Annotated in this window: 217 protein-coding genes, 3 tRNA genes and 2 pseudogenes (1 of these 222 running past the window's edge); 118 read left to right on the plus strand and 104 right to left on the minus strand. The window is 65.4% G+C overall.

Features of this window, described 5'->3' with window-relative positions:
- Positions 1–404: 404 nt before the first annotated feature.
- From NUW50_RS15990 to NUW50_RS16000, 3 genes are all read right to left on the minus strand, one after another.
- Positions 405–1508: a tyrosine-type recombinase/integrase gene (locus NUW50_RS15990; protein WP_258290163.1), complete on the minus strand. Its 1104-nt coding sequence runs from the start codon at positions 1506–1508 to the stop codon at positions 405–407.
- Between the two features lie 146 nt (positions 1509–1654).
- Positions 1655–1888, minus strand: a complete 234-nt coding sequence (locus NUW50_RS15995) for a hypothetical protein (protein WP_258290164.1) — start codon at positions 1886–1888, stop codon at positions 1655–1657.
- 23 nt (positions 1889–1911) lie between these two features.
- On the minus strand, positions 1912–2193 hold the full coding sequence (locus NUW50_RS16000; protein WP_258290165.1) for a hypothetical protein: 282 nt from the start codon (positions 2191–2193) through the stop codon (positions 1912–1914).
- 335 nt (positions 2194–2528) lie between these two features.
- Here NUW50_RS16000 and NUW50_RS16005 point away from each other — a divergent pair, with 335 nt between their 5' ends.
- The 3 genes from NUW50_RS16005 (at position 2529) to NUW50_RS16015 (ending at position 4500) form a co-directional block, all read left to right on the plus strand.
- Entirely contained in the window at positions 2529–2720 is a 192-nt protein-coding gene (locus NUW50_RS16005) for a hypothetical protein (RefSeq protein ID WP_258290166.1), read from the plus strand.
- Positions 2721–3162: 442 nt separating this feature from the next.
- On the plus strand, positions 3163–3402 hold the full coding sequence (locus NUW50_RS16010) for a helix-turn-helix transcriptional regulator (RefSeq protein ID WP_258290167.1): 240 nt from the start codon (positions 3163–3165) through the stop codon (positions 3400–3402).
- 21 nt (positions 3403–3423) lie between these two features.
- On the plus strand, positions 3424–4500 hold the full coding sequence (locus tag NUW50_RS16015; RefSeq protein WP_258290168.1) for a tyrosine-type recombinase/integrase: 1077 nt from the start codon (positions 3424–3426) through the stop codon (positions 4498–4500).
- Positions 4501–4539: 39 nt separating this feature from the next.
- On the opposite strand, the gene NUW50_RS16020 is transcribed toward NUW50_RS16015, so the two are convergent.
- Entirely contained in the window at positions 4540–4905 is a 366-nt protein-coding gene (locus NUW50_RS16020; RefSeq protein ID WP_258290169.1) for a phosphoglycerate kinase, read from the minus strand.
- Between the two features lie 348 nt (positions 4906–5253).
- On the opposite strand from NUW50_RS16020, the gene NUW50_RS21400 reads away from it, so the two are divergent.
- The 8 genes from NUW50_RS21400 (at position 5254) to NUW50_RS16065 (ending at position 12427) form a co-directional block, all read left to right on the plus strand.
- Positions 5254–5790 (plus strand): FAD-dependent monooxygenase, encoded by a 537-nt coding sequence (locus NUW50_RS21400; RefSeq protein WP_275982185.1) that lies wholly within the window; start codon positions 5254–5256, stop codon positions 5788–5790.
- A gap of 80 nt (positions 5791–5870) precedes the next feature.
- Entirely contained in the window at positions 5871–6470 is a 600-nt protein-coding gene (locus NUW50_RS16035) for a LysE/ArgO family amino acid transporter (protein ID WP_258290170.1), read from the plus strand.
- A 49-nt stretch (positions 6471–6519) separates the two neighbouring features.
- Positions 6520–7437, plus strand: coding sequence for a DMT family transporter (locus tag NUW50_RS16040; RefSeq protein WP_258290171.1), 918 nt, complete (start codon positions 6520–6522; stop codon positions 7435–7437).
- 84 nt (positions 7438–7521) lie between these two features.
- Positions 7522–8460, plus strand: coding sequence for an ABC transporter ATP-binding protein (locus NUW50_RS16045; protein ID WP_258290172.1), 939 nt, complete (start codon positions 7522–7524; stop codon positions 8458–8460).
- Complete coding sequence (locus tag NUW50_RS16050) at positions 8457–9218, plus strand: ABC transporter permease (RefSeq protein WP_258290173.1); 762 nt, start codon at positions 8457–8459, stop codon at positions 9216–9218. Before NUW50_RS16045 ends, NUW50_RS16050 begins: the two co-directional genes overlap by 4 nt.
- Before the next feature lie 60 nt (positions 9219–9278).
- Positions 9279–10214 carry a LysR family transcriptional regulator gene (locus NUW50_RS16055; RefSeq protein WP_258290174.1) on the plus strand — a complete coding sequence of 312 codons (936 nt, stop codon included), beginning with the start codon at positions 9279–9281 and terminating at the stop codon, positions 10212–10214.
- Between the two features lie 129 nt (positions 10215–10343).
- Complete coding sequence (locus NUW50_RS16060) at positions 10344–11171, plus strand: DUF481 domain-containing protein (protein ID WP_258290175.1); 828 nt, start codon at positions 10344–10346, stop codon at positions 11169–11171.
- 164 nt (positions 11172–11335) lie between these two features.
- Positions 11336–12427 (plus strand): DUF1036 domain-containing protein, encoded by a 1092-nt coding sequence (locus NUW50_RS16065; protein ID WP_258290176.1) that lies wholly within the window; start codon positions 11336–11338, stop codon positions 12425–12427.
- Between the two features lie 72 nt (positions 12428–12499).
- Here NUW50_RS16065 and choV read toward each other — a convergent pair whose 3' ends face one another.
- The 3 genes from choV to choX all read right to left on the minus strand — a co-directional run bounded on the left by choV (position 12500) and on the right by choX (position 15456).
- The gene (gene choV, locus NUW50_RS16070; protein ID WP_258290177.1) at positions 12500–13528 is read right to left on the minus strand and encodes a choline ABC transporter ATP-binding protein; all 1029 of its coding nucleotides are present in this window, start codon (positions 13526–13528) and stop codon (positions 12500–12502) included.
- A complete protein-coding gene (gene choW, locus NUW50_RS16075; protein ID WP_258290178.1) occupies positions 13525–14463 on the minus strand; it encodes a choline ABC transporter permease subunit in 939 nt (312 codons plus the stop codon). The genes choV and choW overlap by 4 nt, the downstream gene beginning before the upstream one ends.
- A gap of 66 nt (positions 14464–14529) precedes the next feature.
- Entirely contained in the window at positions 14530–15456 is a 927-nt protein-coding gene (gene choX / locus NUW50_RS16080; protein ID WP_258290179.1) for a choline ABC transporter substrate-binding protein, read from the minus strand.
- Between the two features lie 78 nt (positions 15457–15534).
- Here choX and betI point away from each other — a divergent pair, with 78 nt between their 5' ends.
- The 7 genes from betI (at position 15535) to NUW50_RS16115 (ending at position 23054) form a co-directional block, all read left to right on the plus strand.
- Positions 15535–16116 (plus strand): choline-binding transcriptional repressor BetI, encoded by a 582-nt coding sequence (betI, locus tag NUW50_RS16085; RefSeq protein ID WP_258290180.1) that lies wholly within the window; start codon positions 15535–15537, stop codon positions 16114–16116.
- Complete coding sequence (gene betC, locus NUW50_RS16090; protein WP_258290181.1) at positions 16113–17609, plus strand: choline-sulfatase; 1497 nt, start codon at positions 16113–16115, stop codon at positions 17607–17609. Before betI ends, betC begins: the two co-directional genes overlap by 4 nt.
- An 85-nt stretch (positions 17610–17694) precedes the next feature.
- Positions 17695–19152, plus strand: coding sequence for a betaine-aldehyde dehydrogenase (betB, locus tag NUW50_RS16095; protein ID WP_258290183.1), 1458 nt, complete (start codon positions 17695–17697; stop codon positions 19150–19152).
- A 27-nt stretch (positions 19153–19179) separates the two neighbouring features.
- Positions 19180–19818 (plus strand): glutathione S-transferase family protein, encoded by a 639-nt coding sequence (locus NUW50_RS16100; protein ID WP_258290184.1) that lies wholly within the window; start codon positions 19180–19182, stop codon positions 19816–19818.
- Positions 19815–21497, plus strand: coding sequence for a choline dehydrogenase (gene betA / locus NUW50_RS16105; protein WP_258290185.1), 1683 nt, complete (start codon positions 19815–19817; stop codon positions 21495–21497). The genes NUW50_RS16100 and betA overlap by 4 nt, the downstream gene beginning before the upstream one ends.
- A 76-nt stretch (positions 21498–21573) precedes the next feature.
- Positions 21574–22191: an SOS response-associated peptidase gene (locus tag NUW50_RS16110; protein ID WP_258290186.1), complete on the plus strand. Its 618-nt coding sequence runs from the start codon at positions 21574–21576 to the stop codon at positions 22189–22191.
- 164 nt (positions 22192–22355) lie between these two features.
- On the plus strand, positions 22356–23054 hold the full coding sequence (locus tag NUW50_RS16115; RefSeq protein WP_258290187.1) for an FkbM family methyltransferase: 699 nt from the start codon (positions 22356–22358) through the stop codon (positions 23052–23054).
- 35 nt (positions 23055–23089) lie between these two features.
- Here the strand turns inward: NUW50_RS16115 and NUW50_RS16120 are convergent, their stop codons facing one another.
- The 7 genes from NUW50_RS16120 to NUW50_RS16150 form a co-directional block, all read right to left on the minus strand.
- On the minus strand, positions 23090–23656 hold the full coding sequence (locus tag NUW50_RS16120; protein WP_443135112.1) for a L,D-transpeptidase: 567 nt from the start codon (positions 23654–23656) through the stop codon (positions 23090–23092).
- A 173-nt stretch (positions 23657–23829) separates the two neighbouring features.
- A complete protein-coding gene (locus NUW50_RS16125) occupies positions 23830–24063 on the minus strand; it encodes a YdcH family protein (RefSeq protein WP_258290188.1) in 234 nt (77 codons plus the stop codon).
- A gap of 110 nt (positions 24064–24173) precedes the next feature.
- A complete protein-coding gene (locus NUW50_RS16130; protein WP_258290189.1) occupies positions 24174–24380 on the minus strand; it encodes a cold-shock protein in 207 nt (68 codons plus the stop codon).
- Positions 24381–24650: 270 nt separating this feature from the next.
- Complete coding sequence (locus NUW50_RS16135) at positions 24651–25022, minus strand: eCIS core domain-containing protein (protein ID WP_258290190.1); 372 nt, start codon at positions 25020–25022, stop codon at positions 24651–24653.
- A gap of 89 nt (positions 25023–25111) precedes the next feature.
- Entirely contained in the window at positions 25112–26767 is a 1656-nt protein-coding gene (gene ettA / locus NUW50_RS16140; RefSeq protein WP_258290191.1) for an energy-dependent translational throttle protein EttA, read from the minus strand.
- A gap of 78 nt (positions 26768–26845) precedes the next feature.
- Positions 26846–27739 carry a bifunctional helix-turn-helix transcriptional regulator/GNAT family N-acetyltransferase gene (locus tag NUW50_RS16145; protein ID WP_258290192.1) on the minus strand — a complete coding sequence of 298 codons (894 nt, stop codon included), beginning with the start codon at positions 27737–27739 and terminating at the stop codon, positions 26846–26848.
- A gap of 60 nt (positions 27740–27799) precedes the next feature.
- The gene (locus NUW50_RS16150; protein WP_258290193.1) at positions 27800–29140 is read right to left on the minus strand and encodes a leucine-rich repeat domain-containing protein; all 1341 of its coding nucleotides are present in this window, start codon (positions 29138–29140) and stop codon (positions 27800–27802) included.
- A 179-nt stretch (positions 29141–29319) separates the two neighbouring features.
- On the opposite strand from NUW50_RS16150, the gene NUW50_RS16155 reads away from it, so the two are divergent.
- Both NUW50_RS16155 and dacB read left to right on the plus strand, forming a co-directional pair.
- Complete coding sequence (locus tag NUW50_RS16155; protein WP_258290194.1) at positions 29320–29928, plus strand: nicotinate-nucleotide adenylyltransferase; 609 nt, start codon at positions 29320–29322, stop codon at positions 29926–29928.
- Between the two features lie 92 nt (positions 29929–30020).
- Entirely contained in the window at positions 30021–31499 is a 1479-nt protein-coding gene (dacB, locus tag NUW50_RS16160) for a D-alanyl-D-alanine carboxypeptidase/D-alanyl-D-alanine endopeptidase (protein ID WP_258290195.1), read from the plus strand.
- Positions 31500–31632: 133 nt separating this feature from the next.
- Here dacB and NUW50_RS16165 read toward each other — a convergent pair whose 3' ends face one another.
- The 3 genes from NUW50_RS16165 to NUW50_RS16175 all read right to left on the minus strand — a co-directional run bounded on the left by NUW50_RS16165 (position 31633) and on the right by NUW50_RS16175 (position 33525).
- Positions 31633–32745, minus strand: coding sequence for a 5-(carboxyamino)imidazole ribonucleotide synthase (locus NUW50_RS16165; protein ID WP_258290196.1), 1113 nt, complete (start codon positions 32743–32745; stop codon positions 31633–31635).
- Positions 32738–33226, minus strand: coding sequence for a 5-(carboxyamino)imidazole ribonucleotide mutase (gene purE, locus NUW50_RS16170; RefSeq protein ID WP_258290197.1), 489 nt, complete (start codon positions 33224–33226; stop codon positions 32738–32740). The genes NUW50_RS16165 and purE overlap by 8 nt, the downstream gene beginning before the upstream one ends.
- Before the next feature lie 83 nt (positions 33227–33309).
- Positions 33310–33525: a YdcH family protein gene (locus tag NUW50_RS16175; protein WP_258290198.1), complete on the minus strand. Its 216-nt coding sequence runs from the start codon at positions 33523–33525 to the stop codon at positions 33310–33312.
- 186 nt (positions 33526–33711) lie between these two features.
- Here NUW50_RS16175 and NUW50_RS16180 point away from each other — a divergent pair, with 186 nt between their 5' ends.
- The 4 genes from NUW50_RS16180 to NUW50_RS16195 all read left to right on the plus strand — a co-directional run bounded on the left by NUW50_RS16180 (position 33712) and on the right by NUW50_RS16195 (position 35379).
- Positions 33712–34125, plus strand: a complete 414-nt coding sequence (locus NUW50_RS16180) for an Hsp20 family protein (RefSeq protein ID WP_258290199.1) — start codon at positions 33712–33714, stop codon at positions 34123–34125.
- Between the two features lie 9 nt (positions 34126–34134).
- Positions 34135–34377 carry a DUF1150 domain-containing protein gene (locus tag NUW50_RS16185; protein ID WP_258290200.1) on the plus strand — a complete coding sequence of 81 codons (243 nt, stop codon included), beginning with the start codon at positions 34135–34137 and terminating at the stop codon, positions 34375–34377.
- Between the two features lie 105 nt (positions 34378–34482).
- Positions 34483–34968 (plus strand): cytochrome b, encoded by a 486-nt coding sequence (locus NUW50_RS16190; protein ID WP_258290201.1) that lies wholly within the window; start codon positions 34483–34485, stop codon positions 34966–34968.
- Between the two features lie 144 nt (positions 34969–35112).
- Positions 35113–35379, plus strand: a complete 267-nt coding sequence (locus NUW50_RS16195) for a hypothetical protein (protein ID WP_258290202.1) — start codon at positions 35113–35115, stop codon at positions 35377–35379.
- Positions 35380–35535: 156 nt separating this feature from the next.
- Here NUW50_RS16195 and NUW50_RS16200 read toward each other — a convergent pair whose 3' ends face one another.
- The 3 genes from NUW50_RS16200 to NUW50_RS16210 all read right to left on the minus strand — a co-directional run bounded on the left by NUW50_RS16200 (position 35536) and on the right by NUW50_RS16210 (position 39178).
- The gene (locus NUW50_RS16200; protein ID WP_258290203.1) at positions 35536–37245 is read right to left on the minus strand and encodes a bifunctional sulfate adenylyltransferase/adenylylsulfate kinase; all 1710 of its coding nucleotides are present in this window, start codon (positions 37243–37245) and stop codon (positions 35536–35538) included.
- A gap of 264 nt (positions 37246–37509) precedes the next feature.
- A complete protein-coding gene (trxB, locus tag NUW50_RS16205; RefSeq protein ID WP_258290204.1) occupies positions 37510–38469 on the minus strand; it encodes a thioredoxin-disulfide reductase in 960 nt (319 codons plus the stop codon).
- A gap of 106 nt (positions 38470–38575) precedes the next feature.
- Entirely contained in the window at positions 38576–39178 is a 603-nt protein-coding gene (locus NUW50_RS16210) for a hypothetical protein (protein WP_258290205.1), read from the minus strand.
- Positions 39179–39331: 153 nt separating this feature from the next.
- Between NUW50_RS16210 and NUW50_RS16215 the strand changes: the two genes are divergently transcribed.
- Both NUW50_RS16215 and NUW50_RS16220 read left to right on the plus strand, forming a co-directional pair.
- On the plus strand, positions 39332–40033 hold the full coding sequence (locus NUW50_RS16215; protein ID WP_258290206.1) for an endonuclease/exonuclease/phosphatase family protein: 702 nt from the start codon (positions 39332–39334) through the stop codon (positions 40031–40033).
- A 96-nt stretch (positions 40034–40129) separates the two neighbouring features.
- Positions 40130–40630, plus strand: coding sequence for an Lrp/AsnC family transcriptional regulator (locus tag NUW50_RS16220; protein ID WP_258290207.1), 501 nt, complete (start codon positions 40130–40132; stop codon positions 40628–40630).
- Here NUW50_RS16220 and NUW50_RS16225 read toward each other — a convergent pair.
- Both NUW50_RS16225 and NUW50_RS16230 read right to left on the minus strand, forming a co-directional pair.
- Positions 40627–41421, minus strand: coding sequence for a Hint domain-containing protein (locus NUW50_RS16225; RefSeq protein WP_258290208.1), 795 nt, complete (start codon positions 41419–41421; stop codon positions 40627–40629). The two genes, NUW50_RS16220 and NUW50_RS16225, sit on opposite strands and share 4 nt — an antisense overlap.
- A 235-nt stretch (positions 41422–41656) precedes the next feature.
- Positions 41657–41914 carry a DUF167 domain-containing protein gene (locus NUW50_RS16230; protein ID WP_258290209.1) on the minus strand — a complete coding sequence of 86 codons (258 nt, stop codon included), beginning with the start codon at positions 41912–41914 and terminating at the stop codon, positions 41657–41659.
- 61 nt (positions 41915–41975) lie between these two features.
- Here NUW50_RS16230 and NUW50_RS16235 point away from each other — a divergent pair, with 61 nt between their 5' ends.
- Together NUW50_RS16235 and NUW50_RS21455 are read left to right on the plus strand one after the other, a co-directional pair.
- The gene (locus NUW50_RS16235) at positions 41976–43091 is read left to right on the plus strand and encodes a class II histone deacetylase (RefSeq protein ID WP_258290210.1); all 1116 of its coding nucleotides are present in this window, start codon (positions 41976–41978) and stop codon (positions 43089–43091) included.
- A gap of 101 nt (positions 43092–43192) precedes the next feature.
- On the plus strand, positions 43193–44365 hold the full coding sequence (locus tag NUW50_RS21455; RefSeq protein WP_258290211.1) for an MFS transporter: 1173 nt from the start codon (positions 43193–43195) through the stop codon (positions 44363–44365).
- Between the two features lie 9 nt (positions 44366–44374).
- Here NUW50_RS21455 and NUW50_RS16245 read toward each other — a convergent pair whose 3' ends face one another.
- Positions 44375–45538: an alpha-hydroxy acid oxidase gene (locus NUW50_RS16245; RefSeq protein ID WP_258290212.1), complete on the minus strand. Its 1164-nt coding sequence runs from the start codon at positions 45536–45538 to the stop codon at positions 44375–44377.
- Positions 45539–45683: 145 nt separating this feature from the next.
- Between NUW50_RS16245 and NUW50_RS16250 the strand changes: the two genes are divergently transcribed.
- Positions 45684–45869, plus strand: a complete 186-nt coding sequence (locus NUW50_RS16250; protein ID WP_258290213.1) for a hypothetical protein — start codon at positions 45684–45686, stop codon at positions 45867–45869.
- 210 nt (positions 45870–46079) lie between these two features.
- Here the strand turns inward: NUW50_RS16250 and trpA are convergent, their stop codons facing one another.
- Positions 46080–46871, minus strand: a complete 792-nt coding sequence (trpA, locus tag NUW50_RS16255; RefSeq protein WP_258290214.1) for a tryptophan synthase subunit alpha — start codon at positions 46869–46871, stop codon at positions 46080–46082.
- Between the two features lie 163 nt (positions 46872–47034).
- Positions 47035–47457 carry a VOC family protein gene (locus tag NUW50_RS16260; protein WP_258290215.1) on the minus strand — a complete coding sequence of 141 codons (423 nt, stop codon included), beginning with the start codon at positions 47455–47457 and terminating at the stop codon, positions 47035–47037.
- Positions 47458–47600: 143 nt separating this feature from the next.
- Here NUW50_RS16260 and ychF point away from each other — a divergent pair, with 143 nt between their 5' ends.
- Both ychF and NUW50_RS16270 read left to right on the plus strand, forming a co-directional pair.
- Complete coding sequence (ychF, locus tag NUW50_RS16265) at positions 47601–48698, plus strand: redox-regulated ATPase YchF (protein ID WP_258290216.1); 1098 nt, start codon at positions 47601–47603, stop codon at positions 48696–48698.
- 110 nt (positions 48699–48808) lie between these two features.
- Positions 48809–48898: transfer RNA gene (locus tag NUW50_RS16270), tRNA-Ser, on the plus strand.
- A gap of 316 nt (positions 48899–49214) precedes the next feature.
- Here NUW50_RS16270 and NUW50_RS16275 read toward each other — a convergent pair.
- The 3 genes from NUW50_RS16275 to NUW50_RS16285 are packed head-to-tail and all read right to left on the minus strand — an operon-like array spanning position 49215 to position 54499.
- Positions 49215–50540, minus strand: coding sequence for an HlyD family type I secretion periplasmic adaptor subunit (locus NUW50_RS16275; protein ID WP_258290217.1), 1326 nt, complete (start codon positions 50538–50540; stop codon positions 49215–49217).
- Positions 50537–52690 (minus strand): type I secretion system permease/ATPase, encoded by a 2154-nt coding sequence (locus tag NUW50_RS16280; protein ID WP_258290218.1) that lies wholly within the window; start codon positions 52688–52690, stop codon positions 50537–50539. The genes NUW50_RS16275 and NUW50_RS16280 overlap by 4 nt, the downstream gene beginning before the upstream one ends.
- A gap of 6 nt (positions 52691–52696) precedes the next feature.
- The gene (locus tag NUW50_RS16285) at positions 52697–54499 is read right to left on the minus strand and encodes a hypothetical protein (RefSeq protein WP_258290219.1); all 1803 of its coding nucleotides are present in this window, start codon (positions 54497–54499) and stop codon (positions 52697–52699) included.
- A 36-nt stretch (positions 54500–54535) separates the two neighbouring features.
- Here NUW50_RS16285 and NUW50_RS16290 point away from each other — a divergent pair, with 36 nt between their 5' ends.
- Positions 54536–54880 (plus strand): hypothetical protein, encoded by a 345-nt coding sequence (locus tag NUW50_RS16290; RefSeq protein ID WP_258290220.1) that lies wholly within the window; start codon positions 54536–54538, stop codon positions 54878–54880.
- A 40-nt stretch (positions 54881–54920) separates the two neighbouring features.
- Here the strand turns inward: NUW50_RS16290 and NUW50_RS16295 are convergent, their stop codons facing one another.
- Complete coding sequence (locus NUW50_RS16295) at positions 54921–57971, minus strand: beta strand repeat-containing protein (protein WP_258290221.1); 3051 nt, start codon at positions 57969–57971, stop codon at positions 54921–54923.
- A 585-nt stretch (positions 57972–58556) separates the two neighbouring features.
- Between NUW50_RS16295 and NUW50_RS16300 the strand changes: the two genes are divergently transcribed.
- Together NUW50_RS16300 and NUW50_RS16305 are read left to right on the plus strand one after the other, a co-directional pair.
- Entirely contained in the window at positions 58557–59261 is a 705-nt protein-coding gene (locus NUW50_RS16300) for a helix-turn-helix transcriptional regulator (RefSeq protein ID WP_258290222.1), read from the plus strand.
- Positions 59237–59770 carry a hypothetical protein gene (locus NUW50_RS16305; protein ID WP_258290223.1) on the plus strand — a complete coding sequence of 178 codons (534 nt, stop codon included), beginning with the start codon at positions 59237–59239 and terminating at the stop codon, positions 59768–59770. Before NUW50_RS16300 ends, NUW50_RS16305 begins: the two co-directional genes overlap by 25 nt.
- Positions 59771–59925: 155 nt before the next feature.
- On the opposite strand, the gene fcl is transcribed toward NUW50_RS16305, so the two are convergent.
- Together fcl and gmd are read right to left on the minus strand one after the other, a co-directional pair.
- Positions 59926–60873: a GDP-L-fucose synthase gene (fcl, locus tag NUW50_RS16310; protein WP_258290224.1), complete on the minus strand. Its 948-nt coding sequence runs from the start codon at positions 60871–60873 to the stop codon at positions 59926–59928.
- A gap of 10 nt (positions 60874–60883) precedes the next feature.
- Positions 60884–62002, minus strand: a complete 1119-nt coding sequence (gene gmd, locus NUW50_RS16315; RefSeq protein ID WP_258290225.1) for a GDP-mannose 4,6-dehydratase — start codon at positions 62000–62002, stop codon at positions 60884–60886.
- A 504-nt stretch (positions 62003–62506) separates the two neighbouring features.
- Between gmd and NUW50_RS16320 the strand changes: the two genes are divergently transcribed.
- On the plus strand, positions 62507–63346 hold the full coding sequence (locus NUW50_RS16320; RefSeq protein ID WP_258290226.1) for a glycosyltransferase family 2 protein: 840 nt from the start codon (positions 62507–62509) through the stop codon (positions 63344–63346).
- 48 nt (positions 63347–63394) lie between these two features.
- Here NUW50_RS16320 and NUW50_RS16325 read toward each other — a convergent pair whose 3' ends face one another.
- Positions 63395–64345, minus strand: coding sequence for a sulfotransferase family protein (locus tag NUW50_RS16325; protein ID WP_258290227.1), 951 nt, complete (start codon positions 64343–64345; stop codon positions 63395–63397).
- Between the two features lie 394 nt (positions 64346–64739).
- Between NUW50_RS16325 and NUW50_RS16330 the strand changes: the two genes are divergently transcribed.
- The 7 genes from NUW50_RS16330 to NUW50_RS16360 all read left to right on the plus strand — a co-directional run bounded on the left by NUW50_RS16330 (position 64740) and on the right by NUW50_RS16360 (position 70999).
- Positions 64740–66011 carry an MFS transporter gene (locus NUW50_RS16330; protein WP_258290228.1) on the plus strand — a complete coding sequence of 424 codons (1272 nt, stop codon included), beginning with the start codon at positions 64740–64742 and terminating at the stop codon, positions 66009–66011.
- A 254-nt stretch (positions 66012–66265) separates the two neighbouring features.
- Positions 66266–67153 (plus strand): LysR family transcriptional regulator, encoded by an 888-nt coding sequence (locus NUW50_RS16335; RefSeq protein ID WP_258290229.1) that lies wholly within the window; start codon positions 66266–66268, stop codon positions 67151–67153.
- Between the two features lie 105 nt (positions 67154–67258).
- Complete coding sequence (wrbA, locus tag NUW50_RS16340) at positions 67259–67882, plus strand: NAD(P)H:quinone oxidoreductase (protein WP_258290230.1); 624 nt, start codon at positions 67259–67261, stop codon at positions 67880–67882.
- A gap of 152 nt (positions 67883–68034) precedes the next feature.
- Positions 68035–68187 (plus strand): hypothetical protein, encoded by a 153-nt coding sequence (locus NUW50_RS16345; protein WP_258290231.1) that lies wholly within the window; start codon positions 68035–68037, stop codon positions 68185–68187.
- A gap of 22 nt (positions 68188–68209) precedes the next feature.
- Positions 68210–68704 (plus strand): AAA family ATPase, encoded by a 495-nt coding sequence (locus NUW50_RS16350; RefSeq protein WP_258290232.1) that lies wholly within the window; start codon positions 68210–68212, stop codon positions 68702–68704.
- A gap of 83 nt (positions 68705–68787) precedes the next feature.
- The gene (locus NUW50_RS16355; protein ID WP_258290233.1) at positions 68788–69687 is read left to right on the plus strand and encodes an EamA family transporter; all 900 of its coding nucleotides are present in this window, start codon (positions 68788–68790) and stop codon (positions 69685–69687) included.
- A gap of 313 nt (positions 69688–70000) precedes the next feature.
- Positions 70001–70999: a YHYH protein gene (locus NUW50_RS16360; RefSeq protein ID WP_258290234.1), complete on the plus strand. Its 999-nt coding sequence runs from the start codon at positions 70001–70003 to the stop codon at positions 70997–70999.
- 372 nt (positions 71000–71371) lie between these two features.
- Here NUW50_RS16360 and NUW50_RS16365 read toward each other — a convergent pair whose 3' ends face one another.
- Positions 71372–71599 carry a hypothetical protein gene (locus tag NUW50_RS16365; RefSeq protein ID WP_258290235.1) on the minus strand — a complete coding sequence of 76 codons (228 nt, stop codon included), beginning with the start codon at positions 71597–71599 and terminating at the stop codon, positions 71372–71374.
- Between the two features lie 126 nt (positions 71600–71725).
- Between NUW50_RS16365 and NUW50_RS16370 the strand changes: the two genes are divergently transcribed.
- From NUW50_RS16370 to NUW50_RS21515, 4 genes and pseudogenes are all read left to right on the plus strand, one after another.
- Entirely contained in the window at positions 71726–72268 is a 543-nt protein-coding gene (locus NUW50_RS16370) for a PEBP family protein (protein ID WP_258290236.1), read from the plus strand.
- Between the two features lie 541 nt (positions 72269–72809).
- Complete coding sequence (locus tag NUW50_RS16375) at positions 72810–73973, plus strand: efflux RND transporter periplasmic adaptor subunit (protein ID WP_258290237.1); 1164 nt, start codon at positions 72810–72812, stop codon at positions 73971–73973.
- 114 nt (positions 73974–74087) lie between these two features.
- Positions 74088–75387: pseudogene (locus NUW50_RS21460) on the plus strand (ABC transporter permease); the annotation flags it as partial.
- Positions 75388–75603: 216 nt separating this feature from the next.
- The gene (locus NUW50_RS21515) at positions 75604–75921 is read left to right on the plus strand and encodes an FtsX-like permease family protein (protein WP_275982215.1); all 318 of its coding nucleotides are present in this window, start codon (positions 75604–75606) and stop codon (positions 75919–75921) included.
- 242 nt (positions 75922–76163) lie between these two features.
- Here NUW50_RS21515 and NUW50_RS16390 read toward each other — a convergent pair whose 3' ends face one another.
- From NUW50_RS16390 to NUW50_RS16405, 4 genes are all read right to left on the minus strand, one after another.
- The gene (locus NUW50_RS16390) at positions 76164–77447 is read right to left on the minus strand and encodes a TRAP transporter large permease (RefSeq protein WP_258290240.1); all 1284 of its coding nucleotides are present in this window, start codon (positions 77445–77447) and stop codon (positions 76164–76166) included.
- A 17-nt stretch (positions 77448–77464) separates the two neighbouring features.
- A complete protein-coding gene (locus NUW50_RS16395; RefSeq protein WP_258290241.1) occupies positions 77465–78010 on the minus strand; it encodes a TRAP transporter small permease subunit in 546 nt (181 codons plus the stop codon).
- Positions 78011–78056: 46 nt separating this feature from the next.
- Positions 78057–79121 carry a TRAP transporter substrate-binding protein gene (locus NUW50_RS16400; protein ID WP_258290242.1) on the minus strand — a complete coding sequence of 355 codons (1065 nt, stop codon included), beginning with the start codon at positions 79119–79121 and terminating at the stop codon, positions 78057–78059.
- Positions 79122–79491: 370 nt separating this feature from the next.
- Positions 79492–79866, minus strand: coding sequence for a hypothetical protein (locus tag NUW50_RS16405; protein ID WP_258290243.1), 375 nt, complete (start codon positions 79864–79866; stop codon positions 79492–79494).
- Between the two features lie 682 nt (positions 79867–80548).
- Here NUW50_RS16405 and NUW50_RS16410 point away from each other — a divergent pair.
- Positions 80549–81514: a homocysteine S-methyltransferase family protein gene (locus NUW50_RS16410; protein ID WP_258290244.1), complete on the plus strand. Its 966-nt coding sequence runs from the start codon at positions 80549–80551 to the stop codon at positions 81512–81514.
- A gap of 379 nt (positions 81515–81893) precedes the next feature.
- On the opposite strand, the gene NUW50_RS16415 is transcribed toward NUW50_RS16410, so the two are convergent.
- The 4 genes from NUW50_RS16415 to nhaD form a co-directional block, all read right to left on the minus strand.
- Positions 81894–81968 (minus strand) — tRNA-Gln (locus NUW50_RS16415).
- A 97-nt stretch (positions 81969–82065) separates the two neighbouring features.
- Positions 82066–83751 (minus strand): capsule biosynthesis protein, encoded by a 1686-nt coding sequence (locus NUW50_RS16420; protein WP_258290245.1) that lies wholly within the window; start codon positions 83749–83751, stop codon positions 82066–82068.
- Positions 83735–84388: an ABC transporter ATP-binding protein gene (locus NUW50_RS16425; protein WP_258290246.1), complete on the minus strand. Its 654-nt coding sequence runs from the start codon at positions 84386–84388 to the stop codon at positions 83735–83737. The genes NUW50_RS16420 and NUW50_RS16425 overlap by 17 nt, the downstream gene beginning before the upstream one ends.
- Before the next feature lie 257 nt (positions 84389–84645).
- Positions 84646–86124, minus strand: coding sequence for a sodium:proton antiporter NhaD (gene nhaD / locus NUW50_RS16430; RefSeq protein WP_258290247.1), 1479 nt, complete (start codon positions 86122–86124; stop codon positions 84646–84648).
- Between the two features lie 366 nt (positions 86125–86490).
- Between nhaD and NUW50_RS16435 the strand changes: the two genes are divergently transcribed.
- Both NUW50_RS16435 and NUW50_RS16440 read left to right on the plus strand, forming a co-directional pair.
- On the plus strand, positions 86491–87072 hold the full coding sequence (locus NUW50_RS16435) for a uracil-DNA glycosylase family protein (RefSeq protein WP_258290248.1): 582 nt from the start codon (positions 86491–86493) through the stop codon (positions 87070–87072).
- On the plus strand, positions 87069–87869 hold the full coding sequence (locus NUW50_RS16440) for an SseB family protein (protein WP_258290249.1): 801 nt from the start codon (positions 87069–87071) through the stop codon (positions 87867–87869). Before NUW50_RS16435 ends, NUW50_RS16440 begins: the two co-directional genes overlap by 4 nt.
- A gap of 31 nt (positions 87870–87900) precedes the next feature.
- Here the strand turns inward: NUW50_RS16440 and NUW50_RS16445 are convergent, their stop codons facing one another.
- The 7 genes from NUW50_RS16445 to dapB all read right to left on the minus strand — a co-directional run bounded on the left by NUW50_RS16445 (position 87901) and on the right by dapB (position 94590).
- Positions 87901–88815, minus strand: coding sequence for a hypothetical protein (locus tag NUW50_RS16445; protein WP_258290250.1), 915 nt, complete (start codon positions 88813–88815; stop codon positions 87901–87903).
- A 125-nt stretch (positions 88816–88940) separates the two neighbouring features.
- Positions 88941–89804 (minus strand): D-amino-acid transaminase, encoded by an 864-nt coding sequence (locus NUW50_RS16450; RefSeq protein WP_258290251.1) that lies wholly within the window; start codon positions 89802–89804, stop codon positions 88941–88943.
- 191 nt (positions 89805–89995) lie between these two features.
- Positions 89996–90685, minus strand: a complete 690-nt coding sequence (locus tag NUW50_RS16455; RefSeq protein ID WP_258290252.1) for a glycosyltransferase family 2 protein — start codon at positions 90683–90685, stop codon at positions 89996–89998.
- Positions 90682–91257, minus strand: a complete 576-nt coding sequence (locus NUW50_RS16460) for a DedA family protein (RefSeq protein ID WP_258290253.1) — start codon at positions 91255–91257, stop codon at positions 90682–90684. The genes NUW50_RS16455 and NUW50_RS16460 overlap by 4 nt, the downstream gene beginning before the upstream one ends.
- 9 nt (positions 91258–91266) lie before the next feature.
- Positions 91267–92403, minus strand: coding sequence for a ceramide glucosyltransferase (locus tag NUW50_RS16465; protein ID WP_258290254.1), 1137 nt, complete (start codon positions 92401–92403; stop codon positions 91267–91269).
- Between the two features lies 1 nt (position 92404).
- Positions 92405–93307, minus strand: a complete 903-nt coding sequence (locus NUW50_RS16470; RefSeq protein ID WP_258290255.1) for a UDP-2,3-diacylglucosamine diphosphatase — start codon at positions 93305–93307, stop codon at positions 92405–92407.
- A gap of 464 nt (positions 93308–93771) precedes the next feature.
- Positions 93772–94590: a 4-hydroxy-tetrahydrodipicolinate reductase gene (gene dapB, locus NUW50_RS16475; protein ID WP_258290256.1), complete on the minus strand. Its 819-nt coding sequence runs from the start codon at positions 94588–94590 to the stop codon at positions 93772–93774.
- A gap of 143 nt (positions 94591–94733) precedes the next feature.
- Between dapB and rbfA the strand changes: the two genes are divergently transcribed.
- The 3 genes from rbfA (at position 94734) to truB (ending at position 96944) form a co-directional block, all read left to right on the plus strand.
- A complete protein-coding gene (rbfA, locus tag NUW50_RS16480; RefSeq protein ID WP_258290257.1) occupies positions 94734–95153 on the plus strand; it encodes a 30S ribosome-binding factor RbfA in 420 nt (139 codons plus the stop codon).
- Positions 95134–95880, plus strand: coding sequence for a phosphodiester glycosidase family protein (locus NUW50_RS16485; protein ID WP_258290258.1), 747 nt, complete (start codon positions 95134–95136; stop codon positions 95878–95880). The genes rbfA and NUW50_RS16485 overlap by 20 nt, the downstream gene beginning before the upstream one ends.
- Positions 95881–96041: 161 nt before the next feature.
- A complete protein-coding gene (gene truB / locus NUW50_RS16490; protein WP_258290259.1) occupies positions 96042–96944 on the plus strand; it encodes a tRNA pseudouridine(55) synthase TruB in 903 nt (300 codons plus the stop codon).
- An 18-nt stretch (positions 96945–96962) separates the two neighbouring features.
- Here the strand turns inward: truB and NUW50_RS16495 are convergent, their stop codons facing one another.
- The gene (locus NUW50_RS16495) at positions 96963–97565 is read right to left on the minus strand and encodes a hypothetical protein (protein ID WP_258290260.1); all 603 of its coding nucleotides are present in this window, start codon (positions 97563–97565) and stop codon (positions 96963–96965) included.
- 54 nt (positions 97566–97619) lie between these two features.
- Between NUW50_RS16495 and NUW50_RS16500 the strand changes: the two genes are divergently transcribed.
- The gene (locus NUW50_RS16500; protein ID WP_258290261.1) at positions 97620–98129 is read left to right on the plus strand and encodes a DUF1643 domain-containing protein; all 510 of its coding nucleotides are present in this window, start codon (positions 97620–97622) and stop codon (positions 98127–98129) included.
- A gap of 18 nt (positions 98130–98147) precedes the next feature.
- On the opposite strand, the gene NUW50_RS16505 is transcribed toward NUW50_RS16500, so the two are convergent.
- Positions 98148–99461 carry a hypothetical protein gene (locus NUW50_RS16505; protein WP_258290262.1) on the minus strand — a complete coding sequence of 438 codons (1314 nt, stop codon included), beginning with the start codon at positions 99459–99461 and terminating at the stop codon, positions 98148–98150.
- Positions 99462–99842: 381 nt separating this feature from the next.
- On the opposite strand from NUW50_RS16505, the gene rpsO reads away from it, so the two are divergent.
- Together rpsO and pnp are read left to right on the plus strand one after the other, a co-directional pair.
- Positions 99843–100112, plus strand: a complete 270-nt coding sequence (gene rpsO, locus NUW50_RS16510) for a 30S ribosomal protein S15 (RefSeq protein ID WP_258290263.1) — start codon at positions 99843–99845, stop codon at positions 100110–100112.
- A gap of 174 nt (positions 100113–100286) precedes the next feature.
- Positions 100287–102434 carry a polyribonucleotide nucleotidyltransferase gene (gene pnp / locus NUW50_RS16515; RefSeq protein WP_258290264.1) on the plus strand — a complete coding sequence of 716 codons (2148 nt, stop codon included), beginning with the start codon at positions 100287–100289 and terminating at the stop codon, positions 102432–102434.
- Between the two features lie 76 nt (positions 102435–102510).
- On the opposite strand, the gene NUW50_RS16520 is transcribed toward pnp, so the two are convergent.
- The 3 genes from NUW50_RS16520 to argB form a co-directional block, all read right to left on the minus strand.
- Complete coding sequence (locus NUW50_RS16520) at positions 102511–103029, minus strand: SixA phosphatase family protein (protein WP_258290265.1); 519 nt, start codon at positions 103027–103029, stop codon at positions 102511–102513.
- Positions 103026–103589, minus strand: a complete 564-nt coding sequence (locus tag NUW50_RS16525; protein WP_258290266.1) for a ferredoxin — start codon at positions 103587–103589, stop codon at positions 103026–103028. The genes NUW50_RS16520 and NUW50_RS16525 overlap by 4 nt, the downstream gene beginning before the upstream one ends.
- Positions 103590–103663: 74 nt before the next feature.
- The gene (gene argB / locus NUW50_RS16530) at positions 103664–104542 is read right to left on the minus strand and encodes an acetylglutamate kinase (protein WP_258290617.1); all 879 of its coding nucleotides are present in this window, start codon (positions 104540–104542) and stop codon (positions 103664–103666) included.
- Positions 104543–104698: 156 nt separating this feature from the next.
- Here argB and NUW50_RS16535 point away from each other — a divergent pair, with 156 nt between their 5' ends.
- Positions 104699–105433: an SDR family NAD(P)-dependent oxidoreductase gene (locus NUW50_RS16535; protein WP_258290267.1), complete on the plus strand. Its 735-nt coding sequence runs from the start codon at positions 104699–104701 to the stop codon at positions 105431–105433.
- A 28-nt stretch (positions 105434–105461) separates the two neighbouring features.
- On the opposite strand, the gene NUW50_RS16540 is transcribed toward NUW50_RS16535, so the two are convergent.
- The 6 genes from NUW50_RS16540 to ttcA form a co-directional block, all read right to left on the minus strand.
- Positions 105462–107102, minus strand: a complete 1641-nt coding sequence (locus tag NUW50_RS16540) for an MFS transporter (RefSeq protein ID WP_258290268.1) — start codon at positions 107100–107102, stop codon at positions 105462–105464.
- A 199-nt stretch (positions 107103–107301) separates the two neighbouring features.
- Positions 107302–107949 carry a ribosome biogenesis GTP-binding protein YihA/YsxC gene (gene yihA, locus NUW50_RS16545; protein WP_258290269.1) on the minus strand — a complete coding sequence of 216 codons (648 nt, stop codon included), beginning with the start codon at positions 107947–107949 and terminating at the stop codon, positions 107302–107304.
- Entirely contained in the window at positions 107946–108692 is a 747-nt protein-coding gene (locus NUW50_RS16550; RefSeq protein ID WP_258290270.1) for an MOSC domain-containing protein, read from the minus strand. Before NUW50_RS16550 ends, yihA begins: the two co-directional genes overlap by 4 nt.
- The gene (yidC, locus tag NUW50_RS16555) at positions 108689–110542 is read right to left on the minus strand and encodes a membrane protein insertase YidC (protein WP_258290271.1); all 1854 of its coding nucleotides are present in this window, start codon (positions 110540–110542) and stop codon (positions 108689–108691) included. The genes NUW50_RS16550 and yidC overlap by 4 nt, the downstream gene beginning before the upstream one ends.
- Positions 110543–110637: 95 nt before the next feature.
- A complete protein-coding gene (locus tag NUW50_RS16560) occupies positions 110638–112182 on the minus strand; it encodes a putative bifunctional diguanylate cyclase/phosphodiesterase (RefSeq protein WP_258290272.1) in 1545 nt (514 codons plus the stop codon).
- Between the two features lie 139 nt (positions 112183–112321).
- Positions 112322–113173, minus strand: coding sequence for a tRNA 2-thiocytidine(32) synthetase TtcA (ttcA, locus tag NUW50_RS16565; protein ID WP_258290273.1), 852 nt, complete (start codon positions 113171–113173; stop codon positions 112322–112324).
- 135 nt (positions 113174–113308) lie between these two features.
- Here ttcA and NUW50_RS16570 point away from each other — a divergent pair, with 135 nt between their 5' ends.
- Entirely contained in the window at positions 113309–113857 is a 549-nt protein-coding gene (locus NUW50_RS16570; protein ID WP_258290274.1) for a hypothetical protein, read from the plus strand.
- A gap of 67 nt (positions 113858–113924) precedes the next feature.
- Entirely contained in the window at positions 113925–114476 is a 552-nt protein-coding gene (locus tag NUW50_RS16575; protein ID WP_258290275.1) for a hypothetical protein, read from the plus strand.
- Positions 114477–114486: 10 nt separating this feature from the next.
- On the opposite strand, the gene yidD is transcribed toward NUW50_RS16575, so the two are convergent.
- Genes yidD through rpmH form a run of 3 tightly spaced genes read right to left on the minus strand, consistent with a single transcriptional unit; the run spans position 114487 to position 115303 of the window.
- A complete protein-coding gene (gene yidD / locus NUW50_RS16580) occupies positions 114487–114708 on the minus strand; it encodes a membrane protein insertion efficiency factor YidD (RefSeq protein WP_258290276.1) in 222 nt (73 codons plus the stop codon).
- Positions 114705–115145, minus strand: a complete 441-nt coding sequence (gene rnpA / locus NUW50_RS16585; protein WP_258290277.1) for a ribonuclease P protein component — start codon at positions 115143–115145, stop codon at positions 114705–114707. The genes yidD and rnpA overlap by 4 nt, the downstream gene beginning before the upstream one ends.
- Positions 115146–115168: 23 nt before the next feature.
- Positions 115169–115303, minus strand: a complete 135-nt coding sequence (gene rpmH / locus NUW50_RS16590) for a 50S ribosomal protein L34 (RefSeq protein WP_258290278.1) — start codon at positions 115301–115303, stop codon at positions 115169–115171.
- 260 nt (positions 115304–115563) lie between these two features.
- Between rpmH and NUW50_RS16595 the strand changes: the two genes are divergently transcribed.
- The 3 genes from NUW50_RS16595 to NUW50_RS16605 all read left to right on the plus strand — a co-directional run bounded on the left by NUW50_RS16595 (position 115564) and on the right by NUW50_RS16605 (position 118086).
- Complete coding sequence (locus NUW50_RS16595; protein ID WP_258290279.1) at positions 115564–116967, plus strand: sensor histidine kinase; 1404 nt, start codon at positions 115564–115566, stop codon at positions 116965–116967.
- A gap of 97 nt (positions 116968–117064) precedes the next feature.
- Positions 117065–117141 (plus strand) — tRNA-Arg (locus tag NUW50_RS16600).
- Between the two features lie 165 nt (positions 117142–117306).
- Positions 117307–118086 (plus strand): DUF4145 domain-containing protein, encoded by a 780-nt coding sequence (locus NUW50_RS16605; protein WP_258290280.1) that lies wholly within the window; start codon positions 117307–117309, stop codon positions 118084–118086.
- A gap of 782 nt (positions 118087–118868) precedes the next feature.
- Here NUW50_RS16605 and NUW50_RS16610 read toward each other — a convergent pair.
- Positions 118869–119000: a hypothetical protein gene (locus tag NUW50_RS16610; protein ID WP_258290281.1), complete on the minus strand. Its 132-nt coding sequence runs from the start codon at positions 118998–119000 to the stop codon at positions 118869–118871.
- A gap of 31 nt (positions 119001–119031) precedes the next feature.
- Between NUW50_RS16610 and NUW50_RS16615 the strand changes: the two are divergent.
- Positions 119032–119726: pseudogene (locus NUW50_RS16615) on the plus strand (transposase); the annotation flags it as partial.
- 237 nt (positions 119727–119963) lie between these two features.
- Positions 119964–122894 (plus strand): DUF3427 domain-containing protein, encoded by a 2931-nt coding sequence (locus tag NUW50_RS16620; RefSeq protein WP_258290282.1) that lies wholly within the window; start codon positions 119964–119966, stop codon positions 122892–122894.
- A 102-nt stretch (positions 122895–122996) separates the two neighbouring features.
- On the opposite strand, the gene NUW50_RS16625 is transcribed toward NUW50_RS16620, so the two are convergent.
- From NUW50_RS16625 to NUW50_RS16635, 3 genes are all read right to left on the minus strand, one after another.
- A complete protein-coding gene (locus NUW50_RS16625) occupies positions 122997–128099 on the minus strand; it encodes a RecQ family ATP-dependent DNA helicase (RefSeq protein WP_443135113.1) in 5103 nt (1700 codons plus the stop codon).
- A 451-nt stretch (positions 128100–128550) separates the two neighbouring features.
- The gene (locus NUW50_RS16630) at positions 128551–129537 is read right to left on the minus strand and encodes a hypothetical protein (protein WP_258290283.1); all 987 of its coding nucleotides are present in this window, start codon (positions 129535–129537) and stop codon (positions 128551–128553) included.
- Between the two features lie 350 nt (positions 129538–129887).
- On the minus strand, positions 129888–131177 hold the full coding sequence (locus NUW50_RS16635; RefSeq protein ID WP_258290284.1) for an Nramp family divalent metal transporter: 1290 nt from the start codon (positions 131175–131177) through the stop codon (positions 129888–129890).
- A 95-nt stretch (positions 131178–131272) separates the two neighbouring features.
- Here NUW50_RS16635 and mntR point away from each other — a divergent pair, with 95 nt between their 5' ends.
- Positions 131273–131761 carry a manganese-binding transcriptional regulator MntR gene (mntR, locus tag NUW50_RS16640; protein ID WP_443135114.1) on the plus strand — a complete coding sequence of 163 codons (489 nt, stop codon included), beginning with the start codon at positions 131273–131275 and terminating at the stop codon, positions 131759–131761.
- A gap of 87 nt (positions 131762–131848) precedes the next feature.
- Here the strand turns inward: mntR and deoD are convergent, their stop codons facing one another.
- The 3 genes from deoD to NUW50_RS16655 all read right to left on the minus strand — a co-directional run bounded on the left by deoD (position 131849) and on the right by NUW50_RS16655 (position 134995).
- On the minus strand, positions 131849–132553 hold the full coding sequence (deoD, locus tag NUW50_RS16645) for a purine-nucleoside phosphorylase (protein ID WP_258290285.1): 705 nt from the start codon (positions 132551–132553) through the stop codon (positions 131849–131851).
- A 1-nt stretch (position 132554) separates the two neighbouring features.
- Complete coding sequence (locus tag NUW50_RS16650; protein ID WP_258290286.1) at positions 132555–132863, minus strand: H-NS histone family protein; 309 nt, start codon at positions 132861–132863, stop codon at positions 132555–132557.
- A gap of 152 nt (positions 132864–133015) precedes the next feature.
- Positions 133016–134995, minus strand: a complete 1980-nt coding sequence (locus NUW50_RS16655; RefSeq protein WP_258290287.1) for a protein meaA — start codon at positions 134993–134995, stop codon at positions 133016–133018.
- A gap of 204 nt (positions 134996–135199) precedes the next feature.
- Here NUW50_RS16655 and NUW50_RS16660 point away from each other — a divergent pair, with 204 nt between their 5' ends.
- The 4 genes from NUW50_RS16660 (at position 135200) to NUW50_RS16675 (ending at position 140425) form a co-directional block, all read left to right on the plus strand.
- Positions 135200–136618 carry a 1-acyl-sn-glycerol-3-phosphate acyltransferase gene (locus NUW50_RS16660; RefSeq protein WP_258290288.1) on the plus strand — a complete coding sequence of 473 codons (1419 nt, stop codon included), beginning with the start codon at positions 135200–135202 and terminating at the stop codon, positions 136616–136618.
- Between the two features lie 112 nt (positions 136619–136730).
- Entirely contained in the window at positions 136731–138023 is a 1293-nt protein-coding gene (ccrA, locus tag NUW50_RS16665) for a crotonyl-CoA carboxylase/reductase (protein ID WP_258290620.1), read from the plus strand.
- Between the two features lie 117 nt (positions 138024–138140).
- Positions 138141–139694, plus strand: a complete 1554-nt coding sequence (locus NUW50_RS16670) for an ATP-dependent DNA helicase (RefSeq protein ID WP_258290289.1) — start codon at positions 138141–138143, stop codon at positions 139692–139694.
- Positions 139691–140425 (plus strand): SDR family oxidoreductase, encoded by a 735-nt coding sequence (locus NUW50_RS16675; protein WP_258290290.1) that lies wholly within the window; start codon positions 139691–139693, stop codon positions 140423–140425. Before NUW50_RS16670 ends, NUW50_RS16675 begins: the two co-directional genes overlap by 4 nt.
- Before the next feature lie 31 nt (positions 140426–140456).
- On the opposite strand, the gene NUW50_RS16680 is transcribed toward NUW50_RS16675, so the two are convergent.
- On the minus strand, positions 140457–142376 hold the full coding sequence (locus NUW50_RS16680) for a serine hydrolase (protein ID WP_443135115.1): 1920 nt from the start codon (positions 142374–142376) through the stop codon (positions 140457–140459).
- Between the two features lie 206 nt (positions 142377–142582).
- Positions 142583–143287, minus strand: coding sequence for an HAD family hydrolase (locus NUW50_RS16685; RefSeq protein WP_258290291.1), 705 nt, complete (start codon positions 143285–143287; stop codon positions 142583–142585).
- A gap of 107 nt (positions 143288–143394) precedes the next feature.
- On the opposite strand from NUW50_RS16685, the gene clpS reads away from it, so the two are divergent.
- The 5 genes from clpS (at position 143395) to NUW50_RS16710 (ending at position 147193) form a co-directional block, all read left to right on the plus strand.
- On the plus strand, positions 143395–143718 hold the full coding sequence (gene clpS / locus NUW50_RS16690; RefSeq protein WP_258290622.1) for an ATP-dependent Clp protease adapter ClpS: 324 nt from the start codon (positions 143395–143397) through the stop codon (positions 143716–143718).
- A 10-nt stretch (positions 143719–143728) separates the two neighbouring features.
- Positions 143729–144706, plus strand: coding sequence for a class I SAM-dependent methyltransferase (locus NUW50_RS16695; RefSeq protein ID WP_258290292.1), 978 nt, complete (start codon positions 143729–143731; stop codon positions 144704–144706).
- Positions 144707–144753: 47 nt separating this feature from the next.
- Positions 144754–145584: an SDR family NAD(P)-dependent oxidoreductase gene (locus NUW50_RS16700; protein ID WP_258290293.1), complete on the plus strand. Its 831-nt coding sequence runs from the start codon at positions 144754–144756 to the stop codon at positions 145582–145584.
- Positions 145585–145671: 87 nt separating this feature from the next.
- Positions 145672–146547 (plus strand): oxygen-dependent coproporphyrinogen oxidase, encoded by an 876-nt coding sequence (hemF, locus tag NUW50_RS16705; RefSeq protein ID WP_258290294.1) that lies wholly within the window; start codon positions 145672–145674, stop codon positions 146545–146547.
- Positions 146548–146575: 28 nt separating this feature from the next.
- Entirely contained in the window at positions 146576–147193 is a 618-nt protein-coding gene (locus NUW50_RS16710) for a LysE family translocator (protein ID WP_258290295.1), read from the plus strand.
- A 9-nt stretch (positions 147194–147202) separates the two neighbouring features.
- Here NUW50_RS16710 and hemE read toward each other — a convergent pair whose 3' ends face one another.
- Positions 147203–148228: a uroporphyrinogen decarboxylase gene (hemE, locus tag NUW50_RS16715; RefSeq protein ID WP_258290296.1), complete on the minus strand. Its 1026-nt coding sequence runs from the start codon at positions 148226–148228 to the stop codon at positions 147203–147205.
- A gap of 76 nt (positions 148229–148304) precedes the next feature.
- On the opposite strand from hemE, the gene hemC reads away from it, so the two are divergent.
- Complete coding sequence (gene hemC, locus NUW50_RS16720; RefSeq protein ID WP_443135116.1) at positions 148305–149240, plus strand: hydroxymethylbilane synthase; 936 nt, start codon at positions 148305–148307, stop codon at positions 149238–149240.
- A gap of 42 nt (positions 149241–149282) precedes the next feature.
- Here the strand turns inward: hemC and NUW50_RS16725 are convergent, their stop codons facing one another.
- Genes NUW50_RS16725 through NUW50_RS16735 form a run of 3 tightly spaced genes read right to left on the minus strand, consistent with a single transcriptional unit; the run spans position 149283 to position 152243 of the window.
- Complete coding sequence (locus NUW50_RS16725; protein ID WP_258290298.1) at positions 149283–150695, minus strand: FAD-binding oxidoreductase; 1413 nt, start codon at positions 150693–150695, stop codon at positions 149283–149285.
- A gap of 55 nt (positions 150696–150750) precedes the next feature.
- Positions 150751–151122 carry a methylglyoxal synthase gene (locus NUW50_RS16730; RefSeq protein WP_258290299.1) on the minus strand — a complete coding sequence of 124 codons (372 nt, stop codon included), beginning with the start codon at positions 151120–151122 and terminating at the stop codon, positions 150751–150753.
- Positions 151119–152243: an FAD-dependent oxidoreductase gene (locus tag NUW50_RS16735; RefSeq protein WP_258290300.1), complete on the minus strand. Its 1125-nt coding sequence runs from the start codon at positions 152241–152243 to the stop codon at positions 151119–151121. The genes NUW50_RS16730 and NUW50_RS16735 overlap by 4 nt, the downstream gene beginning before the upstream one ends.
- 327 nt (positions 152244–152570) lie before the next feature.
- Between NUW50_RS16735 and NUW50_RS16740 the strand changes: the two genes are divergently transcribed.
- Positions 152571–153209 (plus strand): hypothetical protein, encoded by a 639-nt coding sequence (locus NUW50_RS16740; protein WP_258290301.1) that lies wholly within the window; start codon positions 152571–152573, stop codon positions 153207–153209.
- A gap of 24 nt (positions 153210–153233) precedes the next feature.
- Here NUW50_RS16740 and NUW50_RS16745 read toward each other — a convergent pair whose 3' ends face one another.
- Positions 153234–153995 carry a DUF1013 domain-containing protein gene (locus NUW50_RS16745; protein ID WP_258290302.1) on the minus strand — a complete coding sequence of 254 codons (762 nt, stop codon included), beginning with the start codon at positions 153993–153995 and terminating at the stop codon, positions 153234–153236.
- 141 nt (positions 153996–154136) lie between these two features.
- Between NUW50_RS16745 and NUW50_RS16750 the strand changes: the two genes are divergently transcribed.
- Positions 154137–154787: a ribonuclease T2 gene (locus NUW50_RS16750; RefSeq protein ID WP_258290303.1), complete on the plus strand. Its 651-nt coding sequence runs from the start codon at positions 154137–154139 to the stop codon at positions 154785–154787.
- Between the two features lie 314 nt (positions 154788–155101).
- Here the strand turns inward: NUW50_RS16750 and NUW50_RS16755 are convergent, their stop codons facing one another.
- On the minus strand, positions 155102–157012 hold the full coding sequence (locus NUW50_RS16755; RefSeq protein ID WP_443135117.1) for a bifunctional 2',3'-cyclic-nucleotide 2'-phosphodiesterase/3'-nucleotidase: 1911 nt from the start codon (positions 157010–157012) through the stop codon (positions 155102–155104).
- A gap of 309 nt (positions 157013–157321) precedes the next feature.
- On the opposite strand from NUW50_RS16755, the gene nudC reads away from it, so the two are divergent.
- Together nudC and NUW50_RS16765 are read left to right on the plus strand one after the other, a co-directional pair.
- Positions 157322–158290 carry an NAD(+) diphosphatase gene (gene nudC / locus NUW50_RS16760; protein WP_258290305.1) on the plus strand — a complete coding sequence of 323 codons (969 nt, stop codon included), beginning with the start codon at positions 157322–157324 and terminating at the stop codon, positions 158288–158290.
- A 37-nt stretch (positions 158291–158327) separates the two neighbouring features.
- Positions 158328–158804: an SRPBCC family protein gene (locus tag NUW50_RS16765; RefSeq protein ID WP_258290306.1), complete on the plus strand. Its 477-nt coding sequence runs from the start codon at positions 158328–158330 to the stop codon at positions 158802–158804.
- 15 nt (positions 158805–158819) lie between these two features.
- On the opposite strand, the gene NUW50_RS16770 is transcribed toward NUW50_RS16765, so the two are convergent.
- Positions 158820–159653, minus strand: coding sequence for a prephenate dehydratase (locus NUW50_RS16770; protein ID WP_258290307.1), 834 nt, complete (start codon positions 159651–159653; stop codon positions 158820–158822).
- Positions 159654–159770: 117 nt separating this feature from the next.
- Here NUW50_RS16770 and NUW50_RS16775 point away from each other — a divergent pair, with 117 nt between their 5' ends.
- The 5 genes from NUW50_RS16775 to NUW50_RS16795 all read left to right on the plus strand — a co-directional run bounded on the left by NUW50_RS16775 (position 159771) and on the right by NUW50_RS16795 (position 166191).
- Entirely contained in the window at positions 159771–160286 is a 516-nt protein-coding gene (locus NUW50_RS16775) for a c-type cytochrome (RefSeq protein ID WP_258290308.1), read from the plus strand.
- Between the two features lie 190 nt (positions 160287–160476).
- The gene (locus tag NUW50_RS16780; RefSeq protein WP_258290309.1) at positions 160477–162393 is read left to right on the plus strand and encodes an extracellular solute-binding protein; all 1917 of its coding nucleotides are present in this window, start codon (positions 160477–160479) and stop codon (positions 162391–162393) included.
- 17 nt (positions 162394–162410) lie between these two features.
- Entirely contained in the window at positions 162411–163499 is a 1089-nt protein-coding gene (locus NUW50_RS16785; protein WP_258290310.1) for a microcin C ABC transporter permease YejB, read from the plus strand.
- Positions 163499–164608, plus strand: coding sequence for an ABC transporter permease (locus tag NUW50_RS16790; protein WP_258290311.1), 1110 nt, complete (start codon positions 163499–163501; stop codon positions 164606–164608). The genes NUW50_RS16785 and NUW50_RS16790 overlap by 1 nt, the downstream gene beginning before the upstream one ends.
- A complete protein-coding gene (locus tag NUW50_RS16795) occupies positions 164605–166191 on the plus strand; it encodes an ABC transporter ATP-binding protein (RefSeq protein ID WP_258290312.1) in 1587 nt (528 codons plus the stop codon). Before NUW50_RS16790 ends, NUW50_RS16795 begins: the two co-directional genes overlap by 4 nt.
- Positions 166192–166212: 21 nt before the next feature.
- Here the strand turns inward: NUW50_RS16795 and NUW50_RS16800 are convergent, their stop codons facing one another.
- The 14 genes from NUW50_RS16800 to NUW50_RS16865 all read right to left on the minus strand — a co-directional run bounded on the left by NUW50_RS16800 (position 166213) and on the right by NUW50_RS16865 (position 178267).
- Positions 166213–167013, minus strand: a complete 801-nt coding sequence (locus tag NUW50_RS16800; RefSeq protein WP_258290313.1) for a TIGR02186 family protein — start codon at positions 167011–167013, stop codon at positions 166213–166215.
- Positions 167010–167927 carry a sulfite exporter TauE/SafE family protein gene (locus NUW50_RS16805; RefSeq protein WP_258290314.1) on the minus strand — a complete coding sequence of 306 codons (918 nt, stop codon included), beginning with the start codon at positions 167925–167927 and terminating at the stop codon, positions 167010–167012. Before NUW50_RS16805 ends, NUW50_RS16800 begins: the two co-directional genes overlap by 4 nt.
- Positions 167928–168106: 179 nt before the next feature.
- Positions 168107–168910 (minus strand): purine-nucleoside phosphorylase, encoded by an 804-nt coding sequence (locus NUW50_RS16810; RefSeq protein WP_258290315.1) that lies wholly within the window; start codon positions 168908–168910, stop codon positions 168107–168109.
- Positions 168894–169871, minus strand: coding sequence for an ABC transporter permease (locus NUW50_RS16815; protein WP_258290316.1), 978 nt, complete (start codon positions 169869–169871; stop codon positions 168894–168896). Before NUW50_RS16815 ends, NUW50_RS16810 begins: the two co-directional genes overlap by 17 nt.
- A 59-nt stretch (positions 169872–169930) precedes the next feature.
- Positions 169931–171052 carry an ABC transporter permease gene (locus NUW50_RS16820; RefSeq protein ID WP_258290317.1) on the minus strand — a complete coding sequence of 374 codons (1122 nt, stop codon included), beginning with the start codon at positions 171050–171052 and terminating at the stop codon, positions 169931–169933.
- Complete coding sequence (locus tag NUW50_RS16825) at positions 171052–172605, minus strand: ABC transporter ATP-binding protein (RefSeq protein ID WP_258290623.1); 1554 nt, start codon at positions 172603–172605, stop codon at positions 171052–171054. Before NUW50_RS16825 ends, NUW50_RS16820 begins: the two co-directional genes overlap by 1 nt.
- A 17-nt stretch (positions 172606–172622) precedes the next feature.
- Positions 172623–173612, minus strand: a complete 990-nt coding sequence (locus NUW50_RS16830) for a BMP family lipoprotein (protein ID WP_258290318.1) — start codon at positions 173610–173612, stop codon at positions 172623–172625.
- Positions 173613–173796: 184 nt separating this feature from the next.
- Entirely contained in the window at positions 173797–174234 is a 438-nt protein-coding gene (rimI, locus tag NUW50_RS16835; RefSeq protein ID WP_258290319.1) for a ribosomal protein S18-alanine N-acetyltransferase, read from the minus strand.
- A gap of 35 nt (positions 174235–174269) precedes the next feature.
- Positions 174270–174914 carry a tRNA (adenosine(37)-N6)-threonylcarbamoyltransferase complex dimerization subunit type 1 TsaB gene (gene tsaB / locus NUW50_RS16840; protein ID WP_258290320.1) on the minus strand — a complete coding sequence of 215 codons (645 nt, stop codon included), beginning with the start codon at positions 174912–174914 and terminating at the stop codon, positions 174270–174272.
- Between the two features lie 21 nt (positions 174915–174935).
- Entirely contained in the window at positions 174936–175499 is a 564-nt protein-coding gene (locus tag NUW50_RS16845; RefSeq protein WP_258290321.1) for a NifU family protein, read from the minus strand.
- Positions 175500–175593: 94 nt separating this feature from the next.
- Positions 175594–176049 carry a universal stress protein gene (locus NUW50_RS16850; protein WP_258290322.1) on the minus strand — a complete coding sequence of 152 codons (456 nt, stop codon included), beginning with the start codon at positions 176047–176049 and terminating at the stop codon, positions 175594–175596.
- Positions 176050–176238: 189 nt separating this feature from the next.
- On the minus strand, positions 176239–177102 hold the full coding sequence (locus tag NUW50_RS16855) for a branched-chain amino acid aminotransferase (protein WP_258290323.1): 864 nt from the start codon (positions 177100–177102) through the stop codon (positions 176239–176241).
- 84 nt (positions 177103–177186) lie between these two features.
- Entirely contained in the window at positions 177187–177660 is a 474-nt protein-coding gene (locus tag NUW50_RS16860) for a lytic transglycosylase domain-containing protein (RefSeq protein ID WP_258290324.1), read from the minus strand.
- Positions 177661–177775: 115 nt separating this feature from the next.
- Positions 177776–178267, minus strand: coding sequence for a VOC family protein (locus NUW50_RS16865; RefSeq protein ID WP_258290325.1), 492 nt, complete (start codon positions 178265–178267; stop codon positions 177776–177778).
- A gap of 173 nt (positions 178268–178440) precedes the next feature.
- Between NUW50_RS16865 and NUW50_RS16870 the strand changes: the two genes are divergently transcribed.
- Positions 178441–179667: an MFS transporter gene (locus NUW50_RS16870; protein WP_258290326.1), complete on the plus strand. Its 1227-nt coding sequence runs from the start codon at positions 178441–178443 to the stop codon at positions 179665–179667.
- Here the strand turns inward: NUW50_RS16870 and NUW50_RS16875 are convergent.
- Positions 179664–180023, minus strand: a complete 360-nt coding sequence (locus NUW50_RS16875; protein WP_258290327.1) for an ArsR/SmtB family transcription factor — start codon at positions 180021–180023, stop codon at positions 179664–179666. The genes NUW50_RS16870 and NUW50_RS16875 overlap by 4 nt on opposite strands.
- Positions 180024–180239: 216 nt before the next feature.
- On the opposite strand from NUW50_RS16875, the gene NUW50_RS16880 reads away from it, so the two are divergent.
- The 5 genes from NUW50_RS16880 (at position 180240) to NUW50_RS16900 (ending at position 182886) form a co-directional block, all read left to right on the plus strand.
- The gene (locus NUW50_RS16880) at positions 180240–180563 is read left to right on the plus strand and encodes an AtpZ/AtpI family protein (protein WP_258290328.1); all 324 of its coding nucleotides are present in this window, start codon (positions 180240–180242) and stop codon (positions 180561–180563) included.
- Entirely contained in the window at positions 180564–181325 is a 762-nt protein-coding gene (locus NUW50_RS16885) for a F0F1 ATP synthase subunit A (protein WP_258290329.1), read from the plus strand.
- A gap of 68 nt (positions 181326–181393) precedes the next feature.
- A complete protein-coding gene (locus NUW50_RS16890) occupies positions 181394–181633 on the plus strand; it encodes a F0F1 ATP synthase subunit C (protein ID WP_258290330.1) in 240 nt (79 codons plus the stop codon).
- Positions 181634–181705: 72 nt separating this feature from the next.
- Positions 181706–182248 (plus strand): F0F1 ATP synthase subunit B', encoded by a 543-nt coding sequence (locus tag NUW50_RS16895; protein WP_258290331.1) that lies wholly within the window; start codon positions 181706–181708, stop codon positions 182246–182248.
- 2 nt (positions 182249–182250) lie between these two features.
- A complete protein-coding gene (locus NUW50_RS16900) occupies positions 182251–182886 on the plus strand; it encodes a F0F1 ATP synthase subunit B (RefSeq protein ID WP_258290332.1) in 636 nt (211 codons plus the stop codon).
- A gap of 70 nt (positions 182887–182956) precedes the next feature.
- Here NUW50_RS16900 and NUW50_RS16905 read toward each other — a convergent pair whose 3' ends face one another.
- From NUW50_RS16905 to NUW50_RS16915, 3 genes are all read right to left on the minus strand, one after another.
- Positions 182957–183721 (minus strand): FadR/GntR family transcriptional regulator, encoded by a 765-nt coding sequence (locus NUW50_RS16905; RefSeq protein WP_258290333.1) that lies wholly within the window; start codon positions 183719–183721, stop codon positions 182957–182959.
- Between the two features lie 142 nt (positions 183722–183863).
- Positions 183864–184520: an OmpA family protein gene (locus NUW50_RS16910; RefSeq protein ID WP_258290334.1), complete on the minus strand. Its 657-nt coding sequence runs from the start codon at positions 184518–184520 to the stop codon at positions 183864–183866.
- A gap of 155 nt (positions 184521–184675) precedes the next feature.
- Positions 184676–185515, minus strand: a complete 840-nt coding sequence (locus tag NUW50_RS16915) for a bifunctional helix-turn-helix domain-containing protein/methylated-DNA--[protein]-cysteine S-methyltransferase (RefSeq protein ID WP_258290335.1) — start codon at positions 185513–185515, stop codon at positions 184676–184678.
- A 118-nt stretch (positions 185516–185633) separates the two neighbouring features.
- Here NUW50_RS16915 and nth point away from each other — a divergent pair, with 118 nt between their 5' ends.
- The 3 genes from nth (at position 185634) to NUW50_RS16930 (ending at position 188256) form a co-directional block, all read left to right on the plus strand.
- Positions 185634–186278: an endonuclease III gene (nth, locus tag NUW50_RS16920; RefSeq protein WP_258290336.1), complete on the plus strand. Its 645-nt coding sequence runs from the start codon at positions 185634–185636 to the stop codon at positions 186276–186278.
- Entirely contained in the window at positions 186275–187264 is a 990-nt protein-coding gene (locus NUW50_RS16925) for an adenosine kinase (protein ID WP_258290337.1), read from the plus strand. Before nth ends, NUW50_RS16925 begins: the two co-directional genes overlap by 4 nt.
- A gap of 104 nt (positions 187265–187368) precedes the next feature.
- Complete coding sequence (locus tag NUW50_RS16930; RefSeq protein WP_258290338.1) at positions 187369–188256, plus strand: DUF4339 domain-containing protein; 888 nt, start codon at positions 187369–187371, stop codon at positions 188254–188256.
- Positions 188257–188325: 69 nt separating this feature from the next.
- On the opposite strand, the gene NUW50_RS16935 is transcribed toward NUW50_RS16930, so the two are convergent.
- Positions 188326–189030 carry a hypothetical protein gene (locus tag NUW50_RS16935; protein ID WP_258290339.1) on the minus strand — a complete coding sequence of 235 codons (705 nt, stop codon included), beginning with the start codon at positions 189028–189030 and terminating at the stop codon, positions 188326–188328.
- Positions 189031–189106: 76 nt separating this feature from the next.
- On the minus strand, positions 189107–189925 hold the full coding sequence (locus tag NUW50_RS16940; protein ID WP_258290340.1) for a sulfotransferase family protein: 819 nt from the start codon (positions 189923–189925) through the stop codon (positions 189107–189109).
- A 147-nt stretch (positions 189926–190072) separates the two neighbouring features.
- Between NUW50_RS16940 and NUW50_RS16945 the strand changes: the two genes are divergently transcribed.
- The 3 genes from NUW50_RS16945 (at position 190073) to NUW50_RS16955 (ending at position 192581) form a co-directional block, all read left to right on the plus strand.
- A complete protein-coding gene (locus tag NUW50_RS16945) occupies positions 190073–191650 on the plus strand; it encodes a beta-1,6-N-acetylglucosaminyltransferase (RefSeq protein ID WP_258290341.1) in 1578 nt (525 codons plus the stop codon).
- A gap of 22 nt (positions 191651–191672) precedes the next feature.
- Positions 191673–192059: an HIT domain-containing protein gene (locus NUW50_RS16950; RefSeq protein ID WP_258290342.1), complete on the plus strand. Its 387-nt coding sequence runs from the start codon at positions 191673–191675 to the stop codon at positions 192057–192059.
- A gap of 117 nt (positions 192060–192176) precedes the next feature.
- Positions 192177–192581 (plus strand): hypothetical protein, encoded by a 405-nt coding sequence (locus NUW50_RS16955; RefSeq protein ID WP_258290343.1) that lies wholly within the window; start codon positions 192177–192179, stop codon positions 192579–192581.
- Between the two features lie 69 nt (positions 192582–192650).
- Here NUW50_RS16955 and NUW50_RS16960 read toward each other — a convergent pair whose 3' ends face one another.
- Complete coding sequence (locus NUW50_RS16960) at positions 192651–193436, minus strand: IclR family transcriptional regulator (protein ID WP_258290344.1); 786 nt, start codon at positions 193434–193436, stop codon at positions 192651–192653.
- Positions 193437–193560: 124 nt separating this feature from the next.
- Here NUW50_RS16960 and NUW50_RS16965 point away from each other — a divergent pair, with 124 nt between their 5' ends.
- From NUW50_RS16965 to NUW50_RS17010, 10 genes are all read left to right on the plus strand, one after another.
- Positions 193561–194232, plus strand: coding sequence for an amino acid ABC transporter permease (locus NUW50_RS16965; protein WP_258290345.1), 672 nt, complete (start codon positions 193561–193563; stop codon positions 194230–194232).
- Positions 194229–194879 (plus strand): amino acid ABC transporter permease, encoded by a 651-nt coding sequence (locus NUW50_RS16970; protein WP_258290346.1) that lies wholly within the window; start codon positions 194229–194231, stop codon positions 194877–194879. The genes NUW50_RS16965 and NUW50_RS16970 overlap by 4 nt, the downstream gene beginning before the upstream one ends.
- Positions 194866–195597, plus strand: coding sequence for an amino acid ABC transporter ATP-binding protein (locus NUW50_RS16975; protein WP_258290347.1), 732 nt, complete (start codon positions 194866–194868; stop codon positions 195595–195597). The genes NUW50_RS16970 and NUW50_RS16975 overlap by 14 nt, the downstream gene beginning before the upstream one ends.
- A 40-nt stretch (positions 195598–195637) precedes the next feature.
- Positions 195638–196426 (plus strand): transporter substrate-binding domain-containing protein, encoded by a 789-nt coding sequence (locus tag NUW50_RS16980; RefSeq protein ID WP_258290348.1) that lies wholly within the window; start codon positions 195638–195640, stop codon positions 196424–196426.
- An 80-nt stretch (positions 196427–196506) separates the two neighbouring features.
- On the plus strand, positions 196507–197514 hold the full coding sequence (locus NUW50_RS16985) for a succinylglutamate desuccinylase/aspartoacylase family protein (protein ID WP_258290350.1): 1008 nt from the start codon (positions 196507–196509) through the stop codon (positions 197512–197514).
- A gap of 49 nt (positions 197515–197563) precedes the next feature.
- Positions 197564–198535 (plus strand): alpha/beta hydrolase, encoded by a 972-nt coding sequence (locus NUW50_RS16990; protein WP_258290351.1) that lies wholly within the window; start codon positions 197564–197566, stop codon positions 198533–198535.
- A 90-nt stretch (positions 198536–198625) separates the two neighbouring features.
- Positions 198626–199438 (plus strand): HpcH/HpaI aldolase family protein, encoded by an 813-nt coding sequence (locus NUW50_RS16995; protein WP_258290352.1) that lies wholly within the window; start codon positions 198626–198628, stop codon positions 199436–199438.
- Between the two features lie 151 nt (positions 199439–199589).
- Positions 199590–200540, plus strand: a complete 951-nt coding sequence (locus tag NUW50_RS17000) for a Bug family tripartite tricarboxylate transporter substrate binding protein (RefSeq protein WP_258290353.1) — start codon at positions 199590–199592, stop codon at positions 200538–200540.
- 33 nt (positions 200541–200573) lie between these two features.
- The gene (locus tag NUW50_RS17005) at positions 200574–202103 is read left to right on the plus strand and encodes a tripartite tricarboxylate transporter permease (protein WP_258290354.1); all 1530 of its coding nucleotides are present in this window, start codon (positions 200574–200576) and stop codon (positions 202101–202103) included.
- Between the two features lies 1 nt (position 202104).
- A complete protein-coding gene (locus tag NUW50_RS17010; RefSeq protein WP_258290355.1) occupies positions 202105–202524 on the plus strand; it encodes a tripartite tricarboxylate transporter TctB family protein in 420 nt (139 codons plus the stop codon).
- 3 nt (positions 202525–202527) lie between these two features.
- Here NUW50_RS17010 and NUW50_RS17015 read toward each other — a convergent pair whose 3' ends face one another.
- Positions 202528–203196 (minus strand): GntR family transcriptional regulator, encoded by a 669-nt coding sequence (locus tag NUW50_RS17015; protein WP_258290356.1) that lies wholly within the window; start codon positions 203194–203196, stop codon positions 202528–202530.
- 128 nt (positions 203197–203324) lie between these two features.
- On the opposite strand from NUW50_RS17015, the gene NUW50_RS17020 reads away from it, so the two are divergent.
- The 3 genes from NUW50_RS17020 to NUW50_RS17030 are packed head-to-tail and all read left to right on the plus strand — an operon-like array spanning position 203325 to position 206276.
- Complete coding sequence (locus NUW50_RS17020) at positions 203325–204497, plus strand: UxaA family hydrolase (RefSeq protein WP_258290357.1); 1173 nt, start codon at positions 203325–203327, stop codon at positions 204495–204497.
- On the plus strand, positions 204497–204811 hold the full coding sequence (locus NUW50_RS17025) for a UxaA family hydrolase (RefSeq protein WP_258290358.1): 315 nt from the start codon (positions 204497–204499) through the stop codon (positions 204809–204811). Before NUW50_RS17020 ends, NUW50_RS17025 begins: the two co-directional genes overlap by 1 nt.
- The gene (locus tag NUW50_RS17030) at positions 204804–206276 is read left to right on the plus strand and encodes a sulfatase-like hydrolase/transferase (RefSeq protein ID WP_258290359.1); all 1473 of its coding nucleotides are present in this window, start codon (positions 204804–204806) and stop codon (positions 206274–206276) included. The genes NUW50_RS17025 and NUW50_RS17030 overlap by 8 nt, the downstream gene beginning before the upstream one ends.
- Positions 206277–206286: 10 nt before the next feature.
- On the opposite strand, the gene NUW50_RS17035 is transcribed toward NUW50_RS17030, so the two are convergent.
- Positions 206287–206985 carry a cyclic nucleotide-binding domain-containing protein gene (locus NUW50_RS17035; protein WP_258290360.1) on the minus strand — a complete coding sequence of 233 codons (699 nt, stop codon included), beginning with the start codon at positions 206983–206985 and terminating at the stop codon, positions 206287–206289.
- Between the two features lie 254 nt (positions 206986–207239).
- On the opposite strand from NUW50_RS17035, the gene NUW50_RS17040 reads away from it, so the two are divergent.
- The 10 genes from NUW50_RS17040 (at position 207240) to NUW50_RS17085 (ending at position 221239) form a co-directional block, all read left to right on the plus strand.
- Positions 207240–209972: a nitrate/nitrite transporter gene (locus NUW50_RS17040; RefSeq protein WP_258290361.1), complete on the plus strand. Its 2733-nt coding sequence runs from the start codon at positions 207240–207242 to the stop codon at positions 209970–209972.
- A gap of 15 nt (positions 209973–209987) precedes the next feature.
- Positions 209988–213725, plus strand: a complete 3738-nt coding sequence (locus NUW50_RS17045) for a nitrate reductase subunit alpha (protein WP_258290362.1) — start codon at positions 209988–209990, stop codon at positions 213723–213725.
- On the plus strand, positions 213722–215248 hold the full coding sequence (gene narH / locus NUW50_RS17050; RefSeq protein ID WP_258290363.1) for a nitrate reductase subunit beta: 1527 nt from the start codon (positions 213722–213724) through the stop codon (positions 215246–215248). Before NUW50_RS17045 ends, narH begins: the two co-directional genes overlap by 4 nt.
- Complete coding sequence (gene narJ, locus NUW50_RS17055; protein ID WP_258290364.1) at positions 215245–215970, plus strand: nitrate reductase molybdenum cofactor assembly chaperone; 726 nt, start codon at positions 215245–215247, stop codon at positions 215968–215970. Before narH ends, narJ begins: the two co-directional genes overlap by 4 nt.
- An 11-nt stretch (positions 215971–215981) precedes the next feature.
- A complete protein-coding gene (narI, locus tag NUW50_RS17060) occupies positions 215982–216710 on the plus strand; it encodes a respiratory nitrate reductase subunit gamma (RefSeq protein ID WP_258290365.1) in 729 nt (242 codons plus the stop codon).
- A 3-nt stretch (positions 216711–216713) separates the two neighbouring features.
- Positions 216714–217511 carry a peptidylprolyl isomerase gene (locus NUW50_RS17065; protein ID WP_258290366.1) on the plus strand — a complete coding sequence of 266 codons (798 nt, stop codon included), beginning with the start codon at positions 216714–216716 and terminating at the stop codon, positions 217509–217511.
- A gap of 22 nt (positions 217512–217533) precedes the next feature.
- A complete protein-coding gene (locus NUW50_RS17070; RefSeq protein ID WP_258290367.1) occupies positions 217534–218049 on the plus strand; it encodes a DUF2478 domain-containing protein in 516 nt (171 codons plus the stop codon).
- 141 nt (positions 218050–218190) lie between these two features.
- Complete coding sequence (locus NUW50_RS17075; protein WP_258290368.1) at positions 218191–219360, plus strand: efflux RND transporter periplasmic adaptor subunit; 1170 nt, start codon at positions 218191–218193, stop codon at positions 219358–219360.
- Positions 219360–220565 carry an ABC transporter permease gene (locus tag NUW50_RS17080; RefSeq protein WP_258290369.1) on the plus strand — a complete coding sequence of 402 codons (1206 nt, stop codon included), beginning with the start codon at positions 219360–219362 and terminating at the stop codon, positions 220563–220565. Before NUW50_RS17075 ends, NUW50_RS17080 begins: the two co-directional genes overlap by 1 nt.
- Positions 220562–221239 carry an ABC transporter ATP-binding protein gene (locus NUW50_RS17085; protein ID WP_258290370.1) on the plus strand — a complete coding sequence of 226 codons (678 nt, stop codon included), beginning with the start codon at positions 220562–220564 and terminating at the stop codon, positions 221237–221239. Before NUW50_RS17080 ends, NUW50_RS17085 begins: the two co-directional genes overlap by 4 nt.
- A gap of 38 nt (positions 221240–221277) precedes the next feature.
- On the opposite strand, the gene NUW50_RS17090 is transcribed toward NUW50_RS17085, so the two are convergent.
- From NUW50_RS17090 to arsH, 3 genes are all read right to left on the minus strand, one after another.
- The gene (locus tag NUW50_RS17090) at positions 221278–222717 is read right to left on the minus strand and encodes an NAD(P)-binding domain-containing protein (protein WP_258290371.1); all 1440 of its coding nucleotides are present in this window, start codon (positions 222715–222717) and stop codon (positions 221278–221280) included.
- 46 nt (positions 222718–222763) lie between these two features.
- Entirely contained in the window at positions 222764–223108 is a 345-nt protein-coding gene (locus tag NUW50_RS17095) for an ArsR/SmtB family transcription factor (RefSeq protein ID WP_258290372.1), read from the minus strand.
- Between the two features lie 62 nt (positions 223109–223170).
- On the minus strand, positions 223171–223364 hold the 3' end of the coding sequence (gene arsH / locus NUW50_RS17100) for an arsenical resistance protein ArsH (protein ID WP_443135118.1). It continues 520 nt past the right edge of the window; the window shows 194 of its 714 coding nt (coding positions 521–714); its start codon lies off the right edge, out of view; its stop codon occupies positions 223171–223173.

The raw sequence follows: 223364 nt of genomic DNA on the forward strand, positions 1-223364 counted from the left end.
CAGCTCGATATTCAATCCTATCCAGGAACGGTTGCCGACGGGATGGAAGACACTGTTCGATGTCATCGATTACGAGCGCCGAAGCATGCACACTTACGAGCATGACAAAACGGTTGAACGTGCTGTTCGCGATATTGCGGCGCTATACTGCCCGACTGATCCATAATAGCCGCGCCACAGGATTTGCCACAAAATTGCCACAGGGAATTTCAAAACGAAAAAGACGAGGGCGGATTTCTGCGGATTACAGCGGACCAGTAATTTGTGGCAAAATCGGCATTCTTGGTCAATTTCTTTCCAGAATAATCCGATAAGTCATTGATTTTGTTATGGCGCGCCCTGCAGGATTCGAACCTGCGGCCTTTGGCTCCGGAAGCTGCGGAGAAAACGTTGCTGAGAGAGGGTTAGCGGCCATCTGCCACAGAATTGCCACATGGATTTTGGGAAAGAGTTCCTAAAAGATTGAACTTGCTCTTATCCCTTCGATCTTTCTGATCGATCAGGTGGCCATAGACGTTCAACGTCGTTGTTACGTCTTCATGTCCCATTAGATACTGAATCCGCTTTAAGTTCAAGTTTTGTTCTATCAGCATCGATGCGAAGAAATGCCGCAGATCGTAAGGTTTGAACTTCGGCTTTTGCACTATCCTCCCATCGACGGTCTCTTCCACGACGAGCCCAGCTTCAATGCAAGCTGTATAGAACCCGCGCTTGCGCCAATGATCCGGCGTCAGCCATCTTCCTGACTTCGTCGGGAAGGCAAGATCATACTTTCCATCGACTGCGATGTGATCAGCGTAGTGCCGAACCATATCGAAGACATCCGGCGTCAGATCGATGAACCGCCTACCGGCGGGCGTCTTTGTCACCGAGATACGCGCTTCGCCGCGTTCCAAGGCCCGGTCTACCAATACACCGCCATCTGTGATGTTGCCGCGCGCAAGCGCGACATATTCCTGCGGGCGCATCCCGCTGTCTGCTGCAAGGTAAAGGATGGGCCGATAGCGTTCCCATGTTCTCGCAGTCTGTCGGTTAGAAGAGTTTGCAAGACGGTCAGCGGCAGCGAGCAACGCAGAAATATCGCTTGCGCTCGGGAGCTCAATCGGCTTGTCGTAACGAGAGTCGGACCGGACACTGACGCCGCTGGCAACATTGCTTGCTATATGGCCCCTCAACGCCATTTCCTTCACGACGGAATGGAAGGACGACATCACTTTCTTGGCTTGATCTCGTGTATAATCTCGCAAAAGCCAGGACCGAAACTTGACGACATCTGGCGTCTGCAGTTCGTGCAGGTCTTTCTCCCAATCATAAGCCTTCATGATATCGGCACGGTAGCAATAGATTTTGTGAGTGTATGGCGTTACCGGATCGCGGCCATCGCGACCTTCCTTGAAGCAAATCTCTAGCCATCGATCGATTGCCTGCGGGACTGTCTTGATGGATGTATCGACCGGTGCGTTAGGGCGCATTCCCAACGTTTCACTAAACGCCCGCGCTTCCTTCATCGTTCGGAACGTCTTGTAAGCGTATCCTGTCTTAGCTGCGCTATTTGGGTATCTGACTTGGTACGTCGTGCCCTTTTTACCTGTCCTTTTTCTTATATCTGACATTACTCGTTACAATTGTTGTTCTTGAAAAGTTCTCCACGCTATCAAATCTTGGAATTATTTTCAGCATCTATTTGCGCTTCACGATAAATTCGCACAAGCGTCCCTTTTTCGATCTTTAGTCGCCCGTCTATCGGATCGACAAAGAATGGCAGTTTCCGCTTGCCATTGGGATCAGGGTCAGCAGCCCGCTTGATCTGGCGCTCGGATAGTTCGATGCCCATCTCGGCCAAAAGTGTTCTTACTTGATCTATACGCAGATAGCATGGCGGCTCCATAATGCCCTCCTTTCTGCATCGCCCTACGGCTCGTAGTCCCAACAGGACGGCCGAAAATGACGTGTATGCATACGGTAGATGGGCTTGCCGTCACCAAGATTGCGCACAGAGTGCGGATCACCGAACTCATCGGTGACTTGAACACGTAGCAGCGGTGCCGTAATGAACTTGACGTTGTGCACGTCCTCCAGAACATGGAGATCGGTTAGGATTGCTTGCCGGAACTCGTCCAGCGATATTGTGCCCAATCGGGAGTAATCCACCGTCAGATACGGTGATGGCTTGCCCGGATATTTTCTCGTCATTAAAAGCCCTAAAAAAATCATCTAAATATTCTTTAAGCTTGGCAGTCCGTCCTTAGCATTTCGTTAAATTTATCTTGCATTTTATCTATGCTGCGATCGCGAAATCGGCTCTCCAAGCCATCTTCCGACAACCTTTCATGATCTGAAACAGTCACTTCGCATCTGGGCTACCTGCGCCGATGGTCTGCGCTGATCTCTTTTCTGTATAGCGTCCCGCTTGTCTACCTCCGCTCGACCTGCCGTCCACGGGAACCTTCTTCCTGCCGATGATGATGTGGGGGAACGGCGAAAGGTCCCGGTGGTCGGGGTCAACTACGACAGACAAGGAGATTACCATGTCAAAGATATTTACAGCCGCAGCCCTGGACGGACGCAGCATCCCAGAACTTCGCGCGTTGTTCCGCAAGGCTCACGAAGAGATGGTTGCAAGCGAAGCCGGAAGCGTGGATCGCCGCAACGCAATCGCCAGCATCGAGAATATCGGCCGCGCCATCGCCCAACGCTCGGCGAACACGCCCACAATCTAAGGCTCATCCCTCACCCGATCTTGGGTGAGGGATTTTGTTGCTCCGTCACCGAATCTCGAATATGTTCTTGTAATGTTCTCTTCTGGCGATATAGATAAGGTAGCTTATTTTGGGCATTGGGCTGATGGCACTTCCCATCAGCGGCTCATCCGCGATGCTGTATCGATCCTCAGCGATGCAGTCTTACGTTGCGCGAATGAGGACGCGCGCAGTGAAGAAGTCAGCCAAGCGCTGCGCTTTCTGGAAAGGCACATGACCCGGCCGGAACACTGCACGCGATTCAGACAGAACCTCGAAATCCGCGATCCAGTCTTGCGCGCTATGGTAGCACGCGAAACTCTTACAGCGCTCATCAGAACACTCTCACCAAACTGACGAGGCTTACCTTGTCCAGCTTGTGTCCGCGCGCCAAGGCAGGTCTTGCTCCATATTCCGGGGCAAGATGGTCAAGTACAAAAACATACTCCCCTATTCTCTTGCGCCGCGCGGCCTCTCCCGTGTGGAGGCCGCCGCGTATGTCGGCGTATCACCCTCGCTCTTTGACATTCTGGTTTACGATGGCCGGATGCCGCCACCAAAGCGGATCAACAGCCGAACGGTTTGGGACAGGATAAGGCTTGACCAGGCCTTCGAGCTGATTCCTGATGGAGAGACCGTTCAAGACAACCCATGGGATGATTGATGCAATAGAGGGCATAGAGCGATGCCGACATTCATAATGAGAGATGGCACAGGAAGTTTTCGCCTGAAACACGTGGTCGAAGACACCGACCGCCATGGCAATGTGCGCGTTTACCTGCGCAAGCCCGGTCAGCCGAAGGTAAGGCTTAAGAGCCAGCCCGGCACGCAGGAGTTTCTGGATGAGTATCGCAGAGCTCTGCACGACGCGCCGGACAAGCTCCAAGCGCCTGCGCTCGACCGGCGTGGCAACAAGGGCACGTTCAAATGGCTCTGCGAGCAATACTTCGCTTCTGCTGAATTCAAGCGCCTGGCACCGCGCACGCAATATGTCCGCCGCCGCATTCTCGATGGAGTCTGTGAGAAGAACGGCCAGAACCCTTACGCGCTGCTTGAAGCGCGTCATGTGCGCAAGATGCGCGATGACAGGGCAGACACTCCGGAAGCGGCCAACGGCGTCGTCAAAGCCCTGCGGCAAATCTTTAACTTCGCGGTCGAGTACGAGTTCGCCGATCGCAATCCCGCACGAGACGTACCTTATATCCGCTCGGCGAGCGATGGCTTTCACTCCTGGACGATGGAAGAAGTTGCGCAGTTCGAGCAACATCATGCGCTTGGCTCGAAGGCACGGTTAGCGCTTGCGCTTCTGCTCTACACCGGACAGCGCCGCTCAGACGTTGTGCGGCTCGGCCCCCAGCACATCAAGGATGGCTGGCTGACGCTAACGCAGCAAAAGAACCGTAGCCGAAAACCAGTTACGCTATCTATCCCCGTCCTGCCGGAGCTGGACGGCGTGATCGACGCAACACCGACAGGCAACCTTGCTTTTCTGGTGACGGCGTTCGGCAAGCCTTTCACTTCGAACGGGTTCGGCAACTGGTTTCGCAAACAGTGCGACGCAGCGGGTCTTAAGCACTGCTCGGCACATGGTCTCCGCAAGGCCGGTGCGGCGCTTGCGGCAGAGAACGGCGCGACTGAGCGTCAGCTCATGGCAATCTTCGGCTGGAGCACGATGAAAGAAGCCTCGCGCTATACCCGCGCTGCCCGCCAGAAGGTGCTAGCAGCATCCGGCATGAAGCACCTCTCGCGCGACCAAGGCTGAAACCTGCCGAAGCGGCTTTCGACCGCTTCGGCGGGATCACTACCACCACGAGTCATAGAAGACTGTGTAGCCGTTCTTGACCCTCTCGCGTGCCTTCGCGATGAAGGCCAGATCGTCTTCGGTCTCCGTGCCATCGGAGGCACCAAAGAAGAACCCGCACGTAGGCGGTAGGCCAGCCTCTTTGATATCGGCTTCCAGGCGATTGAGATCGGCCTCGGTCAGTACCACGCAGACGCAGTTAAAGCTGTCAGCACTGCCGCCTTTGTCGAAGTAGAGCTGTTCCATCCAGCCGTGAAGGTTCGGATGCTTGCGCCAGTAGTGCAGTTCGGTGGGCCGCTCTGGCTTGAAATCCACCTCGCCGTCGAACTGCTCGTCAGTCACCATTGCATACATATCAAGTCCCATTGTCTTTTCCTTTCTCTCTTAGGTTGGCGTCCTTGTTGGACGCGCCCCGGAAAGACGGCGGGAAAAGCGGGGGCTTCATGTTCAACACGGTCCGCTTTGGCGGATGGTGCGGGCCGGACATTGAAGGCCACGCGACCGCTGGCAAGGTCGCGGACGATCACCTCAAGGGCGATCACCAAGAGAGTGAAGGGCGATGGCAGCGATGATCAGGAGGATGGCTGACGGCCAAGTCGAGGGTCTCTTCGAGCACAGAGCGCGAACAAAAAAGTCCCACTTTTGCCTATGCCGGGGGACGGTGGGACAAAATCGGCTCTTAAGAAGCTGATTTCATTAAATCTAGGGTAGTGAATGGTGCCCGGGGGCGGTGTCGAGGCGATCCGGTCGCGCGGGCTGGCGGGCTTTCGCGCCGAGGTCGGGGATGTCACCGGGCTGGGCTTCGAGAGGGCCCGCGAGATTGCCGACTGGGACGCGGTGAAGGTGCTGGACGTGCGGGTGGACCGGCTGCGGCGCTGGTGGCGGCCGGGTTTCCTGGCGATCGGCGATGCCGCCCATGCGATGAGCCCGATCGGCGGCGTCGGGGTCAACCTGGCGGTGCAAGATGCGGTGGCGGCTGCAAATATCCTTCATGCCCCGCTTCGGGCCGGGGCGGTGGGCATCCGCGATCTGGAACGGGTGCAGGCCCGCCGCGAGGCGCCGGTGCGGGCGCTGCAATGGGTGCAGGTCCAGGCCCAGAACCGTGTCCTGCAGCCGGTGATGGAGGGCGCGGCAAGGGGTGCGCCGCTGCCGTTCCGGCTGCTGGCCCGCTTCCCCTGGCTGCAGCGGTTTCCGGCCCGGGCGATCGGGTTGGGGCTTCGTCTGGAAGTCCTTTCCGAGGCGATGCGCTGAAACACCGGACTTGCAACTTTTGCGTGTCCCTTACAAAAGGGTTGCCGGGGGCTGTCGTTGCGTAAGCGGGGAGGTTGGTTTTGACAGCAGTGTTCGCCGGGTTCGCGTTGGGTTTCAGTCTGATCCTGGCGATTGGGGCGCAAAACGCCTTTGTGCTGAGACAGGGATTGCGGGACGAGCATGTGCTGGCCATCTGCCTGACCTGCGCATTGTCCGACGCCATCCTGATCACCCTGGGGGTCGGAGGAATGGGTGCCGTGGTCAAGGCGGCGCCGGGCCTGGAGCATATCCTGCGCCTGGGCGGTGCGGGCTTTCTTCTGGTCTATGGCGCCATGCGATTCTATGCAGCCTGGAAGGGCGGCGAGGTTCTGGCCCCCGGCAATGGCGGCAAGGTCAGCCTGGGGGCGGCGCTTTCGACCTGCCTGTTGCTGACCTGGGCCAATCCGCATGTCTATCTGGATACGGTGGTTCTGCTGGGGTCCGTCTCGACCCATTGGCCGGGGCGGACGGTGGAATTCGGGCTCGGGGCGGCGGCGTCCTCGGTCGTGTTCTTCTTCGGGCTGGGCTATGGTGCGGCGCTGCTGCGGCCGCTGTTCGCCCGCGCCGGGGCCTGGCGAATCCTCGAGATCGTCGTCGGACTCACCATGTGGACGATCGCCGCCAAGCTCTTGCACGGCTGATCCGGCGGCACGGCTTGCGCTTGCCCCGGCAATCGGGTCAGGTCGCGCCATGAATTCCGGACCCTCTTCCGTTCCCGCGGCCAGACCGCTGGGCGGCATCCTCTGGATGCTGCTGTCGGGGCTGTTCTTCACCGCCGTGACGGTGATCGTGAAACATGTGGCGCAGAGCCTGCCCTCGCCGCAGGTGGTCTTCATGCGCTATGCGATCGGGCTGGTCTTCGTGCTGCCGGCGTTGCCGGCCATGGCGCGGGCCGGGGTCGGGCAGGGGCTGGGTCTGCGCTTTGTCGGGCGCGGTGCGCTGCATGCCCTGGGGGTGCTGCTCTGGTTCTACGCGATGGCACATATCACCATCGGCGAGGTCACCGCGATGGGCTACATGCAGCCGGTCTACATCACCATCGGGGCGGTGCTGTTCCTGGGCGAGACGATCGCCACCCGGCGAATCGCGGCGATCGGCTTTGCGATCCTGGGGGCGCTGCTGGTGCTGCGCCCGGGGTTCCGCGAGCTGCAGCCCGGGCATCTGGCGATGCTGGCGGTCACACCGCTGTTCGCCGCGTCCTATCTGATGGCCAAGACCCTGGCCGAGCGGACCTCGGCGGCGGCGACGCTGGGCTGGATGTCGGTGATCGTGGCGGTGCTGCTGGCCCCGGTCGCCGCCTGGGTCTGGCAGCCGATGACCTGGGTCGAGTTCGGCTGGCTCTGCGGCACCGCCGCGCTGGCCACGGCGGGGCATTACGCGATGCTGCTGGCCTTCCGGGCGGCGCCGATCACCGTCACCCAGCCGGTGACCTTCCTGCAACTGGTCTGGTCGGTCACTTTCGGGGCGCTGCTGTTCAACGAGCCGGTCGATCTCTGGGTGGTGCTGGGCGGCACGGTGATCCTCGGCTCGGTGGTGTTCATCGCCTGGCGCGAGGCGCGGCTGCGGCGCGGGCAGGCGCGGGCGGCCGCGGCGGCTTCGGCGCCCTGAACGGGCGGTGACGGGAACAGCGCTCTTGTTTCCGTTGCCGGCGATTGCTAGATGAGCCGTCCGGTCTTCGGGAGGGCCGTCTCCATGGCGCCGATCATCCGCATTCAAGACCTGGGCAAGACCTATGGCTCGGGCACCGTCGCGCTGAACGGCGTGACGCTGGACATCGAAGAGGGCGAGATCCTGGCACTGCTGGGCCCGAACGGGGCCGGCAAGACGACGCTGATCTCGACGATCTGCGGGCTGATCGAGCCGACGCGGGGCAGTGTCACGGTGGGCGGGTTCGACATCCGCAGCCAGTATCGGCAGGCGCGCAGCCTGATCGGGCTGGTGCCGCAGGAGGTGCTGATCGAGCCCTTCGAGAAGGTCGGCGCCAATGTCGCCTATACCCGCGGGCTCTACGGCAAGCCGCCGGACCCGGCCCATATCGAGAAGGTCCTGCGGTCGCTGGCGCTGTGGGACAAGGTCAATGCCCGGACCCTGGAACTGTCGGGGGGCATGAAGCGCCGGGTGCTGATCGCCAAGGCGCTGAGCCACGGGCCGAAGATCCTGTTTCTCGACGAACCCTCGGCGGGGGTGGACGTCAACCTGCGGCGCGAGATGTGGGCGCTGGTGCGCGAGCTGCGCGAGGAGGGCACGACGATCGTGCTGACGACGCATTACATCGAAGAGGCCGAGGAGATGGCCGACCGGGTCGGCATCGTCAACAAGGGCCGGCTGCTGCTGGTCGAGGACAAGGTCAAGCTGATGCAGAGCTTCGGCCGCAAGGTGCTGACCATCGAACTGACCGAGGACATGGCCGAACTGCCCGAGGGGCTGGCGCGGGACGGGCTGCGGCTCGAATCCGGCAAGCTGGTCTATGAATATGACACCCATGCCGAACGTTCGGGCGTGGCGCGGCTGATCTCGGACATATCGGCGGCCGGGCTGGCGGTCCGCGACCTGTCCACCGAGCAATCGACGCTGGAGGAGGTCTTCCTGGACCTCGTCGAAGGCGACAAGGCCCGGGAGGCGACGACATGAACTGGCTGGCGGTCAAATCCATCTACCGGCGCGAGATGATGCGGACCTTCCGCACCCTGTTCCAGTCGGTGCTGTCGCCGGTGGTCTCGACCACGCTCTATTTCGTGGTCTTCGGCAGCGCCATCGGCAGCCGAATCGAGAGTGTCGAGGGCATCCCCTATGGCGCCTTCATCGTGCCGGGGCTGATGATGCTGACCCTGTTGCAGCAATCGGTCTCGAACGGATCGGGCGGCATCTACATGCCGAAATGGGTCGGCACGATCTTCGAACTGCTGGCGGCGCCGATTTCCTGGGTGGAGATCACCCTGGGCTTTGTCGGGGCGGCGGCGACCAAGGCGGTGATGATCGCCACGATCATCCTGATCACCTCGTTCTTCTTCGTGGACATGCGGATCGCGCATCCGTTCTGGATGGTGGGCTTCATGGTGCTGACCTCGGTCAGCTTCGCGTTGCTGGGATTTGTCATCGGCATATGGGCAAAGAATTTCGAGCAGCTGCAACTGATGCCGCTGCTGGTCATCACGCCGCTGACCTTCCTGGGCGGGGCCTTCTATTCCGCCTCGATGCTGCCGCCGTTCTGGGAGGCGGTGACACGGGTGAACCCGGTGCTCTACCTGATCTCGGGCTTCCGCTGGGCCTTCTTCGACATCGCGGATGTGCCGGTCGGCGCCTCGCTGATCGCGGTGGCGGTGTTCCTGGGGATCGGGCTGGTGACGGTCTGGACGATCTTCCGGACCGGCTGGCGCATCCGGCAATAGCGCCATCGCCGCCCGGCACCGCGATTTACAGACCCCCTGTGGTTCATCTATGCCCCGGGGATGGATCTCAAGCTTGTCCGCACATTTCTGGAAGTGTCCCGCACAGGGTCCTTCGTCGCGGCCGCCGATCGACTGTTCCTGACCCAATCGGCGGTCTCGCTGCGTATCCGCCGGCTTGAGGACGATCTGGGCCAGCCGCTGTTTCACCGCTCGAAGGCCGGGGCCGAGTTGACCCACGCGGGGCGCGAGTTCGAGCACTACGCGCTGAGCCTGCTCAACGTCTGGGAGGCGGCGCGCCAGCAGGTCGCCCTGCCCGAGGGCTTCACCAAGAGCCTCAGCATCGGCGGGCAGTATTCGCTCTGGCCGCGGCTGGGTTTCCGGTTGGTCGACGGGCTGCGCGAGGCGATGCCTAATCTGAACATCCGCACCGAGCTTGGCCTGCCCGAGCGTCTGACCCGGTTGCTGGGTGAAGGCGTGGTGCAGATGGCGCTGATCTATACGCCGCATCTGCGGCCCGGGCTGGTGGCGCATCCGGTGATGCAGGAGGAACTGGTCCTGGTCGCCGCCTGGCCCGATCCGACGCTTGACGTGGCGGGGCGCTATGTCTTTGTCGACTGGGGGCCGGAGTTCCTGCGATTTCATTCGCAGGTGCTGCCCGACCTGACCAATCCCGGCCTGACCTTCAGGCTGGGCGCGATGGCCGTGGATTACATCGTCCGCCGCAACTATGCCGCCTATCTGCCGGCCCGCTACGTCAAGCGCCACATCGACGCGGGCCAGTTGCATCTGGTGCCCGAGGCGCCGCGTTTTCCCTACCCGGTCTGGTCGGTCTGGCGTGACGACCTGGAGCCGGATGTTGCCGAAATCACGCAGTTCGAGCTGAACCGCGTGGTGGCGACCCTGGAAGACGAGACCCAGGAGGTTCTCGACCGGCTGGACGACCTGAGCAATGGCAATGGCTTAGCAGGCGCCGGACCGGACCCGGATTTGACATGAGAATTACTCGTTTCATTTATTGTTAAAATTAATTTTTCTATTCATTCTGCGTTTCCTATCTGTCCTTTCAACAGGCCTTCATTCGACCCGATGGCGGGTTGAGGTCTCTGTTTGCGAAAGGGCAATCCCATGAATAATATTGCTAAAATGGCATCCGTTTCGGCCCTGGCCCTGATCACGGCCGCGCCGGTTCACGCGCAGGCCGTGCTGGTGGGCACCGACGCGCTTGACGAGCGCATCGACGACATCCAGTCGGACGTCGAGGAGGAACTGGCGAAGGGCGAGGACGACGCCCGCTTTGGCGGCAACCAATATGCGCAGGGCTGGTCGGGGGGGCTGTCGCTAGGCTTCGCGGCGACCTCGGGCAACACCGATACCGCCGATCTGTCGCTGGGCGGGCGCTTCCGCTATGGTGCCGGCCCGTGGAACCACACCTTCGGTTTCGCGGTGGAGTTCGCCGACGACAACGGCGTGCGCAACAAGGAAGAGGCCTTTGTCGTCTATGACGCCAACCGCTACTTCAGCGACAGCTTCTATGTCTTCGGCATCGGCTCGGTCCATTACGACGCCTTTGCGACCAATGAATACGACGCCTTCCTGGGCTTTGGTCCCGGCTACCGCGTGGTGAACACCGAAACCGTCGCCTGGCGCATCCAGGCCGGCCCGGGCGTGCGCTACACTCAGAACCAGCTGGGCGCCGACGCGACCGAGTTCGCCGGCATGGCCTCGTCGCGGCTCTACTACAAGCTGACCGAGATGATGTTCCTGACCAATGACACCGACGTTCTGGCCTCAAAGGGCAGCACGGTGGTGACCAACGACTTCGGCGTCAACTTCAAGATGACCGACATGCTGTCGACCCGGCTGGGCTATCGGACCGAGTATGACTCGGACCCGCTGCCGGGGTTCAAGAACACCGACAACACCCTGGGGGCCTCGCTGGTTTACGGCTTCTAGGAAACGACCTTCTGATCAAAGGGTGCGATATGGAAGAGGGGCGGGGAAACCTGCCCCTCTTGTCGTCGCGAGGGGCGGTGCCGCGCCCGCAAGACCGGATAGTCAGGCGCCGCGCAAGCGGCTAGTCTTCGGCCACGAACCGGGACGAACGAAGGCAGGCGGCAATGCGATACGGAAGACTGGCGGCGGCGATACTGGCGGCGGGGCTGTTTCTGGCGGGGGCGGCACGGGCCGAACTGACGATCTGCAACCAGACCGAGGCGCCGATGCGGGTCGCGATCGGGTCGCTGGAAGGCAGCGCTTATGTCTCGCGCGGCTGGATCGAGCCGAGCCCGGGGAACTGCGGCGACCCGAGCTATCCCGAGTTCAACGGATACATCTATTTCCACGTCGACGATCCGGGCTTCGTCGGTGACGGCTATGGCTTCTGTGTCGACGAGTCGTGGTTCTATATCGAGGGTGACGAGGACTGCGAGGCGCGGGGCTATCGGCTGGCCAATTTCAAGGCGGTGGAACTGACGCCGGGGCAGAGCAAGCTGACGCTGAACATCGGCGCCGGCGGCGTGGTGGTTCCGCCACCCGATCTGCCGGTGATCGACCTGAGCCACCCCTTCACCCCGCCCGGGAAACCGCAGGGCCCGGTGCCGCCCGCGCCGGCGGGGGGCGACCAGCGCTATGTCAGCGGACTGGCCGAGGGTGCCAACGGGCCGGTGTTCCAGCTCGACGGGGTGTTCCAGGGCTGCGAGACCGCGGACGGCCGGGCCTATTGCGCCTTTCACGCCGAGGGCTGGAAGTTCTTTGCCTATCAGGGCGGGCCGACGCCGGACGCCTTCCTGGTGCAGATCGAGAACATTCCGATGGGCACGCCGGTCACGGTCGCGGGCGATGTCGTTTCCGAGGGCGACATCTTCGCCGAGGTGGCGCTGCGCGAGGTGGTGGCCCATGCCGAGGACCCGTTCGGGGACTTGCGGGCGGCGATCCAGGGCGACTGGATGTCGAGCGACGATCCGCTGTACCGGATGACGGTCTACGGTTCGGAGGCGTTCGAGTTCTACGACGGCGAGCAGATCGGGGTGCGGTTCCTGCGGATCGAGGCCGAGTGCGACGGCTCGGCCGGGGCCGGGCCGGTGCTGCTGACCACCGAGCTGGAGCAGTTCGAGACCCAGTGCTTCCTGTTCCAGGACGGGCTGCCGGACCGGATGATCCTGGCGCTGGCCGGGCAGGGCGGTTTCGTCAGCTTCGAACGGCCCCGCTAGGGCGCGGGATGGCGATCGGGGCGGCGCCGCAGCCGGGGCCTCCGGCGGGCGTATTGCGACCCGAAGGCGGGATCAGCCGCGCGGATCGAGCAGCCGGGCGAGGACGGTTTCGCGGGTGATCTGGCCGATCAGCCGGTCGCCTTCCATCACCCCGACCGGGCGGCCGATCTGGTTGACCGTCTCCATCACCTCGCGGATGTCGGTATCGGGGCCGACGCTGTGGCTGGGGGTGCCGACGGCCGGCTCGCAGACATCGCGGGCGCAGAGCACGCCGAGCGGGTTCATGTGGGCGACGAAATCGGCCACGTAATCGCTGGCCGGATTCGAGAATATCTCGCGCGGGGTGCCGCACTGGACGATCCGGCCGCCTTCGAGGATCGCGATCCGGTTGCCGATCTTGAAAGCCTCGTCGAGATCGTGGCTGACGAAGATGATCGTGCGTTTCAGCTTCTGTTGCAGGTCGAGCAACTCGTCCTGCAACCTTGTGCGGATCAGCGGGTCGAGGGCCGAGAAGGGCTCGTCCATCAGCAGAATCGGCGCATCGGTGACGAAGGCGCGGGCCAGGCCGACCCGCTGCTGCATGCCGCCGGAGAGATCGCCGACCTTGCGCTCGGCCCAGTCCGAGAGGCCGACGAGGGCCAGCTGTTCATCGACCTTGGCCTCGCGCTCGGCCACCGGCATGCCGCCGAGTTCCAGCCCCAGGCCGACATTTTCCCGCACCGTGCGCCAGGGCAGCAGGCCGAACTGCTGGAACACCATGGCGACGCCGCCGAGCCGGATCCGGCGCAGGGTGCGGGCATCGGCATGGGTGACATCGCACATCTCGCCGGTCTCTTCGTCATGCACCAGCACGGTGCCGCGGATCACCGGGTTCAGCCCGTTGACGGCGCGCAGCAGGGTGGACTTGCCCGAGCCGGAAAGGCCCATCAGCACCAGTATCTCGCCCTGTTCGACGGTCAGGGAGCAGTCGTGGACGCCCAGCACCTGGCCGGTGGCCGCCTGGATTTCGGCCCGGTCCTGACCGGCATCCATCAGCTCCAATGCGCTGTCGGGGCGGTCGCCGAAGACGATGGACACATTGTCGAATATGACGGCGCTCATTTCCGGGTCACCCGCAGCATACGGTCCAGCACGATGGCAAGGACGACGATGACGAAGCCGCTTTCAAAGCCAAGGGCGGTGTTCACCGAGTTCAGGGCCCGGACCACCGGCACCCCCAGCCCGTCGGCGCCGACCAGCGCCGCGATCACCACCATCGAGAGCGACAGCATGATGGTCTGGTTGAGCCCGGCCATGATCTGCGGCAGGGCGAAGGGCAGTTCGACTTTCCAGAGCGTCTGCCGCCGCGTGGCGCCGAATGCCTCGGCCGCTTCCAGCAGCGGCGTCGGGGTGGTCGAGATGCCCAGATGGGTCAGCCGGATCGGCGCCGGCAGGACGAAGATCACCGTGGCGATCAGCCCCGGCACCATGCCGATGCCGAAGAAGACGATGGCCGGGATCAGGTAGACGAAGGTCGGCAGGGTCTGCATCAGGTCGAGCACCGGGCGCATCCAGTCATAGAGCCGGGGCCGGTGCGCCGCCGCGATGCCGATCGGCACCCCGACCGCCATGCAGACCACGCAGGAGGACAGCACCAGGGTCAGGCTTTCGGTGGTTTCCTCCCAATAGTCCTGATTGACGATGAAGAGGAAGCCGAGCCCCACCAGCAGGCAGGTCTTCCAGCTGCGTTGCAGCGCCCAGGTCAGGGCGACGAAGGCGAGGATGACGAGGAAGGGATGCACCGCTTCGGGGTAGATCGGGGCATAGCCGGGATAGATCGGCGGGGCGTCGGTCAGCGCGTCGCGGACCCGCAGCGGGAAATACCAGTCGGGCGGCGACTGCAGCACCGTCAGGATCAGTGCGATCATCCCTTCCAGCACGTTCGACAGCCAGTCGAAGACCCATTCGCCATGTGTCTTCAGCCAGTCGAAGCCGATTCTGGCGGTTCGTCCGACGGGGATCTTGGGGATATCGAGCAGCGGGATGAGGCCGAGCATTCGGGGCCTTGCGTTTGGCTGAGGGGACAGGGAAAGGCCGCCCCGTTTCGGGGGCGGCCAATCGGACTACATCAGCGATTTCTCGACCGCCGCGACGGCGTCGCCGCCGTCCCTGGTGGTCACGCCCTCAAGCCAGGGCTTCCAGGTGTCGGGATGGGCGGCCAGCCAGGTCTTGGCGGCATCGGCGGGGTCCATCCCGTCGTCGAGGATCATGCCCATGATCTCGTTTTCCATCTGCAGCGAGAACACCAGGTTTTCCAGCAGCTTGCCGGTATTGGGGCATTCATCGACATAGCCGGCGCGGGTGTTGGTCATCACCGTCGCGCCGCCCAGGTTGGGGCCGAAGTAGTCGTCGCCGCCGGTCAGGTAGGTCAGGTCGAAATTGGCGTTCATCGGATGCGGTTCCCAACCGAGGAAGACCACCGGCTCGCCCTTGCTGTCGGCGCGCTCGACCTGGGCCAGCATGCCCTGTTCCGAGCTTTCCTTGACCGAGAAGCCCTTCAGCCCGAAGGCGTCGGAGTCGATCATGTCGATGATCAGCCGGTTGCCGTCATTGCCTGGCTCGATCCCGTAGATCGTGTCGTCCAGTTCGTCGCCGTGCTTGGCGATGTCGGCGAAATCCTTGATGCCCAGGTCGGCGCCGGCCTTGTTGGTGGCCAGGGTGTATTTCGCGCCTTCCAGGTTGGCGCGGACCGTATCGACGGTTCCGGCCTCGCGATAGGGAGCGATGTCGGCCTCCATCGTCGGCATCCAGTTGCCGAGGAAGACGTCGATGTCGCCGCCGGCCATCGAGGTATAGGTGACGGGCACCGAGAGCACCTTGATGTCGGTCTCGTAGCCCAGGGCGTCGAGAATGGCGGTGGTGGCCGCGGTGGTGGCGGTGATGTCGGTCCAGCCGACATCCGAGAAGGTGATCTTGTCGCAGCCTTCGGCCAGTGCCGGACCCGCCGCGGCCAGAATTGCCAGCGCCGAAAGCGTGGTTCTGATCGTCATTGATGTTCTCCCTGTTTTGTTGATTGACGAGTCAATCAAGGACCTCATACACCGGAGACATAGCAGAAAGGAAGCCGCATGCCCAAGCTCGGGATGGAGCCTATCCGACGCGAAGCCCTGGTGAAAGCCACGATTGCCGAGGTCGGGCGCACCGGATCGCTGGATGTGACGGTGAGCCAGATCGCCCGGACGGCTGGAATGTCCTCGGCGCTGGCGCATCACTATTTCGGTGCCAAGGAACAGATTTTCGACGCCGCGATGCGCCATATCCTGGCGCTCTACGCGGCCGAGGTGAAGGCGGCGCTGGCCGGAGCCGAGACACCGCGGGCGCGGGTCGAGGCGATCGTCCGGGCCTCCTTCGCGCCGCCGAACTTTCAGGCCGAGGTCGTGTCGGCCTGGCTGAGCTTCTATGTCCGGGCGCAGATGCCGGGCGAGGCACGGCGGCTGCTCAGGGTCTATCAGCGGCGGCTGCGGTCGAATCTGCTGTTCGGGCTGCGGCCGCTGGTCGGGGCCGGGGCGCCGGCGGTGGCCGACACGCTGGCGGCGTTGATCGACGGGCTTTATATCCGCGCCGCTCTGGGCGAGGGCACGCCGGACGGCGCCGCCGCCGTGGACTGTGCGCTCGGGGTTCTGGACCGACTGCTGGGGGAGCGGAGATGAACATTCTGATCCTGATGGTCGATCAGCTGACCGGCACGCTGTTCCCGGACGGCCCGGCCGATTGGCTGCACCTGCCGAACCTGAAGCGGCTGGCCGAACGTTCGACCCGGTTTGCCAATGCCTATTGCGCCTCGCCGCTCTGCGCGCCGTCGCGGGGGGCGTTCATGTCGGGGCAACTGCCCTCGACCACCGGCATCTATGACAACGCGGCCGAGTTCCGCAGCGACGTGCCGACCTTTGCGCATCATCTGCGGCGCCGGGGCTATCAGACCTGCATGTCGGGCAAGATGCATTTCGTCGGGCCGGACCAGCTGCACGGGCTGGAAAGCCGGCTGACGACCGATATCTACCCGGCCGATTTCGGCTGGACCCCCGATTACCGCAAGCCGGGCGAGCGGATCGACTGGTGGTATCACAACATGGGTTCGGTGACCGGGGCCGGGGTGGCCGAGATCACCAACCAGATGGAATATGACGACGAGGTCGCCTTTCTGGCCTGCCAGAAGCTCTATGACCTGGCGCGCGGGCATGACGAACGGCCCTGGTGCCTGATGGCGAGCTTCACCCATCCGCACGACCCCTATGTGGCGCGGAGGAAATACTGGGACCTCTACGAGGATTGCGAGCATCTGATGCCGCGGGTTCCGGCACTGCCCTACGAGGCGCAGGACCCGCATTCCCGGCGCATCTTCGATGCCAACGACTGGCGAAATTACGAGCTGACCGACGAGATGATCGCCCGGGCGCGGCGCGCCTATTTCGCCAATCTCTCCTATCTCGACGACAAGGTGGGCGAGATATTGCAGGTGCTGGAGGACACGCGGCAGGAGGCCGCGATCCTGTTCACCTCGGACCATGGCGACATGCTGGGCGAGCGCGGGCTGTGGTACAAGATGAGCTTCTACGAAGGGTCTTCGCGGGTGCCGCTGATGCTCTCGGCGCCGGGGCTGGAGCCGGGGCTGGTCGAGACGCCGGTCTCTTTGCTGGATGTCTGCCCGACATTGGCCGAGCTGGCCGGGGCCGACATGTCCGAGGTGCTGCCCTGGGCGGATGGCGAGAGCCTGCTGCCGCTGGCCCGGGGGGCGGACCGCAAGACGCCGGTGATGATGGAATATGCCGCCGAAGCCTCGATCACACCGCTGATCTGCCTGCGCGAGGGCCGGTGGAAATACACCGCCTGCCGGGCCGACCCGGAGCAGCTCTTCGATCTGGAGGCCGACCCGGACGAGCGCCGCGATCTGGCCGCCGATCCCGGACATGTCCCGGTCCTGAACCATTTCCGCGAGCTGGCCGAACGCTGGGACCTGGACCGGTTCGACGCCGATGTGCGGGCCAGTCAGGCGCGTCGCCTGGTGGTCTATGACGCGCTGCGCAACGGCCGCTACTATCCCTGGGACTACCAGCCGCTGCGCGACGCCTCCGAGCGCTACATGCGCAACCACATGGACCTGAACGTGCTGGAAACGGCGCAACGTTTTCCGCGGGGAGAATGACCGTGCCCGGCCTTCCCGTCCTGCAACCCCTGCCGCCGAGGGCGCCATGCCGCGCAACCGGCGCTTCCCGCAAAGGACCTGTCTGATGCTTCGTGCCCAACCGACCGCCAGCCACCATATCGCCGGGGCCTATATCGACGATTCCGAAGGCGCGCCGATGGCCTGTCTCTATCCGGCGACCGGCGACAAGGTGGCCGAACTGCATGAGGCGACCCCGGCCCTGATCGAACGGGCGCTGGCCGCCGCGCAGGCGGCGCAGCCGGAATGGGCCGCGACGGCGCCCGCCGAACGGGGCCGGATCCTGGCCCGCGCCGCGGCGATCATGCGCGAGCGGAACCACGACCTGTCGGTGCTCGAGACGCTGGATACCGGCAAGCCGTTGCAGGAAACGCTGGTTGCCGATGCCGCCAGCGGCGCCGATGCGCTGGAGTATTTCGGCGGCCTGGCGGCGGGGCTGCAGGGCCAGATGCTGCGGCTGGCCGGGGGGGATTTCTGCTATGCCGAGCGGGTGCCGCTGGGGGTCTGCGTCGGCATCGGGGCCTGGAACTACCCGACCCAGATCGCCTGCTGGAAGGCGGCGCCCTGCCTGGCGGCGGGCAATGCGATGGTGTTCAAGCCGTCGGAAGTGACCCCGCTGGGGGCGTTGACGCTGGCCGAGATCCTGACCGAGGCGGGGCTGCCGCCGGGAGTCTTCAACGTGGTGCAGGGCGCCGGCGCGGTGGGCGCGGCGCTGGTGAACGACGCCCGGACCGCCAAGGTCTCGCTGACCGGGTCGGTCGCCACCGGGCACAAGGTCTATGCCGCCGCCGCTGCCGGCATGAAGCAGGCGACGATGGAACTGGGCGGCAAGTCGCCGCTGGTGGTCTTTGCCGATGCCGACCTTGAGGACGCCGTCTCGGGCGCGATCCTGGGGAATTTCTATTCCTCCGGGCAAATCTGCTCGAACGGCACGCGGGTCTTTGTCGAGCGGCCGCTGCGCGGCGCTTTCGTGGCGCGGATGGTCGAGCGGCTGGCGGGCGTGGTGATGGGCGATCCGCTGGACGAGGCGACGAATTTCGGGCCGCTGGTCAGCGAGCGGCAGCTGGAGAGCGTGATGGGCTTCATCCGCAAGGGCGAGGCCGAGGGCGCCACCCTGGCCTGTGGCGGGCATCGCGCCAACCGGCCGGGCTGGTTCGTCGAGCCGACGGTCTTCACCGATGTCACCGACGAGATGACCATCGCGCGCGAGGAGATTTTCGGGCCGGTGCTTTCGGTGCTGGATTTCGACAGCGAGGAAGAGGTGATCGCGCGGGCGAACGCCACGCCCTATGGCCTGGCGGCGGGGGTCTTTACCGCCGACCTGGCGCGGGGGCATCGGGTGATCGGCCGTATCCAGGCCGGCACCGGCTGGATCAACACCTACAACCTGACCCCGGCGGGGATGCCCTTCGGCGGCATGAAACTGTCCGGCTTCGGACGCGAGAACGCGGCGGTGGCGCTGGAGAGCTACACCCAGCTCAAGTCCACCTATGTCGCCACCGGCCCGGTCGAGGCGCCGTTCTAGGCGGGGCGGGCAGATGGGAGAGAAATCATGCTGACGATCTACGGGCGCGCCAATTCCTCGAATGTGCAGCTGGTGATGTGGGCGGTCGCCGAGCTGGGGCTGACCTGGCAGCGGCTGGACTATGGCCATGGCCATGCATCGACGCGGACTCCGGAGTTCCTGGCGATGAACCCGATGGGGCAGGTTCCGGTCCTGAAGGACGGTCAGGCGGCGATCTTCGAGAGCGCGGCGATCCTGCGCTATCTGGGGGCGGCCTATGGCGACGACGATTTCTGGCCTGCCGATCCGCTGGTCCGGGCCCGGCTCGACCAATGGGCGGAATGGGGCAAGCACTGTTTCGGGGCTGCGGTCACGGCGCTGTTCTATCCGCTGGTGCGGTTGCCGCCGGAAGCCGCCGCGCCCGATGCCGTCGCCAGAGCCGAGGCGGCCATCGCGCCGCTGGCGCGGATGCTGGACGCACGGCTGGGCGAGGGGCCCTGGCTGGCGGGCGATGCCTTTTCCTTTGCCGACATCGCGGTCGGGCATCTTCTGCACCGCTATTTCACCCTGCCCTTCAACCGGGTCGAGACCCCGGCGCTGGACGCCTATTACGCCAATCTGCAAACCCGGCCCGCCTATGCCGAACATGCGATGGTCAGCTATGAAGCCCTGCGGGGGATCGGATGAGCCAGATAAGGACCCCCGTCGCGGATTACGTCATCGTCGGTTCCGGATCGGCCGGCTCGGCCATGGCCTATCGGCTGGTCGAGGCCGGCTGCTCGGTGCTGGTCATCGAGGCCGGCGGCAGCGATATCGGCCCCTTCATCCAGATGCCCGGGGCGCTGTCCTATCCGATGAACATGCGGCGCTATGACTGGGGCTATACCTCGGAGCCCGAGCCGCATCTGAACAACCGCCGCATCGCGGTGCCGCGGGGCCGGGTGATCGGCGGTTCGTCCTCGATCAACGGCATGGTCTTCGTGCGCGGCCATGCCCGCGACTTCGACACCTGGGCCGAGATGGGGGCGGAGGGCTGGGCCTATGCCGACGTGCTGCCCTATTTCAAGCGGATGGAGACCTGGCACGGCGAGAACGGGCATGGCGAGAACGACCGGCCCAGCCCCTATCGCGGCAGTTCGGGGCCGATGCACATCACCCGCGGTCCGCGCTGGAACCCGCTCTTCGCCGCCTTTGTCGAGGCCGGGCGGCAGGCGGGCTATCCGGTGACCGAGGATTACAACGGCGCCGCGCAGGAAGGATTCGGCGCCATGGAGGCGACGATCTGGAAGGGCCGGCGCTGGTCCACCGCGAATGCCTATCTGCGTCCGGCGCTGAAGAACCCGAAGTGCAGGCTGATGCGGGCCCAGGCGCGGAGGGTTGTCTTCGAAGGCAAGCGCGCCGTCGGGGTCGAGGTCGAGCGGCGCGGCAGGACCGAGGTGATCCGTGCCGGGCGCGAGGTGATCCTGGCGGCCTCCTCGATCAACTCGCCCAAGCTGCTGATGCTGTCGGGGATCGGCCCGGCGCAGCATCTGGCGGAGATGGGCCTGCCGGTGCTGGCCGATCGGCCCGGGGTGGGTTCGAACCTCCAGGACCATCTGGAGGTCTATGTCCAATATGCCTCGACCCGGCCGGTGACGCTGTATCGTTACTGGAACCTGTTCTCCAAGGCGATGATCGGGGCCCGCTGGCTGCTGACCGGCGGCGGGATCGGGGCGTCGAACCAGTTCGAGAGCGCCGGGTTCATCCGCTCGGCCGCCGGGATCGAATATCCGGACATCCAGTATCACTTCCTGCCGCTCGCGGTCCGCTACGACGGCAAGGCGGCGGTCAACCGGCACGGCTTCCAGGCCCATGTCGGACCGATGCGGGCCAAGGCGCGGGGCACGGTGCGGCTGCGTTCCGCGGACCCGGCGGCGGCGCCCGAGATCCGCTTCAACGCGATGAGCGAAGAGGATGACTGGCTGACCTTCCGCCGCGCCCTTCGGCTGACCCGCGAGATCTTCGCGCAACCGGCGCTGGCCGAATATGTGGCCGAGGAAATCCAGCCCGGGGGCGGCGACAGCGATGCCGAGCTGGATGCCTTCATCCGCGAACATGCCGAAAGCGCCTATCACCCCTGCGGCACCGCGCGGATGGGGCGGCGCGACGATCCGATGGCGGTGGTCGACAGCGAAGCGCGGGTGATCGGCGTCGAGGGGCTGCGGCTGGCTGACAGTTCGGTGTTCCCGCAGATCACCAACGGCAATCTGAACGGGCCCTCGATCATGGTCGGAGAAAAGACCGCCGACGCGATCCTGGGCCGCCGTCTGCCGCCCGAGAACCTGCCGCCGCAGATGCCCGGCAACTGGCGCGAGGCGCAGCGCTAGGCTCGGCTGGCCGCTGCGACCGGCCGGATCATGACGGGCTGACGCGGCGCGGAAATGGCGGCATGATCGGGCCATCATGCCCGGACGCCTGATCCTGACCACGCCGCTGGAGGCGCTGTGCACCCAGCATGGCGCCGTGACCGACCTGCCGGCGCAGGGGCCGCGGCACAACATCGCGCCGGGGCAGGACATCGTCGTGCTGACCCCGGACCGGCAGCTGGTGGCGATGCGGTGGGGGATCGTGCCGGTGGGCCGGGTCAATGCCCGTGGCCGCCCGGTGATGGAGGTGATCGTCAACGCGCGGTCGGAAACCCTGTTCGAGAAATCGGCCTTTGCCGGAACCGGCCGGGCGGTGGTCCCGGCCGATGGCTGGTACGAATGGACCGGGCAGAAGCGGCGCAAGACGGCCTGGCGGATCGGCGCGGCGGATGGCGCCTGCCTGAGCTTCGCGGCGATCACCGACCGCTGGACCGCCCCCGACGGGCGTGTGCTGTCGCAGGTCGCGGTGGTGACGCAGGCGCCGAACGCCGATGTCGCGCCGGTGCATGACCGGATGGGCGTGCTGCTGGACGGCGGCGGCGTGGCGGCCTGGCTGGACGGCGACGAGGAGCGGGCCCGGACGGTGTTCCGACCCTGGCCGGAGGGGCGGCTGACGGTGGCCGAGGCCGGTGCCGTGGACTGGTCGGCGCCCTGACCGGGCGTGGCAAGGTTGCATCCTCGGGCGGAAATCCTCGGCCCTGGCGGCCCCGGGCATAGGCCCTCCGGGTGGCATGTGGCAGTTTGTCGGAACGCGCCCGGAGAGGCGCGACGAGGCAGATTTCGGTGCCCGGGTGGCACCAGAGCACAGGTAGGACAACCATGAACAAGGCCCTGCGTATGGGGAGTTTCGCAGCCGAATGCCATGGTGTGCGCGTTCCGGATTCGCCATTCCTGCATGATCGGCGGATCGCGCGGATCAATTCGGGAAACTACGAGAGCCAGGAAATCAACGGAGCGCTGCATGTCGTCCGGCCGGGCGACAGGGTTCTGGAACTGGGCGCCGGGCTGGGCATCGTCGGCGCGGTGGTGGCCAGGAACGCCCAGCCGTCCAGGGTGCTGAGCTACGAGGCCAATCCGGCGCTGATACCGCATATCCGCAGGCTTTACCGGCGCAACGGGCTGGATGATGTCATCTCGGTGCGCAACGCGGTGCTGGTCGGGCATGGCGAAGACCGCAAGAGCCTGCCCTTTCATGTCCGCAGCAGCTATCTCGGCTCGTCCCTGATCGACGTCGGACGGCCTGCCGAGACCGTGGAGGTCGCCACCGAACCGCTGATCGAGGTGATGACCGAGCTGTCGCCGGACGTGCTGATCATCGACATCGAGGGTGGCGAGCTGGACATCCTGCGCAGCGCCTACCTGAGCGCGGTGCGGGCCTGCGTGATCGAGTTCCACCCCGAGGTCTACGGCCGCGAGGGGATGGTGGCCTGCAAGACGATCCTGCGCGAGGCCGGGCTGGACCGGATCAGCGATCATTCGACCCGCACGGTCTGGACCTGCGAGCGGCTGGCCGGATAGTTCCGGCCCTGGAGGGGACCGGAGAGGTCCCCCCCTCAGATCACGTTGACGACGGTGCCGATCGGCACCCGCTCATACAGATCCATGACATGCTCGTTGATCATCCGGATGCAGCCGCTCGACACCGAGCGGCCGATCGATTGCGGCTCGATGGTGCCGTGAATCCGGAAATAGGTGTCGCGGCCGTTCTGGAACAGATACATCGCCCGCGCGCCCAGCGGGTTGCCCGGCCCGCCCGGCATCGCATCGGTGTTGTCCTTGTACTTGCCGTAATGGCGCGGGTCGCGTTCGATCATCTCGTCGGTCGGGCGCCATGTCGGCCATTTCTTCTTGACCTGGATGACGGCCTGACCCTGAAAGGCCAGCCCTTCCTTGCCGACGCCGATCCCGTAGCGCATGGCCTGGCCCGGTTCGGTCACGAAATACAGATAGTGCAGCCGGGTCACGATGAATATCTGGCCGGGGGCGAAGCTGGGCTTGATCCGGACCATCTGCGGCAGGAACCGGTCGGGCACCACATAGCCCGGCGTCGCGGCGCGGGCCCGGGGGGCGAGCATCAGGGTCGCGGCCGAGGCGAGTGCAAATCTGCGGCGGGTCAGCATGGGATACTCCGGAACAATCAGGACGGGACGTCCGGGTATCTTGCCCGTCGCGACGCGGAAATCAACGGGGACGGCACCCTTCGGACCCACGAATCTGCGACAGGCCCGGCTGAACCGGGCCTGATGAACGGGGCCTGAACGGGGTTGGCCGGTCTGTTTCCGGCCGCCGGGGGTCAGCCCAGCAGGGCGGCGATCTGGTCCTTCAGGACCATCCGCTCTTTCCGCAGCCGGGTTTCCTCGGCTTCGTCGATGATATCGACACGGGTCTCGGCGCGGTGAATCGTGCGGTTCAGCGTATGATAGTCGTCGGTGAGGCGGCGGAAATGCGGATCGGATTCACGCAGGGCGTGGATCGCATCGGCCTTGCCGGGAAAATCATCCGCGAGTTCGTGGGGGGTGTTCGACATCCTGTCCTCCTGAGTCGAGCGGAGGCTAGAGATTGTCGGAACCGGCGGCCTTGATGTGGGTCAAGCCGGTTGGATGCGGCGCCGGAGAAAGCCCGGCGCCGCGAAGGGTCTTAGAGAACCTTCAGGTTGGTCGCGGCTTCGCGGCCGTCACGGCCGGCTTCGATGTCGAAGGTAACCTTCGCGCCATCTTTCAGCCCGGTCAGACCGGCGCGCTCAACGGCCGAGATATGAACGAACACGTCGCGCTTTCCGCCTTCGGGCTCGATAAAGCCGAAACCTTTGGTGGCGTTGAACCATTTCACGGTGCCATTGGCCATCGTGAGTCTCCTACAGAATGCCATCCGCGGGATGCGATGGCCCGGCTCAGTCAGTTCTTGATCGAAAAACTGTGGCCGATGAAGGAGAACAGAGGTCGATAGAGTAACGTCGCAGAGGGGTGTTTGCCTGATTTGGCGCCGTTTGTCCACTGTTTTCGGTGTAGCGCGGCGGCCCGCCGCCGGTGGGGCGGACCGGCAGGGTGGCGCCGGAACGGCCCGGCGGGGTGACGGATGGGCGGTCCGGCGAACGGCCCAGGGACCCGCCCGGCGCTATTTCGATGTCAGGGCCTTGCCCTTCTGCGCCGGGGGGATCTTGCCGTTGCCCTGCTGGATCACATGGGTCAGCTCATGGGCCAGGAGCTTCTTGTCGCCGGCATCGCCGGTCTTGCCGAAGAAGACGTCGTTGCCCACGGTGAAGGCCTTGGCGCCCAGTTTCTTGCCGACATCGGCGGCATTGCCGCCAGTATGGATCCGGACCTTGGACAGGTTGGTCTTGAAATGCGTCTCGAGCATTTCCTTCACGTCCTTCGGCAGGGCGACGCCACGGGTGCCGGACGGCGCTTCGGGCAGCGGCTTGACCTTGGCCTTCCTGCCCTTCAGCTTCTCGACATCCTTCAGCAGCGGGTTGGGCTTGTCCGGCATCCGATCATCCTCCTCTGAACGGAGGCAGGGTAGCGCGGGATCGGCAAAGCCCAAAGACAATTCGCCCGAATCGGGTCCGACCCGGGCCCTCAGCGCACGAACTTCTTGAACCGCATCCGCTTCGGTTCGACCGCGTCGGCGCCGAGGCGACGCTTCTTGTCTTCCTCGTAATCCTCGAAGTTGCCCTCGAACCATTCGACATGGGCGTCGCCTTCGAAGGCCAGGATATGGGTGCAGATCCGGTCGAGGAAGAAGCGGTCGTGCGAGATCACCACGGCGCAGCCGGCGAAATCCACCAGCGCGTCTTCCAGGGCGCGCAGCGTTTCGACATCCAGATCGTTGGTCGGTTCGTCGAGCAGCAGGACGTTGCCGCCGGCCTTCAGCAGCTTGGCCATGTGGACCCGGTTGCGCTCGCCGCCCGAGAGCAGCCCGACCTTCTTCTGCTGGTCCGAGCCCTTGAAGTTGAAGCTGGAGCAATAGGCGCGGGAATTCACCGTGGCGTCACCGAGCGCGATGATGTCGGTGCCGCCCGAGATTTCCTCCCAGACGGTCTTCGACGCGTCCAGCGAGTCCCGCGACTGGTCGACGAAGGACAGCTGCACCGTGTCGCCATAGGTGATCGTGCCCTCGTCGGGTTCCAGCTGGCCGGTCAGCATCCGGAACAGGGTGGACTTGCCGGCGCCGTTCGGGCCGATCACCCCGACGATGCCGCCCGGCGGCAGCGAGAAGCTCAGGTTCTCGATCAACAGCTTGTCGCCCATGGCCTTTTTCAGGCCCTCGACCTCGATCACCTTGGAGCCGAGCCGCTGGCCGTTCGGGATGACGATCTGGGCATAGCTGATCTTGTCGCGTTCGGACTGGCTGGCAAGGTCGTTGTAGGCCCTGATCCGGGCCTTCTGCTTGGCCTGCCGGGCCTTGGCGCCCTGGCGAATCCATTCCAGCTCGCGTTCCAGCGTCTTGGAGCGGCTCTTGTCCTCGCGCTGTTCCTGTTCCAGCCGCTTGGCCTTCTGTTCCAGCCAGGAGGAATAGTTGCCCTCGTAGGGGATGCCGCGGCCGCGGTCGAGTTCCAGGATCCAGCCGGTGATGTCGTCGAGGAAATAGCGGTCGTGGGTGACGATCAGGATCGTGCCCTTGTAGGCGATCAGGTGGTTCTGCAGCCAGGCGATGGTCTCGGCGTCGAGGTGGTTGGTCGGTTCGTCGAGCAGCAGCATGTCGGGGGCTTCGAGCAGCAGCTTGCAGAGCGCCACCCGGCGTTTCTCGCCGCCCGAGAGACTATCCACCGCCGCGTCGTCGGGCGGGCAACGCAGGGCTTCCAGCGCCACATCGACCTGGGCGTCGAGATCCCAGAGGTTCTGCGCGTCGATCTCGTCCTGGAGCTTGGCCATCTCTTCGGCGGTTTCGTCCGAATAGTTCATCGCCAGCTCGTTGTAGCGGTCGAGGATGGCCTTCTTCTGCGCCACGCCTTCCATCACGTTGCCGCGCACGTCCAGCGCCGGGTCCAGTTCCGGTTCCTGCGGCAGGTAGCCGACCCGGACGCCTTCGGCATGCCATGCCTCGCCGGTGAAGTCCTTGTCGATACCGGCCATGATCCGCAACAGGGTGGACTTGCCCGAGCCGTTGACCCCGACGACCCCGATCTTGACTCCGGGAAGGAAATTCAAGCGGATGTTTTCAAAGCATTTCTTGCCACCGGGGTAGGTCTTGGAGACCTGGTCCATGTGATAGACATACTGATAGGCGGCCATGGGTGAACTCCGGCAATAGGGACAGCAGGTGAGATAGCCGGAAGGGGCGCGGGGTGCAATGTCTGCGGGGCCGGGCGGTCAGAGCGATTTCTCGAACCAGTGATGGGCGTAGGGTTCGGTGTTGAAGGCGGGGATCTCGGTCCAGCCGTCGCGGCGATAGAGGGCAATCGCCTCGGTCAGCGCCCGGTTGGTGTCGAGCCGCAACCGGGTCATGCCCAGTTCGCGCGCGGCGGCCTGTGCCTCGGCCATCAGGCGGCGGGCCAGGCCCAGGCCACGGGCGGCGGGGGCGACCCAGAGGCGTTTCAGCTCTCCGGTCTCGGTGCCGTTGCCCTTGAGCGCCACCGCGCCGACCGGCAGCCCGTCGGACATCGCCACCAGAAACCGGCCCAGCGGCGGGCGCAGGGCCGCGGCCTCGGGGTCGAGGCTTGTGGCGGGATCAAAGCCGGTCTCGAAGCGCTGCGCCAGCTCGGCGTAATAGTTCTGCAGGCAATGCCGGGCGGCCGGGGCTTCGGGGTCGATATGGGTGATCTCTATCCGGTCACGGCCAAGCGCGGTGGCGATCAGGTCCATCGCCGCCAGAAGCGCCTCGGGCCGGGGATGCGCGGCCAACAACCGAGCGGCGCGGTCATTCGAGAGGGCGTCGTATTGCGCCACTTCCGCGGCGCCTGCCGGGGTCAGCCTTGCGATGCGGCGGCGGCCGTCATCGGGGTCGCGGGCGACGGTCAGCAGCCCTTCGGCTTCCAGCCCGCGCAGCAGGCGGCTCATCAGGCCGCTGTCGAGTTTCAGGGTCTCGCGGATCGCGGCGACGTCGCGCCCCTCGGGGCCGATGGCGGTCAGCACCCGGGCGGCGCCCAGCGGTCGGCCGCGGCCGAGAAACGAACTGTCCAGCGCCCCGACCTCGACCGTCACCGCCCGGTTGAAGCGGCGCATCCTTGCGATGGGATCAGGCGGGTCGGTGGCGGGAGTCGGCATGGTACCTGACTAAAGTCAGATAATCCGGCCCGATGCAACCCCGCCCGCGACTGCGCGGGTTCAGCGGCGAACCTTGACGCCCTTGGCTTCCAGCATGCCGATCTGGCCCTCGTCGGCCAGGGTCACGTCTTCCAGCGTCAGATCCTTCAGTTTTTCCAGCCCCATCAGCGGGGTCAGATCGGTGACCTTGCTGCGGCTCAGGGTGATCCGGCTCAACTCGGTCTTGCCGGCCAGCGCCGATATGTCCGCGATCGGTGCGCCATTGGCTTGCAGGTTGCGCAGATAGGGCAGCCCGGCGAGGGCCGAGATGTCGCTGATCGCGGTATTGCCGATGCTCAGCTGCCGCAGGTTGCCGATTCCGGCCAGCGCCGAGAGATCGGTGACCTTGGTCTCTTCGAGCGACAGGTTTTCCAGCCCCGCGAATCCGGCCAGGGGCGTCAGGTCGGCCACCGCGGTCCGGTCGAAGGAGAGGTTCTCGAGCCCAAGCATGCCGGCGACCGGCGTCAGGTCGCTTACCTCGCTGCGGTCGAGGCGGAGCGATTGCATGGCGGTCATCCCGGCCAGCGGCGACAGGTCGGTGATCTCGCAGTCCTGCAACTCCAGCCAGGTCATCCCGGTCAGCCCCGTGAGTGGCGAGAGATCGGTGACCTCGCTGTGCGACAGGCTGAGCTTGCGCAGGGCCGACAGCCCGGCCAGCGGGCGGAGCGAGGTGACGTCGGTGCGCGCCAGGTCCAGATCGGTCAGCCCGCGCAGTCCGGCCAGCGGCAGCAGATCGGTGACATCGGTATCGACGAGCGACAGCTCCTGCAGGGCGAAGAGCCCGGTGAGCGGGGTCAGGTCGCTGAAATCGCTGCCGGCAAGCCACAGCACCCGCAGCCCGCCAAGCCCGGACACGGGGGCCAGGCTGAGCCCGTCGACATCCATCCGTTGCAGCGACAGCCTCTGCAGCCCGGTCATCCCTGCCACCGGTCCCAGGTCAGCAACGCTGCTGGACGAAAGGTCCAGGTCCCGCAGCCATGTCATCCCGGCCAGTGCTGAGATGTCGGTGATCGGGGTGTCATACAGCACCAGCCGTTCCAGCGCCTTCAGATCGGTCACGGGCGACAGGTCTGCCAGTTCCATCTTGCTCAGGTCGAGGCTGCGCAGCCAGGGCATCTTGCGCAGCGCCGAAATGTCGGTGATCGCGCTGCGGCCGAGGTTGAGGTTCTGCACCGAGGTGAGGGTCAGCGTCTCGGGCGGCAGCGTGGCAAGGTCCTTGACCCGGCCCAGCGAAAGCGAGGAACAGGCCTTGGCGCGGCATTCCTCGATCATCTCGAGCGCATCGGACATCGGATCGGCATGCAGGGCCGAGGACAGAAGACCCAGCCCGAGGCTGGCGGCAAGAACGGCGCGGGCAAACATGGTTGGGCTCCAAAGTACAAGGTGATAAAAACGTCTCGCAAACTTGCCGTTGGGTCCGGGCCAAGTCAACTCCCGAGGGTCCGGCGCGGCCACGGCAGAACGGGAAAAGCCAGGCGACCGCTTGACGCGCGGCCCCTGCCCGGGCGACATGGGTTGCCGTCAGCGAGGACCCCGAGGCCATGATCTTTCGTCACCACCTGCCGAAAGCGCGCCCGGGCGAGTTGATCGGCCTGCTGGGCGGATCGTTCGATCCGGCCCATCACGGCCATCTCCACATCAGCCGCGAGGCGTTGAAACGGTTCCGGCTGGACCGGATCTGGTGGCTGGTATCGCCCGGCAACCCGTTGAAGCCGGAGGGGCCCGCGGCGCTGGACCGGAGGCTGGCGGCGGCTCGTGCGGTGGCGCGTGACCCGAGGATCACCGTGACCGATGTCGAAACCCGGCTGGGCACCCGCTACACGGCGGCGACGCTGGAGCAACTGTTCCGGCTCTATCCGCAGACCCGTTTCATCTGGCTGATGGGGGCCGACAACCTGGCCCAGTTCCACCGCTGGGATCGCTGGGACTGGATCATGAGGCATATCCCGGTGGGGGTCATCGCCCGGCCCGACGGGCGGCTGGCGGCGCGGATGTCGCCCGCTGCCGCCCGGTTCCGACCGGCCCGGCGCCGGGAGCCGGCGGCCGAGATTCTGGCCCTGTCCGCGCCGCCGGCCTGGTGCCTGATCAATGTGCCGATGACCGATGCCTCGTCGACCGCGATCCGGGCCAGGGGCGACTGGAAGAGATAGGCCATGCCCGTCGCCGATTGGCACGAAGGTGGGACGGATTCTCCCGGCCTCGGGCCTTGCGCCGCCGCGCCCCGGGCGGTTTACTCCGCGTCATGAGCTATCGCGTTTCCCGCCGCCTTCTGATCGGCAGCCTGCTGGCCACCGCCGCCACCGGCGCCTGCGCCAACGCACCGGAGCGCTCGCTCCGGCCTCCGGCACGGCCCCTGCATGGCCGCGCCCAGACCGCGCCGGATGCCGAGGCGCTGATCGCCGAGGCCAAGCTGGGCGGCAAGGTCAGCTATCTGGTGGCCGATGCCCGGACCGGCAAGCTGCTGGAGGGGCGCAACGTGCGCGAGCCGATGGCCCCGGCCTCGACCGCCAAGACCTTCACCACGCTGTTCGCCTTCGACCGGCTGGGTCAGGGCTACCGGTTCCGGACCCGGCTGGTGGCCGACGGCAAGCTGTCGGGCAGCCGGCTGGACGGAGACCTTGTTCTGGTCGGCGGCGGTGATCCGACATTGGACACCGAGGCGCTGGCAGGCATGGCCCGCGCCCTGCGCGCCAAGGGCATCACCGAGGTGACGGGGCGGCTGCGCTATTGGGGCGGCGCCTTGCCCTATCAGCACGAGATCACCCCCGGCCAGCCCGACCATCTGGGCTACAACCCGGCGATCTCGGGGCTGAACCTGAATTTCAACCGGGTCTATTTCGAGTGGAAGAAGAAGGGCAACGGCTATGCCGTCAGCATGGACGCCAGATCGGACAAGCGCCGCCCCTTGATCTCGACCAGCCGGATGAAGGTCGCGAACCGGCGGTCGCCGCTCTACACCTTCAAGGACGGGCGCGACGCCGAAATCTGGACCGTGGCAAAGCCGGCACTGGGCAAGGGCGGCGGGCGATGGCTGCCGGTGCGCCATCCCGATCGCTATGCCGCCGAGGTGCTGCGGGTCCTGGCCGGGGCCGAGGGGATCTCGATCGCCGGCGGGCTGGCTGCGGCGGCGCGGGCGCCGGCGGGTGCGGTGCTGGCGGAACGGCAGAGTGACGATCTGCGCAGCATCGCCCGCGGCATGCTGAAATACTCGACCAACATGACCGCCGAGGTGCTGGGCCTGTCGGCCTCGGGTCAGCCCAGCCTGCGCGCCTCGGCTTCGGAAATGGATTCCTGGCTGGGCGCCAGCTATGGCGCCGCCGGGGCGCGGCTGGTCGATCACTCGGGCCTGGGCGGGGCGTCGCGGGTGACGGTCGAGGACATGGTTTCGGTGCTGACGGCCGCCGGGCCGGCGGGGCCGCTGAGGCCGATCCTCAAGGACATCCCGATGCGCGACGCCAAGGGCCGGCCGATCGCCAACCACCCGATTGCCGTCCAGGCCAAGACCGGCACCTTGAACTTCGTTTCCTGCCTGGCCGGCTATGCCGGCCTGCCGGGTGGAAGGGTGCTGAGTTTCGCGATCCTCACCGGCGACCTGAAGCGGCGGGCATCGCTGCACGACGAGGAGCAGGAGCGGCCGCCGGGCGCCCGGGCATGGAACGCACGCGCCAAGCATCTGCAGCAGGCGCTGATCGAACGTTGGGGTCAGGTGCACGGCGCCTGAGCGCCGGGTCCGGCGGCCTGCGGCTGCCGCCGCAGAAGCCCTTTCGGAATGATCGCCGGGCAGCGGGCCGGGGAGAAGGGGCCCGGCGTCGGAGCCTCCGGCGGGGATATTTTCAAGATGAAGCCGGGCGCCGTCAGCCGCGCGGCTTGACCCGGTTGACATGGCCCATCTTGCGGCCCGGTCGCGCCTCGGCCTTGCCGTAGAGATGCAGTGCAGCGCCGGGTTCGGCGGCGATCCGGGCGACCCGGGTGATGTCGTCGCCGATCAGGTTCTCCATCACCACGTCGCTGTGCCTCTGACCGTCGCCGAGCGGCCAGCCGGCGACGGCGCGGATATGCTGTTCGAACTGGTCGACCGCGCAGCCGTTCTGGGTCCAGTGGCCCGAGTTGTGGACCCGCGGCGCGATCTCGTTGACGATCAGCCCGCCGGCGGTGACGAAGAGCTCGACCCCCAGGACGCCGACATAGTCCAGTGCGTTCAGAATCCGGGCGGCGAGCAGCACCGCGTCGGTGGTCTGCGCCGCGCCGAGCCGGGCCGGGACCGTGGTGCTGTGCAGGATGCCGTCGCGGTGGATGTTCTCGCCCGGATCGAAGGCGGCAACCGCGCCGTCGAGACCGCGGGAGGCGATGACCGAGACCTCGCGCTCGAAATCGACGAAGCCTTCCAGGATCGCCGGGGCGCCGTTCAGGGCGGCCATGGCGGCGGCGGGGTCGGTCTCGGGGGTCAGGCGGATCTGGCCCTTGCCGTCATAGCCCAGGCGCCGGGTCTTGAGGATCGCCGGGGTGCCGATCCGGTCGAGCGCGGCGGTCAGCGCCGCCTGGTCGGGCACATCGGCATAGGGCGCGGTGGCGAGGCCGAGACCGGCGAGGAAATCCTTCTCGGTGAGGCGGTCCTGCGACAGCCGCAGCGCCTCGCGGTTCGGGCGGATCGGCACCAGCGCCTCGATCCGGTCGAGGGCTTCGGTGGGCACGTTCTCGAACTCGTAGGTCACCACATCGACGGCGCCGGCAAAGTCGGCGAGGGCCGTGGTGTCCTGCCACGGGGCGGTGGTCACCGCATGGGCGACATCGCCGGCGGGCGGCGCGGCGCCGGGGTCGTAGATGTGGCAGCGGTAGCCGAGCCGCGCGGCGGCAACCGAAAGCATCCGGCCGAGCTGGCCGCCGCCGAGAATGCCGATGGTCGCATTGGCGGGCAGCGGCGAGAGGGCGGGCGGCGCGGGCCGGGTATCCGGGCCGCGGTCAGCCATCCGTCGGTGCATCCGGGATCGTGGCCGAGAGCGCGGCGCGCCAGTCGGCCAGGCGCTGCGCCAGCGCGGGATCGGAGGTGGCGAGGATTCCCGCCGCCATCAGCCCGGCGTTCAGCGCCCCGGCTTCTCCGATCGCCATGGTCGCCACCGGAAAGCCGCGCGGCATCTGGACGATGGAATAGAGACTGTCGAGCCCGCCCAGGGCGCGGGTCTGGATCGGCACGCCGATCACCGGGACGATGGTTTTCGACGCCATCATGCCGGGCAGATGCGCCGCCCCGCCGGCCCCGGCGATGATCGCCTTCAGGCCGCGCTCCAGGGCGGTTCGGCCATATTCCCAGAGCCGGTCCGGGGTGCGATGCGCCGAGACGATCCGGGTTTCATGGGCCAGGCCCAGTTCGTCCAGCACCCTGGCCGCATGCTGCATGGTCGGCCAGTCGGACTGGCTGCCCATGATGATGCCGATCTCGATCTCTGCCATGCCGCGTCCAAGCCAACAAAAGGAGCGCGCACTATAGCCGCGGCGGGGGCAAGGACAAGCTGTGGTGGCGGGTGACCGGCGGCTCAGGCGATGATATCCGGGGTCAGCTCGTCCTCGATCTGCCGGATCTCGTCCTTCAGCGCCAGTTTCTGCTTCTTCAGCCTCCGGATCGTCAGCATGTCGGCGCGGCCCGAGAGTTCCAGCGCGTGGATCGCCTCGTCCAGATCGCGGTGTCGGCGGCTGAGAACGCCGAGCTTCACCCGCAAGACCTCTTCGTGATTCATTTCTGAGGAGTTCATGCGGTGCCCCGTTCTGCCCGAGGTGGAGGATAAACTGCGTGGGCCGATCCGCCAAGCGCCCCGGCTCTGTTGGCCCGGACCCTTGCGCTGCGCAAGGACAGCCCCCATATTTTCCCTGTCTGCGGCTGCCGAATGCGGGGCCGGAGGCACCCCTCGTGTCGCTTTGCTGCAAAAGGACCGCTGATCGTGACCAAACTGACATTGGGATCCCATCCCTACATGCTCGGCTTCGAGCAACTGGAACGCCTGGTCGAACGCACGTCGAAATCCGACCTTACCGGTTATCCGCCCTTCAACATCGAGCAATCCGGCGACAATGCCTATCGGATCACCCTGGCGGTGGCCGGCTTTGCCGAGGACGATCTTTCGGTGACGGTCGAGGACCGGCAGCTGATCATCCGCGGCCGCCAGACCGATGTGGAGGATGAGCGCATCTTCCTGCATCGCGGCATTGCGGCGCGGCAGTTCCAGAAGGCATTCGTCCTGGCCGATGGCGTCGAAGTGGCGGGGGCCGCGATGGAGAACGGGCTGTTGCACGTCGATCTGAATCGCACGCCGCCGGAGAGCATCGTCAAGACCGTCAAGATCAACCGGAAATAGGAGGCAGACATGGACCACAAATTCGATTTCGCTGCCCATATGGGCCAGCCCGAGACCGCCGAGCGGATCGTCTATGTCCGGCCGGTCAGCGTTTCGGACCTGCCGGAAGAGGTGCGGGCGCAGGTCGGCGACCTGGGCACCATCTATGCCGTTCACTCGGAGGATGGCGAGCGCCTGGCGCTGGTGCGCGACCGCAAGCTGGCCTTCGTGCTGGCGCGGCAGAACGACCTGGCGCCGGTCAACGTGCACTGATCCTGCGGACCGGCTCCGCGCCGCATCGCCGCAGGCGACGCGACGGAATTGTGCCGCAGCCGCGTTCTGATCTAGAAACGCGCGGTCAATTCAAGGAACGGTTCCATGACTCCACAAGGTTACAGCCGCCTGCAGATCGTCCTGCACTGGCTGACTGCGGCGCTGCTTCTCGTCAGTTTCTTCAGCCATGAGGGCATGAAGGCGTCTTGGCGTGCACTGTCGCGCGGCACCGAGATGACGGTGACCACCGGGACCATGCTGCACGTCTGGGTCGGGATATCGATCCTGGCACTGACGGTGCTGCGGCTGGCGGTGCGGTTGACCCGCGGCGCTCCGGCGGCGCCGGAAGGCGGTTCGAAGTTGCTGGAACTGCTGGCACGCTGGGCGCATTGGGCGCTTTATTCGGTTCTGCTGGCAATCCCGTTCAGCGGCGCCATGGCCTGGTTCGTCGGGGTCAAGCAGGCTGCCGGAACGCATGAGATCCTGTTCACGATCGGCTGGATCCTGGTGGCGCTGCATACGGCGGCGGCGCTGTTTCACCAGCTGGTGCTGAAGGACAACCTGATGCAGCGGATGAAGCGCCCGGGCTGAAGGCCCGGACAGGGGAATTGGCTCCCGCGGAACCCGGTGGCCTGCGGGAGCGTTTCATGCAAAGGGCGCGGCGGGGTCCGAAAACCGCCCCAAAGCTGACAGGAATCGCGCCTAGCAAGGTCGCAGTCTAAGGGAGACTGCGCCATGCCGATCCTCTTCGTTCTCGCCCCGAAACTGCTGGTGCTGGGTCCGTTGCTGCTGGTGCTGTGCTTTGCCGCGCGGCGGCTGGCCGGACCCGGAGAGGCCGCGCTGGCCTATCGCCGACTGGGACGTGCCGCTGCCGCGATGACCATTGTCGGCGCCGTGCCGGTCATGATGGTGATCGTCGAGAGCGGCGGAATGCCGGAGTCCTTCGCCCAGGCCCTGGCCGCGCCGACCCATGAGCTGATGACGAGCCAGATCCTGAACTGAATCCGATCGCGCCGCGCGGACCCGGTCCGTCTCTGACCCGTAGTTGGACCACCGCCCGCCGTGATGCCGGCGGGTTCCGTCGCTTTCCCCGTCTTTCCGGGCCGGAATAGCCCCGGCACATGGCCGGGGCCTTTGGTGCGTTGCGGTGCGGGCCGCCTAGTTGGCGGCGATCAGGCCCAGGCTCTCGAGCTTCAGGATCACCTGATGGGCGCAGTTGTCGACATCCAGACCTTCGGTATCGACCCGCAGTTCGGGATTTTCAGGCTCTTCGTAAGGGTCGGAAATCCCGGTGAATTCCTTGATCTTGCCTTCCCGCGCCAGCTTGTAGAGCCCCTTGCGGTCGCGCCGTTCGCATTCCTCCAGCGAGGTCGCGACATGAACCTCGACAAAGGCGCCATAGGTTTCGACCATCTCGCGCACCGCGGCCCGGGTCGCGGAATAGGGCGCGATCGGGGCGCAGATCGCGATGCCGCCGTTCTTGGTGATCTCGGAGGCGACATAGCCGATCCGGCGGATGTTGATGTCGCGGTGCTCCTTGGAAAAACCCAGCTCGCTCGACAGATGCTTGCGGACCACGTCGCCATCCAGAAGCGTCGTCGGGCGGCCGCCCATCTCCATCAGCTTGACCATCAACGCATTGGCGATGGTCGATTTGCCGGAGCCCGACAGGCCGGTGAAGAAGACGGTGAAACCCTGCTGGGCGCGCGGCGGCGAGGTGCGGCGCAGTTCCCTGACCACTTCGGGGAAGGAGAACCACTCGGGGATCTCCAGCCCTTCGCGCAGGCGGCGGCGCAGCTCGGTGCCCGAGATGTTCAGCACCGTGGTATTCTCGGGCACTTCGTCGATCGGGAAGTACTGGGCGCGCTCCTGCACATAGACCATGTGTTTGAAATCGACGAGGGTGATGCCGATCTCGTCCTCGTGCTTGCGGACCAGTTCCTGTGAATCGTAGGGGCCGTAAAAGTCCTTGCCCTGGCTGTTCTTGCCCGGGCCGGCATGGTCGCGGCCGACGATGAAATGGGTCAGGCCATGGTTCTTGCGGATCAAGGCGTGCCAGAGTGCCTCACGCGGGCCGCCCATCCGCATCGCCAGGTTCAGCAGGCTGAGATGGGTGGTCGAGGCCGGATATTTGTCGAGCACCGCCTCGTAGCACCGGACCCGCGTGAAATGGTCGACATCGCCCGGCTTGGTCATGCCCACGACGGGATGGATCAGCAGGTTGGCCTGGGCCTCCTTGGCGGCGCGGAAGGTCAGTTCCTGATGCGCGCGGTGCAGGGGGTTGCGGGTCTGGAAGGCCACCACCCGGCGCCAGCCGAGCTTGCGGAACAGGGCGCGGAGTTCGTTCGGCGTGTCGCGGCGACCGCGGAAATCGTAATGCACCGGCGGCTGGATCCCGGTGATCGGGCCGCCCAGATAGACCGGGCCGGCCTGGCGGTGCAGATAGGCGACGGCGGGATGCGCGATGTCGTCGGCGCCGAAAACATCCTTGGCCTCGGCCGACTTGTCGGGGGTCCAGCGGTCGGTGACCGACATGATCGCCAGGATGACGCCTTCGGCATCGCGCAGCGCGATGTCCTGGCCGGGCTCGATCCCGTCGGCAAAGTCCTGGCTGACATCGAGCGTCACCGGCATCGGCCAGAGCGACCCGTCGGCCAGCCGCATGTCCTTGACGACCGAGTTGTAGTCGGCCTCGCCGAGGAAGCCCTTGAGCGGGTTGAACCCGCCGTTCATCAGCAGTTCCAGATCGCAGATCTGCCGCGGCGTCAGGTCCCAGGATGGCAGCTGCGCGGCTTCGTGCTTCAGCTTCTGGGCGCTGTCGTAAGACACAAATAGCTCCGGGATCGGAGCGAGATTGGAAATCGTCATAGGAAGATCGGCTTTCGGTTGTCGTGCGGTGGAAGGCCCCCGGGGCGCCTTTACCGAGCGATCCGTGCAAAAGCAAGGAAACAGAGCCGGCGCGGCCGAGGTCGCGGCGGAGGGCCAGCGGGCACCGGGTTCGCGCGGGGTCCCCGATCCGGGGATATATGCTGCCCCTGGCGGGAGCGCCGCGACCGATCGCCGGGTCCCGGGCGCTCTTCAGGGACAGCATCCTTTTTTGCGGGTCCGGTGCGGCCGCGCGTCGGGCGGCGGCTATTCGGCCGCCGTGTCACCTTCTTGTTCGGCCAGCCACCGCTCGGCATCCAGTGCGGCCATGCAGCCCATCCCGGCGCTGGTCACGGCCTGGCGGTAGATGTGATCGGTCAGATCGCCGGCTGCAAAGACCCCCTCGACCGAGGTATGGGTGCTGCCGGGGCGGACCTTCACATAGCCGCCGTTGTGCAGTTCGAGCTGGTCCTTGACCAGTTCCGAGGCCGGGGCATGGCCGATGGCGACGAAGAAGCCGGCGCAGGGCAGCGTCGAGACCTCTCCTGTCTGGACGTTCTTGACCTTCACGCCCTCGACGCTCGGCGGCTCGCTGCTGCCGACGACCTCTTCCACCGTATGGTTCCACAGAACCTCGACCTTGGGGTTCTTGAAGAGCCGGTTCTGCAGAATCTTCTCGGCCCGGAAACTGTCGCGCCGATGCACGATGGTGACTTTCGAGGCGAAATTGGTCAGGAACAGCGCTTCCTCGACAGCGGTATTGCCGCCGCCGACCACGACGACTTCCTTGCCGCGATAGAAGAATCCGTCGCAGGTCGCACAGGCCGAGACGCCGAAGCCCTTGAACCTCTCCTCGGACGGCAGGCCCAGCCATTTCGCCTGCGCCCCGGTGGCCAGGATCACCGCCTCGGCCACATAGGTGGTGCCCGAGTCCCCGGTTGCCACGAAGGGCCGTTTCGACAGGTCGAGCGAGGTGATGATGTCCGAGACCACCTCGGCGCCCATCGCCTTCGCATGGGACTCCATCCGGACCATCAGGTCGGGGCCCTGCACCTCGGTATCGCCGGGCCAGTTCTCGACTTCGGTCGTGATCGTCAACTGACCGCCGGGCTGGATGCCCTGGACCAGAACCGGCTCCAGCATCGCGCGGGCGGCATAGACGGCGGCGGTATAGCCCGCCGGGCCCGAACCGATGATCAGCACCTTGATGTTCCGCGTCTCGGCCATGTCCAGTCCCCTTTGCAGTTACGCTGCCGATATAGTCGGGGATGGGATGCGGTGGAACCCCGGACCAGCGGCCATGCATATGCGGCATGACGCCCCGGTCGGTGGCTCAGCGGCGGCGGCGAAACAGCCTGGCGTTGTCGGCGATGAACTGGCGGATACCCCCCGACAGACCGCCGAGATCGCGGTCGAGAAGGTAGAAATAGCCGACCAGCCCGCCGAAGGCGCCGCCCGCCAGATCGACGATCAGATCGCCCATCGTGTCGGGAAGGCCGGATTTCTGCATGTTGGTCCCGGCATAGCTGTCCATCAGGAATTCGAATATCTCCCACAGAACCCCGATCGTCACCGCCACGGTGCAGGCGATCAGCGCCAGCGCCCAGGCGGGGGCGGCGTAGCGGTCGCCTTCGAACAGCATGAAGATGAAGAGGAAGCCCAGCATGCCGAAGCCCAGGGCCGAGCCGCCGTGCAGGGCGATGTCCCACCACCAGTAACGGTTGTAGAAATCGAAGGCCTCGCCAAGGAAGATCGTCGCATAGATGAACAGGACGATGCCGACGGTGAACGAAACCGGCATCCGGATTCCGGCCCAGTGGATCAGGACCATCGGCAGCAGGGTCAGCACGAAGGTCGCCGTTGCGACGAAGGCCAGCGACCAGCGGCCCTCGATCAGCGCTGCGGTGAAGGCGAGTGCCAGCGAAATCCAGATCACGAGGACGGCAACCGGGGGGCGTCGGGACAGAAATCGGGCCATGACACCAAGCTAGGGCGGCCGGGCCATGCCGACAAGGCAGCCCGGGCCGACCGTGAAGACATGGCGTCGCAGGGGCCTGCAAACCGGGGCCCGCGTGCTTATATTCAGGTGATGGATATCCGTCTTGCCAGCTACAACCTGCACAAGTGCCAGGGCACCGACCGCCGCCGCGACCCCGGGCGGGTGATCGACGTGCTCAATTCGGTCGAGGCCGATGTTCTGGCCTTGCAGGAGGTCGATCACCGGCTGGGCAACCGGCCCGAGGCGCTGCCGCGGCGGATGATCGAGGACAATACCGATTTCGAGGCCGTCGATCTGGCGCTGAGCCCGGCCAGTCTCGGCTGGCATGGCCAGACCCTGCTGCTGCGCAAGGGGGCCGAACTGCTTTCCGCCGACCGTCTGCACCTGCCGGGGCTGGAGCCGCGCGGCGCGGTGCTGGCGGAATTGACCCTGCCCGAGACCGGGCCGCTCCGGGTCGTCGGTGTGCACCTGGGGCTGATCCGGCGCTACCGGCTGAAGCAGCTTCGCGCGATCCGGGCGGCGCTGGAACGACGGGCGCCGATGCAGACGGTGATCCTGGGCGATTTCAACGAATGGTCGACGGATCGCGGGCTGGAGCCGCTGCACGACCTGTTCGAGGTCCATGCGCCGGGTCGGTCCTATCACGCCTCGCGTCCCGTCGCGGCGCTCGACCGCCTGGCGCTTGGCCAGGGGGTGGAACTGCGCGATGCCGGGGTCGTCGAGACCCAGTTGAGCCGCCTGGCGTCGGACCACCTGCCGGTCTGGGCGGATGTCGCGCTGAACGAAAACTGATTGCCGGCGTTATATTGTTGCGCTGATGCGAAACAGAATTGCGCCCCGTCAGGCGTTTCGGTAATAGTTGGAAAACTCTGGAATTGGGAGATGCCGGTGGCTGGCAGCAAACTCGACCCGATCGATCGGAAGATTCTTGCCGAACTTCAGGGCGACGGACGGATGACCAATGTCGAATTGGCCAGCCGGGTCGGGATTTCGGCACCGCCCTGCCTGCGGCGGGTGCGGACGCTGGAGGAATCCGGCTACATCCTGGGCTATCACGCCGACGTCAATCCGCGCGAACTGGGGTTCGAGGTACAGGTCTTCGCGATGGTCGGGTTGCAGAGCCAGGCCGAGGCCGACCTGAGCGCCTTCGAAAAGAAATGCGCCGACTGGCCTCTGGTCCGTGAATGCCACATGCTGAACGGCGAGGTCGATTTCATCCTGAAATGCGTGGCGCCGGATCTGTCCACCTTCCAGCGCTTCCTGACCGAGGAACTGACCTCGGCGCCCAATGTGGTGTCGGTCAAGACCTCGCTGGTGATCCGATGCGCCAAGGACGAGCCCGGCGTGCCCTTCGACGTGCTCGAGGACCGGCTGGCCAAGTCGGCCTAGGCCGTGGCGGCGAGGTCGTCGATCGCGTCCAGGCCGAGCCGCGGCAGGGCCAACGGACCAAAGTCCGACGGCTCGCGCAGATGGGGAAACAGGGACAGGAACAGGCGCAGCAGGTCGCCCGTCAGACCCTCGGGCAGGTGGCTGCCCGGGTGATAGGTCTCGACCGCCAGGCGGTTGACCTCGATCACCGAATGACTGTCCAGCGCCAGGTGATAGGCGGTGACCGAGGACATCGGGTTGATCTGGGTGACATGGACGCCGTCGGCGAAATCGGCGATCGGGACCAGCAGGTCCGGCCCGGTGCGCTGCGCCGCCAGCCGGGCGACGCGGTGGACCAGCCGGGCGCCAGAGCACAAGACAAGGTCCGGCGCCGGGCGCTGCGGCCCGAAGGCGTCGGCGCTGACCCGGAAGATGTCCGGGCCGCCGTCCTGCTTGAGATTGGCGGGCGGCAGGGTGATCCGGCCGATCCAGCGCACCGGCAGCGGCCCGAGACGGGTCTGGATCAGGGTGCCGGGCAGCAGATCCTCGATCGCGACTTCACCTGAAGGGGTGGCGATCAGGGCGCCGCGGGCGAAGGCGGTAAAGGCCGTCTCGAAGGCGGGCATCGCCGGGGCGACCTTGGTCAGCTCGGCCAGCGAGCCGTTGTGATCCTGCCACAGCACCTCATAGCGCCGGCTCGGCTGCATGATGCGGGCGGGGTGGCCTTGCGGCGTCACCGTCCAGGGCCGTGCCACCGGGGCATCGAGGCGAAGATTGGCAGCTTGGGAAGCGGGGCGGTGGGGATAGGTCATACGGGCGCGGTCCTTGGCGTTCACGCCTCTGCATCGGTCCCCACCGAAGGTCGCAGAGGAAAGTCTGTGCCGCTACAAAGACATGAAAACCGGGGTTCTGTCAAAGTTCTGGCGTGAAACGGCTTCGCCTGGTTAACAATCCCCGATCTGCGCCCGGTCTGTTTCCGCACCTGCGCGACTGCTGCCACAATTGCCGCGGCCCCGCCGATTCGCGTTCCCATGCGCCGGTTCCGGTCTATTCCGACAGTCGGAACACCTTGGTGCGCCCCTTGGCCCCGCGCAGAAGTTCCAGCCGCGAGGGCGCCACGCCCAGCCCCTTGGCAAGCAGCTTGGCGATTGCCGCATTGGCGCGGCCGCCTTCGGCGATCACGGTGACTTCGGCTTTCAGCCCTTGTTCGGTCATGCTCAGATGATTGCGCCGCGCCGCGGGGCGGGCGGTCACTTCGAGCGTTGCGCCCGGCTGGGCAAGATGGGCAAAGGGTGGCTGGGCCATCTTTCCGGACCCCCGGCTTACGGTCTAGGCTTCGCGGGAAACCTAAGGAGAGCCCGAGCAGATGACCACAGCCTTTTATCGCGACGAGCGGTGTTTCTGGCACGGCGGCGGAGACTATGTGCTGACCCTGCCGGTCGGCGGTCTGGTGCAGCCGGGCGGCGGCCTGCCGGAAAACCCCGAGACCAAGCGGCGGCTGTGGAACCTCATGCAGGTGAGCGGCCTGGCGGAGGACCTGGCGGTGCTCTCGGCGCCCGGGGCAACGCGCGAGGATCTGTTGCGGGTGCATCCCGGCAGCTATCTCGACGCCTTCAAGGCAATGTCCGACAGCGGCGGTGGCGAACTGGGTCTGCGCACGCCCTTCGGTCGGGGCGGTTACGAGATTGCCTGTCTTTCGGCCGGGCTGACCCTGGCCGCGGTGCGTGGCGTTCTGACGGGCAAGCATGCCAATGCCTATGCCCTGTCGCGGCCGCCGGGGCATCATTGCCTGCCCGACTGGCCGAACGGGTTCTGCCTGATGGCCAATATCGCCATCGCGGTCGAGGCGGCGCTGGCCGAGGGGTTGGCGGGCCGGGTGGCGGTGCTGGACTGGGACGTGCACCACGGGAACGGGACCGAGGCGATCTTCTACGAGCGGGCCGAGGTGCTGACGATCTCGTTGCATCAGGAGTGGAACTATCCGCTCGACACAGGCGCTTTTGCCGATCGGGGCAGGGGCGCCGGTGAGGGGGCCAACCTGAATGTGCCGCTGCCGCCGGGCACCGGGCACCGGGGCTATCTGGAGGCGATGGACCGGCTGGCGCTGCCGGTCCTTGCGGCTTTCCGGCCGGATCTGATCGTGGTGGCCTGCGGCTATGACGCCTCGGCGGTCGATCCGCTGGGCCGGATGCTGGCCAGCGCCGAGACCTTCCGGGTGCTGACCGCAAAGGTCAAGGACGCGGCGGCGCGGCTTTGCGGCGGCAAGCTGGTGCTGGTGCATGAGGGCGGCTATTCCGAGGCGCATGTGCCCTTCTGTGGCCATGCGGTGCTGGAGGAGCTGTCGGGCAGCACGCGCGCCGCGCCCGATCCGCTGGCCGAGACATTGGACAAACGGCAGCCGGGACCGGCCTTCGATGACTTCGTCTCGGGGCTGATCGGAGAGATGGAGTCGGCTCTGGCACTGCCCTGGGGTCGGCCCTGAGACTTGGCGCGAATTCCCCCGGTCAGAGACTGGTTTGGGCGCTAACATCAGGGCTATCGCAGGGCCGGTCGCGCGGATAGGTTGCCGGGGCCGAAATCGCCGTGGACCCTGATCCGATGATCGCCAATGCCTTCCGCCTGTCGCGCGCGCCGGTTGCCGCGCTGACTTCGATCGGGGTGATCTGGGGCGGTTTCGCAGGTGTGGTGCCCGACCTGAAAACCGCTGTCGGCGCCTCGGAGGCGGAACTGGGCATGGCGCTGCTGGGGTCGGCGATCGGGGCCATGGTGTCGATGTATCTGGCGCCGCGGCTGATGCAGGCCCTGGGACGCCGGGCGCTGCCCCTGCTGGGGCTGGCCCTGACCGCGGCGGTCTTCTACCCGTTCCTGGCGCCATCGGTCGGGGCGCTGGCGCTGGCGATGTTCGCCATGGGGGCCTCGGTCTCGATGCTGGACATCACCGCCAATGTGCGGATCTCGGGGCTGGAGAGTCGCCACGGCCTGCATCTGATGAACCTGAATCACGCGATGTTCTCGGTCGGTTTCGCCGGGGCGGCGCTGGTCACCGGGCTGGCGCGGAAGGCCGGACTGGGGCCCTGGGACATCCAGCCCTGGCTGGCGTTGCTCTGCCTGGGGCTGACGGTCGTGATGTGGGAGGGCGCGGGCAGGCTGAGCCCCGCCGAACCGCAGGCCGAGACGGTGCCGGCCGGCTTGCCCTGGATGGCGATCCTTCTGACCGGGGCGATCCTGTTTGCGGGCTTCGTCGGCGAGAACGCAACCGAGGCCTGGTCGGCGCTGCATATCGAGCAGACATTGGGCGCCCCGGCCGGGCAGGGCAGCTTCGGCCCCTTCGGCCTGGGGGTGACCATGGCGGTCGGGCGGTTCTCAGGGCAGTTCGTGGCCAGCCGGATCGGCGAGGCGCGGCTGATCCTGGTCTCGGCCCTGCTGGGCGTCGTCGGGGCGCTGACCCTGGCGCTGGCACCGGTGCCGGGGGTGGCCTTTGTCGGGGTCGGCCTGATCGGGCTGGGGATGGCGGTGATCGTGCCTTCGGTGAACTCGATCCTGGGCCGGGCGGTCCGCGAAGAGGCCCGCGCCGTGGCGATCAGCCGGGCCTGGATGATCGGGATGATCGGCTTCTTCCTGGGCCCGGCCATGATGGGCGGGGTGGCCGAGCTGACCAGCCTGCGCTGGTCCTTCGCCGTGGTGGCGCTGGTCGTGGCCGGGATCGTTCCGGCGGTGCGGATGCTGGACCGGCGGGTCCGGGCGGCGCGGGGCTGAGCCGGGGGCTCAGGCCCAGCGGCCTTCGAAATCCTCGGGCACCAGCAGGATCGAGCGGTCGACCTCGTCGATCCGGCGATGGCCGCAGAGCGCCATGCTCAGGTCCATTTCCCTGGCGATGACCTCGAGCGCCCGGGTCACCCCGGCCTCGCCCATCGCGCCGAGCCCGTGAATGTAGGCCCGCCCGATCATCGTTCCGGTCGCGCCCATGGCCAGCGCCTTGAGCACGTCCTGACCCGAGCGGATACCACTGTCGAGCCAGACCTCGGCCTGATCACCGACTGCCTTGACGATCGAGGGCAGCATCCGGATCGAGGAGAGTGCTCCGTCGAGCTGCCGGCCGCCGTGGTTCGAGACCAGGATCGCATCGGCGCCCAGATCGACGCCGCGGCGGGCATCGTCCGGGTCGAGTATGCCCTTGAGGATCAGCTTGCCGCCCCACATTTCCTTGATCCGGGCGATCTTGTCCCAGTCGAGACGCGGGTCGAACTGCTCGTTGGTCCATGCGCCCAGCGAAGACAGGTCCCCGACGCCCTTGGCGTGGCCGACGATATTGCCGAAGGTCCGGCGTTTGGTTCCCAGCATGCCCAGCCCCCATCTCCAGCGGGTCGCCAGATCGGCAATCATCTGCGGCGTCAGCTTCGGCGGGGCGGACAGCCGGTTCTTGAGGTCCTTGTGGCGCTGGCCCAGCAGTTGCAGGTCGAGCGTCAGCACCAGCGCCGAGACATTGGCGGCCTTGGCGCGGGCGATGATGCCCTCGAGAAACTCCTGGTCGCGCATGACGTAGAGCTGGAACCAGAACGGGTGCGGCTGCTGGCTCGAGACATCCTCGATCGAGCAGATCGACATGGTCGAGAGCGTGAAGGGCACGCCGAAGTTCCCGGCGGCGCGGGCGGCCAGAATCTCGCCATCGGCATGCTGCATGCCTGTCAGCCCGACCGGGGCGAGCGCCACCGGCATCGCGACATCCTGGCCGATCATCTTGGAAGCCAGCGAACGTTCGGACATGTCCACCGCGACCTTCTGGCGGAAGCGGAGCTTCTGGAAGTCGGTGGTGTTCTCGCGGAAGGTCTGTTCGGTCCACGAGCCGCTTTCGCAGTAGTCGTAGAACATCTTCGGAACCCGCCTCCGGTGCAGGCGTTTCAGATCGTCGATGCAGGTGATGACTGGCATTCGTGGGCCTCCTGCGCGTTTGCTAGCAACCCGGACGGGGAGCTGCAATCCGGGGGCGATGCGGATTTCTGCGGCGCCGTGAAAATGTATATACAAGTGATATTCAACGCAGTTACGATGCAGGGGCCCCGAATGAGGCTGCGACATGACCGAAAAGAAGAAGTCCAGGAAGAAGGCGCTGAAGGACAGCCAGTTGATCATCAGGATCGCCGGATCGGAGCGGGACCGCTTCGTCTCGCTCTGTGACAGGCTGGACACCAGCGCCGCGCGGGAGGTTCGGCGGTTCATCCGCGAGTTTCTCCGGGATCATGAAGAGCCGTCGAACGGGTAGAAACCCCAAGACCCAGGAGAAAGACCCATGGCCAAGAAATCTGTCGTCAAGTCGCTGAAGAAGGAAGTCAAGAAGCGCAAGGGGAAGGTCGCGCGCCAGCTCCGCAAGCTGAAGGCGGCCAAGAAGGCGCTGAAGAAAGCCGCCTGATCCAGAGGGATCGCGTGCAGGGGGTCGGCCTTCGGGCCGGCCCCTTTCCATGTCGGGGGCGGCTCAGGCCCGATGGGCGCCGTCGGCGAGGCTCTTGACGAAGGCCAGCACCTCTTCCGGCCTGTCGCCCCGGCTGATCCGCTCGACAATGGCGGAGCCGACGACGCAGCCGTCGGCAATCGAGGCGATGGACCGGGCCGCTTCCGGGGTCTTGATGCCGAATCCGACCACGATCGGCAGATCGGTGTGGGCCTTGATCCGGGCGACTTCCGGCCCGACATCGCCGGCCACGGCCTCGGCGGCGCCGGTGATGCCGGTGATCGAGACGTAGTAGACGAAGCCCGAGGTGTTCTGCAGCACCTTTGGCAAGCGCGCGTCATCGGTCGTCGGGGTCGCGAGCCGGATGAAGTTCAGCCCCGCGGCCTGTGCCGGGATGCAGAGCTCGTCATCCTCTTCGGGGGGCAGATCGACGATGATGAGCCCGTCGATCCCGGCCTCGTGCGCCTGTTCGAGGAACTTCGGCACCCCGCGCGAGAAGATCGGGTTGTAATAGCCCATCAGCACGATCGGCGTGGTGCTGTCGGATGTGCGGAAGCTGCGCACCATGTCGAGCGTGCGGTCCAGCGTCATGCCGCCGTCCAGCGCCCGTTGCCCGGCCTTCTGGATCACCGGGCCGTCGGCCATCGGATCGGTGAAGGGCAGGCCCAGTTCGATCACGTCGACTCCGGCATCGGGCAGGCCCCGCATCACCGCCAGCGAGGTTTCGACGTCCGGGTCGCCCGCCATCATGTAGGAGACAAAGCCCTTGCGGCCCTCGGCCCGCAGCCGGGCGAAGCAGGTGTCGATCCGGGTCATTCATCCCTCCGTTGCCGCGTTGCGGTCAGGTCGGGGCAGGGAATGCGTCAGGTGGCGGCGAAAAGCAATCCCGGGCAGGCACGCGGAGGGGAGTTTGCGCCAAAAATCCGGGCCTTGCGGGGACATGACGCCGGCAGGGAGCCGCAGGTGGTCCCCGGCGGCGTCATGCCTTCGGATCGGTCATGACCATCCAGCGGATGCCGAACCGGTCGGTGAGGGTGCCGAAGAGCGGCGCGAAGAAGGCGGGTTCGAGCGGCATCCGCGCCTCGCCGCCCTCGGCCAGCGCGTCGTAGACCCGGCGGGTTTCGGCCTCGGTCGGGAAGGAGAGCGAAATGGATGCCCCGGCCATCGGCTGTGCGTCGGTCCCGCCCATGTCGTCGGCGGCAAAGACCCAGCCGTCCCCGATCTTGACCGCCGAATGCATCACCGAACTGTCGGGCAGCGGCGGCATCTGCGACCGGACATCCGGCGGCATCGAGGCGACGGTGAGGATCTCCAGCGAATCCTCGGTGCCGAACAGCCCGGCATAAGTCGTCATCGCCTCGGCGCAGGTGCCGTTGAAGAAGAGGTAGGGAGTCGGTTGCATGGAGTCCTCCTGATTATGTTCATATCAATATAATGCGACCCGACCGGCCCCGGTCAACCGTTGCCTTGGGCCGGGGCCAAGCCTTGCTTGCAGCCGGGGCAGGGCCTGCGTAGAAGGCGGCGAATGCTGCAAAGGGGGCCGGGATGGGTTTCAAGATGGGGATCGTCGGGTTGCCGAATGTCGGCAAGTCCACGCTGTTCAATGCGCTGACCCGCACCGCCGCGGCGCAGGCGGCGAATTTCCCGTTCTGCACGATCGAACCGAATGTCGGCGAGGTCGCGGTGCCGGACGCCCGGCTCGACCGGCTGGCCGAGGCTGCCGGCTCGAAGCAGGTCATCCCGACCCGGATGACCTTCGTCGATATCGCGGGGCTGGTGAAGGGCGCATCGCGCGGGGAAGGGCTGGGCAACCAGTTCCTCGCCAACATCCGCGAATGCGATGCCATCGCCCATGTGCTGCGCTGCTTCGAGGACGGCGACATCACCCATGTCGAGGGCCGGATCGATCCGGCCTCGGATGCCGACATCATCGAGACCGAACTGATGCTTGCCGATCTGGAATCGGTCGAGAAGCGGCTGGCCAACCTGTCGCGCAAGGTGCGTGGCGGCGACAAGGAGGCCGTCACCCAGGAGCGGCTGCTGAAATCCGCCGCCGAGGCGCTGGAGGCCGGCAAGCCGGCCCGCAGCGTCGCGGTGCCCGAAGAGGATGCCAAGGCCTGGCGGATGCTGCAGCTGATCACCGCCAAGCCGGTGCTCTATGTGCTGAACGTGGCCGAGGCGGATGCCGCCACCGGCAACGAATACTCGGCCCGGATGGCAGAGAAGGCCGCCGCCGAAGGCGCCGCGACGGTGCTGATCTCGGCCCGGATCGAAGAAGAAATCTCGCAGCTCGGTGACGAGGACGCCGCGATGTTCCTCGACGAGATGGGCCTGGAAGAGCCGGGCCTCGACCGGCTGATCCGTGCCGGATACAAGCTGCTGGGCCTGCAGACCTATTTCACCGTCGGCCCGAAGGAAGCCCGGGCCTGGACGATCCCGGAAGGCACCCTTGCACCGCAGGCGGCGGGGGTGATCCATGGCGATTTCGAACGCGGCTTCATCCGGGCCGAGACGATCGCCTATGACGATTTCGTCACCCTCGGCGGCGAGACCGCGGCCAAGGAGGCCGGCAAGATGCGGGTCGAAGGCAAGAGCTATGTGGTCCGGGACGGCGACGTGATGCATTTCCTGTTCTCGGGCTGAGGCCGGCGGGCGCCGGAGGCCCGGTTTCGGCAGCCTTCCGCATGGAAATGCCCCCCGACGCCCTCATCCGCCCCTTGCTTCGCCATTCCAGCGTCGCTAAACGGGTCGGCGGAGTGGTGGCCGAGTGGTCGAAGGCACACCCCTGCTAAGGGTGCAGACCGGAAACGGTCTCGAGGGTTCGAATCCCTTCCACTCCGCCACCACATAACATGTTGATAGCGAAGAGTTTTTTTGTTCTTCACATTCCGGCGCAACGGCGGTCGGTGCACCGGGCGCCGGAATCGACGTCTGGCGAAATCGAAACACGTCGCGCACGGCTTGATCAAATTTCCGACGGCGCTTCGAATGCGCTCCCGCGAAAATCAGGCGCAATCGGTGGCATTTGTATTGCCGACCATTTCAAGGAAGGCTGCAAATCTGTCCCGAATGCCTGCGATGACCCGCAAACCCGGGTCGGTTCATTCCCCGTGGGTGCAGCGATCGGGTTTCGGCGGTGACGCCGGATTCGACCGGGGCTTAGCGTTCATGAAATGCGCGGCCCATGCTGTCGCGGATCGGCTTCACCAGGTACTGGACGAAGGTGCGCTCGCCGGTGCGGATCATCACTTCGGCCGGCATGCCCGGCAGCGGCTTGAACTGCGGCATCTGATCCAGTGCGCGTGGGTCGAGGGCGACGCGGGCGATGTAGACCTCGCGCGTTATGCCGTCGCTGCGGTCCGTAACGGCGTCGGCCGAGACATATTCGACCCGCCCGCTCAGGATCGGCGTCACCCGCTGGTTCAGGGCCGTCAGCCGGATCGAGGCCGGTTGTCCCGGGCGCACGCTGTCGATGTCGGTGCGAAGCACGGCCACCTCGATGATCAGCGGCACGTCTTCGGGCAGGATCTCGACAATGGGCTTGCCGCTTTCGATCACCCCGCCGGGCGTATGGTAGAAGAGCCGCACGATGGTGCCCGATACCGGCGCCGCCACCACCGAGCGCGACAGCACGTCCTTGGCCCGGGTCTCCTGCTCGCGGATCGAGTCGAGCTCGGCCTGGATTCCCTGCAGCTCGCGCAGGGCGCCCTGGCGCCGTTCCTCGCGTGCCTGCTCGATCTCGGTCTCGTAGCGCTGCATGACCTCGGCCATCTCGGCGATCTCGGCCTGCAACCGGCCGATCTCGCCGACTGCCTCGACAAGGGCGCGATGGTTTGCGCTGACTTCATTCTGTCGCATCAGGCCGGCCGCCAGCAGGGCCTCGCGTGTCTCGAGCTCTTCGCTCAGGCTGGCGGCCTGATCGCTGTAGGACCGGACCAGCCCTTCGTAGCCCGCCGTGCGGATGTGCAATGCCTTGATGTTGCTGGCCAGCAGGGCGATGTCTCGTTCCAGCGCCGCCTTCGCCACCTCGAAGGTCAGCCGCTGGCTGTCGATGATCGACCTGATGTCGGGGTCCTCCGCCTCGGCCAGGATATGCGCCGGAAGCGTGAGTGCGTCGGCCTCGGAGTTGACCGCGCGCAGCCGCGCCTCGATGGCTTCGAGCCGGATCCGGCGCAGGTAGATTTCGCGCAGATTGGCCTGGGCCGCCGTGCGGTCGAGTTCCAGCAGGGCATCGCCGGCCTCGACCCGGTCGCCTTCCGAGACCGGGATGGCGCGGATGATGCCGCCCTCGAGATGCTGCACCACCTTGTTCTGCCCGGTCGCGACGAAGTTCCCGTGCGAGATCACGGCCGCCGCCAGCGGTGCACGAAATGCCCAGGCGCCGAAGCCGCCGAAGGACACTAGCATCAGCAGCGCACTGAACAGGACCAGCGGCCGGATCGAGCGTGGCACCGCGCTGTACCATTCGGTTCTGTCCTTCGTCATGCCTCGCCTCCGTGCAGCCGCCCGCGGCCTTTCGCACTGAAGTCCTGCAGTTTCCGCAGCACCTCGGTCCGCTCGCCGAACAGCGCCACGGTGCCGTCGTTGAGCAGCATGATCTTGTCGACCTCCTGCAGCAGCGCCGGTTTCTGGGTGATCACCACCACGGTGATCTTGTGGTCCCGCGCATGGCGGATCGCCCGGGCCAGTGCCCGGTCGCCGGATGTGTCCAGGTTCGAATTCGGCTCGTCCAGCACCACCATGGTCGGGCTGCCGAAGAAGGCGCGGGCCAGGGCGATGCGCTGCTTCTGCCCGCCCGAGAGCGGCGCGCCGTCGGCAGCCACCATCGTCTCGTAGCCATGGGGCAGGCCGGCGATCATGTCGTGCACATCGGCCAGGACGGCGGCGGTGTGAATCTGCGCGTCGGTCGCGTCCTCGCGCATGCGGCCGATATTCTGCTTGATCGTGCCCGGAAACAGCTGCACGTCCTGCGGCAGGTATCCGATGTTTTCACCGAACTGGCGCGGGTCCCAGTTGCGGATGTCCATCAGGTCCAGCCGCACGTTGCCCGAGGTGGGCAGGATCGATCCGACCAGCATCTTTCCCAACGTGCTCTTTCCGGCGCCGGAATTGCCGATCACCGCCAGCACCTCGCCCGGCGCCAGGGCGAAGGAAATGCCGTTCAGCACCACCTGCTTGGTGCCGCCGGGAACATAGAGCAGCCGCTCGACATCCAGCCTGCCGGTGGGATGCGGCAGCCAGAGCCGCTCGAACTGGTATTTCGAGTTGGTCAGGAGCTGCCGAACCCGGGCATGGGACCCGCGCGAGATCAGAAAGGCGTGCCAGCCCTCGATCGAACCTTCGATCGGTGCCAGCGCGCGGCCGGCGATGATCGAGGCGGCAATGACCATCCCGCCGGTGATCTCGCCGTCGATGGCCAGCTTGGCGCCCCAGCCGAGCAGCGCGATCTGGGTCAGAAGACGGGTTGCCCGCGACAGCGCCGCGAAGGCGATGTTGCGGTCCTGCGCCCGCACCTGCGAGGTCAGCGAGGCGGCCGTGTCGCGGCCCCAGATCGTCACCGCCTCGGGGATCATCGCCATGGCGTTGATGATCTGGCTGTTGCGCGACATCGAGTCGACATGCTGGTTGGCCTTGGACTGCGCCAGATTGGCCTCGCCGAAAAGGCGTTCGGTGGCTTTCTGATTGACCAGGGCGATTATCAGCAGCGCCAGGGCGGTGGTCCCGACGATGAGGCCCAGATGCGGGTGCACCATGAACACGGCAAACAGCAGCAGGGGGGCAAAGGGCACGTCGAGAAACGACATCAGCGTGCCCGAGGTCAGGAAGCCGCGCAGCTGCTGCAGGTCGCCCAGCGTCTGGTATTCCCGTCCGGTGCCGTGCAGCGAGGCATGGGCCGCGGCGCTCAGGATCGGTGCGCCGAGCCGGGCGGCAAGCTCGACCGCGGTGCGCAGCAGCATCATCCGGCGGATTCCGTCCAGCACCGCCTGCAGGATCACCGCGCCGATCATCACCAGCGTCAGCATGATCAGGGTATCGACTGACCGGCTGGTCAGCACCCGGTCGGAGATCTGGAACAGGTAGACCGGGATCGCCAGCACCAGCAGGTTGGTGGCGCAGGTCAGCACCAGCACGGCGAGAAGGTTGCGCTTGACCGCGGTGAGTCCCGTCTTGAGGCTGTGGGCGAAGTCCTGCGGCCCCTGCCGACGGTGGAACCGGCCGCCGCGCCCGCCGCCCGAACCGTCGCCGCCGCCCGCCGGCGGCTCGCGGCGCCGGATCGGCTCGTTGGCCCGGGCCTGGATGGTCTCGCCCAGCCTGTCCCCGGACGATGCCAGCCGCGCCGTCGCGGCTCGGCGCGACACGAAACGGGCGTCCTCGCCGGGTGGCGGTGAACCGGGGAATCCCCTGTCGGATCGGGGGGCTTCGGAGCGCGTGGTTCCGACGGGCCCGGTCCCGGTTTCTGCCGGTGCCGCCGAACCCGTGTCCATGGTCGCTTGCCCCGTTTCGGCCTGTGCCGTTTCGGCCGGTTTCACCCGTGGCGCCCGCACGGCATCGCCGGTGACGCGCTGGTCGGCGGTCAGCAACAGCGGCAGGCGCCGCAAGGGCCGGGGGTGGTCTTCGTCCAGCGAGTCCTTCATTTGCCCTCAACCCGTGACTGTCTGCATGACATCGGCACTCGGCATCCCGTCGATGACCTGTTGCGAGATGTGCTCCTCCATCTCTGCCGCCTTGGCGATCATGTCCTCGGCCAGGAAGGCGACCGCTTCCGAGGCAAGGGCCACCTGCGCGAAGACGCCCGCGGGCATTGCATCGGTGTCGATCAGCCCGGCCTGATGGATCATCTCGTCGCTGTAGGAGTCCCCCTTCACGAAGACGTCCGAATCCATCCCGCGCTCGGTCAGCGAAGCGGCATTCAGCAGCGCGTTCGCGCCGGCCGATATCTCCAGCTGTCCGGTCGCGACCTGCTCGGCCGCCGCCGCCATCGCATCGGCCACCGACATCGCGATCTGGTCGGCGTCGCCGACGACATTGCGCTGTTCGATGACGGTCGCCTGGTAGAGGTCGCCCTGCACCACCAGCACCGCGAGATTGCCGAGACCGTCGAATGCCCCGCCCGAGACCTCGGCGGCATCGAAGCTGCGCCCGCCTTCGACAAGCCGCTCGGCCAGCGCCGTCATCTTCTCCGACGCCGTCTCGATCCGGTCCTCGCCGACCCGCGAGATCACGGCACGGTTCATGGCCAGGTTGTCCGCGCCCAGCGTCTGCGCCCCGCCGCCGGTGGCGATCACGTCGTCGTCCAGCAGGACATTCTGCTGGCTGATGCTGATGACTTGCGAATAGTCACCCGCCACCACGATCACGTCGTATTGCTGGTTGAACGCCTGTATCTCGGCAAGGTTGCTCAGCCTGTTGGCCCCCGCCGTCAGTTCGGTGGTCGTCGCGGTCAGCGTGACCGAGATGCGGTCGAAATCCTCGATGTAGTTGGTCTGGACGATGTCGATCAGCTGAGTCAGGTCGCCGTCGATCTCGGTCACCGACCAACCAGTCGCCGGCCCGTCCGGTCTGGCGGACGGTGCCGAGGAGGAACCGATCTCGGCCCCGTTCAGTGCGACGCTGGCTGGATCGGTCTGACCGCTGCCGAAGTCCCGGTCCGAGATGAGGTTGATCTGGCTGATCGCCGTCAGGTCCAGGTGATCGCCCATCACCAGGATCGTCGGCGCATCGACCGGCCGCAGATAGAGATAGGACTCGTTGATCGCCAGGTTCTCGCCGGTCGTGAGCTGGTGGCCCTCGGGATGTGGCGCGGCTGTCGCGGCAGCGGTTTCGGCGGCGGCGCGGCCACCACCATGCGCGTCGGAAAGGACAGAGCCGATCACCACCGGGGCCGGATCGTCCGGTTCGGCCGCGACCGTGGCCGAGGCCGGCGGGCCGGACTCAGCCGGGTCGTCCGCGCCCGGGTCAGGCGACGACTGGTCGGGATCGGCGGGGGCGGTCGTATTCTCGCCCGCCGCTTCGTCCAACTCGAGTCGCGCGGCCAAAGCCTCTGGCAGGCTGTCGCGGAAATCGGGCACCGCCTCGGCCGATACGCCATCGACCAGCGGCCCCGATATCGCCTCGCCGCGCAGCACGGTCACCGCGGCGCCGGGCAACTCGGGTATCGGCGCCTCGGCCATCTGCCGGGCCAGGTCGGACCCCAGTTCGGCCAGTGACCCGGCCATTGAAATCGGCACCGTCGTGAAGGGGACCAGCATCCCGGCCGTGCCGGCCATGGTGGAAAGCGCGTCGGCCAGCACCTCGGGTGCCACGAAACCGGCCGTCGCCATGTCGCCCACGACGTCGTTGTCGGCCAGGTGATTGGCCTGCCGCAGCACCGCCCCGATGCTCGCCGGCGGCGGCAGCAGATATGACGTGGTGGCCATCTGCGGCTGGTTCGCCGCGTGACTCATGGCCGGACCGTTCGTGCTGCCCAGGATCAGGTTCTGATGGATGCCGCCGTTCACGCCAGATGCGGTCGCAGCGTGGAATGGCGGCGCGGAGGGGGTGTGGCCTTCCAGCGGCCGGGACAGGGCAATATTCAGGTGCGGATCATAGCCCTGGAGCTGGTGCGAACTGGGGTGCGCGATGGTCACAGGCGCCAGCTGCGGGTGCTCGGGGTCGGGCTGGTCGGGTTGAGAAAAGCGATTGTAGGTAAACCGGAAACGTCCGTCTTCTGCGCTCAACTCGAACAAGCCAACGAAATGGGCGATTGCCTCGGTTGTGCGATCAAATGGAATCATCAAGAAGTCCCTTCGCTGGTGGCCAGCATGATTTTCCGGGCAGTCCGATGAAGGCCCGGGGCCGGCGAACCGGCCCCGGGATTTGCACCGATCAGGCGCTGTCGCTGCTGTCGTCGCCGACGTAGGTGGAGCTCATCGATCCGCCGACCACGGTCATGTCGACCGAGTTGCCGAGCACGTTGGCCCCCATCACGATGCTCTGGTTGAACGCCGTGGTGTCGATCGCCGCGGCCGCAGAGGCATAGGACGAGCCGTCGACATAGCCGTCGTCGCCGTTGCCCGAGCCCCACTGGCCAAGATCGCCGCCCATGCCGCCGTCGCCGTTGGTGGCGGTGCCGCCCATGCCGGCGATGGCATCGCCGATATCGATCGCGCCGCCGGTAGCGGTGCCGCCGCCGGCCAGTCCGCCTTCACCGCCGGCCGCCATCGACTCGCCGCCCGAGCCACCGGCGCCACCCGTTGCGGTGCCGCCGCCGGTCCCGTTCGCGGTATTGCTCGACGAGGTGTCCGAGCTTGCCGCGCCGCCGTAGCCGGCGATGGCGTCGGCCATGCCCTCGCCCGAGGCGGTGGTCATCGACTCCGAGACCATGTCGGCCAGCCCGCCGTAGCCCGAGTCGGCTTCGGCATCGCCGGTGCCCGAACTGGAGGTGTCGGTGTCGTTCTGGGCCCATGCCTCGCCCGAGCTACCGCCCAGCGAGTCGGCCTGGCCCGCACCACTGCCGTTGGCAGCCGAGTCCGAGGCCGCATCGGCGTCGCCGCCCATGCCGCCCAGGGCTTCCGAGGTGCCGGTACCGGTGCCGTCGGCCGCCGAATCCGACATCGCGTCGGCGGTGCCGCCCGCGCCGCCGTCCGAATCGGCCGAGCCGGTCCCCGTGCCCATCGCATCGGCGGCCGAGTCGAGGTCGGACGCGCCGCTGCGGCCGCCGGTGGCGACCCCGCTGCCCGAGCCGGTTCCGGTGGCGTCGGCGTCATTGGCGGCGTCGTTGCTGCCGCCCATGCCCGCCGCCGCGGTTCCGGTGCCGGTGCCGCGACCATCTGCATCCGAGGTGGCGTCGGCATCGTTCGAGCCGCCTTCGCCACCGGTCGATGTGCCGGTTCCGGTGCCGGTGCCATCGGCCCGGGACGTGCCGTCGAGGGCGTTGGAACCGCCTCCGCCATTGCCGCTGTCGGCGCTGCTGGTCCCGGTGCCGTCAGCGTCCGACGACGAGTCGGCATCGTTCGCGCCGCCCGCGCCTCCGGTCGAGGTGCCGGTTCCCGTGCCGGTGCCGGAGCCCGCCGCCGGGCCCGAGGCGGCGGTGCCTGCGGCGCCGTTGCCGCCTTCGGCATTGCCGAGCCCGATGCCCGCGCCGAGCGCGTTCGCATCGTCGGCCTCGGCGTCGGCATCGCCCCGGCCGCTTTCCTCGACTTCGGCCTCCGACTCGGCCTCTGCCGCGCCAAGCCCGGCGCCAAGCGCCCCGGCATTGCCGCCGTCACCGCCGTCGCCGTCGGCCTCGCTCTCGCCTTCTCCGAGTCCCAGGCCGCCGCCAAGCGCTGCCGAGTCGCCGCCGTCGGCATCCTCGGCCTCGGCTTCGGAACCGGCGAGACCGGCCCCTAGCGCTGCGCTCTCGGCTTCGCTGTCACCGCCCTCGGCGTCGTCGGCCTCGTTCTCGGTCTCGGCGCCGGCAGCACCGATCCCGGCGCCAAGCGCACCCGAGTCACCGCCGTCGGCATCCTCGGCCTCGGCATCCGACTCGCTGCCCGCGGCCCCGATGCCGGCACCCAGGGCCCCGGCGTCACCGCCGTTGGCATCCTCCGCCTCGGCCTCGGACTCACTGTCCGCGGCCCCGATCCCGGCGCCGAATGCACCCGCGTCTCCACCGTCACCGGTTTCCGACTCCGAGTCGGATTCGGCCCCGGCTGCGCCGATGCCCGCGCCCAGTGCGCCGGAATCGCCACCGTCAGCGTCGCCGCCATCGGATTCGGATTCGGCCTCGGCAGCACCGATCCCCGCTCCGATCGAGCCGGCATCGCCGCCATCGGCATCGCCGCCATCGGACTCGGCTTCGGATTCGGCTGCCCCGATCCCGGCGCCGAGCGCCGCGGAATCGCCACCGTCGCCGGATTCACCCTCGGCTTCGCTGTCGACATCGCTGGCGCCAAGACCGATGCCAAGCGCACCGGCGTCGCCGCTGTCGCCGCCTTCGGCCTCGCCGTCGGATTCGCTGGCGCCCAGGCCAAGACCGACGCCCAATGCGCCGCCGTCGCCACCGTCGCCACCGTCGGTCTCGCTGTCGGCTTCCGAGCCGCCGATGCCCAGACCGACGCCCAGCTGTGCCGTGTCGCCGGAATCGCCACCGTCACCGGTTTCCGAATCCGCTTCGCCGCCATCGCCGGACTCGCCGCCCTCGGCCGCCGCAAAGCCGCCCAGGCCGGTGCCGCCCTTGGCGTCGCCACCATCAGCATCGGCGTGGTCGCCGCCATTGCCGCCTTCCGAGCGTGCATCGATGCCCGGGCCGGCTTCCGCCTTGCCGCCGGAGGCACGACCGTTGGCCTCGAAGGTGGCGTCATTCCTCACCGACGCGTTTTCCAGCGTGTCGTTGTCGTCGAGCGTCGATGTCTGCACGTTGACGAAGCCGAAATTGTTGCCGGAGCCGCTCAGCGAACCGTCGAGCGCGCCGCTCACGTCAATGTCGAGATCGTCGCCGGGATCGAAGTCGACGTCGCCCTTGGCAAGCACGACGTTGCCCTCGTTGTCCTCTTCAACCTCGACATCGCCGAATCCGTCATAGGACGGGTCGTAGCCTTCGAGATCGACATCTACGTCCACTTCGACATCGACATCGACATCCGAGTCATTGCTGCTCTCGGTCTTCGTCTCGGTCTTTGTCCGGGTGTCGGTATCGGTTTCCGTGTCGGTCTTTGTTCCGGTCTTCGTCTCGCTCTCGCTCTCGGTGTCGGTCTTGCTTCTTGAAGATGTGTCGGTTTCCGTGCCGCTGGAATTGGTATTCTCGTTCGAGTTCTCGTTGCCATTCCATTGGCCCTGTCCCTGACCTTGAGCTTGGAGACCAAGCTGCGCCTGGCCCTGTCCCTGATCCTGGTCCTGATCCTGGTCCTGTTCCTGATCGGAGAGGGCGAAGAGATGATTGTGATGACGTTGCGACATGATAGCTACTCCCAGCTAGACGCCCGTGTGCCGCAACTCTGATCAATGCGGTCATGGCGGGCGTATGTCAGATTGAGATTTCGGATTCGCGGGGCAGCCGCGGTAATCCCGGGGCCCCCTCGGATCGTGAACGCCGGCGATGTCCCCCCTTTCCTTGGGCGGGCCGCCGGTGTCGATCCGGCGTCTTCGCGGTGTGGAATGTCGCCCCGCCCGTTCCGCCAAGCAGGACGATGCTGGCAGCGATGTCGGAGTCGGCCTATTCGCAAGAAGACCTATCGGAACTAGTCCCCCGGCCGGGATCTCCGGGCGTTCGCGAGAAAAAAATATTGCAATGGCGCGACAAGAGCGCAAGATTTGGTGAAGGAAGGCCGGGCTCCCGGGGGAGGGTAGGGCTAGATCTACATCCTATTGGCTATAGGCCCGTGGATAATTTGAGTTACCCTTGAATGATTCCTTTTTAACTTCCGGGATGCCGCATTTTCGGCATTCGTTTTCCGGTCTGGGCGGGCAGGGCAGTTCTTGTTCAAGCAGTTGAGGCATAGTCGAGTGCGAAGTCTTTTGTAGTTGTGGGTTGGGTGGTGAATCATGGGGGGACAATGGAGCGGTCTCGACGGGGCCGGGCAGCTGGCCGGTTTCGAGGGATGCGCAACGGTCATGCTCATGGGAAGTCGGTTCCGGTTCTCGGATCGATTCCTGCGGGTGACGAATGCCGAATTCGAGGGAGTGCGCTTTCTGCGCGTCGGCTCGTTGGACGAGCTCTCTGCGCTGGCACGAGTCGAGGAATTCGATCTGGTCGTTTTCGAGTGTGCCAGGCCGGATGACCTGGCGCTGCGTCTCGACGGGTTTCTCGCGGCGGCCGGGTCGGCGCAGATCGCGCTGACCTATCCCGACGACAGGTCGGCACAGCGCATGGCGCATTTTCTGCTCAAGCAACGGAAACTGCGCCAGATCGGGCTCTGGCCGGCCGAGGCCGGTCTCGAGACCTGGTGGGCACTGGTCCGCCTGCTACTCGCCGGCCGAACCTATCACCCGTCCTGCATCTTCGACGTGTTGCAGAACGGCGCGCAGGACCAGTCGGCCGCACTGGAGGAGGGTCTCGGCGCCGGGCTCACCGTGCGCGAGATCGAGGTGTTGCACCAGCTCTCGAAGGGCGCCAGCAACAAGCTGATCGCCCGCGATCTGGATATCTCCGAGCACACGGTCAAGCTCCACGTCCATCACATCATGCGCAAGGTCGAAGTCTGCAACCGCACGGAGGCCGCGAATTGGTACATGCAGCTCCAGAGATAGCCGGCGGCGCCGCGCCGCGCCCGCTTCAGGCCCGTTTCGACGAGCTGATGCTGCTGCTCGGGCGGCTGAACTATACCTGGACCAATACCGAGAGCCTTCTGATCCATCTCATCGCCGGACTGGCGCGGGTCGAGAAGGACACCGCGGTGGTCATCTTCCTGACCCTGAATGCCACGCGGGGGCGGCTGGACCTGGTCGAAAGGCTCGCCAAGGCCGAACGGGTTCCGGTCGAAGAACGCGCGCGGGTGCTCTCGGTCACCGGCGCACTCGGCCGGCTCTCGGGGCTCCGTAACCGGTTCAATCACTGCATCTATTCGGTCGATACGGACAGTGGCGGCATGCAGTCGATCCTGATGCGCATTTCGGACCGCAAGGATGGCATCCGCATGGGGCAGGTCACCGATCTCGGCGAGGCCGGCCTGGTCAAGATCCGCGCAGCGACCGAGGAGCTTTCGGCCCTGAACAACGAGATTTGGGCGCTGGTCTTCGATTTCGACTACCCGCGCTGAGGCGCTGTTCAGGGAAGGCGGCGCTCAGGGCCGGCCGCGTCGCGGGGCTTGTCGTTGCGCCTTCCCCCCAAGACGCCCTTCCGTTCCTTCGCAAGGATCGCGCGGAACAGGGTCTCCCTCTGCCAAAGAGCGGAGCGGACCGCACCTGTGGATCATCACCCGCGATCGGCCTGCGTCAGGTACCAGGCATAGGTTTCACGGATGCCCTCTTCGAGCCCGGTCCTGGCCCGCCAGCCCAGTCTTGCCAGCCGGCTCACGTCCATCAGCTTGCGAGGGGTGCCGTCCGGCTTGCTGGTGTCGAAACGGATTCGGCCCCGGAAGCCGGTTACCCTTGCCACCGTCTCGGCGAGGTCGCGGATCGTCACATCGGTGCCGGAGCCCACGTTGATGTGGCTCTGCATCGGTTCGGTCTCGCGCAGGTAGGTTTCGCGATCGAGGTCCATCACGAAGAGCGAGGCCTCGGCCATGTCGTCGACATGCAGGAATTCGCGCATCGGCGTGCCACTGCCCCAGACCACGACCTCTTCCGAACCGTCGCGGGCGGCCTCGTGGAACCTGCGGATCAGGGCCGGCAGCACATGCGAGGTCTCCGGATGAAAGTTGTCGCCCGGACCGTAGAGGTTGGTCGGCATCACGCTTCGGTAATCGGTGCCGTGCTGGCGGTTGTAGCTCTCGCACAGCTTGATCCCGGCGATCTTGGCGATCGCATAGGGCTCGTTGGTGGGTTCCAGCGGGCCGGTCAGCAAGGCGTCCTCGCGCATCGGCTGTTCGGCCAGCCTGGGATAGATGCAGGACGACCCCAGAAACAGAAGCTTCCGCACGCCGGCCTGAAAGGCCTGGTGGATCACATTGGCCTCGATCATCAGGTTGTCGTAGATGAAATCCGCCGGATAGGTGTTGTTGGCCATGATGCCGCCCACCCTGGCGGCGGCAAGGATCACCTGGTCCGGCTTCTCGGCCTGCAGAAAGTCCCGCACCGCGGCCTGGTCGGTCAGGTCGAGTTCGGCATGGGTTCGGGTGAGGGTTTCCAGCCCGCGTGCCTCAAGCTTGCGCAAGATTGCGCCGCCGACCATGCCTCGGTGGCCCGCAACATAGGTCTTCATCTGGTTCCCCTCAGGTCTCGAATGCCACGGGCAGATCGAGCCCGTGTGTCTTCAGCAGTGCATGGCGTTTGGCCGCATTCAGGTCGGCGGCGACCATCTCGGCGCACATCTCGCGGGCACTGATCTCGGGCACCCAGCCCAGTTGTTCGCGGGCCTTGGTCGGATCGCCCAGCAGGGTCTCGACCTCGGCGGGGCGGAAATAGCGCGGGTCGATCCGCAGGACCACATCGCCGGGCTTCAGCGCCGGCGCATCGTTGCCGGTCACCGACTCGACGATCCCGACCTCGTCCGGGCCTTCGCCTTCGAAGCGCAGGGTCAGCCCCAGGTCTTCGGCCGCCCAGGTGATGAAGGTGCGCACCGAATACTGCTTGCCGGTGGCGATGACGTAGTCCTCGGGCCTGTCCTGCTGCAGCATCATCCACTGCATCCGCACATAGTCCCTGGCATGGCCCCAGTCGCGCAGCGCGTCGATATTGCCCATGTGCAGGCAGTCCTCGAGCCCCTGGGCGATGTTGGCCAGGCCGCGGGTGATCTTTCGGGTCACGAAGGTCTCGCCCCGGCGCGGACTCTCGTGGTTGAACAGGATGCCGTTGCAGGCATGAAGCCCGTAGGCTTCGCGGTAGTTTACCGTGATCCAGTAGGCATACATCTTGGCCACCGCATAGGGGCTGCGGGGATGGAACGGCGTGGTTTCGCGTTGCGGGGTTTCCTGCACCAGCCCGTAGAGTTCCGAGGTCGAGGCCTGGTAGAAGCGGGTCTTCTGCTCCAGCCCCAGAAATCGGATCGCCTCCAGCAGCCGCAGGGTGCCGAGCGCATCGACATCGGCGGTGTATTCCGGAGCCTCGAAGCTGACGGCGACATGGGACTGGGCGCCGAGGTTGTAGACCTCGTCCGGCTGGACCTCGCGCATGATGCGGATGAGGTTCGAACTGTCGCTCAGATCGCCGTAGTGCAGTAGGAAACGGGCATTGTCGATATGCGGGTCCTGGTAGATGTGATCGACCCGCTGGGTATTGAACAGCGAGGCACGACGCTTGATCCCGTGTACCTCATAGCCCTTCTCCAGCAGGAATTCAGCCAGATACGACCCGTCCTGCCCGGTGATGCCGGTGATGAGCGCTTTCTTCATGGCCGTCACTTTCTCATGTCCGAGCGAAATCCGCACTGCAATTTCGACACTGTTGGATGCCCATGGAGCTCTCGCAATTCGATCCGGCGGAGTATTCCCCCCAATACATCGCCCCGTGATCCGGAACGCAAGGATCGCGCCCTGGATCGCTCGTAAATCGCGCCTTTCGTGGCACGACATTGGGCACAGGCGTCCAAAGAAAGCTTGGAGAGCACGAAATTCGCAATGGCGGGTCGGCAGGCGCCCGGTAACTCTTCCCGCCAATTGCCGACGTCAACCACTATTACCTGACCTTCCATCGAAGAACCGGATATCTCGGCCATTTTCCGGCCTCCCAAGCTGGGTCATCGGCGGATTCCTGATCTAATTCAGCTGGCCCTCCCGAGACCTTGACTCCGGAAATCAGCCGCGGACATAAGGCGGCGCTCCGCCGGTTGCTCTACGAACTGCGTCTGGTTTCCGACCGAGGGCTGTCTGAAATGGCAACAAGGGCATCTACACGACATGGTGCGGTTTTCGGTCATCACGGCCACCTACAATCTGATTGATTGCGATCGCATAGACAGCTTCCGGAAGGCGGTTGCCTCGGTCAGGGCTCAGACCCATGCCGACATCGAGCATATCGTGGTTGACGGCGCTTCGACGGATGGAACTGCCGAGCTTCTGAACCGGATGTTCGCAGACGGGGAATTCGACATCCTGATCTCGGAACCCGATCAGGGAGTCTATGATGCGATGAACCGCGGGGTGGACGCGGCGAGCGGCGATTTCGTTCTCTTTCTCAACTCTGACGATTCCTATCATGACCCGAACGGGCTGTCGGATCTGGCCCGGCACTCCGCCGCGGATTTCATTGCCAGCCCGGTCGTCACCCGAAGCGAACGGGGTGACAGGATTCTTGCCGTCAGCAAGGGCTTTGCAAGAGTGCTGCTGACGATGCCGTTCAATCATCAGGGTCTCGCGGTGCGTCGCGAGTTGTTCCACCGGCTCGACGGCTTCGATCTGGCGTTCAGGATCGGGGCGGATTACGACTTCATCCTTCGGATGCTGATGTCGGGGGCCAGAGGGGCGCGGACCTGCAAGCCTTTCGTGACCTATCTTGAAGGGGGGCTATCGTCGGACAGGACGCGCGCTATGGCCGACGGCGTAGCGGTCTGGCTGAAAAACTACTCGGCACATGCCGACCTTTCCCGCGCGGAATGGGAAAGCGCGATGGCCCGCCGAATTGTCCCGGTGAAACTCTGTCGTGCGATGCTCCTGGACGCCAGCCTGCCGTTTGTCATTCGGCGCAGCGCCCTGGTGCAGCTGGGACGTGCAATGCTCAAGGGCAGCGGCAACCCCTGATTCAGGGACGGATATCCGCGAAGCTCGATTTGCGCCGAAGCAGATGACTTAGCGCCGCGCAAAGCGATGACGTCCGGTACGTCCCGCCTTCGTGCTCAATGCATAGGGTTCGATCAGGTGATAGAGCCGGGAGGTCCCAAGGAACCATGCATCGCTCCAATGCCGCTCACCATCGCGCGAAAGACCGTCGAGCAGGGTGCCTCGATCATAGCCCATGAAGCCAAGGTTCTTGTCGCCCAACTGCGCGAGATACCGCGCCGCCCACCGTCGGCGCAGCTCGCCGCCGAAACCGGTCTTCCACAGCCCGGTGGGTTGGGTCGCGGTGCCTGCATATCTGGCCTGTCCGGTCTGGTCCCCCATCCGGGACAGAATTTTCGGCGGTTTCTGGAAATATGCCGGGTCATAGCTGGCCCCGAAATGAGCAAACACCGCGGGCCAGGTTTCTTCCGGCCGGGCAACGAGGTCTTCGTAGCGCACGGCCATCACGTTCGAATGGCCAGCGAACTGGCGAGCGGTTGCGATCAACGCGGGTAGGCCGAGATACAGGTCGTAGTGGTAGAAATGTGCTTTCCAGCGCCCGCGGCCCCAAGTCCGGTTCATCGACGCCACGATCGAGAGCGGATTGCGCCAGAGAAACAGAACCGGTGCGTCGGGGAAGGTCGTGACGATCTCGCGGGAAAACAACGCATTCCGGGGGGTCTTCTCGAGGAACGTCTGGCCGGGCCCGACAAAATTGGAAAACAGCTTCTCCGCCGCCGCACGCAGCGCCTCGCGCCAGGCGTGTTCGCCGTCGTCGAGCCGGGCCAGCACGTCGTCGAGCCCGGCCCGTACGTGATCATAGGCGAAATCGGCCAGCGGCGCATCGCCAGAGCGGATGCCGAACAGCGCCGGCAGGAGCCATGTTTCCGGGGTGGTGGCGATTTCAGGCGCGGCGGAAAGCACCCGTTGGGCATAGGTCGAGCCGGAGCGCGGCAGCGAGAATATGAAGCCGATGGGCATAGGGGGGCGTCCTTTGGCAACCAGGGTAGAGGAGGCGTGCAGACTTCGTCAAAGTGACCCGCCACGATCGGTTCGCGGCGGCACTTCTGCGCCGATGGACCGTGTGTGTTCAAGAGCCGGGACCGTCGGCGTGCGATCAATCCCGCAGCCTTTGACGCCTTCCGCAAGGCCGCTACGCATTGAATAGCCGAGGGTTGTCGAGAATATGATCCCGGCGGGGGCAAATCCCGTTGGCCTCGCCCGGAACTGTCGAAGCTGGCTGATTGACAACCCCGTGATTCCACGGTCTCCCTCTTCCGGCCAAGCGGTTTCCGAGTGAAACCGGCGAACAACAAGAAGCCACTTAGACGTTGATCCCGCATTCTTCCTTCCTTCGGAATCTCAGGTGTCCGCAATGATCCGGTTGCCCGATTTCAGCGGCGCGCGGCGTGCCCTCGGGCCGGGGCCGTTCCGGATCTACACGGTCGGCAATGTCACCTCGCTGATCGGGACCTGGATGCAGCGGATTTCGGTCGGCTACCTGACCTGGGAAATGACCCATTCTGCCACCTGGCTGGGGCTGATGGCCTTTGCCGATCTCTTCCCGACGGTCATCATCGGTCCCTTTGCGGGGGTCGCCGCCGACCGGTGGAGCCGCCAGCAGGTGTTGCGGATCACCCAGTTCCTGGGCCTTGTGCAGGCCCTGTCGCTGGCTGTGCTGCATATGATGGGCCTGCTCAGCGTCGGCCTGCTGCTGGTCATCACGCTGGCTCTGGGCATCATCGCGGCCTTCGCGCAGCCGTCGCGGCTTGCATTGATTTCTTCGATGGTCCCGCGCGAGCTGGTGGCCTCGGCGGTGGCGGTCAATGCGATCTCGTTCAATCTTGCGCGGTTCCTTGGGCCGGCGGTGGCGGGAGTCCTGATCTCGACCTTCAGCGTCTCGGCGGCCTTCGCGGTGAATGCGCTGACCTATGCGGTGTTCATCTGGGCGCTGGCGCGTCTGCCTGACCTGCCGACCGGGCGCAGCAAGGCACCGGGAAGCTTCTGGGCCGATCTGTTTTCCGGGTTTGGGTATATCCGGCGGGAACGGGCGGCGGCCGAGGTGTTGCTGGCCATGGCCGTGTCGGGAATTGCTGCCCGCCCGGTGATCGAGCTGATGCCGGGCTTCGCGGGGCAGGTCTTCGACCGTGGCGCGGCGGGGCTGGCGGCACTGACCTCGGCGATCGGTATCGGTGCGATGCTGGGCGGAGCCTGGATGGCGGCACGGCCGCCGGGAAGCCCGCTGGCCCGGCCAATGGTGCTGGCCGGGCTGATTTCGGCCCTTGGCGTGGTCGCGTTTGCCTGCGCGTTCAACTTCTTCCTGGCGCTGGTGGTGATCGCGCTGGTCGGCGGCTGCTGGGTGGTCGCGGGGATCACCGCGCAAACCCTGTTGCAACTTGGGGTCGCCAGCGAGGTGCGGGGCAGGGTGCTGGCGATCTACGGTCTGATCCTCAAGGCCAGCCCGGCGCTCGGGGCCTTGGCGACGGGCAGCCTGGCCGATGTCCTGGGGTTGCGGTTCAGCGTGGCCGGGGCTGCAATTCTTGCCAGTCTCTACATGGCCTATCTGCTGCTGCGGGTGCGGCAGCGCTTCGCCGGGCTCGAACCGGAGCCGCAGCCCGATCAGGCCAGGACCGGCACACGCCGCTGATCTGACGTCGTGGTGCCGGCCGGGCTCCGCACACTATGCTCAAGATACGCAGTCGTTGCTATGAATGCGGGCGCCGCATGCCTGCGCCTCGATGGTTATCGTCATCACGCCACACCGCAATCAGACTTCGGCCCCGGTCTCCCACCGGCCCCGGCTGCTGCCCGGCGTTCACAGGCCCCTGAATTCCGTGCTACCCATCTGCGTAGCGTCCCGCGGAGGGCCGCGGATGGAGAACCGACCGGACTGCATTCGATATGGACAAGCTTTCCGTCATGCGGGCCTTCCGCCGCATCGTCGAACGCGGCAGTTTCGCGCGTGCGGCCGAGGATCTCGGCGTCTCGCCGGCGCTGCTGAGCCGCGAGATCAAGCTGCTCGAAGAGAGTCTCGGCAGCACCCTTCTGACACGCACGACCCGCTCCATGTCGCTGACCGATGCCGGGCGGCTCTACTACGACGAGGCCAGCGGCATCCTCGATGCCGTGGCCGGGGTCGAAGCCCGCATCCGCGACTGGGCCGGGGCAGTGCGGGGCCATCTGAAGGTGAACGCGCCGACCTCCTTCGGGCAGTCGGTGATCGCTCCCATGCTGCCCGCCTTTCTCGAGGCCCATCCCGATCTGAGACTGACGCTGTCGCTCGACGACCGCGTGGTGGACATGGTCGAAGGCGGGTTCGACCTGTCGATCCGCATCCGGGCCGAGATGCCGGATTCGGCGCTGGTGGCGCGCAGGATCGCCACCACGCGGCAACGGCTCTTCGCCGCGCCTTCCTATCTGGAGCACGCCGGCACGCCGCTGAGGCCCGAAGACATTCCGCGCCACCGGATCGTCGGCTTTCTCTACGCGAACCACCTGACCTGCTGGAGCCTGCACGGGCCCGAGGGCACGATCACGCTCGATCTCGATCCGCCGGTCCGGGTGGGTAGCAGCCTTGCCCTGCGCGACCTGCTGATCGCCGGCCAAGGCATCGGCACGCTTCCCGATTTCGTCTCGTCCGAGGCCGAGGCGCGCGGCGATCTGGTGCGCGTCCTGCCCGCATGGGAACTGCCCGCGCCGGGCGTCTTCGCCGTCACCGCTTCGCGGCTGGGCATGGACGCGAAGGTCACTGCGTTCCTCAATCACCTGCGTACGGCGCTCACGGCCTGACATTCTTGACCATGCGTAAAGAATGAAGTGAGGGCGGGCCGGTTTTTCCGGCCGCCCGCATCCCCGATCCTCCCGGCATCAGAACCGACAGCCCGAGAGGATCCCATGACCCGCGTTCTCGTTCTCTACTATTCCAGCTATGGCCATGTCCGCGCGCTCGCACAGGCCGAGGCCGAAGGCGCCCGCAGCGTCCCCGGAACCCACGTCGATCTGCGCCGTGTCCCCGAAACCGTTCCCGAAGAGATCCGCGCCAAGGCCGGTTTCGTCGCGGACGACACACCGGTCGCGTCGCCCGCGGATCTCGAAGCCTACGACGCCATCATCTTCGGGACGCCCACCCTGTTCGGCATGATGGCCGGGCAGATGAAATCCTTCCTCGATCAGGCCGGCGGGCTCTGGGCGCGGAACGCGCTGGTCGGCAAGGTGGCTGCGGTCTTCGCCTCTACCGGCTCGCAGCACGGCGGCCACGAAGCAACGCTGCTGTCCACCCAGATCCCGCTCCAGCATTTCGGGATGCTCATCGCCGGCATGCCCTACTCCTTCGCCGGCCAGACGACGGCCGACGGGATCGTCGGTGGCGCACCCTATGGCGCGGGCACCATCGCCGGCGCCGATGGCTCGCGCGTGCCCACCGAGACCGACCTCGCCGGCGCGCGATTCCAGGGGGCGCATGTCGCGCGGATCGCCGCCCGGCTGGCTGACGCCAATCCGCTGGCGGAGGCCGCCTGACGGCCCTCGCCGGGCGATGCGCCCGCGCGCCGCGCCCGGTCCCCGCTCCGGCCCCGGTATCCGCGACAGGGGCCACGCATCGTCAACCGCGCGAGGATCCGGCCGCTTGACCGCGCACCACCCTCCGCGCCTGCCAATGAAAGGAGATACCGATGACATTCACGATCTTCCGTCGCAAGGATCGGCTACGCCGCCAACTGGCCCGTCGCAGCCTCGCGCCCGATCTTTCGCCCCACCTGATGCGCGACATCGGGCTCGAACCGTTGCCCGAACGCACGCGCCTGTCTCTTCCCGACTTCAGATAGGCCAACGCCCAGGAGGCGCGTCATGCCCGACAAATCGCCGGTCCTTCACATGCTGTGCGGCAAGATCGCCGCCGGCAAGTCCACGTTGGCGGCTCGGCTCGGAGACCTGCCCGGAACCGTCCGGATATCGGAGGACGACTGGCTGCACGCGCTCTATTCCGACGAGCTGCGCGGATTGGAGGATTACGCCCGGTGTTCCTCGAAGCTGCGGCGGATCATGGGTGCCCATGTCGCCGGATTGCTTGGCGCGGGATGTTCGGTCGTTCTCGATTTTCCGGCGAACACCGTCGAGCAACGCCGCTGGATGCGCGGCATACTGGAGAGCACGGCCGCCTCTGGCCAGCTTCACCTGCTCGATACACCCGACGCGGTCTGCCTCGCGAGGTTGAGCGAGCGCAACGGTCGAGGCGACCACCCGTTCAAGGTCACCGAGGCCCAGTTCCGCCAGTTCTCCGGTCACTTCGCGGCGCCATCACCGGACGAAGGCTTGCCCATCGTCCGTCATCGCGGCGGCTGACGTTCCCGAACCCGAGAGTGCCGGGAGGCGGGAACCCGGGTCGGCCCTCACTTCCTTCCCAATTCCCGAAAGCGAGAAACCCGATGTCACGCACCTTCGATATCCTCCTCACCGCGCTCGCCCCGGCGGTCTGGGGCAGCACCTATCTCGTCACCACCGAGACGCTGCCCACGGGCTACCCCGTGACCCTCGCGGCGCTCCGCGCCTTGCCGGCAGGGCTCTTGCTGCTCGCGGTCACGCGATGTCTGCCGCCACGCGCGTGGCTGGGCCGCAGCTTCCTGCTCGGCAGTCTCAACTTCGCGGTCTTCTGGGCGCTCCTATTCGTGGCCGCCTATCGGTTGCCCGGCGGGATCGCGGCAACGCTGGGTGCGATACAGGCGATGATGGTCATCTTCATGGCGCGCGGATGGCTCGGCACCCCGATACGCGCCGGGGCCGTCGCCGCGGCGGCGACGGGCGTCCTCGGCGTGGCGCTGCTGCTGGTCGGCCCGGAAGCGCGGCTCGACCCCGTCGGCATCGCTGCCGGCCTGGGCGGAGCCGCTTCCATGGCGGCGGGCACGGTTCTAAGCCGGAAATGGCAACCGCCCGTCTCGGCTCTCGGCTTCGCAGGCTGGCAACTGACGGCCGGCGGGTTGATCCTGCTGCCGCTGGCCCTGGTTCTGGAACCGCCGCTGCCGCCGCTGTCGGTCGGCAACCTTTTCGGCCTCGCCTGGCTTGGTCTTGTCGGCGCCGCCGCGACCTATGCGCTTTGGTTCCGGGGCGTCGCAAGGCTGGAGCCCGGGGCGGTCTCGATCCTGGGCATGATGAGCCCGGTGACGGCGGTGGCGCTCGGCTGGGTCTGGCTCGACCAATCCCTGTCGCCGATCCAGATCATCGGCGCCGTGATCGTCCTTGGTTCGGTCTGGGCAGGCCAGCGCGTCAACCGCCCGAATGGCGATCCCCACATTGCGCATCCGGTCGCGGCACGGGCAAGACCCGCCTGATCGCCGCCGAAGGCTGGTCGAAGTCATGCCGGAACATGCACGGCAGGAGGCGGCGCCCGTGGCGACTCTGCGATCCGTTGCGCGCCGGACAGGTGAGCGGCCCGAAATCCTGTGCTCCGTGCAGTGACCTGTCGCAGCCGACCGAAACAGTCCGGCGCGCCAGGTGCATCACTTCACGCAACTATCCGGCATGGAATGCGTTGGCTGGGGCGGCAGGACGCCTCGTCGGCCGCTTCTTTTCGATGAAGTTCCGACGGAAGCATGCCTTGGATGCGTATAGAGACAGAACTCAGAACAAGCCGAGGACCGCTCAATGCCGAAAAAAGCAACGCAACACCGTCGCCGAGCGACACGATGCGGGATGCTTGCGCTTGCCCTGTTCGGCCCGACACTCGCTTGGTCACATGATGACGTCGATCATTGCGAGGCCGTGAAAGCCTCTGTGGAGGATGCAGGCTTTGCGGATCAGGTGACCGTCACCTGCGACGGCGACACGGCCTTCATCGTATCGGATACCTATCCCGACCATGAGATGATGACTGGCATCGTCGGCACGAACGAGCAGATTCCGGTTCCCGCCAAGGATTACGCCGCGCCGATCCCGCTGGCGCCTGTTCTGGGCACGACGCCCCAGACCCGCGATGCGGCTCTGGGCGTGGCCGTGAACGGCGTGCCGATCTACGACTATACCGGCGGTGGCGAAATGACGGTGGAAGACCTCTACCACGCACAAACCCACCACGACACGCTGCTGACCCAGCAGCTTGATGCATGCGGCGGACATGCGGGGCGGGGCAACGACTACCACTATCACGTCAAGCCGGTCTGCATGATCGAGCAGATGAAGAATGCCGGCGATGCCGCGATCATCGGCTGGGCCTATGACGGTTTTCCGATCTATGGCGACAACAACCCCGACGGAACGCATATCGCGCTGGATGTTCTCGATGTCTGCAACGGGCAGCCCGACGCCACTTTCGGCTATCGCTATCATACCTCGGTTCAGGCCCCCTATATCATTCAGTGCCTGATGGGGGAGGTTCCCGATATGCGCAACCTGCCGCGCGTCGCGCCGATGAAATCGGCAGGACTATTGGGTGGCGGTCAGGAATCGGGCGTGCCGCCCCGGGGCGGCGTGCAAGACCTCGTGTTCACACAAGACGCCGATGGCAGGCGCTCCATGGACTACACCTATGAGGGCGAGGCCTACTACATGCGCTACACGCCCGCAGAAACGCCGGACTGCTACGATTTCGAAACCCGCACCGTCACTGATGGCGGCCAGGTCAAGACAGGGGAATACTGCCGGTGAAGCGCCCGTAGTCCACGCACATCGCGTAGGCACTGACCGGGTTCGCCTGGGTAGGCCCGGCTGCGGCGCAGGGTACGCCGATCCTGACCCGCCCCGCGTTTCCGGATTGTGGAGCTTTGCCTGACGATCTGAAATGCAAGCGCGACGACGGCGATGGCCTGTCGCCGCCGCAGGATTGGGCCGGCGTGCCAACCGGACCCAAAGCCTGGCGGTGATCACGTATCACTATCCCAGGGGCACCGTCGAAGGCGTCGACCCGCCCAGCCAATACTGGTTGTTGTGGAATATCCCTGCAGGCGCGAGGTCATCGTCGCGCGGCAACCCTCAGTCCATCGGCGACGAGGGCTCGGACAAGGACGAATAACCCACGGGCTACACCCCGCCCTGTTCTCCGGCACCGTGGTTTTCGTTCGCCAGCGGCCCGCAGCACCAATACTCTATCGAACTCTTCGCCTTGAATGCTTCGCTGACGACTGTGCAGGCACATGCCGACGTGCCGGTCGATTGGGCAACCTTGACGGTCGCGATGAAGGACAAGGCGATCGCAACGTCGCGGATATCCTTCTGGAGCTGATCCGGCAATTCTGCCTGATAAGACATTGACAAACAAAGAAAATCTCATGCGGGCAGCCCTGACAATCGGCATGATCCTGAACGCAACCACGGCATTGGCCGAACCCAAATCCGTCACTGCGGAGATCTGGGTCGACAACTGGTTCGAGATGCATGCAAACGGTGAAAAGGGTGATCGAGGATTCAGTGCCAATCACCACCGAGCGTTCCTTCAACGCCGAAACCACGACCTTTGAGGCCGATCTGCCGATGACGATTGCGATCATGGCCAAGGACTTCAAGGAAAACGATAGCGGTCTGGAATACATCGGAACAAACCAGCAGCAGACGGGCGACGGCGGGATGATCGCGCAGTTCCATGACGCCGTGACGGGCGATCTGATCGCTGCCACGGACAGCAACATGCGCTGTCTGGTCGTGCAGCATGCGCCGGTGGATCGCGCATGCGTGAAGGAAGCCAATCCTGTAGCGGGGCAGGGCGCTTGCGCCTTTGTCGAAACACCGGTCCCGGCCAACTGGACCGTGCCGGATTTTGACGACAGCGCCGGGCCAGCGGCGGCCGAACATACTGCTCGCGAGGTCGGATCGAAAGACGGATATGACGAGATTAACTGGGATCAGTCCGCGAAACTGACATGGAGCGATGATCTGGTGCTGGACAATACGTTGCTGTGCCGACTGGTCGTGACCGAGTGAATGCGCAGCAAGTCAAGAACTCCGCGCCCTGAGGTGAACAACGAAACCGTAATGTTCCCAATGTGCGTTGACCTCCCCGCTGTCCGCGGCCATGCCATGGCCAGTATCTAAATGGCTGCTGGAAGTACTGCGCTGCCACGCGGGATTTTGCTGAACGGGGTTCACTCCGGCTCAGTATCGTGCATTTCGAGAAGACCGGGTCCGCCCCGAAAGTCCTGGGCGACGGCAGGGGCGGAAGGCAGGCGAGCGATGCGCATCGGGCATACGCCAGTTCCGCGGACAAGGCGGACCCGAGTAAACAGATGCGGAATCGTGGCAAGACAAGCGGACTCTGAAAGATCGCCGCCCTGAAAGGGGGCCGCTGCCCTCGGAGGTGCAGGGAAGGCATGCCGCGCTGCGCAAAGCACCGTGCCCGGGGGAGCGGAGGCAACCTCTTTCTCTTAAGGGAAGCGGATGACCAAACGTCATGGGAACGGAAATGCCACGCTCATCCGTATTACCCTCACTGTCCCAGTGCGTCCGTCCGAAAGGCCCATATTTCATGAAAAAAACGCGCATGTTGATTCCGCTCGCGTTGGCGTTGGCGGCGGTTGGGGGCTGGTTCTATTTCGCCGGTAGCGAAGACGTTGCGTCCCCGACGACGGCTGCCGTCACCCGCGCCACGGTGGAGGAGACGGTGCTGGCGTCGGGCACGATGGAGGCCAAGCAGCTGGTAAGCGTTGGCGCTCGGGTCTCGGGGCAGATCGAGACGCTGGCAGTCGCGCTTGGTGACGAGGTCGAGCAAGGCGACCTGATCGCGCAGATCGACAGCCAGGACCAGGAGAACGACGTATTGACGGCGAAGGCGAACCTGGCCAACATCAAGGCCCAGATTGCCGCCAAGAATGCCGGATTGGTCAAGGCTGAGCGCGTTCTGGAGCGGCAAATGAAGCTGATGACCTCGGACTATGTCTCGAAGGAGGACCTTGAGTCCGCGCAGGCCGATGTCGATGTCTACAAGGCCGAACTAGACGCGCTGGCAGCACAGAAGGCGAGCGTCGAGGTCACAGTCTCGACTGCGCAGATTGCGCGTGAGCGGACCCAGATCACCGCACCGATCTCGGGCACGGTCGTTGCAATCGTCAATGACGAGGGCCAGACGGTGAACGCCTCGCAGAGCGCGCCGACAATCGTCAAACTTGCCGAGTTGGACCAGATGGTGGTGAAGGCGGAAATATCCGAAGCCGACGTGGTGCACGGAATTCCCGGCCAGCAGGTGGTCTTTACTATCCTGGGAGAACCTGATCACCCATTTTCCGCCACCGTGCGCGACGTCGAACCTGCGCCTCCGGAAATCGAGGACAGCGACACGATTTCGACCGACAAGGCGATCTATTACAACGGCTTGCTGGAAGTGGACAATCCCGACCATCTGCTGCGCATCGGGATGACCGCCGAAGTCTCGATCATCCTCGACAAGGTCGAGAACGTGCTGACCGTCCCGGCCTCGGCGCTTGTCAAGGGGCCGCAGGGCTACACGGTGAAGCTATTCGATCCGGTCACCGGCGTCACCAGGGCGCAGGCGGTCGAGGTGGGGCTGAACAACAAGGTCATTGCCGAAATCAAATCGGGTTTGAGCGAAGGCGATCTGGTGGTCACGGGCACTGCCGTCGCCGCTGCGGCGTCGTCCCAGAGCAGTACCCGCATGCCTCCAATGGGCCTGTGACGATGGGAGACCCCCCTGATTTCCGCGCGCGGGATCTCGCGCGACTTCCAGGCCGGCGACGAAACGATCACCGTCCTGCGCGACGTCGACGTTGACATCTGGCCAGGCGAACTGGTGGCGATCATCGGCGCTTCCGGCTCGGGTAAATCGACGCTGATGAACATCCTCGGCTTCCTCGACCGCGCCAGCGCGGGCAGTTATCGCTTTAACGGTCAGGATGTGAGCAAGCTCGACCCCGATCAGCTTGCCCAGCTGCGGCGCGAGCATTTCGGCTTCATCTTTCAGCGCTATCAGCTGCTGCCCGATCTCGACGCGGTGGGCAATGTCGAGGTGCCCGCGATCTATGCCGGCGAAGGCCGCGCGGCCCGACATGCGCGCGCCGCCGATCTGCTGGGCCAACTCGGCCTGGCCGAGCGGCTGGACCACCGCCCCGGCGAGCTTTCGGGGGGACAACAGCAGCGGGTCTCGGTGGCGCGCGCCCTCATGAATGGGGGAGAGGTGATCCTGGCCGACGAACCGACCGGTGCGCTCGATACGACAAGCTCGAAGGAGTTGATCGATCTGCTGCTGGAACTGAACAACAAGGGCCACACGGTCGTCATGGTCACTCACGACCCGGAAGTCGACCAGCACGCGCATCGCACGATCGAGATCAGTGATGGGCGGATCGTCTCGGATACGAAGACCGCTCCCGAAGATATCGCCAATGTCGAACGGCTGGATCGCGCGCCTGCGAAGCAGCGGCCAGGGGCCGCGCTGTTGCGACTGCGCGAGGCCCTTGACATGTCGCTCAAGGCTCTGCTTGCGCATCGGGTGCGTTCGGTGCTGACGATGCTGGGGATCATCATCGGCATCGCCTCGGTGGTGCTCGTGGTCGCGCTCGGGACTGGCACGCAGGAGAAGGTGCTCGACAACATCTCCTCGCTCGGGACCCGCACGATCACGGTGCGCTCGGGATCTGGCTTCGGCGCGCGCGACGTCAACAAGGTGCAAACGCTGATGCCGTCGGATGCCGATGTGCTGGCGCTGCAACCCTATGTCGATGGCGCCTCGCCCTCGGTCGCGACCAAGAGCACGGTTGTCTATCGCAGCACCTCCTCCGACGCCTCGATCAACGGGGTGGGCGGGGATTATTTCCAGGTCCACAACTACATCACCGTGAATGGCGCCACCTTCGGTTCGGAGGATGTCAAGAACCGCGCCCAGGTCGCGGTGATCGACGAACACGCGCGACACCTTTTTTGATGCCGATGTCGATCCGGTGGGCAAGGTACTGCTGCTGGGCGGCGTGCCGGTGCGGGTAATCGGTGTGGTGCGCTCGAGCGGCGCGAGCTTTGGGCCGGAATTGCTCAATGTCTGGGTGCCTTATACCACGGTGATGACGTGGATTTTCGGGCAGAATTTCCTTGATAGCGTCGAGGTGCGGGTAAGAGATGACTACGACACCTCGCTTGCCGAGGCCGAGATCAACGCCCTGCTGACCACCCGCCACGGCACCAAGGATTTCTTCCTTTCAAACTCGGACACGATCCGCGATACGATGACCTCGACCACGGAAACGCTGACCTTGCTGGTGGCGATGATCGCTGTGATCTCGCTGATTGTCGGGGGGATCGGGGTGATGAATATCATGCTGGTATCCGTTACCGAGCGCACGAAAGAGATCGGCGTGCGCATCGCGATCGGGGCGCGGCGGTCGGATATCGTGGCGCAGTTCCTGATCGAGGCGGTGCTGGTTTGTCTGACTGGCGGCGTGCTGGGGATTGCCGGCGCGCTGATCGGCGGGCAGATGGTCGGCTACTTCTCGTCCGATGTGCGGCTGAGCTTCTCGGTCACGGCGATCGTGGTGGCGTTCCTGTCTTCGACCCTGATCGGGATCACCTTCGGCTACCTGCCCGCGCGTTCGGCGGCCTGGCTCGACCCGGTGGTGGCGCTCAGCCGCGAGTAATCGAAACGGGGCGAGGAGACGGGTAGGGAGCCGGTTCGAGGGTATCTCGATGCCTGGTCCGGAGCGCCCTCCGGTGACCAATCTTACCACCGGGCATTAGGAGGCCGTCGTCGCTGGCGGGCAAGGCTTCGCATTCAAGCCGTTCTGTGAGTAACCTGCTCCCCTGCGCGTCCACGTTTCTGGGTTGGCTCTGCTCACGGGGCAGAGCAGGGTGGAGCCCCGCGCCCCGGACTGGCCCGCGGCTAATAGAAGCGTGACGGCAGGTCCAGCGCCAGGCCGGGAAACAGCATCAACAGTAGAACCATCGCTATGAGGGCCGCCACGAAGGGGAGAGCGCCAAGAATGACGTCATCGACATTGCCGGTGCGCCGCACGCCCTGGATGACATAGAGATTCAACCCGACCGGCGGGGTGATCAGCGCAGTCTCGATCAACAGCATCAGGATGATGCCGAACCAGACCGGATCGTAGCCCAGCGAGAATACCACCGGCGCGATGATCGGGATCGTCGTGATCATCAGCGTGAGGGTTTCGAGGAACAGTCCCAGAACGAGGTAGAGCCCCACGATCATCAGAAGCGAAATCGCTGGCGGATACTCGAGACCTGTCACGAAATCACTGACCGCCTGCGGCAACCCGATCGTGGCCAGCACGAGGTTGAGGAAGAAGGCCGCAACGACGATCAGCATGATCATGGAGCTTGTCTGCATCGAGCCCTCGATCGACTCGGCGAGTATTCTCAACGTCAGCTTGCGTCTAGCCATAGCCAGAATCAGGGAACAGACCACACCGAGAGCGGCGGATTCCGTGGGCGTTGCGAAGCCGGCATAAATCGAGCCGATCACGACCAGAAAGATGAAGGCGGGGGGCAGTAGGTCGGGGAGGCTGCGCAGCCGATCGCTCCAGGAGAACCGGAGCCGGCGCCCGCCGAACTCCGGCCGGATCAGGCAGGCGAGGATCACCGTTGCACTGAACAGCGCCGCCAGCACCAGCCCCGGGACAATGCCGGCGAGATAGAGCTCGGGGATCGAGGTGTCGGTCAGGGCGCCATAGATGATGATGTTGATCGAGGGAGGAATGAGGATGCCCAATGTGCCGCCCGAGGCGAGCGTTCCCAAGAACAGCTTCCGGTTGTAGCCATTCCGCTCCATCTGCGGAATCGCGACTGTGCCGATCGTCGCGGCGGTGGCGACCGTTGATCCCGAGATCGCGGCAAATGTCGCACAGGCGCCGATATTGGAATGCATGAGCCCGCCGGGCAGCCAGGTGAGCCAGGTCGAGACGGACCGATAGACCGCGTCCGCGATGCCGCTGCGCAGCAGGATTTCTCCCATGAGCACGAACAGGGGAATTGCCACCAGCAGGGAATCGGTCGAGGCCGACCAGGCGATATCGCCCATCGCGCGGTGCAGCGGCATGAAGGAATAGAGCTGCTCGAGGATAAGCCCCAGCAGGCCAAGCGCTGCCGCCACCGGGATCGACAGGCCGATCAGCAGCAACAACAGCAGCAGGGATGTCTTAAGCATTTTGTCTGGCGCTCTTTCTATCGGCTGCTTTCGGCGGGCTGGTTTGGCGGCAATTCGTCATCCATGGTTCGGCTGCCTGCGAGTTCCGACACGCGGTCTCGGTCGCCCTTCAGCAGCGCATGGAGGCAGGCGACAGCCAAGAGCACGCTCGACAGCGAGAACTGGATCATGCCGATCAGCCATAGCCCTTGCGGCAGCCAGAGCGGTATCGCCAGCGTCGACGTCGAGATCGCCGAGAGGTTCAGCGAATCCTGCAAGACGCGCCAGCAGAACCAGGTCAGGATCACCGAGAAGGTCGCAATCGAGACGATGCCCAAGCAGTCGAGCCAGGCCCGTGGCCCGGACGGAAGCCGGGTATAGAGTGCATCGACCCGCACATGCGCTTTTGCGTGAAGCGTGTAGGAGAGCGCCCAGGTGGAACTGATCGCGAGCGCATAGCCCGAAAGCTCGTCCGTCCCGCCGGTCGAGATGTTGGCGAACCTTCGAAGCAGGATTTCTGCGGTGATGAGCAGCGCGATCAATACGATCAGGCTGCCGCCGGTGCGGATGGCGAGGCGTGACATCGCCTCGCTCAGTCCAATGAGTCCGCGATGGCGATCCATCCGCGGATTACTCGGTGGGCGCGCTCAAACCGATCGCTGCGCCGGCGGTTTCGTTCCAGCGCGCAGCGCATTCCGAACCACAGCGCTCGGCCCATTTCGGAATCACAACGTCCTGCATGATGGTGCGGAGCTTCTCGTAGTCGCCCTCGGGGATCTTGCTCAGCGTCATGTGCGCGACATTGCCGCCGACGCATTCGCCACCAGTGTTGCAGGCAATCCCTTCGGCCGTTTCAGAGCGTCCCGACTCCCAGGCAGAATCCTCCCAGGGGCCGATCTCCTTTTCGAGCAGGGCCCGCACCTCGGGGTCGAGGCCGTTCCAGAAATCGAGATTTGCCGCAACGAAGGTGATCGCCCAACTGATCGGAAGCGGGTAGAGATTGGTCGTGGCCTGCTGCCATTTGGCCAGGTTTCCGCTGAGCGCCCCGGCGATGGCGCAATCGACGACGCCCTTCTCCAGTGCCGGAACCACCTCGCCAAAGGGCATGCCCACCGGCGTGCCGCCGAGCGCCTCGATCATGTCGCTTTGCGAGCGGCCCGAAGTGCGCACCTTCAGGCCCTTGAAGTCCTCAAGGCTGTCGATGGGCGCGTTACAATAGCTGATCTGCGCGTGATAGGGGATGATGGCGAGCAGCTTGACGCCGTATTCCTTTTCGAAGACCTCGGCCAATACCGGCTTGTAGGCGTCCGAAATCCGGTGCGCCTCGTCGATGTCGCGGGTGATCCCGGCCAGGTCGACGGCTTCGGCTTCGGGGATATCCCCACCGACGTAGGACAGCAGCGTGGCGCTCATGTCGAGCACGCCGTTGCGCAGCAGGCGCAGAATCTCGTCGCCCTTCAGGCCCAGTTCGGTGAAGGGCTGCACCTTGACGGTGATCGCGCCGCCGGACTTCTCGGAGATGGTGTCTCCCCAAAAGGGCTTTTCGACCTTGTTGTAAAGCGTCAGGTTTCCCCAGGTTCCGACATAGGTGAATTCTGTCTTGGGCAGGTCCTGGGCCTGAGCGGCGCTGGTGCCGATGGCCGCGGCGCACAGCACAGCGGCGCGGCACAGGCCGGTGATCGACGAAGTTCGCATGGCTTTCTCCCGTTGACGGTACCGGCCATTCTCGCGAGCCGGCGACTCGATAACAGGGAGTATACCTTGTTTTATTTTCGGCTCAATGCGCAAGTGGTCGCATGTGAATTCCTGTCGCCAGACCAACGGTTCGCGTGGGACAGCCGGGATCAATGCGGTCGGCCGAAGACTGAATCGCGCCGGGTTGGCCGAGGGATGGTTCGTATCTATTAGTGCGATCATGTTCTCAGAACCCATGGTCGCGTAGCAATCCATCCTGCCTTCGGCAGTCGGGATGCTCCCGATCGGCTCGTGGGCCAAGGGCATCTCTATCCAATGCCGATCGTCGAACGATGTGCGATGGAGAACCGGATCGAGTCCATTGATGCCGTCAAAGGTGCCGTCTGATCTCCGACACGGCATCCGCAACACCCATCTTGGCCGTGTCGATCTGGACATCGGCCGTGGCCCACGGTGTGTAGTCCCGGGCAAGGACGTCTTGCCAGTCAGGTTTGCAAAGGCCGGGCACATCGATGTCGCGTTCTTCGACACGCGCACGATGCAGGTTCAAATCAGAGCAACGCGTCTCTACACCGAGCAAACCTGCATCAGCTCGCTTCGCCGCATCCGCGAAAATCCGGCGTGTCATGTCCCACGGGTTTATGCAGTCAACGATCACTGTATGTCCCAGCCAGAGGTTGGAGGCCGCAAGGGCAGCCGCCATATGAATGATAGCTCTCCGGGCCAATCTCCCGATCAGGATCATTGGCCCAGATCGCGGCGTCGATCTCGTCAATACGTATATAGAACGCCCCTGTCGCAACCGACAGTGCCCTTGCAATGGTGCTCTTGCTGGTTCCCGGCAAGCCCGCGAATGAAATCAGGACAGCCACAGTTAACCCTAGCATACCTCCGTCGTGGTGAGCGGCCCGACGTCATGCGCTTCGTGCAGTGACCTGTCACAGCCGACCGCAACAGTCCGGCGTGCCGAGTGCATCACTTCACGCAACTGTCTGGCATGGAATGTGTTGGCTGGGGCGGCAGGAGTCCTTGCACGACCTTGAACCGGATCGCTTACCGTCAGTGGTGGGCTCGACTGGGGCAGTTGGTGGGGCCTTTGGGGGGTGTTGAGGGGCCTCTCCGGGCCTCTGACGGGGGGCTGGTGGTGTTCGGAAACTCCTGTGCAATGCTCCGAGTTCAATATGGTAGCTTACAGGCCTCTCTGAGCCCACTGGCGGCTTAGTGACTTGCTGGGACTGGTGCTGTGGATTGGACGATGAGCTGCTGTGCTTGAAGATTCCGCCTTGCGCATCGAACTGCCACGAGATGCCATATTCTGAACGCCGCAAAGGCGAACTCGACCAGCTTGCCGCGGGAGAGCACCGGGTTTGACCGAATCCCTTGGTTGCCCCTAGGGTAGCAGACTGGGAAAGTTGGAGACAGCCGACATGCGCGCAGACATTCTCCCTCCCCGTTCAGATGACCGCCTATATCTGACCGAGGGCGGCATCGAGACAGAGATCATGTACAAGGACGGCTTCGAATTGCCGCACTTCGCGATGTTTCCACTGCTTGATGATCCTGCGGCGCTGGAAGCCATGAAACAGATGTGGAGGCGCATGCTTGGCGTCGCAGCTGAAACCGGATTCTGTGTCGTGTTGAACGGGCTGGACTATCGGGCAAGTCCGGATTGGGGACGATTGCTGGGCTACTCACCGGAAGGTCTGGCGACGATCCAGCATCGGTGCATCGATTTTCTCCGTGACCTCGCCCGAGAATTCGAGAACTCAATCGAGAAGATATACATATCCGGAACGGTTGGGCCACGTGGCGATGCCTACTCTTTGAATCGAACGATCACCGCCGACGAGGCGGAAGAGTATCATTCCGTTCAGTTGGAAACGTTGAGGGAGGCAGGCGTAGATTTGGCTTGGGCGATGACATTCAACAATGTCCCCGAGTCAGTTGGGGCAACGCGTGCGGCGAATGCGTTGGGTGTTTCATTTGCAATGGGACTGACGCTTGACAGCAGTTGCAAGTTGAAATCCGGGCCAACCTTGGCACAAGCGATCGTCGAGATAGACCAGCAAACCAGCTTCGGGCCTGAGTTTTACGCCTGCAACTGTTCGCATCCACTGGAATTCGAGCCAGCCCTCGATGGCGGGGCCTGGCAGGAAAGACTGCGCTGTATCCGACCGAACGCCTCTGCGATGGAGAAGATCGCACTTTGTAAGCTTGGGCACCTCGAGGACGGAGACCCGGCAGAACTTGGTCAGCAAATGGCGGACGTCGCGCAACGCCTGCCACACATGGATATCTTTGGAGGCTGCTGCGGAACTGATGAACGTCATCTACGCGAGATTGCTTACCGTGTGCGCAACATCCGAAGGAAAATGGTCCGCGAGCAAGAGTAGGACGCAGAGATTAACACGATGGAAGTCCATGCCGGGGCCGTATCTGCCGCTAGCATGGCTCTGCGCTGAGGTCGGCTTTGGGTGACGTGTCTGGCAGAGCACCAAAGGCCCAGCCACTTGGGTCGCCTGATCTGATAAGAAATGCAAAGCAAACCTGACCCCCGACAATTCCGAAGAGCCACCGGAGATCGTTTCAGTTCGGTAGTCCCCGCTTCAACACGTACCCAGCCAACCAGCCGAAGTAGTGGTCCGCATCGCTGAACCCTTGCGCCTGGGCAGCAAGGTCCTCTGCCCTCTGTCAGGGGACTGGGGCAGTTTCCGGGGCACTCTGGATTCCGCTCTGGGGCCAGTTCCACCAAACCTTCAGCTTTCAGGAGGTTGGCTGGGGCGGCAGGATTCGAACCTGCGAATGCCGGTACCAAAAACCGGTGCCTTACCACTTGGCGACGCCCCAACGGTGGCCGCTTTTACTGACCCCTCGGCGCTGCCGCAAGCCCTCTTTCGCAGCAAATTGCACCTCCGCGCACCTGGCGTGTCGGTGGTGCTGCGAGTCAGGCGGTTACCTGCTCCTTCAGGATCGACGCGGTCAGGGAAATCATCAGATAGATCCCCGAGAATACCAGGAAGGACAGCAGGGTGTTCTCGAACTTGCGCGGATAGGTCGGCTCGTCCGGGGCGACCGGGCTGACGCCTTCGGTGATGTAGCGGACCTGCTTGTTGGCCTCGATCCGCGCGGTTTCCAGTTGCTGCAGGGCGGCCTGCATCATCATCTGCCGGGTCGCGAGATCGGTTTCGGCCATCTTCAGCTCGCCGGAGATGCGCGCCAGCGAGGCCGAACCGTCGGCGTTCTTGGTCAATTGCGAGCGCAGTTCGGCGACCAGCGCCCGCAGCCGGTCGATATCGCCCTGGACACCATCGACCCGGGCCTGGTTGGGGCGGGCGTTGTCCTGGAGCTGTTTCAGCTCCAGTTCCTTCTGCCGCAGGAGTGTTTCGAAATTGGTGATCTGGCCCATCAGCGCCGCGGTTTCCGAGACCGGGTCCAGCACGCCCAGACGTTCCTGCAGTTCCAGCACCCTGTCCTGGGCGGCCTGCATCTTGGCCTCGGCAGCCTCGTAGCTCTCCTTGGCGCCCTTCATCTGGTCTTCGCGCAGGCGTTGCGACATCTGGTCCACCTGCTCTTCGGCATATCCGATCAGGGCCTCGGAGAACTCCTCCGAAGTCTGCGGATCGGCTGCGATCACCTCCATCTTGATGATCCCTTCCGAGGGGTCGAAGCCGATCTTCACATGGCTCTGGTAGATCTTGTAGGCGTCCTCGTTCGTGGCATCGGGCGGCAGGCGCTTGATCGGGTCGATCGATTCCTGGCTGAAATGCGCCTTGAACCCGTGCTCCCGGTCCAGCCGCTGCATCGCCTCGCGCGACTGCAGGTAACTCTGCACGGTGATCGAGTCCTGCGTGGTGGCGAACTGGGTGCCGGAGAACAGGCTGCCGAGGCTTCCGGGCGTGGTGGCGTCGGCCTTCTGGATCAGGAACTCGGATTTGGTCGCATAGAGCGGGGTGGCGATGTTGTAGTAGTAGAAGCCCGCGATCAGCGTCGGCAGCAGCACGAAGGCCGCCAGACGGCTCAGCAGCAGCATCAGCCGGCGGCGGCGGCGGCGCGCGATGTCGCGCTGGATGTTGAAGATTTCCTGGGCCCGCGCCTCTTCGCCCATCATCTTGGCCGAGGGCAGCTGCGGTTTCTGGATGGTTTGCGGCAGATTGGGCCCCGCAGGCTTCAGCTGCCCGCCGCCGCCCGCCGGCTTGCCGTCGGCAATCACCAGCTCCAGCATGGTCGAACGTTCGAACGGGTCGATGCCCTGCTCGCGCAAGAGCCGCACCGCGTCGAAATCGGATGTCGGCGCGAGTCCGTGCTTCTGGGCCACCCGCCGGGCCATCCGCAACTGGCGCCCGGTCAGGCCTTCACGGCGGATCGCATCCAGCGCCGCGTCGCTGGCCACTTCCTCGGGCTCGGCGATATTGGCGTTCTGGGCGGGGGTGAACTTCTGGTCGCCGAAGCCGTCGTCATGGTTCGCGAATGCGGTGTCGGAGTCGAAATCCGGGGCCTGGGTCCGTGCCGCCGCGGCGCCGCCGCCGCTGCCGGGGGCCTTCGTGGTGCCGACATTTGCCGGGGCCGGATCGCCGGCCAGAGAGGCGGAGCGGCGAATGCGGAACTTCTTGGCCTTAGGCTTGGTAGTCATAAAGCTGCTTCGCCTCTTCCAGAGAATCGAACTGATAGAGCTGCCCGTCGCGCAGCACCGCCGCCCGCTGGCAGAACTTCTCGAGCGTGTCGGCGGAATGCGAGACCACGATCACCGTCGCACTTTCCAGCCGCTCGCGCAGGATGTTGCCCGCCTTGCGGTTGAACTCGACGTCGGTCGAGGACGGCATCCCCTCGTCAATCAGGTAGATATCAAACTCCAGGGCCAGAAGAAGCGCAAAGGAGAAGCGGGACTTCATTCCGGCGCTATAGGTGCCCAGAGGCATGTCGTAATACTCCCCCAGGCCGCAGAGCCAGCGGGTGAAGGCTTCCATGTAGTCCGGGTCGATTCCGTAGAGCTGGGCGATGTAGCGGGCGTTCTCGCGCGCGGTATGGCGGCCGACGACGCCCCCCATGAAGCCCAGCGGAAACGAGACTTTCGAGGTCCGGCGCACCTCGCCTTCGTCGGGCTTCTCGAGCCCGGCCATCATGTTGACCAGGGTCGTCTTGCCGGTGCCGTTCGGCGCCAGAATGCCCAGCGACCGGCCCAGCTCGACGCGAAACGAGGCGCGATCGAGGATGACCTTGCGCTGGCTGCCCGTCCAGAAGGACTTGCTGACATTAATGAACTCGAGCATTTGGTTACATGCGCCCCGACGCCTGCCACAGTAGCATTTCCAGCTCTTAACCGAGCATTGTTAACGATCGGAGCTATGGCAGTCCATTTGGGCCATATTATGTCCAATCGACGCCTCCAGAGAAACGGGAAACCCCGGATTTGTGGCGAATCGGGCCTTCGCATGCGGGGGATTGTTCCCGATTCGCGATCAATCGAAACCTGTCCGGCAGCTCTGCCGGACAGCGGGGCGTCGGGCCGGGGAGGCCGGGCCAAGGGTCATTGCATCGTGTGAATCATCACATGCACGCCGATGCTCGCGAGATAGCCAAGGGCGACCGCCCAGGTCCAGCGGATGTGGCTCATGAACGTGTAGACCGAGACGTAGCGGCCGTCCTCGTTCTGCATCTTGGCGGCGCCCATCAGCGCCACCCCCGCAGCCGAACCGATCGACAGCAGCGAGCCTCCGACCCCGGCCGTCAGGGTGACCAGCATCCACTGGCCATGTACCATCTCGGGATCCATCCTGAGCACCGCCGACATCACCGGAATGTTGTCCACGATCGCCGACAGCACGCCGACCAGGCTGTTGGTGACGGTCGCGCCCAGGTGGCCGTACATGAGCTCGGAGACCTTCACCAGATAGCCGACCTGCGCCAGCCCGGCGACCGCCATCAGGATGCCGTAGAAGAACAGCAGAGTGTCCCATTCGAGGTTCTTGATCGAGATCATCGGGTCGAACGGACGATACCGCGGCTTGAACTGGCGTTCGATCAGTTCGCGGTGCTCGAAGGCGATGCCCGAAGGCAGGGCCGGCGCTTCGAAGTGGAAATGCTCGTGATGCGACAGGAAATAGCCATAGAGCATCAGCAGGCCAAGCCCGGTGGTCATCCCGATGACCGGCGGCAGGTCGAGGACCATATGGGCCATGACCGCCATGAAGATGGTGACGCCGAACAGGGCGATCATCACCCGGGCGCCGTGCTTCATCTTCGCCGGTTCGTTCTTGGCATGGGCATCGCTGTTCTGGATCGCCAGGGACATGATCACGGCGGGGACCAGCCAGTTGATCAGCGATGGCAGGAAGATCGAAAAGAACTCGAGGAATTCCACCTTCTCGGCCTGCCAGACCATCAGGGTGGTGATGTCGCCGAACGGGCTGAATGCGCCGCCGGCATTGGCCGCGACGACAAGGTTGATTGCCGCGAGCGTGACGAACTTGCGGTCCTGGGTGGCCGAGCCGACCGCCAGAACGACGCTGATCAGGGCCAGCGCGGTGGTCAGGTTGTCGAGAAACGGCGACAGCACGAAAGCCGCGAGGCCCGTCACCCAGAAGATCGACCGTTGCGACAGGCCGGCATGCAGCATCCGGTAGCGGATCGCTTCGAAGACGTTCCGCTCCTGCATGGTCACCACATAGGTCATGGCGGTCACGAGGAAGAAGGTCAGTTCGCCGATCTCGATGACCGAAGTCTCGAATCCGGCTTTCATCACCTCGACAAGCTCGGGGTCGTGTTGTTCATGATAGACCAGCGCGACGAAGGTCCAGATCACGCCGGCACCGATCAGGACCGGGATCGATTTCTTCAATTCGTGCTTCTCGCCCCAGACCACGAAGCCATAGGCGATTACCAGCGACGCGACGACGGCCCAGGAAAGGATGTTTCCGGTCAGATCCGGCGGTGCGGCGGCGGCTTCCTCTGTCCAACCCGGGACTGCAGTTGCAAGAAGGGTCAATACTGTCAGCAGTACCCGCACGGGCAGAATCCTTTCGTCCAAATGCCGCATGGGGGCGGCGCTCAGTTGGCAAATCGCATGCTGTGCGCCGATATGCTGAACGCGCAGGCGTCGAACCAGCTCGACCGGACGTATTTGCCCTATGGTCCGGACGCATTTTTGAGATACGGCAAAGCGCAGGGGGCGGCAACCCTAGGCAGACGCCAGAAACGCCCGATCATGCCTGTTATTCATGGTCTTGCATGGTTTTGGGCCCCGCCCCGGTCGAGACGGGGGAGGGCTCCGGCCGGGGCGGCAGGTGGGGATCATGACGGCGCGGGGGGGCGACCTGCCGGCAATCCGCGCCGGCACTTTCCCTTTCCCGGGTCAGGGACTATTCCGGTCCGCATGTCGCTGCTGGATGACATCGCCGCCTGCCGGCTCTGCGCCCCCGCCTTTGCGGCCACGGCCACCGCCCATGCGCCCCGGCCCGTGGTCTGGATTCGGCCGGGTGCGCGGCTGCTCATCGCCGGGCAGGCCCCGGGGCTCAGGGTGCATGAAAGCGGCAAGCCCTTCACCGATCCGTCCGGCGACCGGCTGCGGGACTGGCTGGGCCTCGATGAAGCGACCTTCTACGACCGGGACAGGATCGCCATCGTGCCCATGGCTTTCTGCTTTCCCGGCTATGATGCCAAGGGGTCCGACCTGCCGCCGCCGGGACTCTGTGCCCGGACCTGGCGGGCGAAAGTCATGGAAGCCCTGGGGCAGGTCCGGCTGACGCTGCTGGTCGGAAGCCATGCCCAGAACTGGCATCTGGGCAAGGGTTCCTCGGTCAATGCAAGGGTCGCGGACTGGCGCCGCCATGCGCCATCGGTCTTCCCTCTGCCGCATCCGTCCTGGCGCAACAGCGGCTGGCTGAAACGCAACCCCTGGTTCACAAGCGAATTGCTGCCCGCGCTGCGGGCCCGCGTTGCCGAGGTGCTGGCATGACCGAAGACCCGACTCCGCTGGATCGTGCCCATGCCGCGATGGAGGCCGCCCCCGAGGATGCCACCCTGCGGTTGCGGTTCTACGAAGCCCTCGTCGAGGCCGAGTTGATCCTCTGGCTGGCCGCCGACCCGGCCCCCGGCGCCGATCCGGCCCCGGCCCTGTTCGACACCGAGGACGGCCGCCTGGCACTGAGCTTCGACAACGAGGCCCGGCTGGCCGCGTTCACCGGCGCTCCGGCGCCCTATGCGGCGCTGCCCGGGCGGGCCCTGGTGCAGATGCTGGCCGGGCAGGGCATCGGGCTGGGGCTGAACCTCGGAGTGGCGCCGTCCTCCTTCCTGCTGGGGGCAGAGGCAATCGACTGGCTGGCCGAGACCCTTGCCGTGGCGCCCGAGCCGATGCAATCGCGCCCGGTCCATCTGGCGCCCCCGCGCCTGCCACCCGAGGTCATCGCCGCCCTCGACCGAAAGCTGGCACGGGCCGCGGGCCTGGCCAGCCATGCGCTGCTGGCCGAGGCACGCTGGTCGGACGGGCGCGAGGGCCATCTTCTGGCGCTGGTCGGTGCTGTCGCCGGGGCCGAGCAGGCGCTGGCGCAGGCTTTGGGCGAGGCGCTGATCTTTTCGGGGCAGGAGGCAACGGTGCTGGACGTGGCCTTCCTGGCCGAAAACGACGCGCTGACGGGGCGGCTGGCCGGTCAGGCGCTGCGCTTCGATCTGCCGAGTGGCGCGCAGCCCGAGACCGACGCGCCCGGACCGCAACCGCCGGGCTCGGACCCGAACCGTCCGCCACGCCTGAGATAAGGCTCTGCCGCGGATCCGCGCTCTGCTGGTCTCAGGCGCTGGCCTGGCTCATCACCCGGCGCAGGTCGGCTTCGAGCCCGTCCATCAGTTCGGGGCCGACCCGGCGCGAGAGTTTCATCAACTGGGTGCGGCGGTGACCGGGCGATTCCATCTCGACCGAGACCTCGATCTTGTGCCCCAGACGGGTCGCCAGATGCAGCGTGCCGCAATCGGTCTCGATCCGCCGACGCTGCTCGATGACCTCTTCCTGGCTTCCCAGCAGCCGCGTCAGCCGCCCCGATGACGGCCCCTGCACAACCTCGGTGCCGCTGTCCGAAAGGGTCCGAAGCGTGAGTTTGCGCAGGAAAACCCGCGCCAGGGCTCCGGGCACCGACCGGTCTTCGGCCAGGGCCGCGACAATGGCACTATGCGGGTCATTGCCCCAGACCTGGGCCAGGGAGTCGATGGCGCTCTGATAGCTGCTGGCGCTGACCGGCTCGACCTTCACGGCCCGGCACAACCGGGCGATGGTGGCATCGACAAATCCCTGCCAGCCCCAGTTCTCGAGCGTCCGGCGCTCGCTGTCGGTGATCTGCGTGTCCAGCGACTCGGCGAGGGCCTGACGTTCGTCGGCGGTCGCTTCTCGCAGGGCGATGAAACGCGGCGCGATCAGGTCCAGCAATCTGGTCTTGCCGGCCCGGCGCAGCCCGTCCAGCGCTTCGCCGGCGCGGTCCGACTGAACGCCGACATGCTTTTCGTAGGCAGCGAAACCGTGGTCCGGGTCGGCCAGCATGTTCATCAGCTCGGGGACTGTTTCCAGGGCCCTGAGATCAATGGGAAACCGCACCATCGGCACGCCGCGTGCAACAAGGTCGCGCAGCGGGCTGAGGTAGGCGGCGACCTTGTCGACCAGTTCCGGTGCGGCCAGGGCCTCGGCGGGCACTGGCAGGGAATCTTCGCTGAACATCAAATCTCCGAACGCTCCTGACTGGGACAGGTCGGCTCGAAGTATTGTCAGGAATTTGGCCAAACTCGTGGCACCATGATGCCAATCCCGGGGCCGAATGACCCGCCCCGGGCGAGGTTTCCCTGTCAGATCGCGGTCTTGCGGCTTTCTTCCAGGTAGATTTCGCGCAGCCGCCCCGCGACCGGGCCGGGCTTGCCGGTGCCCACGGCCGTGCCGTCGATCTCGATGACCGGAGTCACGAAAGACGAGGCCGAGGTGATGAATGCCTCATCCGCCGCCTGCGCCTCGTCGATCGAGAAAGAGCGTTCCTCGACCTTCATCTGCGCCTCGCGGGCAAAGCGCAGCACCGCGGCCCGGGTAATGCCGTGCAGGATGTCGTTCGACAGGTTGCGGGTGATGATTGCGCCGTCCTTGACGATATAGGCGTTGTTCGAGGTGCCTTCGGTCACCATCCCGTCCTCCACCAGCCAGGCATCATCGACGCCGGCCTTCTTGGCCATCATCTTGGCCATCGAGGGGTAGAGCAGCTGCGTCGTCTTGATGTCGCGCCGGTTCCAACGCATTTCGGGGACCGAGATCACCTTCAACCCGGATTTCGCAGCCGGGCTGTCGGCAAGGCCGGGCTTGGACTGGGTGAACAGGATCAGGGTCGGGGACACTTTCTCGGGGTCGGGAAAGGCGAAATCCCGGTCGCCGGGATTGCCGCGGGTGACCTGCAGATAGATCATGCCGTCAACCAGCTTGTTGCGTTCGACCATCTCGCGGAAGATCGCCAGCAGTTCGTCGTCCGAGACCGGCGGGGTCATATCGAGTTCGGACAGAGAGCGCGCCAGCCGCGCGGCATGGCCGGGATAGTCCAGAATCTTGCCATCCAGGACCGAGGTCACCTCGTAGACCCCGTCGGCCATCAGGAAGCCGCGGTCGAAGATCGACACCCTGGCTTCGGCCTCATCCACATAGTCGCCGTTCACATAGACGATCCGACCCATTCCGCGTCCCTCACTTTGCCTTGAAATTCCTGCGCCGGGATGCGGGAAGGGCCATGCCCTGCCTGAACGCCCGGTCGCTGTCGCTGTTGCTGTTCATGCCGTCGATTTGCCCTGCAATACTTGGGGCCGAGGGGGCGCGTCAATGACCGTCGCTCCCGAAGCCGCGGCCGCCGCTGCCGGCCTCCGCTGGATCAGATCCGCAGCCGCGCCATTCCGGCGATCTGCCGGGCCAGGGTCAGTGGCGATGCGCTGCGCAGTAGGTCGGCGATCATCCCGGCATCGGCGCGCAGCCCCGCGATCCAGCCGAACTTGCGGGCCTTCAGGGGGCTGTTGACGTCGGGCCAGTGCACCACCGCGATCCGGGCCCGGCGGGCCAGGCAAAGCTGGTTCATCCAGACCTCGAAACCGAAACGCGGCAACCCGCGCAATTCGTCCAGCCGGTCCGAGATCAGGTCGCGATGCAGCGCCCGTTCGCCCGAGATGTAGTCGATGCCGATCCAGTGCCACAGCTTCGGGGCATTGCGGCGCAGGCTGATGGCCATCTCGGCATGTCCCCCGAGCACCGGTTCGACCAGCGCGGTGATGTCGCTGGCGCGCAGCCCCAGCAGGTCGGCGTCCAGGAACAGAAGATGGCTGTGCGCCGCCTCGGCGATCCCGGTGGCCAGAGCCGCGGTCTTGCCGCCATTGGGCCATTGCCGGATCAGCCGCACCCCTTCGGCGGCTTCGGCGACGGCTGCGGTCTCGTCGGTCGAGCCGTCATCGACCACGATCACCTCGTCGATCTGCGGATGCGCCGCCAGGGCGGAAAGAACCGCAGCGATCCGGGGGCCTTCGTTATAGGCCGGAACGATGCAGGATATGCCGGGGCCGTATTCTGTCATGACCTTTGCGCCCTGTGCCTGAGAAACCAGATCAGCGCCACCACCCCCAGAACGAACACCACCAGCGAACCGCGCCAAAGCCAGGTGCTGATCAGGGTCTGGGCATGGCCCATCGCATAGCCGAGCAGCATGAAGGCCAGGGTCTTCGGCAGGGTTCCCAGGAAATTGAACCAGAGGAAGGGCAGGAACGGCATCCGCGCCACGCCCGATGCGATCAGCGCCGCGAAGCCAAGAGAATGAGTCAGCTTGGCCAGGATCAGCGTCCGCCCGCCCCTGACCTCGAAATGGTTCACCAGCGCCTGCATCGCCGCTGAATCGATGCCGAGCCGCTTGCGCCAGCGCTCCGGAAACAGGCGCAGCCCGCTGCGCCCGGCGGCATAGTGCAGCGCATCCCCGATCAGGTCGCCGAGGATCAGGATCACATAGGCCCAACCGAAGGAGACGAGCCCCAGCTTCGCCATCCAGCCCGCCCCGACCGAGACGATCGGCCCCTCGACCACCGAGAGCGGGAACAGCAACAGCAGTCCGTGTGCCTGGATCAGCTGTGAGATTGTGTCGGTCGAGATCGCCATGGCCCGGGTCTACTCTGCCGGATGCAGCGCGGTGTCGTCGTCATGCATGGCGTTGCCGCGCCAGACGAAGCCACGGCTTGCAAAAGCCGTCAGCCAGACCGCCGGGATCAGCGTATCGCGCAGCAGCCAGGCCAGGACCTGCACGGGGGACGATGGCCAGCCGGCGCGGCGGGCCAGGGCCCATTCGGCCCCATACCAGAGAACCGGATAGGCGAGTGCGAGGGGCGCGGGCATCGCCCCGGCAATGGCCAGCCCGGCCACGGCCACCATGGGCAGCGCCGCCGTCGAGAGCGGCTCGACCGCATAGAGCCCCGGAAAGCCGGAGCGGCGGACCCGCGCCCAGCGAAGCTGCCGCAGCCAGACCTCGTCCGCCGTCCGTCGGCCCAGTGGCTGCGGCAGCGGCCGATCCAGCACGCGAACCTTCAGCCCCGCCGCCCGCACCACCTTGGTCGAGGCGACATCTTCGGCCAGGTCATGGCCCAGCACCGCCAGCCCGCCCGCCTGCTCCAGCAGGGCGCGCCGCCACATCAGCACCTTGCCCTGCGCAAAGCCGTTGCCGATCTGGTCCGAGGTCAGCTGCCAGCGGTCCTGATAGCTGTTGAGAAACCCGGCCTCGACCGCCGCCCAGAACCCGACCGGACGGATTCCCGCCGGCGGCGAGGTGACCAGCCCGGTGCCGGGCGTCCAGTGATCGAACAACCGCTGGATATAGTCGTCCGGCAACAGCACGTTGCTGTCGATCATCACGATCCAGTCGTTTCGCGCCGCCGCCCAGCCCTTGGCAAGGTTGTTCAGCTTGGGATTGCCGCTGATCCGGTCGTCGCCGATCAGCAGCCGCGCGGTGACCTGCGGGTTGGCGTCGATCAGCCTCTTCACCACCGGTATCGCCGGGTCGTCGGCTGCGGCGATGCAGAAAATCGCTTCGTCATCTTCCGACATGGCGGCAAAGGTGCTGGCCAGGGTCTCGTCCATATCCGGGTCCAGGCCGCAGACCGGCCGCAGCACGGTGATGGCCGGATGGGCCTGCGCCGGCTTCGATCCGGTGGTTCGGAGAAACCGTGGCCAGACCAGAGCGATCGAGGCCAGGTGGATCAACAGAGCGACCCCCGCAAGACCCGCGACGGACAGGATCAGCAGATGGGTCATGTCAGGCGACGGGCGTCAGCCCGCCCTCCGTCTGGGGGCGCCGGCTTTCAGGGGCCGTTGTCTCGGTCTCGGGCGAGAGTTCCAGCAAACGAATCTGGCCGTCGAAACCCTCGGCAAGCGCCGTGTTGCTGCCGACCCAGTCGCCGCAATTGGCATAGATGACGCCATGCGCGCTGTGCAGCGCCGGCTGGTGGAAATGTCCGCAGACGATTCCGTCATGGCCGCGCGCGCTCGCCAGGTCGGAGAGACGTTCCTCGAACCGGTCCCAGTGACGGATCGTGGCATTGGTCGCGTCGATCATCCGGGCGATCCCGGTCCACTCCGATTTGCGCATCCGGCGACTGATGCTGCGCATCAGCCCGTCCAGGTGGTGGGCGCCGGTCTCGATCAGACTTCCGAGCCGGGCCAGAAGCGGTGCCCGGCGGGCGAAGACATCGGCGCAATCGCCGTGGACGACCAGATAGCTGCGGCCGTCGGCGGCCCGATGGGTCGCCTCCAGGCGCACCTCGATGCCCCCGAAATCGGTCCCGGCATACTGGCGGAAGAAGGCATCGTGATTGCCGGGGATATAGATCACCCGGGTACCGTTCCGAGCCAGGTCCAGGATGTGGTGCAGCACCTGATGGTGCGGCTCGGTCCAGTTCTGCGCCAGCGGGTGCCAGTTGTCGGCGATATCTCCGACCAGGTAGAGCGTCTCGGCCTCGTTTTCCTGCAGGAAGCGCAGGATGAGATCGGGCCGCGAGCCGCGGGCGCCCAGATGCATGTCGGACAGGAACAGCGTCTGATGTCTGGTCCTGTCGCGGGTGACCGTTCCGCGACCGGGCCGCTCCGTCACCGCCGGCGGGGTTGCCTTCGGCAAGGGCTGAGGGCCTGGACGGTGCAGGTTGCGGTCAAGTCCGGCCATTGTCTTGATCCTCGGGTTCGCTTGTTTCGCGGGGGATATGGTCCTCGTGCCTCGCAGACACATCACGGCAACATTACAAACGTGCAACACTGGGCGTTCCGTCGGGTGGCATGGGGTGGCCGAATGCCCGTTTTTTGGCCGCCCGGACCGCCGCGGACATGTTCGCTGCCGTCTTTTCGACCGGACCGGTGCCCGGGGCCGGCAGGCTCGAAGGCATGCAATGCCCATCCAATGGCTCGGCGGGCTTCCCGTCTTGATCGTCTGTGGCCTTGGTCGCGTGGACGCTAACCCTTTGACAGAACGTTCCTTTCATGTGCGTGCGACGCCTTCGGCGTCAGGGGCCGTGACCGCGACGGTGGAGACCCTGTGGCACGGGGGGCGGACGTTCTGCATCGCGCTTCCTGCCGGGCCGGACGACCGGCCAGACGGTGCAAGCGGAGGCCGGCGGGCGGCCCCGAAGCGTGTCAGGCCTCGCTCAACCCCAGCACATCCATCATGTCGTATTCGCCCGGCGCGCGGTCCTGCCCCCAGAGGGCGGCCCGGAGCGCACCCTTGGCGAACAGCGACCGGTCACTGGCAAGGTGCCGCAGCACGATCCGTTCCCCCGGGCCGGCGAAGATCACGTCATGCTCGCCGACCACATCGCCGCCACGGATTGCGGCAAAGCCGATGTTTCCGCGCCGACGGGCCCCGGTGATGCCGTCGCGGCCCCGGTCGGCGACCTTGTCCAGATCGACGCCGCGCCCCTCGGCCGCGGCCTCCCCCAGCATCAGCGCAGTGCCCGAGGGGGCGTCGACCTTGCGGTTGTGATGCGCCTCGACGATCTCGATATCGAAATCCTCGTCGAGTGCTGCAGCGACCATCCGGGTCAGCTTGGTCAGCAGATTGACGCCAAGGCTCATGTTCCCGGCCCGCACGATCACCGCGTGGCGGGCGGCGGCCCGGATCGCGGCCAGATGCCCGGCCTCGAGCCCGGTGGTGCCGATCACATGCACAGCGCGGGCCTGGGCGGCGAGTTCGGCGAAGCCGACCGTGGCGGCGGGAGCGGTGAAATCCAGAACCGCCTGTGCCCGTGCGAAGGCCTCCAGCGGATCACTCTCGACCGTCAGGCCCATCGCAGCACCGCCCATCGCGGTGCCGAGGTCCTGGCCGATCCAGTCGTGGCCGGGCCGTTCGATCGCGCCGACCAGCCGGGCGCGGCCCGAGTCCAGCACCGTGCGGATCAGCATCTGCCCCATCCGCCCCGAAGCGCCCGTCACCACTATTCCCGGCAATTCCGCCATCGTTCCGCCTCCGCTTCGCCCTGCGCGTTCCGCCTCTTAGCGAAAGCTGCCGCCGCGCGCAAAGCCCGCGACCGAAGCTCTGCCACGGCAATGTCATCCTGCGCCCTGTTGCAGATGCCCGGCAAGGGGACTATCTGGCGCTCATGGCCCGCGGCGCACATCCCCATTCCGGACCCTCGCAACGCCAGCTGCGCGTCGGCGAGCTGATTCGTCGGACTCTGTCCGATGTCCTGCAGAAGGGCGAGATCCACGATCCCGACCTGAACCGGATTCCGATCACCGTCGGCGAGGTCGTGGTGACCAGCGACCTCAAGATCGCCACCGCTTACGTTCTGCCGCTGGGCGGGCAGGGCCGCGACGAGATGCTGGACGCCCTGCGCCGGAACCGGTTCGAACTGCGCCGCGCGGTGACAAGGGCGATGACGCTGAAATATTCGCCCGAACTGAAATTCGCCATCGACGAGACCTTCGACCGGCTCGACGCCACCCGCAGGATGTTCGCCGAAGAGCGGGTCAAGCGCGACCTGTCGGAGAGCCAGGACGATGTTCCGGACGGCGATTAGGGCGGGTCTGGCGCTGGCGCTTCTGGCGTCCGCGTCCGGTGCCGCAACCGCGGCGACCTGCGAGGAAATCAGCGACCGGGGCGAAACCTATGCCGTTTGCGAGATCGACGCCGGCGAAGACCTGCGCCTGTTCCTGAACGGCCGGGACGGAAAACCCTATGGCAGTTTCGAAAGGCTCTCGGCGGCGCTGAAGGCCACCGGCAAGCGACTTGTCTTCGCGATGAATGGCGGGATGTATCATCCCGACCGGCGCCCGGTCGGACTCTATGTCGAGAACGGCAGCCAGATTGCCGGGCTGGTGACGCGGGCCGGGCCGGGCAATTTCGGGCTGCTGCCGAATGGCGTCTTTTGCATCGAGGACGACCGGTTCCGGGTGGTCGAAAGCCGGGCCTACGAGGCCGAGCAGCCGTCCTGCCGTTTCGCCAGCCAGTCCGGCCCGATGCTGGTCATCGGCGGGGCCTTGCACCCGAAGTTCCTGAAGGATTCCGACAGTCGCAACATCCGCAACGGTGTCGGGGTCTCGGCCGATGGCCGCCGGGCCTGGTTGGTGATCTCGGACCGGCCGGTGACGTTCTATACCTTCGCCACGCTGTTCCGCGATCGGCTGAAGACGCCGAACGCACTCTATCTCGACGGCAGGATTTCGCGGCTCTATGCCCCGGAACTGGGCCGCGCCGACCCGGGCCGCCCGATGGGACCGATTCTGGGGCTGGTGGCCGGCGGCTGAGGTGCCCGGAAGGGCTGTGCCAGCGCGACCGGCAGTCGCGGGCGCCTGAGGCGGGGATCCCTGGAATAGGAAGCCGCAAGCGGTCCGGACCGGGCCGGGCGGGCGTTGACGGGCGCGGCCGGGCGCGATAGCAGGCCGTTTCACGTCACGAAGGGGCCGACATGGCACGCAAGAAGGGCCGCAATATCTCGGGCTGGCTGGTGGTGGACAAACCCGCAGGCCCGACCTCGACCGCCGTCGTCAACAAGCTGCGTTGGGCGCTGGACGCCAGGAAGGCAGGCCATGCCGGCACGCTGGATCCGGCGGCGACCGGGCTGCTGGCGGTGGCCTTCGGCGAGGCGACCAAGACCGTGCCCTTCGTCACCGATGACGACAAATGCTATCGTTTCACCGTCCGCTGGGGCCAGGCGACCAATACCGACGATGCCGAAGGCGAGGTGATCGAGCAATCCGGGCAGCGCCCCTCGGACGAGGCGATCCGCGCTGCCCTGCCGGCCTTTGAAGGTGACATCCTGCAGGTTCCGCCGAAGTTCTCGGCGGTGAAGATCGACGGCGAACGCGCCTATGCCAGGGCCCGCGGCGCCGAGGAGTTCGAGATTGCCGCCCGCCCGCTCTGGGTCGAAAGCCTGACGCTGGTGGCACGGCCCGATCCCGATCATGCCGAGTTCGAGATGGTCTGCGGCAAGGGCGGCTATGTCCGCTCCATCGCCCGCGATCTGGGCCAGGCCCTGGGCTGTTTCGGCCATGTGACCGCCCTGCGCCGCATCTGGTCCGGCCCCTTCACCCTGGAGGGCGCGATCACCTGGGACGAGATCGAGACGCTGGCCCGCACGCCTGATCTGGATGCCAGGCTGTTGCCGCTGGAAATTGCGCTGGAGGGCTTGCCCGAACTGCACTGCACCCCGGAAGGCGCCGCCAGGCTGCGCAATGGCAATCCGGGGCTGGTGCTGACCTCGGAGGCAAAATACGGCGACGAGGCCTGGGCCAGTCTCGACGGGCGCGCGGTGGCGGTGGGCATCTACAAGGCCGGAGAACTGCACCCGAGCCGGGTGTTCAATACCTGAGCCGGCGCAGCGGCGGCGCTATCCGCGCACCGGACTGTCTTCGGTTGCCGGCAGGCCGGTCAGTTCGGCCAGCCGCGCCTGCGTTGCACGGGCCAGCCCTTCCTCGCTCGACTGGACCAGCCGCACCGTGTGCTTGCCCGCACCGTGCCGCAACTCGACCCCGTGCCGCGTGGTCCCGGTCTTGCTGCTCGATGGTGGCAGGACCCGGCGGTAGACCACGGCGGTATACTCCGACAGCGGCGCTTCCCAACTTGTCCCGCGCAGCGGAGTCTTGCGGTGGTAGCTGACCGTCTCGGGGCCCAGTTCAACGACCGTCCGGCTGTTCATGATCCACCAGCCCCAGGGGATCGCCAGCAACGGCCCCGCGGCGAAGGCCAGCACGATCCAGCCCCAGGCGGCGGGAAGGCCCTGCGCGACCAGGCCGATCAGCCCAAGAATGCCGCCGATGACCAGCGGTCCGATGACTCCGGCGGCGATCAGCACCAGGCCGAACAGCGGCGTGCCCCCGATATGGAAGCTGGTCGGCAGGGCCGACAGGTCAGGCCCGGGCGGGACGAGATTTGCAAGGCGGTCGCTCTGGCTCATGGTCCGAGTATTGCCGACGAGCACGGTCTTGCCCATCCCCCGACGCTTGGCCGGTTTGCCTTTCGGTGCTTCGCGCGGCACAGAGGGCTGATGATCGTCCGCAGCCATTCTTCGGGGGAAACCCGGTCGACCGCCGTCTATTCTGCCTGCGGGCGGTATCGCTATGCGCTGACCCGGGTCTGGGACGCCGCCGCGCCGAAGCTGCTGGTGGTGATGCTGAACCCCTCCACCGCCACCGAGGAACGCAACGACCCGACCATCGAACGGGTCGAGCGGCGGGCGCGGCGGCTGGGGTTCGGCGCCTTTCGCGTCACCAACCTCTTTGCCCTCCGAGCGACCGATCCGAAGGCGCTGTATGCCCATCCCGATCCGGTCGGGCCCGACAACGATGCCGCGATGGCCGAGGCCGTCGCCTGGGCGGATCGGGTGCTTTGCGCCTGGGGCGTGCACGGTGCGCTGTTGCACCGGGACGTCGAGGCGGCCGCGACCCTGCAGAACGGCGGCAAGCCGCTGTTCCACCTGGGGCTGACCAAGGCCGGGGCGCCGCGGCATCCGCTCTATGTCTCCTATGCGCAGGCGCCGCAGCCCTGGCGGCCCTGAGGCGCCCTGCGCGGGCCGTCAGGCGGCGAGGCCGGGCGGCAACTCGATGTGGATGTCCTCGGCCGTGGCCTCGGGCGCGCCTTGCAGTACCGCCACGGTGATGCCATCGACCCGGACCAGCCCGTCCTGCCCGTCCGTCGAGGCCGTGACCTCGCAATCGGGCAGGCAGGTGAATTGCGCCGGGTCGAGGGTGATCCGCAAGACATCCTGCCCGCTGACGAAATCGTCGATCAGCGCCGGCGCACCGGTGGCAGAAAAGAGCTGGAACAGCTCCGCCCCGGCCCCGCCGTTCGCGGTGCCGCCCGACCCGGGGAGCAAGCCATCGTCGCCACTGCCGTCTTCGGGATGGGGACCGTCCGAGCCTGTGTCCGGCAGGCCATCCACCATGCCGCCCCCGCCATTGGCCGGTTCTTCGTCATCCCCAGCCACCGGGGCGAGCACGATGTCTCCGTCCGCATTTCCGAGCGGCCTGTCGATGGCTTCCGGATCGCCGGGGGCGACGGCAGGGCCGTCGCCGTCATCGGCGGGTGTGACGATGTCCGCGGCCTCGGGATCGCTCGGGGTGAGCACGCTGCCTTCGCTGTCCGCCAGGGGAGGTTCGGAAACGCCCGACGGTGCGAGCGCAAAGCTATCCACTGCGCCGGTCAGCGGATCGGTCACCAGGATCGAGATATCGCCCAAAGGCACTTCGGTCAGGCCCGCGAAGGTCACCACGCGGCTGCCGCTCTGGTCGTCGATATGCAGCTCCGCATCGCCGGTTTCGTCGTCAGTCCCGGAATGGAAATCGCAGCCCGGGCTGGTGATCCCGAGGTCAAGTCGGTCGATACCGGGGCGGAAGCCCGAAATCTGCGTATCGTCGGCATCTTCCGGAACGCTGAGCGTCGTGCCCGAGGCTGTGCCATCCGCGGCGCCGTCCTCTGCGGCTGCGCCATCGTCCTCTTCCGAGGCGACATGCGGCGGCCCGCCGGGGTCATGCCCGGCTGCCTGGTCGATCCAGCCAGCCGAACATGCGGCCCCCGGACCCACCCCCTGGTCCGGGGGACCCCCGGAGTCGGCGTGGTCATCGGCCTCGTCATCGCTCTTCGGACTTTCAAACAGAAATGCCGCGGGAAGCAGCCCCAACAGCAACAACGCAGACAACATCACGCACCCGTTCCCTGATACACTCGACCGCTGCATAGCATCGATCCGGGCCGCGACCGACCTGCAACTCCGTGCAATTCTAGGGAAATCCTGCCCGGTGCGGGATGCCGGGGCAGGGGTGTCGTTCAGGGTTTGGCGCATGGCTGCGGCCGGGATGTGGCGGCCCCGGGAGGATTCAAGGCGCGACATGCGCGGCTCTGCGACAGCGCAGGGGCACGAGCCGGAATCTGCCCCGTGCCGCACCGCCGCAATCGGGCCGCATTCCCTTGCCGCAGGTTACGAGCCGCCATAGGGTTTTCGGCGAATTCTTCGGACTTTCCTGGCCGGCCGGGGCGTCGGGACGACCGGGAACGGCGGCCGGGGCTGTCGGCGGTCCGAATCGGGCCTCACAGCCGTTCCGCCATGGCAACGGATCTGGTCGGTCCGGGAACTCTATGCTTTCCTTTTGACCCGCTTTCCCCTATATGCGCGCATCCGCTTGCGTCATCCGATGCCGGCGGCACTCTCCACGGGCCTTGCTGGACGACATCCCGGCTTGCGCCATTCACCTTCAACTGCAAGGAGACCCCGATGTCGATTACTGCTGAAGAAAAGACCCGCCTGATGAAGGAATTCGCGACGAAGCCGGGTGATACCGGCTCGCCCGAAGTTCAGGTGGCCATCCTGTCGTCGCGCATCGCGACATTGACCGAGCATTTCAAGACTCACGCCAAGGACAACCACTCCCGGCGCGGTCTGCTGATGATGGTGGCACAGCGGCGCAAGCTGCTGGACTACGTCAAGGGCAAGGATGTGGCGCGCTACACCTCGTTGATCGAGCGTCTGGGCTTGCGCCGCTAAGACAGAAACGACAGGAACGCGCCCCGACCGGGGCGCGTTCCGCATTCATCCAACGGTTGCCGGGCGGGCCTGCCGGTACCATGAGGCAAATCATAGGACAGGCCACGGGGCATACGGCCCCGTCCGTAAACGCCGCCGGGGATACGCTCCGGAGAGGCAAGCTAGGAAAAACAGATGTTCCACGAAACCAAGAAATCCATCCAGTGGGGGGAAGAGACCCTGACGCTGGAGACCGGCAAGGTTGCCCGTCAGGCCGACGGCTCGGTCATCGCCACGCTGGGCGAGACGACCGTCATGGCCAACGTGACCTATGCCCGGACGCAGAAGGAAGGCCAGGACTTCTTTCCGCTGACCGTGCATTACCAGGAAAAGACCTATGCCGCCGGGAAAATCCCGGGTGGCTTCTTCAAGCGCGAAGGGCGTCCGTCCGAGAAAGAGACGTTGACCTCGCGCCTGATCGACCGTCCGATCCGGCCGCTGTTCGTGCCGGGCTTCAAGAACGAAGTGCTGGTGATCGTCACCGTGCTGAGCCACGATCTTGTCAATGATCCCGACATCGTCGGCATGATCGCCGCTTCGGCCGCGCTGACCATTTCCGGCGTGCCCTTCATGGGGCCGATCGGTGCCGCGCGTGTCGGCTACGTCGATGGCGAATACATCCTCAACCCGATGGTCGAGGACATGGACCAGCTCCGCACCAAGCCCGAGCAGCGGCTCGATCTCGTCGTCGCCGGCACCAAGGAAGCGGTGATGATGGTCGAATCCGAAGCCTACGAGCTGTCGGAAGAGGAAATGCTGGGCGCGGTCAAATTCGGCCACGAGCAGATGCAACCGGTCATCGACCTGATCATCGACCTGGCCGAAACCTGCGCGAAAGAGCCGTTCGACTATCAGCCCGAGGACTATTCCGAGCTGTACGCCAAGGTGAAGAAGCTCGGCGAGAAGCAGATGCGCGCCGCCTTCGCGATCCGTGACAAGCAGGAACGGACCAATGCGATCTCGGACGCCGTCACGGCGATCAAGGACGCGCTGTCGGAAGAGGAAAAGGCCGACAAGAACCTCGGCGCGGCGATCAAGAAGCTGGAAAGCTCGATCCTGCGTGGCGACGTTGTCAAGAACGGCATCCGGATCGACGGGCGCGATACCAAGACCGTGCGCCCGATCACCGCGGAAGTCGGCATCCTGCCGCGGACCCACGGTTCGGCGCTGTTCACCCGCGGCGAGACCCAGGGCCTGGTCGTGACCACGCTCGGCACCGGCGACGACGAGCAGATCATCGACCAGCTGCATGGCAATTTCCGCTCGAACTTCCTGCTGCACTACAACTTCCCGCCGTATTCGGTCGGTGAAGTCGGGCGTTTCGGTCCTCCGGGCCGGCGCGAGATCGGTCACGGCAAACTGGCCTGGCGGGCGCTTCAGGCGGTCCTCCCGGCGCCGACCGACTTCCCCTACACGATCCGCATCGTCTCCGAGATCACCGAGTCCAACGGCTCGTCCTCGATGGCCACGGTCTGCGGTTCGTCGCTGTCGATGATGGACGCGGGCGTGCCGCTGAAGGCCCCGGTGGCCGGTGTGGCCATGGGCCTGATCCTGGAAGAAGACGGTGAATGGGCGGTTCTGACCGACATCCTGGGCGACGAGGACCACCTCGGCGACATGGACTTCAAGGTTGCCGGCACCGAAGACGGGATCACCTCGCTGCAGATGGACATCAAGGTCGCGGGCATCACGCCCGAGATCATGGAGCAGGCCCTGGCGCAGGCCAAGGAAGGCCGGATGCACATCCTGGGCGAGATGTCGAAAGCCCTGACCTCGGCCCGGACCGAGTTCTCGGAGCACGCGCCGAAGATCGAGACCATGACCATCCCGACCGACAAGATTCGGGAAGTCATCGGCTCGGGCGGCAAGGTGATCCGCGAGATCGTCGAGACCTCCGGCGCCAAGGTCGACATCAACGACGACGGCGTGATCAAGATCGCCTCGTCCGATGCCGACGCGATCAAGCGCGCCTATGACATGATTCATTCCATCGTGGCCGAGCCCGAAGAAGGCAAGATCTACAAGGGCAAGGTCGTGAAGCTGGTCGATTTCGGCGCCTTCGTGAACTTCTTCGGCAAGCGCGACGGCCTGGTGCATGTCTCGCAGATCGAGAACAAGCGCCTGAACCATCCGTCGGATGCGCTCAGGGAAGGTCAGGAAGTCTGGGTCAAGCTGCTGGGCTTCGATGACCGCGGCAAGGTCCGCCTGTCGATGAAGATCGTCGATCAGGAAACCGGCCAGGAAATCTCCCGGGAAAAGCAGGAAGAGGCCAGCGCCGACTGAGGCGCTGCCGATCCCGAATGACGAAAGGCCCCGGTGGAAACGCCGGGGTCTTTTCTTGTCGGGAAGCGCGTTGTGGTCAGGTCCGGCCCGAGGGAACGAAGAAGTCCAGCACCGATCCGGCGCCGGGGCGGACCTCGGCCCAGGTCGGAACCTGGAAATCCACCACCAGCGTCGCCGCGGTCGGATAGCGGCGGAAGTCGGCATCCGCGACCGGACCCGAGGGCAGCATCGCGGCCAGCTCGGCGATTCCGGGGTTGTGACCCAGCATCATCACCGTATCGCCATGCGCGCGTTGCAGCAGTGTCAGCATGCGGTCCGAGGAAGCGTGGTAGAGTTCGGGCAGATAGCGGACCTCGGGGATGATCTCCAACGGAGTTGCGGCGACGGCGGCCCAGGTCTCGGTCGTGCGGCGGGCCGAGGAACAGAGCACCTCTTCGGGCAGATAGCCGCGCGAGGCCAGCCAGTGCCCCAGTTCACGCGCGGCGCGCAGGCCGCGGGCATTCAACGGGCGGTCGTGGTCGTCCAGCGTGGGATCGTCCCAGGCCGATTTCGCGTGCCGTGTAAGGATAAGTCGGCGGCGGGGTCCCGTCGTCATTTGTGGAAATGCCTCATGTGATGGGCCGATTCACGGACCAGCCTGCCATAGCGGCGTGATGCCGGGCAAGCGCGACGCGCAGAACAGCCGGAATCCATGCAGTCCCTGCCCTCGGGTGTGTCCAGGAAACCGTGGCAACGGTCCAGGTCGTAATGGTCCTCGGCAAGGGCGTTCACCGGGCAGGCGGTGCGGCAGGGCTGGGTCGCGCAGCTCCGGCAGGGCGCCGGCGCCGGGGTGGCCGGAAGCGGATGTTTCAGCGCCAGGGCGCCTCGCCACGAGGCCATGAGCCCCATCCGGTCATGGACCAGCAGCGAGACCGGAGAGCCATGCGCGCGACCGGATCGCAGCGCCCAGGTCACGAAGGGCCGATAGGGTGGACCACCGAAGGGCAGCAGTGCCATTGCGTCCAGGGTCTGCGCCACGGCCTGCACGACCCGGGCCGACCAGCGGTCGAGCGGATCGGGCCCGCCATCCAGGAACTCGGGCTGCGCGGTGACATGGTTCCAGAAGCCGGGCTCGTCCGGCGACAGCAGGGCAATCGAGACATAGGGGTCCGGCAATCCGTCGGCGGGCTGAACCGGCAGGGTGCCCGAAACGAACAGGCGGTGCGGGGCCGCCGCCGCGCCGATCTGCTCTAGATTCGCCGTGGCTTCACCCTTGGTTCCGAGGCGCGGATGATGGTTCCGGCGCCGTGTTCGGTGAACAGTTCCAGCAGCGAGGCATTGGGCAGCCGACCGTCGAGGATCACCACCGCGCGCACCCCCTGTTCCAGCGCATGCAGCGCGGTCTCGGTCTTCGGGATCATCCCGCCGGAAATGGTACCGTCGAGGATCATCTCGCGCAGCTGCTCCGGAGAGAGCTGGGTGACGACCTCGTCTTCGGCGTTCTTGACCCCGGGCACGTCGGTCAGCAGCAGCAGGCGATCGGCTTCCAGCGCCCCGGCGATTGCCCCGGCGGCGGTGTCGCCGTTGACGTTGAAGGTCTCGTTGTCCGCCATGCCGGTGGCCACCGGGGCGATGACCGGGATGATCCCGGCGCCATAGAGATCACGGATCACCTGCACGTTCATCTCGACCGGCTTGCCGACAAATCCCAGTTCCGGATCGTCGGCCTCCGCGATCATCATGTCGTCGTCCTTGCCGGAGATGCCCACGGCCCGGCCGCCGGCATCGTTGATCGCCTGCACGATCCGCTTGTTGACCAGCCCCGAGAGGACCATCTCCACGACCTCGACGGTGGCCTTGTCGGTAACCCGCTTGCCGCGCACGAAATCCGACTCGATCCCGAGCTTGGCCAGCATGGCGTTGATCATCGGACCGCCGCCATGGACCACGACCGGGTTGATCCCGACCAGCCGCATCAGCACGATGTCGTTGGCGAACTCGGCCATGGCGGCATCGTCGCCCATCGCGTTGCCGCCGAACTTGACCACCACCACCGCCCCGTAGAACCGTTGCAGATAGGGCAGGGCCTCGGAGAGGGTCCGGGCGGTGGCGATCCAGTCGCGGTTCATGTTCTGCTTGCGCATCCTTGGGGCATCCTTGGTCTGCCAGTGATAGGGACGGGGGAAACGGGGTCAAGTGATTAGGCGTTGGCGGTTTCGGCTCTGGCGGTTGGCGGGCCGGGCCTGTCATACTAGCTATCACTTGGACCGAAAGGGGCAACAGGAATGACCGATGATCGCAAGGTGATGCTGCTGACCGGAGCCAGCCGGGGGATCGGCCACGCGACGGTCAAGCGGTTCTCGGCCGAGGGCTGGCGGGTGCTGACCTGCTCGCGCCATCCCTTCGATGCGCGCTGCCCATGGCCGGGCGGCGCCGAGGACCATGTGGTGATCGACCTGGCGGACCCGAATGCCACCATCGCGGCGATTGACGACATCCGCGAGCGGCTGGACGGGCGGCTCGATGCACTGGTCAACAATGCCGGAATCTCGTTGAAGGCCGAGGGCGGCGGGCGGTTGAACACCTTTGATACCAGCCTGCGCGACTGGGGACATGTGTTCCACGTCAATTTCTTCGCCCCGGTGGTCCTCGCCCGGGGCCTGAAGGAGGAACTGACCGCCGCCAAGGGCGCGGTGGTCAATGTCACCTCGATCGCCGGATCGCGGGTGCATCCCTTTGCCGGGCCGGCCTATTCGACGTCGAAGGCCGCGCTGGCGGCCCTGACCCGGGAAATGGCGCATGACTTCGGCCCTCTCGGGGTGCGGGTCAATGCGATCGCGCCGGGCGAGGTCGAGACCGCCATCCTGTCCCCGGGCACCGAGAAGATCGTCGAGACCCTGCCGCTGCGCCGGCTTGGCCAGCCCTCGGAAGTGGCGGATGTGATCTGGTTCCTCTGTTCCGGCGCGGCCTCCTATGTCACCGGGGTCGAGATCGAGGTGAACGCGGGCCAGCACGTCTGAACCGGCCCGCCGGGGCCGTCGCGGGGTCTCAGCCGCCGCCGGGGATCTTGACATGCTGGACCGTCAACGGGGTGTCGTCATGGCGCGGCACGGTCTGACGCTCGATCATCCGATGCACGCGGGGCCGTTCCGGGCCTCGGTGCAACGCCGTGAGACTGTCGAAATTCTCGGCATCGGCCTGGGTGCGGCGGTGGTTGTGGCGCAGGTATTCGTGCCAGGTCGGGACATGGTAGCTTTCGGTCCAGATCTCGGGGTCCTCCAGGTCCCGCAGCAGCGCCCATTGCCGGGCGCCGTCGCGGATGCGGATCCGGCGCCGCTGCGCCATCAGCGCCAGGAAGCGGGTCGTGTCGTCCAGGGCGATCCGGTATTCGACCAGGATCATGATCGGCCCCGAACGACCCTGGATGTCGAGCGCCAGCGGCGGGACCTGGAAGCGGTCGAGCGGGTCGAGATTCAGCGCCGCCGATTCGGGCAGCCGGTAGCGCAGGCCCAGGGCGGCGCCCAGCAGCATGGTCACGCCCGACAGCACCAGGGTCCATTCCGGGCCGATCCCGGTCGAACACTGGCCCCAGAGCCAGCTTCCCAGGGTCATCCCGCCGAAGGTGCAGCTCTGGTAAAGCGCCAGCGCCCGGCCGACGACCCAGCGGGGCGTCGAGAGCTGGACCGAGACGTTGAACAGCGACATCGCCTGAACCCAGGAGGCGCCGGTCAGCATCAGCGCCAGGAAGGACAGCCACTCGTAGGTCGAGAAGCCCAGCACGGCGGCGCCGAGAGCGAAGACCAGGAACGAGCCGCGGACGATGGTCTCGCTGTCATGGGCTTCGCGCAGCCGCGGGCTGACCAGGGCGCCGAAGATCGCGCCGAACCCGAAGGCGCCCAGCAGCACGCCATAGGTGATGGCGCCGCCGTCCAGCACGTCGCGCGCCACCACCGGCAGCAGCGCCAGGATCGAGATGCCCGAGATCCCGAATATCGTCGAGCGGCTGAAGATGGTCAGCAGGTTGGGCGACATGCGGACATAGCGCAGCCCGGCCGACATCGCGGCGCCCAGGGTTTCGCGCGGCAGCAGCCGCTCGGTCGGTTTCGGGTGCCAGCGGATCAGCGCCGCGATCACCGCCGCATAGCTGACCGCGTTCAGCGCGAAGGCACTGGCCGGGCCGGCAAAGGCCACGATCAGCCCGCCGACCGCCGGTCCGACCGAGCGCATCATGTTGAAGCCCATGGCATTCAGGCTGACGGCGGCCGAGAGGTCTTCCTTCGGCACCAGGTCGAGCATCGAGCTTTGCCAGGCCGGGTTGTTCAGGGCCCCGCCGCAGCCGATCAGGAATGTGAAGGCCAGCAGCGACCAGGGCCCCAGCAGCCCGGCATAGGCGCTGACCGCCAGCAGCGCCGAGACGACGCACATGAAGACCTGCGCCACCAGCATGACCTTGCGACGCTCGAAATTGTCGGCCAGCGCGCCGGCCGCCAGCGCCAGGAAGAACACCGGCAGCGTCGTCGAGGCCTGGACCAGTGCCACCATCCCGTCCGAGACATCCAGCGCCGTCATCATCCAGCCCGAGCCGACGGACTGCACCAGCCCGCCCAGATTGGAGGCCAATGTGGCGATCCAGAGCGAGCGGAACGCGGTGTGTTTCAGTGGCGCGAGAGGGGACGGGCGGTTCGGCATCGGGACTCCTGCGGCGCAGAGTAGCAGGTCGGTTCGCGGGGTCGAGAGGGGGAACGACGGGAGCCGGGGTTTCGTCCCGGGCTGTGCCCGGGCCGACCGGCCGGGGGCTGCCGCCCCCGGACCCCCGCGGATATTTCCAAGGTAAAGCCTGTGCGGGCGGCGCCAGGCGCCCGAAGCGGTATTCCGTTGCGGTGTGGCTTCAGTCGATCGCGGCGATGGCGGCGCGGAGCACGTCGATTCCGTCGCCCTTTTCCGAGGAGGTGAGGATCATCTCGGGATAGGCGGCGGGGTGCTTCTGCAAGGCGGCGCGGACCTGGGCCAGCAGCGCCGGATGCTCCGAGACCTTGATCTTGTCGGCCTTGGTCAGGACCACCTGGAAGGGCACCGCGGCCTTGTCGAGAAGGCCCAGGATCTCGTCATCGACCGGCTTCACGCCGTGCCGGCTGTCGATCAGCACGAAGGCGCGGCGCAGATTGGCCCGGCCCTGCAGGTAGCGTTTCAGCAGCGCCTGCCATTTTTCGACCACGACCTTCGGCGCCTCGGCAAAGCCGTAGCCGGGCAGATCGACCAGGTAGCGGTCGGCAAGGGTGAAGAAGTTGATTTCCTGCGTCCGGCCCGGCGTGTTCGACGCGCGGGCCAGCGCCTTGCGATTGGTGATCGCGTTGATCAGGCTGGATTTCCCGACATTCGAGCGGCCCGCGAAACAGACCTCGACCCGGTCGTCCGGCGGCAATCCGGACATTGCCACCACGCCTTTCAGGAATTCCGCCCCCTGAGCGAACATCCGGCGCCCGGACTCGATCTGCGAAGGCTCGGGGGCTGCGAGCGGGAAGGGCAGTTGCATCATATCAGCTCCAACCGGTCGCCCAGAGCGATGCGGCCGGATTCGGCCACCGTGACATAGATGCCGAAATCCTGATGCCCCCAGGTTGCATTCAGGGTGCCGAGAGTATCGGCATCGGTTTCGCCGGTCGCCGGGTTGGCCTTGGTGGCGTTGCAGCGGGTGATCCGCGCCTCGACCTTCAGCACCGCCTCCCCGAGCCGCAGGCTGCGCCCGATCCAGTCCCATTCCGCCCATGGGTCCAGACCGTCGATCAGCAGGTTGCCGCGCCAGCGCTCGGGCGAGAGGTCGATGCCGATCGCTTCCGACAGCGCCTGATTCGTGGCGCTGTTGAGCAGGGAGATCGAGGGAAAGGGCGTATCGGTCATGCCGCGCCCGGGCACCTGGACGAGGCGCACGGAACGGGCGCGGTCGGCGGGCATCAACGGGCCCACCCAGTCGATCATGCGCTGGCCTTCGGTGGCCGGGTCGAATTCGAGCGGCGGCAGCTCGGGATGGGTCAGGGCGATCCGGCCGCTTTCCTCGTCGAGCGTCGAACGGATCGCCGTCAACGAGCCGACCTTGGCGGCGCGGGTGAAATTGACGCAGGGCACCCAGGCGCTGCCGTCCGCCTTCGAGGCGTCATGCGCGACCGCCCAGAGCCGGTCGCCGGGCAGCGTCTCGCCGGCGGCCAGGGTGACATGGTCGAGAGACTCGCGCCCATGCGACTTGATCGGATGCCGCCAGATATGGGCGAGCGTTCCGGTCATTTCTTCCGGCTGGGCTTCTTGGCCGAATTCGCCGCCTTTTCAGGCACCGGCACCGGTTTCTTGCGCGTCAGGCTGGCCTTGATGTTGCCGAAGACATCCGGCTTGTGGCCGTGGCTGCGCATGATCAGGTACTGCTGCACGAAGGTGATCGTGTTGTTGGTGATCCAGTAGAGCACCAGCCCCGAGGCGAAGGAACCGAGCATGAACATGAACACCCAGGGCATCCAGGCGAAGATCATCTGCTGGGTCGGGTCGGTGGGCGCCGGGTTCAGCTTCTGCTGCAGCCACATCGAGATGCCGAGGAAGATCGGCAGGATGCCCAGAGAGATAATGTGCAGCATCGATCCGGGATCGGGCGCGGCATAGGGCAGCAGGCCGAAGAGATTCAGGATCGACGAGGGGTCCGGTGCCGAGAGGTCGCGGATCCAGCCGATCCAGGGGGCATGGCGCAGCTCGATGGTGACGAAGATCACCTTGTAGAGCGAGAAGAAGATCGGGATCTGGATCAGGATCGGCAGACAGCCCGCCGCCGGATTGACCTTGTTGTCCCGGTAGAGCTTCATCGTGCCCTGCTGCAACGCCGCGCGGTCGTCGCCGAATTTCTTCTTCAGCTCCTCCATCTGCGGCTGCAGTTCCTTCATCCGGGCCATCGAGACATAGGACTTGTAGGCCAGCGGCAGGACCAGCGCCTTCAGCACCACGGTCAGGGCGATGATCGACCAGCCCATGTTGCCGATGAAGCCGTGCAGCCAGTGCAGCACGAAGAAGATCGGCTTGGTCAGGAAGAAGAACCAGCCCCAGTCGATCGAGTCGATGAAGTGATAGACGCCGTCCTTGTTCTGGTAGTTGCGGATCGTGTCCCATTCCTTGGCGCCGGCGAACAGCCGCGAGGTCGAGGACACGGTGGCGCCCGGGGCGACCTCGGTGACCGGCATCCGGGCGTCGACCTGGTAGGTATCGGCGGCGGGGGTATATTTCGCGACCGAGGTGAAGGCCTGACCCATGTTCGGGATCAGCGTGGTCATCCAGTAGGCGTCGGTAAAGCCGATCCAGCCGTTCTCGGTGGCCTCGTATTTCTTGCCGACCGCGCCTTCGAGCGGGTCTTCCTTGGGCATCTTGGCGTATTTGATCTCGTCCAGCTTGCCGTCGGCGAGCGAGATCACCCCTTCGTGGCGCACATAGACGGCGCGGCCTTCGGGCTTGCCCTTGCGGAAGACCTGGGCATAGGGGAACAGCCGCACCGGGGTGGTGCCGGTGTTCTCGACGCTCTGCTCGACGGTGAACATGAAGTTGTCATCGACCGAGATGGTGCGGTGGAAGATCAGGCCCTGGCCGTTGTCCCATTTCATCCGGACCGGGGTGGTTTCGGTCAGGGTGTCGCCGCTTTCCAGCGTATACAGCGTGGTGGCATCGGGGACCGCATCGGCGGGCAGGTCGCCGGCGGGGCCCCAGCCGTAGACCGCGTAATAGGCGTGTTCGGTGCCGACCGGCGACAGCAGGGTGACCGGCGGGCTCTCTGGATCAAGAGTCTCGCGGTAGTCCTTCAGCGCCAGCGTGTCGATCCGGCCGCCCAGCAGCGACAGGGCGCCTTGCAGGCGGGCGGTGTCGATGGTGACGCGGGGGGCGTTCTTCAGCGCCTCGGCCGTTTCGGAAGCCGGGGCCGCGGCGGCGGGCACCTCGGCGGCCGGAGGCGGCGTCACCGCGATGGGCGCGCCCGAAGCATCGGTCGCCACCGTGCCGGGTTCCGGCACCGTCGGTGTGGCGGGCGGAAAGAAGGTGAGCCAGACCAGCATCACCAATCCGCTCAGCACGATCGCCAGAATGAGGTTCTTGTTGTTGTCGCTGTCCATGGCTGGACCACCTGCCTTGCCCGGAATCTGTTCGGGGGTTCAACAGGGCGCTCGGCCAAAGGTCAAGGGGTTTCCCGGCACGAGGATGCCGGATGTCAGGTCACGCGGCGTCTGATCGAACGCGTTTCGGCGATCTTCGCGCTGTTGGCGTGCATCCAGTTCAGCGTGTCGGCAAAGGGCATCGGGGCGGCGACGCCGAAACCCTGCACCGTGCCGCAGCCCAATTGTGCCAGCATCGCGTGCTCTCCGATGGTCTCGACCCCTTCGGCCAGGGTCTGGAGACCCAGCCGCTCGGCCATAGACAGGATGGCTGCGACCATGTCCTGCTGCCCGCGGTCCTGATCAATTCTGCTCACGAAGGAGCGGTCGATCTTGATCCGGTGAACGTCAAAGCGGCGGATCGCGGCAATCGAGGCGGTGCCGGTGCCGAAATCGTCCAGGTCGATGGCGACGCCCATCCCGGACAGCTGGGCGATGTTGCGGGTCATCACGTCTTCGGTGGAGGGCGTCAGGACCGTTTCGAGGATTTCGATGCAGAGACGTTCCGGCTTCAGGTCGAATCGGTCCAGTTCCCAGCGGACATGGTCGGGCAGAGCCGGATTGCGCAATTCCTCCTCGCCCAGGTTGACCGACACGGTCGGCACCTCCAGCCCGACCCGGTGCCAGTCGCGCAGCGCGGTCAGCGAGCGGTGCAGCATCAGCGTGCCCAGCTGGTCCATCCGGCCGGCGGCGCCGACGGCGGGCAGAAACTCGGCGGGGGACAGGACGCCATGCTTGGGATGAACCCAGCGGGCCAGCGCCTCGAACCCTGCGACTTCGCCGGTGTCGGTGGAAATCTGCGGCTGGAACCAAGCCTGTATCTGATCGTTTTCGAGCGCATTGACCACGTCCAGGGTCAGCAGCGGGGTGCCGACACGGCCGCGTTTCTCGGCCGCATTATGGGCCCGGATCGAGCCCGGACCCTGCTGCCGCGCAACTGCCAGCGCCAGTTCTGCGGCCTCCAGCATCCGGGTGCCGTTGGCGGCGTCGATCTGGCGCGGCAGGACGAAGCCGACCGTCACCGAGACATAGACCCGCATCGCGTTGATCGAGATCGGTTCGGCCACGGCAGATTGCATCCGTGCCGCCAGCTGGATGGCGGTTTCCAGATTGGCGCTGCGCAGCGCTGCCGGGATCACCGCGAAGGTGCTGTCATCCAGCCGCGCGACGATATCGGTGTCGCGCAGCACCGATTGCAGACGCTCGGCAACCCGCTGGACGATCTCGTCCAGCGCGGCGGCGCCATGGGTACGGCGCAGGGCGGCGAATTCGTCGATGCCGACCGCAAAGCAGGCCGTTGCGCGGCCGTTGCGCGGTGCCTCGGCCAGAAGCAGTTCCATCTCGGCCGTCGCGCCCTGGCGCAGCGGCAGCCCGGTCAGCCCGTCTAGCTGTCGGCCCTGAAAGGTCTGCGCATTGGTGACCGAGGCCAGCGCGATGACGGCCGGGATCGACAGGCCGGCGATCAGCAGCAGCCCCTCGCCGCCGAACCAGTATCCCATCAGCATGGCGCCGGACAGCAGCGCCAGACCCTGCGGCCCGGCCAGCACCTGCCGCAGGCCGTTGAAGAGATGTCTCGGCAGTCCAAGTGTTTCGTCGGTCATGGCTGTGCGTCCTTGTCCCCAACCCCGACCCCACGGGGCTTTGGATGCCAACCTAGAAGAGAGCCGACACCAGTCGGTTAACGCGACACCGGCAGTTGTGTCGCATTTTCGGCAAATCCGGTTTCGGGGACGCCGGTCGTCAGCCGGCGGGGTCGCCGTCGCCCGCCGGGCCCAGCGTCAGCCCGGCAAAGTCGAACAGCTTCGGGTCCAGCAGATGCGAGGGCCGGGCGTTCATCAGCGCCCGGAACATCTTTTGCCGTCGCCCCGGATGCGCCTTTTCCCAGCCGTCGATCAGGGTCTTGATCTGCTGCCGTTGCAGCCCTTCCTGGCTGCCGCAGAGATCGCAGGGAATGATCGGATAGGCCATAGCCCGGGCGAAACGGTCGCAATCGGCTTCGGCCACATGGGCCAGCGGGCGCAGAACGAAGAGGTCGCCCTCTTCGTTGACCAGCTTCGGCGGCATCGTCGCCAGCCGCGAGCCGTGGAACAGGTTCAGGAAGAAGGTTTCGAGAATGTCGTCGCGGTGGTGGCCCAGGACCACCGCCGAACAGCCCTCTTCCCGGGCGATCCGGTAAAGGTTGCCGCGCCGCAGCCGCGAGCAGAGCGCGCAATAGGTCCGGCCCTCCGGCACCTTGTCCAGGACGATGGAATAGGTGTCCTGGTATTCGATCCGGTGCGGCACGCCCATTCTGCTCAGGAACTCGGGCAGGACGGTGGCCGGAAAGCCGGGCTGGCCCTGATCGAGGTTGCAGGCCAGCAGATCGACCGGCAGCAGGCCGCGCCATTTCAACTCGTGCAGGATCGCCAGCAGCGTGTAGCTGTCCTTGCCGCCCGACAGGCAGACCAGCCAGCGATCGCCCTTGCGGACCATGCCGTACTGTTCCACGGCCTCGCGCACATCCTGCACCAGCCGTTTGCGCAGCTTGCGGAATTCGGTGCTTTTCGGGGCACCGTGGAACAGCGGATGGATGTCGTCGCCCTCGTCAAGCATGGCGCCGGGGTATCCTATGGGATGGCGTCGGGCAAGCCATTGCGGGGGGCTGCCGCAGCGGGCGCGGGGTCCGGAATCCCGCACGCGACGCCCTGATGCCGGCGTGCTACCTTGCGGTATTCAGGAGAGGTGGCCATGGCCGGTATCGAAGAGCTGGAGAGCAAGATTCTCAAAGCGGTGGGCGAGGCCGAGAAGGGCCTCTCCAAGTTGCAGATGGACCTCGGCGTCGTCGCGAAGAAGCTGAAGGAGCCATCCGTCGATCAGGCCAAGGCCCTGGCCGCGATGAAGAAGGTCTATGCCTTCATGGGCAAGTACACGGCCGTGACCAAGATCCAGTCGTCGAAGGTCTTCGATCAGCTGTCGCCCAAGGCGCAGGCCAAGGTTGTCTGGATGGACAAGGTCATGGCCGAGCTGCTGAAGCAGGCGGACCAGCTCAAGCAGGCGCAGAAAGAGTCCAAATGGGACCCGGACAAGAAAAAGCCGATGCTGCTCAAGGTGCTCAAGCAGCGGGTCCGCGAGGCGCCGCAGATGCCGCGCGGCGTCGGCACGCTGGTCAAGACCATCGAAAAGGGCAAGGATCTGGGCGGTTTCGACGGCGCCTCGATCGGCTTCTTGCCGATGGCGATCATGTTGTGGATGATCTGGGATACGATCACGCGGGCCTTGAAGTCGAAACCGCGCTGAGGCCCGGGATCGGCCCCTCGGTTCGCGCCGGGCAGGTCCGGACAGCAAAGGACACCCATTGCCGGGCATGGAAAAGATCGAGACCAAGGTCCTCAAGGCCGTCGGAGATGCGCAAAAGGCGATGGCGCGACTGATGACAGAGCTGCGGCCGCTGGTGTCCAATGTCCGCCGGGGCGAGATCGATGGTGGCCTTGCCGTAAAGCTCTACAAGCGTGCCAAGGCGACGCTGGGCAGGTTCGGCAAGGTGACGAGGCTGCGGGACCATCCGGTGTTTCCCAGGCTCTCGGAGGCGGTGCGGGCACAGGTCGATTGGATCAGCATGCTGATGACCGGGCTGCTGCAGTTGAAGGCGCGGCTGGACAAGGCCCGCAAGCAATCGAAGCTCTATGTGAGCCGGAAATGGCGGATGCATCTGAAAGTGGCCCGCGAAGCGGTGCGGGCCGCGCCGCAGGTGCCGCCGAAGCTCCGGGCGATGATGAAGAAGGCCGAAAAGGCAAAGGACGATTTCGAGGACGCCGACAGGGTGCCCTATGTGCCGATGTCATTGCTGCTGGTGCAACTGGCCGATGCAATCTCGAAAGGGTTGAAGACGCGCCCCCGTATCGCGGCGCGGGTCTGAAGGCGCAGGATCAGTCGGGGACGTTGTCGATGCCGGAACCGCCCCAGGGATGGCAGCGTCCGATCCGGCGGATCGCCAGCCAGGTGCCCTTGATGCCGCCGTGCTTCTCCAGCGCCTCCAGCGCATAGGCCGAGCAGGTCGGTTGATAGCGGCAGCCGTGCCCGACCCAGGGGCTGAGCAGCAGCCGATAGGCCCGCACCGGCACGGCCAGGACATGCGCCAGCGGGCTCATCCATGCACCCGTTCAAGGGCGCGGCGCAGCTCTTCCCGCATCAGGGCAAAGTCGCGTGTCGCGGTGGCCTCGCGGCGTCCGACCAGCACGTAATCCCAGCCCGGACGGCCATGGGTGGCAAGGTCGAGCCGGGCAATCTCGCGCAGGCGGCGCTTGGCGCGGTTGCGGGCGACGGCATTGCCGACCTTCTTGGAGCAGGTGAAGCCGACGCGGATGCCCTGCCGGGCATCGGCGCGGTCCCGGGCCTGGAGCAGGAAGCCCGGTGTCGCCTGGCGTCGGGCCGAGGCGGCGCGCAGGAAATCGGGCCGGTGGCGCAGCCTTTGCAATGCGGCCTTCGTTGCGCCAGCGCTCTTGCCGGTCTCCGGACAAACGGAAACCGCCGGGGCGACCGCGGCCCCGGCATCTCTGCCTGCCTCAGCCTTCCCCGGCGGTGTCATCTCATTCGCCTTTCGGGCTGGCCTCAGGCCGAAAGCACCTTGCGGCCGCGGGCGCGGCGGGCATTGAGAACCCGGCGACCACCTTTGGTGGCCATGCGGGCGCGGAAACCATGGCGGCGGGCGCGCACCAGCTTCGAGGGTTGGTAAGTCCGTTTCATCGTCTTGCTCCGTCACGCTCAGTCGACCGAATCCAATCGTCGGGTTCAGGTCGGGATAATCCGAAGCCCGCCGTCTAAGGGGGATGCCCGCGGTTGTCAATCGCCGCCGACCGGGCCGCGGGCGGCGCGCCGTCTCCCTTCGGAGCCCGGTCCGGCGATCGGTCAGGAGCGCTGTCCCGCCGCACCTGCCCCCCTGTAAATCGTACCTTCGCTCTGCTAATCAGTGCATGTAATGGCGGTTCCCTGACGGGACGGAGTGCATGTTTTTCAATACCCTTTCGGGCCGCTTCGTCGTTCTGACCACGATTTTCGTGCTTCTCGCCGAAGTGCTGATCCTTGTCCCCTCGGTGGCCCGGTACCGCGAGGACTATCTGTTGTCGCGGCTGGAACGGGCCCAGATCGCCTCGCTGGCGCTTCTGGCCAACGACATGATCGATTCCGACCTGGAAAAGGAACTGCTCAGGACCGCCGGGGTCTACAACGTCGTGCTGCGCCGCGACGAGGTCCGGCAACTGGTGCTTTCCTCGCCGATCCCCTCGCCGGTCTATGCAACCTATGATCTGCGCGATGCCAGTTCGCTGGACCTGATCCGCGATGCGATGGTGGATTTGTGGAGCGCCGAGAACCGGGTGATCCGGGTGATCGGCAACCCGGTCCAGCAGGCCGGACTGCTGATCGAGGTCACGACGGATACCGCGCCGATGCGCCGCGAAATGCTGGACTACGGCCTGCGGATACTGGTCCTCTCGGCGGTGATCTCGATCGTGACCGCGATGCTGTTGTTCCTGGCGGTGCGGCGATTCCTGGTGCGGCCGATCAAGGGCGTCGTGGGCGCGATGAAGAGCTATGCCGAGGCGCCCGAGGATGCCCGGCGGATCATCCAGCCCAAGGCCGGCATGGTCGAACTGCGCGAGGCCGAGCAGGCGCTGGCCTCGATGCAGACCCAGCTGACCGGCGCGCTGAAGCAGAAGGAGAGACTGGCGCAACTCGGCGGCGCCATGGCCAAGGTGAACCACGACCTGCGCAACATGCTGACCACGGCGCAGCTGTTCACCGACCGGATGGAATCCTCTTCGGACCCGGTGGTCAAGCGCACGGTGCCGAAGCTGATCGGTTCGATCAACCGGGCGGTGAATCTTTGCGAGACCACGCTGGCCTTCGGCAAGACCGAAGAGCCGCCGCCGATGCTGACCCGGGTTTCACTGGCCGCGCTGGTCAACGAGGTGATGGACAGCGAACGGCTTGCGGCCGGCGACTATGACCTGTCGTTTTCCGAGGACGTGCCGACCGGCCTCGTGGTCCGCGCCGATGCCGAGCAGCTCTACCGCGTCATCGGCAATCTGGTCCGCAATGCCCGCCAGGCGATCGTTGCCTCGGGCAAGCCGGGCGAAATCTCGGTGCGTGCCACCGAGACCGACAGCGAATGGGACATCCATGTCACCGACACCGGCCCCGGCCTGCCGCCGAAAGCGCGCGAACATCTGTTCCAGCCGTTCCAGGGCGGGGTCCGCAAGGACGGCTTCGGCCTGGGCCTGGCGATCGCCGCGGAACTGACCCGCGGTCATGGCGGTCGGCTGGAGCTGCTGTCGAGCGGCCCGGAGGGCACATCCTTCGCGGTGCGGCTGCCGAAGACGCTGACCCAGCTGGAACAGGCCGCGGAATAGCAAGGCCTGCGAAGCCGGCAGGATCGAGGTTCCACCACTTCACCTCGGAATCCCCTTGCATCGGTCCGGCCCGGCAGCTAAATCGCCTCCTGTCCGCGCGCTGGTAGCTCAGTTGGATAGAGTACTTGACTACGAATCAAGGGGTCGGGGGTTCGAATCCTCCCCAGCGCGCCAAATTCACAAATAAAACCAAGCAGTTACGGGTCGTTCGGCTTAGCTCTACATTGCCGTCGGACTTACCTAGCAACCAATTGGCAAGCAAACGCGAGCACTCGGCTCCGCCGCCGCAACCAACGTGCCAGATTTTAGCAACCCGCGTTTTGATTCAGTGGCTTGCTCATGAAATACGTTTCACCCTCGGTCAAGGAGACCGCCTTCAATTGCCCGCACTGCGGGGCTTTGGCTCGCCAGTCTTGGTATTCCACTCACGCTGACGCGATGGAGAAGGACACCCTACCCGATATCATTGCCGCCGAGAAGTTGGAGGAGTTGAGCCTCGACCATATCGAAGAGGCAGAGGTACGTGGTAGCCTGAAAAAGTGGGCCGAACGCAAGGCCACGGGACGCCCGTTCTTCGAGGAGCATTCCACATATGGAGAGAGAGACCACCTGAACAATGTCTGGATAAGCCGCTGTTTCAACTGTAGCGAAGTGGCGCTCTGGATTTGCGACCAGATGATCTACCCTCGGAGTGGTGAAGCGTCACCCGCCAATCCCGACACGCCGGACGACATTCGCCGGGACTACGATGAGGCCAGCACTATCCTTGACCTCTCGGCCAGAGGGGCAGCAGCTCTCATCCGCCTCGGCATCCAAAAACTGTGCAAGCACCTCGGCCAACCGGGCAAGAGCATCAACGATGATATTATGGTCCTTGTTGCAGGAGGCCTCGATCCGCGCATTCAGAAGGCCCTCGATGTGGTGCGGGTCGTTGGGAACAACGCCGTTCACCCCGGTCAGATCGACCTCAAGGACGATCGAGCGACCGCGGAAAGCCTCTTCCGGCTGCTCAACTTGATCGTGGAAAAGATGATCTCCGAACCCAAATACGTTGATGAGGTCTACGCGGCGCTCCCGGAGGAAGCACGCAAAGCGATTGAGAAGGGCGACGGCAAGTAAGGCGCCCCCACAATCCATGCTGCGAGGGCGCCTGTCGGTTCGGGCAGCGAAGGAGCACCGCCGCCGACTGGACCCGATGATTTAGCGTCCGTCGGTTTCCTCAAGGACGCGCGGTTGGCAAGACCGCGTGTCGCTGCTCTGCCATTCCTGCGGCAGCGACTAGAGTGACCCTCGACCCACTCCCGCACGGCGGTCAGTGGGTTGCTTGCATCCGTGACAGAGGCGGATGGCTGTCACGTCAGTGCTCCAAAACTGCGAACTGCATCGCAGGCAGACCCGCCAGCCGACGCGCCGAACCACGCGGGGCGGCGACTGGTCGAGGTCCAAGACCGGCTCGCGCCTCTTGCCTCCGTCGAACGGCCATGCCTCAAGGCGTGGCTCGCTGAACCCGAACTCGTTAGGGCGCGGCTGTGCTGGCGCTACAGCCGAGGATCGCCCCTCGCCGCCACCCTTGCCCCGAGCCGGTGCAACTCGCGGCTGTGCGGGCGGCGCTGTCGCGGCCGGGGGCGCTGTCTCGCCCCTGCGGTACGCGACCAGCCACGCAGGCTCGCCCGTCACCGCGCCCGCCCCGGCCATTGTGCATACGCCGCCTGCCACGTTCCGTCCCGTTCCCACTTCGTCAGACAGTCAATCGGGAAGTCCTTGGCAAGCTCGCTTGCCGCCATCTGTTCGCGGCACCTCGCCTCGAACTCCTCGAAGGGCGCGAATGGGGACTGACGCGGCGCACGCGCTGCCTCAACCTTCGCAAGTCGTGTCAGCATTCCCCTGATCACCGCCATAGCTCAGTCGCCCAGCGCGAGCAGCGCTGCGCCAAGCTCAAGGGCGCGGCGGAAGCGACGGTCAGCCTCAGCCTTCCGCTCTTTCGCGGCGTCTTCCGCACGCTGCGCCAGCACCGGCTGTTCTGCCTGCGTCACCGTGAAGTCTGGGACGACGATAGGGGCCTCGCGGCGCTATTTCGTGTCGGAAGCCAGCGTTTACAGGGTTCTGAAGGCGCATGACCTGATCACCAGCCCGACCTTCGTGGTCATCAAGGCAGCAGAGGAGTTCCACGAGAAGACGACCCGACCGAACCAACTCTGGCAGACCGGCTTCACCTACCTGAAGGTCATCGGCTGGGGCTGGTTCTACCTCTCGACCATCCTCGACGACTACAGCCGCTACGTCATCGCCTGGCGGCTCTGCACGACCATGAAGGCGTCGGATGCGACCGCGACACTGGAAGATGCTCTGGTCGCCTCCGGCTGTGATCGGGCCACAGTTGCCCACCGGCCCCGGCTGCTCAGCGACAATGGCAGCAGTTACATCTCCGGGGAACTGGCCGACTGGCTTGCTGACGAGGGCATGGATCACGTCTGGGGCGCTCCCGCCACCCTCAGACCCAGGGCAAGATCGAGCGCTGGCATCAGACCCTGAAGAACCGCATCCTGCTTGAGAACTACTACCTGCCCGGCGCCCTGGAACAGGCGATCGGCGACTTCATCGACCACTACAACCATCACCGATACCACGAGAGCCTGGGCAACCTCGTGCCCGCCGACGTCTATCTCGGCAGGGCCGAAGCCATCCTGAAAACACGAAAGGAGATCAAAGCGAAAATCATCGAGAAGCGCCGCTTGCTGCATCGCCAGACCGCGGCATAGACTGAAACCCCAACGAGTCAGGCCCTCCGTTCTCGATCAGGCCCTCGTGTCCCAAATCATCTGACGACGGACAGGCTGATCCGGGTGAAGAAAACCATGTGGGCCGTGGCCGGGACCTGGGAACGCGCGTTCACGTGCCTTGGAAAGACGAGCGGCTCCTTCGGCGTTGTATCCTTCCAGCCTGGACAAGTCGGCCCGGATCCTTAGCCTGCCGGGCTGTGACCAGTCGAGGCGCTTTTGGGTAACGCGAGCAAGACCTGTCCGATCTGTTCGGGACTTGAAGCGGGGTTGATTCCGGCACCGCGTCATGTGGCGCGCTGGGATGTGCTCACCGCGTCCGAACAGCTCGGACTGCTTGCCCAACTCGGAGAGGCGCTCGGGCGTGGGGCGCCTGGCTTCACCGCCTCTTCCGAATATGGTCACTTCCATCTCAGCGAGGCGCTGCCGCAGGGACAAGCGCCCATGCGCCTGACGACCGGGGGCGAGGATCCGATGCTGCCCCTGCTGACTGAGAACTTGGATCAGGCGCATTCCGTCGATCTTGCGGTAGCGTTTGCAATGGACAGCGGTGTGGCGCTGTTGGAGCCGTGGTTTCAAGACCTACTGGAGCGCGGTGGGCGTCTTCGGGTCGTCGTAGGCGACTACCTCGATACGACCGATCCGGCCGCGCTGGGCCGGTTGCTCGAACTGGAGGGCGCCGAGCTTTACGTGTTCGAGACGGCGGGACTGAGCTTCCACCCCAAGGTTTGGTTGTTTCGCGCGGAAGACAACCGCGGCGCGATTGTCGGAAGCTCGAACCTGTCGCAATCCGCGCTGACGACCGGTGTCGAGTGGAACCTGCATACAGAGGACACCTCCGGGGAAATCGCCGAGGCGTTCGAGGCGTTGCTTGCACGGCCTGAAGTGAAACCGCTCACCCCAGAGTGGATCGACGCATATGCCGCGCGCCGACGCGCACGGCCCCTGCCGGAGTTCTCGGCCAAACTGCTGGAAGAGGAGGGGCCGCCGCCCGAGCCGCACGAGATACAGGTTGAGGCCCTCGAGGCCTTGCGTGCCACCCGCCAGACCGGACACCGCGCCGGGCTCGTGATTCTCGCGACCGGATTGGGCAAGACCTGGCTCGCGGCCTTCGATACGGTGCAGGCCAAGGCCGGTCGCATACTCTTCGTCGCCCACCGTGATGAGATCCTCACGCAGGCAATGAACGCTTTTCGAAAAGTTCGCCCGGATGCCCGGCTCGGCAAATACAACGGCCAGGAAAAGGACGCCGAGGCTGAGATCTTGTTCGGCTCGATCCAAACCTTGGGTCGCGTCGCGCATCTGCGGCAGTTTGCGCCCGACCACTTCGATTACATCGTCGTGGATGAGTTCCATCATGCCGCCGCAAGCACCTATCAGAAGCTGATCGACCACTTCACGCCACGCTTTCTGCTCGGCCTGACCGCGACGCCGGACCGGACAGATGGCGCCGATCTGCTTGGGCTGTGTGGCGGGAACCTCGTCTATCAATGTGGGCTCTTCGACGGAATCGACCGGGGACATTTGTCGTCGTTCCACTACTTCGGCGTGCCCGACGAGGTGGACTATGCCCAGATCCCCTGGCGCTCGGGTCAGTTCGACCCGACCGAGCTGGAAGCCGCGATGGCGACAGAGGCGCGGGCGCTGAATGCTTACGAGCAGTTCCAGAAGCGCGCAAAGGGGCCGGCGATCGGGTTTTGCGTCTCGAAGCACCATGCCGATTACATGGCGGAGTTTTTCAAGGCGCGTGGGCTGCGGGCGGTCGCGGTTCATTCCGGTGAAAGTTCGGCGCCGCGAACCAGTTCGCTGGTCGCGCTGGGCAGGGGTGAGATCGACATCCTGTTCGCTGTCGACATGTTCAACGAAGGCGTCGACGTGCCCGAGATCGGCACCGTGATGATGCTTCGCCCGACCAAGAGCGCGATCATCTGGCTGCAACAGCTTGGCCGGGGTCTGCGGCGCGTCGAAGGCAAGGTGCTCCAGGTCATCGACTACATCGGCAACCACCGCTCGTTTCTCACCAAGGCAGCGGCGCTCTTGCAGGCTGGCGGTGGTGACAGGTCGATCAGCAAACGGTTGGATGATCTGGAGGCTGGGGCGTTCAAGCTTCCGGCGGGCTGCGAGGTCACGTATGAGCTTGAGGCCATCAAGTTTCTGCGCGACCTCCTCAAGACTAGCGACGCCCATGACGAAGGCGAGGCTTTCTATCGTGGGCATATCTTGCGGAGAGGGCGAAGGCCCACAGCCCTGGAATATGCCGAGGCCGGGTTCTCCCCGGCCAAAACTGGTCACGGCACCTGGTTCGAGTTTGTGCGCGACATGGGAGATGAGGTTGCGCCGGGCGTATTCGAGAACATGGGGCTGCTGAGAATGCTTGAGCGACCAAATCTCGCGACGCCGGAGGTTCCCGCTCTGATCGATGTCCTCACCTCCGGTGAACTTCTGCCGAAGAGTAAGATCGCTTCGGCGGTGGGCGAGACGCTCCAGCGTCATGGCCTCCGGCAAAGCGGCACGTCGGAAGAAATTGAGAGAGCCGTGGCCGACCTGCTGATGTCGCCACACGTGGTCGAAGCTCATGGCGTTGTGCGTTTTCGCCAACCCGTTTCGCAGGATCAAGCGGCGGCGTTGCGTGAACTCATTGCCTGGCGGTTGGATACCTCGGTCGAGCGCGTGCGGCCATCAACGGAATTTGCGGAACCGGGGCCAGGTCCGATCCTGTGGCACGAATACATGCGCCAGGATGTGCCCGCATTGTTCGGAGAGACCTTCAACACGGGCAGCTGGAACCAGGGTGTCGTGAAGATCCCGAGCGGGCTGGTTCTGTTCACGACCTTGAAGAAGGGAGGGCTTTCACAAGGCGGACAGTATGAAGATCACTTCATCGACGACCAGACCATGCAATGGCAGAGCCAGACCAGCACACGCAGGAGCAGCGAGCGGGGGCGGATCCTTCTTGGTGAGGTCGAGGGGCAAGAGGTGCACCTCTTCGTACGCGGTTCCAAACTCCGTGGATCGACTGCCGCGCCTTTCCTCTACCTCGGAAAACCCCGTGTGATCCGGTCCCGAGGGGAAGCGCCAATCACAATCGAATGGCAGCTTCCGGCCAAGATCCCGCCCGCTTTTCACGGGGCGTTCGGCTTGGGGCAGTGATGTCATTAAGCGTTATTCGCGAATGGCGGCGCGGCAATCGCACCCTTCTGAGTTTGGGGGCCAGATCAGGGATGAAATCAGGTCGTCACGTCCGAGACTTGGCTATCCGTCTTCGAACACCAACTCCGGAAGCACGACCTCCCATTCATCGCGCTTGAGGGTGTAATGAAACGCCTCGTCGCCGTCCTCCTTGCGCCAACGTAGAATCGCTGCGATCTCGCCTCGGGCAAATCTGGTCCTGGGAGGCGGTGAGAAGGATTTTGCCATTCGTCCGAGAACCCGCCCCTTGGCGTCGCGAATGAACCATTGGCCATTCTCAAGGTCGAGCCTCACAGGATCACCAATCTGCGCGTCAGCGATGGCCGCGAGCGCGGGATGGCCGGGGCGTTGACGACCGGCAAAGGAGAGATCGACCATCCGTGCTTCGGGCGAGACGTAGTGTCGCCTCGGACTCGGAAAGGCGGTAAGAATGGGTGTGACGTGGCGAGTCAGGATCGAGGGTGAGTCGGTGGGCAGGTATTCGTGGTTGTCGTTCGACATTACCGCGAGGCTACGGCGCGCGCGGGTCATGGCGACGTAGAACAGCCGGCGGGGGGCGTCCTGGTCTTCTTCGCGCGAGGGGCGCTCCCAACCGCCGTCGAGGATGACCACGTCGTCGAACTCAAGCCCCTTGGCGCGGTGGGCTGTGAGCAGCTTCAGGCCGCGTTGTTCGCCCCAGGAGTCGCGCGCCCATTCCGCGAACCATTCGATGATGTCGGTCGCAGGGAGCGAGCGGCTCTCGACATCGCGCGCGAGAAGGCCAAGGCCCTCGCCGATCCGATCGGTCCAGCGGGATGTCGGGATGGCGTTGAGCACTTGGGTCAACTCGGCAATGGTGAACATCCGGGTCAGGTCGGCGCGGATGGTCGCGACAAAGGTCTGCATTTCGCGCATTCGCCACAGGCCCGGCAGTCGGTCACTGGCCCATTCGACCGGGATGCCAAGGCTCTCGGCGTAGTCGCGTACCGGGGCGAGGCGGCGCCAGTCGCGGGCGATGATGGCGGCGCGAGACCATGTCCAATCCGGGATCAACCGCGACAGGCGTTGCAGCTCATCGAGCGCGGACATGGCCTGCGCGTCGTTGCCAGGCGGGCAGGCGAGGATCTGGACACGTCCTTGCCCGACCGGGTCGAGTGACGCGAGCGCCCCGCCGGGATCGTCGTTCAACCGCGCCGGATCAACAGTGATTTCGTGCCCGGTCTTCATCCGCTCTGCTGACTCGGCGATCACCGCGTTGGCCGCCGAGACGATGTGGCCGGAGGAGCGGTAGTTGTCGGTGAGGAAAACGGGCTTGGCGGAGTAATCCTCCTCGAACTGGCGGATGTAGCGGACAGACGCCCCGGCGAAAGCGTAGATGTTCTGGTCGTCGTCGCCGACGGCAAACAGGCTGAGTCGCTGGTCAGGGTCATCAAGGCTGCGGCCAGCGACCGCCGCGATGAGCGCGTATTCTCCCGGGCCGACATCCTGGTACTCGTCGACCAGGATCCAGCGGTAGCCCTGGATCAGGGTCTCTCGCAGGGCCTCGGCCTCTTGCTTGCTGAGCCCGTCGCCCCGGAGCAGTTGGACAGCCTTCTTGAGCAAGTCGTCGAAATCCACCGTTTCGGTCCGCGCCCCGGCGAAGCTGGCACCGACAAGGCGCATGGCGAGGGCATGGACCGTCGACACGGTGACAAAGGCTGCCTCATCGCCGATCAGGCGGCGCAGCCGTTCGCGGATCTCGGCGGCGGCATGGCGGTTGTAGGCCAGCACCAGGATGCCGCGCGGGTCTTCGCGCCGGATCCGCACGAGGTAGGCGATGCGGTGGACCAACACCCGGGTCTTGCCGGACCCGGGGCCAGCGAGAACCAGCACGTTTGTCTGTTCGCGGTCGTCGCGGACGATCTGTTCCTGCACGGGGTTGCCGAGAGAACCGACGATGGCCTTCCACGACGCGCCGGTGGCTTGCCTGCGGTACTCGGTGCCACGACCCGGAAGCCAGCGGCGCATGAAGGTCTCGTGGTCGAGCGCGAAATAGTCTTCAGCCAGCCGTTCCGCCTCTTCGATGCTGTCGAGGCCCTTCTCGGCATAGGTGGCCATGACATGCGTCTGGATGGTCTGCTCGGTGTAATGTTCTTCGAGTGGCGCGAAGTGCTGTACCGTGAAGTTGCCGCCCTTGCGGTTGAGCCGAACGGTCAGCGCCTGCCGGAACACGCTGAGCCCGCGACCGAGGGTGACGACCTGTTGCTCATGCAGCCAGAGGAGGGCGCGGTCCATCAACCGGTTCGGATCGTGGATCTTCGCGCGCAGCAAGGCGTCACCGGTGATTGCGGCGAGCAGGCTGCCCAACGTGGTCTCAACCTGGATGTCCTTGCCGCGCGTTCCCTTCTCCACCTTTCCGACCAGATGATCGAGAAGTCGCTGAGCGCCCTGGCGGCGGACCTGGGCGGTCTGGTCGACGACTGGCCAGGACCGTTGAAGGCGGACCATAAGGCTGCTGCGCGCCGACTTACGCACTGACAGGTTTCCGCGCCCGCCGTCCATGTCGCGCCCGTCCTGCGCCATGCCGCGGATGAGCGCCTCGACCAGATCTGGGCGCACATCAGAGTGGCCGCGCTCGCGCAGCGCCTGGCTGGTCTGGGCGAGGTTGAGCGGCAAGGGCTCATTCGCATCCGCATCGGGCGCGAGTTCCCGCATCAGGGCGATCAGGTCGGCCTCGAGAGCGGCGGCCCGGTCGAACCTGTTTTGCGACGAGTTTTCGATGCCGACGTGCGCGAAGATGGTGATGTTGGTGTCGTCGTTGGCGATGCCGACGGCTTCAAGGTCAGTGAGCGCCTTGCGCAGCGCGGCCCCGGACAGCCCGCTGACACCGGCAAGCTCGTCGGTGCTGATCCCCTCGTCGACTGGCGCGTTGATGATGTGACGCACGATGTTGAGGAGGCGCTGTTTCTGCTTGCCGGAGATGGCGGCCCTGTCGAGGATCCTTTCAGCCGCGGCCAGATCGGGCACCCGAAGCGAGGCCGGAAAGACCTGTACACGGTTCTCCTCGCGCGACAGCAACGTTGCCTCTTCCAGCCAGGCGACAGCTGTCTTCACGCGGGTGTCGTCGGTGTTGGTGTCGCGCTGGAAGTCGTAATCCCTCTCCTCGCGCACGATCTCGCCAGAGGTGGCGATGACTTCGCCGTCTTTTCGGGTGCGGGTGTCGATCCGGCGAAGGGCCTTGAGGATCGCGCCGATCTCGTGGCGGGCAAGGCGCGAGCGGGCCGAGAGGCCGAACTGCCTGTCGACGTCTTCCTCGTTGTACAGCAGCACGCAATTTGCCGGTTGCCGGTCACGCCCGGCGCGGCCGGCCTCTTGCAGGTAGTTCTCGAGTGAGCCGGGCACGTCACCGTGTACGACCAGCCGGATATCGGGCTTGTCGATCCCCATCCCGAAGGCGTTGGTCGCAGCGATGACACGGATCTCGCCAACGCGGAACTGCTCCTGGATCTCACGTTTTTCTTCCGGGTCCAGCCCGGCGTGGTAGCGTTCCGCCGCGAGCCCTTGTTGCTTGAGAAATTCGGCCACGCGCTCGGTCGCGCTGCGGGTTGCGCAATAGACGATCGCGCCGGAGACGCCTTCGGGCGGTAGGGAGCTCTGGATCGTGTCGAGGATGTCGCTCAGCTTGGTCGTGCGCTGTGTGGGTCTAACTTCAAAGCTGAGGTTGGTGCGGGTCGAACCGCCGTCGAGCAGGACAAGATCGTGGCCGACGCGGGCTTTGAAGTGGTCTCGAATGTCCTGGACGACTTCGGGTTTCGCGGTGGCCGTGAGGCAGAGCACCGGGGCCGGGTCATCGCCCGAGCTCTCCTTGATGAACCGGCTCACGTAACGGTAGTCGGGGCGGAAATCGTGACCCCATTTTGAAATGCAATGCGCCTCGTCGAGTACCCAAAGACCGACTTCACGTTGCTTCAATGCGGAGCGGACCGAGATACTGCGGAGTTGCTCAGGCGAGATCAGCAGGATCGCCGCGTCGCCCATCCGCACCTTTTCGAGGGCGTCGTGGCGCTCGGGGAGCGACAACAGCCCGTTGACCGTGACGGCGGAAGAGATCCCGGCGCGCGCGAGGCCCTGTACCTGGTCGGCCATCAGAGCAACCAGCGGCGAGATGACAACAGTCAGCGCACCTGTCTTGTCGTAGCGCGATAGTGCCGGGATCTGGTAGCAGAGCGATTTGCCTGTGCCGGTGGGCAGGATGCCAAGAACGCTGTTGCCGGCCATTGCCTCCGCAACGATCCGCTCCTGCAAGGGGCGTCCAAGTTCATCAGCGGGTTCAGGCCGGAAGTTCTCGAAGCCGAACCAGCGTTCGAGCGCGGCCCGCGGGTCGTTCTGCTCGCGGCACCAGGCGCAGGCGGGGGCGTTGCAGCTGTGTTCGCGCAGACGGCGCACGATCCGGGCCGCCTCGGGAAACTGCATCCGCACCCAAGGCGGCATGACCGAGTCCCCACCAGAGACGGAGATCCAGGACAGCGCGTAGGCCAGCGGCCACCCCTTATTAGGGCTGCGGATATCCTCGAGCAATTCATCGAGCAATTCATCGAGCTGGTTCATGCAGGCCTGCCCGGCAAGCATTCGGCGGATGGCGGCGCGGGCTTCGATCTCTGACGGTGCGCCGGTGCCGCGAATTTGGTGGAAAACCGTGTGAAACCCACCTGTTCGTGGCCCTCGGGTCGCAAGGAAATGGTAGGCGGTGAGCGTGTCGGGCGTGGTGGCGTTCAGGCGCGCCAAGGCCGCGATCTGATCTTCCAGAACCTCGAACACCAGTCGCGCGTCCTGCTCTGGATCGTTGACGTGGCCCGACTGGAGCCGCCCGTCGTGGTAGTGTTTGACGAGGTGATGGTAAGGGTTGCGCGGGAAGGCGAGGGGGTTGAGCCAGAGTGTGTCGATCGGGGCTTCTGCGAGCGCCGCCAACCGCGGCGATGCGGCGGCAAGATGAGGTAGATCGTGGCGCAGGATGTTGTGCCCGATGACGTGGTCGAAGTTGCGGCAGAAAGTGTCGAGCCGCGACAAGGCGGAGCTGATGTCTCGGGTGGCGTGGATCGGCGGCATGGCCGCGTCACGCGCAACGGCGGCAAGCGCGAAAATGCGCGCGGCCTTCGGATCGACCTCGAGGTCGACCGAAACACAGCGGGCCAGAATGTCGGCCCTCAATCCACTCGCGTTTGCGAACATTCCCACGGTTTCAACTGCCTTTGTTAATGTTTCGGATAAAACCCCTTTGTGGCAAGGAAAAGGAAAGCGTTTGACCAGACAGCTACCAACAGGCTCGCGCGAAAAAATCTGCCCTTTTCCCAAACCTGTGTTGACAGGCGTGCTGTGCATTTTCGTTAGACATGGCGCCGTGTAAGCTATTGATCGTCAAAGGGAGGGATTTGTCTAAGATCCACGCAACCCATTGAAGAGTAAAAGGGGCACCGATCCTCCCCTGCGCGCCATTTGCTTTCCAGTAAATTCAGTTCGTTGGTCGGCATGATGTCGGCAATCTCGGTTGGTCGGCTTCGCAGCCGGGCCCCGTGGCTGCCTCTGGTGCCTCTGTCGGTTGCGCGGGCCGGCGCGGGGCACTCCATGCCGGTCAGCGTCTGCGTATTCTCCTCCGTAGGCCCTATTCCGGAGTTGGGTGCAGGATTGTCGGGCCGCTCGGCCTGTCTCCCAGCTTGCGAAGGCGCCAGACGCGGAACGGATTGGACCACAGGCTCCCGAGCCAGAGGGGAAAGCGCGCCTTCAGGGTCAGCGCCGGTACGCCTTCGGCTCCTTGGTCCAGAGACGCGACATCCAGTCGCCGCCGCATATGTGCCGCCAGGACGGCAAAGCCCGACCGTTTCGAGTTCAGCGTATCGACCATGACCAGCCGCGCCGCCGTTGCCATCAGGTAGAGGTCGGTCAGCATTTCGGCATTGCGCTCGCTCACCCGCGTGCCGCCGGAATAGTGAAGCGGGCTGTTGTCGCTGCTGCGGGCGGTGTCCGTGGTGGTCCAGTCGAACTCGGGGCCATGGGTTTTGGCAAAATACCCGATGGGGATCTGACTGTCGGAACAGATCAGGAGCCGCCAGCCGCGCATCCGGCGGGCGATCAGTCTGAAGGCAGTGCGAAAATCCGTCTGATAGTCGGTATGTCGAATGTGCACCGCCGCGTAGCGACCGCCGATGGCCCTGCGGGCGCCAAGGATGCGGTCGACCAGTGCCGGCTTCAGTCGCAGCCGCGCGAGGAATGCGACCCCCAGTTCGCCGCCTCCATGCGCGTAGTGCAGAAGGATCGGCGCGTCCTGCGGCTGGCCTTCGTCATAGCGAAGGTCGAGATCACCTTCGGGCAATTGCCAGACCGTCTCGGTGTCCCCGTGGGTTGCGGTGATCCTGCCATGTGCCGTCGCAACGGTTCCGGACCAGTCCCGGAGCGCGACGATCCGCTGTCCTGGTGCGAGGTCGAAATACTCGAAGAGGTCGTCCTCAAGCCCCGACTGCCGGGTATCGACAACAAGAAGCCTTCCGGACCGCTCGGCGGCGCGGACGCAAAGCTCCAGCTGGCACAGCATGTCGTTGAAGCCGCCGCGCGGCATTGCCAGAAGTACCTGGTCCGATTCGTCTTCCGCCATGCCACATGCCAAACAGGGAAATGATGAGTACCGATACGCAAGCCCGAAGCGTATGGTCTGGCCCGCCATTCCTCAACCGCTATTCCCCTGAAGGCTTGTGCCGGTGGCCGGATCGCAAGGTGCTGCGCGCGGCCAAGGTGTCGGCCGTCAGCGGTGCGGGGGCTTGGCCGGGATGGTCGGGAAGCCATCTGCAATTGGAACGAAGCCAATGTCGGGCTGTTGCCAACGGGATGGAACCGTCAGGTGGGATCGAGGCTGGCAGCGGCGAGCAGAAGAAGGTCGTCGATGATTTGACCCCGGAGCGCGAGATGCCCAGGTTCGTCAGGTCTCGGGCCTGTGCTCTTTCCGCCCTATCCGGTGATGAAGGGGATCGGCAGGCCGAAGACATCCGCCAGCAGGACGAAGTTCAGCGCCAGGACGACAACGGCACCGATGCCGGCAAGGGTGCGGATCAACGGTCCGGTGGCAAAGGCGCCCATGATGTCCTTGCGGGCGGAGAAGATGATCAGAGCGATCATCGGCACTGGCAGTGCGATCGACAGCACCACCTGACTCATCACCAGAGCCTGCGTGGCGTTCACGCCCATGCCGACCACCGCGAAGGCGGGAATCATGGTGACCAGGCGGCGGACCCAGACCGGGATGCTGAAATGCAGGAAACCCTGCATGATCATCTGGCCTGCCATGGTTCCGACGACGGAACTGGAGATGCCGGAAAAGATCAGCGACAGCAGAAACATGCTTGCGGCCGCAGCGCCAAGCAGCGGGGTCAGGGTATGATAGGCGGTCTCGATCTCGGCGACGTCGGAATGGCCTTGGTGAAAGGCGCTGGCCGCCATGACCACCATGGCGATATTGACCATGCCCGCCACCGCCAGCGCCAGGACCACCTCGATGTTCGAGTAACGCAAAACCTTGCGGCGGTCGGAATCGTTGCGCGGTTCGGCACGCGCCTGCATGAGCCCCGAGTGCAGATAGATCGCATGCGGCATGACGGTGGCGCCGATGATGCCGACGGCGATGGTCAGGGCCAGGGTATCGGGCAGTACCGGCTGCATCATGCCCAGGCCGACCGAGGCCCAGTCCACCGGGGCGATGATCAGCTCGGCCAGGTAGCAGAGCCCGATCACCCCGACCATCGCGCTGATGATCAGCTCCATCGGGCGGAAGCCGTAGCGCTCGAAGATCAGGATCGCATAGGTCACGATGGCGGTGATCACCATGCCGACGAACAACGGCAGGCCGAACAGCAGCGCCAGCCCAATGGCGCCGCCCAGGAACTCGGCCAGGTCGGTGGCCATCGCCGCCACTTCGCTGATGACCCACATGATCCAGACCACCGGTTTCGGGAAGTTGTCGCGCGACAGTTCGGCCAGGTTCTTGCCGGTGACGATGCCCAGCCGGGCCGACAGCGCCTGGAACAGCATGGCGATCAGGTTGGCCAGAAGCACCACCCACAGCAGGCTATAGCCATAGCCTGCTCCGGCCTGGATGTTCGTGGCATAGTTGCCGGGGTCCATGTAGGCGACCGAGGCAATGATTGCCGGGCCGGCGAACAGGAGCTTGCTTCGCCAACTGCGGTTCTTGCCGCTGAGAACGGCACTGATACCGCCACGGGTTGTTTCTGTGAGATTGGACATGGGTCTTTCCAGGAGCTTCGGCGTGAAAGATAGCCAGTGCTATACCTTCTGCAAGGGTAAATCTGTAATTCCCTTGTCTTGTGACGGGATTCCTGGTGGCGAAGAAGTTGAGCCTTGGCTATAAAGTCTTCCTGACACATTCGGGTAACCTGAACATGCCGACCTCGCCGACGCCTCTCCAAGACCAGGCCGATCGCTTCGCGCGTGCGCGTGAGGCGCAATCGGTCGCCTTGCTCGAAGATTATGTGGAGCTGATCGGCGATCTTCATGCCGAACTTGGCGAGGCGCGCGTGGCCGATATCGCGCAGCGGATGGGTGTCGCCCAGCCGACCGCCACCAAGGCGATCGCGCGCCTGAAGCGGGAAGGGCTGGCGACGTCGCGTCCCTATCGCGGGGTCTTCCTGACCGAAGACGGCTCGGCCATGGCCGACCGTGTCCGGTCGCGGCACCGCACGATCGTCGCCTTTCTGATCGCGGTCGGGGTCCCCGAAGACGTGGCCGAGACCGACGCCGAAGGGATCGAGCATCACGTCTCCGGCCATACGCTCAAGGCCTTTGAACGTTTTCTTGCACAGCGGGACTGAGCGCGGGCGGGCCGGACCGGCGAAGGGCTGCGGCGTCCGTCGCACGGTCGGGCCGATGCGAGACTCAATGCGGAATAAGCGGACGGCTCAGCTGAATGCGGCTGTCAGCGCGATCTCGACCATATCGCCAAAGCTCTTTTCGCGCTGGTCCGAGGGCAGGGCCTCATGTGTTTGCAGATGGTCCGAGACCGTCAGCACCGCCAGTGCCCGCACGCCATGGCGCAGGGCCAGCGTGTAGAGCTCCGCCGCCTCCATCTCGACACCAAGGATGCCGTGCCTTGTCATCTGTTCGGTCAGATCAGGCCGTTCGTCGTAAAATGTATCCGACGAATAAATTCCGCCGACATGAATTGGCACCGCTTTGGCCCGCGCCGCCCGTTCGGCAGCGGCCAACAGTTGCCAATTCGCGGATGGGGCAAAATTGACCTCGCGGAAAATTGTGGCGGACGGAGAGGAAACCGTACTCGCCGTCATTGCGAGAATAACGTCGCGGAGTTTTACCTCTGGTTGCATTCCGCCACAGGAGCCGATCCGGATCAGCGTCCGCGCCCCATAGTCCCGAATCAGTTCATTCACATAAATCGAGAGTGAGGGCATCCCCATTCCCGAACCCTGAATGGTAACCCGATTCCCGTTCCAGGCGCCGGTAAAGCCGAGCATTCCCCGCGTTTCGTTCACGCAGGTCGCATCCGTCAGGAAGGTCTCGGCCGCCCATTTCGCGCGATAGGGGTCGCCGGGCAACAACACCGTTTCGGCGATTTCACCCGGCTTGGCCCCGATATGGACGGTCATCTCAGATTGCGAAGTCGGACAGGGACTTACCCGCCGCCAGGCCGGCCTTGATCCAGCCAGGCTGACGCCCGCGACCCGACCAGGTTTGCGACGGGTCGGCCGGATTGCGATATTTCGGAACGCCCTTGGTCTTGTCGGCCTTGCCGCTCAGCAGATCGGACAGGCTGAAACCATGCTTGCTGGCCGCTTCTTCGGCGGCTTTGCGGGCTTCGGCCCGGCGCCGCGATGCAAGAGTGGAAATCGCTTTGTCCACCTGCGCCCGAAGCTCCTTCAGTTCGGTATCAGACATTTTGTCCAGGTCGATCTTCATTGCAGTCTCCAATTGGAATTTCTTCCAATAATGCACTGCCGACTTGCAGTCTGCAATACGAAAACAATGGGTTCCCCCACAGTAATTCAACCAGAATGTTTCATTCTATGAAACTTCAATAGAGACTACGCATGGGGGCCGAGGATATCCCGTTACTCGGCTGCAATTGGCGATGTCTCCACGATATCCAGGATATCATACATTATGTCATTCAGTGCGAAGTCTTTCGGCGTGTAGATACGGGCTACGCCCATTTCGGAAAGGCGTCTGGCATCCGGGTCGGGGATGATGCCGCCGACGACGACCGGGATGTCCAGGGCGGCAGCCCGGAGCCGGTCCAGAACTTCGGCGACCAGGGGCAGGTGGCTGCCGGACAGGATCGACAGGCCGATGGCATGGGGCTGCCGTTCGCGGGCGGCCTCGACGATCTCTTCGGGGGTGAAGCGGATGCCGTCGTAATGGATGTCCATGCCGGCGTCCCGGGCCCGCGTCGCAATCTGCTCGGCACCGTTGGAATGACCGTCCAGCCCCGGCTTGGCGATCAGGAAGCTGAGTCTCCGGCCAAGCCTGTCCGAGACGGCATCGACGCGGGCGCGCAGGTCCTCCAGCCCCTCGGTGCGGTTGGACCGGCCGGCGGAGACACCGGTGGGCGCCCGGTACTCGCCGAAGGCGGCGCGGATGACTGCGCCCCATTCGCCGGTGGTCACGCCCGCGCGGGCGGCAGCAATCGAAGGCGGCATGATGTTGGCGCCCGAGGCTGCGGCGTCGCGCAAAGTCGCCAGTGCCGCCGCAACTGCCTGCGGGTCGCGGCCGGAGCGCCATTCGGTCAGCCTGGCGATCTGGTCGGCCTCGGCCGCCGGGTCCGCCTGCATGATGGCGCCATCGCCGGTGGTCAGGGGGGAGGGTTCGGCCTCCTGCCAACGGTTCACCCCGACCACGGTGGTTGCACCGCTTTCTATGCTGGCGATCCGCGCGGCATTCGATTCGACCAGCCGCGATTTCATGTGCTCGATGGCCGCGACCGCGCCTCCCATGGCGTCGATCTGCGCCAGTTCGGCCCGTGCGCCCTCTTTCAATTCCGAAACCTTGGCCGCGACCACCGGATTGCCGTCAAAGAGGTCGCCATACTCCAGAAGGTCGGTTTCATAGGCCAGGACCTGCTGCATCCGCAGCGACCATTGCTGATCGAAGGGGCGCGGCAATCCCAATGCCTCGTTCCAGGCCGGAAGCTGCACGGCCCGGGCGCGGGCATTTTTGGAAAGCGTCACGGCCAGCATTTCCAGCAGGATTCGATAGACGTTGTTTTCGGGCTGTTGCTCGGTCAGGCCCAGGCTGTTGACCTGAACACCATAGCGGAAGCGCCGGTATTTCGGGTCGGTAACGCCATATCGGGTCTGGCAGATCTCGTCCCACAATTCGACAAAGGCCCGCATCTTGCACATCTCGGTGACAAAGCGGATGCCGGCGTTGACGAAAAAGCTGATCCGGCCGACCATTTCCGGGAAGTCCCCGGGCGCCACCTTCCCTTGCAGGTCATCCAGCACCGCTGTCGCGGTCGCCAGGGCATAGGCCAGTTCCTGCTCGGGCGTCGCTCCGGCCTCTTGCAGGTGATACGAGCAGACATTCATCGGATTCCATTTCGGCATTTCCGCGCGGGTCCAGGCGGCAATGTCGGTGATCATCCGAAGCGAGGGTTTCGGGGGCGAGATATAGGTGCCGCGCGACAGGTATTCCTTTATGATGTCGTTTTGCACGGTGCCCTGAAGGGCGGCCACATCGGCCCCCTGTTCCTCGGCCAATGCCACATAAAGCGCCAGCAGCCAGGGCGCGGTGGCATTGATGGTCATCGAGGTGTTCATCTTCTCCAGCGGGATCGCATCGAAGAGGGCCCGCATGTCGCCCAGGTGATTGACCGGCACGCCGACCTTGCCGACCTCGCCCCGCGCCAGCAGATGATCGCTGTCATAGCCGGTCTGGGTCGGCAGATCGAATGCGACCGAAAGCCCGGTCTGGCCGCGTGCCATGTTCGCGCGATACAGCGCGTTCGACGCGGCGGCAGTGGAATGCCCGGCATAGGTGCGAAACAGCCAGGGCCGGTCCTTTCTCTGGCCGTCCTCGGGTCTCTCGGTCATTGCGGCACCTCTTGCGGTTGCGGGTAATTTTGTTGCGTATTGTGATTTATCTGAGAAAGATAAAGCCAAGTCAATTCGCTGCGTTGCGGCAATGGTGATGCCCGTGGCCGGCCCGCCATGCCCTGTGGCTCTTGTTTCGGCTTTCGTGCCCCGCGTCGGGACATCGCTTTACCCAAGGTCGCGAAGCTGCCACCCTTCGAAGCTATGTTTCGAACTGTCGAGCTTCCTCTCTGGCTTCTGGTTCTGATCCTCGGCTTTGCCTTGGTGACCTTCGCCTCGCATTTCCTGTTCCCCTCGGTGCGCTGGTTCTTCCGGCGCAGGGCCGAGGCGGCGGTGGCGCGGTTGAACAAGAGGCTGGCCCGGCCGATCGAACCGTTCAAGCTGGCCCGCCGCCACGACACGATCCAGCGGCTGATCTATGATCCGGGGGTGATCGAGGCGGTGGCCGAACGCGCGTGCGAGGCCGGTATCCCGCAGGAAGTGGCCCATCAGGAGGCCCGGCGCTATGCCCGCGAGATCGTGCCCGCTTTCTCGGCCAGCGCCTATTTCGGTTTCGGCACCCGGGCGGCGCGCTGGTTGAGCCGGATGCTCTATCGGGTCCGGATCGGCCATGTGGACGAGGCCGGGCTGGCCGCGCTCCCCGAGAATGCCACCGTGGTCTTCGTGATGAACCATCGCTCGAACATGGACTATGTGCTGGTCACCTATCTGGCCGCACAGCGCAGCGCGACGCTCAGCTACGCGGTCGGGGAATGGGCCCGGGTCTGGCCGCTGTCGGTGCTGATCCGCTCGATGGGCGCCTATTTCATTCGGCGCTCGTCGCGCAATGCACTCTATCGCCGGGTTCTGGCGCGCTATGTTCAGATCGCCACTGCCGAGGGAGTGACCCAGGCGGTCTTCCCCGAAGGCGGGCTGTCGCTGGATGGCCGCGTGGGGCGCGCGAAACTGGGCATCCTGTCCTATGTCGCAGGTGCCGAGGCGCCGGGGCGCGAGGTCTGGTTCGTCCCGGTGGCGCTCAACTACGATCGGGTCATCGAGGACCGGTTTCTGGTCGCGGCCCATCGATCCGGAAAGCGGCGGTTTCCGGTCCCGGTGCTGAGAACGCTGGGCTATGTGCTGCGGCGTCTGTGGCAGAAGCTGCGCGGCACCTTCCTGCGTTACGGCTATGTGGCCGTCAGCTTCGGGGCGCCGATTCCGCTGGCAGCTTATCGCGGCAAGGAGGCTGGCGATGCGACCGCCGAACTGGCCGAAGATCTGATGCAGAGGATCCGGGAGCTGGTGCCGGTGCTGCCGGTGCCGTTGCTGGCCCGGGTTCTGCTGCGGCACGGCGACATGGACCGCAAGGCGCTGGAGGCTGCCTTTGCCGCGGATGTCGAGCAATTGCGCGCCAACGGGGTCTATGTCCATGTGCCCCGCGGCTCGATCGGGCTGGCGGTGCGGCTGGCGCAAGAACACCTGGTTCTGCGCGGCGTGCTTACCGAGGACGGAGACGTCACCCGGATCACCGAGCGGGACCTGCCGCTGCTGGCGTATTACGCGGCGTCGATCGCGCATCACTTCCCCGATCCGGCTGCCGGTGTCGCTGCGCCCGCAAAGGAGAATGCTGCATTCGCAGGGTCATAATATTTCAAAAATAGACGATTATGTGTTGCAAAGTTTCGTCGAGGATCGTATCTGACGTGGAGCCGCCGTGATTCTGCGCCGCGGCACTGCGTGGGAGTTGCCGATGAACGCCATGACTCTGGAACAAGCTCAGGCCCCGATGCCCTATGAGGCCCCGGTGAAGGATCTATACCGCGTCGGCGAGATGCCGCCCCTGGGCCATGTGCCCAGGCAGATGCACGCCTGGGCGATCCGGCGCGAGCGGCATGGCGAGCCGGACAAGAGCTTTCAGTTGGAAGTCGTGGATACGCCCAGAATCGACAGCCACGAAGTGCTGGTTCTCGTGATGGCGGCGGGGGTCAACTACAACGGCGTCTGGGCCGGCCTCGGGATTCCGATCAGCCCCTTTGACGTGCATGGGGCCGAGTATCACATCGCCGGCAGCGACGCGGCAGGCGTGGTCTGGGCGGTGGGCGACAAGGTCAAGCGCTGGAAGGTGGGCGACGAGGTCGTCATCCACTGCAACCAGGACGACGGTGATGACGAGGAATGCAACGGCGGCGATCCGATGTTCTCGCCGAGCCAGAGGATCTGGGGCTACGAGACCCCGGATGGTTCCTTCGCCCAGTTCACCCGGGTGCAGGCGCAGCAGTTGATGCCGCGACCGAAGCATCTGACCTGGGAAGAAAGCGCCTGCTACACGCTGACGCTGGCCACCGCCTACCGGATGCTCTTCGGCCACAAGCCGCATGAATTGAAGCCGGGCCAGAACGTCCTGGTCTGGGGCGCAAGCGGAGGGCTCGGTTCCTTTGCAATCCAGCTGATCAATACCGCGGGCGGCAATGCGATCGGGGTGATCTCGGAAGAGGACAAGCGCGATTTCGTCATGGGGCTCGGCGCCAAGGGGGTCATCAATCGCAAGGACTTCAACTGCTGGGGTCAGATGCCCAAGGTGAACACGCCCGAATACAAGGCATGGTTTGCCGAGGTCCGCAAGTTCGGCAAGGCAATCTGGGAGATCACCGGCAAGGGCGTGAATGTCGACATGGTCTTCGAACATCCCGGCGAAGCGACTTTTCCGGTCTCGGTCTTTGTCGTTGCAAAGGGCGGCATGGTGGTGATCTGCGCCGGGACGACCGGCTATAACCTGACGCTGGACGCGCGCTATCTCTGGATGCACCAGAAGCGCGTGCAGGGCAGCCATTTTGCCAATCTCAAGCAGGCCAGCGCGGCGAACCGGCTGATGGTCGAGCGGCGGCTGGACCCCAGCATGTCCGAGGTCTTTCCTTGGGCCGAGATTCCTGCGGCACATGTGAAGATGCGCAAGAACTTGCACAAGCCGGGCAACATGGCGGTGCTGGTGCAGGCGCCGGTGACCGGGTTGCGGACGATCGAGGACGTGATCGAGGCCGGCCGCGAAGGTTGAACATGGGGGCGCCCTCGCACCGGCAGCCGGAGCTGCCGCGTCGAAAACGTCCCTGCGCCGACCCGATCGTATCGCCTGCGCTGGCGTCCGCCCCGCCGCCGCCCTATGGTCGCCGTCATGTCCTCCGACCTGTCCAGTCCCGCCGCCGCAACCCTCACCTTTTCCGAGGATCAGGCCGAGGCCTATGATCGGGTGGCCGAGCTTCTGGCCAGTGCCGGGATCGACCTTGCCGATGGCAGCCTGACCCCGGCGCAGGAAGGCGGATCGCGCGTGCTGGCGGTGGTCGGGCGGGCCGGATCGGGCAAGACCCTGCTGCTGGCCGAGCTCTGCAAGGCGCTGAACGCCGCCGGTGTCGATACCGTCTCGGGCGATTGGGAGGGGCGCCGCCGCCGCGACCGGCGCACACTGGCGATTCTGGCGCCGACCAACAAGGCCGCCAGCGTGCTGCGCAGCCGCGGCGTTCCCGCGACGACGATCCACCGCATTCTCTACACGCCGGTCTATGCGCCGGAGTATGAAGCGATTGCCGAATGGCTGGCAGGGCAGGGCGAAAAGCCCGAGGTCGAGGTGCTGACCGAAGCCGCGCTCGACCGCGCCTACGGTTTCTACCAGTCGGTGAAGTCGATCCCCGGCGCATTGATGGCCGCCGGGCTGCGCGGTTCGGACTTCATCACCGGCTGGAAGCGTCGCGACGATCCTCTGGATGTCGGCTTCGTCGATGAAAGCTCGATGCTGGACGAACGCCAGTTCAAGGATCTGCAAGAGATCTTTCCGGTCCTGGTACTGTTCGGCGACCCGGCGCAGCTGGCGCCGGTCGGCCAGTCGGGCGAGATGATCTTTGACCGTCTGCCCGACAGCCGCCGGCTGGAACTGCACCGGGTCCACCGGCAAGAGGCCGACAGCCCGATCCTTGATCTGGCGCATGCGCTGTCGGACGACAGCCTGCGGTTCGATGATTTCGAGGCGATGATCCGCGATGTCGCTGCCCGGGACGACAGGGTGGTGATGGCCGAGAGGGTGGAAAGCGATCTGATGGCCCGGTCGCCGGTTCTGGTCTGGCGCAACACCACGCGGATTCGGCTGATCCAGGCTTTCCGGCAGGCCTTCGGCTGCCCGCCGGATGCGTTGCTGCCGGGCGAGCCGCTGATCTGCGACGGCATCGAACTGCCGCTGAAGCACCGCAAGAAGCGCATTGATCTCGAAGCGCGCGGCCTGATCAAGGGGGCCCAGGTCATCTATCGCGGCGAAGGCAGCCGCCCGGGCTTTGCCCGTCTCTATGTGGTCGGGGCCGAAGACCCGCAGGTCTCGGTCGCGGCGATTGTCAAGATCGAGCTGCCGGGCGAGGAGGAACCCTTCATCCCGCATGCCGCGACCATGGGTGCGGCCTTCCTGCATGGGGCGGCGGTGACGATTCACAAGGCGCAGGGCAGCCAGTGGGAGGTGGTGCAGGTCTTCGCGCCCGATCTCTGGGCCGCCGCGCAGTCGGGGCGGATCGAGGCCGGGTTGCCGCTTTGGAAGCGGCTGGCCTATGTGGCGATCACCCGGGCCGAAAAGCGCCTGCTCTGGGTGGTGCGCAACCGGCTGGCGGTGCCGACGGCGCCGCTGGGGACGGCGGACCTGGTAAAGGTGTCTGCGCCGCTGAAACTGGGTGGAATGGAGGAGGAAACATGAAGAGCATCATCATCACGGGCGCCAGCGGCGGGATCGGCAAGGCCACGGCGCTGGCCTTTCTCGAGGCCGGCTGGACCGTCGGCTTGCTGGCCCGGAATGCCGCGAAACTTGACGAGCTGGCCGCGGATCATCCCGCGGCGCATGCGCTTCCCTGCGATGTGACCGATGTCGATCAGGTCGAGGCCGCCTTTCAGGATTTTGTCGGGAAAGTCGGCCATCTCGACGTGCTGTTCAACAACGCCGGGCGCGGCGCGCCGCCGCAGACCATCGACGAGATGGACCCCGAGGTCTGGAAGGCGGTGCTGGATGTCAACCTGACCGGGATGTTCCTATGCGCCCGCGCCGCCTTCCGGGTGATGCGGCACCAGAAGCCGCAGGGCGGGCGGATCATCAACAACGGCTCGATTTCGGCGGTGATGCCACGGCCCGGCGCGGCACCCTACAACGCCACCAAGCACGGCGTGCTGGGGCTGACCAAGACATTGTCGCTGGACGGGCGGCCCTTCGATATCGCCTGCGGGCAGATCGACATCGGCAATGCGCTGACCGAGATGACGGCGCGGATGGCCGGAGGCGTGCCGCAGGCCGATGGCAGCCGCAAGCCCGAGCCGACGATGGATGTCTCGAATGTCTCGGCGTCGGTGCTGCACATGGCCGGACTGCCGCTGTCGGCCAATGTCCAGCAACTGACGGTTATGGCGACCAAGATGCCCTATATCGGCCGGGGCTGACCGGGCCGGCCGCTCGCGCTTCGGGTCCGGCTCAGCCGGGCCCGAGCGTGGTGCATTGCACGTTGCGGGCGATCAGCCGCTGGCAGGCCAGGTTGGCCATGTCCTTGCTCATGCCAAGAAAATTGGCATCGAAGCCGGTCTTGGTCCGCTTCACCTTGCGCAGGGCCTCGTCCAGTGTCGAGATCTCTTGCAACGCGGTGGTGAGCAGGACCCGCTCGGCCTCGTATTGCGAGCCATAAGTGCCGACATTGATTCCCCAGTGCCGCCCGCCCGAAGTCGAGAGCCGCGTCACGACCACAGGTTCGGAACGCTGGTTATCGAAGGATTCGGGCTCGATGCTGGCCAGTTCCACGCGCGGGGTCGGGCCGTTCGCGGGTTTGGCGTAATGGGTCCCGTCGCGGTCTTCGGCGCCGATCGGGGCAACGGCGGACTGGCCGGTCGGGGGGGCTTCGGACTCGGCCAGCAGCGCCAGTTCGGCCTTGTCGTCGGCAGAGCCGCCCACGGTGTCGGCTTCGGCGACCTCGAGCTCGGGCACGACGAACTTCGGCTGAGGCGCGGTCTTGACCGGGGTTTCGCCCTCGGGGCGCGGCGGCGGGGCGATGGCGGCTTCGGCCACCAGAACCGGGCTTTCGGCCTCGGTGGCCGGGGCCAGATCAGGCTCGGGCGTTTCCGGTTCAAGGGCGGCGAGCACGGCGGCGTCGGCCTCGTCCTTGGTGGCGACCAGCTTCGCGTCGGGGTCCTCGGCGGCGGCCAGAACCGCCTGCAACGGATCGTCCTTGGCCAGTTCCGCCAGGGCGGCGACGATCTCGCGATGTGGGCGCGGCGGGGCGGGTGAGGTGGCCAGAGGGGCCGCATCGGTCGGCGCCGAGGCGACGGCCTCTTCCTGCACGGCTTCCAGGGTTTCCTGAATGCCGTCCTGGATCGCGGCCAGCATTTCCTCGGAAGGCTCCGGCACCGCCGGGGCAGGGCGCCAGTGCGGCCGCGGGCTGCGTGTCACCGCGCCCGAAACCCGGATCGACTTGGCCGCAGCGCCCTTGCTGGACCCCTTGCCAGATCCCGCGACCACCACCGGCCCGTCAACTTTCGAGTAATCCGGCTTCTTCGGCTTCTGCACCTTGACGTGCGACGGCGCCTTCTTGAAGCCGAGGTCCAGCAGTTCGGCGACCTTGGCATTGCGCGCTGCGGTCGAGGTGCCGCCGAAGACGGTGGCGATGATCCGCTTGTTGCCGCGCTTTGCCGATGCGACCAGGTTGAAGCCTGCTGCAACCGTATAGCCGGTCTTGATCCCGTCCGCGCCCTTGTAGGAGTTCAGGAACCGGGCGTTGGTCGAATTGACCGTGCGCCCGCCGGCGTCGGCCGAGCGGCGCGAGAACAGGTTGTAGTATTCCGGGAAGTCGTAGAACAGGTGGCGGCCGAGGTTGGTCATGTCGCGCGCGGTCGAAAGGTGTCCCTTTTCGGTCAGCCCGTTGGCGTTCTTGAAGGTGGTGCGGGTCATGCCCAGGGCTGCGGCGGTGCGGTTCATCCGGCGGGCAAAGGCGGCTTCCGAGCCTTCGATCGCCTCACCGATCGCGGTGGCGCAGTCGTTGGCCGACTTGATCGCCGCGGCGCGGATCAGATAGCGCAGCTTGATCTTCTGCCCCGCCCGCAGCCCCAGTTTCGACGGCTGTTCACTGGCAGCGTGGGCCGAGACCGTGACCAGGGTATCAAGGCTGATCTCGCCGTTCTCGATCGCTTCGAAGGCGATGTAGAGCGTCATCATCTTGGTCAGCGAGGCCGGATGCAATCTGGTGTCGGCATTGGTGGATTGCAGCACCTGCCCGGTGCGCGCATCCATCACCATCGAGGCGAACGGCGCCGCCAGCGCCATCTGCGCCGACAGAATCAGGGCGAAGGTCAGGACCAGGAATGCGCGAAACGAGCGCACCGAAAAGGTTGCGTGTCGGACTGACATTTACTGCCTCGTTCCGGGCAGCTCGTTGGCGGCCCGTGATTATGATTGGGCTCAGCGTAACATATGGCATTTGTTCGGAAAACACCTCAGTCCCGCATCGGCGCAAAAAGTCCGAACGTGATCGTCCCCGATCTGGTAGGCTCGCAGGGGCCAAATACCAGATCGGGTATTGTGGCGGCTTTGTGGCAACAATGTGGTCGGAATCGTCAGCCGATCTCGGCGACCAGACGGGGCAGTGCGCCGAGGTCCTGAATCACATGGAACCGGTCATGCCCCGGGTCGGGCGGTTCGGCATGTTCCAGGGCCCAGCCCAGGTCATGCGGTACATGCACGCCATGTGCCCCGGCCTCGATCGCCGGCAGGACGTCGGATTTTATCGAATTGCCGACCATCACCGCCCGTTCCGGCCCGTCGCCATGCTGTGCGAAGATCCGGTCGTAGGTGGCGCGGTGCTTGTCCGAGACGATCTCGACGGCATGAAACATCTCGCCCAGCCCCGATTGCGCCAGCTTTCGCTCCTGATCCAGCAGGTCGCCCTTGGTGATCAGCACGATCCGGTGACTGTCGGCCAGGGTCTCGACCGCCTCGCGTGCATGGGGGAGCAGTTCGACCGGGTGGCGCAGCATCTCCTGCCCGGCGGCGATGATCTCGCGGACCACCGGGGCGGGCAGGGTGTCGCCGGTGACATCCAGTGCGGTTTCGATCATCGACAGCATGAAGCCCTTGATGCCGAATCCGTAGTGGCCGATGTTGCGGCGCTCGGCGTCCAGCAGCCGCTGGTCGAGATGCTCGGGGTCCGCATGGTCGGCCAGAAGCTCGGCAAACCGGGCCTGGGTCAGCCGGTAGAAGCTCTCGTTCTGCCACAGCGTGTCGTCTGCATCGAAACCGACGGTTGTGATACGGTCGCTCAAATCCCGCGCGCCCCCTTTTCAGCCCGGCCCTTGCGCCTATATAGTCTGCTCGATCCGCAGTTCGCTATTGTCCGAGAGTCGATTTGTCCCTTCTGACCTTCAAAGCCATGGCTGGCAATGACCGGCGCGACAGCGACGATGATCTGGGTGTGGTGCTGGAGACCCGGCCCAAGACCCAGCGGCCGCCGCTGTACAAGGTGATGATCCTCAACGACGACTACACGCCGATGGAATTCGTCGTGCATGTGCTGGAGCGGTTCTTCGGCCTCAGCCATGCCCAGGCCTTCGAACTGATGCTGACGGTCCACAAGAAAGGGCTGGCGGTGGTCGGCGTGTTCTCGTTCGAAGTTGCCGAAACCAAGGTGGTTCAGGTGATGGATTTCGCCCGCCGGCATCAGCACCCTTTGCAATGCACGATGGAAAAGGAGTAAGGGCGGCAGGATGACCGCTCTGCGACTTGCCCATGCCCTGGAGACCGGGGCGCTTGCCCTGCCGGAAGGCCGCATCGCGGTCTTCGCGCCGCGGGTGGGCGACATGCTGCCCTTTGGGCCGGACGTGGCGCAGGTCATCACCGGCGGCAAGCCGGAACGCGACTATTTCGCCGAGCGCGGATATGATTGCCAGCGGGTGCCGAGCGGCGCGTTTGCCGCGGCGCTGGTTCTGGTGCCACGATCGCGCGAGCGGGCCCGTGGGCTGATCGCCACCGCCGCTGCCCTGGGCTGCCCGGTGCTGGTGGAGGGCAACCGCACCGATGGAATCGATGGCCTGCTGCGCGACCTGAAATCCCGGGTGGCCGGGCTGGAGAATGTGTCCAAGGCGCATGGACGGGTGATCTGGTTCGATGCCGGGGCCGATCTGGCCGACTGGGCCAAGGCGGCGCTGCCGCGTCAGGTCGGGCCGTGGTGGACGGTGCCGGGGGCCTTCTCGGCCGACGGGCCGGACCCGGGGTCCGAGGCACTGCTGGCCGCACTGCCGCAGCTGAAGGGCAGGGTGGCCGATCTGGGCGCCGGCTGGGGATTTCTGGCGGCGGGGGTGCTGGCGGCGTCGCCGGCTGTCAGGGAACTGCATCTGATCGAGGCCGATGCCGATGCGCTGGACTGTGCCAGGCGCAACCTGTCCGATCCGCGTGCCAGCTTTCACTGGGCCGATGCGCTGCGCCCGCTGCCGGGTGCTCCTTTCGATGTGGTGGTCTCGAACCCGCCGTTTCACACGACCCGCGCCGCCGATCCGGGGCTCGGCCGCGCATTCCTGGAGGCCGCCGCGCGGTCACTGACCCCGCAGGGCACGCTCTGGCTTGTTGCGAACCGGCATTTGCCCTATGAATCCGCCTTGTCCGAGGCCTTCATCGGGGTTGAAACGCTGCCCGGCACGCCCGCGTTCAAGATCATCCGCGCCAGCCGTCCCAAGCGGCGGCGCTGAGAAACGCACCCTTCCCAAGCACTAGCAATAGATTCTGGACCAAGCTCATGAGCTTTTCGATTTCCGGCAAGACGGCGATTGTCACCGGTGCCGCAGGTGGTGTCGGTCTGGCCATCGCGCGGCACTTCGTGGCGCAGGGCGCCAATGTTGTCTTCTCGGACGAGGATGAGGCGGCGCTGGAGGAAGCCATCGGCACCGCAGGCGACACCGACGCCGACGCCAAGGGCGAGGGGGCGCACACACGGGCCTTTTCCGCCGACCTGCGCTCGAAACTGTCGATCGCCAATCTGCTGTCCTCGACCATCGACGCCTTCGACCGGGTCGACATCCTGGTCAACGCGGCCCGCGAGGTGGTCCGCTCCGAGGCGCTGGACCCCGATCAGGATATGGTGATGCCGATGCTCGAGGCCAACCTGATGCCGGCCCTGCGGCTGAGCCAGGCGGTCGCCAAGCGGATGATCGGCCAGGCCGAACGCGAGGGCCGGACAGAGGGCACGATCGGGACCATCGTCAACCTGTCGTCGATTTCTGCGCAGCGGACCTTCAAGGGGATGATGGGCTATTCGGTGGCCTCGGCTGCGCTGGACCAGTTGACCCGCAGCCTGGCCGTGGCACTGGCGCCGAACCGGGTGCGGGTCAACGGGCTGGCCTTTGCCTCGGTGCTGTCGAATGCACTGGGGGTGGCGATGCGCGAGCAGGAAGGCCTGCGCGAAGCGGTCATCGCCGCGACCCCGGCCGGGCGGATCGCCAATCCGACCGAGATTGCCGAGGCCGTGCATTTCCTGGCATCGGATGCCTCTGACTTCGTCGTCGGCCAGGTGCTGGTCGCGGATGGCGGTCGGTCGCTGCTGGACACGGTGCGGGTGGTTCACAGCTAAGCGCATGGCCCGAGCGGGCCGGGGCGGAATGTCCCTTTGGCAAGCCGTGATCCATTTGCTAGGCAGGCCCCGAACCCAGGAGCCGATATGTCCGATATGAATGCCGAAAAGACCCGCGCCGCGGCCTGGTTCCGCAGCCTGCGCGACCGCATTGTCGCTGCTTTCGAGGAACTGGAGGACGGCCACGGCTCCGGCCCGCTTTCCGACCAGCCTGCGGGCCGGTTCGATGTCTCGGAAACCCGGCGCGGCACCGATGGCGGCGGCGGGCTGATGAGCGTGATGCGCGGCGGAAGGGTCTTCGAGAAGGTCGGGGTCAACGTCTCGGAAGTGCATGGCGTGCTGGGCGACAAGGCACAGAAGGCCATGGCGTCGCGCGGAGTGCCGGGGATCGAGGAGGACGCCCGGTTCTGGGCATCGGGAATTTCCCTGGTGGCGCATTTGCAGAATCCGCATGTTCCGGCGGTGCATATGAACACGCGGATGTTCTGGACTCCCGGGGCCTGGTGGTTCGGCGGCGGTGCCGATCTCAATCCATGCCTGCCGGTCGAAGCCGACACCGCGCATTTCCACGCCGCGTTGCAGGCCGCCTGCGATGCCCACGGGCCCGATCTCTACACCCGTTTCAAGGACTGGGCCGACGAGTATTTCTTCATCCCGCACCGGGGCCGGGCGCGCGGTGTCGGCGGGATTTTCTATGACGACTACAACACTGGCGATTGGGAAGCGGATTTCGCCTTTACCCGATCGGTCGGAGAGGCGTTCCTGCCCGCATTCCAGCCGCTGGTCGTCAAGCATCGGGCCGAGCCGTGGGACGCGGCCGACAAGGAAGCGCAGCTGATCCATCGCGGGCTCTATGCCGAATACAATCTGGTTTATGACCGGGGCACGAAATTCGGCCTGGAAACTGGCCATGACGCCAATGCAGTGCTGATGAGCCTGCCGCCGCTGGCCAAGTGGATCTAGCCGTGACGCGCCCCGCGGACGGCCCGAAATGACCGATCCGGCGGGGCTCTGGCTGTTTATCCTGACATCGGTGGTGATCGAACTCACACCCGGTCCGAACATGGCTTGGCTGGCCGTGGTCGCGGCGTCCAAGGGCCGGCGGCCGGGTCTTGCTGCGGTGGCCGGGGTGGCGCTGGGGCTGCTGGTGGTGGGGCTGGCGGCGGCGCTGGGACTGGCGGCGATGATCCAGGCTTCGCCCGCGCTCTACCAGACCCTGCGCTGGGGCGGGACGCTGTGGCTGCTCTATCTGGCCTGGGATGGCTGGCGCGATGCCGATGCCGAGAACACCCAGACCGAGGGCTGGCCGATGGCCCGATATTTCCGGCGCGGGCTGGTGACCAACCTGCTGAACCCGAAGGCCGCCGTGTTCTTTGTCGCGGTGTTGCCGGGCTTCGTCGATCCGACCGGGCCGGTGGTACAAGAGACCGTCACCCTGTCCCTGATCTTCGTGGCGGTGGCGACAAGCATCCATGCCTCGATCGTCATGCTGGCCGCCGCCGCCCGCGTCCTGCTGACCGACCCCATGCGTGAACGCCTGCTGCGGCGCGGGCTGAGCCTGCTGCTGGCCGGAATCGCCGTCTGGTTCGCCTGGACCACCAAGGGCTGACCCGAGGACTTAGCCGCGCAGGGTCTCGACCAGCAGGGCGACATTCGCCGGATCGGCATCGGGGGTGATCCCGTGCCCGAGGTTGAAGATATGCGGCCCGCCCGAAAAGGCGTCGCGAATCCGGCGGACTTCCGAGACCAGCGCTGCGCCGCCGGTGACCATCCGCTTCGGGTCCAGATTGCCCTGCACGCAGCCATCGACCTGCAGATGCTCGGCGGCCCATTGGGCCGAGACCGAGGTGTCCAGCGCCAGGCAGTCGGCGCCGGTGGCGCGGGCGAAGCCCTGATATCTCGGCCCGGCCTCGCGCGGGAAGGCAATGACCGGCAGGCCGGGGTGCAGGCGTTTCAGCTCGGCAATGATGCGCCTGGTCGGCGCTAGCGCGAAATCGTCGAAATCCTGCCCGTGCAGCGACCCGGCCCAGCTGTCGAAGAGCTTGACCACCTCGGCGCCGGCCTTCACCTGCTCGGAGAGATAGAGCACCGTCGCATCGGCGATCCGCTCGATCAGTGCCGCGAACGTGGCGCGGTCGGCGGTCTTCAGCGCATGCGCCGGGGCCTGGTCCGGAGTGCCGCGACCTGCAATCATGTAGGTGGCGACAGTCCAGGGCGCCCCGGCGAATCCGATGAAGGCGGTTTCCGGGGGCAGGGCGGCGGCCACCTGGCGGACTGTCTGATAGATCGGCGCCAATGTGTCATGGATTGCATCGGCCGGTTTCAGGCGGGCTAGATCGGCGGCGCTGGTGATCGTGGACAGGCGCGGACCTTCCCCGGTCTCGAACCACAGATCGGCGCCAAGCGCCTGGGGCACCAGCAGAATATCCGCAAACAGGATCGCGGCGTCGAGACCGAAGCGGCGAATCGGCTGCAGCGTGACCTCGGTGGCGAGGTCGGGATTGTAGCAGAGCTTCAGGAAATCCCCGGCCTCGGCGCGGGTGGCGCGGTATTCCGGCAGATAACGCCCGGCCTGGCGCATCAGCCAGACGGGAGGGACGGGCAGGGTTTCGCCAGCAAGGGCGCGGAGAAGCAGCTTTGTCATCCGCCTGACCTGTCTGGGACGCGGCATTTTGTCAACTTCCGTTGAACGGACCTCTTGTCGCGGCTATTGGGGGCGGATGCAGATGCCAGACCCCAAACACCCGCTGAAGATCGGCACCCGAGGTTCGCCTCTTGCTCTGGCGCAGGCACATGAAGTGCGCGACCGGCTCGGCAGTGCCTGGGGGCTGGAACCGGCGGCTTTCGAGGTCGTCGCGATCTCGACCCATGGCGATCGGGTGCAGGACCGCAGCTTGCGCGATCTCGGCGGCAAGGGGCTGTTCACCGGAGAGCTCGAGGCGGCGCTGTTCGCCGGCGCGGTCGATATCGCCGTGCATTCGACCAAGGACACTGCGGTTGTGCAGCCGGTCGGGCTGGTGCTCGACTGCTTCCTGCCCCGCGAGGATGTGCGCGATGCCTTCGTCTCGCCCCGGCACCGCGCAATTGCCGATCTCCCGCAGGGCGCGGTTGTCGGCACCTCGTCGCTGCGGCGCCGGGCGCAATTGCTGGTCCGGCGGCCCGATCTGCAAGTGGTCGAGTTCCGCGGCAATGTGCAGACCCGGCTGCGCAAGCTGAACGATGGCGTCGCCGAAGCGACCTTTCTGGCGATGGCCGGGCTGAACCGGCTGGGACTCATGGGCACCATCCCGGCGGTTCCGGTCCCTGTGGACGACCTGTTGCCAGCGGTGGCCCAGGGAGCGATCGGGGTGGAGCGGCGGGCCGATGATGCGGTCGCGGCGCGATTGCTGGAAGTGCTGCATGACGATCGGACCGGGCAATGCCTGGCCGCCGAGAGGGCGTTCCTGGCCGAATTGGACGGGTCCTGCCAGACCCCGATCGGCGGGCTGGCGGAGATCGACGGCGGCACCCTGCGGCTGCGCGGCGAGATCCTGCGCACCGACGGGTCGGAGGTTCAGAGCGGCGAGGCGTGCGGTGCGGTCGAGGATGGGCCCGGGATGGGGGTCGAGCTGGCCCGCGATCTGCTGAGCCGGGCCGGGCCGGGGTTCTTCGCCTGACGCCAGCGCCGGACTTGCGCCGGGGCCACGGCCCGGTCGCGATCACTCCGGGGGCAGCACCTTGCCCGGGTTCATCAGCCCCTTCGGGTCCAGCGCGGTCTTGATCGTGCGCATGACGTCCAGCGCCAGCCTGTCCTTGCGCCGCGCCATCGAGGGCAGCTTGCTGATGCCGATCCCATGCTCGGCCGAGAATGAGCCGCGCAGGCTGGAGACAATCTCCTCGACCATCTCGCGCACCTCGTCGATCCGGTCCGGGTCGGTGAAGGTCGGCAAGACGGTGTAATGAAGGTTGCCATCGCCGAGATGGCCGACGACAAAGATCGTGGCGCCGGGGTCCAATGCCTTCAGCCGCTCTCTGGCCGTGTCCAGAAACTCTTCGACCAGGTGAAGCGGCAGGCATATGTCGTTGTCGATCTTGTTGATCCCGCCGGCCACCAGCTCCGCCGCCGTTTCCCGCATCGACCAGAGCTTCTTGCGCTGCGCCTCGGATGTGGCCACGACGGCGTCCTGAATCAGCCCCTCGGCGGCGGCGCTCTCCAGGATTTCGGTCAGCATCGCCGTCACCGGCAGGGTGCCGTCCGGGCCGGGCAGGACATCGCGGGGCGCGGTCGCGCCGATCTCGACAAGGATCGAGACCTTGGTGTCGGCGGCCAGCGGCGAGGCCAGTTCGGGTTTCATTCGGGCCAGCCGTTCCATGTAGTTGTCGGGCATGTATTCGAAGGCCTCTACCGCACCGCCCGAGGCATCCTGCAACCGGTTCAACAGCGTGCGCGCCGGAGCCAGGCTGTCCATCGCCACCAGGGCGGTGGCATAGGCGCGCGGCTTCGGGAACAGTTTCAGCACCGCTGCGGTGATGATGCCCAGGGTGCCCTCGGCGCCGATGAATAGGTCCTTCAGGTCATAGCCGGCGTTGTCCTTGTGCAGTTCGCTCATCAGGTTCATCACCCGGCCATCCGCCAGCACGACCTCCAGCCCAAGGGTCAGTGCCCGCGTGTTGCCATAGCGCAGGACATTCGAGCCTCCGGCATTGGTCGAGAGGTTGCCGCCCAGCATGGCCGATCCGCGGGCCCCGAAGAACAGCGGAAAGACCAGGCCCTCGGCATCGGCGGCCTCATGGAGACGGGACAGCACCACGCCGGCTTCCGCTATGGCGATCCGGGTGTCGCTTCGCAGTTCGCGAATCCGGTTCAGCCGTTCCAGCGACAGCATCACCTGGCCCTCGGCCGTGGTAGCGCCGGTCAGTCCCGTGTTGCCGCCGATCGGCACCACCGCGATGCCGTGCGCATGGGTGAAGGAGAGACAGCGCGAGACCTCTTCGGTCGAGCCGGGGCGCAGCACCGCAAGTGGTCGGGTCGGGTACTGCCCCATCCAGTCGGTGCCATAGGGGGCCGCATCGGTCCCGGTCAGGACATGTGACGGGCCAAGAATGGCGCTCAGTTCGGCGATAAGATCCATGGTGTGCCTCCTGACCGTCGAGATAGGGCGAACACCGGTGGAAAGACCAGCCCCCTCAGTCCGGCAGCAGACCGGCCAGCACCAGATCGGCGGTCGAGGGCGACATCGCCAAGGGTATGTCATAGAGCACCGCAAGCCGCAGCAGCGACTTCACATCGACATCATGCGGCAGCGAGGACAGCGGATCGGTAAAGAAGATCAGCGCATCCAGCCCGGCCTCGGCGATCCGGGCGCCGAGCTGGGCGTCGCCGCCGAAGGGGCCGGACTTCATCCGCTCGACAGGCAGGCCGGTGGTTTCGGCCACCAGCCCGCCGGTGGTCCCGGTGCCGCAGAGTGTCGCCTGCGCCAAACGGTCGCGATGCCGTCGGACCCAGGCCACCATGTCATCCTTCTTGGCGTCATGCGCCACCAGCGCGATAGTTTTCAAGCCCGTCTCCCCGCGTTCTGTCTGCATTCCGGATCGACCCGGCCCAGCACCGCCTCGGCAGCCAGCCGGCCCAGTTCATCGCCCGACTTGGCGCCGCGCGCGCAGCCCGCCGTCGCCACCGTCAGCCGGTCGGACAACCGGTCGATCAGCGGCCGGTCTCCCGGCGCGAAACTGACCGCGCAGGCCTCGGTCCGGGTCGCCTCGATCCGCAGATCGGGCATCAGGTTGCCGAGCAGCGCCTCCAGATGTGCGGCGACCTCGGCCAGCCCGGGGCTGCGGAACCAGTCGTCCAGCTCCTCCCGGGCCAGCGGCAGGTCACGCGGGTCGCCGCCGATCTTCAGCCAGAGCCCGCCGTCCGGATAGCGGATCGGTGGCATCAGATAGGGCTCGCGCTGCATCGCGTCCTGCATCACCAGGGTCGGCATCCCCGCCAGCCGGGCGGCCTCATCGGGTGAGACCCGCAGGAACATGACGGTGCGGGCATAGACCGAGACCGGCAGCGGCTCATCGATGAGCGACCGGGACCAGGCCCCGGCGGCCAGCAGGGCATGATCCACGGTCAGGCTGCCCGAACGGGTCTCGATCTCGACCCCTCCGGCACCCTGGCGAAGAGCGGTGGCCGCGTCCGGCAGCAACTCGGCGCCCTGGGCCCGGGCAATGGCGATCTCGGCCCGGACCAGATCGCGCGGGTTCAGCCAGCCGGCGCCGGTGGCCTCATGGTAACCGGTGAAGTCCTTGGGAAACCGGAAAAAGGGGAAGCGTTCGGCCAGCGCGGCGCTGTCCAGCACTTCGACCGGAACCTGCATGTCCTGCCGAACCCGGTCCGCCTCACCCATCAGGGCGCCATCTCTCGATCCGGCCATCATGCCGCCTGTCTCGTGGAAGAAGCGGATGCCGCTGGCGCTTTCGATCTGGCGAAACCTCGCAATCGAGGCGGTCTTGATCCGGCACCAGAACGGCGAATGGTCCAGGGCCCGGACCAGGCGGCCCTGATCGTGGTGGCTGGCAAAATATCCGGCGCCTTCGGGCGGGCCGATCAGCACCACCTGCTGACCGGATGCCGACAGGTGCCGCGCCGCCGCAGCCCCGACCGGCCCGTTTCCCACCACTGCAATCCGCATGGCCACCTGTCCCTTCCCTTTCGGAATCCTAGCCCAGCAGCCGCGAAAGGAAAGCCCGGACAACCGCTGCGGCGCAAATTCGGCGCAGGGGAGTTGGCTGCCCCTCTGGAGCGGGGCCAATTGGCATTTCAAAGTTTCTTGGAATCAATTCTCTGAAAATCCCGTTGAATTTCTGCCGCTTTCAAAACACGGTCGATTGACTTGCACAAAACGGCGAATTGACCTAATTCTCCGGCCCACACCGCCAGGACACAAAGTTGTCGTGGTGATTGATGGGAAAAAATTCTCAACGTGTCGACTGCTGAAAAACCTTCGAACGCCGCTCCCTTGTCCAAGCGCCAGGCCGCGAAGCTGCGGACCCAGAAAAGCCTGCTGGCCGCCGTGCGCGAGATGACGGCCGAGGGCGCGCCGCTTTCGATCGCCGCCGCCGCCCGGCGCGCCGGGATCGGCGTGGCGACTGCCTATCGCTACTATTCCGACCTCGACACCCTGCGCTCGGATGCGGCGCTGGATCTGCGGATGGACGAAGGGCAGCCGGATTTCCTGGCCGAGTTCGAGCGTCGGGTGGCCGGGATCAGCGACCCGGAAGAGCGGCTGGTGATTGCCCAGAGACAGATGATCGGATTTGTCGAAGGCAACGATCTGGACTACCGGATGTTCATCGCCAAGGCCCAGGAACAACATGTCCGCGAGGCCGCGCAGGGCGTGAGGACCGTGCCCAAGGGGGGGCGGCGGCTGATGATGATCAGGGCCGCGCTATCCGAGGTCGAGGCCGACTGGCCCGAGGATTTGTACCGGGATCTGGTGCGTTCGCTGCTGCTGATCACCGGGCCGGAACCCTGGCTGATCCTGCGCGACTACGGCAATCTGGCGCCGGACGAGGTGCATGCCGTCAATGAACAGGCCGTGCGCGACCTCTACCGCGCACATTTTGCGCGGATGCAGGAAAGGACCGGGCAGGCCTGAGGCTGCAACCCGGTCGGTCCGTTCTCAATCCTCGTCGTCTTCGTCGTCGTCCGATTTGCCCGGCAGGTTGAAGAAGCTGTCGGCGTCGGGCACGTCCTTGCGCGCTTCGTCGTTGTCGTCCTCTTCGCTGGACTTCGTCAGCGAAAAGGTTTCGAGCCCTGCAATCGCGGTCGGCAGCTTCGGTTCCGGCGGCATCCCCAGCGACTGTTCGGTCGAGACCAGCTTGCGCCGCTCGTCATCCGACATCACCGTCCCGGCGGCGGATTTCTTGGCGGCGGCCTTCTGCACGGCGGCATCCAGTTCGGACTGCTTGCACAGGCCCAGGGCAACCGGGTCGATCGGCTGGATGTTGTTGATGTTCCAGTGGGTGCGTTCCCGGATCGACTGGATTGTCGGCTTGGTGGTGCCGACCAGCTTGCCGATCGCACCATCGGACAGTTCGGGGTGAAACTTGACGAGCCAGAGAATCGCGGCGGGGCGGTCCTGACGTTTGGACAGCGGGGTATAGCGCGGGCCGCGGCGCTTTTCCTCGCCGACTGCCGAAGGATTGAACTTCAGCTTCATCTTGTAGTTCGGATCGGCCTCGCCCTTCTTGATCTCTTCGGGATCGAGCTGGCTGTTGGCTATCGGGTCGAAGCCCTTGACGCCCGCGGCCACGTCGCCATCGGCGATGCCCTGCACTTCCAGCTCGTGCATGCCGCAGAATTCTGCGATCTGCTTGAAGCTGAGCGTGGTGTTGTCCACCAGCCAGACGCAGGTGGCGCGGGCCATGATCGGTTTGTTCATCGCGGGTCTCCTTCGACAAGTCCCCTTGGGAGGCAAATCTTTCCCGGGCCGGGAAAACGGCTGTTCCGCTGTGGAACCTTACCTCGTTTTCAGGGAAGTTGGGCTGATATAATCCTGCAAGTGCGATGAGGGAAGAGGGAAATGCGACAGATCCGGCGGCTTCTTCTGCTCATTAGCGCCGTTTGGGCGGCCGCGCCGCTCTGGGCCGAGGGCGAGCGGGCCGGGGATTTCGATTATTACGTGCTCTCGCTGAGCTGGTCGCCGACCTGGTGCGCGCTGGAAGGCGACGCCCGGCACTCGCCGCAATGCGATGCCAGCGAGGACTTCGGCTGGGTGCTGCACGGGCTCTGGCCGCAGGACGAGGACGGCGGCTATCCAAGCTACTGCCGAACTCCGAAACGGGACCCCAGCCGCGCCGAGACGGCGGCGATGGCCGATATCATGGGCACCGACGGAGCGGCCTGGTACCAGTGGAAGAAACATGGCCGCTGTTCGGGCCTGAGCGCGGGCACCTACCTGGGCGCCGCCCGGCTGGCCTATGGGGCGGTGAAACGGCCCGAGGTGTTCCGCAAGCTGCCGCGGGAGGTGACACTGCCTGCCTCGGTGGTCGAGCAGGCCTTCCTGAAGGCCAATCCGAAGATGACGCCCGACATGATCACCGTGACCTGCAAGGCGGGCCGGATTCAGGAGGCACGGATCTGCCTGACCCGAAAGCTCGAACTGCGCGATTGCGGCGCCGGCGTGGACCGCGACTGCACCCTGGAGGACGCGCTGCTGGAGCCGATTCGCTAGCCTGCGGCCCGGTTCGGGCTCCACCGGAGCCCTCGCCGTCCCGCGTCGGGCCCTGCCCTCGCGGGGGGCCGTCTGCCCTCCGATCCCCCCGAGAGTATTTCCGAGGCAAAGACCGGGGCGGGATCAGGAGATCGTTAACCCTGTCGCGGCATCCTGGCGGCGCTGAACAGGCTGGAGAGCCGATGGCCGCAGGCGAAGAAGTGCCCCGTCCGATGTTCCGGGCGGGGCGTCCTGTCGTCCTTGTCTTCAAATGACTCCCGCCGGAGGCTCAGACCTGCGGGCGGGGCCGCACGAGCCCGACCGCTCTGCCATTGTCACAGAGTGATGCGATAGCGCGCGAAGCCGTCCGGCCCGTCGCCGGCCGGGTCGATCTTCACGCCCTTCACGTCGCCGATGTAGTCCTTGCCCTTCGGCCCGGTGTCGAACAGCACCGAAGTGCCCGGCAGCGGTTTGAAATGCCAGTTGGCATCGGCGCTCGGGTTGATCGTGCCCTGTTCGACGATGTAGCGCACGATCACGTCGCGGTTGGTGTCGGGGCCGGTGAAGACGATGGTCGAGCCATCGGCGCCGGGGAAGCTGCCGCCGCCCGAGGCGCGGTAGTTGTTGGTCGCGACGATGAATTCGGCGGCCGGGTCGATCGGCTTGCCGTCGTATTTCAGCTCGACGATCCGGTTCGCGTCCGGGTTCAACGCCCCGCCCTTGGAATCGTATTTCGACGGCTGGCTGAGGTCGATCTGATAGGTGACGCCGTCGATCACGTCGAAGTTGTAGCTGGGGAAATCGGGGTTCAGCAGCAGCTGATCGGCCTCGCCCGGGGTCACCTGGTTGAACATCCCCGCCGACCGCTCCAGCCAGTCCTTGACCTGGGCCCCGGTGATCTTCACTGCCCGCACCGTGTTCGGGTAGAGGTAGAGATCGGCGACATTCTTGATCGCCACGTCACCGGCCGCGACATCGGTGTAGTATTCCGGCCCGCCACGTCCGCCGGCCTTGAACGGAGCCGCTGCCGAGAGGATCGGCAGAGCTTCGTATTCGGTGCCCTTCATCATCTGGGCGATGTACCAGGTCTGGGCCTGGCTGACGATCTGCACGCTCGGATCATCGGCGACCAGCGCGAAATAGCTTTGCAGCGGCGCCGATGTCTTGCCCACCGCGCGGCGCACATAGGCCAGGGTCGCGTCATGCTCGGCCTGCACCGAGGCCAGGACTTCCGGCACCGAGTCGACCGTGGGCGTGATCGAGCGGTCTTCGTTGCGCTTGTAGATCGGCCGGGTCTCGACAGCGGTGGAGATGACTTTCCACGCGTTGCCGTCGCGTTCGAGCATCAGGTCGATGACGCCCAGATTGTCGCCCCAGAATCCGCCCATCACCGCCGGCTTGCCATGGATCAGACCGGCTTTCGAATCGACCATGTCGTAGCCGTCATAGGTCGGCGAGGGGAACACCAGATGCGAATGGCCGGTCAGCATCGCGTCGATTCCGTCTAGCGCCGCCAGCGGTACGCTGGCGTTCTCGGCCATTTCGTCGTGTTGCGCCGAGCCGATGCCGGAATGGCTGAGCGCGATGATGATGTCGGCCCCGGCCTCCTTGATCACCGGGATCCAGGCCCGGGCGGTATCGACGATGTCGCGGGTCTCGACCTTGCCTTCAAGGTGGCCGCGATCCCATTGCATGATCTGCGGCGGGACAAAGCCGATCAGGCCGATCCGGATCGGATGCTCGACCCCGTCGCCATCCTTCAGCATCCGGTCGAGAATCACATAGGGCGGGATCAGCGTCTCGTCTTTGGTCGGGTCGGCGCCCCTGGTCTTGGCGATATTGGCGTTGACGATCGGGAAATCGGCACCGGCGATCGACTTCATCAGGAAGTCGAGCCCGTAGTTGAACTCGTGATTGCCGAGGGTCGAGGCTTCGATCCCCACCGTGTTCAGCGCGTTGATGACCGGATGGCTGTCGCCCTCCTTCATGCCGCGCTCATAGGCGATGTAGTCGCCCATCGGGTTGCCCTGCAGGAAATCGCCGTTGTCGAGCAGCAGTGAATTGGTCGCTTCGGCGCGGATGGCCTTGATATGCGCCGCGGTTCGGGCCAGGCCGACGGTATCGACGGGTTTGTCGGAATAGTAGTCATAGGGAAACACATGGACGTGCAGGTCGGTGGTTTCCATGATCCTGAGATGCGCCTGACCCGAGGCGGCGCGGGCCGAGAACGGGTGCAGCGCGATCATCGTGGCACCTGCGGTGCTGGCAGACAGGAAAGCGCGACGTGAAAGGCGATTGCTCGAGACATGCGGCATGGTTGATCTCCCCTGAGGCCGGTGCGACGACTAGCTGACAGGGCAAGACAACTCCCATATGACAGTTCTGACAATAGCCGAGTGCGGACGCGGCGAACAATACCGCATAGGTTGCGCCACCCCGGAGTGAGGCAGGGCTGCCACCGATGCCGTGCAGGGCGACATCCGGCGTCGCAACGCGGTGCGGGGTTTTCCGCAGCGGCAGGGCATGGCAAAGCAGGCGCAAGCAGGAGGCAGGCCATGAAACTCGCGGAAACGGTGACATTCGGTGGATCGGGGCTGGATCGGGCCGGGCATCTGCGCGGCGATTCCGGTGCCCAGGCGCGGCTGCTGGCCGATCCGGAGGCGCGCGTTCTGCCGATCTGGCGCGGCAAGCCACTTGTGACCGGCGAGGCGGAACTGACGGGCGGCTGGTTGCGGCCGAGCCATCCGGCGCTGCTGCCGGCACCCGATGTGCCGCCGGTGTTCCTGGGGCTGGACGAGGGCCGGCCGCGATTCACCGTCGATGTCTCGGCCTGGAACCCGGAAAGCCTGCCCGACTCTCTGGGCGCCTTCCTGGACCCGTCCGAACAGCGGCATCCCGATCTGGACGAGGACCAGCGTTTCGTCGAGCTGCGGGCCTGCATGACCCGGCTAAGCCCGCGCGAGGCCGAGTTGATCGCCACCGCCAAGGCGGTGCTGGGCTGGCATCAGAGCCATGGCTTCTGCTCGGCCTGCGGGGTGGCCTCGGAGATGACGATGGCGGGCTGGCAGCGAGACTGCCCGGCCTGCGGGACGCATCACTTCCCGCGCACCGATCCGGTGGTCATCATGCTGATCACGCACGGCAACTCGGTGCTGCTCGGGCGCAGCCCCAACTGGCCCGAGGGGATGTATTCGCTGCTGGCGGGATTCGTGGAGCCGGGTGAGACCCTGGAGGCGGCGGTGCGCCGCGAGGTCTTCGAGGAAACCGCCGTGAAGGTCGGTTCGGTCGGCTATCTCGCGTCGCAGCCATGGCCCTTCCCGGCCAGCCTGATGTTCGGCTGCCGGGGCGAGGCGCTGACCCGGGAGATCAAGGTCGATCCCTCGGAAATCGAGGACGCGATGTGGATGACCCGCGAAGAGGTGATGCAGGCGCTGGCCGGCGAAAGCCCCCGAATGCGGGCGCCGCGGGCGGGGGCGATTGCCGGATTTCTGTTGACGATGTGGGTTGCGGACCGTTTGGAATGAACCGACAGTTGCTTCGGGGCTTGGACGGGCGGAACCTATGAAATTCTCGAAACGAGAGGATATCGAAGCGCCCCTGGACGTTGTGTTTCGGGCGGTCAGCGACTTCAACGCATTCGAGAGATCGGCGATGCGCCGCGGCATCGAGGTGTCGCGCCGGGACGATCTGGAACAGCCCGGCGTCGGCATGGCCTGGGATGTCCGGGCTCCGGTGCGCGGGCGGTTGCGCGACATCTCGATCCGGGTCGCGGCCTGGGCTCCGGAAACCTCGCTGGCGCTGAACGCGGATTCATCCGGCATTCTGGCCACCCTGACGGTCGAACTGGTGGCCCTGTCGCGCAACCGCACCAGGATGCAGGTCGGGCTGGAGCTGAGAGCCGTGACGATGAGCTCGAAACTGCTGCTGCAATCGATGAAGCTGGCGAAACATTCGCTCGACGCGCGGTTTGCCAAGCGGGTCGCGGATTTCGGGACCGAGATCGAGGGTCGCCAGACCAAGGTCGGCTGGGAGACCTGATCGACGCGCGGGTGCCTAATGCCGGCGGGGATCGGCGGGATAGACGCCGAGAATCCTCGTCTCGGTGGTGAAATAGCGCAGTTCTTCCAGGGCCCGGGCCACGGGGGGATCGTCGGGGTGGCCTTCGATATCGGCATAGAACTGGGTCGCGGTGAAGGTGCCGCCGACCATGTAGCTTTCCAGCTTGGTCATGTTGACGCCGTTGGTCGCAAAGCCGCCCATCGCCTTGTAGAGCGCCGCCGGGATGTTGCGGACGTTGAAGACGAACGAGGTGATCATGCCGTGATCGCCGCGCCGGGTCATGTCGATGTCGCGGGTCATGACGAGGAACCGCGTGGTGTTGGTGTCATTGTCCTCGATATGACGTTCGAGAACCGTGAGCCCGTAGATGTCCGCCGCCAGTTCCGAGGCCAGGGCCGCCTGGCTCGGGTCGCCGCCCTGGGCCACTTCGCGGGCGGCGCGGGCATTGTCGGAACTGACCACGCCCTTGATGCCGTGCTGCTTCAGAAAGCTCGCGACCTGGGGCAGGATGACTGGATGCCCATGCGCGCACTGCACCTGGTCGGTGGTGGCGCCCGGAACCCCGAGCAGGTTCACATGCACCCGGACAAACGCCTCGTCGATGATATGCAGCCCGCTTTTCGGCAGCAGCGAATGTACATCCGCCACCCGACCGTAGGTCGAGTTCTCCACCGCGATCATGCCGAGATCGGCCTTGCCGAGGCGCACCGCCTCGACCGCGTCCTCGAAGGTCGCGCAGGGCAGGGGTTCATACCCCGGGCGCGCGGCAATGCAGGCCTGGTGGCTGTAGGCTCCGGGCTCTCCCTGGAAGGCGATCTTTCCGGTCATATCGGTTCCTCAAGAGCCGACCGTGGAACTTGGTCGATTGGTCGCGGGTCTTATACCTTGAAACTCCGATGGGGAAGCGGGTAGATAACCGCGGATTCGCAGCGGACGGGACGCGCAATGTTCGACACCATGACCTTGACCAAAATTGTCGGCGGCTTCTGCGGCATGTTGCTGGTGTTCTTGCTTGGCAACTGGGCCGCGGAAGGCCTGTACCATGTCGGGGCCAGTGGACATGGCGATGGCGAGCATGCCCAAGCCTATACCATAGCCGTTGAAGGCACCAAGGAAGCCGAGCCTGAAGAACCGGTTGATCTGGACGCCCTGATGGCCAGCGCAGACGCCGCGAAGGGTGCCAAGGTCTTTGCCAAGTGCAAGGCCTGTCACAAGATCGACGGCAGCAACAGCACCGGCCCGCATCTGGACGGCGTCTTCGACCGCGACATCGCCTCGGTGCCGGACTTCGGCTATTCCGATGCGCTGAAGAACCTGGACGGCCAATGGAATGTCGAGCATCTCTTTGGTTTCCTGCAGAGTCCGAAGAGCTATGCGCCGGGCACCAAGATGACCTTTGCCGGGCTGCCCAAGGAAAGCGATCGGGCGAATCTGATCGCGTATCTGGAAACGCTGAAATAGGCGGCCCATTGCGGTACGTATCTGGAGGCCGCCCGTTTCGGGCGGCTTTTTTCTGTTGTGTCGGCCGAACAGGGCCACGCAAAGATCACGGAAAAGCAACTTGAGTGTTCAAGCTGCGGGAAATTACCCTAATGTGTGCTGGATCAATCCCCTGCGGCGTGCCGCGGGGACGAGACCAAGGGAGATCGTGATGCGTCAGGACATGTCAGCGGCAAGGGTTGCGGTCAGGGATTGGCGCAGGGCGGCAATCGGACTGACCGGAACGACAATCGCCGCGCTGGCCCTGATGACGCAGCTGGTCTTCGGGCAGGACGCCCCGGCAAAGGACCCCAACAAGATCATCAAGTCCTACGGTTATTCGACCTATGGCGAGCTGAAGTACCCTGCCGATTTCGATCATTTCGACTATGTGAATCCAGACGCCCCCAAGGGCGGCGAGATCAGCATCTGGGCGCAGGGCACCTTCGACAATTTCAACCCCTATACCCGCAAGGGTCGCGCCGGCGCCCTGTCGACCATCGGCTACGAGTCGCTGCTGACCGCCTCGTCGGACGAGGTTTCGGGGCAATACTGCCTGCTCTGCGAAAGCCTGGAGTATCCCGAGACCGAGGACTGGGTGATCTTTCACCTCCGGAAGGATGTGAAATTCTCCGACGGCACCCCGTTGACGGCGCATGATGTGGTCTTCAGCCATTACAAGCTGCTGGAAGAAGGACTGCCGTCCTATGCCGAAGCGGTGCGGGCGCTGATCCCCGAGGCCGTGGCGCTGGACGACTATACGGTCAAGTTCATCTTTGCCGAAGGCGTGCCGCGCAAGGATCTGATCAGTCAGGCGGGCGGCATTCCGGTCTGGTCGAAGGCCTGGTACGAAAAGACCGGTGCGCGGCTCGACGAACCGCAGATGGAAATCTCGCCGGGCTCGGGCCCCTATGTGCTCGACAGCTACGAGATCAACCAGCGCATCGTCTACAAGCGCAACCCGAACTATTGGGGCAAGGATCTGCCGGTCAACAAGGGCCGCTTCAATTTCGACAAGATCCGGGTCGAGTATTTCGCCGACAGCGATGCCGCGATGGAGGGGTTCAAGGCCGGGGTCTATACCTTCCGGCAGGAGAACTCGTCGCTCAGCTGGGCGACCCGCTATGATTTTCCGGCGATCGACAAGGGCTGGGTGGTCAAGGAGACGCCCGAGAACGGCAATCTGCCGCCGGCCTACGGGTTCGTCTTCAACCTGCGGCGGGAAAAGTTTCAGGACATACGGGTGCGCAAGGCCCTGGGCCTGATGTTCAACTTTTCCTGGACCAACGACACGCTGCAATACGGCCTGTTCAAGCAGCGCGAGAGCTTCTGGCAGAACTCGGCACTCGAGGCGAGGGGCGTGCCCGAGGGGCGCGAACTGGAAATCCTGGAAAGCGTCAAGGACATGCTGGAACCCGGCATCCTGACCGACGAGGCCTTCATGCCGCATGTCTCGGACGGCAGCCGGCAGTTGGATCGCCGCAACCTGCGCAAGGCTTCGCGGCTGCTGGACGAGGCCGGCTGGGAGGTCGGCCCCGACGGGATGCGGCGCAGGGACGGCAAGACGCTGGATGTGGAATTCCTGTCCTCCAGCCCGAGTTTCGACCGGATCATCAATCCCTATGTCGAGAACCTGAAACAGCTGGGCGTCAACGCGGTCTACAACCGTGTCGACCCATCGCAATACACGGCGCTGGAGCGGGATTTCCAGTGGGACATGATCTATGACGGCTACATCAACGGGCTCGAGGAAGGCATCGGCCTGACCCAGCGGTACGGCTCGGAGGGGCTGGGCGATCTGTTCAACCCGGCCGGCTATGCCAGCGACGAGGTGGATGCCATCGCCAAGGTGGTGGTGGATGCCAAGACCGCGGAAGAGATGCAGGCCGGGGTCCGGGCCATCGACCGGATCATGCGGGCCAAGTATTTCATGGTCCCGACCTGGTATCTGGGCAACTACTGGCTGGCCTACTACGACATGTACGAGCACCCGGCCAAGCTGCCACCCTACGGTCTGGGGCAGCTGGACTGGTGGTGGTACAACGCCGACAAGGCCAAGGCGCTGGTCGCCGCTGGCGCGATCCGTTGATCTGGCTGGATTAGACCTTGGGCGCTTATATCCTTCGACGGCTGCTGTTGGTGATCCCGACGCTTCTCGGCGTGATGATCGTCAACTTCGCCCTGACCCAATTCGTCCCCGGCGGCCCGATCGAGCAGATCCTGGCCGAGATGGAGGGCAACGGCAACGTGTTCGAGAGCATCTCGGGCGGGCGTGGCGATGTCGGATTCCAGGCCGATTCCTCATCGGACAGCGGCTATGTCGGATCGCGGGGGTTGCCCAAGGAATTCATCGAAAAGCTGAAAAAGGAATTCGGTCTCGACAAGCCGCCGCTGGAACGCTTCCTGATGATGATGTGGAACTATATCCGCTTCGATTTCGGAGAAAGCTATTTCCGGTCGGTGTCGGTTCTGGGACTGGTCGCAGAAAAACTGCCGGTCTCCATCACGCTCGGCCTCTGGACCACCTTGCTGAGCTATCTGATCTCGATCCCGCTCGGCATCCGCAAGGCGGTCCGCGACGGGTCGAGCTTTGACAGCTGGACCTCGGCGGTGCTGGTCGCGGCCTATGCGATTCCCGGCTTCCTCTTCGCGGTCCTCTTGCTGGTGGTCTTCGCAGGCGGCTCGTATTTCCAGTGGTTCCCATTACGCGGCCTGACCTCGGACAACTGGGAAACGCTCAGCTGGCCGATGAAGATCGTCGACTATTTCTGGCACATCACCCTGCCGGTCGTGGCGCAGTCGATTGCCGGATTCACCTTCCTGACCCTGCTGACCAAGAACTCGTTCCTGGACGAAATCCGCAAGCAATACGTGATGACCGCCCGCGCCAAGGGCCTGACCGAGCGGCGGGTGCTCTATGGCCATGTGTTCCGCAATGCCATGCTGATCGTGATCGCCGGGTTCCCGTCGCTGTTCGTCAGCGTCTTCCTGGGCGGTTCGGTGATCATCGAGACCATATTCTCGCTGGATGGGCTGGGGCGGCTTGGCTATGAGGCCGCGCTTCAGCGCGACTATCCGGTGATATTCGGGACGCTGTTCTTCTTCGGTCTGATCGGTCTCGTCGTCGGCATCATCTCGGACCTCATGTATGTCGTCGTCGATCCCCGGATCGACTTCGGGACACGGGAAACCTGATGGCAATTTCGGCACTCAACAAACGTCGCTGGCGGAATTTCAAGTCGAACCGCCGCTCGTGGTACTCGCTCTGGATCTTCCTGATCCTGTTCGGGATATCGCTCTGCGCCGAGTTCATCGCAAACGACAAGCCGATCCTGATCCAGTACAGGGGCGAGTATTTCACGCCGATCTTCCACTTCTATCCGGAAACCGCCTTCGGCGGCGACTTCAAGACCGAGGCAATCTATCGCGACCCCGAGGTGAAATGCCTGATCGTCACCGGCGGGCTGGCCGATCCCTGCTATGACGACCCCGAGGGGGTCATCGCGGATGCCCAGGACGGGGAAGTGGACGGCCAGAAGATCGAGAAGGGCTGGGCGATCTGGCCGCTCATCCCCTATGGCTATTCGCGGCCCGTCGATGTTCCGGGCGCTGCACCTTCGCCGCCGACGCGGGATAACTGGCTGGGCACCGACGATACCAAGCGCGACGTGCTGGCGCGGGTGATCTACGGCTTCCGGCTGTCGATCATCTTCACCCTGATCGTCACCACCCTGACCTCGATCGTCGGTATCGCGGCAGGCGCCGTACAGGGCTTCTTCGGTGGCTGGATCGACCTGATCTTCCAGCGAATTCTGGAGATCTGGACCGCCATCCCGCAGCTTTACGTGATCATCATCCTGTTCGCGATCCTGGGCCGAAGTTTCTGGTTGCTGGTCTTCGTGGCGGTGCTGTTCGGCTGGCCCTCGCTGGTCGGTGTCGTGCGGGCCGAGTTCCTGCGGGCGCGCAATTTCGAATATATCCGCGCCGCCCGGGCACTGGGCGTTTCGAACAGCAGGATCATGTTCCGCCATGTCCTGCCCAATGCCATGGTCGCGACGCTGACCCTGCTGCCCTTCCTGGTCACCGGGGCCATCGGCACCCTGGCCTCGCTGGACTTCCTCGGCTTCGGCCTGCCGTCCTCGGCACCCTCGCTGGGGGAACTGACGCTGCAGGCCAAGTCCAATCTGCAGGCGCCCTGGCTTGCCTTTACCGCCTTCTTCACCTTCGCCATCATGCTGTCGCTTCTGGTCTTCATCTTCGAAGGCATCCGTGACGCCTTCGATCCCCGGAAGACGTTCAAATGAGCCGGATACTTTCGGTAAGGGATCTGACGGTCACTTTCCGTCAGGACGGCCAGTCCACCCATGCGGTCAAGGGCGTCAGCTTCGATGTCCGGTCCGGCGAGACCGTGGCGCTGGTCGGCGAGAGCGGCTCGGGCAAATCGGTGACGGCGCTCTCTACGGTATCGCTCCTGGGCGATTCGGCCGAGGTCGGCGGTTCCGTCACCTTCGAGGGCCGCGAGATGGTCGGGGCCAACGAAAAGGAACTGCGGCGCACCCGCGGCAATGACATCAGCTTCATCTTCCAGGAGCCGATGACCAGCCTGAACCCGTTGCACACGCTCGAGAAACAGCTGGCCGAAAGCCTTCTGGTCCACCAGGGCGTGCCCAGCGGCCAGGCGCGCGGGCGGATCATCGAGCTTCTGGAACGGGTCGGCATCGACCGGCCGGAAGATCGCCTGGCGAGCTATCCGCACCAGTTGTCCGGAGGCCAGCGGCAGCGGGTGATGATCGCCATGGCGCTGCTCAACGACCCGAAGCTGCTGATCGCGGACGAACCGACAACGGCGCTGGACGTGACCATCCAGGCGCAGATCCTCGACCTGTTGGCACAGTTGCAGAAGTCCGAAGGGATGAGCCTGCTGTTCATCACCCATGACCTCGGCATCGTCCGGCGCTTTGCCGACAGGGTCTGCGTCATGCAGCATGGGGAAATCGTCGAGCAGGGGCGGGTGGCCGAAATCTTCGATGCGCCGAAGCATCCCTATACGAAGATGCTGTTGGCCGCCGAATCCACCGGCCATCCGGCGCCGGTGCCCGAGGGCGCGAAGGAAATCCTGCGCACCGAGCATCTGAAGATCTGGTTCCCGATCCAGCGCGGGCTGCTGAAACGCACCGTCGGCCATATCAAGGCAGTGAACGACGCGACGATCTCGGTCCGCGAGGGCGAGACGCTGGGCATCGTCGGAGAGAGCGGCAGCGGCAAGACGACCCTGGCGCTTGCGGTGATGCGGCTGATCCGTTCGGAAGGGCCGGTGGTGTTCCTGGGCCAGGACGTGCAGGGCTGGACGTCCAGGGCCCTGCGGCCCCTGCGCCGTGACATGCAGATCGTGTTTCAGGACCCGTTCGGCAGCCTCTCGCCGCGGATGACCTGTGCCGAGATCATTGCCGAGGGTCTGGGCGTGCACGGCCACGATCCCGCCCGCACCAAGGCCGATCTGGTCTCGGAGATCATGGTCGAGGTCGGATTGGACCCGGCCACCAAGGACCGTTATCCGCACGAGTTCTCGGGCGGTCAGCGGCAGCGGATCGCGATTGCCCGGGCGATGATCCTGCGGCCCCGGCTGGTGGTGCTGGACGAGCCGACATCGGCGCTCGACATGACGGTGCAGGTGCAGATCGTCGATCTGCTCCGCAATCTGCAGGTCCAGCACCGGCTGGGCTATCTGTTCATTTCGCATGACCTCAAGGTCGTGCGGGCGCTCAGCCACAAGGTCATGGTGATGAAGCGCGGCGATGTGGTCGAGCAGGGCGAGGTCGGAGAGGTGTTCCAGAACCCGCGCTCGGATTACACCCGCGAACTGATGGCGGCGGCCTTCCTCAACTGAAGGCCCGTCCGCGCGCCCGGATCAGGTGCGGATGTAGCGGAACAGGGCAGAGGCCACCCAGCCGAGGCTGATCGCCAGCACGATCGCCAGAACGCCATAGGCCAGCGGTTGTTCGCGACTCAGTCGGAAAAGCCAGCGTTCCAGCCCGGCCTTCTGGACCTCGATCTCGGATTCATAGGCGTCCACCACTTCCCGGTCCCGGGTCAGGAAGACCCTGGTGCGGTAATTCCCCTCGACCAGGTTCGACGGCAGTTCGACGGCGGTGGAAAACAGCGTCTCCTCCGAGATTTTCACGGTGTTCGGCAGGGTCTGGTACAGGCCGCTCTCGCTGCGGATGCGGATCAGCGCATCGGTGAAGGACTGGCTGTCGCTGACCGTCGCCCCGACCGAGCGGATCGCCCGCGGGATCGAGATGCGCCAGCGCAGATCCTCGGTGTCGCTGATGACCGTGTCCCAGGGCGCCGAGGTGGCCACCGCATAGAAGCTGGGCGCGGCATCGACCTCTACCGAATCGGCGTTGACCCAGATGCCGAAGCGACGGGCCTTGCGGCGCACGGTGACGGCTGCGCTTGGCCCTTCGACGGTGACGATGACCTGCAACTTGCCCGGTGGCGGCAGTTCGGCCCGTTTTACCGCGCCGAAGATCAGCAGTTCGGTCCCGTCGAAATTGGCGGTGATCGAGATCGTGTTCTGCGATAGCCCGGCGACGACCTGTTCACCGTCGAAGTTGACGTCGGCCTGGTCGGCCACGCCTTGCGCCGCCGCGGTCAGCGGCAACAGGAACAGGGCCCAGAGCGCGGCGGTGAAACTGCTGCGGATCATCCTTCGCCCCCCGAAGCGATGGAATAGAGTTCCGAAGGTTGCAGCAGCAGGTCCAGTCCCAGCTTGATGCAGACCGACAGCACCAGAATGGCCAGCAGGATGCGCAGTTGTTCGGCCTTCAGCTTGGTGCCCAGCCTGGTGCCGATCTGAGCCCCGATGACGCCGCCCAGCACCAGCACCAGGGCCAGGCCCAGATCCACGGTATGGGTCGTCGTGGCGTGCAGCAGGGTGGTGAAGCCGGTGACGAAGATGATCTGGAACAGCGAGGTGCCGATCACCACCTTGGTCGGCACGCCGAGCAGATAGATCATCGCCGGAACCATGATGAAGCCGCCGCCGACCCCCATGATCGCCGAGAGCACGCCGACCAGCAGGCCGATGCCCAGCGGCGGCAGCACCGAGATGTAGAGACCCGAGGTGCGGAACTTCATCTTCAGCGGCAGATTGTGCACCCAGTTGTGCCGCCGCCGCTTTGGCTTGGTGCCGGGTTGGCGGGCACGACGGATCGCGCGCAGGCTCTCGGCGAACATCAGGCTGCCGATGATCCCCAGAAAGACCACGTAGAACAGCTTGACCAGAAGATCGACCTGGCCGACCTCGCGCATCGCGGCAAAGATCTGCACCCCGAGCGCAGCGCCGACCAGGCCGCCCACGAGCAGCATCATCCCCATTCGGAGATCCACCGTTCGTCGCTTGAGATGCGCCAGAACCCCCGAGAAGGACGAGGCCACGATCAGGTCGGCGCCGGTGGCCACCGCGACCGCCGAGGGGATCCCGATGAAGAACAGCAGCGGGGTCAGCAGGAAGCCGCCGCCGACACCGAACATGCCGGAGAGTATGCCCACCATCATGCCCATTCCCAAAAGGAGAAAGACGTTCACCGATACCTCGGCGATGGGAAGGTAAATCTGCATTTGAGTCAGGGTCCGCGGCGGGCTGTGATTCCGAAACAACTCCGTTCTGGCCGGGGTGTCAAAGGGGCTGGGCCGGAAAATGCCTTTGCCGCGCCAAGGGTTGCGAAATAGTGTCGGCTGACGCCGATGCGGGCCGGATCGGCGGGGTCATGACCACGCGATCGGGGCAAGGCACCCCGTCAGAGGCCGGCCAGCGCCCCGCGCAGGACTCGTTCCAGCTTGGCCGCGCCGATCGGGGCCATGGCCTTGGTATGGCTGTGGCTGATCCGTTCGTCCGACATGCCCGCCGCCATGTTGGTGATGACCGAGACCGCCGCGACCCGCAATCCGAGGAACCGCGCCAGGATCACCTCGGGCACGGTGGACATGCCGACCGCGTCCGCGCCCAGGCCCCGGATCGCCCGAATTTCGGCCCGGGTCTCGAAACTGGGGCCGGAATACCAGGCATAGACGCCTTCATGCAGGGTGACCTCGGCGGCCTTGGCGGCGGCGTGGAGCCGGGCACGGAGCCCTTCGTCATGCGCGTCGGTCATCGGCACGAAGCGGGCGTCGGTCGGCTCTCCGATCAGGGGGTTGAGACCCGAGAAGTTGATGTGGTCCTCCAGCGCCATGATCTCGCCCGGCCCCATCTCGGGCCGCATCGAGCCCGCGGCATTGGTCAGGATCAGGCTTTCGGCACCCAATGCCTTCAGCACCTCCAGCGGCAGGCGCATCGCCGCCGCGTCGCCTTTTTCATAGTAATGCGCCCGCCCGCCGAGAATCGCCACCGGGCAGCCCTCGAGCGTGCCGACGACCAGGTTGGGGTTGTGCCCCGAGACACCGGCATGGGGAAAGCCCGGCAGGTCGGAATAGGGGATGGCGGTGCCCGTCACCGACTCGGCCAGATGGCCCAGGCCCGAGCCGAGCACCAGCCCGACCCGCACCTCTGTATTGCCGGTCCTCTCGCGGATGTGGTCGGCAAGCTCTTCAGCGTTCCTTGACATAGGGCTCTCCTCCGGCGCGGGGCGGGATCGCCTTGCCGACGAAACCTGCCAGGATCACCACGGTCAGGATATAGGGCAGCGCCTGGGTGAACTGAACCGGGATCACGAAGAGCCCGAGATCGATGTTCGGATAGAGGTTCGAGATCGCCTCCAGCAGGCCGAACAGCAGGCAGGCATACATCGCATACCAGGGCCGCCATTTGGCAAAGATCAGCGCCGCCAGGGCGATATAGCCCCGGCCCGCGGTCATCTCGCGGCCGAAATTGGCCCCCTGCGAGGTCGACAGATAAGAGCCGGCGATGCCGCAGAGCAGGCCGCAGATCAGCACTGCGGTATAGCGCATCCGCACCACCGAGATGCCGGCGGTATCGACCGATTCGGGATTCTCGCCCACGGCCCGCAGGCGCAGGCCGAACCGGGTGCGGAACAGCAGCCACCAGGTCAGCGGCACCAGAAGGAAACCGATATAGACCAGCGGCTTGTGCCCCGAGATCAGGTCGGAATAGATCGGCCCGATCAAGGGCACGTCGCGCAGCGCGTTGGCGAAGGGCAGGGTGATCTCGCCGAACCGCGCCGCGCCTTCCAGCGTCGGTGTCTGGCCGCCCTTGCCATACCAGGCATTGCCGATCACCACCGTCAGCCCCGAGGCGAGGAAGTTGATTGCCACGCCCGAGATCAGCTGATTGCCGCGAAAGGTGATCGAAGCCAGCCCGTGGATCAGGGAGAAGATGATCGAGGCGCCGCAGCCGAACAGAAGCCCCACCCAGGCCGATCCGGTCTCATAGGCCGCCGCCGCCGAAACGAAGGCGGAAATCAGCATCTTGCCTTCCAGCCCGATGTCGAAAATCCCGGAGCGTTCCGAATAGAGCCCGGCCAGGCAGGCGATCAGCAGCACGGTGGCCAGACGGATCGTCGAATCGAAGGTCGCGATCAGTTGCGAGAAGACATGCAGGAAATCCATGGCTCAGCCCCCCGACCGGATCAGCGTCGCGCTGACAATGTGGCGTGAAACGCATGCACTCATTTCGACACCGCCTTCGCCGGGGCGCGCAAGCGCAGGAACATGGCCTCGAGCGGGTAGCGGACCAGATTGTCCAGCGCCCCGGTGAACAGGATGATCAGCGCCTGTATGACCAGAACCATCTCGCGGCTGATCCGGTTGTTGAACTCGAACAACAGCTCGAACCCGCCCTGGGTCAGCGCCCCGAACAGGATCGCCGCCAGCACGATGCCGATCGGATGCGAGCGGCCCATGAGTGATACCGCGATGCCGACGAAGCCGGCGCCTTCGACGAAGTCACGGATCAGCCGCTCCTGTTCACCCATCACCACATTGATCGCCAGCATTCCGGCCAGCGCACCCGAGATCAGCATGGTGACCAGGGTGATCTTCACTGCCGGGATGCCGGCATAGCGGGCCGCGCTTTCCGAGTGGCCGAAGGCACGCATCTGGTAGCCCATGCGGGTGCGCCAGATCAGGAACCAGACCAGCACCGCCGCCGCCAGCGCCAGGATGAAGGCGAAGTTCAGCGGCGCCGAGCGGGAAAAGTTGATGCCGAAGGGCGCCAGCATCTCATGCGCCGAGGGCAGGTGAGCCGCGGCCGGAAACTTGACCGTCTCGGCACTTTGGGTGTCCGGGTTCTTCAGCCAGCCGTTCAGCAGATAGCCCATGACGGCGCCCGCGATCAGGTTGAACATGATCGTGGTGATGACGATATGGCTGCCGCGCTTGGCCTGAAGATAGGCCGGAATCGCGGCCCATCCGGCACCGAACAGCATCGCGCCCAGGGTGCACCAGACCAGCGCAATCGTCCAATGCGGCACCAGCCAGGACGGCAGGAACAACATGGGCAGCGCCACGCCAAGACCGGCGACCCAGGCCTGGCCTTCGCCGCCGATGTTGAAGAGCTTGGCGTGAAAGGCCACCGCCACCGCGAGACCGGTGAAGATGTAGTTGGTCGCGTAGTAGAGCGTATAGCCCCAGCCACTGGTCGATCCGAAGGCGCCCTTGATCATCACCGCCAGCGCGTGGAACGGGTTTTCGCCGATCGCGGCGACGACCAGCCCGGCGGCGACGAAGGCCAGCGACAGCGAGATCAGCGGAATCAGGACCACATCGGCCCAACGCGGCATCTTGTCCATCAGCCAGCCACCCCTGCCATCAACAGCCCCAATTCCCGTTCGTTGGTCTCGGAAGGCAGCTTCTCGCCCATGATCCTGCCGTCGAACATCACCGCGATCCGGTCGCTGAGCGACATGATCTCGTCCAGCTCGACCGAGACCAGCAGGATCGCCTTGCCCTCGTCACGCAGTTGCACGATTCGCTGGTGAATGAACTCGATGGCGCCGATGTCGACGCCGCGGGTCGGCTGGCCGATCAGCAGCAGGTCGGGATTGCGCTCGATCTCGCGGGCCAGGACGATCTTCTGCTGGTTGCCGCCGGAAAAGCTCTTGGCCGTCAGCGACGGGATCGGCGGCCTGACGTCGAAACGCTGCATCTTGGCCAGGGTCTCGGCCTTGATCGCGGCATTGTCCATCAGCAGGCGGTTCCTCTGATAGGCCGGATCGTGGTGATAACCGAAGATGGTGTTTTCCCATGCCTCGAACTCCATGATCAGCCCCTCGGACTGGCGGTCCTCGGGGACATGGGCGATGCCGCGTTCGCGGCGTGACTGGCCATCGGAACGGGCACCGGTCAGGTCGATCGGCTGCCCGTTCAACATCACGCTTCCGGTGCCTTCCGCATAGCCGCCCAGAAGCTCCAGCAGCTCCGATTGGCCATTGCCCGCCACCCCGGCGATGCCGAGGATTTCCCCGGCCCGGACCTCGAAGCTGACGCCTTTCAGCCGCTCTACCTTGCTGTCGTCGCGAATCCGCAGATCCTCGACCTTCAGCACCACATCGCCCGGCGTCGCCGGCTTCTTGTCGACCCGCAGCAGCACCTTGCGGCCGACCATCAGCTCGGCCAGCTGTTCGGGCGAGGTTTCGGCGGTCTTGACCGTGGCCACGATCTCGCCCCGGCGCATGACCGAGACATTGTCGGTGATCTCCATGATCTCCCGCAGCTTGTGGGTGATCAGGATGATGGTCTTGCCCTGCTCCTTGAGCCCGTTGAGGATGCGGAACAGATGGTCGGCCTCGTCCGGTGTCAGGACGCCGGTGGGCTCGTCCAGGATCAGTATCTCGGCCTGGCGATACAGCGCCTTGAGGATCTCCACCCGCTGCCGGTGCCCGACCGAAAGGTCCTGCACCACCGCGTCGGGGTCCACGTCCAGTTCATATTCCTCGCCGAGCCGCTTCAACTCGGCCCGCGCCTTGGACAGCGATGGCGCCAGTAGGGCGCCTTCCTCGACGCCGAGAATGACGTTCTCGACGACGGTGAAATTCTCGACCAGCTTGAAATGCTGGAAAACCATGCCGATGCCGGCGGCGATCGCGGCCTGGCTGTTGGGGATGCTGGTGGGTTTGCCGTCGATCAGGATTTCGCCCGAGTCGGCCTTGTAGAACCCGTAGAGGATCGACATCAGGGTCGATTTTCCGGCGCCGTTTTCGCCCACGATGCCGTGGATCGTGCCGTCTTCGACCCGGATCGAGATATCCTTGTTCGCCTGCACCGGCCCGAAGGCCTTGGAAATGCCGCGCAGTTCGATGGCTGGGGCGGCCGTTGCCGACCGCCCCGCCTGTTCTGATGTCATAGTCACGCCGGCTGCCCTTACATCACCGGGCAGGTATCGTCGTCTTCGTAGTTGTGGACCGTGATCGAGCCATCGACGATGGCTTTCTTGGCGGCCTCGACGGCGGCGGCGATTTCGGGGGTCCAGACCGGTTCGTTGTATTCGTCAACCGCGACATCCACGCCGCCGTTGGCCACGCCCATCACGAAGGCGCCCATCTCGACATCCTCGCCCGCCTTGAACGCGTCGTAGACCGCATTGTCGACCCGCTTGAGCACCGAGGTCAGCACCGAACCGGGATGCAGATAGTTCTGGTTCGAGTCGACTCCGACCGAGAAGATGCCCTCGTCGGCGGCGGTCTGCAGCACGCCGGCGCCGGTGCCGCCCGCGGCGGCATAGACCACGTCCGCACCCTGGGCGATCTGCGCTTTGGTCAGCTCGGCGCCCTTCACCGGGTCGTTCCAGGCCGCGGGGGTGGTGCCGGTCATGTTCTGGATCACCTTGGCGTCCGGATCGGTGGCCTTGACCCCCTGCACATAGCCGCAGGCGAAGGCGCGGATCAGCGGCACGTCCATGCCCCCGATGAAGCCGACCACCCCCGATTTCGAGGCCGTGGCGGCGGCGACACCGGCCAGGTAGCTGCCTTCGTCGGCACGGAACGTCACCGAGCGGACGTTGGGTTGATCGACCACGGTGTCGATGACCACGAACTTGGTGTCGGGATAATCCGGCGCCACGTCGTTCAGCGGCGATTCGAACGAGAAGCCGGTCATCACGATCGGGTTGTTGCCGGCATCGGCAAAGCGGCGCAGCGCCTGCTCGCGCTGTGCTTCCGAGGACAGCTCGATCTCCGAGAAGGTGCCGCCGGTTTCCTCGGCCCAGCGTTTCGCGCCGTTGTAGGCGGCTTCGTTGAAGGATTTGTCGAATTTTCCGCCAAGGTCGAAAATGATGGCGGGATCGGCCAGCGCCGCGCCTGCGGTCAGCGCCAAAGCAGCGGCAGCGCCAAGAAACTTGGTGTATGCGGTCATATGAGACTCCCCGGTCCTGGTTGCGGCGCATCCGGCCCGATGCCGGGCGCCTGTCATCGCCGGGCCTTTTCGGCCCGTTCATCGGTCGATTAGGGCGAAGGGGTCGGAAGCCGTCAATAGCGATTCGGTGAAAATCGCATGCCGGCCCCGTGATTTGGCTGCTGCCGGTCCTGATGACGCTGGGTCATGGCCGCGGTCTGGCAGTGTCCCCGGCTCCGGCTGACGGCACCAGCGACAGGCGCATCACCAGCGCATCTCTGGAACCGCCATCGGGGTGCCTGTAATAGGCCGGGCGCCGCGCGATCTCGGCGAATCCCGCGTCGTGGTAAAGCGCGATGGCCGCGGCATTGTCGGCGGCCACTTCCAGAAGCATGACTTCGGCCCGGCGCTGCCTGGCGGTGGCGAGGCAGCCGTCGAGCAACCGGCGACCCAATCCCTTGCGGCGGGCCTCGGGCGCAACGGCGAGGGTCAGCAACTCGGCCTCGTCCGCCACGACTCGGGCAAGGGCGAAACCCTGCGGTTCGGCAACCATGAAACAATGGACCGAGGCCAGCAGATCGACGATTTCCCCTGCGCTCCAGGGCCGGGGCACGGTGAAACAGCGGGCATGGAGGGCGGCCATGTGGGTGGGCGAAAGCCCCGACGCCCGGGCGCCGATCACGGCAGCATCACGGGCGCCGGGTGCCGCGATGGCGCCGCATCGGCCGCGCGCAGATAGAGAGGCGCCGGCGGCGGCGCGGGCTCGCCGCCGGTCAGCCTGGCATGGGCAATGCGGGCGATGTTCCGGGCCAGCGTTTCGGGCGTCACTGGCGGAAGATGTCCGGCCGGCAGCCCGGAAATGTCGCCGCGGCTGGCCGCCAGCCCGTCGAGCGGCAGCGCGTCGCCGCTGGCCAGCAGGGCAGGGCCGTGGGCGCCCTCGCCGAAACGCTGGGCATAGACCTCCCCCCGCCGCGCATCCAGCGCAACGAGGCAGGGCCGGGGCAGGTCCAGTGCCTCGGCCTCGAAGCGGCTGACCCCATGGGCGGGCAGGTTCAGCGCCAGGGCAAAACCCCGCGCCGCCGAAACCGCGATCCGGACTCCGGTGAAATTGCCCGGCCCGGTGCCGCAGGCCAGGGCGCTCAGATCTGCGTAGCCCAGGCCCTGTTCGGCCAGCATCTCGGACAGCAGATCGACCAGCCGCTCGGCCTGGCCACGCTCCATCGCCTCGACGCGGGCATCCAGCAGATCCGCGCCACGCAGCAGCGCGGCGGCGCAGTGCGGACCCGCGGTGTCAAAGGCAAGGATCAGCGGGGCAGGGGGCACGCGACAGACGGACCGGAGGCCTCAGGCGGCGACCGGGCGCACCTCGATCACTTCGGGGATGTAGTGGCGCAGCAGGTTCTCGATGCCCTTCTTCAGGGTCAGTGTCGACGAGGGGCATCCGGCGCAGGCGCCCTGCATGTGCAGATAGACCACCCCGCGGTCGAAGCCGTGAAAGGTGATGTCGCCGCCGTCCTGGGCCACCGCCGGGCGCACCCTGGTGTCGAGCAATTCCTTGATCTGCTCGACGATCGCGCCATCCGGCCCGTCATGCGTGGCATGGCCGGCGGCGCCGCCATTGCCGGTCGCCAGCGCCGGTTGGCCGGACTGGAAATGCTCCATGATCGCACCCAGAATGGCGGGCTTGATATGATCCCATGCGACGTTGTCGGATTTGGTCACGGTGATGAAATCGCTGCCGAGGAACACCCCGGTCACGTCGCCGACCGCAAAGACCCGCGCGGCGAGCGGCGAGGCGCTGGCCGACTCGGGGGCCGGGAAGTCTGCAGTGCCGCTGTCGAGCACCGCCTGGCCGGGCAGGAATTTCAGCGTTGCGGGGTTGGGCGTGGTCTCGGTCTGGATGAACATCGGCGCGGTTCCTTCGTGCTGATCCAGATATGCCCTTTCCGACAGGAAAGGTCAAGAATTGTGGAATCATTCTAAACAGTGCCGCGGCGGCCGGTCAGGTGACGGCCTCCAGCCGCTCTTTCGACATTTCTCCCGGCACGATGGTGACCGGTATCGGCAAGGAGCCGGCGCTGCGGGTCATGGCCAGAACCAGCGGCCCCGGCCCGGCCTTGTCCGATCCGGCGCCCAGGACCAGCACCCCGATCGAGCTGTCCTCGCGGACCTGGGCCAGAATCTCCGGCACCGCCTCGCCCTCGCGGATCACCAGTTCCGGGTCCACCCCCTGGCGGTCGCGCATCCATTTGGCAAAGACCTCGAAATGCGCCACGATTCGCTCTCGGGCCTCCTCGCGCATGATGTCGCCCACACCGATCCAGTGCTGGAACTCGTCGGGCGGAATGATCGACAGGATCGTCACCCCGGCGCCGGTATGGGCGGCCCGCATTGCCGCGAACCGCATGGCGTTCAGACATTCTCGGCTGTCGTCCAGCACCACAAGGAATTTGCGCATCAGATATCTCCCGCCGGCGGAGTGTGGCGCAGCCGGACCGGCTCCGCAATGGGTCCGATGATTTTGTCCTTCGCAATCAAGGGGTCGGGCGCCTGCGTGCGCCGCCGTGTCGGCGGCGGCGGCCGGCCGTGCAACGGCAAGCCCGGAGTCGCTGCGACAATTGCACCCAGGAGGCGGGTCATGCCACCCCTATCGCTCGGATGCGGCCCAGTCCCAGTAGAGCTCTCTCGCCCGCCGGGTGACCGGGCCGATCTGATAGGACCGGTCCTCGAATGCGGTGACCGGAGTCACCTTGTTCATGTTGCCGGACAGGAACACCTCGTCCGCGGCGCGGAAATCGTCGAAGGTCAACACCGTCTCGACGACCTCCATACCGTCGGCACGCAGGTTCTTGATGTGGCGGGCGCGGGTGATGCCCGACAGGAAGGTGCCGTTGGCCACCGGAGTCATCACCACGCCGTCCCGGACCATGAAGACATTCGCCGTCGCGCTTTCGGCCACGTTGCCCAGGGCATCGGCGACCAATGCGTTCGAGAAGCCCTTGGACCGCGCTTCGGCCAGCATCCGGGCGTTGTTGGGATAGAGCGCCCCGGCCTTGGCGTTGCAGACCGAATCCTCCAGCACCGGGCGCCGAAACCGGGTGGTGCCGAGCGTCGCCGCAGCGTCGGGCGGCGCCATGGCGACCGCTTCCAGACAGATGCAGAAACCGGTCGATCCGGGTTTGGGCGCGATGCCGGAGTGGTCGCCGTCCAGCCCCCAGTACATCGGCCGGATATAGACCGGCTGGTCCTTCGGGCAATCGGCGAGGCCCTCGCGGACCAGTTCGACCATCGCGTCATCCTCGACCGTCGGCGTCAGCATCATCGCCCTGGCCGACCGGTTGACCCGGGCGCAGTGCTTGTCGAGATCCGGGGTCAGCCCGTCGAACATCCGCGCCCCGTCGAACACGCTCGATCCCAGCCAGGCGCCATGATCGGCCGCGCGCATGACGGCCACGTCGCCCCGGTGCCAACTGCCCTCGAACCAGGTCATGATATTCTTGCCGATGGCCATGCTCTGCCCTTTCGTTGTGTGTCGGGAGGTTAGGCGGCTGAATCGGGACCGTCCAGCCCGCGGCCATGCGGCACCACGCCGCCCTCAGCCCGGCCTCAATCCGGTCTCGACCAGCATCCCGCGCCGCTTCGCCTCGTAGTAATAGCCGCGCGCATACCAGCCGACGGCTTCATCGTAGCTGCCATGTGACAGAAGCCAGGCGCCGCGCAGGTATTTCACCCCGTATTTCAGGTTGGTGTCGGCATCCAGAAGTTCCGAGGCCGGACCGCGATGGCCCATGGTCCGGGCCGTCTGGGGCAGGATCTGCATCATCCCGTAATAGGGACCGTTGCGGGCGTCGGGGCGGTAATTGCTTTCGCGCTGCACGACACGGTGGATCAGCGGCGCAGGCACGTCATAGAGCTCGGCATAGTGGTTGATCAGGCGCCGGATTTCCGGGGTCTCGCCGGGGTAGAGATCGGCGCTGCCGCGCTGTCTTTCGCGCCGCTTGCCGCCGCAGGCCGCCAGCGTCAGGCTGGCGAGGGTCGCAATCAGGAAAGAGCGGCGCGGAAGGGACATGCGGACCAGCCGTGGTTGTTGTGTCCCCTGGTCATACCCAAGCCGGGGCCGCCGCGAAACCCCGCACCGGTTGCAGCGGCTGCGCTCTGCCTGCGCCGAAGGGGCCTGCGTCGGTTCAGGTCGCCGGGGCCTCGGCCAGCAGCGCCTCGAGATCCAGCGGCGCATTGACCATGTGGAGCGCACCATCCGCATCGCGAGGCCATTCGGACTCGGGGCGGTCGCGGTAGAGTTCGACGCCGTTGCCGTCCGGGTCGCGCAGATAGATCGCTTCCGAGACGCCATGGTCGGCGGCGCCGTCCAGCGCAATTCCGGCCGTGACGACCCGGCGCAGGGCATCGGCCAGGCTGGCGCGGTCGGGATAGAGGAAGGCGGTATGATATAGCCCGGTCGCGCGGCGGGGCGGTTGCGGGCCGCCCAGGCTTTCCCAGGTATTCAGCCCGATGTGATGGTGATAGCCGCCGGCCGACAGAAAGGCTGCCTGACGTCCATAGCGCTGTGTCAGCTCGAATCCCATGACTCCGGAGTAGAAGCCGATGGCACGGTCAAGATCGGCGACCTTCAGGTGAATATGCCCGATGCGGGTGGCGGGATGGACGGGAGTCGACACGGCGAGGTTCTCTCTTGTTTGCGCATTCAATATAGTTCTTTGGCTGCTGCACAGTACTGCCGAATCTGCAGGGCTTCTGTGCGTCAGCGGCGGGACAGGGGCGGATGCAGGATCGTTTCGACTTTCCCTCGGGCGCAAATTGGTGAACACCTGCGCCCCATGAGCACCCGAACATGAATACACTGACTTTCCTGCGTGAGAACGCCCGGTGGCTGGGCGCCGGATTCCTGCTGGCGCTGACCTCGAGCTATGGCCAGACCTTCTTCATCTCGATCTTCGCTGCGGAGATCATGGCGGCTGCGGCTTTGACCGACGGTCAATGGGGGCTGCTCTACACGCTGGCCACGACGGCATCGGCTCTGGCGATGGTCTGGGCCGGGACGCTGACCGACCGCTTCCGGGTCCGCCGTCTGGCGCCGTTCGTCCTTGGCGGATTGGCGCTGTCCTGCCTGGCGATGGCGGCGCTGCCCGGATCGGGCCGCGGCGTGGTCTGGATCCTGGTGCCGGTGATCTTCGCGCTGCGCTTCTTCGGTCAGGGGATGACCAGCCAGCTGACCATTGTCTCGATGGCGCGCTGGTTTGCCGCCAACCGGGGGCGGGCGCTGTCGATTGCGGCCCTGGGCTTTGCCACGGGGCAGGCGGTGCTGCCGGTGCTCTTCGTGGCGCTGCTGGTCATCATGCCCTGGCGGCTGCTCTGGGTTGTCGCGGCGGTGCTGACAGTGATGATGGTGCCGGTGATCCATTGGCTGCTGACGCAGGAGAGGCAGCCGCGCTCGGAAGCCGGTGACGATGCCGTCGCCGGGATGAAGGGACGCCACTGGACCCGTGGCGACGCGCTGCGGAACCCGCTGATCTGGTTGATGGTGCCGATGCTGCTGGGGCCCTCGGCCTGGATCACGTCGCTGTTCTTCCAGCAGGTGCATCTGGCGCAGGTGAAAGGCTGGAGCCATCCCGGATTTGTCGCCCTGTTTCCGTTGTTCACGCTGAGCTCGGTGACGACCTCGCTCATCGCCGGCTGGGCGATCGACCGTTTCGGCGCGACGCGGATGATCTCGGGCTACATGCTGCCCTTCGCACTGGGCTTCGGGATGCTCTGGTATGCCGATTCACTGTCCCAGGCGGCGCTGGCCATGGTTGCGCTCGGACTGGCGAACGGGATTTCCTCCACCCTGCCGTCGGCCTTCTGGGCCGAGGTCTACGGCACCCGCTATCTCGGTTCGATCAAGGCGCTGATCGCGGCTGTCATGGTTTTCGGTTCGGCCATCGGGCCGGGTGTCTCCGGACTGCTGATCGACCACGGCATCGACTTCCCGCACCAGATGCCGGTCATCGCGCTTTATTTTCTGGCCGCTGCCGGGATGGCGACCCTGGGCGTGGCGACGATCCGGCGCAGCGCCTAGCTTTCCTCGGCGGCGCTGTCCGGAGGGCTGTCGATATCGGCCAGTTCCACCTCCAGAAAGCGTTCGAAAGCGTCGAGATCCACCGGCTCGAACTGTCCGAAGCTCTGCATCCAGACCGAGGCGGCGCGCATCGCTTCGGGTTGCAGCTTGCACCACTTCACCCGGCCGCGCTTTTCCTGTGCGATCAGCCCCGCGTTGGCCAGAAGCGTCAGATGCTTGGAAATCCCCGCAAGCGACATATCGAAGGGTTCGGCGACATCGGTGACCGCCATGTCGTCCTCCAGAAGCATCAGCAGGATCGCCCTCCGGGTCGGGTCGGCAAGAGCCTGGAAGATCGCGTCGAGGGAGGCTTGCATGGGATTTCAGCTACGCTCCGGCGGGCGAACCGTCAACCGATCGGTTTAATATGCTCTGCCCCCGCATCACGGGCCTTGCCAGAACGCCGGAACCCGGGGTGCGTCACTTTTCGTTTTAAAACAAAATGTTGCATGGTTTCGTCGGAGGTATCACGGCAACTTGACTCGGACGGCCCTGCTCCATAGAACCCCGCCAAGTGACCTGCGGGGTCTGTTGTGCTCGAACCGGAAGACAAGGCGCGCCTGGACGCGCTCACCAAGCGGATCGAAGCGGCAAAGGGGGCTAAGGAGCCCGCCTCGCGTGGCGCGGAGCATCATTCGACGGCTCAGCTGGGCTGGCGCATGGTGACCGAGCTGGTGTCCGGTCTGTTGATCGGGTTCGGCATAGGATACGGGCTGGATGCGGTCTTTGGCACCATTCCGATTTTCCTTGTCGTGTTCACCTTGCTGGGCTTCGTGGCCGGGGTCAGAGTAATGCTGCGCTCGGCAAAGGAGCTGCAGGCGGGACCTCCCGGCGGGCCGGGAAACGAGGGGACGTAGATGGCGGACGGTGCGGAAAGCTCAGGCGGGCTGCAAATCCACCCGATGGAGCAGTTCACGGTAAGGCCTTTGTTCGGCGGCGGGGAAGACCACGGTCTGTCCTTCTACACCGTCACCAACGTGACGCTCTGGATGGCGATTGCGGTGGTCTGCGTGATCCTGCTGTTTGTCTTCGGCACCAGGGGCCGGGCCATCGTGCCGTCGCGGGTCCAGTCGGTGGCCGAGCTGGCCTATGGCTTCGTCCACAAGATGATCGAGGACATCGCGGGCAAGGAGGGGCTGAAATACTTCCCCTATGTCATGACGGTCTTCATGTTCATCGTCACGGCCAACATGCTGTCGCTGATCCCGATGAGCTTCGCGACCACCTCGCATATCGCTGTCACCGGCGTGCTGGCACTCTTGGTCTTCGTCTCGGTCACGGTGATCGGATTCGTCAAGAACGGTGCCGCCTTCCTGGGTCTGTTCTGGGTCAGCGCCGCGCCGCTCGCGCTCCGGCCCTTCCTGGCGGTGATCGAGGTGATGTCCTACTTCGTCCGCCCGGTCAGCCACTCCATACGTCTTGCCGGCAACATGATGGCTGGCCACGCCGTGTTCGAGGTCTTCGCGGGCTTTGCCGCCGTGGCGCTGATCTCGCCGGTCTCGATCGTGGCAATCGCAGCGATGTACACGCTGGAACTGCTGGTCGCCTTCGTGCAGGCCTACGTCTTCACCATTCTGACCGTCGTCTATCTGAAGGATGCGCTGCATCCGCAGCACTGACGGCCGGACCCGAACCGAATTCACGAACTCCACCCAACACCAACCAACACCGCGTTAAGGAGATAGATATGGAACTCGCAGCAGCAGCAGCGCTGGGCAAATTCATCGGTGCCGGTCTCGCCTGTATCGGCATGGGCGGCTCGGCTGTCGGCGTCGGCAACATCGTCGGCAACTTCCTGTCCGGCGCTCTGCGCAACCCCTCGGCGGCCCCCGGCCAGACCGCGATGCTGTTCATCGGTATCGCCTTTGCCGAAGCCTTCGGCATCTTCTCGTTCCTGGTCGCCCTGCTGCTGATGTTCGCGCTCTGATCGCGCGAATAACAGAATTGGGTCGGGCGGTTTCGCCCGGCCTGGCAGGTCTTGCGGTCCACGGAGGACGACATGGCGACAGAAGCGATTGAAGCGGGCGCTCACGCAGCCGGTGAATCCGGCAGTGCCGGGATGCCGCAGCTCGATTTCTCGACCTTTGCGAACCAGATTTTCTGGCTCTTGCTGGCCCTCGTGGCACTGTGGTGGGTGATGTCTCGCATCGCCCTGCCACGGATCGGCTCGGTGCTGGCGGAACGCTCGGGGACGATCACCAACGATCTGGCTGCGGCGGAAGAGTTGTCGCTGAAGGTCAAGGAGGCCGAGGCCGCCTATACGAAGGCACTGGCGGAAGCCCGGGTCGAGGCGAACAGGATTGTCGGCGAGGCGCGTGACGCGATCAAGGCCGACCTGGCCGAGGCAACCGCCCGCGCCGACGCCGAGATCGCCGAGAAGACCGCCGAGTCTGAAAAGCAGATCGCCGCGATCCGCGCCTCGGCGGCCGGTTCGATCAGCGAGGTGGCCAAGGCCACGGCAACCGAGATCGTCGCGATCCTGGGGGCCGAGGCCGATGCCAAGACGGTCGAGGCCCTGGTTGACGCCCGGGTGAAAGGGTAGCCATGACACTGTTCCGACATATCTCGTATAGCGTCTCGGCCCATATCGCGGCACTGTTCGCGGTGATGGCGCCGTTGGCGGCGCAGGCCGAAGGCGACGAAGTGGCCGAACATGCCGCTGCTGCCGGCGGCCACGGCGGAGGGTCCTTCTTCTCGCTGCAGAACCCGCATTTCATCATCATCATCGCCTTCCTGATCTTCGTGGGGGTGCTGGTCTACCTGAAGGTTCCGGGCAAGCTGGGCGGGATGCTGGACCAGCGTGCCGCGACGATCCGCAAGGAGCTGGACGAGGCCCGCAAGATGCGCGAAGAGGCGCAGGCGATCCTGGCCAGCTACGAGCGCAAGCAAAAGGATGTGCAGGAGCAGGCCGACCGGATCATCTCGACCGCCAAGGCCGAGGCAGCCGCCGCCGCCGACAAGGCGAAGGAAGATCTGAAGGTCTCGATCGCGCGCCGCCTGGCCTCGGCCGAAGACCAGATCGCCAGCGCCCAGGCCGCCGCTGTGCGGGAAGTGCGCAACCGGGCCGCCGAGATCGCGGTCGAAGTGGCGGGCGAAGTCATGGCCAAGCAGATGACCGCCGCCAAGAGCAATGCGATGATCGACGATGCGATCGCGGCGGTGTCGTCGAAACTGCACTGATCCTTACGATCCCGACAGAATTGAAAGCCCCGGCCGTTGTGCCGGGGTTTTCGTTTTCCGCAGGCCGGGATCAGGGGCTGTCGTGGGACAGGCGCTGGCGGGCAATGGCCTCGTTCCGTTCGGCCCGGCGCAGGTCGATCAAGGCGCGTTCGACATAGTCGAGATGTGCTTCCACCGCTGCCCGGGCCGCGTCACCGTCGCGTGCCTCGAGCGCGGCGTGGATCGCCCGGTGCTGCTCCAGCAGGGCCGCGCGGGTGGTGCGCTGGCGGAACATGACCTGGCGGTTGAAGAACACGCCCTCGCGCAACAGCCCGAACATCGAGCGCATCATGTGCAGCATCACGGTGTTATGTCCGGCCTCGACAATGGCGAGATGAAACTCGGCATCCAGCCGCGCCTCCTCGGCGGCGTTGCGCCGGCTCTGTTCGGTTTCCATCCGGACGAGCAGGGTGCCGATCACCTTGAGGTCGGTGTCCGATCCCAGACGGGCGGCGCGTTCGGCGGCCATCCCTTCGATGTCGCGGCGGAAGGCGATGTAGTCGAACACCGCTTCGTCATGAGTGGCGAAGAGCCGGACCAGCGGTTCGGGGAAGACCGCCCCCAGGCTTTCCGCGACATAGATGCCCGATCCGGCGCGGGTTTCCAGCAGGCCGTTCTCGGACATCTCCGCCACGGCATCGCGCAGGCTGGGCCGCGACACGCCCAGTCGCTCGGCCAGGTCACGTTCGGCGGGCAGTCTTTCACCGGGACGCAGGATTCCACGCAGGATCAGCAATTCGATCTGCCGGGACACGGCTTGGGACAGGCGTTCTGGCTGGACCTTTTCGAACGGCATCGTGCTTTCCGTAGTGCTGCGGATCTGGTGTAGGCTGCCCGGGGCCCGAGAACAACGCCTGCCGCGTCCGGCGCCCGTAAACGACGAAGGCCGCGGTGCGAACCGCGGCCTTGCCGGTCTAGTGCGATCGGGCGCGTCGCGCTCAGTTCGGACGGATGTAGATATCCACCCGGCGGTTCTGGGCCCGGCCGCTGACCGTCTGGTTCGACGCGATCGGCTGATCTTCGCCGCGGCCGATGGCGCGGATGCGGTTCGAGGAGATGCCGTTGCCGATCAGGATCGTCGCGACAGCAGAGGCGCGGCGCTGCGACAGGTCGAGATTGTACGAGGCGGAACCGGTGTTGTCGGTGTGACCGATGACCTCGACGGTCGAATTCGGATAGCGTTGCAGGCTGTTGGCCAGCGCACCCAGATCGCTGCGCAGACCCGCCGAGACCGTGGCGCTGTCGACGGCAAAGAGAATGTCTTCCGGCATCCGCACGATCAGGTAGTCGCCCTGGTTGATGATCTGGATCCGGCCGTCCATCGAGCTGCGCAGTTCGGCGGCCTGCTGATCGAGGTTGTAGCCGATCGCCGCACCGGCCCCGGCACCGACGGCGGCACCGATCACCGCACCGCGGCGACGGGCTTCGGCATCGTCGCCCATCGCGACCCCCAGCAGGGCGCCACCGATCGCGCCGATCGCGGCGCCTTCGCCGGTGCGGGTCCGGGGATTGCCGGTATCGACATCGGTCGGAGTGCAGGCGGCCAGCGCCAGTGTGCCCATCAGGGCGGCAAACATGGGGGTGCGAAGTGTCATGGCGTCCTCAGACTATGAATATGTTGATGCTTACCGCGCTTATATCCGATTGGTGACATTCCGCAGCAACAGTCGCGTGATCTCGGCGTGATTTTGCGCATTCCTGTAACCTGTGCGTGATCGCTGCCGCCGGCCCTTCGCCGGTAGCGGGGCGTTCATCCGGCGTCGGCCCGAGCCGCCTCCCAGGCCAGCAGGGCACGCTTGACCGGCAGGCCCCAGTGATAGCCGCCGAGGCCGCCCGATTTGCGCAGCGCACGGTGGCAGGGGATCAGCCAGGACACCGGGTTGCGGCCAACTGCCGTGCCCACCGCACGCACCGCCTTGGGGTGGCCGATGAAACGCGCGATCTCGGAATAGGTCGTGACCTGGCCCGAAGGCACCGCCAGCAGCGCCTCCCAGACCTTGATCTGGAACGGCGCCCCAATCAGGTAGAGCGAGGCCTCGCCCGATTGCCCGAAGGCGGCGGCCATCCAGCCTTCCAGCCGCTCGGGCGCCTCGACGAACCGGGCCTTGGGCCAGCGCCCGCGCAGATCGGCCATCGCCGCCGCGTCGCCGGTCTCTTCGGCGAAGGCCAGGCCGCAGATCCCCTTGTCGGTGCCCATCGCCAGGGTCCGCCCGAACGGCCCCTCGAACCAGCCCCAGGCAATCTCCAGCCCGGCGCCGGCCTTGGCATAGTCGCCGGGGCTCATCGCTTCCCATTTCACGAACAGGTCGTGCAGCCGCCCGGCGCCGGACAGCCCGGCTTCGTGCGCGGCGCCCAGGGTGGTGAAGTTGTTGGCCAGCAGCCGCCGCGCATTGTCCAGCGTGAGATACTGCTGGTAGGCCTTGGGCGAGACCCCGACCCACCGCGAGAAGGTGCGCTGGAAATGCGCCGGGCTCATCTTCAGCCGTGCCGCCAGATCGTCCAGCGTCAGGCCGGCGCCCGCCGCGTCGATCTCGTCCAGCGCCCGGCGCATGACGTGGAAATGATAGCCCTCGGGCTCTGTCGGTGACATGCGCGTATCCATAGCAGCCCATCCATAATCTGTCTTCTTTGCCCGAAGGTAGCCCCGGGCCGCGCTTCGGACGATCCGAAACTTGCGCCTTTGCGCCGGGCATTGCATAGGGTCGCGGATGGCCAAGCAACTGCCCTATCAGACGATCCGCGAGATTTTCGCCCGGTTCCGCGCCCAGGAGGCGGAACCGCAGGGCGAGCTCTACCATCTCAACGCCTACACGCTTTTGGTTGCCGTGGCGCTCTCGGCGCAGGCGACCGATGCCGGGGTGAACAAGGCGACGCGCGACCTGTTCCCGAAGGTGGATACTCCCGAAAAGATGCTGGCGCTCGGCCTCGAAGGGTTGACCGAGGCGATCAAGACCATCGGCCTGTATCGCCAGAAGGCCAGGAACGTGATCCGGATGTCGGAGATCCTGGTCGAGGAATACGGCGGCGAAGTGCCTTCATCCCGCGCCGCGCTGCAATCGCTGCCGGGGGTCGGGCGCAAGACCGCCAACGTGGTGCTGAACATGTGGTTCCACCACCCCGCGCAGGCCGTCGATACCCATATCTTCCGGGTCGGCAACCGCACCGGCATCGCGCCGGGCAAGGATGTCGAGGCGGTGGAACGCGCGCTGGAAGACAATGTCCCGGTCGAGTTCCAGCAGCACGCGCATCATTGGCTGATCCTGCACGGCCGCTATATCTGCACCGCCCGCAAGCCACGCTGCCCCGACTGCCTGATCCGCGATCTCTGCCCCTATGAGGAGAAGACCCTGTGAGCAAACGCTATGATGTCGTCGGAATCGGCAATGCCGTGGTCGATGTGTTCTGTCCCGCGGATGACGCCTTTCTGGAGTTGATGGGGATTCAGAAGGGGATCATGCAACTGGTCGAGGTCGAGCGCGGAGAACTGCTCTATGCCGCGATGAAGGAGCGCAGCCAGGCGGCCGGGGGATCGGTGGGCAATACCGTGGCCGGGATCGGCTCGCTGGGTCTGAAGGCGGGTTTCATCGGCCGGGTCAACGACGACGCGCTTGGTCGGAGCTATGCCGCCGACATGGCCGAGCAGGGCACCGATTTCGTCAATCCGCCGGTCAAGGGCGGGTCGTTGCCGACCTCGCGTTCGATGATCTTTGTCTCGCCCGACGGCGAACGCTCGATGAACACCTATCTGGGGATTTCCACCGAGCTTGGCCCCGAGGACGTCCCGGACGACGTGGCCGGGCAGACAAGGTTCCTGTTCCTGGAAGGCTATCTCTACGACAAGCCGCGCGGCATGGCCGCCTTCGACCGGGCCGCGCAGGTCTGCCGGGCGGCGGGCGGGCAGGCCGGGATTTCGCTGTCGGACCCGTTCTGTGTCGATCGGCACCGGGATGCGTTTCGCAGGCTGGTCAAGGAACTCGACTACGTGATCGGCAACGAACACGAGTGGGAGTCGCTCTATCAGACCGATCTCTCCTCGGCGCTGGAACAGGCCGCGCAGGATGCCGGGACCGTTGTCTGCACCCGTTCGGGCAGCGACGTTGTGCTGGTGCGTGGCGACGAGACCGTCGAGGTGCCGGTGCACCGCGTTGTGCCGGTGGATGCCACAGGGGCGGGCGACCAGTTCGCCGCCGGTTTCCTCTATGGCCTGGCCGAAGGGCGTCCGCTGGCGGTCTGCGGCCAGATGGGATGCGTCGCGGCGGCCGAGGTGATCGGCCATTTCGGCGCCCGGGCCGAGACCGACGTCAAGGCGCTCTTCCGGTCGGCCGGGCTGCTGGGATAGGTCCGGGGCGCACGAACCTCTGTTGCCCACGGCATTTGTCATTTTGACCTTGGGGAAAGCACTGCTAGCCTGTCTCCACCTATTTGATGCTCTGGAGGGGTTTGATGCATTTCCACAATTCTCGGGCCGGACACGGCCGCCGGGGGCGCCTGGTCGCCTGGCTGTTGGTCCTTGGCCTTGCACTGGGTGCCGGCCCGTCCGGCACATGGGCACAATCGGCGGACGGCGGCACGGCTGACGGCGGTGAGGCGGCCGGTGCCGATACCGGCGCCGCCGGCCCCGCGGTCGCGGATGACGGCGGCACTGATGCCGATGACGGGGCCGAGGCCGATGACGGGACCGGTGGCGACACGCCGACCCCGCCGCCACCTCCGCCGCCGCCTCCCCCTCCTCCGCCACCTCCGCCTCCGCCGGTCGAACCGGAACTGGCGGTCTACATCGCGGTGAATGGCCAGACGACCGGTCCGTTCAGCCGCGAGGAACTGGTCGCCAAGGTCAAGGCGGGCGAACTGACCGGTGAGACGGTGGTCTGGCAGGAAGGCATGGCCGACTGGCAGGCGGCGTCGAAGGTCGATGACGTCGCCAAGCTGATCGAGGCATCGCAGCCCAAGAAGCCGGCCTTCGACCCGGCGGCCTTCATCGTCGGCAAATGGCGCACCGACAACGCCGAGATTCCGGTGCCGGATGCCGGCATGGGCGTGTTGAACGGCACCATCACCTATGGCGCCGATGGCTCGATGGTGCTGGAAGGCACGTTGACGGTCACCACCCAGGGCGTGCCGCTGAAGATCGCGCTGCGCTCGACCGGGACCTACCGGGTCGAACCGCAGACCGACACAAGCTTTGCGGTGATCCCGAACGGCCAGCTGACCATGACGGTTCCGGGCTATCCGCCGCAGACACAGCCGATGACCGATCCGTCTTTCTTCCTCGTCGTTGACGAGGACACGTTGCGTGACGGTGACGGCAATATCTCGAAACGGGTGCACTAGGGGTCTGCACCCGGATCGGCCCTGATCTCGCGCCCCGGCGGTTCCTTCGCCGGGGCGTTTCCGTTTCGCTCAGCCCCGGGCGGCTGCCAGCCACAGGGCGTCGAGCGCGTCGATCTCGTCAATGCTGAACCATTCGGCCTCGTCCCAGTACCGGCCCGAAGGTACCATGTAGCCCAGTTCGGCTTCCCGGCGCAGGGCCCTGTTGACCAGTTGCGCGTCGAATTTCTGCACCGGCCCGTCCAGCGCCTCGCGCCGGGCGCGGGGCAGGATCAGCCGGCTTTCCTTCTCCTGCGACAGGTTGACGGTCCGGCAGCCCTGCCGTGCCGCCAGGATCATCAACCGCGCCGATTTCGCCTCGAGCGAGCGCAGCGTGATGTCGTCGCGGAGCGGATCGGCGGTGCCGGTGCCGTAGAAATGCGTCGCCCCGCTGGTCGGATAGACCATGTCGCAGCCCAGAAAGGCGATCAGCCGGGGCCGCAATGCATGCAGTGCCCAATAGGCGGCGGTAAAGGCCATGGTGCCCCCGGCATAGACGAAGCCGCCATAGGCGTTCTGCGCCGGCACGAAGGCATCGGCCTCGATCAGCCTCTGTCCCGGCGACAGCGACGGTGGGTGACGTTCGGCGGGGAAATCCTCGGGCGCCACCAGATCGTCCCAGTCCGGGCGCACCCGCCAGGCGTTGTTGATCGCCACGATCCGGTCGAACGGCGCCCGGGGCCAGTGCCGGCAGTCGGTCACGTTCGGGCCGGAGCCGAGGATGAGGAGCTTGGGCATCGCTGCCGCAGGTTAGTCCGGCAGGCGGCGTTGTCCAGCACGGCAAACAAGCCTGCCTAACCGAGGGACCAGCCCGTCAGTCACCCAGCTTGGCGTGGACCTCGTCCAGGTCGATCTCGCCGGTCGGCATCTTGTTGGCCGGGTTCTCGAAATCGTATTTGAACAGCCGGAAATCGCGCTTGTAGATCTCGTAGACCAGATGCATCGACAGGTCGTCGAAATAGTCCTCGACCGGATGCGCCCGCTTGGGCCCGTGGCCCTCGCTTTCGTTGAAGCGCGGAACCTTGCTGAGATCGACTTTCACCGGGGTCTCGATGTTGTCCAGAACGACCTGCATCCCGGTGTTGAAATCCTCGGTCCAGAAGATGTGGTCATAGGTCCCGCCGTTGACGATGTAGGTCGAGATATGGCCCGACATGGCCGACCAGTGGATGTCCGGCTCGATCGGGCGGCGCCAGCGGATGGTGTCGCGGGTGAACAGCAGGAAGCGGCGGAAGCTCTTGATCTGGTCGAATTCGAAATTGGTTTCGGGATCGCCGACCTCGACCCCGTATTTCTGCATCAGCGTCGGGACAAGGTTGCCGCGATAGCGTTTGCCGTTGCGCTGAATGCCGCAGATCTTGTCGAAGAAGGACGACAGGATGCGGGTATAGGGGTTGCGGACGCAAGTGAAGGCATAGGACTTGTGCGCCTGCACGTTCGCCTCGATCAGCGGGGCGCTGGCCTCCTGGCTCCACTTGTGCAGGCCGGTTTTGGAATCGTGGATGTCGCCATCGAAGAACTTGCCGTGATCCGAATAATACATGATCTGTCCGATGGTCGAGCAGGCGCATTTCGGCACCACCCGGTACACCACGCTCTCGCTCTCCGTCATCCACGTCCCGGGAAAACCCATGCACTGCCTCCAAGCGTCCCCAGAACCGTCCTTCATCCGCGGTTGGGTGACAATGGACAGAAAAGAGCAAAAAATCTCTGTCTCTTCAATGCTCCTTCACGTTAAGTGAGGCAGCAATCACGGCAAAACAGGCCGCCCGGTTCCAAAATGGCAAAAATCGCCTTCATTCTTCTTTGCCACAAGGACCCCGACGCGATCATTCGTCAGGCGCAAAGCCTGACGGCTGTCGGCGACTGCATGTCGATCCATTTCGATGCCCGTGCGAAGCGCGAGGATTACGACCGCATCGTCGAGGCCCTGAAGGACAATCCGAACGTCACCTTCGCCCGCAAGCGGGTCAAATGCGGCTGGGGCGAATGGAGCCTGGTGCAGGCGACGCTCCACGCGATCGAGGCGGCGGTGGCCGAGTTCCCCCGCGCAACGCATTTCTACATGGTGTCGGGCGACTGCATGGCGATCAAGTCGGCGGCCTATGCACACAGCTTTCTCGATGCCAACGAGGCCGATTACATCGAGAGCTTTGACTTCTTCCAGTCCGACTGGATCAAGACCGGGATCAAGGGCGAGCGGCTGATCTATCGGCATTTCTTCAATGAACGCACCCACAAGAAACTGTTCTACGCGTCGATGAACCTGCAAAGGCGCCTGCGTCTGAGCCGTGAGATTCCGGCCGACCTGCAGATCATGATCGGCAGCCAGTGGTGGTGCCTGCGACGCCTGACCATCGAGGCGGTGCTGGATTTCGTGAAGAAGCGCCGCGACGTGATGCGATTCTTCCGCACCACATGGATCCCGGACGAAACCTTCTTTCAGACCATCGTGCGCCACCTGGTGCCGGAAGCCGAGATCCGCACCCGCACCCTGACCTTCCTGATGTTCACCGACTACGGCATGCCGGTGACCTTCTACAACGACCACTACGACCTGCTGCTCAGCCAGGATTACCTCTTTGCCCGCAAGATCAGCCCCGAGGCGACACAGCTCCGGGACCGGCTGGGCGTGCTTTACGCCGACGACACGGCGGATTTCCGGATTTCCAACGAGGGCCGCAGCCTGTTCCGGTTCCTGACCGGGCGGGGCCGGATCGGGCGGCGGTTCTCGCCGCGGTTCTGGGAAACCGAATCGACGCTGGGACGCGACCGCGAGCTGATGATCGTGGTCTGCAAGAAATGGCACGTCGCCAAGCGGCTCCAGGAGCGCGTCCGACAGACCGTCAACCTGCCGTCGGTGGCCTATCTCTTCGATGAGGAGGCGACGCCTCTGCCGGATCTGGGCGGCATCCAGACCACGCTGGGCAAGCGGACAAGGCACCGCCGGGCGCTGATGCGGATGCTGTTCGATTATTACGAGACCGACCGGCTGTTGATCCTGCTCGATCCCAACAACATGGACCTGCTGCGCGATTTCTATTCGGACCGCAGCGTGACCAAGCTGCTGGAAGTCGAATGCGTGTTCACCGACGAGTATCTCGCCGGCCATGCCCTGCGGGTCGGGCTGCTGGGTGAACGGACCAGCCAGGAGACGATCGACCGGCTGTTGCCGACGATCCGAAACGACGTGTTCCATGAAAGCGACCGGATCAGGGACGCCAATTTCGAGAACTACTATCGGATCAGCGAGACCCAGTCGCCGGACGAGAACGCCGTGCAACTGGCGCGGTTTCTGGATATTCCTCTGGAACAGGCGCAGGAGATCGCCGCGACCGAGCACCTGTATACCGACTGAGGACAGAAAACCGGGGACAGATATGGCCTATATCTACGACGACCAGAACATTTTCGCCAAGATCCTGCGCGGCGAGATTCCGAACCAGACGGTTCTGGAGACCGCGCATACCCTGGCCTTCAACGACATCCAGCCGCAGGCGCCGATCCATGTGCTGGTGATCCCCAAGGGACCCTATGTCTGCTTCGACCATTTCTGTCTCGAAGCCAGCGAAGCCGAGATCGTCGATTTCCATCGCGCGGCCGGCGAGATCTGTCGCCAGCTCGGCGTGCAGCCCGGGATGGGCGGGGGTGGCTACCGGACGATCTCGAATGCCGGCGAGGCCGCGGTGCAGGACGTGCCGCATTATCACCTGCATATCCTGGCCGGACGTAAGCTCGGCCCGATGCTGATGCGGGCTCCGGGCTAGGACCGCCCTGCGCCGGAAGGCTGCGCGGCGTCCGGGGTTGGACCGTGACAACCATTGTCATTGGACCGGTGCCTGACGCCGTGCAAGTCTGACCGGCAGGTCACATGGAGCTTTGCCATGCAACGAATGTTCCGCCGTCTGGCTGTCGTCCTGGCGCTGGCCCCGCTTCTGGGGCTCGGTGCCACCCCGACCCGCGCCGACAGCCTGATCGGCAGCTACATCGCCTTTATCGGGCAGGACGATCTGTACAATTCGCAAGGCAAGCGCCTGACCGCGCCCTGGCAGGTGCTGCGCCAGGACCGGGCGAATTTCCACCGTTTCGGTGTGTCGCAGCCGGGCGACGAATGGGATCCCTATTTCGGTGTTGCGGCAAATCGGGCGACCTTGGAGCGGATGGTGCGCAACGGCCGGATCGATGCCCCGGCCGGGAAGGCGCTGCTGCGCGGCGGGGTGATGGTCGAGGTGCGGATTTACGGCACGGGCAAGGTCGGGCGCCGTGTCGAAGTGGACGTGGTCCGCTGAAGGACGGAACCGGCCTGCCCGAGTCTCCTGGCCGGGTGACTGCGCGGGCAAGGCCGGGGCGTCGGTGTCCTATCGCCGGTCCGGCTCGGGCGTATAGCTGCCGAGTTCGCGGGCGATCTTGGCGCAGGTCAGCTTCAGCCGGTCATGCATCGCCTCGAAATTGGGCGGGCTGTTGCGCCGGCTGAATGCCGCCACCGTCACGCAGGCCACCGCGCGGCCGTCGGGCATGACGATCGGGCAGACCACGTCGGTCACGCCGATGATGTCGCGGCTTTCGTGGATCACCCCGCCCAGTTCACGGGCCTCCTGCATCGCTTCTTCCAGGGTCGCGGGGTCCGGGGGCAGGGCCATCAGAAGCTGGCAATCTGCGATCATCCGGTTGCGGATATGCTCTGGCTGGAAGGCCATCAGCACCAGTCCGGAATGGGCATCGGCAAGCGGGCGGCGATAGCCGAGCTTGAGCGCAAAGTTCATGTCGGAGCCACCCGATACCGCCGCAATGATCACCGCCTCGCCGCGATGGGCGACGACCAGATGCGCGGCTTGGCGCACTTCGGCGGCGAACTGTTCCACAATCGGCGCGGCGACGCTGACCAGATCGCGGGCCCGCGCAGTCTGCATTCCAAGGCTGAAGAGCTGGTTCGACAGGGTCAGCCCCTCACCCGAATCCTCGCGCTGCAGATAGCCGCGATCCAGAAGCACATGCACCATCCGGAAGATTTCGCTGGTCGATCGGCCAAGCTTCTCGGCGATCTGCCTTGTGTTCAGCGGTCGCCCCTCCCGGGCCAGAATTTCGAGGATATCCAATCCCTTCTCAAGGGCGGGTGCGCTGTAGGTCGGGCGATCTTCAGACATACGGAGACATTTCACTTATAAACATTGACGTCATATATAAAGTTTCCTAGCGTTTGACATCAAGGACTATCCTCAAGCTTGCTTGGGTTCCGTTGATAGAGTGCAGAGGGGGAGCTCCGCACCCATGAACTACAACTTCAAATTCAGTGCTCTCTGGCCCTATATGCCGGAGATTCTGAGCGGCGTCATCCTGACCCTGCAGCTGGCCTCGGTGGCGATGCTGTTCGGGCTGGCGATCGGGCTGGCGGTGGCGATCGGCCGCGTGAGCAGCCGCCCGGCCATTCGGATGGCGGCGCGGGTCTATGTAGAGGCGATCCGCAACACGCCCCTGCTGGTGCAGCTGTTCATCGTGTTCTTCGGTCTCCCGTCGCTGGGTCTGCGCCTGGGCGCGAATACCGCGGCGGTCATCGCCCTGTCGATCAACCTGGGCGCCTACAGTGCCGAAATCCTGCGGGCCGGGTTCGAGTCGGTCCGGGTCGGGCAGGTCGAGGCCGGGCGCTCCCTGGGGCTGACGGCGGCGCAGACCTTTCGGCATGTCGTTCTCTTCCCCGCTATCAAGGCGATCTATCCGGCGCTGGCCAGCCAGTTCGTCCTGCTGATGCTCACGACCAGCGTCGTGTCCTCCATCGGCGTGACCGAACTGTTCGGGCAAGCCGCCTTCATCGACTCGCGGACCTACCGGTCCTTCGAGGTCTATACCCTCATAACCCTGTCCTATCTGGTTTTCACCCTGGGCTTTCGGGCCCTGTTCTCGGCGATCTACTGGGCCGTATTCGTTCGGAGATCGCACCGATGATCCGGGAATTCTCGCTGAACGATCTGGTCTTCCTGCTGGAAGCGCTGCGCTGGACGGTGCTGCTGGCGCTGGTCGCCGCGGTCGGCGGCGGGCTGCTGGGCCTGCTGGTCGCCATCCTGCGCACCCTGGCCTTCCGGCCGGCGAACTGGCTGGCGCTGAGCTACATCAACCTGGTGCAGGGCACGCCGCTGCTGGGGCAACTCTTCGTGTTCTTCTTCGGACTGCCGCTCCTGGGCGTCAATGTCGACGCCTGGGTCGCTGCTTCGATCTCGCTGTCGATCTATGCCTCGGCCTTTCTCGGCGAGATATGGCGTGGCAGCCTGCAGTCGGTCTCGTCGCGTCAGTGGGAGGCCGGGGCCAGTCTCGGCCTGACCTACATGCAGCGGCTGACCCATGTGATCCTGCCGCAGGCGATCCGCATCTCGATCGCGCCGACCGTCGGTTTCCTGGTGCAACTGGTCAAGAACACCTCTCTGGCGGCGCTGATCGGCTTTGTCGAACTCACCCGGGCCAGCCAGATCATCACGGCGGCGACCTTCGCGCCGCTGACGGTCTACGGCATCGCCGCGGTTCTCTACTTCGTTGTCTGCTTCAGCCTGTCGCAACTCAGCCAGCGACTGGAAAGGAAATACCATGCCCCTCGTTGATCTTGCGGATGTTCACAAGAGTTTCGGCGCCGTCCCGGTTCTCAAGGGAATTTCGCTGACGCTGGAAAAGGGCGAGATCGTTGCCGTCATCGGCCGCTCCGGTTCCGGCAAATCGACGATGCTGCGCTGCATCAACGGGCTGGAACTGGTGCAGTCGGGCAGGATCGTGGTGGACGGGATCGAGCTGACCGCCCCGGGCGCCGACCTGAACGCGCTGCGCGCCCGCGCCGGGATGGTGTTCCAGAGCTACAACCTGTTCCCGCATCTCTCGGTCGAGCGCAATGTGATGCTGGCGCTGAAACTGGTGCGCAAGATGAGCACCGAGGACGCGCGCAGCCTTGCCCATGCCATGGTCGCCAAGGTCGGGCTGGCCGACAAGCTGTCGGCCTTTCCCGACGAGCTGTCGGGCGGCCAGCAACAGCGGGTCGCGATTGCCCGGTCACTGGCGATGCAGCCGACATTGATGCTGTTCGACGAGATCACCTCGGCGCTGGACCCGGAACTGGTGGGAGAGGTGCTGCGGGTGCTGGAGAGCGTCGCGGAAGAGGGCATGACGATGATGCTCGTCACCCACGAGATGAACTTTGCCCGGAATGTCGCCGACCGGGTGATCTTCATGCACGAGGGCCGGATTCACGAAGACGGCCCGGCGCGTGAAACCCTGTCGGCGCCGCGAACGGACGAGCTGAAGAGCTTTCTGAGCGCCGTCCTGCACTGACGAACAACCAACCAAGAAACCGCTTAAGGGAGAAGAAGCGATGTTCAAGAAACTGACCAGAATTGTATCGGCCGGGCTGCTTGCGGCCAGCGCCTTGGCAGCGCCGGGCGCGGCCGGAGACCTGCAGGACATCCTGTCGGCGGGCAAGGTCCGGATCGGGGTTCCGGTGGATGTCGCGCCCTTCGGGTCGAACGACGAGAACAACCAGCCCGTCGGCCTGGACGTGGACATGGCCCACAACATCGCCGAGGCCCTGGGGGTCGAACTCGAACTGCAGCAGATCACCGGCGCGAACCGGATTCCCTATCTGCTGACCGGCAAGCTGGACATCGTGATCTCGGTGATGGGCGCCACCCCGCAGCGGGCGTTGCAGATCGCCTTCAGCTCGCCCTATTCGGCGGTGTCGAGCGGCGTCTTCGGGCCGGACTCGATCCCGGTCTCGAAACCGGAGGATCTGACCGACCAGACCATCGCCGTCGCGCGCGGCACGACCCAGGACCTGCTGCTGACCAAACTGGCGCCGAACGCGAAGATTCAGCGCTATGACGACGACGCGACCGCTGCGGCGGCCTTCACCTCGGGTCAGGCCGAACTGTTCGCGACCGCCGATATCGTCGCCAAGGTGATGATGATGCAGGACCCCAGCCTGGAGCTGAAGCCGAAGTTCATCATGGCCTTCAACCCGACCTACATCGGGGTTCGGCAGGACAGCCCGGCACTGCTGCAATGGCTGAACACCTTCGTGCATGTCGGGATGCTGGACGGCTCGCTGGCTGCCCTGACCGAGAAGTGGCTGGGCACCCCGCTGCCCGATCTGCAGCCTCTCTGAACCTGTTTCGAAACCTTCCGGCAGGGGGCTGCGGTCCCCTGCCGATCCCCTGTTCATGACTGCATAGAAAGCTGGGCCTCATGTCTTCGGCGCATACCACGATCGACTTCGACCGCAATGGCAAGCAGGTCGGCTTTGTCGACATTCCGCATTCGCCGCATGACGATGCCTGGGGCGCCACGCGGCTGCCGCTGGCCGTCATCAAGAACGGCAACGGCCCGACGGCAATTCTGCTGGCCGGCAATCACGGTGACGAGTACGAAGGCCCGATCACGCTGGGCGAGATGATCCGCGATCTCGATCCGGCCGAGGTCAGCGGCCGCCTGATCTTCCTGCCGGCGCTGAATCTGCCGGCGGTCCTGGCGGGGCAGAGAACCTCGCCCGTGGACGGGTTGAACCTGAACCGGACCTTTCCCGGCGATCCGCGCGGCACAATCACCCAACAGATCTCGGCCTATGTCAGCGATGTGCTGATGCCGATGGGCGACGCCTATCTGGACCTGCATTCCGGCGGCTCGTCGCTCAACATCCTGCCGAGCGCGATCATCGAGCCGAGTCACGACCCGGAACTGCGGCGTCGCAACACCGCCGCCGTGGTCGCCTTCGGCGCACCGCTGACGGTGGTGATCGACAATCTCGGCGAGCCGCGGACCTCGACCGCCACGGCGGTGCGGGCGGGGCTCATCACCGTCGGCACCGAAATGGGGGGCGCCGGCACCGTCTCTCTCGAAGCGCTGGCGATCTGCCGGCGCGGGGTGCGCAACGTTCTGGCGCATCTGGGAATCACCGAGTCCAGCGGCGCACCGGTGCCGGAGCGCCCGGAGGCGATCCTGCGCATCCCGGGCCACGATGGCTATCTGCTGTCGCCATGCAACGGGGTTTTCGAGCCCTATCATCCGCTTGGAACCCAGGTGAGCGCGGGCCAGGCGGCGGGATGCATCCACAATCTGGGCGACCCTTCTCGCCAACCGGAACTGTTGCGATATGCTGCGGACGGCGTCGTCTATGGGCGCCGCCAGCCGGGTCGGGTCACCGCCGGCAACTGCTGCGTCGCGGTTGCGGCGCCCTTCGAAGGGGAATTGGATTGAGCCAGCAAGGCCGGGCGCCGGATACCAGAGCCGCAAGCGGGCGGGTGACATGAGCGGGCGCGGCGCGGGGGACGGGCTGCACCCGGTCCTGGCCGAGGCCGTTACGGCACGGTTGCAGGGGCCGCGTTACAGCGAACTGACGATCGAGGAGGCGCGGGAGCTGAGCCGCTCCCGTCAGGGGGCGCCGACCCGTTTGCCGCCGGTCTTCGCGGTCGGGGATGTCTCGATCGAGAGCGACGCGGGGCCGATCCCGGCGCGGCTCTACCGGCCCTCGGGTAAGTCGATGCTGCCCCTGATGGTCTATTTCCACGGCGGCGCCTTCGTGATGGGCGATCTGGAGTCGCATGACGCGATTCTGCGAAAAGTGGTGGCGGATTGCGGGATCATGGTCCTGTCGGTGGACTATCGTCTGGCCCCGGAACACCCGTTCCCCGCCGCGATCGACGATGCCGGGGCGGCGCTGCGCCATGTTCTGGCGCGGGCCGAGGCGATGGGCGCCGATCCGGCCGCAATTCTGGTTGGCGGCGACAGTGCCGGCGGTGCCATAGCGATTGCCGCGGGCCGTGGGCAGCCGCAGGTCGCCGGCATGGTGCTGATCTATCCGGTCACCGATCTGTCGCGGCTGGGCGAGACCGAGAGCTATCGGCGGTTCGGAAGCGGTGCCGTCGGTCTGTCGCTGGACGACATGCAATGGGCGACCGGGCTCTATGCACCGGACCCGGCAAGCCGGCTGGACTGGCGCTGCTCGCCCCTGCGCGCCGAGCCGCCGCTCGACATGCCGCCGGCCTTTGTCGTCACCGCCGAACTGGATGTCCTGCGCAGCGAGGGCGAGACCTTTGCCGGGCTGCTTGCCGACAACGGCTGCCAAGTCGAGCATCTGGCGGTCCGGGGTGTCAATCACGGGTTCATCGCCGCGTTCGGCAAGGTGCCGCAGGCCGACAGCGCCATTGCCGCGCTCGCAGACTGGATCGACCGGACATGCCGGCCGGAAACGATTGAGCCGGGGAGGGTGACGTCGTAGCCTGCGCCGGCAGGGCGCCCCGCCGGGACGTCCATCCAGGCGATCCGACGGGATCGTGCAACGAACCCAGCAGCGAAAGATCTTCAGACCATGACCCGTATGCCCCGATCCCTCCAGAAGGGCCTCGCCTTTCGCCAGAAGCTGCGCACCGGGCAGATTGTCAGCGGCGCATGGTCGACCCTCGGGTCGCCCGAGATCGCCTATGGCATGGCGCGGGCCGGGCTCGATTATGTCCTGGTGGACCTGGAGCATGGAAAGGGCGGGATCGACGGGCTTTCGGCGCAGGTTCAGGCGCTGGCCGGGCTCGACACGGCGATCATGGTGCGGTTGCCGGAACACGGGGCGGGGGACATCAAGCGGATTCTGGATGCCGGTGCCAATGCGCTGCTTGCGCCGCAGGTCAACGCGGCGGCCGAGGCGGCCGGGATCATCGAGGCTTCCCTGTTCCCGCCGGAGGGCCGGCGCGGGGTGGCGGTCGGATCCATTGCTGCGGCCGACTGGGGCTATGAGCCGGAGAGCTATTTCGCCAATGCCAACGAGGCCCTGACCATCCTGACCCAGGTCGAGACCCCGCAGGCGGTCGAGACCCTGCCCGAGGTTCTGGCCCTGTCGCGGCTGGACGGGATATTCGTCGGCCCGAACGATCTGTCGGCCGCGATGGGCATGTTCCGCGACTATGACAACCCGGCGTTCCGTGACGCCTTCGCGCAGGTGATGGAACGAACGCTGGCGGCAGGCAAGGTCTTCGGGGCGCTGCCGTTCCCCGGCATGGAGCCCGCCCGCCTGTTTGCAGGCGGGGCGCAGGTGGTGACCGGCGGCGCCGACATGGCGCTTGTCCGGGCGGGCGCGCAGGCCATCGTCGCGCAGGCCGAGGAGTGCCGCCGAACCAAGGGCAAGGGCTGAACGTCCCCCGGTATTCCGCTTTTCCGATGTCGGCGCTTGACAGGATTGCGGGAGCAGTGCACCTGTGGGCTAACTGGTATCTCAGTTGAGGTATCAGTTTGGTTGTCAGCCAGGGCCGTCTGGCCGGGATACTGAACTGGGAGGAAGTATCATGAAGAGACTGATCAAATCCGGGGCCTTGGCCGCCGCATTTCTGGGCTTCGGAGCCTTGCAGGCCGCAGCGGAATTCCCCGAGAGCCAGATCACCATGATCGTGCCGTTCGGCGCCGGTGGCGGTTCGGATCGCGTGGCGCGGACCGTGGACCAGTTCTGGCAGCAAGAGACCGGCGACAGTTTCAATTTTCAGTATCAGCCCGGCGCCGCCGGTTCGGTCGGTACCGCTGCCATCGCGAATGCCAGCCCGGATGGCTATACCATCGGCATCGTGAACCTGCCGAACATGGTTGTGCAGCCGGTGGTCGGAACCGGCACCTTCGCGCTGGACGGCTTTGATTACATCGGCCGGGTCAATTCCGACCCGATCGTGCTGATGGTGCCGGATGCCAGCCCCTACAAGACGCTGGAAGACTTCGTCGCCGCGGCCAAGGAAGCGCCGGGCACGCTGACCCTGGCGATCACCGGCACCATGGGAGCGGCGCATCTGGCGGCCCTGCAGATGATGGACGGCGCCGGGATCGAAGTGACCCTGGTGCCGACCCAGGGCGGCGCGAACACCGTCGCGCGGATCGCCGGTGGTCATGTCACGGCCGGGCTGATCGGGCTGGGTCTCTACACCAGCCAGGACAATGGCCGGGCGCTGGCGCTCACCGCCGATGCCCGCTCGGATTTTGCGCCGGATGTCCCGACCTTCTCGGAAAAGGGCATCTCGCTGGACCTTGCGACGGCGCGGATCATCGTTGCGCCGGCGGGACTGCCCGAGGACGCGCTGGCCTATCTGCGGTCGACGCTTGAGAAGGTCACCGAAAGCGAAGGCTTCATCACCGCTTCGGCCGAACAGGGCCAGGGCGCGATCTGGCAGGATGGCGAGGCGCTGGAGGCTTCGGTCAAGGCGATGGAAGAGAGCATCACCGGCCTGCTGCGCAAATACGAGTTGATCGACTAGCGCCGTCCGCGCGGGACCGGGAGACCCATCCAGATGTCTCTAGCTCAGAGCATTGCCGCGGCGACGGACCCGATGGTCCTGATGATGATCGTGCTGGCGACCGTTTTCGGCGCGATCATCGGCGCCCTGCCGGGCTTCAGTTCGGTCATGGCGATCTCGCTCCTGCTGCCGGTCGTCTATCCGATGGACCCGCTGATGGGGCTTCTGGTCCTAGGGTCGATCTATATGGGGGCGATGTACGGGGATGCCAATGCAGCGATCCTGCTGAACATTCCCGGCACCGCCTCGTCGCTGCCGACCACCTTCGACGGGTTTCCGATGACCCGGCAGGGCCGCGCCCGCGAGGCGATGCTGGCGGCCCTTGCCGGTTCGGTCTTCGGCGGCGTGACCGGGGTTCTGGTCCTGCTCCTGAGCTTCGGGGCGCTGGCGGAGTTCTCGCTGCGATTCGGTCCGCAGGAGTATTTCTGGCTGACGGTGCTGGGCCTGACGACCATTGCAGCGCTGTCGGAAGGCAATATGGTCAAGGGACTGGTCGGCGGCGGGCTGGGCATCGCCATCAGCCTGATCGGACTGGATTCCTACTGGGGCACGCCGCGCTTCACCTTCGGGCAAAGCTCTCTGATGGCCGGGATCCATCTGATCCCGGCCCTGCTTGGACTGTTCTGCGTATCGCAGGTCTTCGCCAGTCTGGCGGCGCCCGGGGGGGACCGCCGGGCGCCCGAGATCGGGCCGCAGAAGGATGCCTTGCACAGGGTTCTCCGGACCATGGTCCGGCGCTGGGACGTGATGCTCCGTTCCTCGGCGATCGGCGTGGTGATCGGGATGCTGCCGGGGGCCGGGGGGCCGATCGCCTCGACCATCTCCTATAACGAGACGCGGCGCTGGGACCGGGACAGTTCCAGTTTCGGCAAGGGCCGTGTCGAAGGTGTCTTTGCCTCGGAAGTGGCCAACAACGCGATGGTCGGCGGCAGCCTGATCCCGATGATGGCGCTGGGAATCCCCGGCAATGTGAACGCCGCGGTGATCCTGGGCGCGCTGCTGTCCTTCGGGATGCGGCCCGGGATGAACCTGATGACCGACGGCTCGGGCATCGCCATGTCCTTCATGATCGGTCTGCTGATCTCGAGCATCCTGCTGGCGCCTCTGGGCTATTTCCTGATCATCCGGGTCTCGACCCTGGTCCTGCGAATCCCACGCACCTATCTGGCGCCGACGATCCTCGTTTTCGCCACGGTCGGTGCCTATTCGGTCACCAACTCGATGTATGGGGTCGTCATCATGACCGTCATGGGGATCGGCGGCTATGCCTTCCGCCGTATCGGGATCGAGGCGGCGCCGATCGGCCTGGGGATGATCCTTGGACCGATCGCCGAGCGCGAGTTCACCAGTTCGATGCTGATCGCGCATGCGCAGGGCAGTTACTGGAGCATCGCGATGCGGCCGATCTCGCTGGTTCTGATCGCGCTCTGCCTGCTGTCGATCGCGACGCCGCTGCTGCTGGCGCTGCGCAGCCGGCGGGCGGCCCGGCGCAGGGCCGAGACGACAGCGTCGGAGCAGGCCTGACATGCCGGTTCTCGAGAAGTTCATCCTGGCGGCGGTGATCGTGCTCTGCGCGCTGTTCGCGTTCCAAGCACTGGAGATCAAGCCGCCGGCGCGGGCCTTCCCGCTTTTCGTCAGCATCCTGACCGGGGCCATGGCGGTTCTTGCCCTGGCCCGCTCGGTGGCGCGGCCCCTGACGGTGCCGATCTTCACCGGAGGCACGGGCCGGGTGGTGATGACCGGCGCGGCGGGGCTGGTGCTCTATGTCGTGGTGCTGCCGGTCGGCTACATCCCGGCGACGCTGGGCTTCCTGTTCCTGGGCTATGTCATGCTGATGCAGGAGAGGTCGGCGCGGTCGATCCTGGCCGCGGCGCTGATCGCGCTGGCCGCCACCGGGTTCACCTGGCTGTGCTTTGCCTACTGGCTCGGGGTCAACCTGCCCTGATGCTCAGTCCGACATCCCCAGGGCCCGACGCCACGACGCCTTCAGATGTGCCGCCATCGCTTCGGCCGCGCGGTCCCCGTCGCCGTCGATCACACTGCCGAGGATCGTGAGATGCTCGCGGATCGCCCTTTCATCGGTGTAGTTCCGAAGCCGGAACACCAGCCGCGACAGTTGCAGGCGGCCCAGCATCCGGTCGAAGAGGTCGTTGGCAAAGGCATTGTCCAGCGCCGAGACGAACAGCCTGTGCATCTCGTGGTCAAGCGCGGTCAGCGCGTTGATCTCGGCAAGGTCGAGCGTTTCGCGCGGCCGGCTCTGTTCGCCCGCGGCCCGGGTCCGGTCGCGCAGCTCGGCCGCCGCGGCCTTGTCGCCGCGCTCGGCAAAGACGCGCACCGCCTCAATCTCGATCAACAGGCGCATCTGGAAGGCGTCGTTGATGGTCTTCTCGTCGATGTCCAGAATCTTGATGCCGCGCTGCGGGATCAGCGTCACCACGCCTTCGCCTTCCAGCCGCTTCAGCGCCTCGCGCATCGGGCCCATCGGCATGTCGAGCAGGCCGCACAGTTCGCGCTGCGACACAAGCTGCGCCGGACGCAGCGCACCCGCATTCAGCTTCTCCATGAAACGCTCATGGGCCAGATTGCGCAGCGTGGCGGGTTTGGCGGTGTCGGTCATCCGGGGCGGCATCCTTGCGTCAACGGGCCTGGGCGATCCATCCCGGCTTTGCGAAGCGCAGGGAACCGCAGGTCCGGCTATCGGAGGCCACTGATATCTCAATCAAGCACTCAATCAAAGGGTCTGCCGTGACAGAGTCCCCGGTCCCCACATTCCTCGGATATCGGCGCGGTCAGGGACGGCCCGGCATTCGCAACGCCCTTCTGGTGCTCAACATCACCGGGCTGACGGCGCCCTCGGCGCGGAGGATTTCCCGCGATCTGGTCGGCAGTCTGCTGGTGTCGATGGATCACGGCGCGGCCATCAACGGCCGTGGCGAGGCGCCGGTGGAGGCGACCCTCGAGAGCCTGGCCCGGCATCCGAATGTCGGGGCGGTTCTGATCCTGAGTGCTCATCGCGGCAAGGCGCAGGCGCTGCTGGAAAGGCTGTCCGATGATGACCGGCCGGCCGTGGCGGTGACGCTGGACGACGCCAACCGCGACGCGCTGGAATTCCGGCTGGCGGCGGTGCGGGCCGGGGCACAGCTGATGGCGCGGATATCGACCCAGCGGCGCGAGGCACTGCCCTGGAGCGACCTGATGCTTGCGCTGGAATGCGGGATGTCGGACCCGACCTCGGGGCTGGTGGCCAACCCGCTGCTGGGTCTGGTGACCGACCGGCTGATCGCTGCCGGCGGCGCGGCGGTCTTTGGCGAGACCACCGAATGGCTGGGCTGCGAGGGGCACCTGGCCGAGCGGGCGGCGACACCAGAAATCGCGGCGCGTATCCGGCAGGCGGTGCATCGCCGCGAGACCCTAGCCCGCGACGGCGGGATGGACCTGATCGGCAACAACCCCAACGATGCCAATATCGCCTCGGGGCTGACCACGATCGAGGACAAGGCGATCGGCAGCGTGGCCAAGTCCGGCAGCGCGCCGATCACCACCTTTCTGGACTATGGCGAACGCTTGCAGCGGCCCGGACTCGCGGCGATGGACGGGCCGTCCTACACACCCGAGTCGCTGACCGGCCTGGTGGCGGCGGGGGCGCAGATCGCGCTCTTCACCTCGGGTGTCGGGAATTCCTTCGTGAACCGCCTTGCCCCGACTCTGAAGATCACCGCCAATGCCGAGACCGCCGCGAAGCTTCCGGTGCAATTCGATTTCTGCTGCGCCGAGGCGCTGACCCAGCCGGACAAAATGGCAGCAACCGTCGATGCGCTTGTGGCCCGGATCGTCGAGGTCGCCTCGGGCGCGCTGACCTTCGGCGAGATACTCGGCGAGGATGACGAGGTCGTCGCCCGGTTCGGAGAGACGCTGTGATGGACCAGGACAGGACCGCCAGGGCAATTCGCCTGCGGGCAGAGGATACCGTGGCAGTGGTCATTCAAAGGGTCCGCAAGGGCGATCGGGTGACGATCACCGGCCCGGGTGCGCCTGTTTCGGTGACGGCGGCGGAAGACATCCCCTGTTACCACAAGATCGCCCTTTCCGCAGTCCAGCCGGGGCAGAGCCTGCTGCGCAACGCGATCCCGATCGGCGCGGCGCTGGCCGAGATCGGCGCCGGAGACTGGGTGCACAGCCACAATCTGGCCAGCGGCTGTTCGCGGCGGGCGGGGGAGGGTGCCGATGGCTGAGCGGCCCAACATCCTGTTTCTCTTCTCCGATCAGCACGCGCAGCGGGTTGCCGGCTGCTATGGCGACGGCATAGCCGAAACGCCGGCGCTGGATGGTTTGGCCGCTGCGGGCGTCACCTTCGATGCCTGCCATACCCCATCTCCGATCTGCGGACCGGCCCGGATGTCGATGCTGACCGGGCGCGAGCCGAACGACACCCGGGTCTGGACCAACAACGACATGCTGCCCTCGGACATGCCGACCTATGCCCATGCCCTGACAGCCGCCGGATACGAGACGATCAGCATCGGACGGCTGCATGCCCTGGGCCCGGATCAGCATCGGGGCTTCACGACGCGGCTGGTCGGCGACCATTCCCCGAACTGGCCCGGTGTCGCGCGGCATGACATGGGCGTGCTGAGCAAGACCCACGGCCCGAACCGGGTCAGCGTCGAGCGCAGCGGCCGGGGCAACAGTGCCTATCAGAGCCTCGACGAGGCGACCCTGGAGGCGGCGCTGGCACAACTGGACCAACTGGGGGAGAGACGGCAGGCGGGGGATGCCGCGCCGTTCTTCCTGCAAGTCGGCTTCATGCTGCCGCACCCGCCCTATGTGGCGCGGCCCGAGGACTACGACAGGTTCGAGGGCCGGGTGCCGCCGGCGGCGATCCCGGCGCCGGATGATCCGCATCCCTGGGTTGACTGGTGGCGCCGGGTTCGCGGTGTCGCGGATGTCACCAAGGCCGAGGCGGCGCGGTCGCGGGCGGCCTACTATGCGCTGGTGCGACGGATGGACCTGCATATCGGCCGGATCCTGGATCGGCTGGCGGCGCTCGGGCTGAGCGAGGACACTCTGGTGGTCTATGCCTCGGACCATGGCGACCACATCGGCGAACGCGGGCTGTGGTGGAAGCACACGATGTACGATGACTCGGTCAAGGTGCCGTTGCTCCTGCGCTGGCCGGGCCGGATTCCGGCCGGTGCGCGGCGCGGCGAGAATGTCGGCCTGCTGAATGTGACGGCTGCATTCCTCGAGGCCGCCGGGGCACCGCCGCTGCCCAATTCCAGCGCCGACAGCCTGCTGTCGCTGGCCCGCGGCACGGCGGAGGACTGGGCGGATACCGTTGTTTCGGAATATTGCGCGAATCCCGAAGAAGCCTATTCCGGCGGGCGCTGGACCCTGCAGCGCATGGTTCGGACGGGACCGTGGAAATACATCTGGCACGACGGCTTTCCGGAACAGTTGTTCGACATGCAGGCCGACCCCGAAGAGCGCCACGATCTGGCCGGGGACCCGGGCCAGTCGGACCGGCTGGCGCAGTTTCGGGACCGGGCGTTGGCGGGCTGGAATCCGGAGGCGATCCGGGCCGCGATGGCCGCGCGGGCGCGGGATCGCGAGTTGCTTTGCCGCTGGGCCGGGGCGGCGCCGCCCCGGGATGCCCTGCGATGGGAATTCCCACCCGATATCAACCGCCTGGACGGCTAGGCAGGGCAGGTCAGCATGTCGGATCGTCGATCAGCGGCGTCGGCTTGGCCAGGTCGAGCAGGGATTTCTGGTTCGAGACGGTGACCCGGCTGCCCTCGATCTTCACGCCGTAGGGTTGCAGGGTCTTGATCGCGCGCGACAGGTTCTCGGCCGTCATGCCCAGGATCGACGCAAGGCGGCGCTTTTCGATATCGAGTTCGAAGACCCGGGCGCCCTCGGACTCGATCTGCTGTCGCAGGATGTAATTCGCCAGACGTTCCAGCGAGCTGCGCAGCTTGAGATTCTTGGTGTTCTTGATCGAGGCCCGGTAGCATTGGGCCAGTTCGGCGACGACGGCCCGGGCAAAATCACTGTCCCTTTCGAAGGTGTCGCGCACATCTTCCGAGGGAATCAGCACCAGACGCGATTTCTCCATGGTCCGTGCCGACATCAGATAGGGCGCGTCCCGAATCGTCGCCGCTAGGATGAAGGTGCCCAGGGGCCGCACGATGGCCATCGTGGTGTCGCGATTGTCCCATGAGGCCAGCATCTCGACCGTGCCTTCGACCACGATATGCAGGAAATCGCTGCGATCGCCTTCGGTGACCAGCTCGATCTGCGGGGGAAAGGTCTGGACATAGGCGCCCCGCATCAGGGTGCCGAAATTGCCGCTCTCCATGTCGCGAAACAGCGGAAGGGATCGGACCTCCGGTATGTCTGATGCTTTCAATTCGGTTTACCCATTTCTGCCACTTGATAATTATCAATCCTAATATTGTCGGTTGTCAAGATTCTGGAAAGGTTTCGTAAATTAGCCGCATGACATTCTCTAGTGGCTCCAAAATTAGTGTTTCATAAACTGTTTATTTCGTTCTGTTGGCTCAGCATAGTTGATCCAGATCATGCTCGGCCGACTCTCCGGGCCGCATGACTGGCCACAAGCCATTCGTGGCAGTTGCATTGGAATCTTTCGGAGGAACGGTCATGCATTCCAGTGAAGGCGGTCGCAATACCGATCAGACCCGTGCACTCGCACTCAGCACCATCGCCTTTACCGCCTGTTTCGCGGTCTGGACACTGTTCTCGATCATCGGCGTCGAGATCAAGCGCGAACTCGGGCTGAACGAATTCCAGTTCGGCCTTCTGGTCGCCACGCCGATCCTGACCGGGTCGGTCTCGCGGCTGTTCCTGGGGGTCTGGACCGAGAAATACGGCGGCCGTCTGGTGTTCACCGCGCAGATGCTGCTCACCGCGGCCGCGACCTGGATGCTGACCTGGGCGTCGAGCTATCCGATGTATCTGATCTCGGCCCTGGGGATCGGCCTGGCCGGCGGATCGTTCATCATCGGCGTTGCCTATGTCTCGCGCTGGTATGGTTCGGGGCGGCAGGGCACCGCGCTCGGCATATTCGGCGCCGGCAACGTCGGCTCCGCGGTCACCACATTCGTCGCGCCCTTCGTCATGGTTGCCTATGGCTGGCACGGGGTGGCGCATGTCTGGGCCTCGGTGCTGGCGGCGATGGCAGTGCTGTTCTTCCTTCTGGCCAAGGACGACCCCAAACTCGTCGAGCGCCGCAAGAGCGGGATAAGGCCGCCGACCTTCGCCGAGCAGGTCGCGCCGCTGCGGAACCTGCAGGTCTGGCGCTTTTCGCTGTATTACTTCTTCGTTTTCGGTGGCTTCGTGGCGATCGCGCTGTGGACGCCGCACTACCTGATCGACGTCTACCACGTCGATATCCGGACCGCCGGCATGGCGGTGGCGGCCTTCGGCCTGTCGGGGTCGCTGTTCCGCGCCTATGGCGGGCATCTGTCCGACCGGTTCGGCGCGCGCTCGGTGATGTACTGGAGCCTCGGGTTCTCGACCATCCTGCTGTTCATGCTGTCCTACCCGGAAACAAGCTATGTCATCGCGGGCAAGAACGGGCCGATCGCCTTTACCACCCGCATGGATTTCCTGCCCTTCGTGGTCACGCTATTCGCACTGGGCTTCTTCATGAGCCTGGGCAAGGCGGCGGTGTTCAAGCACATCCCGGTCTATTATCCGAACCACGTCGGCGCCGTCGGCGGGCTGGTCGGGATGATCGGCGGCCTGGGCGGCTTCCTGCTGCCGATCATGTTCGGCGCGATCCTCGACCTGACCGGCATCTATACCTCCAGCTTCGCGTTGCTGTTCCTGCTGGTCGGGGTCTCGCTGCTGTGGATGCACATGGCAATCCGGGTGATGGAGCGGTCGGCACAGGGCACGCCGCTGGATCAACTGCCGCAACTGCCCGAGATGCAGGGGATGCCGCTGCCCGAGGGCCGGGCGGCAGCGCATACGCTGGAGGAATGGACCCCCGAGGACCCGGTGTTCTGGGAGGCCAAGGGACGCCGGATCGCGCGGCGAAACCTGTGGATTTCGATCCCGGCGCTTCTGCTGGCCTTCTCGGTCTGGATGGTCTGGTCGGTCGTGGTGGCGCGTCTGCCGGCGATCGGCTTTGCCTTCACCTCCGAGCAGCTGTTCTGGCTGGCCGCCCTGCCTGGCCTGTCGGGGGCGACGCTGCGGATATTCTACAGCTTCATGGTGCCGATCTTCGGCGGTCGGCTGTGGACCACGATCTCGACCGCCTCGCTGCTGGTTCCCGCGATGGGCATCGGCTATGCGGTGCAGAACCCCGACACGCCCTATTTCATCTTCCTGGTCCTGGCGCTGCTCTGCGGCTTCGGCGGTGGCAACTTTGCCTCGTCGATGGCCAACATCGCCTTCTTCTTTCCGAAGGCCGAAAAGGGCAACGCGCTGGCGCTGAACGCCGGGCTGGGCAACCTCGGCGTGTCCGTGATGCAGTTTCTGGTGCCGATCGTCATCACGACGGGCGTCTTCGGGGCAATGGGCGGACAGCCGCAAACCCTGCCCGACGGCGGCCAGCTCTGGATGCAGAACGCCGGCTTCGTCTGGGTGCCGTTCATCCTGGTGGCGACGGTCCTGGCATGGGTCGGGATGAACGACATCGCCGACGCCAAGGCCAGCTTCCGCGAGCAGGCGATCATCTTCAGCCGGTTGCACAACTGGCTGATGTGCGTGCTCTACACCGGAACCTTCGGCAGCTTCATCGGTTATTCGGCGGGTTTTCCGCTGCTGACCAAGCTGATGTTCCCCGAGGTGAATGCCCTGCAATACGTCTTCCTCGGCCCGCTGGTCGGGGCGTTGAGTCGCGCCGGCACCGGCTGGATCAGTGACCGCTTCGGCGGCGGGCGGGTGACCTTCTGGACATTCCTCGGCATGATGGTTGCGGTCTTCGGTGTGATCTTCTTCCTGCCCATCGGCGGGACAGGCGGCAGCTTCATCGGTTTCTTCGCCTGTTTCATGGCGTTGTTCCTGCTGACCGGGGTCGGCAATGCGTCGACCTTCCAGATGATCCCGATCATCATGGGCCGCGAGATCCCGCGCCTGATGCCGAAGCTGGACGCAGAAGCCACACGCCGACAGGCCGACCGCGAAAGCGCCGCGATCATCGCCTTCACCTCGGCCATTGCCGCCTATGGCGCCTTCTTCATTCCCAAGGCCTACGGCACCTCGATCGCGATGACCGGCGGGCCGGTGATGGCGCTATGGGGCTTCCTCGGTTTCTACGCGATCTGCGTGGCCATCACCTGGGTCTTCTACACCAGGCCCGGCGGCCTTCTGCACGACATCGAACATGGCAAGTCCGCAGCCGCGGCCGCCGAACCCGCACGATAAGAAAGGACGCATGTCATGAGCCATCTGCTCGACCGCCTGAATTTCCTGCAATCGAAGGATCAGGAGACATTCTCCAACGGCCATGGCCAAGTCACCCGCGAGAACCGCGAATGGGAGAACACCTATCGGGGACGCTGGCGGCATGACAAGATCGTCCGCTCGACGCATGGGGTGAACTGCACCGGGTCATGTTCGTGGAAGATCTACGTCAAGTCCGGCATCGTCACCTGGGAGACCCAGCAGACCGACTATCCGCGGACCCGGCCCGACCTGCCGAACCACGAACCGCGGGGCTGCGCGCGGGGGGCGTCCTACAGCTGGTATCTCTATTCGGCGAACCGGGTGAAGAACCCGCTGATCCGCGGCAAGCTGAAGAAGGTCTGGCGCGAGATGCGCAAGACGAAGTCCCCGGTCGAGGCCTGGGCCGCGATCCAGAACGACCCGATCCTGCGCCAGGGCTATGTCGAGACCCGCGGCAAGGGCGGCTTCGTGCGCGCCAGCTGGGACGAGGCGACCGAGATCGTCGCCGCCGCCAATGCCTATACCGCCAAGACCTACGGGCCCGACCGGGTGTTCGGCTTTTCCCCGATCCCGGCGATGTCGATGGTCAGCTATGCCGCCGGATCGCGCTATCTCAGCCTGATGGGCGGGGTCTGCCTGTCGTTCTACGACTGGTATTGCGACTTGCCGCCGGCCAGTCCGCAGACCTGGGGCGAGCAGACCGACGTGCCGGAATCGGCCGACTGGTACAATGCGGGATTCCTGCTGCTCTGGGGCTCGAACGTGCCGCAGACCCGGACTCCGGATGCGCATTTCTATACCGAGTCACGCTATCGCGGCACCAAGTCGGCGGTGATCTGTCCCGACTATTCGGAAGCCGCCAAGTTCAGCGATATCTGGCTGGCGCCCAAGGCGGGCACCGACTCGGCGCTGGCAATGGCGATGGGCCATGTGATCCTGCGCGAGTTCCATCTTGATCGGCAGGCCGGCTATTTCGAGGACTATGCCCGCAAATACACCGACATGCCGATGTTGGTGCGGCTGGAAGAAAAGGACGGAAAGCTGATCCCGGGGCGGTTCGTCCGGGCCGACGAATTCTCGGACAAGCTGGGCGAGACCAACAATCCCGACTGGAAGACCGTCGCGATCGACGAACTGTCCAAGTCCATCGTCGCGCCGAATGGTACGATCGGGTTCCGCTGGGGCGAGAAGGGCCTGTGGAACCTCGAGGAACGGGCCGGCGAGGCGGAAACGCGGCTGAAGCTGTCGCTGCTGCTGGAGGAGGACCACGACGAGGTTGTCGGGGTCGATTTCCCCTATTTCGGCGGCGCCGCGACCGAGCATTTCGTCAAATGCGACCACCCCGAGGTGCTGACCCGCAACGTGCCGGTCAAGCGGATCGCGCTGGCCGACGGCGAGGCGATGGTGGCCACGGTCTTCGACCTGTTCTGCGCCAACTACGGGCTCGATCGCGGGCTGGGCGGTGACTGGGTGTCGAAGGATTTTGCCGAGGACAAACCCTATACACCGGCCTGGGCCGAGAAGATCACCGGCGTTGCCGCCGACAAGATCGTCACCGTGGCCCGGGAATTCGCCCGGAACGCCGAGAAGACCGAAGGCAAGTCGATGGTCATCCTCGGGGCCGGGCTGAACCACTGGTACCACATGGACATGGCCTATCGCGGCATCATCAACATGCTGGTGATGTGCGGCTGCGTGGGCAAGTCGGGCGGCGGCTGGAGCCATTATGTCGGGCAGGAGAAGCTGCGCCCGCAGACCGGCTGGCTGCCGCTGGCCTTCGGTCTGGACTGGAACCGCCCGCCGCGGCAGATGAACGGCACCAGCGCCTTCTATGCCCATACCGACCAGTGGCGTTACGAAACGGTGACGGCCAAGGATATCCTTTCGCCCACGGCCCCGGACGGCGACTGGGACGTGTCGATGATCGACTACAACATCCGCGCCGAACGGATGGGCTGGCTGCCCTCGGCGCCGCAGCTGAAGCAGAACCCGCTGGAGGTGGGCAAGGCCGCCAAGGCCGCCGGCGTCGATGTGAAGGTCTATGTGGCCAAGGGGCTCAAGGACGGGTCGTTGCAGATGTCCTGTGAGGACCCGGACGCGCCCGAGAACTGGCCGCGCAACATGTTCGTCTGGCGCTCGAACCTGCTGGGTTCCTCGGGCAAGGGGCATGAGTATTTCCTCAAGCACCTGCTGGGCACCCAGCACGGGGTTCTGGGCCATGACCTGGGCGAGGAGGGCCGCGCCAAGCCGAAAGAGGCGACATGGCACGAGAAAGCGCCGGAGGGGAAGCTCGACCTGCTGGTGACGATCGACTTCCGGATGAGCACCACCTGCGTCTATTCCGACATCGTGCTGCCGACGGCCAGCTGGTACGAGAAGAACGACCTCAACACCTCGGACATGCATCCCTTCATCCACCCCCTGCAGGCGGCGGTGGACCCGGCTTACGAGAGCAAGTCGGATTGGGAGATCTTCAAGGCGATCGCCCGGAAGCTTCAGGATGTCGCCCCGGAAGTCCTCGGGGTCGAGACTGATGTCGTGGCGCTGCCGTTGCAGCACGACACGGCCTCGGAACTGGCGCAGCCCGATGTGAAGGACTGGAAAAAGGGTGAATGCGAGCTGATCCCGGGCAAGACCGCGCCGGCCTATATCGCGGTGGAGCGCGACTATGGCGCGATCTACGACAAGTTCGTCGCGGTCGGGCCGTTGCTGGACAAGCTGGGCAATGGCGGCAAGGGCATCGGCTGGGAAACCAGGGACGAGGTGCAGCATCTGCGCGAGCTGAACGGCGAATGGTCCGACGGTCCCGCCAAGGGCTGTCCGAAGATCGACACCGATATCGACGCCACCGAAGTGATCCTGATGCTGGCGCCGGAGACCAACGGCGAGGTGGCGGTCAAGGCCTGGCAGGCACTGGAGCAGTTCACCGGGCGCGACCATGCCCATCTGGCCGAGGCCAAGGAAGACGAGAAGATCCGCTTCCGCGACATCGCAGCGCAGCCGCGCAAGATCATCTCTTCGCCGACCTGGTCCGGGATCGAGAGCGAGAAGGTCTGCTACAACGCCGGCTACACCAATGTGCACGAGCTGATCCCCTGGCGCACCCTGACCGGGCGACAGCAGCTCTATCAGGATCACCTCTGGATGCGGGCCTTCGGCGAGGGCTTCTGCCAGTATCGCCCGCCGGTCGATCTGAAGACGATCACCACGGAAGTGAACCACGACGCCCGCGAGAATGACCCGCATGTGGTGTTGAACTTCATCACGCCCCACCAGAAATGGGGCATCCATTCGACCTATTCCGACAACCTGCTGATGCTGACGCTGAACCGCGGCGGGCCGGTTGTCTGGATGTCCGAGATCGACGCCAAAACCGCGGGCCTGGTCGATAACGACTGGATCGAGGCCTACAACGTGAACGGCGCCCTGACGGCGCGGGTGGTGGTCAGCCAGCGGATCAAGCAGGGCACGCTGTTCATGTATCACGCCCAGGAGAAGATCGTGAACACGCCCGGCTCGGAACGCACCGGCAACCGGGGCGGTATCCACAATTCGGTCACCCGGACGGTCCTGAAACCGACCCACATGATCGGCGGTTATGCCCAGTTGTCCTACGGGTTCAACTACTACGGCACCGTCGGAGCGAACCGGGACGAATTCGTCATCGTCAGAAAGATGCGGAAGGTCGATTGGCTCGACACGCCCGTCGGCAGCAAGGAGGCCGCAGAATGAAAGTCCGCGCACAAATCGGCATGGTGCTGAACCTCGACAAATGCATCGGGTGCCACACCTGCTCTGTCACCTGCAAGAACGTCTGGACCAGCCGCGAAGGCGTCGAATACGCCTGGTTCAACAATGTCGAAACCAAGCCCGGCACCGGCTATCCGACCGACTGGGAGAACCAGAAGAAATGGAAGGGCGGCTGGACCCGGACCAAATCCGGCAAGCTGCAGCCCAAGCAGGGCGCCAAGTGGCGGATCCTGTCGAATATCTTCGGCAACCCGAACCTGCCCGAGATCGACGACTATTACGAACCCTTCACCTTCGACTACGACCACCTGAAATCGGCGCCGGACATGTCGGCCTTTCCCACCGCGCGGCCGCGGTCGCTGGTCTCGGGCGAGCGGATGGAGAAGATCACCAAGGGCCCGAACTGGGAAGAAATCCTGGGCGGCGAGTTCGAGACGCGCAGCAAGGACTACAACTTCGACGGCATCCAGAAGGAGATTTATGGAGAGTATGAAAATACCTTCATGATGTATCTGCCGCGGCTCTGCGAGCACTGCCTGAACCCGGCCTGCGTGTCCTCCTGCCCCTCGGGTGCGATCTACAAGCGCGAAGAGGACGGCATCGTCCTGATCGACCAGGAAACCTGCCGGGGCTGGCGGATGTGCGTCTCGGGCTGCCCCTACAAGAAGGTCTATTACAACTGGAACTCGGGCAAGTCCGAGAAATGCACGCTCTGCTATCCGCGGATCGAAAGCGGCAATCCGACGGTCTGTTCGGAAACCTGCGTCGGGCGAATCCGCTACATCGGCGTGATGCTCTATGACGCCGACAAGATTCAGGACGCCGCCAATGCACCGGATGAAAAGGACCTCTACGACGCGCAGCTTGGCGTCTTCCTTGATCCGCGCGATCCGGCGGTGATCGAGGCGGCCCGCGCCGGCGGCGTCCCGGAAGACTGGATCAAGGCGGCGCAGGAAAGCCCGGTCTGGAAAATGGCGATGGAGTGGAAGGTCGCCTTCCCGCTGCATCCCGAATACCGGACCTTGCCGATGGTCTGGTACATCCCGCCTCTGTCGCCGATCCAGAATGCCGCCGCTGCCGGGAAGATCGGCGTCGATGGCGAGATGCCGGATGTGACCAGCCTGCGGATTCCGGTGAGATACCTTGCCAACATGCTGACGGCGGGGGACGAGGCGCCGGTGGTCAGCGCGCTGGAGCGGATGCTGGCGATGCGGGCCTATATGCGCTCCAAGACGGTGGACGGGGTCATCGACGAAGGCATCGCGGCCCGCGTCGGGCTTTCCGGCCGGATGATCGAGGACATGTACAAGATCATGGCCATTGCCGATTACGAGGACCGTTTCGTGATCCCGACGACGCATCGCGAGCAGGTCGAGGATGCCTATGACCTGCGCGGGGAATGCGGGTTCACCGATACCAACGGCTGCTCTCCCGGGATCAACAAGGGGACGTTGTTCGGCGGCAAGAAACGGCCGCTGAAGATGCCGACGGAGGCGATGCGATGACAGTCCTCCTCCAAGACCGGACGCTCAAGGCGCTGTCGCTGGTGCTGAGCTACCCGACCGGGGAACTGCAGGCGGCGATGCCCGAGATCGGCGCCGTCCTAGCGGCGGACACGCGGCTGACGGCCGCCACGCGGCGGGCCCTGCGGCCGCTGGTCACGGCGCTGACGGTGGATGACATCTACGAGCTTCAGGAACGGTTCGTGATGCTCTTCGACCGGTCGCGCACCCTGTCGCTGAACCTGTTCGAGCATGTCCATGGCGAAAGCCGCGACCGGGGCGGGGCGATGGTCTCGCTGGTCGAGACCTATCGCGCGGCGGGGTTCGATCCGGCGACATCGGAACTGCCCGACCATCTGCCGGTCTTGCTGGAGTTCCTGGCGACCCGGCCGGCGGCGGAGGCGGCCGAGACACTGGCCGACGCGGCACATATCCTTGCCGCCCTGGCCGAGCGGCTGGCCAAGCGCGACAGCCCCTATGCGGCGGTGTTCGAGGCCTTGTGCCAGCTGTCTCAGGCCACGCCCGACCGCGAGATCGTTGCCGAATTGCTCGAGCATCCCGATGACGATCCCACCGATCTGGCGGCGCTCGACGCGGTCTGGGACGAGGCCCAGGTCACTTTCGGCCCCGATCCCAATGCCGGCTGCCCGCAGGTCCGCGACATGCTGGCCAACATGGACACCCCCAGAACACCCGCGCCGGCCCCCCGGCACGCGGCCAAGTAGCGGAGGCTCAGATGCACTATTTCATTTTCGGAATATACCCCTACATCGCCCTGGCGATCCTGGTGATCGGCAGCATCGCCCGCTATGACCGCGACCCCTTCACCTGGAAGACCTCGTCCAGCCAGCTTCTGCGCCGCCGGCAGCTGATCCTCGGCTCGGTCCTGTTCCACATCGGTGTGCTGACGATCTTCTTCGGCCATGTCGTCGGGCTGCTGACCCCGATCCCGCTGCTGGAGGCGCTGCATGTCGGGCATCAGTTCAAGCAGATACTGGCGATCGTCGTGGGGGGCTTCGGGGCGGTCCTGGCGCTGGTGGGCGGCTTCATGCTGCTGCACCGCCGCCTGACCGACAGCCGGATCCTCGCGACTTCCAGCAAGATGGACATCGCAATCCTGGCGCTGCTGCTGTTCCAGCTCTGCCTCGGCGCGCTGTCGATCTTCGTGTCGCTGCAACATATCGACGGCAGCGAGATGATCAAATTCATGCTGTGGGCGCAGGGCATCTTCACCCTCGACCCGAACGCGGCCAGCTATACCGAAGGCACGTCGTGGATATTCGAACTGCATATCCTGACCGGCCTGACGATCTTTGTCCTGTTCCCGTTCAGCCGTCTGGTCCATATCGCCTCGGGCATCTTCGCGCCGATCCGCTATGTGCTGCGGCCCGGTTATCAGATCGTCCGCTCGCGTCGCCTGGCCGCATCGGCGGGCAAGCGCCCGGCCACCAAACCGGCGGAGTAGGGCATGTCGGCGGCGCTTCTTCCCGAACTGGTGGTGAACGGAACCATCATCCCCGCAGCGGCGATTTCGGCCGAGGCGCAGAACCACCATGCGCCCAAGGGCAAGCCCGGCCTGGCCTGGCGCAAGGCGGCCCGTGCCCTGGCGGTGCGACAGCTGTTGCTGGAAGAGGCGCAGCGGCGTGGCATCGTCGCCACCTGCGAAGACCTTGGCGCCGGGAAGAGCGAAACCGAGGACGAGGCGTTGATCCGGGCGCTTCTGGAAGAGGCGCTGGAGGCGCCGGAACCATCGGAAGAGATGGTGCGCGCGGAATGGGCCAAGGAGCCCGATCGCTACAGGGCGCCGCCGCTCTGGGAGGTTTCGCACATCCTCTGCGCCTGCGACCCCGGTGAGCATGAGGCCGCCAGCGCGGCGCGAATCCGGGCCGAGTTGCTGATCGAGGCATTGAACAAGGGCGCCCGCCGCTTTGCCGATCTCGCGGCCAGCGACAGCGACTGCGGATCGAAAGCCAATGGTGGTACCCTGGGCCAGCTTGGCCCCGGCGACACGGTGCCCGAATTCGAGGCCGTCCTGCGCCAATTGCCGGAGGGCGAGATCACGCAAGAGCCGGTACGGACTCGGTTCGGCTGGCATGTGGTGCGGATGGATGCCTGCGCGGAGGGCCAGGTATTGCCCTACGAGGTGGTTCGTCCCAAGCTGGCCGAGGCTATGGAAAAAGCCGCCTGGACCGAAGCCGCGCGGGCTTTCGTCGATGAACTGGTGGCGGCGGCGAAGATCAGCGGGCCGGATATCCGGGCGCTGTAGGCCAGTCAGGGAAGGACCAGGGATGAACATCGCCTATACCATCGCCCCGGGCCGCGGCGACACCGACCTGTTGCTGCAACGGCTGGCGACCGATCTGGCGGCGCGCGGGGTTCGGACCTGCGGCACCGTCCAGATCAACAGCGAGAGGCCCGGCAGTCTTCCCTGCGACATGGATATCCAGGTGCTGCCCGCCGGTCCGGTGCTGCGGATTTCGCAGGAACTCGGGGCCGGGTCGCGCGGATGCCGGCTTGATCCGGCGGCGCTGGAACAGGCGGTGGCGCTCTGCGAGGCCGAGGTGGCGGAGGGGCCGGATATCCTGATCATCAACAAGTTCGGCAAGCATGAGGCCGAAGGGCGCGGCTTCCGGGCCCTGATCGCCGAGGCTCTGGGCCAGGGGATTCCGGTTCTGGTCGGGCTTAACCGGCTGAGCAGGGAGGCCTTCGACAAGTTCTGCGAGGGGCTGGCCGTCGAACTGGCGCCGGACATCCAGGCGCTGCGAGGCTGGGCGGAGCAGGTCCTGGCGCTGGAACGGGTGTAGCGGCCCCGGACCGCCCGGCGCATCTGCCGTGGCGTCGCCCTCGGTATCGGCTGATCCACGTCAAGGCGCCCATGATCTGCGGGGCTAGTCTGCGGAACAATCGTCCGGCATGGGCGTTCAGTCTGTTTGAAGGATACCCGCTTGGCCCCGATTGATGACAAGTCCTCTCTGGACCAGAGCACGGATATGCCGGTGCCTCGGGCAGAGTCGGTATCGCTGGTCCCGGCCTCCGGCCACGTCGCGCCGGTCCGCAAGCCCCGGCGGCGCTGGTGGCTCTGGGGTGGCGCGGGGCTGATCCTCGTCGCCATCGCCGGCCTGCTCTATACGCAATTCTGGATGTCGCGCCCGCCGGTGGTCGCGGTCGAGGTCGCCGCGCTGGCCCCGGCGACGCGGGTTCTGGCGGTCAATGGCCGGATCGCGGCGGAGGACTCGGTCGAGGTGCGTTCGGTCGTGACCGGCAACCTCAAGTCGATCGAGGTGGCGGAGGGAGACAAGGTCGAGGCCGGCCAGATTCTGGCCTGGGTCGATTCCGAAGCGCAGACCGCCATCGTGCGCCAATCCGCCGCCGCGCTGGACGCCGCGCTCGTGGCCCGGCAGCGGGCGCAGGAGGCCTATGACCGGGCGGTGGCCGGGGGTGGCAATGTCACCCGGGTGGCGCTGGAGGCCGCGGCCCATGATCTCGAGACCGCCGAGCAGGAGGTTGCCCGCCTGACCGCCGCCTTGGATCAGGCCAATGTGGTGCTTGCGAATTACACGATCCGGGCACCGGTGACGGGCAGCGTGCTGACGCTGGACGCCGAGCGCGGACAGATCGTCGGGCCGACGATCCCGCTGCTTACCCTTGCCGATCTGAGCGATCTGGTGGTCGAAGCGGATGTGGACGAGGCCTATGCCACCCAGATCGCGCTGAACCAGCCGGCCGTGCTGCAACTGGCCGGCGAGAGCGCGACCCGGGACGGTCATGTCAGCTTCGTCTCCACCGTCGTGAACGTGTCGACCGGCGGTCTGGCGATCAAGATCGACTTCGACGATCCGGTCTCGGCCCCGATCGGCATGACGGTGGCCACGAATATCGTTGTGGAGCAGCGTGCCGCCGCGCTGACGGTCCCCCGCGCCGCATTGCGCGCCGGGGCCGAAGGGCAGGGCGTCTTCGTTGTGACCGACGGCAAGGCGCAGCTGCGCCCGGTGACGGTGGTGGAATGGCCCGCGGCCCGGCTGATCGTGACCGACGGGCTGGCCGAGGGCGATGTGGTGATCGCCGATGCAACCGGCATCAGCGACGGGCAGGCCGTGGAACCGGACCTTCCCTGATGCTCTACGCGCTCAAGATCGCGGCCCGCTATCTGACGGCGAACAAGGGCCAGACGGCGCTCTTGGTGCTGGGCGTCGCGGTCGGTGTCTTCATCTTCATCTTCATGTCGGCGCTGATCGGCGGGCTGGCCGAGTTCATCCTGTCCCGCACTGTCGGCGACATGTCGCATATCACGATCCAGGCCGAGACGGTGGACCCGCCGCTGCTGATCGCACCCGATGGCGCGGTGCTGGTCGCGTCCGAACGTGGCGAGACAAGAACGGCCACCCTGTCGCAATCCGCGACCTGGGTGCCGCTGATCGCGGCGGTGCCGGGGGTCAAGGCCGTGTCGCCACAGATCTCGGGGGCCGGCCTGCTGGCGCGGGGAGCACAAAGCGCGCAGGTCAGCGTCACCGGGGTCGAGCCGGGGAATGAATCGGCGATCCTGGACCTGGATGGCTACATGGTCGAAGGATCTGCGCGGCTGGCGTCGGACGGGATCATCCTGGGGCAGAAGCTGGCCGACGATCTGTCGTTGTCGCTGGGCCAGACGCTGCGGCTGCAGTCCTCGGACGGGGCAACGATCCTGCTGACCCTCGGCGGCATCTTCCTGACCGGCAACGGTGCCATGGATGACGGGCGTGCCTTTGTCAGCCTGTCCACGGCCCGCTCGCTGTTCGATACCCCGCAGGGGGTGACCCGGATCGAGATCAAGCTGGACGATCTGAACAGCGCCGATGACATCGCGCTGCGCATCCGGGCCCTGACCGGGCTGGACGCGGTGCCCTGGACCGACGGGGCGGAGCAGCTGATGGAGGCGCTGGACGCCCAGGCGCAGACCGGGATTTTCCTCAAGACCTTCGCGCTGATCACCATCGTCATCGGGGTCGCCTCGGCGCTGCTGCTGTCGACCTACCGCCGCCGTCCCGAGATCGGGATCATGCGGGCGATGGGCGCCGGACGCGGGTTTGTCGTGTTCGTCTTCGTCATGCAGGGCGGACTGGTGGGGCTGATGGGTGGCCTCTCGGGCGCGGTGCTCGGTTATCTGGCTCTGCTGCCCTTCCCTTCGCGCGACGAGTTCCGGGCCGGGACCCTGCCGATGGACATCACCCAGGGCTCCTACGGGCTGGCGATCCTCTTGACCGTGATCGGCGCGGTGCTGGCCTCGATCCTTCCGGCCCGCTCGGCGGCGCGGGTCGATCCTGTCACGGCGATCGGCCAATGAGCGCGCTTCTGGAAGTTCGCGATCTGGTCAAGACCTATGGCAGCGGCGAGGCCGCGACCCGGGTGTTGCGCGGCCTGTCGTTGCGTCTCGATACCGGAGAGATGGCCGCCCTTCTCGGCCCTTCCGGTTCGGGTAAGAGCACCTTGCTGACGATCCTGGGCACGCTGATGAAACCCACTTCGGGCAGTCACGTGATGCTGGGCCAGGACCTGATCGCGGCCGGGGATCGCGAGTTGACGGCCTTTCGCAACCTGCACATCGGCTTCGTGTTCCAGTTCCACAATCTGCTGCCAGATTTCACCGCGCTGGAGAACGTGATCTTCCCGACCTCGGTCCGCGAGGGGCGCGAGACCCCGGCGGCGCGGGAACGGGGCCGGGATCTGCTGGTGCGGATGGGGCTGGGGGACCGGATCGACTTTCCGTCGGCCAATCTCTCGGGCGGACAGAAACAGCGGGTCGCGGTGGCCAGGGCGCTGATGAACAGCCCCGAACTGGTGCTGGCCGACGAGCCCACCGGCAATCTCGACCGCGCCTCGGCGATGCAGGTGATGGAGCTGATCGGGCAGATCAACCGGGAGGAGGGCACGACCTTCCTGATCTCGACCCATGACGAGAAGATTGCCGGTTTCTGTCGGCGGCAGATCGTGGTCGGCGACGGTCTGGTGACCGGATAGCGCCCGGGCCGCGGAGGGCCCGGGGGAGCGTTCCGGGCCTATTCCGCCGGCTCGGTTTCGGCCCTGATCCCGCAGCCACAGCCGGATTGACCGGCAGCCTTGGCCTCTTCGTCCTGTGCGCAGCAGGCAGTGGCATCCGCCTTGGGCGCCCCGCCGCAGCAGCCGGTTTCGGCGGTGTCGGCGGGTGCTTCGGTGGTGCCGCAGCAGGCCGTGGCCTTGGACGCGGATCCGGTCTTGCAGACGCCGCTTTCGGGAAGCTTCAGCCGCACTTCCCGCGCCGCGACCGGGTCGCCGGCCAGTTCGGCCACGACCGAGCGCACCTGCTCGTAACCGGTCGTCATCAGGAAGGTCGGTGCCCGGCCATAGCTCTTCATGCCGACGATGTAGAAATCCTTCTCGGGCTGGCTGAGCTCGACCACGCCATGCGGGCGGACGGTGCCGCAGGAATGCAGGTTGGGGTCGATCAGCGGGGCCAGCATCGGCGTCGCTTCGACGATCGGGTCGAGCGAGAGCCGCAGTTCCGACAGGATCGAGAGATCGGGACGGAAGCCGGTGGCGACGATGATCCGGTCGACCGAGAAGCTGACCGGCTGGTCGGCCTCGGTCCCGGTGACGCTCAGGCCGCCGCCACGCGCCGCGATCGCATCGACGGCGAAGGGCGAGCGGAACGATACCCTGCCCGAACGTATCGCCTCGGCCGCTTTCAGGCCCAGCTGGCCACGTCCGGGAAGCTCGTCATTCAAGCCGCCGCCGAGCACCCGCTCGATCCCGCCGGAACGGGTGGCCCAGGTGATCTGCGTTCCCGGCACCTGCGCCTGCAGTTCCATCAGGTCGAGCGCGGCATTGATCGCCGAATGGCCTGCCCCGATCACCAGCGAGTGCCGGCCGGCATAGGTGTCGCGGGCGCGGCCCAGCACGTCGGGGATGCCATAGGCGATCCGCCCGGCATTCTCCTGCTCACCTTCGACGGGCAGGCCGTCGAGCCCGATCGGATTGGGTTTCACCCAGGTACCCGAGGCGTCGATCACGGCGCGGGCTAGGCTGCGGTGGCGACCTTCGGCGTCCTGCCAGAGGATGACGAAGGGGGCTGCGTCACGCCCGTCGCTGGCCAGTTTCGAGCGGCCCTGGCGGGTGACGGCCTGCACTTCGGCATTCAGGTGCAGATGCGGCGCGATGGCGGGATGCGCGGCGAGCGGGGCCAGATAGTCGCGGATCAGCTCGGCCCCGGTCGGCAGATAGTCGGGGTCGGGCAAGGTCCAGCCGGTCGGTTCCAGAAGCCTCCGCGCGGCTGCATTCGTGTTGTATTCCCAGGGCGAGAACACGCGCACATGCCCCCATTCGGCGACCGCCGCGCCGGCGCTGTTGCCGCGTTCGAAGATCAGCGGGGTCATGCCGCGTTCGAGCAGTTCGGCTGCGGCGGCAAGGCCCACGGGCCCGGCGCCGATGACGGCAATGGGAAGATTGGACAGGTCGGTCATCTGGAGTCCTTCCAAGGGGCTGGAATGGTCGAATAATCGTGAATCGTCAGTTCGTTTCGGCCGTCGCCGTCGTGTCCGACACTGTGGCATCGCCGGTGCCGCAGCCTTCTTCGGCACAGCATTCGTCGGCCAGATAGCCGATGAGCGCCGCCATGGCCGGATATACGGCATGGCAGATCAGGCTGGTGCCGTCGCGCTCCTGCCGGACCAGGCCTTGATCGACCAAGCGCCTGATATGGTGCGACAGGGTCGAGGCGGCCATGCCGAGCCGGTCCTGCACCTGGCCGACGGGCATCCCCGCCCGCCCCGCCCGCACAAGGCTGCGATAGATGGCGAGCCGGGTCGGATTGCCGAGCGCTTCAAGCTGGCGGGCTGCTATTTCGAGTTTCATGGAAATATAGATGGCAATGCGGCGCGCCGGAGTCAACGACTATTTCGATAATTCTGGAAATATCAGTTGGCCGCGGTCCGGTTCACCCGCGCGATCAGGGATTCGCCGGTTTCCTTCCGTTCGGAATAGCGGTCCACCAGATGCTCGCGGATGTCGCGGGTCAGCAGAGTGAATTTCATCAGCTCTTCCATCACGTCGACGATCCGGTCGTAGAAGGGAGAAGGCCGCATCCGCCCGGCTTCGTCGAATTCGTTGA

The organism is Frigidibacter sp. ROC022 (assembly GCF_024723735.1).
GTDB lineage: Bacteria > Pseudomonadota > Alphaproteobacteria > Rhodobacterales > Rhodobacteraceae > SLM-1.

Bases quoted from the DNA above. Each gene is read 5' to 3' on its own strand.
- NUW50_RS16230 (WP_258290209.1), bottom strand. From the start codon at position 41,914: ATGGCCCAGCCACCCTTTGCCCATCTTGCCCAGCCGGGCGCAACGCTC.
- NUW50_RS16485 (WP_258290258.1), top strand. From the start codon at position 95,134: ATGTTCCGGACGGCGATTAGGGCGGGTCTGGCGCTGGCGCTTCTGGCG.
- NUW50_RS17045 (WP_258290362.1), top strand. From the start codon at position 209,988: ATGAGCCATCTGCTCGACCGCCTGAATTTCCTGCAATCGAAGGATCAG.
- NUW50_RS16005 (WP_258290166.1), top strand. From the start codon at position 2,529: ATGTCAAAGATATTTACAGCCGCAGCCCTGGACGGACGCAGCATCCCA.
- NUW50_RS16115 (WP_258290187.1), top strand. From the start codon at position 22,356: ATGAACAAGGCCCTGCGTATGGGGAGTTTCGCAGCCGAATGCCATGGT.
- NUW50_RS16445 (WP_258290250.1), bottom strand. From the start codon at position 88,815: ATGTTCAGCGAAGATTCCCTGCCAGTGCCCGCCGAGGCCCTGGCCGCA.
- NUW50_RS16350 (WP_258290232.1), top strand. From the start codon at position 68,210: ATGCCCGACAAATCGCCGGTCCTTCACATGCTGTGCGGCAAGATCGCC.
- NUW50_RS16815 (WP_258290316.1), bottom strand. From the start codon at position 169,871: ATGGATTTCCTGCATGTCTTCTCGCAACTGATCGCGACCTTCGATTCG.
- trxB (WP_258290204.1), bottom strand. From the start codon at position 38,469: ATGGCCGAGACGCGGAACATCAAGGTGCTGATCATCGGTTCGGGCCCG.
- betI (WP_258290180.1), top strand. From the start codon at position 15,535: ATGCCCAAGCTCGGGATGGAGCCTATCCGACGCGAAGCCCTGGTGAAA.
- NUW50_RS16405 (WP_258290243.1), bottom strand. From the start codon at position 79,866: ATGATCCTGATCGGGAGATTGGCCCGGAGAGCTATCATTCATATGGCG.
- NUW50_RS16560 (WP_258290272.1), bottom strand. From the start codon at position 112,182: ATGACCGACGAAACACTTGGACTGCCGAGACATCTCTTCAACGGCCTG.
- NUW50_RS16650 (WP_258290286.1), bottom strand. From the start codon at position 132,863: ATGAAGATCGACCTGGACAAAATGTCTGATACCGAACTGAAGGAGCTT.
- NUW50_RS16845 (WP_258290321.1), bottom strand. From the start codon at position 175,499: ATGTTCATCCAGACCGAGACCACGCCCAACCCCGCAACGCTGAAATTC.
- hemC (WP_443135116.1), top strand. From the start codon at position 148,305: ATGCAGATGCCAGACCCCAAACACCCGCTGAAGATCGGCACCCGAGGT.
- NUW50_RS16655 (WP_258290287.1), bottom strand. From the start codon at position 134,995: ATGACCGAGAGACCCGAGGACGGCCAGAGAAAGGACCGGCCCTGGCTG.
- NUW50_RS16465 (WP_258290254.1), bottom strand. From the start codon at position 92,403: ATGACCCATCTGCTGATCCTGTCCGTCGCGGGTCTTGCGGGGGTCGCT.
- NUW50_RS16950 (WP_258290342.1), top strand. From the start codon at position 191,673: ATGGCCTATATCTACGACGACCAGAACATTTTCGCCAAGATCCTGCGC.
- NUW50_RS16735 (WP_258290300.1), bottom strand. From the start codon at position 152,243: ATGCGGATTGCAGTGGTGGGAAACGGGCCGGTCGGGGCTGCGGCGGCG.
- NUW50_RS16945 (WP_258290341.1), top strand. From the start codon at position 190,073: ATGGCAAAAATCGCCTTCATTCTTCTTTGCCACAAGGACCCCGACGCG.
- yihA (WP_258290269.1), bottom strand. From the start codon at position 107,949: ATGATGCAACTGCCCTTCCCGCTCGCAGCCCCCGAGCCTTCGCAGATC.
- betA (WP_258290185.1), top strand. From the start codon at position 19,815: ATGAGCCAGATAAGGACCCCCGTCGCGGATTACGTCATCGTCGGTTCC.
- NUW50_RS16345 (WP_258290231.1), top strand. From the start codon at position 68,035: ATGACATTCACGATCTTCCGTCGCAAGGATCGGCTACGCCGCCAACTG.
- NUW50_RS16495 (WP_258290260.1), bottom strand. From the start codon at position 97,565: ATGGGCAAGACCGTGCTCGTCGGCAATACTCGGACCATGAGCCAGAGC.
- NUW50_RS16285 (WP_258290219.1), bottom strand. From the start codon at position 54,499: ATGAGTCACGCGGCGAACCAGCCGCAGATGGCCACCACGTCATATCTG.
- NUW50_RS16905 (WP_258290333.1), bottom strand. From the start codon at position 183,721: ATGCCGTTCGAAAAGGTCCAGCCAGAACGCCTGTCCCAAGCCGTGTCC.
- NUW50_RS16010 (WP_258290167.1), top strand. From the start codon at position 3,163: ATGGTCAAGTACAAAAACATACTCCCCTATTCTCTTGCGCCGCGCGGC.
- NUW50_RS16680 (WP_443135115.1), bottom strand. From the start codon at position 142,376: ATGTCAGTCCGACACGCAACCTTTTCGGTGCGCTCGTTTCGCGCATTC.
- NUW50_RS16260 (WP_258290215.1), bottom strand. From the start codon at position 47,457: ATGCAACCGACTCCCTACCTCTTCTTCAACGGCACCTGCGCCGAGGCG.
- NUW50_RS16420 (WP_258290245.1), bottom strand. From the start codon at position 83,751: ATGACTACCAAGCCTAAGGCCAAGAAGTTCCGCATTCGCCGCTCCGCC.
- NUW50_RS16780 (WP_258290309.1), top strand. From the start codon at position 160,477: ATGCGTCAGGACATGTCAGCGGCAAGGGTTGCGGTCAGGGATTGGCGC.
- rbfA (WP_258290257.1), top strand. From the start codon at position 94,734: ATGGCCCGCGGCGCACATCCCCATTCCGGACCCTCGCAACGCCAGCTG.
- NUW50_RS16040 (WP_258290171.1), top strand. From the start codon at position 6,520: ATGAATTCCGGACCCTCTTCCGTTCCCGCGGCCAGACCGCTGGGCGGC.
- NUW50_RS16000 (WP_258290165.1), bottom strand. From the start codon at position 2,193: ATGACGAGAAAATATCCGGGCAAGCCATCACCGTATCTGACGGTGGAT.
- NUW50_RS16065 (WP_258290176.1), top strand. From the start codon at position 11,336: ATGCGATACGGAAGACTGGCGGCGGCGATACTGGCGGCGGGGCTGTTT.
- NUW50_RS17005 (WP_258290354.1), top strand. From the start codon at position 200,574: ATGTCTCTAGCTCAGAGCATTGCCGCGGCGACGGACCCGATGGTCCTG.
- NUW50_RS16635 (WP_258290284.1), bottom strand. From the start codon at position 131,177: ATGTCCAATCTCACAGAAACAACCCGTGGCGGTATCAGTGCCGTTCTC.
- NUW50_RS16855 (WP_258290323.1), bottom strand. From the start codon at position 177,102: ATGGCCATCGGCAAGAATATCATGACCTGGTTCGAGGGCAGTTGGCAC.
- NUW50_RS17085 (WP_258290370.1), top strand. From the start codon at position 220,562: ATGAGCGCGCTTCTGGAAGTTCGCGATCTGGTCAAGACCTATGGCAGC.
- truB (WP_258290259.1), top strand. From the start codon at position 96,042: ATGGCACGCAAGAAGGGCCGCAATATCTCGGGCTGGCTGGTGGTGGAC.
- NUW50_RS16745 (WP_258290302.1), bottom strand. From the start codon at position 153,995: ATGAACAAACCGATCATGGCCCGCGCCACCTGCGTCTGGCTGGTGGAC.
- NUW50_RS16155 (WP_258290194.1), top strand. From the start codon at position 29,320: ATGATCTTTCGTCACCACCTGCCGAAAGCGCGCCCGGGCGAGTTGATC.
- choW (WP_258290178.1), bottom strand. From the start codon at position 14,463: ATGCTCGGCCTCATCCCGCTGCTCGATATCCCCAAGATCCCCGTCGGA.
- NUW50_RS16820 (WP_258290317.1), bottom strand. From the start codon at position 171,052: ATGGACAAGATGCCGCGTTGGGCCGATGTGGTCCTGATTCCGCTGATC.
- NUW50_RS16505 (WP_258290262.1), bottom strand. From the start codon at position 99,461: ATGTCGCGCCTTGAATCCTCCCGGGGCCGCCACATCCCGGCCGCAGCC.
- NUW50_RS16770 (WP_258290307.1), bottom strand. From the start codon at position 159,653: ATGACCGGAAAGATCGCCTTCCAGGGAGAGCCCGGAGCCTACAGCCAC.
- NUW50_RS16725 (WP_258290298.1), bottom strand. From the start codon at position 150,695: ATGGATCTTATCGCCGAACTGAGCGCCATTCTTGGCCCGTCACATGTC.
- NUW50_RS16975 (WP_258290347.1), top strand. From the start codon at position 194,866: ATGCCCCTCGTTGATCTTGCGGATGTTCACAAGAGTTTCGGCGCCGTC.
- NUW50_RS16500 (WP_258290261.1), top strand. From the start codon at position 97,620: ATGATCGTCCGCAGCCATTCTTCGGGGGAAACCCGGTCGACCGCCGTC.
- choV (WP_258290177.1), bottom strand. From the start codon at position 13,528: ATGAGCGCCGTCATATTCGACAATGTGTCCATCGTCTTCGGCGACCGC.
- NUW50_RS16900 (WP_258290332.1), top strand. From the start codon at position 182,251: ATGACACTGTTCCGACATATCTCGTATAGCGTCTCGGCCCATATCGCG.
- NUW50_RS16990 (WP_258290351.1), top strand. From the start codon at position 197,564: ATGAGCGGGCGCGGCGCGGGGGACGGGCTGCACCCGGTCCTGGCCGAG.
- NUW50_RS16885 (WP_258290329.1), top strand. From the start codon at position 180,564: ATGGCGGACGGTGCGGAAAGCTCAGGCGGGCTGCAAATCCACCCGATG.
- NUW50_RS16250 (WP_258290213.1), top strand. From the start codon at position 45,684: ATGACCGAAAAGAAGAAGTCCAGGAAGAAGGCGCTGAAGGACAGCCAG.
- rpsO (WP_258290263.1), top strand. From the start codon at position 99,843: ATGTCGATTACTGCTGAAGAAAAGACCCGCCTGATGAAGGAATTCGCG.
- NUW50_RS16910 (WP_258290334.1), bottom strand. From the start codon at position 184,520: ATGACACTTCGCACCCCCATGTTTGCCGCCCTGATGGGCACACTGGCG.
- NUW50_RS16450 (WP_258290251.1), bottom strand. From the start codon at position 89,804: ATGGGTCGGATCGTCTATGTGAACGGCGACTATGTGGATGAGGCCGAA.
- yidD (WP_258290276.1), bottom strand. From the start codon at position 114,708: ATGAGCCCGCTGGCGCATGTCCTGGCCGTGCCGGTGCGGGCCTATCGG.
- NUW50_RS16245 (WP_258290212.1), bottom strand. From the start codon at position 45,538: ATGCCAGTCATCACCTGCATCGACGATCTGAAACGCCTGCACCGGAGG.
- NUW50_RS16710 (WP_258290295.1), top strand. From the start codon at position 146,576: ATGACCGATCCGGCGGGGCTCTGGCTGTTTATCCTGACATCGGTGGTG.
- NUW50_RS16165 (WP_258290196.1), bottom strand. From the start codon at position 32,745: ATGGCTGACCGCGGCCCGGATACCCGGCCCGCGCCGCCCGCCCTCTCG.
- NUW50_RS16435 (WP_258290248.1), top strand. From the start codon at position 86,491: ATGTCGCTGCTGGATGACATCGCCGCCTGCCGGCTCTGCGCCCCCGCC.
- NUW50_RS17065 (WP_258290366.1), top strand. From the start codon at position 216,714: ATGTCGGCGGCGCTTCTTCCCGAACTGGTGGTGAACGGAACCATCATC.
- NUW50_RS17090 (WP_258290371.1), bottom strand. From the start codon at position 222,717: ATGACCGACCTGTCCAATCTTCCCATTGCCGTCATCGGCGCCGGGCCC.
- NUW50_RS16055 (WP_258290174.1), top strand. From the start codon at position 9,279: ATGGATCTCAAGCTTGTCCGCACATTTCTGGAAGTGTCCCGCACAGGG.
- NUW50_RS16425 (WP_258290246.1), bottom strand. From the start codon at position 84,388: ATGCTCGAGTTCATTAATGTCAGCAAGTCCTTCTGGACGGGCAGCCAG.
- pnp (WP_258290264.1), top strand. From the start codon at position 100,287: ATGTTCCACGAAACCAAGAAATCCATCCAGTGGGGGGAAGAGACCCTG.
- NUW50_RS16875 (WP_258290327.1), bottom strand. From the start codon at position 180,023: ATGCAAGCCTCCCTCGACGCGATCTTCCAGGCTCTTGCCGACCCGACC.
- dacB (WP_258290195.1), top strand. From the start codon at position 30,021: ATGAGCTATCGCGTTTCCCGCCGCCTTCTGATCGGCAGCCTGCTGGCC.
- NUW50_RS16965 (WP_258290345.1), top strand. From the start codon at position 193,561: ATGAACTACAACTTCAAATTCAGTGCTCTCTGGCCCTATATGCCGGAG.
- NUW50_RS16045 (WP_258290172.1), top strand. From the start codon at position 7,522: ATGGCGCCGATCATCCGCATTCAAGACCTGGGCAAGACCTATGGCTCG.
- NUW50_RS16550 (WP_258290270.1), bottom strand. From the start codon at position 108,692: ATGACCGGAACGCTCGCCCATATCTGGCGGCATCCGATCAAGTCGCAT.
- NUW50_RS16120 (WP_443135112.1), bottom strand. From the start codon at position 23,656: ATGCTGACCCGCCGCAGATTTGCACTCGCCTCGGCCGCGACCCTGATG.
- purE (WP_258290197.1), bottom strand. From the start codon at position 33,226: ATGGCAGAGATCGAGATCGGCATCATCATGGGCAGCCAGTCCGACTGG.
- NUW50_RS16455 (WP_258290252.1), bottom strand. From the start codon at position 90,685: ATGACAGAATACGGCCCCGGCATATCCTGCATCGTTCCGGCCTATAAC.
- NUW50_RS16850 (WP_258290322.1), bottom strand. From the start codon at position 176,049: ATGCGCAAATTCCTTGTGGTGCTGGACGACAGCCGAGAATGTCTGAAC.
- NUW50_RS17040 (WP_258290361.1), top strand. From the start codon at position 207,240: ATGCATTCCAGTGAAGGCGGTCGCAATACCGATCAGACCCGTGCACTC.
- narJ (WP_258290364.1), top strand. From the start codon at position 215,245: ATGACAGTCCTCCTCCAAGACCGGACGCTCAAGGCGCTGTCGCTGGTG.
- NUW50_RS16995 (WP_258290352.1), top strand. From the start codon at position 198,626: ATGACCCGTATGCCCCGATCCCTCCAGAAGGGCCTCGCCTTTCGCCAG.
- NUW50_RS16060 (WP_258290175.1), top strand. From the start codon at position 10,344: ATGAATAATATTGCTAAAATGGCATCCGTTTCGGCCCTGGCCCTGATC.
- dapB (WP_258290256.1), bottom strand. From the start codon at position 94,590: ATGGCGGAATTGCCGGGAATAGTGGTGACGGGCGCTTCGGGGCGGATG.
- NUW50_RS16335 (WP_258290229.1), top strand. From the start codon at position 66,266: ATGGACAAGCTTTCCGTCATGCGGGCCTTCCGCCGCATCGTCGAACGC.
- ettA (WP_258290191.1), bottom strand. From the start codon at position 26,767: ATGGCCGCCTATCAGTATGTCTATCACATGGACCAGGTCTCCAAGACC.
- NUW50_RS16185 (WP_258290200.1), top strand. From the start codon at position 34,135: ATGGACCACAAATTCGATTTCGCTGCCCATATGGGCCAGCCCGAGACC.
- NUW50_RS17030 (WP_258290359.1), top strand. From the start codon at position 204,804: ATGGCTGAGCGGCCCAACATCCTGTTTCTCTTCTCCGATCAGCACGCG.
- NUW50_RS16125 (WP_258290188.1), bottom strand. From the start codon at position 24,063: ATGTCGAACACCCCCCACGAACTCGCGGATGATTTTCCCGGCAAGGCC.
- NUW50_RS16935 (WP_258290339.1), bottom strand. From the start codon at position 189,030: ATGCCCAAGCTCCTCATCCTCGGCTCCGGCCCGAACGTGACCGACTGC.
- ttcA (WP_258290273.1), bottom strand. From the start codon at position 113,173: ATGCTTGACGAGGGCGACGACATCCATCCGCTGTTCCACGGTGCCCCG.
- NUW50_RS16020 (WP_258290169.1), bottom strand. From the start codon at position 4,905: ATGGGACTTGATATGTATGCAATGGTGACTGACGAGCAGTTCGACGGC.
- ychF (WP_258290216.1), top strand. From the start codon at position 47,601: ATGGGTTTCAAGATGGGGATCGTCGGGTTGCCGAATGTCGGCAAGTCC.
- NUW50_RS15995 (WP_258290164.1), bottom strand. From the start codon at position 1,888: ATGGAGCCGCCATGCTATCTGCGTATAGATCAAGTAAGAACACTTTTG.
- NUW50_RS16915 (WP_258290335.1), bottom strand. From the start codon at position 185,515: ATGTCACCGACAGAGCCCGAGGGCTATCATTTCCACGTCATGCGCCGG.
- NUW50_RS16675 (WP_258290290.1), top strand. From the start codon at position 139,691: ATGAAGAGCATCATCATCACGGGCGCCAGCGGCGGGATCGGCAAGGCC.
- NUW50_RS17010 (WP_258290355.1), top strand. From the start codon at position 202,105: ATGCCGGTTCTCGAGAAGTTCATCCTGGCGGCGGTGATCGTGCTCTGC.
- NUW50_RS16190 (WP_258290201.1), top strand. From the start codon at position 34,483: ATGACTCCACAAGGTTACAGCCGCCTGCAGATCGTCCTGCACTGGCTG.
- hemE (WP_258290296.1), bottom strand. From the start codon at position 148,228: ATGACAAAGCTGCTTCTCCGCGCCCTTGCTGGCGAAACCCTGCCCGTC.
- NUW50_RS16320 (WP_258290226.1), top strand. From the start codon at position 62,507: ATGGTGCGGTTTTCGGTCATCACGGCCACCTACAATCTGATTGATTGC.
- NUW50_RS16145 (WP_258290192.1), bottom strand. From the start codon at position 27,739: ATGCCGACTCCCGCCACCGACCCGCCTGATCCCATCGCAAGGATGCGC.
- NUW50_RS16175 (WP_258290198.1), bottom strand. From the start codon at position 33,525: ATGAACTCCTCAGAAATGAATCACGAAGAGGTCTTGCGGGTGAAGCTC.
- NUW50_RS17015 (WP_258290356.1), bottom strand. From the start codon at position 203,196: ATGACCGACACCGCCAAACCCGCCACGCTGCGCAATCTGGCCCATGAG.
- NUW50_RS16290 (WP_258290220.1), top strand. From the start codon at position 54,536: ATGGATGCCGCCGTTCACGCCAGATGCGGTCGCAGCGTGGAATGGCGG.
- NUW50_RS16570 (WP_258290274.1), top strand. From the start codon at position 113,309: ATGGCCGGTATCGAAGAGCTGGAGAGCAAGATTCTCAAAGCGGTGGGC.
- NUW50_RS16765 (WP_258290306.1), top strand. From the start codon at position 158,328: ATGAAATTCTCGAAACGAGAGGATATCGAAGCGCCCCTGGACGTTGTG.
- NUW50_RS21400 (WP_275982185.1), top strand. From the start codon at position 5,254: ATGGTGCCCGGGGGCGGTGTCGAGGCGATCCGGTCGCGCGGGCTGGCG.
- yidC (WP_258290271.1), bottom strand. From the start codon at position 110,542: ATGGACAGCGACAACAACAAGAACCTCATTCTGGCGATCGTGCTGAGC.
- NUW50_RS17095 (WP_258290372.1), bottom strand. From the start codon at position 223,108: ATGAAACTCGAAATAGCAGCCCGCCAGCTTGAAGCGCTCGGCAATCCG.
- NUW50_RS17080 (WP_258290369.1), top strand. From the start codon at position 219,360: ATGCTCTACGCGCTCAAGATCGCGGCCCGCTATCTGACGGCGAACAAG.
- NUW50_RS16110 (WP_258290186.1), top strand. From the start codon at position 21,574: ATGCCCGGACGCCTGATCCTGACCACGCCGCTGGAGGCGCTGTGCACC.
- NUW50_RS16135 (WP_258290190.1), bottom strand. From the start codon at position 25,022: ATGCCGGACAAGCCCAACCCGCTGCTGAAGGATGTCGAGAAGCTGAAG.
- NUW50_RS16630 (WP_258290283.1), bottom strand. From the start codon at position 129,537: ATGGCGGAAGACGAATCGGACCAGGTACTTCTGGCAATGCCGCGCGGC.
- NUW50_RS16100 (WP_258290184.1), top strand. From the start codon at position 19,180: ATGCTGACGATCTACGGGCGCGCCAATTCCTCGAATGTGCAGCTGGTG.
- NUW50_RS16360 (WP_258290234.1), top strand. From the start codon at position 70,001: ATGCCGAAAAAAGCAACGCAACACCGTCGCCGAGCGACACGATGCGGG.
- wrbA (WP_258290230.1), top strand. From the start codon at position 67,259: ATGACCCGCGTTCTCGTTCTCTACTATTCCAGCTATGGCCATGTCCGC.
- NUW50_RS16805 (WP_258290314.1), bottom strand. From the start codon at position 167,927: ATGCAGATTTACCTTCCCATCGCCGAGGTATCGGTGAACGTCTTTCTC.
- hemF (WP_258290294.1), top strand. From the start codon at position 145,672: ATGTCCGATATGAATGCCGAAAAGACCCGCGCCGCGGCCTGGTTCCGC.
- NUW50_RS16195 (WP_258290202.1), top strand. From the start codon at position 35,113: ATGCCGATCCTCTTCGTTCTCGCCCCGAAACTGCTGGTGCTGGGTCCG.
- NUW50_RS16825 (WP_258290623.1), bottom strand. From the start codon at position 172,605: ATGACATCAGAACAGGCGGGGCGGTCGGCAACGGCCGCCCCAGCCATC.
- NUW50_RS16660 (WP_258290288.1), top strand. From the start codon at position 135,200: ATGTTTCGAACTGTCGAGCTTCCTCTCTGGCTTCTGGTTCTGATCCTC.
- NUW50_RS16215 (WP_258290206.1), top strand. From the start codon at position 39,332: ATGGATATCCGTCTTGCCAGCTACAACCTGCACAAGTGCCAGGGCACC.
- NUW50_RS16295 (WP_258290221.1), bottom strand. From the start codon at position 57,971: ATGTCGCAACGTCATCACAATCATCTCTTCGCCCTCTCCGATCAGGAA.
- NUW50_RS16800 (WP_258290313.1), bottom strand. From the start codon at position 167,013: ATGATCCGCAGCAGTTTCACCGCCGCGCTCTGGGCCCTGTTCCTGTTG.
- nth (WP_258290336.1), top strand. From the start codon at position 185,634: ATGGCCAAGCAACTGCCCTATCAGACGATCCGCGAGATTTTCGCCCGG.
- NUW50_RS16670 (WP_258290289.1), top strand. From the start codon at position 138,141: ATGTCCTCCGACCTGTCCAGTCCCGCCGCCGCAACCCTCACCTTTTCC.
- NUW50_RS16985 (WP_258290350.1), top strand. From the start codon at position 196,507: ATGTCTTCGGCGCATACCACGATCGACTTCGACCGCAATGGCAAGCAG.
- clpS (WP_258290622.1), top strand. From the start codon at position 143,395: ATGGCTGGCAATGACCGGCGCGACAGCGACGATGATCTGGGTGTGGTG.
- NUW50_RS16370 (WP_258290236.1), top strand. From the start codon at position 71,726: ATGCAAACGGTGAAAAGGGTGATCGAGGATTCAGTGCCAATCACCACC.
- deoD (WP_258290285.1), bottom strand. From the start codon at position 132,553: ATGACCGTCCATATCGGGGCCAAGCCGGGTGAAATCGCCGAAACGGTG.
- NUW50_RS16225 (WP_258290208.1), bottom strand. From the start codon at position 41,421: ATGACCTATCCCCACCGCCCCGCTTCCCAAGCTGCCAATCTTCGCCTC.
- NUW50_RS16955 (WP_258290343.1), top strand. From the start codon at position 192,177: ATGCAACGAATGTTCCGCCGTCTGGCTGTCGTCCTGGCGCTGGCCCCG.
- NUW50_RS16695 (WP_258290292.1), top strand. From the start codon at position 143,729: ATGACCGCTCTGCGACTTGCCCATGCCCTGGAGACCGGGGCGCTTGCC.
- NUW50_RS21515 (WP_275982215.1), top strand. From the start codon at position 75,604: ATGCTGGTATCCGTTACCGAGCGCACGAAAGAGATCGGCGTGCGCATC.
- NUW50_RS16970 (WP_258290346.1), top strand. From the start codon at position 194,229: ATGATCCGGGAATTCTCGCTGAACGATCTGGTCTTCCTGCTGGAAGCG.
- NUW50_RS16400 (WP_258290242.1), bottom strand. From the start codon at position 79,121: ATGCGAACTTCGTCGATCACCGGCCTGTGCCGCGCCGCTGTGCTGTGC.
- NUW50_RS16870 (WP_258290326.1), top strand. From the start codon at position 178,441: ATGAATACACTGACTTTCCTGCGTGAGAACGCCCGGTGGCTGGGCGCC.
- betC (WP_258290181.1), top strand. From the start codon at position 16,113: ATGAACATTCTGATCCTGATGGTCGATCAGCTGACCGGCACGCTGTTC.
- NUW50_RS16355 (WP_258290233.1), top strand. From the start codon at position 68,788: ATGTCACGCACCTTCGATATCCTCCTCACCGCGCTCGCCCCGGCGGTC.
- NUW50_RS17070 (WP_258290367.1), top strand. From the start codon at position 217,534: ATGAACATCGCCTATACCATCGCCCCGGGCCGCGGCGACACCGACCTG.
- NUW50_RS16795 (WP_258290312.1), top strand. From the start codon at position 164,605: ATGAGCCGGATACTTTCGGTAAGGGATCTGACGGTCACTTTCCGTCAG.
- NUW50_RS16700 (WP_258290293.1), top strand. From the start codon at position 144,754: ATGAGCTTTTCGATTTCCGGCAAGACGGCGATTGTCACCGGTGCCGCA.
- NUW50_RS16015 (WP_258290168.1), top strand. From the start codon at position 3,424: ATGCCGACATTCATAATGAGAGATGGCACAGGAAGTTTTCGCCTGAAA.
- gmd (WP_258290225.1), bottom strand. From the start codon at position 62,002: ATGAAGAAAGCGCTCATCACCGGCATCACCGGGCAGGACGGGTCGTAT.
- NUW50_RS16595 (WP_258290279.1), top strand. From the start codon at position 115,564: ATGTTTTTCAATACCCTTTCGGGCCGCTTCGTCGTTCTGACCACGATT.
- trpA (WP_258290214.1), bottom strand. From the start codon at position 46,871: ATGACCCGGATCGACACCTGCTTCGCCCGGCTGCGGGCCGAGGGCCGC.
- choX (WP_258290179.1), bottom strand. From the start codon at position 15,456: ATGACGATCAGAACCACGCTTTCGGCGCTGGCAATTCTGGCCGCGGCG.
- NUW50_RS16395 (WP_258290241.1), bottom strand. From the start codon at position 78,010: ATGTCACGCCTCGCCATCCGCACCGGCGGCAGCCTGATCGTATTGATC.
- NUW50_RS15990 (WP_258290163.1), bottom strand. From the start codon at position 1,508: ATGAAGGAAGCGCGGGCGTTTAGTGAAACGTTGGGAATGCGCCCTAAC.
- NUW50_RS16200 (WP_258290203.1), bottom strand. From the start codon at position 37,245: ATGACGATTTCCAATCTCGCTCCGATCCCGGAGCTATTTGTGTCTTAC.
- NUW50_RS16440 (WP_258290249.1), top strand. From the start codon at position 87,069: ATGACCGAAGACCCGACTCCGCTGGATCGTGCCCATGCCGCGATGGAG.
- betB (WP_258290183.1), top strand. From the start codon at position 17,695: ATGCTTCGTGCCCAACCGACCGCCAGCCACCATATCGCCGGGGCCTAT.
- NUW50_RS17000 (WP_258290353.1), top strand. From the start codon at position 199,590: ATGAAGAGACTGATCAAATCCGGGGCCTTGGCCGCCGCATTTCTGGGC.
- NUW50_RS16275 (WP_258290217.1), bottom strand. From the start codon at position 50,540: ATGACGAAGGACAGAACCGAATGGTACAGCGCGGTGCCACGCTCGATC.
- rnpA (WP_258290277.1), bottom strand. From the start codon at position 115,145: ATGACACCGCCGGGGAAGGCTGAGGCAGGCAGAGATGCCGGGGCCGCG.
- fcl (WP_258290224.1), bottom strand. From the start codon at position 60,873: ATGAAGACCTATGTTGCGGGCCACCGAGGCATGGTCGGCGGCGCAATC.
- NUW50_RS16300 (WP_258290222.1), top strand. From the start codon at position 58,557: ATGGGGGGACAATGGAGCGGTCTCGACGGGGCCGGGCAGCTGGCCGGT.
- NUW50_RS16235 (WP_258290210.1), top strand. From the start codon at position 41,976: ATGACCACAGCCTTTTATCGCGACGAGCGGTGTTTCTGGCACGGCGGC.
- NUW50_RS16330 (WP_258290228.1), top strand. From the start codon at position 64,740: ATGATCCGGTTGCCCGATTTCAGCGGCGCGCGGCGTGCCCTCGGGCCG.
- NUW50_RS16280 (WP_258290218.1), bottom strand. From the start codon at position 52,690: ATGAAGGACTCGCTGGACGAAGACCACCCCCGGCCCTTGCGGCGCCTG.
- NUW50_RS16755 (WP_443135117.1), bottom strand. From the start codon at position 157,012: ATGATCGCGCTGCACCCGTTCTCGGCCCGCGCCGCCTCGGGTCAGGCG.
- NUW50_RS16150 (WP_258290193.1), bottom strand. From the start codon at position 29,140: ATGTTTGCCCGCGCCGTTCTTGCCGCCAGCCTCGGGCTGGGTCTTCTG.
- NUW50_RS16860 (WP_258290324.1), bottom strand. From the start codon at position 177,660: ATGTCCCTTCCGCGCCGCTCTTTCCTGATTGCGACCCTCGCCAGCCTG.
- NUW50_RS16980 (WP_258290348.1), top strand. From the start codon at position 195,638: ATGTTCAAGAAACTGACCAGAATTGTATCGGCCGGGCTGCTTGCGGCC.
- NUW50_RS17025 (WP_258290358.1), top strand. From the start codon at position 204,497: ATGGACCAGGACAGGACCGCCAGGGCAATTCGCCTGCGGGCAGAGGAT.
- NUW50_RS16960 (WP_258290344.1), bottom strand. From the start codon at position 193,436: ATGTCTGAAGATCGCCCGACCTACAGCGCACCCGCCCTTGAGAAGGGA.
- NUW50_RS16940 (WP_258290340.1), bottom strand. From the start codon at position 189,925: ATGGGTTTTCCCGGGACGTGGATGACGGAGAGCGAGAGCGTGGTGTAC.
- NUW50_RS16050 (WP_258290173.1), top strand. From the start codon at position 8,457: ATGAACTGGCTGGCGGTCAAATCCATCTACCGGCGCGAGATGATGCGG.
- NUW50_RS16535 (WP_258290267.1), top strand. From the start codon at position 104,699: ATGACCGATGATCGCAAGGTGATGCTGCTGACCGGAGCCAGCCGGGGG.
- NUW50_RS16390 (WP_258290240.1), bottom strand. From the start codon at position 77,447: ATGCTTAAGACATCCCTGCTGCTGTTGTTGCTGCTGATCGGCCTGTCG.
- NUW50_RS16895 (WP_258290331.1), top strand. From the start codon at position 181,706: ATGGCGACAGAAGCGATTGAAGCGGGCGCTCACGCAGCCGGTGAATCC.
- NUW50_RS16470 (WP_258290255.1), bottom strand. From the start codon at position 93,307: ATGGCCGGACTTGACCGCAACCTGCACCGTCCAGGCCCTCAGCCCTTG.
- NUW50_RS16460 (WP_258290253.1), bottom strand. From the start codon at position 91,257: ATGGCGATCTCGACCGACACAATCTCACAGCTGATCCAGGCACACGGA.
- NUW50_RS16605 (WP_258290280.1), top strand. From the start codon at position 117,307: ATGAAATACGTTTCACCCTCGGTCAAGGAGACCGCCTTCAATTGCCCG.
- NUW50_RS16410 (WP_258290244.1), top strand. From the start codon at position 80,549: ATGCGCGCAGACATTCTCCCTCCCCGTTCAGATGACCGCCTATATCTG.
- NUW50_RS16830 (WP_258290318.1), bottom strand. From the start codon at position 173,612: ATGACCGCATACACCAAGTTTCTTGGCGCTGCCGCTGCTTTGGCGCTG.
- narI (WP_258290365.1), top strand. From the start codon at position 215,982: ATGCACTATTTCATTTTCGGAATATACCCCTACATCGCCCTGGCGATC.
- NUW50_RS16930 (WP_258290338.1), top strand. From the start codon at position 187,369: ATGCATTTCCACAATTCTCGGGCCGGACACGGCCGCCGGGGGCGCCTG.
- narH (WP_258290363.1), top strand. From the start codon at position 213,722: ATGAAAGTCCGCGCACAAATCGGCATGGTGCTGAACCTCGACAAATGC.
- argB (WP_258290617.1), bottom strand. From the start codon at position 104,542: ATGAACCGCGACTGGATCGCCACCGCCCGGACCCTCTCCGAGGCCCTG.
- NUW50_RS16810 (WP_258290315.1), bottom strand. From the start codon at position 168,910: ATGTCAAGGAACGCTGAAGAGCTTGCCGACCACATCCGCGAGAGGACC.
- ccrA (WP_258290620.1), top strand. From the start codon at position 136,731: ATGACTCTGGAACAAGCTCAGGCCCCGATGCCCTATGAGGCCCCGGTG.
- NUW50_RS16775 (WP_258290308.1), top strand. From the start codon at position 159,771: ATGTTCGACACCATGACCTTGACCAAAATTGTCGGCGGCTTCTGCGGC.
- NUW50_RS16890 (WP_258290330.1), top strand. From the start codon at position 181,394: ATGGAACTCGCAGCAGCAGCAGCGCTGGGCAAATTCATCGGTGCCGGT.
- rpmH (WP_258290278.1), bottom strand. From the start codon at position 115,303: ATGAAACGGACTTACCAACCCTCGAAGCTGGTGCGCGCCCGCCGCCAT.
- nudC (WP_258290305.1), top strand. From the start codon at position 157,322: ATGAAACTCGCGGAAACGGTGACATTCGGTGGATCGGGGCTGGATCGG.
- NUW50_RS16790 (WP_258290311.1), top strand. From the start codon at position 163,499: ATGGCAATTTCGGCACTCAACAAACGTCGCTGGCGGAATTTCAAGTCG.
- NUW50_RS16575 (WP_258290275.1), top strand. From the start codon at position 113,925: ATGGAAAAGATCGAGACCAAGGTCCTCAAGGCCGTCGGAGATGCGCAA.
- NUW50_RS16375 (WP_258290237.1), top strand. From the start codon at position 72,810: ATGAAAAAAACGCGCATGTTGATTCCGCTCGCGTTGGCGTTGGCGGCG.
- NUW50_RS16365 (WP_258290235.1), bottom strand. From the start codon at position 71,599: ATGTCTTATCAGGCAGAATTGCCGGATCAGCTCCAGAAGGATATCCGC.
- NUW50_RS16750 (WP_258290303.1), top strand. From the start codon at position 154,137: ATGCGACAGATCCGGCGGCTTCTTCTGCTCATTAGCGCCGTTTGGGCG.
- NUW50_RS16130 (WP_258290189.1), bottom strand. From the start codon at position 24,380: ATGGCCAATGGCACCGTGAAATGGTTCAACGCCACCAAAGGTTTCGGC.
- NUW50_RS16540 (WP_258290268.1), bottom strand. From the start codon at position 107,102: ATGCCGAACCGCCCGTCCCCTCTCGCGCCACTGAAACACACCGCGTTC.
- NUW50_RS16325 (WP_258290227.1), bottom strand. From the start codon at position 64,345: ATGCCCATCGGCTTCATATTCTCGCTGCCGCGCTCCGGCTCGACCTAT.
- rimI (WP_258290319.1), bottom strand. From the start codon at position 174,234: ATGGCCGCCCTCCATGCCCGCTGTTTCACCGTGCCCCGGCCCTGGAGC.
- NUW50_RS16520 (WP_258290265.1), bottom strand. From the start codon at position 103,029: ATGACGACGGGACCCCGCCGCCGACTTATCCTTACACGGCACGCGAAA.